General features: G+C 71.7%; 188 protein-coding genes, 2 tRNA genes and 8 pseudogenes (2 of these 198 cut by a window edge). 95 read left to right on the forward strand and 103 right to left on the reverse strand.

Translation table 11 applies throughout. The features are described 5' to 3' along the window. The 6 genes from ANAE109_RS16310 to ANAE109_RS16335 form a co-directional block, all read left to right on the forward strand. Nucleotides 1-529: the final stretch of an ABC transporter permease gene (locus ANAE109_RS16310; protein ID WP_012097987.1), read on the forward strand. The gene continues 560 nt to the left of window position 1, outside the view; 529 of the gene's 1,089 nt are visible here — the last part of the coding sequence; its start codon lies beyond the left edge, outside the window; it ends in the stop codon at nt 527-529. After that, complete coding sequence (locus ANAE109_RS16315; protein WP_012097988.1) at nt 526-1,446, forward strand: ABC transporter permease; 921 nt, start codon at nt 526-528, stop codon at nt 1,444-1,446. The genes ANAE109_RS16310 and ANAE109_RS16315 overlap by 4 nt, the downstream gene beginning before the upstream one ends. Nucleotides 1,447-1,501: 55 nt before the next feature. After that, nucleotides 1,502-2,632: a BMP family ABC transporter substrate-binding protein gene (locus ANAE109_RS16320; protein ID WP_012097989.1), complete on the forward strand. Its 1,131-nt coding sequence runs from the start codon at nt 1,502-1,504 to the stop codon at nt 2,630-2,632. Between the two features lie 317 nt (nt 2,633-2,949). Then, nucleotides 2,950-3,261: a hypothetical protein gene (locus tag ANAE109_RS16325; protein WP_143827995.1), complete on the forward strand. Its 312-nt coding sequence runs from the start codon at nt 2,950-2,952 to the stop codon at nt 3,259-3,261. A 9-nt stretch (nt 3,262-3,270) separates the two neighbouring features. Further along, the gene (locus tag ANAE109_RS16330; RefSeq protein WP_012097991.1) at nt 3,271-4,551 is read left to right on the forward strand and encodes an NAD(P)/FAD-dependent oxidoreductase; all 1,281 of its coding nucleotides are present in this window, start codon (nt 3,271-3,273) and stop codon (nt 4,549-4,551) included. Nucleotides 4,552-4,938: 387 nt separating this feature from the next. Continuing rightward, complete coding sequence (locus tag ANAE109_RS16335) at nt 4,939-6,858, forward strand: patatin-like phospholipase family protein (RefSeq protein ID WP_012097992.1); 1,920 nt, start codon at nt 4,939-4,941, stop codon at nt 6,856-6,858. Between the two features lie 102 nt (nt 6,859-6,960). Here the strand turns inward: ANAE109_RS16335 and ANAE109_RS16340 are convergent, their stop codons facing one another. Continuing rightward, a complete protein-coding gene (locus ANAE109_RS16340; protein ID WP_012097993.1) occupies nt 6,961-7,263 on the reverse strand; it encodes a PRC-barrel domain-containing protein in 303 nt (100 codons plus the stop codon). A 479-nt stretch (nt 7,264-7,742) separates the two neighbouring features. Further along, nucleotides 7,743-8,825: an AI-2E family transporter gene (locus tag ANAE109_RS16345; protein ID WP_041448429.1), complete on the reverse strand. Its 1,083-nt coding sequence runs from the start codon at nt 8,823-8,825 to the stop codon at nt 7,743-7,745. Nucleotides 8,826-9,170: 345 nt separating this feature from the next. On the opposite strand from ANAE109_RS16345, the gene ANAE109_RS16350 reads away from it, so the two are divergent. Further along, the gene (locus tag ANAE109_RS16350) at nt 9,171-10,775 is read left to right on the forward strand and encodes a B12-binding domain-containing radical SAM protein (protein ID WP_012097995.1); all 1,605 of its coding nucleotides are present in this window, start codon (nt 9,171-9,173) and stop codon (nt 10,773-10,775) included. Between the two features lie 58 nt (nt 10,776-10,833). Here the strand turns inward: ANAE109_RS16350 and ANAE109_RS16355 are convergent, their stop codons facing one another. Both ANAE109_RS16355 and ANAE109_RS16360 read right to left on the reverse strand, forming a co-directional pair. After that, the gene (locus ANAE109_RS16355; RefSeq protein WP_012097996.1) at nt 10,834-11,052 is read right to left on the reverse strand and encodes a hypothetical protein; all 219 of its coding nucleotides are present in this window, start codon (nt 11,050-11,052) and stop codon (nt 10,834-10,836) included. A gap of 107 nt (nt 11,053-11,159) precedes the next feature. Then, nucleotides 11,160-11,354: a hypothetical protein gene (locus tag ANAE109_RS16360; RefSeq protein ID WP_012097997.1), complete on the reverse strand. Its 195-nt coding sequence runs from the start codon at nt 11,352-11,354 to the stop codon at nt 11,160-11,162. 114 nt (nt 11,355-11,468) lie between these two features. On the opposite strand from ANAE109_RS16360, the gene ANAE109_RS16365 reads away from it, so the two are divergent. The 3 genes and pseudogenes from ANAE109_RS16365 to ANAE109_RS25845 all read left to right on the forward strand — a co-directional run. Next, entirely contained in the window at nt 11,469-11,918 is a 450-nt protein-coding gene (locus tag ANAE109_RS16365; protein ID WP_143827996.1) for a hypothetical protein, read from the forward strand. Between the two features lie 98 nt (nt 11,919-12,016). Continuing rightward, the gene (locus ANAE109_RS26170; RefSeq protein ID WP_085938864.1) at nt 12,017-12,319 is read left to right on the forward strand and encodes an AtpZ/AtpI family protein; all 303 of its coding nucleotides are present in this window, start codon (nt 12,017-12,019) and stop codon (nt 12,317-12,319) included. 106 nt (nt 12,320-12,425) lie between these two features. Then, a pseudogene (locus tag ANAE109_RS25845) lies at nt 12,426-12,827 on the forward strand (lipocalin family protein); the annotation flags it as partial. Here ANAE109_RS25845 and ANAE109_RS16380 read toward each other — a convergent pair. Then, entirely contained in the window at nt 12,770-13,969 is a 1,200-nt protein-coding gene (locus ANAE109_RS16380) for an acyl-CoA desaturase (RefSeq protein WP_234945160.1), read from the reverse strand. The pseudogene ANAE109_RS25845 and the gene ANAE109_RS16380 sit on opposite strands and share 58 nt — an antisense overlap. Nucleotides 13,970-13,975: 6 nt before the next feature. On the opposite strand from ANAE109_RS16380, the gene ANAE109_RS16385 reads away from it, so the two are divergent. Then, a complete protein-coding gene (locus ANAE109_RS16385) occupies nt 13,976-15,268 on the forward strand; it encodes a sensor histidine kinase KdpD (RefSeq protein WP_234945161.1) in 1,293 nt (430 codons plus the stop codon). 99 nt (nt 15,269-15,367) lie between these two features. Here ANAE109_RS16385 and ANAE109_RS25355 read toward each other — a convergent pair whose 3' ends face one another. The 3 genes from ANAE109_RS25355 to ANAE109_RS16395 form a co-directional block, all read right to left on the reverse strand. After that, complete coding sequence (locus tag ANAE109_RS25355) at nt 15,368-15,535, reverse strand: hypothetical protein (protein ID WP_012098002.1); 168 nt, start codon at nt 15,533-15,535, stop codon at nt 15,368-15,370. A gap of 58 nt (nt 15,536-15,593) precedes the next feature. Next, nucleotides 15,594-16,784, reverse strand: coding sequence for a triacylglycerol lipase (locus ANAE109_RS16390; protein ID WP_012098003.1), 1,191 nt, complete (start codon nt 16,782-16,784; stop codon nt 15,594-15,596). 100 nt (nt 16,785-16,884) lie between these two features. Then, the gene (locus tag ANAE109_RS16395) at nt 16,885-18,546 is read right to left on the reverse strand and encodes a sigma-54-dependent Fis family transcriptional regulator (protein WP_012098004.1); all 1,662 of its coding nucleotides are present in this window, start codon (nt 18,544-18,546) and stop codon (nt 16,885-16,887) included. A gap of 182 nt (nt 18,547-18,728) precedes the next feature. Between ANAE109_RS16395 and ANAE109_RS16400 the strand changes: the two genes are divergently transcribed. From ANAE109_RS16400 to ygiD, 3 genes are read left to right on the forward strand one after another with little or no spacing between them, the layout of a single operon-like run. Continuing rightward, nucleotides 18,729-19,277: a YceI family protein gene (locus ANAE109_RS16400; protein WP_012098005.1), complete on the forward strand. Its 549-nt coding sequence runs from the start codon at nt 18,729-18,731 to the stop codon at nt 19,275-19,277. 10 nt (nt 19,278-19,287) lie between these two features. Continuing rightward, a complete protein-coding gene (locus ANAE109_RS16405; RefSeq protein WP_041448433.1) occupies nt 19,288-19,767 on the forward strand; it encodes a hemerythrin domain-containing protein in 480 nt (159 codons plus the stop codon). Further along, a complete protein-coding gene (gene ygiD, locus ANAE109_RS16410; protein ID WP_012098007.1) occupies nt 19,764-20,591 on the forward strand; it encodes a 4,5-DOPA dioxygenase extradiol in 828 nt (275 codons plus the stop codon). The genes ANAE109_RS16405 and ygiD overlap by 4 nt, the downstream gene beginning before the upstream one ends. Before the next feature lie 49 nt (nt 20,592-20,640). On the opposite strand, the gene ANAE109_RS16415 is transcribed toward ygiD, so the two are convergent. From ANAE109_RS16415 to ANAE109_RS16435, 5 genes are all read right to left on the reverse strand, one after another. After that, nucleotides 20,641-21,996, reverse strand: a complete 1,356-nt coding sequence (locus ANAE109_RS16415) for an alpha/beta fold hydrolase (protein ID WP_012098008.1) — start codon at nt 21,994-21,996, stop codon at nt 20,641-20,643. A gap of 166 nt (nt 21,997-22,162) precedes the next feature. Next, nucleotides 22,163-23,443, reverse strand: coding sequence for a PLP-dependent aspartate aminotransferase family protein (locus ANAE109_RS16420; protein ID WP_012098009.1), 1,281 nt, complete (start codon nt 23,441-23,443; stop codon nt 22,163-22,165). 193 nt (nt 23,444-23,636) lie between these two features. Continuing rightward, nucleotides 23,637-25,217: a YeiH family protein gene (locus ANAE109_RS16425; protein ID WP_200860866.1), complete on the reverse strand. Its 1,581-nt coding sequence runs from the start codon at nt 25,215-25,217 to the stop codon at nt 23,637-23,639. 341 nt (nt 25,218-25,558) lie between these two features. Next, complete coding sequence (locus tag ANAE109_RS16430; RefSeq protein WP_012098011.1) at nt 25,559-26,725, reverse strand: HNH endonuclease; 1,167 nt, start codon at nt 26,723-26,725, stop codon at nt 25,559-25,561. A gap of 583 nt (nt 26,726-27,308) precedes the next feature. Further along, the gene (locus ANAE109_RS16435; RefSeq protein WP_041448435.1) at nt 27,309-28,940 is read right to left on the reverse strand and encodes a Na+/H+ antiporter; all 1,632 of its coding nucleotides are present in this window, start codon (nt 28,938-28,940) and stop codon (nt 27,309-27,311) included. 293 nt (nt 28,941-29,233) lie between these two features. On the opposite strand from ANAE109_RS16435, the gene ANAE109_RS16440 reads away from it, so the two are divergent. Together ANAE109_RS16440 and ANAE109_RS16445 are read left to right on the forward strand one after the other, a co-directional pair. Then, complete coding sequence (locus ANAE109_RS16440) at nt 29,234-30,454, forward strand: hypothetical protein (protein ID WP_012098014.1); 1,221 nt, start codon at nt 29,234-29,236, stop codon at nt 30,452-30,454. Between the two features lie 22 nt (nt 30,455-30,476). Further along, nucleotides 30,477-31,139 carry a PQQ-binding-like beta-propeller repeat protein gene (locus ANAE109_RS16445; RefSeq protein WP_012098015.1) on the forward strand — a complete coding sequence of 221 codons (663 nt, stop codon included), beginning with the start codon at nt 30,477-30,479 and terminating at the stop codon, nt 31,137-31,139. 303 nt (nt 31,140-31,442) lie between these two features. Here the strand turns inward: ANAE109_RS16445 and ANAE109_RS16450 are convergent, their stop codons facing one another. After that, complete coding sequence (locus tag ANAE109_RS16450) at nt 31,443-32,555, reverse strand: hypothetical protein (protein ID WP_012098016.1); 1,113 nt, start codon at nt 32,553-32,555, stop codon at nt 31,443-31,445. Between the two features lie 193 nt (nt 32,556-32,748). On the opposite strand from ANAE109_RS16450, the gene ANAE109_RS16455 reads away from it, so the two are divergent. Next, nucleotides 32,749-33,246 carry a Crp/Fnr family transcriptional regulator gene (locus ANAE109_RS16455; RefSeq protein WP_012098017.1) on the forward strand — a complete coding sequence of 166 codons (498 nt, stop codon included), beginning with the start codon at nt 32,749-32,751 and terminating at the stop codon, nt 33,244-33,246. A 130-nt stretch (nt 33,247-33,376) separates the two neighbouring features. Here the strand turns inward: ANAE109_RS16455 and ANAE109_RS16460 are convergent, their stop codons facing one another. Further along, a complete protein-coding gene (locus tag ANAE109_RS16460) occupies nt 33,377-33,853 on the reverse strand; it encodes a hypothetical protein (protein ID WP_012098018.1) in 477 nt (158 codons plus the stop codon). Between the two features lie 318 nt (nt 33,854-34,171). Between ANAE109_RS16460 and ANAE109_RS16465 the strand changes: the two genes are divergently transcribed. From ANAE109_RS16465 to ANAE109_RS25850, 7 genes are all read left to right on the forward strand, one after another. Beyond that, nucleotides 34,172-34,411 carry an NAD(P)H-binding protein gene (locus tag ANAE109_RS16465; RefSeq protein WP_083776935.1) on the forward strand — a complete coding sequence of 80 codons (240 nt, stop codon included), beginning with the start codon at nt 34,172-34,174 and terminating at the stop codon, nt 34,409-34,411. Between the two features lie 24 nt (nt 34,412-34,435). Further along, on the forward strand, nt 34,436-35,413 hold the full coding sequence (locus tag ANAE109_RS16470) for an aldo/keto reductase (RefSeq protein ID WP_012098019.1): 978 nt from the start codon (nt 34,436-34,438) through the stop codon (nt 35,411-35,413). Nucleotides 35,414-35,525: 112 nt separating this feature from the next. Further along, nucleotides 35,526-36,761, forward strand: a complete 1,236-nt coding sequence (locus ANAE109_RS16475; protein ID WP_234945162.1) for an NAD(P)-dependent alcohol dehydrogenase — start codon at nt 35,526-35,528, stop codon at nt 36,759-36,761. 336 nt (nt 36,762-37,097) lie between these two features. Further along, nucleotides 37,098-38,156, forward strand: a complete 1,059-nt coding sequence (locus ANAE109_RS16480; RefSeq protein WP_012098021.1) for an NAD(P)-dependent alcohol dehydrogenase — start codon at nt 37,098-37,100, stop codon at nt 38,154-38,156. A gap of 344 nt (nt 38,157-38,500) precedes the next feature. Beyond that, nucleotides 38,501-39,415, forward strand: coding sequence for a LysR family transcriptional regulator (locus tag ANAE109_RS16485; RefSeq protein WP_012098023.1), 915 nt, complete (start codon nt 38,501-38,503; stop codon nt 39,413-39,415). Between the two features lie 293 nt (nt 39,416-39,708). After that, complete coding sequence (locus ANAE109_RS16490; RefSeq protein ID WP_012098024.1) at nt 39,709-40,788, forward strand: glycosyltransferase; 1,080 nt, start codon at nt 39,709-39,711, stop codon at nt 40,786-40,788. Next, a complete protein-coding gene (locus tag ANAE109_RS25850; protein ID WP_012098025.1) occupies nt 40,785-41,555 on the forward strand; it encodes a sugar phosphate nucleotidyltransferase in 771 nt (256 codons plus the stop codon). The genes ANAE109_RS16490 and ANAE109_RS25850 overlap by 4 nt, the downstream gene beginning before the upstream one ends. 49 nt (nt 41,556-41,604) lie before the next feature. Here the strand turns inward: ANAE109_RS25850 and ANAE109_RS16500 are convergent. The 3 genes and pseudogenes from ANAE109_RS16500 to ANAE109_RS16510 all read right to left on the reverse strand — a co-directional run. Then, nucleotides 41,605-42,903: pseudogene (locus ANAE109_RS16500) on the reverse strand (UDP-glucose/GDP-mannose dehydrogenase family protein); the annotation flags it as partial. Next, complete coding sequence (locus ANAE109_RS16505; protein ID WP_012098027.1) at nt 42,900-43,976, reverse strand: glycosyltransferase; 1,077 nt, start codon at nt 43,974-43,976, stop codon at nt 42,900-42,902. The pseudogene ANAE109_RS16500 and the gene ANAE109_RS16505, both read right to left, overlap by 4 nt. Beyond that, nucleotides 43,973-45,076: a glycosyltransferase gene (locus ANAE109_RS16510; RefSeq protein WP_012098028.1), complete on the reverse strand. Its 1,104-nt coding sequence runs from the start codon at nt 45,074-45,076 to the stop codon at nt 43,973-43,975. The genes ANAE109_RS16505 and ANAE109_RS16510 overlap by 4 nt, the downstream gene beginning before the upstream one ends. 192 nt (nt 45,077-45,268) lie before the next feature. Between ANAE109_RS16510 and ANAE109_RS16515 the strand changes: the two genes are divergently transcribed. From ANAE109_RS16515 to ANAE109_RS16550, 8 genes are read left to right on the forward strand one after another with little or no spacing between them, the layout of a single operon-like run. Continuing rightward, entirely contained in the window at nt 45,269-46,390 is a 1,122-nt protein-coding gene (locus tag ANAE109_RS16515) for an NAD-dependent epimerase/dehydratase family protein (protein WP_012098029.1), read from the forward strand. Further along, a complete protein-coding gene (locus ANAE109_RS16520) occupies nt 46,387-47,451 on the forward strand; it encodes an SDR family NAD(P)-dependent oxidoreductase (RefSeq protein WP_012098030.1) in 1,065 nt (354 codons plus the stop codon). Before ANAE109_RS16515 ends, ANAE109_RS16520 begins: the two co-directional genes overlap by 4 nt. Continuing rightward, entirely contained in the window at nt 47,448-48,446 is a 999-nt protein-coding gene (locus ANAE109_RS16525; protein ID WP_012098031.1) for a zinc-binding dehydrogenase, read from the forward strand. The genes ANAE109_RS16520 and ANAE109_RS16525 overlap by 4 nt, the downstream gene beginning before the upstream one ends. After that, on the forward strand, nt 48,443-49,459 hold the full coding sequence (locus tag ANAE109_RS16530; RefSeq protein WP_012098032.1) for a Gfo/Idh/MocA family protein: 1,017 nt from the start codon (nt 48,443-48,445) through the stop codon (nt 49,457-49,459). Before ANAE109_RS16525 ends, ANAE109_RS16530 begins: the two co-directional genes overlap by 4 nt. Beyond that, nucleotides 49,443-50,591, forward strand: coding sequence for a glycosyltransferase family 4 protein (locus tag ANAE109_RS16535; protein WP_012098033.1), 1,149 nt, complete (start codon nt 49,443-49,445; stop codon nt 50,589-50,591). Before ANAE109_RS16530 ends, ANAE109_RS16535 begins: the two co-directional genes overlap by 17 nt. Continuing rightward, the gene (locus ANAE109_RS16540) at nt 50,579-51,709 is read left to right on the forward strand and encodes a glycosyltransferase (RefSeq protein ID WP_012098034.1); all 1,131 of its coding nucleotides are present in this window, start codon (nt 50,579-50,581) and stop codon (nt 51,707-51,709) included. The genes ANAE109_RS16535 and ANAE109_RS16540 overlap by 13 nt, the downstream gene beginning before the upstream one ends. Next, nucleotides 51,706-52,473, forward strand: coding sequence for a TIGR04290 family methyltransferase (locus ANAE109_RS16545; RefSeq protein WP_012098035.1), 768 nt, complete (start codon nt 51,706-51,708; stop codon nt 52,471-52,473). Before ANAE109_RS16540 ends, ANAE109_RS16545 begins: the two co-directional genes overlap by 4 nt. Beyond that, nucleotides 52,470-53,354 carry a beta-xylosidase gene (locus tag ANAE109_RS16550; RefSeq protein WP_234945163.1) on the forward strand — a complete coding sequence of 295 codons (885 nt, stop codon included), beginning with the start codon at nt 52,470-52,472 and terminating at the stop codon, nt 53,352-53,354. The genes ANAE109_RS16545 and ANAE109_RS16550 overlap by 4 nt, the downstream gene beginning before the upstream one ends. Nucleotides 53,355-53,438: 84 nt before the next feature. Here ANAE109_RS16550 and ANAE109_RS16555 read toward each other — a convergent pair whose 3' ends face one another. The 6 genes from ANAE109_RS16555 to ANAE109_RS16580 all read right to left on the reverse strand — a co-directional run bounded on the left by ANAE109_RS16555 (nt 53,439) and on the right by ANAE109_RS16580 (nt 61,105). Next, nucleotides 53,439-54,122, reverse strand: coding sequence for a hypothetical protein (locus ANAE109_RS16555; RefSeq protein ID WP_012098037.1), 684 nt, complete (start codon nt 54,120-54,122; stop codon nt 53,439-53,441). Nucleotides 54,123-54,226: 104 nt separating this feature from the next. Further along, complete coding sequence (locus tag ANAE109_RS16560; RefSeq protein WP_143827999.1) at nt 54,227-55,918, reverse strand: cellulase family glycosylhydrolase; 1,692 nt, start codon at nt 55,916-55,918, stop codon at nt 54,227-54,229. Nucleotides 55,919-55,923: 5 nt separating this feature from the next. Beyond that, a complete protein-coding gene (locus ANAE109_RS16565; protein WP_012098039.1) occupies nt 55,924-57,693 on the reverse strand; it encodes an ABC transporter ATP-binding protein in 1,770 nt (589 codons plus the stop codon). A gap of 28 nt (nt 57,694-57,721) precedes the next feature. Continuing rightward, on the reverse strand, nt 57,722-58,333 hold the full coding sequence (locus tag ANAE109_RS16570) for a DUF1003 domain-containing protein (RefSeq protein WP_012098040.1): 612 nt from the start codon (nt 58,331-58,333) through the stop codon (nt 57,722-57,724). A 143-nt stretch (nt 58,334-58,476) separates the two neighbouring features. After that, complete coding sequence (locus tag ANAE109_RS23635; protein WP_012098041.1) at nt 58,477-59,640, reverse strand: sensor histidine kinase KdpD; 1,164 nt, start codon at nt 59,638-59,640, stop codon at nt 58,477-58,479. Continuing rightward, nucleotides 59,621-61,105, reverse strand: coding sequence for an ATPase domain-containing protein (locus ANAE109_RS16580; RefSeq protein ID WP_012098042.1), 1,485 nt, complete (start codon nt 61,103-61,105; stop codon nt 59,621-59,623). Before ANAE109_RS16580 ends, ANAE109_RS23635 begins: the two co-directional genes overlap by 20 nt. Before the next feature lie 209 nt (nt 61,106-61,314). On the opposite strand from ANAE109_RS16580, the gene ANAE109_RS16585 reads away from it, so the two are divergent. Beyond that, nucleotides 61,315-61,566, forward strand: coding sequence for a hypothetical protein (locus ANAE109_RS16585; RefSeq protein WP_012098043.1), 252 nt, complete (start codon nt 61,315-61,317; stop codon nt 61,564-61,566). Here ANAE109_RS16585 and ANAE109_RS16590 read toward each other — a convergent pair whose 3' ends face one another. Then, nucleotides 61,567-62,460, reverse strand: coding sequence for a LysR family transcriptional regulator (locus tag ANAE109_RS16590; RefSeq protein WP_012098044.1), 894 nt, complete (start codon nt 62,458-62,460; stop codon nt 61,567-61,569). It abuts the gene before it with no gap. Between the two features lie 83 nt (nt 62,461-62,543). Here ANAE109_RS16590 and ANAE109_RS25855 point away from each other — a divergent pair. Together ANAE109_RS25855 and ANAE109_RS16595 are read left to right on the forward strand one after the other, a co-directional pair. Further along, nucleotides 62,544-62,888, forward strand: a pseudogene (locus ANAE109_RS25855) (class I SAM-dependent methyltransferase); the annotation flags it as partial. Between the two features lie 427 nt (nt 62,889-63,315). Beyond that, the gene (locus ANAE109_RS16595) at nt 63,316-63,744 is read left to right on the forward strand and encodes a thioesterase family protein (protein ID WP_012098045.1); all 429 of its coding nucleotides are present in this window, start codon (nt 63,316-63,318) and stop codon (nt 63,742-63,744) included. Between the two features lie 149 nt (nt 63,745-63,893). On the opposite strand, the gene ANAE109_RS16600 is transcribed toward ANAE109_RS16595, so the two are convergent. Further along, nucleotides 63,894-65,087 carry an anaerobic sulfatase maturase gene (locus ANAE109_RS16600; protein WP_012098046.1) on the reverse strand — a complete coding sequence of 398 codons (1,194 nt, stop codon included), beginning with the start codon at nt 65,085-65,087 and terminating at the stop codon, nt 63,894-63,896. Next, nucleotides 65,087-67,450 carry an arylsulfatase gene (locus tag ANAE109_RS16605; protein WP_012098047.1) on the reverse strand — a complete coding sequence of 788 codons (2,364 nt, stop codon included), beginning with the start codon at nt 67,448-67,450 and terminating at the stop codon, nt 65,087-65,089. The genes ANAE109_RS16600 and ANAE109_RS16605 overlap by 1 nt, the downstream gene beginning before the upstream one ends. Nucleotides 67,451-67,507: 57 nt before the next feature. Between ANAE109_RS16605 and ANAE109_RS16610 the strand changes: the two genes are divergently transcribed. Next, nucleotides 67,508-69,196, forward strand: coding sequence for a SulP family inorganic anion transporter (locus ANAE109_RS16610; RefSeq protein WP_012098048.1), 1,689 nt, complete (start codon nt 67,508-67,510; stop codon nt 69,194-69,196). Between the two features lie 64 nt (nt 69,197-69,260). Here ANAE109_RS16610 and ANAE109_RS16615 read toward each other — a convergent pair whose 3' ends face one another. From ANAE109_RS16615 to ANAE109_RS16635, 5 genes are all read right to left on the reverse strand, one after another. After that, nucleotides 69,261-69,683: a hypothetical protein gene (locus tag ANAE109_RS16615; RefSeq protein ID WP_158305904.1), complete on the reverse strand. Its 423-nt coding sequence runs from the start codon at nt 69,681-69,683 to the stop codon at nt 69,261-69,263. Between the two features lie 220 nt (nt 69,684-69,903). Then, the gene (locus ANAE109_RS16620; RefSeq protein ID WP_012098050.1) at nt 69,904-70,785 is read right to left on the reverse strand and encodes a bile acid:sodium symporter family protein; all 882 of its coding nucleotides are present in this window, start codon (nt 70,783-70,785) and stop codon (nt 69,904-69,906) included. 413 nt (nt 70,786-71,198) lie between these two features. Continuing rightward, complete coding sequence (locus tag ANAE109_RS16625; protein WP_143828001.1) at nt 71,199-72,806, reverse strand: hypothetical protein; 1,608 nt, start codon at nt 72,804-72,806, stop codon at nt 71,199-71,201. Between the two features lie 492 nt (nt 72,807-73,298). Next, nucleotides 73,299-73,964 (reverse strand): TetR/AcrR family transcriptional regulator, encoded by a 666-nt coding sequence (locus tag ANAE109_RS16630; protein ID WP_012098053.1) that lies wholly within the window; start codon nt 73,962-73,964, stop codon nt 73,299-73,301. Beyond that, on the reverse strand, nt 73,964-75,340 hold the full coding sequence (locus ANAE109_RS16635) for an amidase (RefSeq protein WP_234945164.1): 1,377 nt from the start codon (nt 75,338-75,340) through the stop codon (nt 73,964-73,966). The genes ANAE109_RS16630 and ANAE109_RS16635 overlap by 1 nt, the downstream gene beginning before the upstream one ends. 903 nt (nt 75,341-76,243) lie before the next feature. Between ANAE109_RS16635 and rnk the strand changes: the two genes are divergently transcribed. Continuing rightward, nucleotides 76,244-76,738, forward strand: a complete 495-nt coding sequence (rnk, locus tag ANAE109_RS25360; RefSeq protein WP_012098055.1) for a nucleoside diphosphate kinase regulator — start codon at nt 76,244-76,246, stop codon at nt 76,736-76,738. 727 nt (nt 76,739-77,465) lie between these two features. On the opposite strand, the gene tal is transcribed toward rnk, so the two are convergent. From tal to ANAE109_RS16665, 4 genes are all read right to left on the reverse strand, one after another. Next, complete coding sequence (gene tal / locus ANAE109_RS16650; protein WP_234945165.1) at nt 77,466-78,605, reverse strand: transaldolase; 1,140 nt, start codon at nt 78,603-78,605, stop codon at nt 77,466-77,468. Nucleotides 78,606-78,735: 130 nt separating this feature from the next. Further along, nucleotides 78,736-80,115 (reverse strand): DNA polymerase IV, encoded by a 1,380-nt coding sequence (locus ANAE109_RS16655; protein WP_012098058.1) that lies wholly within the window; start codon nt 80,113-80,115, stop codon nt 78,736-78,738. A gap of 73 nt (nt 80,116-80,188) precedes the next feature. Continuing rightward, nucleotides 80,189-81,175, reverse strand: coding sequence for a non-homologous end-joining DNA ligase (ligD, locus tag ANAE109_RS16660; RefSeq protein WP_012098059.1), 987 nt, complete (start codon nt 81,173-81,175; stop codon nt 80,189-80,191). Nucleotides 81,176-81,400: 225 nt separating this feature from the next. Continuing rightward, nucleotides 81,401-81,742, reverse strand: coding sequence for a DUF2917 domain-containing protein (locus ANAE109_RS16665; RefSeq protein WP_041448437.1), 342 nt, complete (start codon nt 81,740-81,742; stop codon nt 81,401-81,403). A gap of 300 nt (nt 81,743-82,042) precedes the next feature. On the opposite strand from ANAE109_RS16665, the gene ANAE109_RS24950 reads away from it, so the two are divergent. The 4 genes from ANAE109_RS24950 to ANAE109_RS16685 all read left to right on the forward strand — a co-directional run bounded on the left by ANAE109_RS24950 (nt 82,043) and on the right by ANAE109_RS16685 (nt 84,760). Then, nucleotides 82,043-82,210: a hypothetical protein gene (locus ANAE109_RS24950; RefSeq protein WP_143828002.1), complete on the forward strand. Its 168-nt coding sequence runs from the start codon at nt 82,043-82,045 to the stop codon at nt 82,208-82,210. 686 nt (nt 82,211-82,896) lie between these two features. After that, nucleotides 82,897-83,511, forward strand: a complete 615-nt coding sequence (locus ANAE109_RS16675) for a dihydrofolate reductase family protein (RefSeq protein ID WP_012098062.1) — start codon at nt 82,897-82,899, stop codon at nt 83,509-83,511. Between the two features lie 158 nt (nt 83,512-83,669). Continuing rightward, a complete protein-coding gene (locus tag ANAE109_RS16680) occupies nt 83,670-84,110 on the forward strand; it encodes an Ohr family peroxiredoxin (protein WP_012098063.1) in 441 nt (146 codons plus the stop codon). A gap of 176 nt (nt 84,111-84,286) precedes the next feature. Next, nucleotides 84,287-84,760, forward strand: a complete 474-nt coding sequence (locus tag ANAE109_RS16685) for a VOC family protein (protein ID WP_012098064.1) — start codon at nt 84,287-84,289, stop codon at nt 84,758-84,760. A gap of 73 nt (nt 84,761-84,833) precedes the next feature. On the opposite strand, the gene ANAE109_RS16690 is transcribed toward ANAE109_RS16685, so the two are convergent. Further along, nucleotides 84,834-85,508: a TetR/AcrR family transcriptional regulator gene (locus ANAE109_RS16690; RefSeq protein WP_012098065.1), complete on the reverse strand. Its 675-nt coding sequence runs from the start codon at nt 85,506-85,508 to the stop codon at nt 84,834-84,836. A gap of 112 nt (nt 85,509-85,620) precedes the next feature. Between ANAE109_RS16690 and ANAE109_RS16695 the strand changes: the two genes are divergently transcribed. From ANAE109_RS16695 to ANAE109_RS16735, 9 genes are all read left to right on the forward strand, one after another. Beyond that, on the forward strand, nt 85,621-86,373 hold the full coding sequence (locus tag ANAE109_RS16695; protein ID WP_012098066.1) for an SDR family NAD(P)-dependent oxidoreductase: 753 nt from the start codon (nt 85,621-85,623) through the stop codon (nt 86,371-86,373). Nucleotides 86,374-86,530: 157 nt separating this feature from the next. Then, on the forward strand, nt 86,531-86,905 hold the full coding sequence (locus tag ANAE109_RS16700; protein ID WP_234945166.1) for a VOC family protein: 375 nt from the start codon (nt 86,531-86,533) through the stop codon (nt 86,903-86,905). Nucleotides 86,906-87,055: 150 nt separating this feature from the next. After that, nucleotides 87,056-87,955: a transposase gene (locus ANAE109_RS16705; RefSeq protein WP_041448439.1), complete on the forward strand. Its 900-nt coding sequence runs from the start codon at nt 87,056-87,058 to the stop codon at nt 87,953-87,955. 568 nt (nt 87,956-88,523) lie between these two features. Next, nucleotides 88,524-89,204 (forward strand): metalloregulator ArsR/SmtB family transcription factor, encoded by a 681-nt coding sequence (locus ANAE109_RS16710; RefSeq protein WP_012098069.1) that lies wholly within the window; start codon nt 88,524-88,526, stop codon nt 89,202-89,204. Further along, the gene (locus ANAE109_RS16715; RefSeq protein WP_012098070.1) at nt 89,201-89,935 is read left to right on the forward strand and encodes a class I SAM-dependent methyltransferase; all 735 of its coding nucleotides are present in this window, start codon (nt 89,201-89,203) and stop codon (nt 89,933-89,935) included. Before ANAE109_RS16710 ends, ANAE109_RS16715 begins: the two co-directional genes overlap by 4 nt. A 110-nt stretch (nt 89,936-90,045) precedes the next feature. Next, nucleotides 90,046-90,783: a DUF5714 domain-containing protein gene (locus ANAE109_RS16720; protein ID WP_012098071.1), complete on the forward strand. Its 738-nt coding sequence runs from the start codon at nt 90,046-90,048 to the stop codon at nt 90,781-90,783. Then, nucleotides 90,780-91,130, forward strand: a complete 351-nt coding sequence (locus ANAE109_RS16725) for a DsrE/DsrF/TusD sulfur relay family protein (RefSeq protein ID WP_012098072.1) — start codon at nt 90,780-90,782, stop codon at nt 91,128-91,130. The genes ANAE109_RS16720 and ANAE109_RS16725 overlap by 4 nt, the downstream gene beginning before the upstream one ends. Nucleotides 91,131-91,153: 23 nt before the next feature. After that, nucleotides 91,154-91,837: a hypothetical protein gene (locus tag ANAE109_RS16730; protein WP_143828004.1), complete on the forward strand. Its 684-nt coding sequence runs from the start codon at nt 91,154-91,156 to the stop codon at nt 91,835-91,837. A 102-nt stretch (nt 91,838-91,939) separates the two neighbouring features. Beyond that, on the forward strand, nt 91,940-92,917 hold the full coding sequence (locus ANAE109_RS16735; RefSeq protein WP_012098074.1) for a hypothetical protein: 978 nt from the start codon (nt 91,940-91,942) through the stop codon (nt 92,915-92,917). Nucleotides 92,918-93,125: 208 nt separating this feature from the next. Here the strand turns inward: ANAE109_RS16735 and ANAE109_RS16740 are convergent, their stop codons facing one another. The 4 genes from ANAE109_RS16740 to ANAE109_RS16755 all read right to left on the reverse strand — a co-directional run bounded on the left by ANAE109_RS16740 (nt 93,126) and on the right by ANAE109_RS16755 (nt 98,630). Beyond that, nucleotides 93,126-93,758 carry a bifunctional 2-polyprenyl-6-hydroxyphenol methylase/3-demethylubiquinol 3-O-methyltransferase UbiG gene (locus tag ANAE109_RS16740; protein WP_012098075.1) on the reverse strand — a complete coding sequence of 211 codons (633 nt, stop codon included), beginning with the start codon at nt 93,756-93,758 and terminating at the stop codon, nt 93,126-93,128. Nucleotides 93,759-93,802: 44 nt separating this feature from the next. Next, complete coding sequence (locus ANAE109_RS16745; protein WP_012098076.1) at nt 93,803-94,324, reverse strand: Rrf2 family transcriptional regulator; 522 nt, start codon at nt 94,322-94,324, stop codon at nt 93,803-93,805. Between the two features lie 439 nt (nt 94,325-94,763). Then, on the reverse strand, nt 94,764-95,870 hold the full coding sequence (locus ANAE109_RS16750; protein ID WP_158305905.1) for an alginate lyase family protein: 1,107 nt from the start codon (nt 95,868-95,870) through the stop codon (nt 94,764-94,766). 210 nt (nt 95,871-96,080) lie between these two features. Next, complete coding sequence (locus ANAE109_RS16755) at nt 96,081-98,630, reverse strand: glycoside hydrolase family 3 C-terminal domain-containing protein (RefSeq protein WP_143828005.1); 2,550 nt, start codon at nt 98,628-98,630, stop codon at nt 96,081-96,083. Nucleotides 98,631-99,236: 606 nt separating this feature from the next. Between ANAE109_RS16755 and ANAE109_RS25860 the strand changes: the two genes are divergently transcribed. Next, entirely contained in the window at nt 99,237-99,569 is a 333-nt protein-coding gene (locus ANAE109_RS25860) for an NADPH-dependent FMN reductase (protein WP_234945305.1), read from the forward strand. On the opposite strand, the gene ANAE109_RS25865 is transcribed toward ANAE109_RS25860, so the two are convergent. The 6 genes from ANAE109_RS25865 to ANAE109_RS16800 form a co-directional block, all read right to left on the reverse strand. Then, nucleotides 99,522-99,842, reverse strand: coding sequence for a DUF5996 family protein (locus ANAE109_RS25865; RefSeq protein WP_369729633.1), 321 nt, complete (start codon nt 99,840-99,842; stop codon nt 99,522-99,524). The two genes, ANAE109_RS25860 and ANAE109_RS25865, sit on opposite strands and share 48 nt — an antisense overlap. Nucleotides 99,843-99,988: 146 nt before the next feature. Continuing rightward, nucleotides 99,989-100,417: an ester cyclase gene (locus ANAE109_RS16775; protein ID WP_012098081.1), complete on the reverse strand. Its 429-nt coding sequence runs from the start codon at nt 100,415-100,417 to the stop codon at nt 99,989-99,991. A gap of 517 nt (nt 100,418-100,934) precedes the next feature. Continuing rightward, complete coding sequence (locus tag ANAE109_RS25870; protein WP_012098082.1) at nt 100,935-102,944, reverse strand: SEC-C metal-binding domain-containing protein; 2,010 nt, start codon at nt 102,942-102,944, stop codon at nt 100,935-100,937. Nucleotides 102,945-103,013: 69 nt separating this feature from the next. Next, a complete protein-coding gene (locus ANAE109_RS25365; RefSeq protein WP_012098083.1) occupies nt 103,014-103,223 on the reverse strand; it encodes a hypothetical protein in 210 nt (69 codons plus the stop codon). A 446-nt stretch (nt 103,224-103,669) separates the two neighbouring features. Then, nucleotides 103,670-104,284, reverse strand: coding sequence for an NAD(P)H-dependent oxidoreductase (locus tag ANAE109_RS16795; protein ID WP_012098084.1), 615 nt, complete (start codon nt 104,282-104,284; stop codon nt 103,670-103,672). A gap of 305 nt (nt 104,285-104,589) precedes the next feature. Continuing rightward, a complete protein-coding gene (locus tag ANAE109_RS16800; RefSeq protein WP_012098085.1) occupies nt 104,590-105,033 on the reverse strand; it encodes an SgcJ/EcaC family oxidoreductase in 444 nt (147 codons plus the stop codon). A gap of 466 nt (nt 105,034-105,499) precedes the next feature. Here ANAE109_RS16800 and ANAE109_RS16805 point away from each other — a divergent pair, with 466 nt between their 5' ends. After that, nucleotides 105,500-105,874 (forward strand): response regulator, encoded by a 375-nt coding sequence (locus ANAE109_RS16805; protein WP_012098086.1) that lies wholly within the window; start codon nt 105,500-105,502, stop codon nt 105,872-105,874. Between the two features lie 464 nt (nt 105,875-106,338). Here the strand turns inward: ANAE109_RS16805 and ANAE109_RS16810 are convergent, their stop codons facing one another. The 3 genes from ANAE109_RS16810 to ANAE109_RS16820 all read right to left on the reverse strand — a co-directional run bounded on the left by ANAE109_RS16810 (nt 106,339) and on the right by ANAE109_RS16820 (nt 108,426). Next, complete coding sequence (locus ANAE109_RS16810; RefSeq protein ID WP_049768739.1) at nt 106,339-107,118, reverse strand: SDR family NAD(P)-dependent oxidoreductase; 780 nt, start codon at nt 107,116-107,118, stop codon at nt 106,339-106,341. Nucleotides 107,119-107,437: 319 nt separating this feature from the next. Next, entirely contained in the window at nt 107,438-107,650 is a 213-nt protein-coding gene (locus ANAE109_RS16815) for a helix-turn-helix transcriptional regulator (RefSeq protein WP_234945167.1), read from the reverse strand. A gap of 17 nt (nt 107,651-107,667) precedes the next feature. Then, nucleotides 107,668-108,426, reverse strand: a complete 759-nt coding sequence (locus ANAE109_RS16820; protein ID WP_012098088.1) for a hypothetical protein — start codon at nt 108,424-108,426, stop codon at nt 107,668-107,670. Nucleotides 108,427-109,169: 743 nt separating this feature from the next. Between ANAE109_RS16820 and ANAE109_RS16830 the strand changes: the two genes are divergently transcribed. After that, complete coding sequence (locus tag ANAE109_RS16830) at nt 109,170-109,493, forward strand: hypothetical protein (RefSeq protein WP_012098089.1); 324 nt, start codon at nt 109,170-109,172, stop codon at nt 109,491-109,493. Nucleotides 109,494-109,687: 194 nt separating this feature from the next. Here ANAE109_RS16830 and ANAE109_RS23640 read toward each other — a convergent pair whose 3' ends face one another. Beyond that, nucleotides 109,688-110,470 (reverse strand): transposase, encoded by a 783-nt coding sequence (locus tag ANAE109_RS23640; RefSeq protein WP_012098090.1) that lies wholly within the window; start codon nt 110,468-110,470, stop codon nt 109,688-109,690. A gap of 418 nt (nt 110,471-110,888) precedes the next feature. Between ANAE109_RS23640 and ANAE109_RS24300 the strand changes: the two are divergent. The 9 genes and pseudogenes from ANAE109_RS24300 to ANAE109_RS16875 all read left to right on the forward strand — a co-directional run. Next, nucleotides 110,889-111,272 (forward strand): annotated as a pseudogene (locus tag ANAE109_RS24300) (IS4 family transposase); the annotation flags it as partial. A gap of 87 nt (nt 111,273-111,359) precedes the next feature. Beyond that, nucleotides 111,360-112,319 carry an AraC family transcriptional regulator gene (locus ANAE109_RS16840; RefSeq protein WP_158305906.1) on the forward strand — a complete coding sequence of 320 codons (960 nt, stop codon included), beginning with the start codon at nt 111,360-111,362 and terminating at the stop codon, nt 112,317-112,319. A gap of 83 nt (nt 112,320-112,402) precedes the next feature. Beyond that, nucleotides 112,403-112,840, forward strand: coding sequence for a DUF4437 domain-containing protein (locus ANAE109_RS16845; RefSeq protein WP_012098093.1), 438 nt, complete (start codon nt 112,403-112,405; stop codon nt 112,838-112,840). Between the two features lie 16 nt (nt 112,841-112,856). Further along, a complete protein-coding gene (locus tag ANAE109_RS16850) occupies nt 112,857-113,279 on the forward strand; it encodes a DUF4437 domain-containing protein (RefSeq protein ID WP_049768615.1) in 423 nt (140 codons plus the stop codon). A 23-nt stretch (nt 113,280-113,302) separates the two neighbouring features. Beyond that, nucleotides 113,303-113,722, forward strand: a complete 420-nt coding sequence (locus ANAE109_RS16855; RefSeq protein ID WP_012098095.1) for a VOC family protein — start codon at nt 113,303-113,305, stop codon at nt 113,720-113,722. Nucleotides 113,723-113,749: 27 nt separating this feature from the next. Beyond that, nucleotides 113,750-114,409 carry an IS21-like element helper ATPase IstB gene (gene istB, locus ANAE109_RS16860; RefSeq protein WP_012098096.1) on the forward strand — a complete coding sequence of 220 codons (660 nt, stop codon included), beginning with the start codon at nt 113,750-113,752 and terminating at the stop codon, nt 114,407-114,409. 27 nt (nt 114,410-114,436) lie between these two features. Beyond that, nucleotides 114,437-114,694 carry a hypothetical protein gene (locus tag ANAE109_RS16865; RefSeq protein WP_041448447.1) on the forward strand — a complete coding sequence of 86 codons (258 nt, stop codon included), beginning with the start codon at nt 114,437-114,439 and terminating at the stop codon, nt 114,692-114,694. 415 nt (nt 114,695-115,109) lie between these two features. Continuing rightward, the gene (locus ANAE109_RS16870; protein ID WP_012098098.1) at nt 115,110-116,450 is read left to right on the forward strand and encodes a serine hydrolase; all 1,341 of its coding nucleotides are present in this window, start codon (nt 115,110-115,112) and stop codon (nt 116,448-116,450) included. Nucleotides 116,451-117,524: 1,074 nt separating this feature from the next. Beyond that, entirely contained in the window at nt 117,525-117,830 is a 306-nt protein-coding gene (locus ANAE109_RS16875; RefSeq protein ID WP_143828006.1) for a hypothetical protein, read from the forward strand. A gap of 631 nt (nt 117,831-118,461) precedes the next feature. Here the strand turns inward: ANAE109_RS16875 and ANAE109_RS16880 are convergent. From ANAE109_RS16880 to ANAE109_RS16930, 11 genes are all read right to left on the reverse strand, one after another. After that, nucleotides 118,462-118,815, reverse strand: coding sequence for a DUF2200 domain-containing protein (locus ANAE109_RS16880; protein ID WP_041448449.1), 354 nt, complete (start codon nt 118,813-118,815; stop codon nt 118,462-118,464). Between the two features lie 83 nt (nt 118,816-118,898). Then, nucleotides 118,899-119,378, reverse strand: a complete 480-nt coding sequence (locus tag ANAE109_RS16885) for a hypothetical protein (protein WP_012098102.1) — start codon at nt 119,376-119,378, stop codon at nt 118,899-118,901. A 12-nt stretch (nt 119,379-119,390) separates the two neighbouring features. Then, entirely contained in the window at nt 119,391-120,689 is a 1,299-nt protein-coding gene (locus ANAE109_RS16890) for a hypothetical protein (protein WP_012098103.1), read from the reverse strand. Nucleotides 120,690-120,692: 3 nt separating this feature from the next. Continuing rightward, entirely contained in the window at nt 120,693-126,470 is a 5,778-nt protein-coding gene (locus ANAE109_RS16895) for a hypothetical protein (RefSeq protein ID WP_012098104.1), read from the reverse strand. Between the two features lie 179 nt (nt 126,471-126,649). Continuing rightward, nucleotides 126,650-126,967, reverse strand: coding sequence for a hypothetical protein (locus ANAE109_RS24970; protein WP_143828007.1), 318 nt, complete (start codon nt 126,965-126,967; stop codon nt 126,650-126,652). Between the two features lie 293 nt (nt 126,968-127,260). Continuing rightward, nucleotides 127,261-128,001 carry a transposase gene (locus tag ANAE109_RS16905; RefSeq protein ID WP_012098106.1) on the reverse strand — a complete coding sequence of 247 codons (741 nt, stop codon included), beginning with the start codon at nt 127,999-128,001 and terminating at the stop codon, nt 127,261-127,263. 195 nt (nt 128,002-128,196) lie between these two features. Next, nucleotides 128,197-128,448: a hypothetical protein gene (locus ANAE109_RS16910; RefSeq protein WP_041448451.1), complete on the reverse strand. Its 252-nt coding sequence runs from the start codon at nt 128,446-128,448 to the stop codon at nt 128,197-128,199. Nucleotides 128,449-128,662: 214 nt separating this feature from the next. Then, nucleotides 128,663-129,217 (reverse strand): hypothetical protein, encoded by a 555-nt coding sequence (locus ANAE109_RS23645; protein ID WP_049768616.1) that lies wholly within the window; start codon nt 129,215-129,217, stop codon nt 128,663-128,665. Continuing rightward, entirely contained in the window at nt 129,214-130,254 is a 1,041-nt protein-coding gene (locus tag ANAE109_RS24975) for a nucleotidyl transferase AbiEii/AbiGii toxin family protein (protein ID WP_041448452.1), read from the reverse strand. The genes ANAE109_RS23645 and ANAE109_RS24975 overlap by 4 nt, the downstream gene beginning before the upstream one ends. A 2-nt stretch (nt 130,255-130,256) precedes the next feature. Further along, on the reverse strand, nt 130,257-131,078 hold the full coding sequence (locus tag ANAE109_RS24980; RefSeq protein ID WP_012098109.1) for a type IV toxin-antitoxin system AbiEi family antitoxin: 822 nt from the start codon (nt 131,076-131,078) through the stop codon (nt 130,257-130,259). A 77-nt stretch (nt 131,079-131,155) separates the two neighbouring features. Beyond that, a complete protein-coding gene (locus tag ANAE109_RS16930; RefSeq protein ID WP_083776941.1) occupies nt 131,156-134,287 on the reverse strand; it encodes a DEAD/DEAH box helicase in 3,132 nt (1,043 codons plus the stop codon). A 1,488-nt stretch (nt 134,288-135,775) separates the two neighbouring features. Between ANAE109_RS16930 and ANAE109_RS26175 the strand changes: the two are divergent. The 3 genes and pseudogenes from ANAE109_RS26175 to ANAE109_RS16940 all read left to right on the forward strand — a co-directional run. Then, nucleotides 135,776-136,006: pseudogene (locus tag ANAE109_RS26175) on the forward strand (DEAD/DEAH box helicase); the annotation flags it as partial. Nucleotides 136,007-136,120: 114 nt separating this feature from the next. After that, complete coding sequence (locus tag ANAE109_RS25585) at nt 136,121-136,798, forward strand: DEAD/DEAH box helicase (protein WP_234945169.1); 678 nt, start codon at nt 136,121-136,123, stop codon at nt 136,796-136,798. A gap of 461 nt (nt 136,799-137,259) precedes the next feature. After that, nucleotides 137,260-138,642, forward strand: a complete 1,383-nt coding sequence (locus tag ANAE109_RS16940) for an integrase arm-type DNA-binding domain-containing protein (RefSeq protein WP_012098111.1) — start codon at nt 137,260-137,262, stop codon at nt 138,640-138,642. Nucleotides 138,643-138,711: 69 nt separating this feature from the next. On the opposite strand, the gene ANAE109_RS16945 is transcribed toward ANAE109_RS16940, so the two are convergent. From ANAE109_RS16945 to ANAE109_RS16955, 3 genes and pseudogenes are all read right to left on the reverse strand, one after another. Beyond that, nucleotides 138,712-139,032, reverse strand: a complete 321-nt coding sequence (locus ANAE109_RS16945) for a HEPN domain-containing protein (protein WP_158305907.1) — start codon at nt 139,030-139,032, stop codon at nt 138,712-138,714. Nucleotides 139,033-139,042: 10 nt separating this feature from the next. After that, nucleotides 139,043-139,309: pseudogene (locus ANAE109_RS26180) on the reverse strand (nucleotidyltransferase domain-containing protein); the annotation flags it as partial. Between the two features lie 234 nt (nt 139,310-139,543). Further along, on the reverse strand, nt 139,544-140,176 hold the full coding sequence (locus ANAE109_RS16955) for a malonic semialdehyde reductase (RefSeq protein WP_012098112.1): 633 nt from the start codon (nt 140,174-140,176) through the stop codon (nt 139,544-139,546). Nucleotides 140,177-140,464: 288 nt separating this feature from the next. Here ANAE109_RS16955 and ANAE109_RS16960 point away from each other — a divergent pair, with 288 nt between their 5' ends. Genes ANAE109_RS16960 through ANAE109_RS16975 form a run of 4 tightly spaced genes read left to right on the forward strand, consistent with a single transcriptional unit; the run spans nt 140,465 to nt 142,855 of the window. Then, entirely contained in the window at nt 140,465-141,223 is a 759-nt protein-coding gene (locus ANAE109_RS16960; RefSeq protein WP_234945170.1) for a dienelactone hydrolase family protein, read from the forward strand. Nucleotides 141,224-141,233: 10 nt separating this feature from the next. Then, nucleotides 141,234-141,914: an HAD family hydrolase gene (locus tag ANAE109_RS16965; protein ID WP_041448454.1), complete on the forward strand. Its 681-nt coding sequence runs from the start codon at nt 141,234-141,236 to the stop codon at nt 141,912-141,914. Beyond that, nucleotides 141,901-142,431: a hypothetical protein gene (locus tag ANAE109_RS16970; protein WP_012098115.1), complete on the forward strand. Its 531-nt coding sequence runs from the start codon at nt 141,901-141,903 to the stop codon at nt 142,429-142,431. The genes ANAE109_RS16965 and ANAE109_RS16970 overlap by 14 nt, the downstream gene beginning before the upstream one ends. A gap of 10 nt (nt 142,432-142,441) precedes the next feature. Beyond that, nucleotides 142,442-142,855: a DUF5335 family protein gene (locus ANAE109_RS16975; protein WP_012098116.1), complete on the forward strand. Its 414-nt coding sequence runs from the start codon at nt 142,442-142,444 to the stop codon at nt 142,853-142,855. A 165-nt stretch (nt 142,856-143,020) separates the two neighbouring features. On the opposite strand, the gene ANAE109_RS16980 is transcribed toward ANAE109_RS16975, so the two are convergent. The 6 genes and pseudogenes from ANAE109_RS16980 to ANAE109_RS26190 all read right to left on the reverse strand — a co-directional run. Further along, a complete protein-coding gene (locus tag ANAE109_RS16980) occupies nt 143,021-144,667 on the reverse strand; it encodes a cyclic nucleotide-binding domain-containing thioredoxin-disulfide reductase (RefSeq protein ID WP_012098117.1) in 1,647 nt (548 codons plus the stop codon). Nucleotides 144,668-144,680: 13 nt separating this feature from the next. Beyond that, the gene (locus tag ANAE109_RS16985; protein ID WP_012098118.1) at nt 144,681-145,532 is read right to left on the reverse strand and encodes an aldo/keto reductase; all 852 of its coding nucleotides are present in this window, start codon (nt 145,530-145,532) and stop codon (nt 144,681-144,683) included. 375 nt (nt 145,533-145,907) lie between these two features. Then, nucleotides 145,908-148,043 (reverse strand): glycogen debranching protein GlgX, encoded by a 2,136-nt coding sequence (gene glgX, locus ANAE109_RS16990; protein WP_012098119.1) that lies wholly within the window; start codon nt 148,041-148,043, stop codon nt 145,908-145,910. A gap of 11 nt (nt 148,044-148,054) precedes the next feature. Further along, complete coding sequence (locus tag ANAE109_RS16995) at nt 148,055-149,317, reverse strand: phosphatidylserine/phosphatidylglycerophosphate/cardiolipin synthase family protein (RefSeq protein ID WP_143828008.1); 1,263 nt, start codon at nt 149,315-149,317, stop codon at nt 148,055-148,057. A gap of 153 nt (nt 149,318-149,470) precedes the next feature. Continuing rightward, nucleotides 149,471-149,608 (reverse strand): annotated as a pseudogene (locus ANAE109_RS26185) (DsbA family protein); the annotation flags it as partial. Beyond that, nucleotides 149,590-149,883 (reverse strand): annotated as a pseudogene (locus tag ANAE109_RS26190) (NAD(P)-binding domain-containing protein); the annotation flags it as partial. The pseudogenes ANAE109_RS26185 and ANAE109_RS26190, both read right to left, overlap by 19 nt. Between ANAE109_RS26190 and ANAE109_RS17005 the strand changes: the two are divergent. Further along, nucleotides 149,819-151,663, forward strand: a complete 1,845-nt coding sequence (locus tag ANAE109_RS17005) for a transketolase (protein ID WP_255342636.1) — start codon at nt 149,819-149,821, stop codon at nt 151,661-151,663. The pseudogene ANAE109_RS26190 and the gene ANAE109_RS17005 sit on opposite strands and share 65 nt — an antisense overlap. A 108-nt stretch (nt 151,664-151,771) precedes the next feature. On the opposite strand, the gene ANAE109_RS17010 is transcribed toward ANAE109_RS17005, so the two are convergent. The 6 genes from ANAE109_RS17010 to ANAE109_RS17035 form a co-directional block, all read right to left on the reverse strand. Beyond that, nucleotides 151,772-152,248, reverse strand: coding sequence for a phosphate-starvation-inducible PsiE family protein (locus ANAE109_RS17010; protein ID WP_012098122.1), 477 nt, complete (start codon nt 152,246-152,248; stop codon nt 151,772-151,774). 20 nt (nt 152,249-152,268) lie between these two features. Beyond that, nucleotides 152,269-153,051: an ATP-dependent Clp protease proteolytic subunit gene (locus ANAE109_RS17015; protein WP_200860868.1), complete on the reverse strand. Its 783-nt coding sequence runs from the start codon at nt 153,049-153,051 to the stop codon at nt 152,269-152,271. Continuing rightward, entirely contained in the window at nt 152,943-153,878 is a 936-nt protein-coding gene (locus tag ANAE109_RS17020; RefSeq protein ID WP_200860869.1) for a rhomboid family intramembrane serine protease, read from the reverse strand. Before ANAE109_RS17020 ends, ANAE109_RS17015 begins: the two co-directional genes overlap by 109 nt. Before the next feature lie 418 nt (nt 153,879-154,296). Beyond that, nucleotides 154,297-157,104 carry an ATP-dependent Clp protease ATP-binding subunit gene (locus ANAE109_RS17025; RefSeq protein ID WP_012098124.1) on the reverse strand — a complete coding sequence of 936 codons (2,808 nt, stop codon included), beginning with the start codon at nt 157,102-157,104 and terminating at the stop codon, nt 154,297-154,299. A gap of 81 nt (nt 157,105-157,185) precedes the next feature. Continuing rightward, nucleotides 157,186-157,812: an HdeD family acid-resistance protein gene (locus tag ANAE109_RS17030; RefSeq protein WP_012098125.1), complete on the reverse strand. Its 627-nt coding sequence runs from the start codon at nt 157,810-157,812 to the stop codon at nt 157,186-157,188. A 35-nt stretch (nt 157,813-157,847) separates the two neighbouring features. Continuing rightward, on the reverse strand, nt 157,848-158,534 hold the full coding sequence (locus ANAE109_RS17035; protein WP_012098126.1) for an Hsp20/alpha crystallin family protein: 687 nt from the start codon (nt 158,532-158,534) through the stop codon (nt 157,848-157,850). A 611-nt stretch (nt 158,535-159,145) separates the two neighbouring features. On the opposite strand from ANAE109_RS17035, the gene ANAE109_RS17040 reads away from it, so the two are divergent. Genes ANAE109_RS17040 through ANAE109_RS17050 form a run of 3 tightly spaced genes read left to right on the forward strand, consistent with a single transcriptional unit; the run spans nt 159,146 to nt 161,916 of the window. After that, nucleotides 159,146-159,901: a TIGR00730 family Rossman fold protein gene (locus ANAE109_RS17040; protein WP_012098128.1), complete on the forward strand. Its 756-nt coding sequence runs from the start codon at nt 159,146-159,148 to the stop codon at nt 159,899-159,901. Between the two features lie 4 nt (nt 159,902-159,905). Then, nucleotides 159,906-161,423 carry a glucose-6-phosphate dehydrogenase gene (gene zwf / locus ANAE109_RS17045; protein WP_012098129.1) on the forward strand — a complete coding sequence of 506 codons (1,518 nt, stop codon included), beginning with the start codon at nt 159,906-159,908 and terminating at the stop codon, nt 161,421-161,423. 22 nt (nt 161,424-161,445) lie between these two features. Beyond that, nucleotides 161,446-161,916 carry a universal stress protein gene (locus ANAE109_RS17050; RefSeq protein ID WP_012098130.1) on the forward strand — a complete coding sequence of 157 codons (471 nt, stop codon included), beginning with the start codon at nt 161,446-161,448 and terminating at the stop codon, nt 161,914-161,916. On the opposite strand, the gene ANAE109_RS17055 is transcribed toward ANAE109_RS17050, so the two are convergent. After that, on the reverse strand, nt 161,906-162,559 hold the full coding sequence (locus tag ANAE109_RS17055) for a BON domain-containing protein (RefSeq protein WP_012098131.1): 654 nt from the start codon (nt 162,557-162,559) through the stop codon (nt 161,906-161,908). The genes ANAE109_RS17050 and ANAE109_RS17055 overlap by 11 nt on opposite strands. 453 nt (nt 162,560-163,012) lie before the next feature. Here ANAE109_RS17055 and ANAE109_RS17060 point away from each other — a divergent pair, with 453 nt between their 5' ends. Further along, nucleotides 163,013-163,441, forward strand: coding sequence for a DUF2267 domain-containing protein (locus ANAE109_RS17060; RefSeq protein ID WP_012098132.1), 429 nt, complete (start codon nt 163,013-163,015; stop codon nt 163,439-163,441). A gap of 132 nt (nt 163,442-163,573) precedes the next feature. On the opposite strand, the gene ANAE109_RS17065 is transcribed toward ANAE109_RS17060, so the two are convergent. After that, nucleotides 163,574-165,727, reverse strand: a complete 2,154-nt coding sequence (locus ANAE109_RS17065) for a trehalose synthase (protein WP_012098133.1) — start codon at nt 165,725-165,727, stop codon at nt 163,574-163,576. A gap of 340 nt (nt 165,728-166,067) precedes the next feature. On the opposite strand from ANAE109_RS17065, the gene ANAE109_RS17070 reads away from it, so the two are divergent. The 4 genes from ANAE109_RS17070 to ANAE109_RS17085 all read left to right on the forward strand — a co-directional run bounded on the left by ANAE109_RS17070 (nt 166,068) and on the right by ANAE109_RS17085 (nt 173,067). After that, entirely contained in the window at nt 166,068-168,269 is a 2,202-nt protein-coding gene (locus tag ANAE109_RS17070; protein ID WP_049768620.1) for a glycoside hydrolase family 66 protein, read from the forward strand. 179 nt (nt 168,270-168,448) lie between these two features. Beyond that, a complete protein-coding gene (locus tag ANAE109_RS17075; RefSeq protein ID WP_049768621.1) occupies nt 168,449-171,013 on the forward strand; it encodes a glycoside hydrolase family 15 protein in 2,565 nt (854 codons plus the stop codon). Nucleotides 171,014-171,537: 524 nt separating this feature from the next. After that, entirely contained in the window at nt 171,538-172,332 is a 795-nt protein-coding gene (locus tag ANAE109_RS17080) for a hypothetical protein (RefSeq protein WP_012098136.1), read from the forward strand. Between the two features lie 480 nt (nt 172,333-172,812). Next, a complete protein-coding gene (locus ANAE109_RS17085; protein WP_041448457.1) occupies nt 172,813-173,067 on the forward strand; it encodes a hypothetical protein in 255 nt (84 codons plus the stop codon). Nucleotides 173,068-173,262: 195 nt separating this feature from the next. Here the strand turns inward: ANAE109_RS17085 and ANAE109_RS17090 are convergent, their stop codons facing one another. Continuing rightward, on the reverse strand, nt 173,263-173,829 hold the full coding sequence (locus ANAE109_RS17090) for a type 1 glutamine amidotransferase domain-containing protein (protein WP_158305908.1): 567 nt from the start codon (nt 173,827-173,829) through the stop codon (nt 173,263-173,265). A 30-nt stretch (nt 173,830-173,859) separates the two neighbouring features. Further along, entirely contained in the window at nt 173,860-174,312 is a 453-nt protein-coding gene (locus ANAE109_RS25370; protein ID WP_041448458.1) for an Hsp20/alpha crystallin family protein, read from the reverse strand. Nucleotides 174,313-174,778: 466 nt separating this feature from the next. Here ANAE109_RS25370 and ANAE109_RS17100 point away from each other — a divergent pair, with 466 nt between their 5' ends. Continuing rightward, nucleotides 174,779-175,201: a PRC-barrel domain-containing protein gene (locus ANAE109_RS17100; RefSeq protein WP_012098140.1), complete on the forward strand. Its 423-nt coding sequence runs from the start codon at nt 174,779-174,781 to the stop codon at nt 175,199-175,201. 150 nt (nt 175,202-175,351) lie between these two features. Here ANAE109_RS17100 and ANAE109_RS26195 read toward each other — a convergent pair whose 3' ends face one another. The 8 genes from ANAE109_RS26195 to ANAE109_RS17130 all read right to left on the reverse strand — a co-directional run bounded on the left by ANAE109_RS26195 (nt 175,352) and on the right by ANAE109_RS17130 (nt 183,822). After that, complete coding sequence (locus tag ANAE109_RS26195; protein ID WP_083777020.1) at nt 175,352-175,678, reverse strand: LuxR C-terminal-related transcriptional regulator; 327 nt, start codon at nt 175,676-175,678, stop codon at nt 175,352-175,354. Continuing rightward, nucleotides 175,675-176,271, reverse strand: a complete 597-nt coding sequence (locus ANAE109_RS23650; protein ID WP_012098142.1) for a BON domain-containing protein — start codon at nt 176,269-176,271, stop codon at nt 175,675-175,677. The genes ANAE109_RS26195 and ANAE109_RS23650 overlap by 4 nt, the downstream gene beginning before the upstream one ends. Before the next feature lie 180 nt (nt 176,272-176,451). Next, nucleotides 176,452-176,850: a transposase gene (locus ANAE109_RS26200; RefSeq protein ID WP_369729653.1), complete on the reverse strand. Its 399-nt coding sequence runs from the start codon at nt 176,848-176,850 to the stop codon at nt 176,452-176,454. A gap of 100 nt (nt 176,851-176,950) precedes the next feature. Continuing rightward, complete coding sequence (locus tag ANAE109_RS17110; RefSeq protein WP_041448459.1) at nt 176,951-177,130, reverse strand: hypothetical protein; 180 nt, start codon at nt 177,128-177,130, stop codon at nt 176,951-176,953. A gap of 94 nt (nt 177,131-177,224) precedes the next feature. Next, a tRNA-Pro gene (locus ANAE109_RS17115) sits at nt 177,225-177,298 on the reverse strand. A gap of 128 nt (nt 177,299-177,426) precedes the next feature. Further along, nucleotides 177,427-180,969, reverse strand: coding sequence for an Ig-like domain-containing protein (locus ANAE109_RS23655; RefSeq protein ID WP_012098144.1), 3,543 nt, complete (start codon nt 180,967-180,969; stop codon nt 177,427-177,429). 110 nt (nt 180,970-181,079) lie between these two features. Next, nucleotides 181,080-182,072: a hypothetical protein gene (locus tag ANAE109_RS17125; RefSeq protein WP_041448460.1), complete on the reverse strand. Its 993-nt coding sequence runs from the start codon at nt 182,070-182,072 to the stop codon at nt 181,080-181,082. 427 nt (nt 182,073-182,499) lie between these two features. Further along, entirely contained in the window at nt 182,500-183,822 is a 1,323-nt protein-coding gene (locus tag ANAE109_RS17130; RefSeq protein ID WP_041448461.1) for an aminopeptidase P N-terminal domain-containing protein, read from the reverse strand. A 145-nt stretch (nt 183,823-183,967) separates the two neighbouring features. On the opposite strand from ANAE109_RS17130, the gene ANAE109_RS17135 reads away from it, so the two are divergent. After that, a complete protein-coding gene (locus tag ANAE109_RS17135; protein WP_012098147.1) occupies nt 183,968-184,501 on the forward strand; it encodes a YeeE/YedE thiosulfate transporter family protein in 534 nt (177 codons plus the stop codon). A gap of 2 nt (nt 184,502-184,503) precedes the next feature. Beyond that, nucleotides 184,504-185,082: a YeeE/YedE thiosulfate transporter family protein gene (locus tag ANAE109_RS17140; protein WP_012098148.1), complete on the forward strand. Its 579-nt coding sequence runs from the start codon at nt 184,504-184,506 to the stop codon at nt 185,080-185,082. A 42-nt stretch (nt 185,083-185,124) separates the two neighbouring features. Here the strand turns inward: ANAE109_RS17140 and ANAE109_RS17145 are convergent, their stop codons facing one another. Beyond that, on the reverse strand, nt 185,125-186,882 hold the full coding sequence (locus tag ANAE109_RS17145) for a M61 family metallopeptidase (RefSeq protein ID WP_012098149.1): 1,758 nt from the start codon (nt 186,880-186,882) through the stop codon (nt 185,125-185,127). Nucleotides 186,883-186,963: 81 nt separating this feature from the next. Here ANAE109_RS17145 and ANAE109_RS17150 point away from each other — a divergent pair, with 81 nt between their 5' ends. From ANAE109_RS17150 to ANAE109_RS17160, 3 genes are all read left to right on the forward strand, one after another. Then, nucleotides 186,964-190,287: a BTAD domain-containing putative transcriptional regulator gene (locus ANAE109_RS17150; RefSeq protein ID WP_049768623.1), complete on the forward strand. Its 3,324-nt coding sequence runs from the start codon at nt 186,964-186,966 to the stop codon at nt 190,285-190,287. Between the two features lie 123 nt (nt 190,288-190,410). Then, nucleotides 190,411-191,433 (forward strand): Zn-dependent alcohol dehydrogenase, encoded by a 1,023-nt coding sequence (locus ANAE109_RS17155; RefSeq protein ID WP_012098151.1) that lies wholly within the window; start codon nt 190,411-190,413, stop codon nt 191,431-191,433. A gap of 3 nt (nt 191,434-191,436) precedes the next feature. Continuing rightward, nucleotides 191,437-192,423, forward strand: a complete 987-nt coding sequence (locus ANAE109_RS17160) for a DUF3616 domain-containing protein (RefSeq protein ID WP_012098152.1) — start codon at nt 191,437-191,439, stop codon at nt 192,421-192,423. A 25-nt stretch (nt 192,424-192,448) separates the two neighbouring features. On the opposite strand, the gene ANAE109_RS17165 is transcribed toward ANAE109_RS17160, so the two are convergent. Next, on the reverse strand, nt 192,449-193,846 hold the full coding sequence (locus ANAE109_RS17165; RefSeq protein ID WP_012098153.1) for a bifunctional serine/threonine-protein kinase/universal stress protein: 1,398 nt from the start codon (nt 193,844-193,846) through the stop codon (nt 192,449-192,451). Nucleotides 193,847-193,853: 7 nt separating this feature from the next. After that, complete coding sequence (locus tag ANAE109_RS17170; RefSeq protein WP_041448464.1) at nt 193,854-194,597, reverse strand: metallophosphoesterase; 744 nt, start codon at nt 194,595-194,597, stop codon at nt 193,854-193,856. A 309-nt stretch (nt 194,598-194,906) separates the two neighbouring features. Here ANAE109_RS17170 and ANAE109_RS17175 point away from each other — a divergent pair, with 309 nt between their 5' ends. From ANAE109_RS17175 to ANAE109_RS17195, 5 genes are all read left to right on the forward strand, one after another. Continuing rightward, nucleotides 194,907-196,604, forward strand: a complete 1,698-nt coding sequence (locus tag ANAE109_RS17175) for an MFS transporter (protein WP_012098155.1) — start codon at nt 194,907-194,909, stop codon at nt 196,602-196,604. A gap of 68 nt (nt 196,605-196,672) precedes the next feature. After that, entirely contained in the window at nt 196,673-196,873 is a 201-nt protein-coding gene (locus ANAE109_RS17180; RefSeq protein WP_012098156.1) for a hypothetical protein, read from the forward strand. 137 nt (nt 196,874-197,010) lie between these two features. Then, on the forward strand, nt 197,011-198,678 hold the full coding sequence (locus ANAE109_RS17185; RefSeq protein WP_012098157.1) for a histidine kinase: 1,668 nt from the start codon (nt 197,011-197,013) through the stop codon (nt 198,676-198,678). Continuing rightward, nucleotides 198,675-199,373 (forward strand): response regulator transcription factor, encoded by a 699-nt coding sequence (locus ANAE109_RS17190; RefSeq protein ID WP_012098158.1) that lies wholly within the window; start codon nt 198,675-198,677, stop codon nt 199,371-199,373. Before ANAE109_RS17185 ends, ANAE109_RS17190 begins: the two co-directional genes overlap by 4 nt. 98 nt (nt 199,374-199,471) lie before the next feature. Then, nucleotides 199,472-199,557, forward strand: a tRNA-Leu gene (locus tag ANAE109_RS17195). 73 nt (nt 199,558-199,630) lie between these two features. Here the strand turns inward: ANAE109_RS17195 and ANAE109_RS17200 are convergent. Both ANAE109_RS17200 and ANAE109_RS17205 read right to left on the reverse strand, forming a co-directional pair. Beyond that, entirely contained in the window at nt 199,631-200,434 is an 804-nt protein-coding gene (locus tag ANAE109_RS17200) for an SDR family oxidoreductase (protein ID WP_012098159.1), read from the reverse strand. Nucleotides 200,435-200,464: 30 nt separating this feature from the next. Then, nucleotides 200,465-200,866 carry a heme-binding protein gene (locus ANAE109_RS17205; protein WP_012098160.1) on the reverse strand — a complete coding sequence of 134 codons (402 nt, stop codon included), beginning with the start codon at nt 200,864-200,866 and terminating at the stop codon, nt 200,465-200,467. 365 nt (nt 200,867-201,231) lie between these two features. Between ANAE109_RS17205 and ANAE109_RS17210 the strand changes: the two genes are divergently transcribed. Further along, nucleotides 201,232-201,729, forward strand: a complete 498-nt coding sequence (locus ANAE109_RS17210; protein ID WP_200860870.1) for a nuclear transport factor 2 family protein — start codon at nt 201,232-201,234, stop codon at nt 201,727-201,729. A gap of 32 nt (nt 201,730-201,761) precedes the next feature. Here the strand turns inward: ANAE109_RS17210 and ANAE109_RS17215 are convergent, their stop codons facing one another. From ANAE109_RS17215 to ANAE109_RS17225, 3 genes are all read right to left on the reverse strand, one after another. After that, nucleotides 201,762-203,744: a sigma 54-interacting transcriptional regulator gene (locus ANAE109_RS17215; protein WP_158305910.1), complete on the reverse strand. Its 1,983-nt coding sequence runs from the start codon at nt 203,742-203,744 to the stop codon at nt 201,762-201,764. A gap of 38 nt (nt 203,745-203,782) precedes the next feature. Continuing rightward, complete coding sequence (locus ANAE109_RS17220) at nt 203,783-205,477, reverse strand: cyclic nucleotide-binding domain-containing thioredoxin-disulfide reductase (protein WP_012098163.1); 1,695 nt, start codon at nt 205,475-205,477, stop codon at nt 203,783-203,785. Nucleotides 205,478-205,582: 105 nt separating this feature from the next. Then, on the reverse strand, nt 205,583-206,065 hold the full coding sequence (locus ANAE109_RS17225) for a helix-turn-helix domain-containing protein (RefSeq protein ID WP_012098164.1): 483 nt from the start codon (nt 206,063-206,065) through the stop codon (nt 205,583-205,585). A 331-nt stretch (nt 206,066-206,396) separates the two neighbouring features. Between ANAE109_RS17225 and ANAE109_RS17230 the strand changes: the two genes are divergently transcribed. From ANAE109_RS17230 to ANAE109_RS17245, 4 genes are all read left to right on the forward strand, one after another. Continuing rightward, on the forward strand, nt 206,397-207,269 hold the full coding sequence (locus ANAE109_RS17230; protein ID WP_012098165.1) for an alpha/beta fold hydrolase: 873 nt from the start codon (nt 206,397-206,399) through the stop codon (nt 207,267-207,269). Between the two features lie 602 nt (nt 207,270-207,871). Beyond that, nucleotides 207,872-209,011, forward strand: a complete 1,140-nt coding sequence (locus ANAE109_RS17235) for a hypothetical protein (RefSeq protein WP_143828010.1) — start codon at nt 207,872-207,874, stop codon at nt 209,009-209,011. A gap of 135 nt (nt 209,012-209,146) precedes the next feature. Further along, nucleotides 209,147-210,046, forward strand: coding sequence for an ATP-binding protein (locus ANAE109_RS17240; RefSeq protein WP_012098167.1), 900 nt, complete (start codon nt 209,147-209,149; stop codon nt 210,044-210,046). Between the two features lie 310 nt (nt 210,047-210,356). Further along, the gene (locus ANAE109_RS17245) at nt 210,357-210,785 is read left to right on the forward strand and encodes a response regulator (protein ID WP_012098168.1); all 429 of its coding nucleotides are present in this window, start codon (nt 210,357-210,359) and stop codon (nt 210,783-210,785) included. A gap of 24 nt (nt 210,786-210,809) precedes the next feature. Here ANAE109_RS17245 and ANAE109_RS17250 read toward each other — a convergent pair whose 3' ends face one another. Further along, nucleotides 210,810-211,334 (reverse strand): hypothetical protein, encoded by a 525-nt coding sequence (locus ANAE109_RS17250; protein WP_012098169.1) that lies wholly within the window; start codon nt 211,332-211,334, stop codon nt 210,810-210,812. A gap of 21 nt (nt 211,335-211,355) precedes the next feature. Beyond that, nucleotides 211,356-211,814, reverse strand: a complete 459-nt coding sequence (locus tag ANAE109_RS17255) for a DUF2203 domain-containing protein (protein ID WP_041448467.1) — start codon at nt 211,812-211,814, stop codon at nt 211,356-211,358. A 43-nt stretch (nt 211,815-211,857) separates the two neighbouring features. Between ANAE109_RS17255 and ffh the strand changes: the two genes are divergently transcribed. Then, entirely contained in the window at nt 211,858-213,510 is a 1,653-nt protein-coding gene (gene ffh, locus ANAE109_RS17260) for a signal recognition particle protein (RefSeq protein ID WP_012098171.1), read from the forward strand. A 90-nt stretch (nt 213,511-213,600) separates the two neighbouring features. Here the strand turns inward: ffh and ANAE109_RS17265 are convergent, their stop codons facing one another. The 4 genes from ANAE109_RS17265 to ANAE109_RS17280 all read right to left on the reverse strand — a co-directional run. Beyond that, a complete protein-coding gene (locus tag ANAE109_RS17265; protein ID WP_012098172.1) occupies nt 213,601-213,795 on the reverse strand; it encodes a hypothetical protein in 195 nt (64 codons plus the stop codon). Beyond that, a complete protein-coding gene (locus ANAE109_RS17270) occupies nt 213,792-214,844 on the reverse strand; it encodes a TIGR04552 family protein (RefSeq protein ID WP_143828117.1) in 1,053 nt (350 codons plus the stop codon). The genes ANAE109_RS17265 and ANAE109_RS17270 overlap by 4 nt, the downstream gene beginning before the upstream one ends. A 158-nt stretch (nt 214,845-215,002) precedes the next feature. Continuing rightward, nucleotides 215,003-216,718, reverse strand: a complete 1,716-nt coding sequence (gltJ, locus tag ANAE109_RS17275) for an adventurous gliding motility protein GltJ (protein WP_012098175.1) — start codon at nt 216,716-216,718, stop codon at nt 215,003-215,005. Between the two features lie 61 nt (nt 216,719-216,779). Continuing rightward, a protein-coding gene (locus tag ANAE109_RS17280; protein ID WP_012098176.1) for a tetratricopeptide repeat protein crosses the window boundary here: on the reverse strand, nt 216,780-229,008 show its 3' portion. The gene runs 59 nt beyond the window's last position; 12,229 of the gene's 12,288 nt are visible here — the last part of the coding sequence; its start codon lies off the right edge, out of view — the gene reads right to left on this strand; the stop codon is at nt 216,780-216,782.

The raw sequence follows: 229,008 nt of genomic DNA on the forward strand, positions 1-229,008 counted from the left end.
CGCGGCGACCGAGATCCCGCGCTTCGTGCGCGGCATGCGGCTGCACTGGGGGTTCGCGTTCGCGCTCGTCGCGGCCGTCCTCATGTGGCTGTTCATGTTCCGGACGCACCGCGGCATCCAGCTCCAGATCGGCGGCCCCGCCCCGGCGGCGGCGCGGTACGCGGGCTTCTCGTCCCGCGCGGCGGTCTGGACGACGCTCCTCGTCTCGGGCGCGCTCGCGGGGATCGCCGGCGCGTTCGAGGTCGCCGGCCCGATGGGCCAGCTCACGCCGCACGTCGCGAGCGGCTACGGGTTCACCGCGATCATCGTCGCGTTCGTGGGCCGCCTCCACCCGCTCGGCGCGGTGCTCGGGAGCGTCGTGCTCTCCGCGTTCGTGATCGGCGGGCAGCTCGCGCAGTCGCGGGTCGGCCTGCCCGCGTCGCTGAGCGGCGTGTTCCAGGGGATGCTGCTCCTCGCCCTGCTCGGCTGCGACACGCTCATCCACCACCGTCCGCGGCTCGCCGGGTGGACCTGGAGGGCCGCGCCGTGAACGAGGTCGCCCTGCTCGTCGCCGCGACGCTCGCCGCCGGCACGCCCCTCGCCATCGCGGGGCTCGGCCTCCTCCTCAACGAGCGCGCCGGCGTGCTGAACCTCGGCGCCGAGGGCATGCTGCTCATCTCCGCGGTCGCCGGCTTCGCGGCGACGTACCACGGCGGGAGCGAGTGGCTGGGCTTCGCGGCAGGCGCGGCCGCGGGCGCCGCCGTGGCGGCCGTCTTCGGCTGGCTCGTCGTGTGGCTCAACACGAACCAGTACGCGACCGGCCTCGCGGTGAGCCTCTTCGGCTCGGGGTTCTCCGCGTTCGTCGGGATCGACTACGTCGGCAAGCAGCTCGGCGAGCAGCCCGCCCACGCGGTGCCGGTCCTCGCCGGCCTGCCGTTCCTCGGCCCGGCGCTCTTCCGCCAGCACCCGGTGGTCTACGCGGCGATCGGCCTCGTCGCGGCCGCGGCCGTCCTGCTGTACCGGACGCGCGCGGGGCTCGTGCTGCGGGCCGTCGGCGAGTCGCCGCAGTCCGCGCACGCGCTCGGGTACGGCGTGCGCCGGATCCGGCTCGCGGCCGTCGTGACGGGCGGCGCGCTCTGCGGCGTCGCGGGGGCGTTCCTCTCCGTGGTCTACACGCCGCTCTGGGTCGAGGGCATGGTGGCCGGGCGCGGCTGGATCGCGCTCGCGCTGACGGTGTTCGCGACGTGGCGGCCGGGCCGGATCCTCCTCGGCGCCTACCTGTTCGGCGGGGTGACCATGCTCCAGCTCCACCTGCAGGCGCAGGGCGTCCAGATGCCGAGCCAGTTCATGGCGATGCTGCCCTACGTCGCCACCGTGGTCGTCCTCGTCCTGATCTCCCGGAATCCGCTCTGGATCCGGCTCAACATGCCCGCCTCGCTCGGGAAGCCGTTCTTCCCGGGCGCCTGACCCGCGGCACGGAGCGCCTCACCGCAGTCAACCACCGCACCTGAGAGGGGAACCCATGACCCGTTCGTTCACCCGCAAGCTCGCGCTCGGCGCCGCCGTCCTCGCGGCGACGCTCGCCGCCTGCGCCAAGAAGGAAGAGGCGCCGCCCGCGCCCGCCGCCGCCCCCGTGGCGAAGGCCGAGCCGCTCAAGGCCGCGTTCGTGTACGTCGGCCCGGTCGGCGACGCCGGCTGGAGCTTCTCGCACGACCTCGGCCGCCGGAACGCGCTCGCCAGGTTCGGCGACAAGGTCACCACCACCTTCGTCGAGAAGGTGCCCGAGGGCCCCGACGCCGAGCGCGTCATCCGCGACCTCGTCGCGCAGGGCAACAAGGTCGTCTTCGCCACCTCGTTCGGCTTCATGGACGCGATGGTGAAGGTCTCGAAGGACCACCCGGACGTCTACTTCGAGCACGCGACGGGCTACAAGACCGCGGAGAACCTCCGCGTCTACGAGGCGCGCTTCTACGAGGGCGCCTACCTCGCCGGCGTCGTCGCCGGCAAGATGACGAAGACGAACAGCCTCGGCTTCGTCGCGTCCTTCCCGATCCCCGAGGTGCTCCGGAACATCAACGCGTTCACGCTCGGCGCGCAGAGCGTCAACCCGAAGGTGAAGACGCGGGTGGTCTGGATCAACTCCTGGTTCGACCCGCCGAAGGAGACGGAGGCCGCGCAGTCGCTCCTGAACCAGGGCGCCGACGTGCTGCTCCAGAACACGGACTCGACGGCCGTCCTCCAGGCCGCGGAGCGCAACGGCAAGTTCGCGTTCGGCTGGGACAGCGACATGAGCGCGTTCGCGCCGAAGGCGCACCTCGGCTCGGTCGCGCTGAACTGGACCGTCTACTACGAGAAGTCGTTCGCCGAGATCCTCGAGAAGCGCTGGAAGACCGAGGTCACGAAGTGGGGCGTGAAGGAGGGCATGCTCGACTTCGTGAAGCCCGCCGCGTTCCTCCCCGAGGAGGCGAAGATGGCCCTCGAGGCCGCGCGCGACGGGCTCAAGACCGGCACGGTCGCGGTGTTCAAGGGCCCGATCGTCGACAACACGGGCAAGGAGGTCCTCGCGAAGGACGCAGTCGCCGACGACGCGTGGAAGGGCGCGATCAACTTCTACGTGAAGGGCGTCGAGGGGAAGGTTCCCTCGGGGATGTAGCCCCGGCCCATTCCGCCTGCCAACGGCCCCGTCCGGCGTCGCCGGGCGGGGCCCTTCCTTTCCGGCGAGACTTCGCGGCCGTCGGCAACGGAGCGGAGGGCTCGTATGGCGTGGCGCGCGATATCGCGGGGCGGCGCGCGGAGCCCGCGGCCGCGCCCCTGCGTCGCACGGTTGCGGTACCGAGTACCTCGGCAGGTGGACACGGGCTCGTCCTTCGACCCCGAGACGCGCGACGTAAACGGTCCTTTGCAGAGCCGGTATGGCGCAATGCCACGTCGACGCACACCGGCGCGCCGGGCTACAGCGTAGCAATGGCGGTGCGTCCCAAAGCTCGTTTGTCCGCGCACCTGGCGTTCCGGCGCGCCATCCTCGCGGACGCGGGCGAGGCGCTGTTCGCCGCGCTCCAGCTGCAGGTCGCCGGTTGCGGGCCCTGCGGGAGCCGCACCTGCACCGATCCAACGCATTTGATCGTGAGCGACCTCCGTGAGGCCTTGCGCGTCGACCGGGAGGCGCGACGTGCGGAGCGCGCCCGCGATCGGCGTCCTGCCGCCGGCGACGCCAGGCCCGCGCCGATGGCGCTCGTCCGGCTCGCGTGGCGGGTGAGCAAGCACCAGCCGCCCGAGCCGTGACCGCGAGCGATGCGCTCCCCATCGACACGCGTGCTCGTCCTCGGCGGCGGTGCGGCCGGGCTCGCGGCAGCGGCGCGGCTCTCCCGGCGCGTCGCCGTCGTGCTCATCGAGGCTCGGGAGAGGCTCGGTGGTCGCGTGGACACGCGGATCGACCCGGCGCTGGGAGTCGCGGTCGAGCGCGGCGCGGAGTTCGTCCATGGAAGGCCGGAGCGGACGCTCGCCCTGGCGCGCCGGGCCCACGCGCGACTCCGCGAGGTCCCGGACCGGCACCTGCGGCTCGTGAAGGGACGCCTGTCGGACGCGACGCGGACGTTCTCCGCTGCCCAGGAGCTCCTCGGGCTCGACGGCCGCGACGAGGAGCCGTTCGCGACCGTGCTGCGGCGCGCCCGGCGTGAGCGCCGGTTCCCGCCCGCGGCGATCGACATGGCCGGGGAGTTCGTGCGCGGGTTCTACCTCGCCGACCCGAGCCGCGCGTCGTCGCTCGCCCTGGCCGACATGACGCGCGCGCTCGACCAGGTCGGCGGAGACGTGGCGTACCGCGTCGACGGCGGCTACGCCCGGGTGCTCGCCCCGTTGAGGCGGCAGCTCGAGCGCTCCGGCGTCGACGTCCGGCTCTCGACGGTGGTGGACGAGATCCGCTGGCGCCGAGGCACCGTGGACGTCCGCGCGGCGGGCGCCGCGGGCGGGCGGCTCCCCTCCCTGAAGGGCGATCGGCTCATCGTCACGGTGCCCGTCCCCGCGCTCGGGCGATTGCGCTTCGCACCGGCACTCGCCGCGCATCGCCGGGCCGCGACCGCGCTGACGATGGGGCCGCTCGTCAAGGTGCTGCTCCGGTTCCGGCGGGCGCCGTGGGGATCGCGGCGCCTCGCGTTCCTGCACGTCCCGGGCGCTCCCGTCCCGGTCCTCTGGACGACCGCGCCGGCCCCCTCACCGGTGCTCGTCGGCTGGGCGGGTGGCCCGGACGGCCTGCGGCTCGCGGGCAAGCCGCGCACGACCATCCTCCGCGCGGCGATCGCCTCGGCGGCGCGGGGCCTGCGGAGGCGCCCGGCGGACCTGGAGGCGCAGCTCGACTCCGCGATCGTCGCCGACTGGACGAGCGATCCGTTCGCGCTCGGCGGTTACGCCGTGTTCCCGGTCGGCTCCGCGGAAGCACGGAGGGCCCTCGCGCGGAGCGTCGAAGGGACGCTGTTCTTCGCCGGGGAGGCCACCGCGGGTGGGGAGGCCGGGACGGTCGAAGGCGCGCTCCGGAGCGGCGAGCGCGCAGCGGGCGAGGTCATCGCGTCGCTCTGAGGACCACCCAGTGGATCACGGGCGACGCGGCCGCCCGCAGCGCCTCCGCGAAGGTTGGCGTCGGTCCGGGTGTGTCCCCTGTAGCCGCTCGAGCGCCGCCTGCGCGCTTTCGCGTCGAGCATGTCGACTCACCTCCTCGCGTCGGCTGACGGCACCGGCGCGATCCGCACCCAGGCGACCCGGGAGCGCACGTTCCGACCGATCGGCCCCGAAGGGAAGCGGCGCGTCCGCGTACGCCCGGCGCGCCGCTCCCCGGCGCGGGCCCATCCCGTCGCTGAAACCGGCGCCCTCCTCGTGCGTAGTGACCGTGGATCCCGCGGACCCGGCCACGTCAGGGCCCGCACGAACCTGCGTCCAGCACGCAGGAGGATGGCTCGGAGGTCCGCCGTGAGCACGCCCGTCGACATCGCCCCCGCGAACCAACCGCTCGAGACCGGCGGGCGCGGCGACCTTCTCGGCGCCCTCCGGCGAGAGCGGCTCGCCTCGAGCCTCACCGCGCTGTTCGGCTCCGAGGACGCGGCCCTCACCGAGGGTCTCCTCCGGCAGGGGCAATGGGTGACGGTTCGCGGCGGAGAGCGCCTCTTCCTCCAGGGTGAGCCGGGCGACAGCATGTACATCGTCGTCGGCGGCCGCCTGGTGGCGCTGCGCGAGGACGGCGCCGGGAGGCGCCGCGTCGTGGGCCGGATCCGGCCCGGCGAGAGTGTCGGAGAGATGGGGCTGCTCGCGGGCCAGGCGAGGTCCGCCACGGTGCAGGCGTCGCGCGACAGCGTCGTCGTCCGCATCTCGGCGGACGCGTTCCGTGAGGTCGCCGCCGAGCACCCTCGGCTGCTCGCGACCACTGCGCGCCTCGTCATCCGCCGGAGCACGGACCTCATGCACGGCGCCCCCTCGTCGGAGCGGCCGAAGAGCATCGCGATCGTTCCGCTGCGGCCGAGCGTCCGGTGCGCCGACTTCGTGGAGCGGCTCCGCAGGGCGCTGGAGCGCCGCGGGCCGACGCTGGTCGTGGACCGCGCGCGGGCCGACGCGGTGCTGGCGGCGAACGGCATCTCGCCCACGCGGGGAGACGACGCGCGCAGCCTGGTGCTGTCCCGGTGGCTCGACGAGCAGGAGCTCCGCCACGACGCGGTGCTCTACCCCACGGAGGGGATGGCCGATCCATGGACCGAGCAGTGCACCCGTCAGGCAGACGTCGTCCTCCTGCTCGCGCCGGCCGGCGAAGCGCCGGAGCTCGACGCCGACGAGCGCCGGCTCGCGCGCGGGGGCGGCGATGGACCTCGCCGCGAGCTCGTGCTCGTCCACCCTCGCGGCGCGAGCTCGCCCGACGGGACCGACCGGTGGCTCGCGCCGCGCGGCGTCGCGCGCCATCACCACGTCCGCTCGGGGAGCGACGACGACTTCCGGCGCCTCGCGCGCTACCTCGCCGGCGAGGCGGTGGGGCTCGTGCTCGGAGGCGGCGGCGCGCGCGGGTTCGCGCACCTCGGCGTCATCCGGGCGCTCCGCGAGGCGGGCATCCCGATCGACGCGGTCGGCGGCTCGAGCCAGGGCGCCATCGTGGCGGCCGCCGTCGCGATGGACTGGGACGACGAGACGATCGAGCGGGCGCACCGCGAGGGCTTCACGCGCAGCAATCCGCTCGGCGACTGGGCCCTCGTCCCGCACGTCGCGCTCGTGCGCGGCAAGCGCCTCGAGAGGGCGCTCGAGCGGTGGTTCGGCACCCGCGACGTCGCCGACACGTGGCGCTCCTTCTTCTGCACCTCGGCGAACCTCACGCGGGCGCGCGCCGAGATCCACCGGAGCGGCCCCCTCTGGAGAGCGCTCAGGGCCAGCGTCTCGCTCCCCGGCGTCCTTCCTCCCGTCGTGATGAGCGGCGACCTGCACGTCGACGGGGCCCTGCTCGACAACCTGCCCGTGGAGCCGATGCGCGAGAGCGGGGTCGGTCGCGTCGTCGCCGTCGACCTCTCGGTCAGGGACGAGGGGGGCATGATCGGCGGCGCGCTGCCTTCTACCGCCGACTTCCTCAAGGGCCGGCTCTTCACCGGAGGCGGGCACGTCGCCTCGCCGGGGATCGCCTCCATCCTCGTGAAGTCGGCGATGCTGTCGAGCACGCAGCGCGCCCGGGAGCTCGCGTCGAGCGTCGATCTCTTCCTCGAGCCGCAGCCGGCCGACATCGGCTTCCTGGAGTGGAAGGCGCTCGACCGCGGCATCGACCTCGGGTACCGCTACGCGAAGCGGGAGCTCGCGCGTCGAGACCTCCGGCGATGCGTCGAGGAGGATGCCCCCCTCGCCGCCGCGGTGGATGATGCGTGAGCGGAGGCGTCACTCTGCGCGGGCGGTCGGCGCCGCCGGACGCTCGCACGGCTCTGGACGGCGTATCGTCCCCGAGCGCCCTGCGCCTGATGCCCTCGGGAGTCAGTGGGCGGAGGCGGGCTCGCCCTCGCCGGGAAGCACGTCGCGCAGCCCCCCGACCGGAACGGAGAGCACCACGGCGTCGGCCACGGACTGGATCAGCCTGACGGGGATCTCGACGATCCCAGCGTGGAACATCGTCCGGGACGCGCCCAGCTCGTCCGCGATGTCCTTCCGCAACTTGACCCGCAACGACTCCAGGCTCCAGGTGTCGCTGTCCAGGAACAGGGCGGCGATCTCTCCGACCGCTCTCCCGTCCGAGCCGATGACCGTACGACCGCGCAGGTTCTCGTCGGAAAGACGCATACGCCGCCCCCTCTCGTGTCCGCCAATCCAATGTTAGGGCGGGAATGCGTGAACGGCCGGGTACCTCCGCGGCCAGCGCGCCTCACGCCAACCCACCGCACGTGGATCCGGCGCTAGCCCGGGCGGCCGCGAGCCGGTCCGGCGGTCTGCGGGAGCGGCAGAGCGCCCGGCGCTGCCTGACGCAAGGCGGTTCTACAGTCGACGCAGGTGGTGCCGCTCGCGTCGTCGGTCCAGGCCGTGTCCATCGGTCCCCAGGCACCGCAGCTGGGCTCTGCGTAGACGGCGGCCGATGGTGCAAAGTGAATCACGCGCATTTCATCCCCCGGGGCGCAAGGGCCCACACCGAGGGCAGTCGCGTCGTACTGGATGTCTAGCGCCGCGCCGCCGCTCGATCCGCGGTCAGGCGGGGCGCTGCGAGCCTCGGGCGGCGACGGCCTTCACCGCCTCGCCGAGGAGCTACCCACGGCCGCCGCGGGAGGTCAGGGACGGGGGACTTCGCCGGGCGGAGCCCGAGGCCCGGCGGGCGCGTCGCCCGCGTGTCTCGGGTGCCACATCCTCACGGCTGCGAGGAAGAACGCCAAGGCGAGCGGTCCGACGATGATCCCGGCCGCGCCGAACGTCGAGAGGCCGCCCAGCAGCGCGAGGAAGACCAGGGATACGTGCACGGACAGGCCTCGCCGCATGAGAACCGGCTTCAGCAGGTTGTCGACGGTGCCCACCACGCCGAGGGACCACAGGGCGAGGAGCCCGGCGGCGACGGTGTGCCCCGCTGCGAAGTGGAACGCCGCGACGGGGAGGACGACGAGGTTCGCGCCCACGAGCGGCACGAGGGCCGCCACGAAGGTCACGATCGCGAAGAACGCCGGCTGCGGGACGCCTGCCACGAGAAAACCCGCGAACGCGAGCGCCGCTTGTACCCCGGCCGTCGCGAGCGCAGAGACGACGACGGCGCCCACGGCCCCGTTGAAGGTCGCGAGCAGCTCGCGGAGCTGGCCGGGCTCGAGCGGCGTCATCTCGTCGAGCCACTCGATGAGCCGGTGCCCCTCGGCGAGCAGGAAGTAGACCGCGACCACCATCACGAGCGTGTTCACGACGAGCGTCCCGGTCGCGGAGATGAGCCCGCCGACGGCGGCGGCCCCACCGGCGCCCTCGAACGCCTCTCTCGCCCGCTCCAGCGCGAGCGGCATGTCGGCGGTCACGTCGGTCGCGATCTTGCGCAGCGGCTCCGGGAGCCGCGCCACGAGCCCGGAGACACCCTCGCTCTCCAGCGCGGCGCGCAGCCACCGCACTCCCGCAACGACCTGCCATACGAAGGCGGTGACGAGGTACGCGACCGGGCCGACGATCGCCGCGACGACCGCCGCGGAGAGCACGCCCGCCGACGCCGCTCGCCGGCCGCGGAGCGCGGCCGTCAGCCGGAGGTGCACGGGATCGAGGATCGCGGCGATCGTCGCAGCGAGCAGGATGGGCTTGGCGAATGGCGAAGCGACGTACAGGAACAGCACGAGGGCGGCGACCAGCAGCAGCAGCTGGAACCGTCGCGTCGTCGTCGGGTCGGCCATCGGCGCAGAGGAGAGCACGCCGCCCCGCCGCCTGTCGATTGCGATCCGGTGGCCGTGACGGCGGTCCTCGCGTGGATCGCGGTGTCGCCGGGCGCGCACGGGTCGTCGCCCCGAGCGTACCCGGCGGCGCGCTGCGTCACGACCGAGTGAAGCCGTCGTCGCGGGAGACTCGGACACGGAAAGGGACACCCGTCACCGGTCGAGTCACCGGGCGGCCCATCGAGAGGGTGTCACCCAGAGTCCGGGCATTGGACGAGGCACGCTTCGGCTGGCCCTTCCGGGCGGCCCCTTGCTGGAGGGCGTGGCGGTGACCGAGCCGAGACAGCGGCGGAGTATCAACGATCCGTGCGCGCCCTCCTCGTCCAAGCCCGGAGCCCGACGACCTACTGGAGCTTCGAGTCGACGCTGCCGATCATCCGGAGAGACGCCACCTACCCGCCGCTGGCGATCGCCACGGTCGCCGCGCTCTTGCCGGCCGGCTGGGAGTTGCGCCTCCGCGACCTCAACGTGGCCCCGCTCGACGACGCCGATCTGGCGTGGGCGGACGCCGTGCTCGTCTCCGGCTTGCTGGTGCAGGCGCCCTCGGTGCGGGAGGTGCTGCGCCGCGCCCGCGCGATGGGCCGGCGCACGGTGGTGGGCGGCGCCGCCGTGAGCTCCGCGCCCGAGCTCTTCGAGGAGGCGGACCACGTGTTCCTCGGCGAAGCCGAGGGGCGCCTCGATCTGCTCGTGCGCGTGCTCGAGTCGCCCGCGGGCGACTCGCCCCGCCTTCTGTCCCCTGAAGGCGACGAGCGCCCGGACCTCCGCCTCGCTCGCGTGCCGCGCTTCGATCTGCTCGAGCTCTCGCGCTACGGCAGCCACGCGCTCCAGTTCTCGCGCGGCTGCCCGTTCAGGTGCGAGTTCTGCGACATCATCGAGCTCTTCGGGCGCGTGCCGCGGGTGAAGACGCCCGAGCAGATCCTGGCCGAGCTCGATGCGCTGCTCGCGCTGGGAGCCCGCGGCACCCTGTTCTTCGTGGACGACAACTTCGTGGGCAACCGCCGCGCCGTCGCGAGCCTGCTCCCGGCGCTGCGCGCGTGGCAGGAGCGGAACGAGTTCCCCTTCGTCTTCTGCACCGAGGCGAGCGTCGACCTCGCGATGCATCCCGAGCTGGTGACCGCCATGGTCGACGCGGGCTTCGGGCAGGTCTTCCTCGGGCTGGAGACGCCCTCGCGCGCCGCGCTCGCGGAGGCGGGGAAGACGCAGAACCTGCGCATGCCGCAGGAGCGCGCCGTCGAGGAGCTGACGCGCGCCGGGCTGGAGGTGTACGCGGGCTTCATCATCGGCTTCGACAGCGATGGCCCGGACATCTTCGACCGGCAGCTCGCGTTCATCTCGAACCTCCCCATCGCGCGGGCCATGGTGAACGTGCTGATCGCGCTCCCGGGCACGCGGCTGTGGCGCCGGCTCGAACAGGAGGGACGCCTGCGCGGCGTGACGTCCGGCGACTCGTTCGAGCGTCCGAACTTCGTGCCCGCGCTGGACGAGCGGACGTTGCTCGCTGGGTACCGCCGCCTGCTCGCGTCCCTGTATTCACCGGACGCGTATCTTCGGCGTTGCGCGCTCCACCTCGAGCAGGCGCCGCTGCGGCGCGGCGCCGTCGCGCACAGCGTCGGCAACGGCTCCCTCGCGACGCTGGGTCGAGCGGTCTGGCGCCTCGGCATCCGCAGCCCTCGCAGGATGCTCTTCTGGAGGCTCGTGGCGCGCGCGCTGCGACGCGGCACTGCCGCCCTCCCGCGCGCGGTGATGTTCGCGATCGTCGGCGAGAGCCTCATCCGCTACACGGAAGAGGTCGTGCTCCCCCGCCTCGACGCCTCGCTCTCGGGGCTCGACCGCGCCCGCGCCGCCAGCCTCGTGCACCCCCGCGCCGAAGGCGGCGGCGTGATCACGGCCACCCAACCGCATAGCGTGTAGACGTGGGCGCCTGGTCCGCGCGCTGCTCGCCCGCCGGCACCTCCGCGCCGCGTTTCGCTCACCGTGCGTGAGGCCGGCGCCGGAGATCCACGAGCGCCTTGCCCGCCATGGCGAGCAGGAGCACGCTCGCCGCCGCGAGCAGGACGGCCACCGCGACGGCCGCGGCCTCCTGTGGGCCGCCCCGCGCTCCGCCCACCGTGCCTTGCAGCGCGCCGCGGACGTCGAGCAGCATCGCGCTCCCGACGAGGGCCACGGCTGCGGCCAGCGAGAACGCCATCGCGCTCCTCGTCTCCCGCGTCGGATTCCACACGACGTCCTCCTTCACGCGTGACGGGCCCGGCGACCCGGTGATCGGCCTCGCACCGCCACGTCACGTCATCTAGGTCACGCCGGCTTCTTCCGCGGCTGCGTCCGCACCCTGCGCAGCGCCTCGTCCGTGAGCGCGGTCAGCGCACCCGCCGCGGCGGTCAACGTCGTGGTCGCCACGTTGAGCAGCGTGCGCGCCAGCTCCAGGAACGCATCCCTGACGGCCTCGAGCTCGTCGAGCGCCGTCGGCTCGCGCTTCGTCCTCGTTGCCATGAGTCAGCCTCCCCCGCTCGTACATATAGCGAACGCCGGGGCGGCGGACCCGAGCGTTCAGGGCTGACACGAAGGAGCTTGCTTCCAGGGGCGCGCGCCCGCGCGCGCCCCTGAATGCAGCCGATCGAGAACGGCTGCAGGAGAACCCCGGTGTGGCCGAAGCGCCCGTCGATTCATATGATCAGCGCGGTCGCCGATCGGACGTCACGCGCGACCGACCGCCCCACCCGCGCCGAGCCATCGACTCCCCGCCTCTGGAACGCTCGCTTCGCCGGCGTCGACGAGAAGGGAGCGATGGACATGATCCGCACCGACGAATTGAGACCCCTCGTCGAAGCCTTGGACCGTCAGATGGAGCGGGCTCACGCGCGAGGAGAAGTGGCAGGCGCCGACACGACGGCGCTGCTCGGCTCGTGGGCGAAGCTCGTCGACTTCCTCGCGCTGGGGCCTCCGGCCGAGCTGCGGGCGTGCCCATTCTGCGGCGGCGTCGGCATGCGAGCCGCGACACGATGCGGCACCTGCTGGCGGCGCCTCGACCCACCCGCGGCCGTCCCGAGCGCGTGATGCCACTCCGCGCGGCCGTGGAGGGCCCACTTCGGGCCGCGGAGTCCGAGCGCGGGCTCTCGAGCGTCGCGGTTGCCTACCGGCGCGCGGAGCCCTACATGGCCGCGTCCAGCACGCTCATGGCGTCGGTGGCGGCGTTCACGGCGCTGGGTTACGCCCTCGACCGCTGGATGGGCCACACGGTGCAGTGGATGCTGGTCGCGGGCTCGGTCATCGGAATCGCGGTCGGGTTCATCGGCTTCTTCACGAGGGTGTTGCGCGCGGACGCTGCCGCGAGGCGCGAGCGTGCTTGCGCCTGTCGAGCGCCCCTGCCGCCCGCCCATCACCGGCCCGGCCGCAGAATGGGCCATCCTGAGCCCGACGATCGTCCCTGGGTAGCCTCCCGAGTCCCGGGTAGATGACGTAACGTCAGAGCGGTGAGCACCGAGGAGGGCACCGATGAACCGGCTCAGCGCGCTCGTCGTGAACCTGCTCGCGAGCGCGTGCGCGACCTCGACGACCGAGCGGATGCACCTGCCGCCGCTCGAGACCGTCCCGCACGTCGAGCTCCGGCGATACCTCGGCACCTGGTACGAGATCGCCGCCTTTCCACAGCGGTTCCAGCGCGGCTGCACCATGACGAGCGCGACGTACGCTCTGCGTGACGACGGCGACATCGAGGTCGTGAACCGGTGCCGGAAGGACTCGCCGGACGGTCCCGAGAAGGTGGCCAGGGGGCGCGCCCGCGTCGTCGATCGCACGACCAACGCTAAGCTCGAGGTGAGCTTCTTCCGGCCGTTCTGGGGCGACTACTGGATCGTCGGCCTGGGAGAGGACTACGACTTCGCCGTCGTCGGCCACCCCAGCCGCGACTACCTCTGGATCCTCTCCCGGAAGCCGGTCATGAGGCCCGAGCTGTACGAGTCCATCCTTCGCAGGCTCTCGGCCCAGGGGTATGACACCGCCCGGCTCGTACGGACCGTACACCGCGCCGCGTCCTCGTGAGGAGAATCGACATGGGCGGCAGGCTCGCACCCGGCCGGCGTATCCGGCCGCCGGCCGAGCGCGCGTAGGAACCGCCAGTGCGCCGCGATCGCCGCCCGCAGGGTCGGCTCCGAGTGGTAAGGGACCCCGTGGGCGAGGCACGTCGCCTCGACGGCCCCGGCGAGCGCCGGGTAGTGCACGTGGCACACGTCCGGCAGCAGGTGGTGCTCGACCTGGAAGTTCAGCCCGCCGATGTACCAGCCCAGGAGCCGGTTCGAGGGCGCGAAGTCCACGGTGGCCCGCACCTGGTGCTCCGCCCAGCCGGTCGCCATCCGCTGGTCGCCCGGAACGGCCGCGTGGAACCGTGCGGCGGGTACGGCGTGCGCGAGCTGGAACACCGTCGCCAGCACGATGCCGAGCACGAGCGAGCCGAGCAGGAACAGCACCGCGACCCATCCGCTGCGGAAGACCACGGCGGGCACGAGGATCGCCCAGGTGAGGAACACGGCCTTCCCGGCCACGAACGCGGCGAGCTCTCGCCCGCGCGGCCGCGGGTACGGGAGCCGCCCGATACGGCCGCGCACGAGGTCGACGACGTCGTCCACGAACCACCACTTCAGGCCGAGCACGCCGTAGAGAGGCCAGGCGTAGGCGTGCTGGTAGCGATGGAGGAAGCGCAGGCGCTGCGTCGCGGCGAGCCGCAGGAACGGCGCGCCGTCGATGTCCGCGTCCATCCCATCGATGTTGGCGTAGGTGTGGTGGTGGACGTTGTGCTTGAAGCGCCACAGGTACGAGCTCGCCCCCACGAAGTCGAGCGAGAGCCCCCACGCGCGGTTCACCCGCGCAGATCGCGCGTAGGCGCCGTGGTTCGCGTCGTGCATGACGGAGAACCCGATGCCCGCGGTGGCGAAGGCGATGGACACGGTGAGCGCCGCGGCGAGCCACGGCGACGACCCGCCGAAGACGAGCAGCAGCGCATACGACCCCGCGAACCAGCCGAGGATGGCGGCGGTCTTCGCGTGCATCGCGCGGTCGCCGGAGCGCGCGCGATCCATCGCCTCGAAGTACGCGGCGGCGCGCTGCTTCACGGCACGGTGAAGGCCGTCGTCGCGCGAGAACCGGACTCGGAAGGGGGCGCCGTCCATCCCGGGATCATGCGCGCCGCGCATCACCAGGGCGTCACCGGGAGTTCCAGATCCCTCGAGGGCCGCTCGCCACCCACGGGACAACCCTTCCTGCGCTCGCCTGCCCCGCGGCTAGAGCCCACGGAAGGCGCTAATCTTTCCGGAATGCTCCACGAGTTCCTGACGCAGCACCGCGACGCGATCATCGAGCGCGCGAGGGCGCGGGTCGCCGAGAGACGAGTGCCCCTCGCATCACCCGCCGAGCTGGCCCTGGGCGTCCCGATGTTCCTCTCGCAGCTGACGGACCTGTTGCGCGAGGAGCAGCGGGCCCCGCCGAGAGGGCCCACGGCGACCACCGACGAACGCGCGGAGGAAGCGGTCGGGGCCAGTGCCGACGAGCATGGTAACGACTTGCTTCGCGGAGGCCTGACCGTTGCACAGGTAGTGGAGGGGTACGGTGACCTCTGCCAGGCGATCACCGAGCACGCCGCTCGGACGAAGGCCGCCATCACCGTCGAGGAGTACCGTACCCTCAACCTGTGCATCGACGTGGCGACCGCGCGGGCGGTGACGGCGTTCTCCGACGCGCGCGATCGTCGCACGGAGAAGCAGGAGACCGAACGGCTGGGCATGCTCGCGCACGAGCTGCGGAACCTGCTGTCGAGCGCCATGCTGGCGTATCAGGCACTGAAGGGCGGGGCGGTGGGGATCGAGGGCAGCACGGGAGCACTCCTCGGACGCAGCTTGCGCGGCCTGCGGGACGTGATCGACCGCTCCCTGGCCGAGGTGCGCCTCGACGCCACGCTCCGGAACCCGGAGCGCGTCGTGCTGGCGCAGTTCATCGAGGAGCTCGAGGTCGGCGCCGCCCTGGACGCGAAGGAGCGGGGGCTGGAGCTGAGCGTGGCGCACGTCGACCGCGCCATCGCGGTTCATGCCGACCGCCAGCTGCTCGCTTCGGCCGTCGCGAACCTGGTGCAGAACGCGATCAAGTTCACCCGTCCAGGCGGCCGCGTCTCGCTGACCGTGCAGCAGGAGTCGGGGACGATGCTCATCCACGTCGAGGACCAGTGCGGCGGCCTGGCGGAGGGTCACGCCGAGACGATGTTCGGGCCGTTCGACAGGCGGCAGGCGAACCGGAGAGGCCTCGGGCTCGGGCTCAAGATCAGCCGGGACGCCGTGGAGGCGGACGGCGGCGAGATCCGCGTTCGTAACCTGCCCGGCAAGGGCTGTGTGTTCACGATCGCCCTGCCCGCGGCTGCCTAGCCCGGGCGCGCGCCGCTCGGTGCGCGTGCGGCCTGCGCCGGAGGCCACCCGCGGAGCCGATCGAGCGCCGCCCTGCGCGCCCTCCGCCTGTCCGAGCCCCTAGCGACCCGACCTCTTCGTCTGCCCCGCCTTCCGCCGCTGCTTGTTCACGGTGCGGGCCGCGATCTCCTTCGCGCGGCGCGGGCTCTTGCCGCGGGCCCTCGCGGACTGCTTGATGTGCTCGTACTGGCGCTTGCGCTTCGAGCTCTTCACTCCCCTCGGGGGCATGGGACGCCCTCCTTTCGTTCCGAAGGAAAGCTAGTCACCGTGTCAGGGCTGCACTCGATCACGAAGACAGCCATGACCGCAGCACCGCGTGGAGCTCGGGCCGGGAGAGCATCGCGACGTGGCTCATGCCGAAGCCCAGCCATGTGTCGGTGAAGGCGAGCGTCAGCCTCGGGTTGCGGTGGCGGCCGAGCGCGCTGTCGACCGGAACGAGCCCATCGCTCGACAACCGGCCTCCCGGCCGAGGCGTCCGGGTCCCCGCGATCGCGTAGCACCGGACGCCTTCGGGCAGCTTCAGCTCGCGGCGAACGTCGCCTCCAGGCGCGAAGCGTCCGCGGGCGTCGCGGTGCTCGTCGAGCACGTTGCCGAAGCGCAGGTCCGTCACGCCGGCGCTGCGGAGCTTCCCGAGGCGTGCGAGCGGTGCGCTGTACCGGCTGACCTCGAGGAGCACGTCGATCCAGTGCCCGCCGCGCTCGAGCGGTGCGCCGTGGTGCGGCGAGGCGATGCAGACGAGCTTCCGCAGCGTGCGGCGCCAGGCGTGACCCTCGGCCTCGCCGACGTAGCACGCGCTCCTGGCCACCAGGCCGCCCATGCTGTGCCCGACGATCGCGAGCTCGTCGACGGGTGCGGGCCACGCGCCGGCGAGCCGCTCGAGCAGCGCCGCGAGGGCGCGTCCGTTCGTCGCGACGTGCAGGCCGGTGTTGTAGTGGAGGTGGACCGGCGTGAACCCGAGCTCGCGCGCGAGCGCGGCGAGCTGGTCGGGCCCTGGCAGGCTCCACTGGCGATCGTGACGGCAGGAGCCGTGCGCGAGGACGAGCAGCTTGCGGCTGGCATCCGGATACGCCGCTCGCAGCGCCGCTCGCTCGAGCTCGAGCGCCCGGCCGTCGCGGCGAAGGCGCATCTCGATGGCGAGGGGGTTCCCGCTCTCCTCGAGGTGGTCGCCGAGGACGCCGTTCAGCACCGCCAGGACCGTGTCGTGCTCTCGCTCCGGTATGCCAGGCATCGAGGCCAGCCGGGCGAGCGCGAGGTCGAGCGTGGCGCCGACCATCCGCGTCACGCCGCGGACGCTCGCGTAGACGGGGGCCGAGAGGACCCGCGTCGGCGCAAGGAGCGGTCGGCCGAGGATGGCCGGCCCGCCGCCCACGACGTGCTGCATCGCCTCGACCAGATCGACGACGCGCGTGATCGCCTCGATGGCGAGCCGGCTCGCGCCGCGGAGCTGTTCGACCGTGTTGCGCGGGCGCTTCGTCACGTGGTCACGTGAGCTCACCTTCGCACGGGATGATCGTCCACGGGGGACCAGGACGAGGGGATTCGTCTCGGCGCGCGCTGGACGAGGAGCGGAGCAGCCGCTAGGTCCGCCCCTCGGGAGCCGCGCTGGCGGCGGCGGTGGGCGCCGCGTAGCTCTTGAGCTTGCGCTTGAGCGTCGCGAGGCCGATCCCGAGGTCGGCGGCGGCGCGGGTCCGGTTGCCGCCTGCGCTCTCGACCGCGGCGAGGATGTACTCGCGCTCGACCTCCTCGAGCGGCCGCGTGGTGCCGGTCGGCCGCGGGCGGGGCATGGCGACGCGGAGCTCCTCGGGCAGGTCCTCGACGTCGATCCGGTTCCCCGCCGCGAGGGCGACCGCGCGCTCGATCGCGTTCTGGACCTCGCGCACGTTGCCGGGCCACTCGTACCGGACGAGCTGGTCTGCGGCGCGGGGCGTGAAGCCCGTGAGCTTCCGCCCCATGCGCTTCGCCGTCTCGGCGAGGAAGACCCTGGCGAGCGGAAGGATGTCGTCGGGGCGCTCGCGCAGGGCGGGGACCCGCAGCTCGATCACGCGCAGCCGGTAGTAGAGGTCCTTCCGGAATCGGCCGGCCGCGACCTCGTCGGTGAGGTTGCGGTTGGTCGCCGCGACGACCCGGACGTCGACGGGTCGGGAGCGGCTCTCTCCGACGCGCCGGACCTCCTTCTCCTGGAGGGCGCGGAGCAGCTTCACCTGCATGCCCGCCGAGACCTCGCCGATCTCGTCCAGGAACAGGGTGCCCCCGCTCGCGGCCTCGAACATCCCAGCGCGCTCGCGGTCGGCGCCCGTGAACGCGCCGCGCGCGTGGCCGAAGAGCTCGCTCTCGAGCAGCGTCTCCACCACGGCGCCGCAGTTCACCGCCACGAACGGGCGCGACGCCCGCGGCGACTCCTCGTGGATGAGCCGCGCGATCCGCTCCTTGCCCACCCCGCTCTCGCCGGTGATGAGCGCGGTCGACTCGACCTTCGCGACCCGCTGCGCGAGGTCGAGGACCCGCCGCATCGCCTCGCTGCGCACGACGAGCCCCTTCCGCTCCTCGGCCCCGGGCGCGGCCCGCGCCAGCTCCTGACGGCGCGCGCGGAGGCGCCGCTCCGCGGTCCGCAGCGCCGCGGTCACGCCCTCGAGCGCGGAGTCGAGCTGGGCCTTGTCGTAGAAGGACAGGTGGGCCTCGATGCTCGGCCCCCAATCTTCCCTGAAGCGCCCTACGAGGTGGCAAACCGGATCGCCCTTCCCCCGGCAGCGATCCTCGACGCAGTAGACCTCGCGCTCGTTCGCGAGCGAGAGGTACCCGCTCGCGAACCCGGCCAGCGTCCAGCAGACCGGCTCGTCCGCCTGTCCGAGGTGCAGGAGGTGCTGCTCCGCCTCGTACGACTCGTGCCAGATCGCCTCGGCGAACGGCGCGGGCTCGGTCGCCGAGGGCGCGGGCGGCTGCTCGATGACGACGAGGCCCTGGAGCATGTGGAGCCGGCCTCCGGCGATCCGCCACTCGCTCTCGCTCGCCCAGGGGAACCCGTTGCGGAGGTTCTCCGCCATGCGCCGGCCGTGGGCGTAGCCGAAGCGCGTGAGGATCCCTCGCGCCGCCGTCAGGCCCAGGTCGTCGATGAGCTCCCTGCGGAGGATCCCGAGGGCCACCGCGTCGAACAGCAGCACGCGCTCGCCACCGAAGCGGATGACCCCTCCGCCCGGCTCGAAGGAGAGCAGCTCCCGCAGGTCGAGGTCGGTCGCGCGCACGGCAGGCTCCTGATCGAAGTGAGCTGCACTGGCTCATAACGAGCTGGCCTGGGACGCGCACGCGCCCCTCCGGCCCAGTGATCTCGGGCGCTTGCGTCTCCGCGGCGCCTGGCGCGCCCGCTGCAGTTCCGACCTGACGAAGCGAACGAAACCCAAACCCCCTACGAGCAGAGGAGCAGGACATGGCGAACGAGAGCTGGCAGGTCGACGGCGCGCATTCGGCGGTGAACCTCACCGTCCGGCACATGGTGATCTCGAAGGTGCGCGGTCGGTTCACGAAGTGGGACGCGAAGCTCGCGCTCGACACCGCCGACCTCGCGCGGTCCTCCGTCGAGGTCGAGATCGACGCCTCGAGCATCGACACGGGCGTCGGCGACCGCGACGCGCACCTCCGCTCGCCCGACTTCCTCGACGCGCAGAAGTACCCGAAGCTCCACTACCGGAGCCGCCGCGTCGAGGCCGTCGCGAAGGATCGCCTGCGTGTCGTCGGTGATCTCACCATCCGTGACGTCACCCGCGAGGTCGTGCTCGACGTCGAGTACGGCGGCCAGGGGAAGGACCCGTGGGGCAACCAGCGCGTCGGCTTCACCGCGACGGCGTCGCTCAACCGCAAGGACTTCGGGCTCACCTGGAACCAGGCTCTCGAGACGGGCGGCGTCCTCGTCGCCGACCGGGTGGACGTCGAGATCGAGCTGCAGGCGATCCGGCAGTCCGCGACGCAGGTCGCCTAGGGGAGCGCCGGTGAACCTCTGCCCCGAGCTCCGGCGCCTCCAGGCCGAGCACGCCCGCTGGCTCGCGGCCCTGGGACCCGTGGAACACGAGGGCCGCGCCGCGCGGCTGCTCGCCCTGTGGGAGGAGGAGATCCTCCCCCACTGCCGGCGGGAGGAGGAGGTCCTGCTGCCCGAGCTGGCGAGCCGGATCGCGGAGGCGGACGCGGTGATCGTCTTCACGCTGGGCGATCACCTCGCGCTCCGGCGCCTCGCCCGGGAGCTCCGCGCCGCGGCTCCGACGGCGGTGAGGGAGCTCGTGGCGGCGCTCGAGGAGAAGCTCGCCGAGCACCTGGCCTTCGAGGAGCGAACGCTCTTCCCGGCCCTGCAGGAGGAGCTCGGCTGCGATCGCCTCGCCGCGCTCGGGGCCGAGCTCGCGAACCACGACGGCGGCCGGCGGGGTGCGAAAGAGCCATCGCCGGCGCGGCCGAGACGAAAGGAGCCTCCGCCATGACGCCCACGACCTCTACCTCTCCACGGTCCGCCTCCACGGCCCGGGCGGCGCCCATGCCCGTCGTGTTCGTCGGCCACGGCAGCCCGATGAACGCGATCGAGGACAACGTCTGGAGCCGCGGCTTCCGCGAGCTGGGCCGGGCGCTGCCCCGCCCGAAGGCGATCCTCGCCGTCTCCGCGCACTGGTACGTCGAGGGGACCTTCATCACGGGGGGCGAGCGGCCCGAGACGATCCACGACTTCTACGGCTTCCCTGACGAGCTCTCCCGCGTCCAGTATCCGGCGCCGGGCCACCCCGAGCTCGCGAGGCGCGCCGTCCAGCTCGTCGGCGAGCGCCGGGCCTCGCTCAGCACGGAGTGGGGGCTCGACCACGGGACCTGGAGCGTGCTCGTGCACCTGCGCCCTGGCGCGGACGTGCCCGTGGTCCAGCTCAGCATCGACGCCCGGCTCGCGCCGGCTGAGCACCTCGCCATCGGCCGGGCGCTCGCGCCGCTCCGCGAGGAGGGCGTCCTCGTGCTGGGCAGCGGCAACGTCGTGCACAACCTCCGGCACGCCTTCGGCGCGTGGCAGCGGGGCGAGACGCGGACGCCGGAGTGGGCCAGGGAGCTCGATGAGGGCATCGCCCGCGCGCTCGAGCACCACGACGCGGACCACCTCGTCCGCGCGCTCGCGACCGAGGCCGGCCAGCGCTCCCACCCCACGCCCGAGCACTACCTGCCGCTCCTCTACGTCGCCGGGGCGAGCACCAGCGCCGACCCGGTCCGCTTCCCGATGGAGGGTTTCGACATGGCGTCGCTCTCGATGCGCTCGGTGGTCCTCGGATGAGCGACGGCTTTCCCCGACGGTGGGCGGCCGCGCGCGAGCGCGCACGTCGTCAGCGAGCCGCCAGGTGCCGCAAGCCCGCCGCGATCGCGGGGGCGATGCTCGCCGGGTCGTCGTAGAAGTGGAACTGGGACGCGGCGTCCGTCCACACGAGCTCCTTCGGACCCTGGAGCCCGGCGTAGAAGCGCCTCGCTCCGTCGGGGATGGCGGCCTTGTCGCCGTGCACGAGCAGCGTCGGCACCTTCACGTTCGGAGCGAGCGCGACGGCGTCGAGCTCCAGCCACTCGGGCCATGACTGGACCGCGAACCGGTTCGTCCACTCGGGGATCGCTCCGCGAGCCGGGTTCAGATAGTAGTCGAGGGCGTCCCCCTCCCAGTACATGGCGGCCGCCGGGTCGGTGTTGCTCGCGGCCGGCACGTACTCCGGCTCGCCCCCGCCGTCGTACCGCTCCTTCGCGGCGCGGCCCTTCGAGCTCCGCTCGCGAACGCCCCGCTCGCCGCCGTACATCGCCTCGACGAGCGGCCTGTCGTGCAGCCACGGCGCGACGAGCACCAGGGCGCGGACGCGCGGGTCCGCCGTCGCGACCTGCGCGGCGTAGCCCGAGCTGGCGCAGATACCCCACAGCGCCAGGCGCGCCGGATCCACGGCGGGGTGCTTCTCTAGGAAGGAGATCGCGCTCTGGAGGTCCTGTACCTTCCGCGCCGGCGACTCGTACTGACGCGGCTCCCCGCCGCTCTCCCCGAAGCCCCGGAAGTCGAACACGAGCGCGACGAGCCCCTCCGCGGCGAGGCGCCGGGCGTACTCCGCGGACATCTGCTCCTTGACGGTGATCCAGGAGCCCGTCACGACGACGGCGGACGCCCGCCCCCCGGCCGGAAGCCGCTCCGGCACGTAGAGCGTGCCGACGAGCGGCGTGCCGTGGCTCTCGAACCGGACGTGCTCCAGCCGTACGCCGGCCGGCGGCGCCCGCACCGACCGCTCCGCCTGCTCCTTCGCTCGCTCGGGGAGCGTCGCGTCTCCCGAGGAGGCGCCCGGCACCATGCGCATCACCGCCACGCGCCAGCCCCTCGGCGTCCTCACCACCTCGTGCTCGTACCGGCCCTCGAGGATCCACGCGTCCGGCGCGAGGCGATGCGTCGCGGAGAACCCGCTCCGCACCGTGGCGCGGTCGCCGTCCTGCTGGACGACGACGTCGCGCAACACGTGCTCGGTCGAGTCGAAGGCCGACAGCAGCGGCCGCCATCGCGACACGATCTGGCCCGGCGTGAGGCGCTCGGGTGACCCGTAGTCGAGGACGACGTCGTCCACGAAGCGCGTGATGAGCGACTCCCAGCGGCGGCGGTCCGCGTCGGAAAGGACGCCGCGCAGTACCTGCTCGATTCGCTGCGCCTCGGGCGGCGAGGTCATGGAGGGGATGCTAAGCGGCGCCGCGCCTGGTGCACCTGAACGTCTCGACCATGGGCTGGCCGCGCTCGCCCACCCGGCCCGTGCATCCCTCCTCGGGCGTACGGCCCGCGGACGGGACGTGAGCCCCCTGCCCCGCCGTCTCCTCGTTCCCCGCCTCGGCGACCGATCAGGCCGGGAGCGTGCGCAGGGCAGCGTCCAGATCGGCGATCAGATCCGCGGGCTCCTCGATCCCGACGGAGAGCCGGATCACGCCGTCGGTGATGCCGGCGCGCTGGCGGGCCTCGGGCGTCATGGACGCGTGCGTCATCGAGGCGGGGTGCGCGACCAGGCTCTCCACGCCGCCCAGGCTCTCCGCGAGCGTGAACCAGCGCAGGGTCCTCAGCACGTGGTCGACTCGCTCGCGCCGCCCGTCGGCCAGCTCGAAGCTCACCATGCCGCCGAAGCCGGTCTGCTGCCGCCGCGCGAGCGCGTGCTGCGGGTGGCTCGCGAGCCCCGGGTAGTGCACCTTCGCGACCGCCGGGTGCGCGGCGAGGAAGTCGGCGACGGCGCGGGCCCCGGCCTCGTGCGCGCGCATGCGGAGCAGCAGCGTCTTGAGGCCGCGCAGCACGAGGAAGCAATCGTGCGGGCTCTGCGAGGTGCCGAGCAGGTTGTTGACGCTCTGGATGCGCTGGACCAGCGCGCTCCTGCCGGGCGCGGCCACGACCGCGCCGCCCACCACGTCGCTGTGTCCGTTCAGGTACTTCGTGGTGGAGTGGACCACGAGCTCGGCGCCGTGCCGGAACGGCTGCTGGGACGCCGGGGAGAGGAACGTGTTGTCGACGACGGTGAGCGCGTCGTGGCGTCGCGCGAGCGCGGCGACCGCGGCGACGTCGGTCAGGCGCAGGAGCGGGTTCGAGGGCGTCTCGATCCAGACCATGCGCGTGTTCGGCCGGAAGGCCGCGGCGACCGAGTCGAGATCGGCGAGGTCGAGGTAGGTGACCTCGAGGCCGTAGGCGGCCTTCGCGTGCTCCAGCGCGCGGAAGGTGCCTCCGTAGCAGTCCACGGTGCAGAGGAGGTGGCTTCCGTGGGGGAGGAGGTTCAGCGCGACGATCACCGCGCTCATGCCGGTGCTGGTACAGGTGGCGCCCGAGCCGCCCTCGAGGATCGTGAGCGCCTCCTCGAGCGCCGCGCGCGTCGGGTTGCCGCTGCGCGTGTAGTCGTAGCCGGCGTTCGTGCACACGTCGCGGAACGCGAAGGTCGACGATTGATAGATCGGCGGCATCACCGCGCCGTAGGTGGGATCGGGCTGCACGCCGGCGTGGACGCACTGCGTGCCGGGGTGGGCGCCGGGCACGAGCGCCGCGCGATCCGCCCAGCCCGCCCTCGCGGGCGACCCCGGCGGCACGATGGTGAAGTGGTACGCGGGGTTCCCGGGGATGTTCGGGTCCAGATGAGCTTCGTCGGACATGCAACCTCCCCGCGGCGCTGCGGTCGTGCAGCGCGTACGCGATCGCTAGATGTATCTGGGCCACGGTCGTGCGGCAGACGCCGCATCCGCTATACCGGACGTGCGTCCTGGATGCAAGACGGGGTGGCGTCCTGGCCGAGCAGGCCGATCGTCAGCTCGTGCGGGGGCCCCCACCGAGCCGCGGCGGCCTAGGTCAGTTGAACACAGGGCCGGAGAAGATCACCCCACCGAAGATCAGGTACGCCAGCGCGAGGGTCCACACGACGTTGAACGCCTGCGCGAGGACGAAGGCTGCCGCCGGCCGGCCGCCCTGCATCGAGACGAGGTTCGACAGGCGCGTCTCGAGTCCGATGCAGACGAAGGCGAGCGCGAACAGCGCGGTGCGCAGCGACCCCAGGGTCGCCTTGGTCGCCTCGACCGTCGCCGCGTCGAGGGCGAACGAGAATACGAGCGACGCGACGAGGAACCCGAGGACGAACTTCGGAAAGCGATCCCAGATGACGCGTCCGCTCGTCCGCTCTCCGGAGGCCTTCCCGCGGCGCAGGGCCCACCACACCGACAGCGCGAACGCGGCGACGCCGAGCAGCACGTTCTGCGAGAACTTCACGATGACGCCGGTCTTCATCGCGCTCTCGCCGATGAGCGCCCCCGCGGCCACGACCGACCCGCTCGTGTCGAGCGTCCCGCCGAGCCACGCGCCCCCGACGATCTCGGGGATCCCGAGCGTCCGCACGGCCCACGGCATCAGCACCATCATGGGGACGGCGACGAGGAGCACGAGCGACGTGACGTAGGAGAGCTTCTTCTTGTCGCCCTGGATCGCACCGCAGGCGGCGATCGCGGCGGACACACCGCAGATCGACACGGCCGTCGAGAGCATCACCGCGAACTCGTCGTCCACGCGGAGCTTCCGCGCGACCCAGAAGCAGGCGTACCAGACGACCGACACGACCAGCACCGCCTGGAGGATTCCGAGCGCTCCCGCCTGCAGGATCTCGGTGAACAGGATGCTCGTGCCGAGGACCACGAGGCCGGCCTTGATGAAGTATTCCGTCCGGACCGCCTCGCGAAGCCAGGCCGGCACCCCGGTCACGTTGCCGATGAACAGGCCGATCGACAGGGCGAAGATGACGTACTCGAGCCCCCAGTAGCTCACGGTCGAGTTCCCGGCGAGCACGAGGGCGAGCGAGGCGAGCGCGTAGACGGCCGTGAACCCGAGCGCGTACCGGCGGACGCTTCCGCCGAGCAGCGCGACCCCGATCGCGGAGAGGAGCAGGAGCCCGAGGCCGACGACCGCCGTCGCCTTCAGGTTCTCGGCCGAGAAGACGCCGCTCACGTAGGCGCTCGCGTCCGAGAGGCCCTTCGCGACGGCCGCCGCCTTCTTCTTCAGACCCGGGTCCTTCGTCCCCCTCGCGACGTCGCCCAGCGCCTTCGCGGCCCCGCCGATCCTGGCGCGGTCTCCGGACCGCAGCGCGCCCTGGAGCGCCGCCGTCGCGGTCGCGACGTCCTGCGCGCCCTTCGCCGACGCGTCCGCGAGGAGCGCCTCGACGGCGGGCCGCTGTTCCGCTGCCTTGCTCGCGATCGCGGCATCCGTGGCCCACTTGAACCTGGGCGCCTCCGGGCGGACCCCGGCGAGCACGAGCCCGACCACGATCAGGCCGAGGAACGCCGCGAGCCAGTCCTCGTTCCTGAGGAAGCTGAGGCGCGCCGGCCGGACCGGGGCCTGACCGCGCGCCGGCGGGGCGAGGAGGTCGTTCGCAGCGGCGGGAGCCACGGTGCCGGCGACTTCGATTCGCCGCGCAGGATGGGAGGGGGCCATGGCGGCGGAGCATCCGCTATGACGGATGGCTCTGTCAAGCAGACCGTCCGCCATAGCGGATGGCGCTGAGCGCGGCTTCGCCACGGCGGGACGACCCAGACCCCGTCATTCGTCACATCGGCTCGCGCTGGACTCGGGACGAGGTGCCGACCGCGCGCCCGCGGTGGGCACGCACGAGGGAGCAGTACGAGCGAGGGAAAGCGGCCTACGAGGGCCGGAGGGGCGACGTCGCCGCGCGTCCGCCGCGTCGCCGGAAGGCGCTGCGGTCGGCTTTGCTCCCGTTCCGCCGACCGCGGTCACGTTGCCCACAAGCCCTGCTGAATGGCAGCTGGCGCGGCGCCGGCATGCCCCGTCCGCTCGGAGGCGCTCTCACGCCGGAAGCGGTCCATGTGCTCGCGCCCGTAGGTCTGTTCGGCGTGCAACAGGTTATGGGGCTTGCAGGCGACCCGGAGATTGTCGAGCGTCGAGAGACCCCCCAGGGCCTGCGGCTGGATGTGGTCGAGCTCCAGCTGCCAGCGGCTGTTGCAGCGCCGCCCGTCCGGAGCGACCCAAGCGCAGCGTCCGCCGTCGCGCTTCCAGACCTCGCGCCGCACTGCCGCCGGGATCGTGCTCGTGGGCGCGGCGGACTCGGCAGAGGGCCGTGGGTCCCCGTCCGCTTTCCGCTGCCGCTCCGGCGCGATCGCGCCCTTGCGCTTGCCGTGCTTCTCGACGGCGCAGCGGATGGCCTCGCGGAGCACCGCCGCGAGGTCGCCGTCCGGGATCTTGTGCGAGAGCAGCGCGGCGAGCGTCTCGAGGTCCTCCTTGCAGGACGCGTCGATGGTGACCCGCAGCGACCAGTCGCTCTCGCTCACCGCGCGGGTCTCCGCCCGCGCCTTCTGGCGAGGAACGTCGGGCAGCGCGGAGACCGTGGGCGGCAGCGACCCACCAGCCGCCGCCGGCGCGGGGATCGCCTCCTGCGGCTCGGCAGGTCCGGCATGGACTGTCGCCAGCGGCAGCGCCGGGGCGCTCGCGGCTGAGGCGCGGTCGGGCAGCTTGCGCAGGCCCGCCCGCTGAGCGGTGCGCGCCTGGAGCGAGGCGACGAGGTGATCCACCTCCGCCTTGGTGCGGTACGCGGCCCGGGCGACGAGGTCGGGCAGGTTCTCCTCGGTCAGCACCTGGCCGAGCAGCTGGACGGTGGACAAGCAAAGGCGGCCATTGCGCAGGGCGTCCTCGAGGCTGGGGAACCGGCGCAGCACCCGCATCGCCTGGATTCGTCGCCCGGCCGCGCCCTCGCGCAGGTGGAGCACCTCCAGGCAATACGCCCAGAGCGAGGGATAGCCGGCCTCCACGTAGGCGCGGCGGCGATCGAACTCCTCGAGGTGGAGGAGGAACTCGACCTGGACGTCGCGCTCCTCGCCGGCGAGCTCGCGCAGGCGCTGGGCGAGCAGGGTCGAGTCGAGGGCGGAAGGGGCGATCGCGGGCATGGTGCACCTCCTGTGCACCCTTCGTAACACGCGATTTCCGCACCTCCCGAGACGCACCAGGATCGCGCCTGCGCCGCTTTCCGGGCCCGCCCCTTCGCCGTCCACGCGGCGCGCCCGACGCGCACGGCGCGCCCTGCCTGCGCTCGCGAGGAGCGTGCTCTCGACGTGCCGAGGACGTCGAAGCGCGTTTCGCCTCGAACCTCGTCAAGAGGGCAACGTTCACCCACCGCAACTGGGACTCGCGTGGCTCGGCAAGCGCTGTCGCTGGAGATGGCAGGGACTCTAAGTGAATGACGCTAGACAGTTGCGCGACCTCGGACCTGCTCCGCCCGCTCCCCCAGCGCTCGCGTCGACGGCGACGAAGACCCGCCCGAGTGACGCGCGAGGCGCGCCCGGAACCGAGCGCTTCTCCCCTCGATGCCCGAGCCCCTCCGTCGACCGGCGGCACACGACCACCCCGCGCGCGTGCTGTCCCCGTGGATGTGATGAATGAAAGCGACCCCGACCCCGACCCCGACCTCGACGGGCGGGACTCCGGCGTCGAGCGCCAGCAGGGGCGTTCATCCGATGAGAGGAGAAGACGCTAGCCGTGCGGGGGCTCGTCGCCGCGACCGAGCTGCTGGAGATCCAGCTCCTCCCAGTCGAGCTCCTGCTCGATGCGCTGGAAGGCCGCGTCGCCGATGGTTCCGTCCGCCCGCAGCGCGAGGAGCCGCTGCCGCTCGGCCGAGGTCGCCGCGCGCGCGATGGTCGCGTCGCCGTCGAACGCGCGACCGTCACCCGGATCCGCCCCGCTCTGCGCGGCCGCGGCGCCGGCCAGCGCTGCTTCGGCGCGCCGGAGGAGCACCTCGTAGCGGCGTCGCAGCAGCTCCGCCATGTCGTCTCCGGGCACCTCGGCCGTGGCCGAGAGCCCGGCGCGCAAGGTCTCGACGCGGGCGAGTCTCACCTCGCGCTCCACCGAGCCGTCGTCCCTGAGCTGAAGCACGTTCATCAGCGGGCGCAGCGTCACGCCTTGAACGACGAGCGTCCCGAGCACGACGGAGAAGGCGGTGAAGAGGATCAGGTCGCGGTACGGGAATGCGGGCCCGCCGCCCCCGCCCGCCGGAAGGGCGAGCGCGGTCGCGAGGGTCACGATGCCCCGCATGCCGCACCACCCGACGACGGCCGCGGCCCGCTTCGAGAGGCCCACGGCGTCGCGCCGCCCCTCCCCGCCTTCCCGCGCGGGACGCCACAGCCAGCGGCTGAACGCCGCGGCGCCGGACACCCACGCGATACGCGAGAGGATCGTCGCGAGGCACACCGCCAGCGCGATGCCGCCGTAGCCGATCAGCGTGGGCGTGTCGATCCGGCCGAGGATCGCCTTCAGCTGGAACCCGACGAGGATGAACGCCAGCACGTTCAGCACGAACACGGCGAACTCCCACACCGCGTACGACGGGATCCGCACGCGTGCCGGGATGACGTCCGCGGCGCGCCGGGCGCTCGCCATCGCGAAGACCACGACGGTGAGGATCCCCGAGAGATGGAGCCGCTCCGCGAGGATCCAGACCGCGAACGTCCCGCAGAACTGGACGACCACCGCGATGGCCACGTCGTGGATCCGGGCCGTGAGCTGCATCACCACGCGCGACAGCACGAACCCGAGGACCACGCTGCCGGCGGTGACGACGAGGAGCAGCGGGGCCACGCTCGCCGGCGACAGCGCGCCCGCGAGCGTCACGCCGACGGCGAGGCGGTAGGTCAGCAGCGCGCTCGCGTCGTTGAAGAGGCTCTCGCCCTCGAGGATCACGAGGAGCCGATGCGGCGGACGGAGCTGCCTCAGCACGGCGGTCGCGGCCGCCGCGTCGGGCGGAGCGACGATGGCGCCGAGCGCGACGGCGACCGCCCAGGGCATGTCGGGCACGAGCAGGCGGACCACGACCGCCACGACGACGACGGTCAGCGCGACCGCCCCGACGGCGAGGCCGGCGACCGTCCGCCAGTTCGCTCGGAGGTCGCGCGGCGACGCGTCGAACGCGGCGTCCAGCAGCACCGGGGCGACGAAGAGCGTGAGCGCGAGCTCGGGATCCAGCACGAGCGTCGGCGTTCCGGGGACGAGGGCCAGGCAGGCACCGGCGAGCGCCACCATCGCCGGGTAGGGAGTCCCGAGGCGGCGGGACAGCGCGGTGAGGCCCGCGCCCGCGAGCAACAACGCGATGACGACCTCGAACACGTACATGCGGCGTAGAGCGTTGCGGCCCCGCGGCGCAGCCGCCATTCGCACTCCGCGCCCGCGAGGGGCGGTCGTCAGGATCGGGCGGCCGAGGCCGGGAGCCGCGGGCCCGACCGCCCGTGCTCGGCCGGCGGGATCGTGAAGGAATCCTGAAGAGCCCATCCCCTTCCCGCCCGTTCCGCCTTTCGTCGCGGCGGGGCGCCTCCCCGGCCTCGGCAGGGCCGACCCTGCGCAGGAGGACTCGTGAGGGCCGACGAGTGGAGCGGGAGTAGCAACGGCGACGCCGTTATGACGGCACCATGGACTGCGCGATCTCCGCCGCCGGGCGCGCGCTGGGCGCCGGAGATCCGCTCCTCGCCCTCAAGCGCGTCGCCCTGCGGGACGACCCGGCGGCCCTCGCGCTGCGCGGGATCGCGATGGCCCAGCTCGGGGACCTGCCGCGCGCGCGGGAGCTGCTGAGACGCGCGGCGCAGAGGTTCGGGCGGCACGAGACGCTCGCGCGGGCGCGCTGCCTCACGGCGGAGGCGGAGGTGGCGCTGGCGTCGCGCGATCTCGCCTGGCCACCGCGGGCGCTGACCGAGGCGCTCCGCACGTTCGCCGCCCGCGGGGATCGGGAGAACGCCGCCCACGCCAGACTGCTGCAGATCCGGCGCCTCCTGCTGCTCGGCCGGGTGGACGAGGCGGACGCCGCGCGCGCGACGCTCGACCTCGGCGCCGCACCCGCGCGGCTCGCGGCCATCGCCGCCCTGGTCGGCTTCGAGATCGCGCTGCGCCGCGGGCGAGCCGAGCAGGCGCGCGAGGCCCTCCGCCGCGCCCGGGACGCCGCGGCGCGGTCGGGCATCGGGGCGCTGCGCGCGGAGGTCGAGCAGGCGGGACGCACCCTCGCGCTGCCCGCTGCGCGCCTCCTCGCCGCGGGCGAGGCGCGGTCCCTGACCCTGGCCGAGGTCGAGGCGGTGCTCGCCTCACCGGACCTGGTGGTCGACGGATGCCGGCGGCTGGCACGCCGGGAAGCCCGGGTCGTGCGGCTCTCTCGGCGGCCGGCGCTGTTCGCGCTGCTCCAGGGGCTCGCGGAGGCGTGGCCCGGGGAGGCGAGGCGCGATGCCCTCATCGAGCGCGCGTTCGGCGCGCGCCGGACGAACCCGTCTCACCGGGCGCGTCTGCGGGTCGGGATGGGACGCCTCCGCCGCGAGCTTCGTCCGCTCGCCGGGATCCATGCCACCGGCGGCGGCTTCACCCTGATGCCACGCGAGGCGGGCACGGTTCGGCTGCTGGCACCGCCGATCGAGAGCTCCGACGCCGCCGTGCTGGCGCTGCTGGCCGACGGCGAGGCCTGGTCGACCTCGGCGCTGGCGCTGGCCCTGGGGTCCAGCCAGCGAACGGCGCAGCGGTCCCTGGTCGCCCTCGTGGAGGCCGGTCAGGTCCGCGCGCTGGGTCGCGGCCGCGCCCAGCGCTGGCTCTCCGCGCCAGTGGCCGGATTCGCGACGACCTTGTTGCTCCCCGCGTCCGACGGACTCGGTTAGGGAAGGAGAGCGGGGCGAGGCGATGGGCAAAGAGAGCGACACGGAACGGCGGGCCGAGATCGTGCGCGAGTACGGGCCCTTCCCCGGCGCACCTCGAGTGAACGGCGTCAGCTTCGACGGCAGCCTGGTCTGGGTCGCCGGCGGCGAGAAGCTGCAGGCCTTCGAGCCGGCGAGCGGCGAGAGCGTGCGCGCCCTGGACGTGGCCTGTGATGCCGGGACGGCCTTCGACGGCCGGCACCTCTTCCAGATCGCGGAGGGCCGTATCCAGAAGATCGATCCGGCGACCGGCGAGGTCCTGTCGACGATCCCCGCCCCCGGCGGTGGGCGCGACTCGGGGCTGGCCTGGGCCGAGGGTACGCTGTGGGTCGGGCAATACCTCGACCGGAAGATCCACCAGATCGATCCCGACACCGGCGCCGTCCTGCGCACGATCGAGTCGAGCCGCTTCGTCACCGGCGTCACCTGGGTGGCCGGTGAGCTCTGGCACGGGACCTGGGAGGGGGACGACGCCGAGATCCGCCAGGTCGACCCCGAGACCGGCGAGGTGCTGACCCGCCTGACGATGCCAGCGGGCACGCAGGTGAGCGGGCTGGAGTCGGACCAGGGGGACCTCTTCTACGCCGGCGGCGGCGGGAGCGGCCGCGTCCGCGCCGTGCGGAAGCCACGCCGCCGGCCAGGGCGCTAAGGCGGAGACCACTTGGCCTGATTCGCCACTGCGGCGCGCGCTGGCTGGCTGCGCCGGGCAGACTCGGCCCTGCGCTGCTCGACGTGCCTTTCAGGCACGCCTCCGCTGCTCGGCCCTCGTGTGCCCGGCTCGCCGACGCCATCGTGCGCCTCGCTACGCGACTCAGACCAAGCGGGCTCCGCTTTAGCCGCAGCGATGGCCTCGCGACGTGGTGGCGAGGAGCTGCGTTCGAGCGGCGCAGCGCACTTCAGCGCTCCGGGAAGGCCGGACGCGTCGGTCGCGTCGCGGCCCCCGGGCCAGGCCTCACTCCGTCACGACGGTCCCGGCCACGACCCCGGCGTTCGCGTCGCCGGCGCGGAAGCGGAACTTCACGCGCGCGACGCCGCCGTTCAGCTCGACCTGGTGCTCGTACTGGTACTCGCCGGGCGGCAGCGGCATCGTGACGCCGTCCCGGCGGGCGGTGGTGAACTCGCGCGCGATCTCCTGGAACAGGTACGCCACCTGGTCGCTGTTGGGGTTCGACACGAACCGGCCGTGCCCCGTCTCGGCGATCGCCGACAGCTCGGACGCCTTGATCGTGTTCCCGAGGCCGATGACGTGGACCTGGAGCTGGGGAAACGCGCGGAGCTTCTCGAGCAGTCCGTCGAGCGTCATGGGCGCCGTTCCGGCGCAGGAGAAGGTGCCGCCCGCCGCGGAAAGGCTGAACGCCGCCGCGGCGGAGTTGTCGAACCAGCTGTAATTGTCCCAGCCGTCGGTGAAGACCACCATCGCGAACTGGTCGGACGGACCCGGCGCCACGATCGCGTCGTACTGCTGCTTCATCCGGTCGACCATCCGCGCCGTCGCCGCGAAGAGCTTCGTCGCGTCCCCCGGAATGGGCGTGGGGATGTCGAGGACCGCCGCGTCCGGCAGGGCGGGCGACCCGTCGCAGACGTACTCGTCCTGGAACCAGTCGAGCAGCGCAGAGAACGTCCCGGTGTTCCAGGCCGTGAACTGATTGCGGATGGACACCTGCGTGTCGAGCGCCGCCTGCTTCATCGGCTCGAACGCCGGGGGCTGCCACTGCGTCATCGAATAGCTGGCGTCGAGCACCATCCCGACGCGCAGGTTCGCCGACAGCTTCGTGTCCCGGAAGTCGGGGACCGACTCGATGTCGACCTCCTGCCCGTTGACGAGCCTCCGAATCTGCGCCGTCGCAGGATCGACGGGTTTCCCGCCCGGGTCGCGCACGAGGAAGTCGAGCGCGACGGTGGTCTTCCCGGTCGTGGGCTGGAAGATCGCGACCGGCGCGCCCTGCAGCTCGACGTGCGGCCGCCGCGGCGGCCCCTGCAGAAAATCGCTCCCGCCGCACGCGGCGACCGAAACGGCGAGCGCGAACACCGTCCAGGAGGAAGGCTTATGCGGTTCGAGCGTCATTCTCGTGCCGTACCATGATCACGGGACGACGCAAGAAAACGATCCGAGGACCACGAAGCCCCGCCAGCGGCGGGCCGCGTGATCGTCTGCTCCCCTCCACAGGGGTTCGATGGAATCGACTCCTGCTGGCCAGCCCATCGAAGCACCTCGCCCTGCGCGCGTCGCGCTTAGTCCAGTGCCGACGAGGACGGTCATGGACGATCGCCGCATCGAGCTGCTCCAGCGCACGCCCATCTTCGGCGCGATCCAGGCACCGACGCTGGAGGTGCTTCTGCGGGGTACCGTGAACGTGGAGGTCGCGGGCGGTGCCCTCTTCTTCCGCGAAGGCGAGGCGGCCAACGCGATGTTCGTCCTGGAGTCGGGCCGGGTGTCGGTGGTGAAGCGCCGGGGAGGAGTCGACCACCACCTCCGCGTCCTGAGCGCCGGCGACTGCTTCGGCGAGATGGCTCTCATCGACATGTCCCCGCGCAGCGCGTCGGTGATCGCGCTCGAGGACTGCTCGGCCATCCGCCTGACGAACGCGGACCTCTATCGTGTGTACCAGTCCGACCTGGAGCAGTTCGCGCTCATCCAGATGAACCTCGCGAGGGAGCTCAGCCGGCGCCTACGCATCGCCAACGAGCGCCTGTTCGGCATCGAGGTGGAGCCCGAAAGCCGCGGTGATCCCGCGTCGAGCTTCACGGACATCTGAGCACGTCCTCGGCTGCACCTCGCGCGCGTGAACGAGGGCGTCGCCGAGTCGACGACGCCCTTCGGGATCTTCGCCCGCCGGGTGACGCCGCGTGGCGGTTACCCGGCGGCGACAGCTCAGGCCTCGGCCGTCACAGGACACACATGAACGTGAAGTCCCGGTTGGCGAGGGCGAAGCTTCCCGTCGTGGGGTTGTAGGACCAGCACGCGATCGCGACGCCAGCGGCGCTGAGGGTCGTGTTGATCGTGTCGCAATACTCCACGGCATTCACTGCGGGATTGATGATGTCGGCAACACAGTCGGGAGCGCTGCTCAGGGGCAAGCTGAACGTGATGACGTACTGCCCGGGCTGGGGGCTCGTGTACGTGAAGCCGCGCGCCCCGTTGGTGTAGGCGTTGTTCCCGATCACGGAGCCGTGAATCACCTCGGGGACGTTCAGCTGGATCGGGTCCTCGTTGGGCCGGCACTCTGCACCGGGGCTGATGGCGCGCAGGTCTCCGGTCGCCTTGTTGGCGCACTGATAGTACGTGGTGAAGCCCAGGGCGCGGCCGGGCATGAGCATCGCCGCCAACCCCAGCATGGACGCTACGCAGATCTTCCTCGTCATCTTCCGTCCCTCTCGTTCCGTCGAAACGAACCGCCGACTGCTTCCTTGGAGCCGTCCGTCTCTGCTGCTGCGCCCGCGCGTCGCCCGTCCTGACCTTCATCGGACCGGCTCTGGAAGCAGCTTCGGGATGGGCGACCGGCGGAGCCGCGAACATGGAGCGGTGCTGGTCGATCGGGCACGTCCCAGTCGAACCCGCCCGTTCCACGTACTCCGAAGGCGCGCGACCTCGCGGCCGTGGATCGTGAAGGTTTCCTGCACGGGCCATCCACGATCGACCCCTTTCGAGATCGCCGCCGCGCACGTAGGTTCCCGTCGACGATGACGAACCTCCTCATCCTCGGCGCCACCGGCGTCATCGAAGCCTCGGACCTCGATCACACGATCCTGCGCCCGGGCTGGTTCACGCGGGACGACGAGGTCTCGTACCAGATCACGCAGAAGGGCCAGCCGTTCCTGGGCCACGACGTGTCCCTGAACGGCCTCTCGGCCCTGATCGTGAAGCTGGCGCTCACGCCGCGGATGGAGAGCCGCCACAGCATCGGCGTGAGCCAGGGCTGAACGAAGCACGTGAAGGAGGACGCGATGCTGAAGCGCAAGCTGGGAAGGAGCGAACTCGAGGTCTCGGCCATCGGCCTCGGCTGCATGGGGATGAGCTTCGCCTACGGGACCCCGCCGGACAGGAAGGAGATGATCGCGCTGCTCCGGGCTGCGGTCGATCGCGGCGTCACCTTCTTCGACACGGCGGAGGCGTACGGGCCTTTCACGAACGAGGAGCTGGTCGGCGAGGCGCTCGCGCCCGTCCGCGACCGAGTCGTCATCGCGACCAAGTTCGGGATGAAGCTCGGGACGATCGGAGTGGACAGCCGGCCCGAGCACATCCGCGAGGTCGCCGAGGCGTCGCTACGGCGGCTCGCGGTCGGCACCATCGATCTCCTCTACCAGCACCGGGTCGATCCGGACGTTCCCATCGAGGACGTCGCGGGCACGGTGAAGGAGCTGATCCGCGAAGGCAAGGTGAAGCACTTCGGCATGTCGGAGGCGGGCGTGAAGACCATCCGCCGCGCGCACGCCGTCCAGCCGGTCACGGCGGTCCAGAGCGAGTACTCGCTGTGGTGGCGGAGGCCCGAGGAGGAGCTGCTCCCGACGCTCGAGGAGCTCGGCATCGGCTTCGTCCCGTTCAGCCCGCTCGGCAAGGGATTCCTGACGGGGAAGATCGACGCGGAGACGACGTTCGAGAAGAACGACTTCCGCAACCTCGTGCCCCGCTTCTCCCCGGAGGCGCGCAAGGCGAACCAGGCGCTGGTCGACCTGCTCGGCGGCATTGCGACGCGCAAGGAGGCGACCCCCGCGCAGATCGCGCTCGCGTGGCTCCTCGCGCAGAAGCCCTGGATCGTGCCCATCCCGGGGACGACCAAGCTCCACCGGCTCGAGGAGAACCTCGGCGCCACCGAGGTCGAGCTCACGCAGGACGACCTCCGCGCCATCGACGAAGCCGCATCGAAGATCCGCGTGGAGGGCGCGCGGTACCCGGAGGAGCTCGAGAAGAGGACGGGGCTCTAGCCGCTCTCGTCGCAGCGCCACAGGCGGCGAAGGGCTGCCGCGCGATCGCGCGATCGAGACGCTCCTGCGCCCGTAGCACCTGCGCCGTGCCACATCGAATGGAGGTCCCACCGTGAAGAACCAGATCACGAGGCTGCCGGACGAGCGGGAGCCGGCTTCACCCGAGAACACGAACCTGGGCCGGCGCGGCTTCATGTGGACGAGCGCCCTCGCCGCGGCAGGCGCGGGCGCCGCCGGGCTCTTCAGGCCCTCGACGGCGGAAGCCACCCCGGCCGTCGAGAAGGCGACCTTTGGACATGGCCCCTTCCCTGCCGAAGGGATGGCCCTCCACTCGTCCCAGGGGCCGCACGAGCGGCTGAAGTTCCAGCGGCGCGCGCTCGGGCCGAAGGACGTCGCGATCAAGCTCCAGTACTGCGGCATCTGCCACTCCGACATCCACCATGGGCGCGAGCACTGGCGGAAGGAGACGTTCCCGCTCGTCACCGGGCACGAGCTGGCCGGCGTGGTGGTCGCCGTCGGCTCGAGCGTCAGCAAGCTCGAGGTGGGCTCTCGCGTGGGCGTGGGCTGCATGGTGAACTCCTGCCGTCGCTGCGGTCCGTGCGAGGCCGGCATGGAGCAGTACTGCGAGAACGGCAACGTCCTCACCTACGGCTCGAAGGACCGCGACGGCTCGATCACGCAGGGCGGCTACTCGACGTTCAACGTCGTGGACGAGGACTTCGTCATCGCGATCCCCGACGCGATCGATCTCGCGCACGCGGGACCGATGCTGTGCGCCGGGATCACCGTCTACTCCCCGTTCCGCAGGTGGAGCGTCGGCCCCGGGAAGAAGGTCGGCGTGGTCGGGCTCGGCGGCCTCGGTCACATGGCGACGAAGATCGCCACCGCGCTGGGCGCCGAGGTGACGGTGCTCACGACGTCGAGGAGCAAGGTCGACGATGCGAGGCGGTTCGGCGCCAGGACGGTCATCGTGAACGACCCGGGAGCCGATCTCTCGAAGCACCGCCGGTCGCTGGACTTCATCCTCGACACCGTCCCGTACCAGCACGACCTCGAGCGCCTCCTCCCGCTGCTGAAGATCGACTCGACGCTGTGCATGGTCGGCGTCGGGAAGACCACCGAGCCGCACCAGATCGGCCCGTTCTCGCTCCTGAGGGATCGCACCTCGTTCGCGAGCTCGCAGATCGGCGGGATCCGGGAGACGCAGGAGCTCGTCCACTTCTGCGCGCTTCACGGCATCAGGCCCGAGATCACCCAGGTCCCCATGTCCAGGATCGACGACGCCTGGGCGAAGGTGGTCGACAAGGCGGCGCGCTACCGCTTCGTCATCGACGTGACGAGCGCCTGACACGACGCGGGCCGACCGAGGGTGACCTTCACGCACGGCCTCGGGACTCGCGGTCCAGGCGGCGTCTCCCGGGGGCCTGCACGGACCTGAGGAAGGCGTCGTGTTCGGAGCACGAGGCGTTACCGCGCTCGCAGGCGGCTACGGAGCGAGGTGCAGGATCGTTCCCTGTTCGAAAGCGGGCGGGGGCTCCCCAAGTCAGGGGTCAGGCTTGCGGCGTTGAGCTTTCCTGAATGGCCCATCCACTCACCGCCCGTTGCGCGGGCTCGGCGCGCGCGTAGGTTTGACCGCGCCCGGCTCGTGCAGGGCCGCAGCACGACGCAGAGGGAGAAACAGTCCATGTTCCATGCGAAGGCCTACTCCGCGGCGAGCGCGACCTCGCCGCTCGCCCCCACCCGGATCGCCCGTCGCGATCCCACCCCGCACGACGTCCAGATCGAGATCCTGTTCTGCGGGATCTGCCACTCCGATCTCCACACCGTCCGGAACGAATGGAGCAGCCTGATGGCCACGGTGTACCCGTGCGTTCCCGGCCACGAGATCGTCGGCCGCGTGGCGAGGGTCGGGTCCGCCGTGACGAAGTTCGCGCCCGGTGACCTCGCCGCCGTCGGCTGCCTCGTCGACTCCGACCGCACCTGCCCCGAGTGCCAGGCCGGCCTCGAGCAGTTCTGCCCCGGGCAGGTCCTCACCTACAACGCGCCCGACAAGCACCTCGGCGGCGTCACCTACGGGGGCTACTCGGACGGCATCGTCGTCGACGAGCGCTTCGTCCTGTCCGTCCCCTCGAACCTCGACCTCGCCGGCGTCGCGCCGCTGCTCTGCGCCGGCATCACGACCTGGTCGCCGCTGCGCCACTGGGAGATCACGGAGGGGAAGAAGGTCGGCGTCGTGGGCATCGGCGGGCTCGGCCACATGGGCGTGAAGTTCGCCCGCGCGCTCGGCGCCCACGTGGTCGCCTTCACGACCTCGCCCGGCAAGCAGGAGGACGCGCTCCGCCTCGGCGCGCACGAGGCCGTCGTGTCCCGTCATGCCGACGAGATGCGGAAGCACGCCGGCAGCTTCGACTTCATCCTCGACACCGTCTCCGCCGAGCACGACCTCGGCGCGTACGTCCAGCTCCTCCGCCGCGACGGCACCCTCACGCTCGTCGGCGCGCCGGAGAAGCCGTCCGCCCTCGCCGCCTTCGGGCTGATCTTGGGGCGCCGCAGCATCGCCGGCTCGCCCATCGGCGGCATCCCGGAGACGCAGGAGATGCTCGACTTCTGCGGCAAGCACGGCATCACCGCCGACGTCAAGGTGATCCCGATGCAGAAGGTGAACGAGGCCTACGAGCGGATGCTGCGGTCGGACGTGAAGTACCGCTTCTCGATCGACATGGCTTCCCTGAAGGCGGAGTAGTCCGTGGTGCTCGGCGCCATGGACGTGCTCGCAGTCATCGTGTCCCTCTCCGTCCGGACCGGCCGAGTGGTTCACCGGCTCGGTCCGGGTCGACCCGCTGTTCCAGGCGGCCGATCCGGCGCGCTCCTCCGGCGTCCAGGTGCTCCTCCACGGGACCTCCCCACCGCTGGACGCGCCCGACACCGGAGGTCACGATCAGGATCTGACCGAGCGGATGCGCGTGCCACGCGCTGCGGCCGCCGGGCTCGAACGCCGAGGGCCCGCCCGTCGCCTGAAGCTCGTATCGGTCGAGCGTCGCCGCGGCGGCCTGCTCTGGGTCCGGTATCGCGTGCGATGACTCGACCATGGCCTTCACGCCCCTCAACGCCCTGAACTCGTTCATCGCCGTCGCGCGGCATCGCAGCTTCGCCGCCGCCGCGAGGCACCTCGGGGTCTCCACCTCCGCGCTGAGCCAGTCCGTCCGGCAGCTGGAGGCGCGCCTCGGGGTCACGTTGCTCACGCGGACGTCGCGGACGGTGGCGCTCACGGACGCCGGGCAGCGCCTCCTCGAGAACGCGGGTGGGGCGGTCGACCAGGCGCTGGAGTCGCTCAAGACGGTGACGGTCCGGGCGGGCGAGGTCACCGGCCGTGTCCGGCTCTCCGTGCCGGCGTCGGCGGGTGCGCTCGTCCTGGCGCGACTCCTGCCGCGGTTCATCGAGCGCCATCCCAAGGTGGAGGTCGAGGTCCAGGTCGAGAACCGCTTCGTGAACATCATCGCCGAGGGCCTCGACGCCGGCATCCGCCTCAGCGAGGCCATCGAGCGCGACATGGTCCAGGTGCGGCTCACGGAACCCGGCCGCTTCGTCGTGGCCGGGGCCCCCTCCTACCTCGCGCGACGGGGGACGCCGCAGAAGCCGCAGGATCTCCTCCAGCACGACTGCATCTGCATCCGCACGTCCTTGCGCGGAGCGCGCTACGCGTGGGAGCTCGAGCGCGGAAGGAAGACGTGGCGCGTTCCCGTCGAGGGAACGGTGACGACGAACGACACCGCGCTGATGCGACTCCTCGGCGTGGCCGGCGTGGGCCTCCTCTACATGTTCGAGCCGGAGCTCGCCGACGAGCTCCGCCGGGGGAGCCTGCGCCTCGTCCTCGAGCCGTACGCGGCGGCCGTGCCGGGCTTCTTCCTGTACTTCCCGAGCCGCGCGCAGGTCTCTCCCGCGCTCCGGGCGTTCGTCGACGTCGCGCGAGAGATGGCCGGGGAGTCCAGGCGGGCGAGCTGAGCGGCGCGATGGCGACGAACGACGAAGCCTGGGGCGAAGGTGGTCTCGAAGGACGCTCGGTCCCGCTTCGTCGCCGACATGACGAACGCGACGCGAACGGCCCGGCGGGCCCAACCTCCGCGTCCGCCCGCCGATCGGGCCTCCCGCGCGGGCGGGCGGGGGCATCACCGATCGGCGCGACGTCCGGTGTGCGGACGATCCGCGGCCTGCGCGCCGCGCGCCGCTGCGGGCCGTGAGGCCGGTCCACAGCTTTGCGAAGGCGCGGGGTGCCGGGGCCGCCGCGCGGAGGGCGCATGCGGCTCGTCGTCTTCGGCCTGACGGTCAGCTCGTCGTGGGGGAACGGCCACGCCACGCTGTGGCGCGGCCTCGCGGCGGCGCTCGCGCGGCAGGGGCATCGGCTCGCCTTCTTCGAGCGCGACGTGCCGTGGTACGCACGGAGCCGCGACCTCGTCGCGCTGCCCGGCGGCGCGCTCCACCTGTACGGCCGCTGGGAGGACGTCCTGCCGGCTGCCCGTGCGGAGCTCGATCGCGCCGACGCCGTCCTCGTCACCTCCTACTGCCCGGACGGCCCCGCCGCGTCGGAGCTCATGCTCTCCTCCGGCGCGGCGGTCCGCGCGTTCTACGACATGGACACGCCGGTGACGCTCGCGCGCGCGCGGGCCGGCGAGCGGGTCGAGTACCTGCCGCCCGAGGGGCTGGGCGGGTTCGACCTCGTCCTCTCCTTCACCGGCGGCGAGGCGCTGACCCAGCTCGAGACCCTGCTCGGCGCGCGGCGGGCGGCGCCGCTGTACGGGAGCGTCGACCCTGCGGTCCACTGCCCCACCGCGCCGCGCCCCGAGTTTCGCGCCGATCTCTCCTACCTCGGCACGTACGCCTCGAACCGGCAGGCCGCGCTCGAGGCGCTCCTCCTCGAGCCGGCGCGGCGCCTCCCGCACCGCACCTTCGCGATCGCCGGGTCGCAGTACCCCGCCGACTTCCCCTGGCGCGAGAACGTCCTCTACTTGAACCACCTCCCGCCCGAGGACCACCCGGCCTTCTATGGATCGTCCCCGCTGACGCTCAACGTCACGCGCGCGCCGATGGCGGCGCTCGGCTGGTGCCCGTCGGGGCGCCTCTTCGAGGCGGCCGCGTGCGGCGTGGCCGTCCTCACGGACCCGTGGCCCGGCCTGGGCGACTTCTTCGAGCCTGGGCGCGAGATCCTCGTCGCGCGGAGCCCCGAGGAGGCGGTCGCGGCGGTGGAGCGGGCGCACGACGAGCTGGCGCGGATCGGCAGGGCCGCGCGTGAGCGGTGCCTGGCGGCGCACACGGCGGACGCGCGGGCGAGGGAGCTGGTCGGCTTGCTCGAGCGGGCCGGGGGAGAGAGGGCCGCGTGAGCATCTGGGGCCTCATCCCGGCGGCGGGCGCGGGCAGCCGCATCCAGCCGCTCGCGTTCTCGAAGGAGCTCCTGCCGGTCGGCACGCAGCTGCTGGACGGCCAGGATCGGCCGCGCGCCGTCTCCGAGTACCTCGTGGAGCGGATGCTGCGCGGCGGCGCGGACCGCCTCTGCTTCGTCATCTCGCCGGGGAAGAGCGACATCGTCGAGTACTTCGGCGGGCAGGTCGGCGCCGCGCACGTCTGCTACGTGGTGCAGCCGCGCCCGACCGGGCTGTGCGACGCGCTCTTCCGCGCGCTGCCGCTCGTCGCCCCGGGGGACGAGGTGCTGGTGGGCCTGCCGGACACCGTCTGGTGGCCGGACGACGGCTTCGTCCGGCTCGGCGGGGGTCTCCAGTTCCTGCTCTTCCCGGTGCAGCGCCCGGAGCTCTTCGACGCGGTGGCGGTGCAGGGCGACGGCACGGTGCGGCGCATCGAGGTGAAGTCGCCGGGGGCGTCCACGCACTGGATCTGGGGGGCGTTCAAGCTGACCGGCGCGATCCTCGCCGAGCTTCACGACCTCTGGCGCGCGCGCGACCGGCGCGACGAGTACGTCGGCACCCTCGTCAACGCGTGGCTCGCGGCCGGCGGCGTGGCGCGCGCGGTCCCCGCCGGGGAGCGCTACGTCGACGTTGGGACGCTGCACGGCTATCACGAGGCGATCGGGGCGCTTCGAGAGCGGCAGGAGCGGTCCGCGCCGCCGCCCGCTCCGGAGCCCGCCGCGCCGTAGCACGGGGACGCCGCCCCGCTGCGAGCGCCTCGGGCGCAGGGGGCGCCGCGCGGCCGATCCCGTAGTAGACGAACCCTGCGTCGCGGAGCTCCGCCGGGTCGAAGAGGTTCCGCCCGTCGAAGATCACCGGCGTCTTCATCAGCCGCCGCAGCCGCCCGAGGTCGGGCCGGCGGAACTGGCTCCACTCGGTCACGACGAAGAGCGCCTCCGCCCCCTCCGCGCAGTCGTAGGGGCCGTCGGCGTAGGAGACCTGCGACCCGGCCTTGCGGAAGTGGCGCATGGCGACCGGCTCCGCGACGGGATCGTGGCAGCGCACGCTGGCGCCCTTGCCGGTGAGCCCCTCGATGAGCGCGAGCGCGGGCGACTCGCGGATGTCGTCCGTCCCGGGCTTGAACGAGAGCCCCCACACCGCGAAAGACCGGCCGGCGAGCGAGCGAAAGTGGCGCACCGCCTTCTGCAGGAGCGCCGCCTTCTGCCGCTCGTTGATCCGCTCCACCGCCTTCAGGATCTCCAGGTCGACGCCGTGCTCGCGCCCGGTGGAGACGAGGGCGGAGACGTCCTTCGGGAAGCAGGAGCCGCCGTACCCCACCCCGGCGTGGAGAAACGCCGCCCCGATGCGCCGGTCGGCGCCCACCGCGTCGCGCACGAGGTTCACGTCCGCGCCCACGTGCTCGCAGAGGAGCGCGACGTCGTTCATGAACGAGATGCGCGTCGCGAGCATCGCGTTCGCGGCGTGCTTCGTGAGCTCCGCGGAGCGGTGGTCCATGAACAGGATGGGCGACTCGTCGGAGACGATGGGCGCGTACACCTCGCCCATCGTCCGCCGTGCCCGCGGCGAGCCGGTACCGATCACGATCCGATCCGGGTGCAGGAAGTCGTCGATGGCCGAGCCCTCGCGGAGGAACTCGGGGTTCGACACCACCTCGACGGCGGTGCCGGCCTCGCGCCTGACGAGCGCCGCCACCTCGTCGGCGGTGCCCACCGGCGCGGTGCTCTTCACCACGACCACCGCGTCGCTCCGGAGCGCGGGGGCCGCCTGCCGTGCGGCGGCGAGCAGGTACGAGAGATCCGCCGAGCCGTCCTCGCCCGCCGGCGTGCCGACCGCGAGGAACACCACCTCGGCGCCGGCGACCGCCTCGTAGTTGCTGGAGAAGGCGAGCCGCCTCTGGGCCACGTTGCGCTCCACGAGCTCGTCCAGCCCGGGCTCGTAGATGGGGCTCCGGCCCCGCCGAAGGAGCGCGATCTTCTCCTCGTCCGTGTCGATGCACGTGACGAGGTGTCCCGAATCGGCGAGGCAGGCCCCCGCGACCAGGCCGACGTACCCCGTGCCGATGACGCAGATCTTCACGCGAGGTAACCCTCCAGCTCCCGGACCCGGTGCGCCGCCGTGTGCTCGCGCAGCACGCGCGCGCGGGCCGCCTCGGCGATGCGGCGCCGCTCCGCCTCCGGCGTGCCGCGCACGAGCTCGAGCGCCTCCTCCGTGCTCTCGGCGAGCAGGATCTCCCGGCCGGGCTCGAAGAACGCGTCGATCCCCTCCCATACGTCGGACACGACCGGCGTCCCGCAGGCGGCGGACTCGAAGAGCCGCACCGAGGGAGACCAGCCGGCGCGCACCATGTCGGCGCGCGTCACGTTCAGCGCGAACCGCTGGGCGTTGTAGAACGAGACGTGCTGCGCCGGCGCGACGTGCTCCATGCGCGCGACGTTGGGCGGCCAGCGGAGGTCGCGCGGGTACTGCGGGCCGGCCACCACGAAGCGCCCCTCGCCCCAGCGGCGCGCCGGCTCGAGCAGGAGCCGCTCCAGCGCGGGCTGCCGGTCGGTGCTGTAGGTCCCGATGTAGCCGAGGTCCCAGCGCGCCTCGCGCGGCTCGGGGCGGTAGTGGCCGGCGTCCACCGCGCAGTGGAGCGGCACCGCGCGCTTCGCGCCGAACTCGCGCTCGATGCGGTGCAGCGTCGGCCCGCCGGTGAAGGAGAGGTACAGGTCGAAGCGCGGCACGAGGTCGCGCGTCAGGTACTCGCACGCGTCGGTCTCGAGCCGGGCGAGCGTGACCGGCGTGTCGATGTCGTAGAAGGCGGTGCGCCCCTTCGCCTCGGCGAGGACCCACCGCGCCGCCTCGATGCCGTCGGGGACGTACGAGCCGACGATCACGGCGTCGGCCCCGCGGAGCGCCGGGGCGAAGCGATCCTTCAGCTCGGGGAGGGAGCGGTAGATCTCGGTGCGCCCCCAGGGCGGCCGCGGGAGGTCGCGGTTGTCCGCGTACCACGGCAGGTCGCGCTCGAGGAAGGTGACCCGGTGGCCGCGCGCCGTCAGCTCGCGCACGAGGCCGCGGTAGGTCACCGCGTGGCCGTTCCCCCACGAAGAGGTGATGGAGAGCCCCAGCACCACGACGTCGAGCGGCTGCGGAGCGCTCGCGGCTCTCACGGCGCCCCCTGCACCGCGCCGGCGCCGCGGCGCTCCGGCGCCACTCCGAGCGCGGCCTCCACCTCGAGGGCGCGGCGGGAGTAGGTGTGCTCGGCGAGGACGCGGCGCCTCGCGGCGGCCCCGACGGCGCGGGCGCGCTCGCGCGAGAGCGCGCCGACGGCGGCGGCGACGTCGTCGCCGCTGCGCGCCACGATCACCTCGCGCCCCGGCTCGAGGAAGGTCTCGAGCCCCTCCCACGCGTCGCACACGATGCAGGCGCCCGCGCCCGCCGCCTCGAACACCCGCGTGGGCGGCGAGAAGCCGAAGCGGGCCATCGAGTCGCGGTTCACGTTCAGCACCGCGAGCGCCGAGGAATTGAGCGCGTTGTGGTCGGCGGTGGGGACGTGCCCGAGCCAGGACACGTTGGGCGGCAGCGGGAGGTCTCCCCACCCCGCCCCGCCGAGCACGAAGCGTCGCTGCGGCAGCCGCGCCGCGGGGTCGAGGAAGAACTCCCGGACGCGCGCCTCGCGATCCGGCAGCCGGTTCGCGAGCAGCGCGAGGTCGCAGGCGAGCCGCGCCTCGGGCATGGCCGGGTGGTGCGTCTCGGGGTCGAGCGCGTTGTAGACCGGCACGCAGCGCCGCGCGCCCAGCGCCTCGTACGCGGCCACGACCGGGGGCCCCCCTCCGTAGGTGAAGACGAGATCGTAGCGCGGGACCAGCGCGCGGAAGGGATCGCTCCGGTCGGCGTCGACGCGCTCGAGCGTGGCGGGCGCGTCCACGTCCCAGAAGACGACGCGGTTTCCCGGTCGCCGAAGCTCCAGGACACGCGCCTCGAGCAGCGCGTCGTGGACTCCTACGCCGCTCGCCTTCACCACCAGATCGGCGTGGCCCGCCTCTTCGAGGCAGGCTTCGAGCGATCCGGCATCGGACGGCCAGACGACCACCCGCGCCCACGGGGGGTCCTCGATGTCTCGATGCGACTGTCGGTCGTACGCGTCGGGCTCGTAGAACGTGACGCGGTGGCCGCGCGCGGCGAGCGCGCGCAGGAGCCCCCGATAGTAGGTGGCGGCGCCGTTCCAGTAGGCGCTGACGAGGCTCGAGCCGAAGAAGGCGATGTCCATCGGTGCGTGTGGGCGGACCGTCGGGTGGGCCGCGCCACGTGCAGGAAATGTAGGCGTTGCGTCAGCCCGGGCATCTCCGCCCGACCTCACGCCTTTCGCCCGTCACCGCCGCACGGTCGGAGACGCGGGCGACGAACCCGCTCGGTTGCCGATTGGGCGCGCGCCGCACAGCTTTTCCCGAGGACCGCACACATGCACGGAAAGCTGATCCTCGTCACCGGCGGTGCCGGTTTCATCGGGTCGCACCTCGCGGACCAGCTCCTCGAGCGCGGCTACCGCGTGCGCGCGCTCGACGATCTCTCGCCGCAGGTGCACGGGGAGAACGCCCGCCGGCCCGACTACCTCTCCGAGGGCGTCGAGCTCTTGCTCGGCGACGTGCGCGATCCGGACGCCGTGTCCCGCGCGCTGGAGGGCGTCGACGCCGTCGTCCACCTCGCGGCCCGCGTCGGGGTGGGCCAGTCCATGTACGAGGTGGAGCGCTACGTCTCGGTGAACGGCGTCGGTACGGCGGTCCTGCTCGAGGCGCTCATCAAGCGGCCGGTGGAGCGACTCGTGGTCGCATCCTCGATGTCGATCTACGGCGAGGGGCTCTACCGCGGTCCCGGGGGGGAGGTCGTGCAGGGCAGCGAGCGCACCGACGCGCAGCTCCGGGCGCGCTCGTGGGAGGTGCGCGGGCCCGGCGGCGAGCCGCTCTCGCCGGTGCCGACCCCCGAGACCAAGGCGCCGGCGCTCCCGTCGGTGTACGCGCTCACGAAGTACGACCAGGAGCGGCTCTGCCTGACGGTGGGGCGCGCGTACGGGATCCCCACCACGGCGCTCCGGTTCTTCAACGTCTACGGCACGCGCCAGGCGCTCTCGAACCCGTACACCGGCGTGCTCGCCATCTTCGCCGCGCGGCTGCTCAACCGCCGGCCGCCGCTCGTGAACGAGGACGGGCTGCAGCGCCGCGACTTCGTCCACGTGCAGGACGTGGCCCGCGCGTGCCTGCTCGCGCTGGAGGCGCCCGAGGCGGCGGGGCTCGCCCTGAACGTGGGGAGCGGCCGGAGCTTCACGGTGCGCGAGATCGCCGAGCGGCTCGCGACGGCGCTGGGCGAGGAGCGGATCGTCCCGGAGATCACCGGGAGGTACCGCGCCGGCGACATCCGCCACTGCTTCGCGGACGTCTCCCTCGCCCGCCGGGTGCTGGGGTACGAGCCGCAGGTCGCGTTCGACGAGGGGCTCACGGAGCTGTGCGGCTGGCTCGCGGGCCAGGTGGCGCACGACAAGGTGGCGGAGGCGAGCGCGATCCTCGCCGAGATGGGGTTGTCGCGATGAGGGGGCGCGGTCACGTGCTGATCACCGGCGGAGCCGGGTTCATCGGCTCGAACCTCGCCGACCGGCTGGCGCGCGCGGGGGAGCGCGTCCTGCTGCTGGACGATCTCTCCCGCCCGGGAGTGGCGCGGAACCTTGCCTGGCTGCAGGCGGAGCACGGCGACCGCATCGACCTCGAGCGGGCCGACGTACGCGACGCGGCGGCGGTGGCGCGCGCTGCGCGCGAGGCGACCTCGGTGTTTCACCTCGCGGCGCAGGTCGCGGTGACGACGAGCCTCGAGGACCCGGTCGGCGACTTCGAGGTGAACGCCCGCGGCACGCTCAACGTGCTGGAGGCGGTGCGCGGGCGGAGCGAGCCGCCGCCGCTCCTCTTCACCTCCACGAACAAGGTGTACGGCGCGCTCGAAGACCTCGCGCTCGTCCGGAACGGCGACCGCTACGGTCCGCCCGCGGGCTCCCCGTACGCGCGCGGGGTCTCCGAGGCGCGCCCGGTCGAGTTCCACAGCCCCTACGGCTGCTCGAAGGGCGCGGCGGATCAGTACGTGCTCGAGTGGGCGCGCACCTTCGGCGTGCCGGCGGTCGTCTTCCGCATGAGCTGCATCTACGGGCCGCACCAGCATGGGAACGAGGACCAGGGCTGGGTCGCCCACCTGCTCCGCGCCGCGCTGCGCGGCGACACCGTCACCATCTATGGCGACGGCCGGCAGGTGCGCGACGTGCTCTTCGTCGAGGACCTCGTGGACGCCTTCCTGCTCGCGCGCGGGGGCGCGCGGAAGCTCGCCGGCGAGGCGTTCAACGTGGGGGGCGGGCCCGACCACACCCTGTCCCTGCTCGAGCTCGTGGATCTCATCGAGGCCCTCGACGGCGAGCGGCCGAAGGTGACCTTCTCCGGCTGGCGGGTCGCCGATCAGCGCTGGTACGTGTCCGACACCAGCAAGCTGCGCGCCGTCACCGGCTGGGCCCCGCGGGTGCCGGTGGCGGAGGGGATCGGGCGGCTCCACGCGTGGCTCCGCGCGGCGTTCCCCGCGCCCGTCGGCGCCGCGCTCCCCGAGGCACAGCCGTGACCGTATCGTCCGCGCCTTCGCGGGCCACCCTGCCCGCGCGGATGCGCGCCGCGGTGATGACCGCACCCGGCCGCTTCGAGGTGCGAGAGGCGCCTCGGCCGGCGCCCGGGCAGGGCCAGGTGCTCGTGGCCGTCGACGGCTCGGGGATCTGCGGCTCGAACCTGCCCGTCTTCGAGGGGCGACCGTGGTTCGCCTACCCGCTCGCGCCGGGCGCGCCCGGGCACGAAGGATGGGGGCGCGTGGTCGCCGCCGGCCCGGGCGCGGAGGGCGCCTTCACCGCTGGGGCGCGCGTCGCCTTCCTCTCCGGCGCCGCCTTCGCGGAGTACGAGGCCGTGGACGCCGCCGCCGCGCTCGCGGTCCCCGCCGCGCTCGGGGATCTGCCGTTTCCCGGCGAGCCGGTCGCCTGTGGCGTGAACGTGTTCCGGCGCGCGCGGATCGTCCGCGGCGACGTAGTGGCCGTGGTGGGGATCGGCTTCATCGGCGCGGTGGTGGCCCGCCTCGCCGCAGCCGCGGGAGCGCGCGTCCTCGCCGTGGGCCGGCGCCCCTTCGCGCTCGATCTCGCCGGGGCGCTCGGGGCGGAGCCGGTGCCGTGGGGCGAGCGCGGCGCGGTCGTCGAGGAGATCCGCCGGCGCACCGGCGGCGCGCTGTGCGACGTCGCGGTCGAGGCGGTGGGCCTGCAGGCGCCCCTCGATCTCGCCTCGGACCTCGTCCGCGAGAGCGGCCGGCTCGTCGTCGCGGGGTTCCACCAGGATGGGCTCCGCACCGTGGACCTGTGCGCCTGGAACTGGAAGGGGCTCGACGTCGTGAACGGCCACGAGCGGCGGCGCGAGGTGATGATGGACGCGATGCGAGGCGCGGCCGAGGCCGTCGCCGACGGCACCCTCGACCTCGCCCGGCTCGTCACGCACGCCTTCCCGCTGGAGGCGATCGGAGAGGCGTTCGCGGCGCTGCGTGATCGGCCGGACGGGTTCCTGAAGGGGGTCGTGAGACCATGAGCACCGCGCCCGCACGGGCGGCAGCGACGCGCCCGCGGCTCGGCTTCCTCGGCGTCGGCTGGATCGGCCGCCACCGCATGGAGGCGGTGGCGAAGAGCGGCGCCGCCGAGGTGGCGGCGGTCGCCGATCCCGTCGGGGACGCGGCGCGGGAGGCGGCGCAGTCCGCGCCCGGCTGCGCGGTCGCGGCGTCGCTCGACGAGCTCCTCGCCCTTCCGCTCGACGGGATCGTCATCGCCACGCCGAGCGCGCTCCACGTGGAGCAGGCGGTGCGCGCGCTCGAGCGCGGCCTCGCGGTGTTCTGCCAGAAGCCGCTCGGGCGTACCGCGGCGGAGGCCCGGCGCGCGGTCGACGCCGCGCGCGCGGCCGATCGGCTCCTCGCCGTCGATCTCTCCTACCGCCACGTGCGCGGCGTCCCTGAGGTGCGGCGCCTCGTGCAGGAGGGGGCCCTCGGGCGCGTCCACGCGGTGAACCTGGCCTTCCACAACGCCTACGGCCCGGACAAGGCCTGGTTCTACGACGTCCGCCAGTCGGGCGGCGGCTGCGTGATGGACCTCGGCATCCACCTCGTCGACCTCTCCCTGTGGGTGCTGGGGTTCCCGAAGGTGCTCGACGTCGCGAGCCGCGTCACCTCGAAGGGCGCCCCGCTCGCCGGCCGCGACGCCGTGGAGGACTGCGCGCAGGCGCTCCTCCTGCTCGAGGGCGGCACCGCCGCGCAGCTCGCCTGCTCGTGGCGCATCTCCGCCGGGCGCGCCTGCGCCATCGAGGCCGCGTTCTACGGCACCGAAGGCGGCGCTGCACTGCGCAACGTGGACGGCTCGTTCTACGACTTCACGGTCGAGCGCTACCGCGGCACGGCGCGCGAGGTGCTCGCCACGCCGCCCGACGCCTGGGGGGGACGCGCCGCCGTGGCCTTCGCCGAGGCGCTCGCCGCCGGGCGCGGCTTCGACGCCGAGGTGGAGGGGCTCGTCCGCGTCGCGGAGGCGCTGGACGCGATCTATGAGCGGGCACGATGAGGCACCCCGGGGCGCGGCCCGCGGGCCGCGCGTCCTCCTGACGGCGGACACCGTGGGCGGCGTCTTCGCCTACGCGGCGGAGCTCTGCGCCGCGCTCGCGCAGCGCGGCTGCGCCGTCGCGCTCGCGACGCAGGGGCGCCCGCTCTCCGCGGACCAGCGGGCGGAGCTGGCGCGTGTTCCCGGCCTCGAGGTGCACGAGGGGACGGGCAAGCTCGAGTGGATGCAGGATCCCTGGGACGACGTCGCGCGGGAGGGAGAGCGGCTCCTCTCGATCGCGCGGCGGTTCCGGCCGGACGTCGTGCACCTCAACGGCTACGCGCACGGCGCGCTGCCGTTCGGGGTGCCGAAGGTGGTCGTGGCCCACTCCTGCGTCCTCTCCTGGTTCGAGGCGGTGCGCCACGCGCCCGCGCCGCCGTCGTTCGACCGCTACCGCCTCGAGGTGCGCCGCGGGCTCGACGGCGCCGACGCGGTGGTGGCGCCGACGCGGGCCATGCTCCGCGCCCTCGAGCGCCACCACGGCAAGGTCCGGCGCGGGCTCGTCATCGCGAACGGCCGCGCCCCCGAGCGCTACCCGCCGCGCCCGAAGGAGCCGTTCGTGCTCTGCGCCGCGCGGCTGTGGGACGAGGCGAAGGGGGCAGCCACGCTCGACGCGGCCGCAGGCCGCCTCGCCTGGCCGGTGCTGCTCGCAGGCGATGAGATGAGCCCGGACCTCGCCCACCCCGGCGCCTCGGCGCCGCGCCACGCGCGCCCCCTGGGACGGCTCGCGCCCGACGCGCTCGCCGTGTGGTACGGCCGCGCCTCGATCTATGCGCTCCCCGCACGGTACGAGCCCTTCGGCCTCTCCGCGCTGGAGGCGGCGCTCGCCGGCTGCGCCCTGGTGCTCGGCGACGTCCCGAGCCTCCGTGAGGTCTGGCTCGGCGCCGCGGCCTTCGTCCCGCCCGGGGACGTGGAGGCGCTCGCCTCGACGCTCGCGGGGATCGTCCACGACGCGCCGGCGCGCGCCGAGCTCGGGCGCCAGGCGCGGCGGCGCGCCTTGCTCTTCGGGCGCGAGCGGATGGCGGAGCGCTACCTCGCGACGTACGGCGGCCTGCTCGCGCGGGCGGAGGAGGGGGCGGTCCCGTGCGCGTCGTGACGTTCTGCCACTCGCTCCTCTCCGACTGGAACCACGGGAACGCCCACTTCCTGCGGGGCGTCGCGACCGAGCTCGTCGCGCGCGGCCACGCGGTGCGCGCCTTCGAGCCAGCCGGAGCCTGGTCGCTCCTGAACCTGGTCGCCGACGCCGGCCAGGCGGCGGTCGAGGACGCGCGCCGCGCCTACCCGACGCTCGACGTCGCGCGCTACGACCCCGCCACGCTCGACGTCGACGCGGCGGTGGACGGGGCGGACCTCGTCCTCGTGCACGAGTGGAACGACCCCGAGGTGGTGCGTCGCGTCGGCGATCACCGCCGGCGCTCGCGCCGGCCGTACCTGCTCCTCTTCCACGACACGCACCACCGCGCCGTCACCGCCCCCGAGGAGATGGCGGCCTACGACCTCTCCGGCTACGACGGCGTGCTCGCCTTCGGCGAGGCGCTGCGCGAGGTCTACGTCGCGCGCGGCTGGGCGCGGCGCGCCTTCACCTGGCACGAGGCGGCGGACGTGCGGGTGTTCCGGCCGCTGGAGGCGCCGCCGGAGGGCGACCTCGTCTTCGTGGGGAACTGGGGGGACGACGAGCGGACGCGCGAGCTCGCCGAGTTCCTGCTCGAGCCGGTGAAGGCGCTCCGCCTGCGCGCGCGCGTGCACGGCGTGCGCTACCCGCCGGAGGGGCTCGCCGCGCTCTCGCAGGCCGGCGCGGCGTACGGCCGGTACCTGCCGAACCACCGCGTCCCAGAGGTGTTCGCGCGCCACCGCGTGACGGTGCACGTGCCGCGCGGCCCGTACGCCCGGGCCCTGCGCGGCATCCCCACCATCCGCCCGTTCGAGGCGCTCGCCTGCGGGATCCCGCTCGCCTCCGCGCCGTGGGAGGACGCCGAGGGGCTCTTCGCCCCGGGCGAGGACTTCCTCGTCGCCCGCACCGGCGACGAGATGCGCGCCCACCTGCGCGCCGTGCTCGAGGATCCCGCGCTCGCGGCCTCGCTCCGCGCGCGCGGCCTCGCGGCCATCCGCGCGCGCCACACCTGCGCGCACCGGGTCGACCAGCTGCTCTCCATCCATGCGCGCCTCGCGGGCGAGGCCCTGGCCCACGCCCCCGACCCGGGGAGGCAAAGATGAACCGAAGCTCGCTGTCGCGTCAGGAGATCGAGGCGCGGGTCCAGGCGCTCGGACCCTGGTTCCACAACCTCGACCTCGACGGCGTGAAGACGGCGCCGCAGCACTTCCTGGGCGACTACCCGGCCGTCGCCTGGGAGCGGGTGTCGCACGTGCTGCCCGAGCGGCTCGACGGCCGGACGGTGCTGGACATCGGCTGCAACGCCGGCTTCTTCTCGCTGGAAATGGCCCGCCGCGGCGCGGCCCGCGTGGTGGGGGTGGACTCGGATCCCCGCTACCTCGCGCAGGCGCGGCTCGCCGCGGAGGTGAGCGGCCTCGACGTCGAGTGGCGCGAGCTCTCCGTCTACGACGTCGCTCGGCTCGGCGAGAAGTTCGACGTGGTGCTGTTCATGGGCGTGCTCTACCACCTCCGCCACCCGCTGCTCGCGCTCGACCTCGTGCGCGAGCACGTCGCCCGCGACACGCTCGTCTTCCAGTCGATGATCCGCGGCGCGCAGGGACGGCTGCAGGTGGCGCCGGACTACCCGTTCTCCGAGACGGAGATCTTCGACCACCCCTCGTGGCCGAAGCTGCACTTCGTCGAGCACGAGTACGCCGGCGACTGGACCAACTGGTGGGTGCCGAACCGGCCCTGTGTCGAGGCGATGCTGCGGAGCGCGGGGTTCGCGCCCGAGCCCGTCCCGAGCAGCGAGATCTACGTGTGCCGCGTGACGGAGCGCACGGCGCGCGCCGGGGCGGTCTACCCGGCGGAGGGGATGCGGCCGTGATCGAGGCGGTGATGCTCTGGAACGAGCCGAACAACCTCTCTCACTGGAACTTCCACCTCGATCCCGAGTGGAGGACGTTCTCGGCGATGGCGCGGGTCGCCGGCGCCGCGGTGCGCGCGGTCGCGCCTGGGCTCACGCGCGTCCTGGGCGGCACCTCGCCCATCGACCCGGCCTTCTTCGCGCTCCTCGCCTCGCACGGCGCGCTCGAGGAGGTGGACGCCGTCGCGGTGCACGGGTTCCCGCTCGACTGGAACCACTGGCAGATCCACGAGTGGCCGGCGCGGCTCGAGGAGGTGCGCGTCGTCGTCCCCCTCCCCGTCTGGATCTCCGAGGTGGGCGTCTCCTCCTTCGGCGCCGAGGAGGTGCAGGAGTGGGGGCTCCGCCGGACGGCGGCGCTCGTCCTCGGCAAGGCGCCGCGCGTGCACTGGTACAGCCTCATGGACCTCCCGCGCGCCTGGCCCGCCACGACGCGTCACCGCGAGGCGGAGGGCTCGTCCTATTACCGGCACTTCTACATGGGGCTCATCCGCGAGGACGGCACGCCCAAGCCGGCGCTGCGCGCCTTCGGCGACTTCGTCCCCGACCTCGGCCTGTGCCAGTGGTTCCACTTCGAGGATCACCGCCTCGAGGCGGCGGTGCGCTGGATGAAGGAGCTCGGGGTGCGGAAGCTCCGCACCGGCCTCTCCTGGGCGGACTCCTTTTGCCCGAACGCGCTCGCCTGGTTCGACCGGCAGATGAAGGCGCTCGAGCCCTTCGACGTGACGCTCACCTACTGCTTCACGCCGGAGCATCGCGGCCTGGAGGCGCACCACACCTCTCCGCCGCAGCGGATCGAGGAGTACGCCGAGTTCTGCGCGACCATGACCCGGCGCTATGCCTGATCCGGGGCGCTCCGAGCCGGCGGCGCAGGGTCGTCCCCGCGCCCCCGCAGACCGATGCGGGCGCGCCCGCCGAGGCGGCTCGCCCTAGCGCCCGCGCCCGCGCCCGCCTCCGCGCGACCCGCCGCGCGAGGACGACCCGCCGCGGGACTTCGAGCCCGCGGCCGACGACCGGCGCGCCGCGCCGCCGCGCCGCCCCGAGCTCCGCGCCGCCGTCCGTGCCGGCGCCTTCCGCGCGGCGCGCCCCGCGGTCGCGCGCTTCGCGCCTCCGCGCGAGGATGCGGCGCTGCGACCCCCCACCTTCGGCGTCCGGCCTCCCGCCTTCCGGCTGCGGGCCGCCCCCGCCTTCCGCGTCCCGGCTCCGGCTCCCGCCTTCCGGTCGCGGGCCGCGCCCGCGCGCGACCCCGCCGGCCGCGCGCCGGCCCGGCCTCGGCTGCCACCGCGCGCCGATTTCCGGGAGGCCTTGCTCTCCCCGCGCGATCGCGCCGCGGCGGTCTCACGCGCGACCAGCTTGTTGAAGTTGCTCCGCTCCCCGCCGCGGGTCGTGTCCTGGTAGATGAAGGCGAGCCCGGACTCGTCGAACTTCCGGAACCACTCGTCCCACCCGATCCGCGCGAGCTTCCCCTCGCCGGACCAGCCCGGGAAGTCGATCCGGATCATCCCGGTCTCCTCCCCGGCGCGCTCGGTCCCCCGCACCTCGGCGGGCCACCCGCCGCGCTCCTCGACCCAGCGGCGGATCTCCTCGTGATCGGTCGTCGTCTTGTTCGCCATTCCCGCACCCTCGCGCGCGCAGCGCGCGCCACGGGCACCGCGCGCGCGGCGCCCTCGCCAGACGCTAGGTACGGCGGCCGCTCCCTGCACCGGGAGCGCCGTCCCTACTCGATCCGCTCCACGAGGGCGGCGACGTGGCGCGCGAACGGCGGCACGTCCAGCGGGAGCGGGCCGGACGCGTCCCGCTCCTCGACCGCGATCACCTCGCCGGAGACGTCCTCGACCCAGGTGACGCGCCAGCGGCCGGGCGCAATCCCGGCGAGCGTCAGGCGCGCCCCTTTCACGCGCCCCCCGTAGCCGGGACGGGGAGCGAGGAGCCACACCGCGGCGGCCCGCTCGCCTCCGAGCGCGAGCGCCCGCAGGCCGGGCGCGCGCCGCACCGCGGGTTCGGGCGCGGGCGCGAGCGGCCCCCGCGCCTCCGCGCGGCGCAGGAACGCCGCGAGCGTGCGGAAGTGGCGCGCCCGCGCCGGCGTCATCGGCTCGTCCGAGTCCTCGGTGAAGGGCGGCGCGGAGTGGGAGAGCACCCCGGCGCCGGCGAAGGTCGCCGCCCAGATCCCGACGTGCGTGTGGTCGTGCTCGGGCTTCGCATCGCCGCCCCAGCCGAACTCGCCGATCAGCACCGGCTTCCCGTAGCGCGCCGTGTCGCGCGTCGTCTCGACGAGCGCCTCGGCGAGGTCGTGCACGTCGTGCACGTCCGGGCCGTAGCGGTGCCACTGGACGATGTCGCAGGCGGCGGACGCCCACCAGGCGCGCTCGTCCTCCTCCACGTTCCAGTGGAGCCCCACCGGGCCCGCGGTGACCGGGTGGCCGTACGGGTCCTCCGCGCGCCAGGTGCGCGCGAGGTCCTCCGCCCAGGGGATCCAGTGATCCTCCGGGATGGCGCCGTCCCACTCCGGCTCGTTCAGGAGGTCGATCGCGAGCAGGGCGGGCGACGCGCCCCAGCGTGCGAGCACGTAGCGGAGCCGCGCGCGCGCCGCCTCGCGGGCGCGGGGGTCGAGGAAGAAGTCGGTGTTCCCCGCCGCGGGCCCGCCGCGCGCGGCGGAGTAAGGGTTCTCCTCCCACCCCTTCCACGCGTCGCCGGGCGTGAACCCGATCGCGAAGACGGAGAGGACGACCTTCACGCCGTGCGCCTCCGCCGCCGCGAAGATCGCGTCGTAGCGCGCCGCCGCGGCCTCGTCGAACGCGCCGAGCACGGGCTCGAGGCAGCCGGGGTTCGGCATCGTGCCCGCCCGGCCGCATGCGGTGAAGACGAACACGCGCAGCGCGTTCATCCCGTCCGCCGCCATGCGCGCGACGTAGTCCGCGGGGGAGAGGCCGTCCGACCAGGTGGGGTCGTAGACGTTGAAGCGGTTCTCGCCGAGCGGGCGGAAGGGGCGGCCGTCCTCGGTCCGGAGCGTGCCGCCCGAGACGATCACCTGCCCCGCCAGCCCGCGGTCCTCCGCCATCACCTCGCCGCGCGCCACCTCGGCGGCGGCCGCGCCCTCGCCGGAGCGGGCCACCCAGCGGTGGCGCCCCGGCTCGCGGGGCCGGAACCGCGCCGCCCAGCCCCCCGGGACCGGGAACGCCGGCACGTGGATTCGCGCGCCGGAGGGGGCGAGCACCTCGGCGCGCACCGGCGCGCCGGCGGGGACGGCGAGCCGCAGCTCGACCACGCCGTTCACGGCGGCCTCGCGGCCGCCGGCAGCGTCCGCGCCCGGCCGGACCGGCGCCCGCGCGCAGCCGAGCGCGAGCGCGGCGGCGAGCATCGCGGCCGCGGCGGAGCGCGGCCCGGTGCAGTGGAGACGTCGTGTCGTCACGCCGCTCACGCCGCCATGGGCAGGAGCCCGCGCGCCTGCTTCTCGACGAGGCTCGCGTAGTAGCCGCCGCGCGCGAGGAGGTCCGCGTGCCGGCCCTCCTCGACGATGCGCCCCTCGCGCAGCACCACGATCCGGTCGGCGTCGACGACGGTGGACAGCCGGTGCGCGATGACGAGCGTGGTCCGGCCGCGCGTGGCGCGGTCGAGCGCCTGCTGGACGAGCTGCTCCGACTCGGCGTCCAGCGCGGAGGTGGGCTCGTCGAGGATCACGATCGGCGGCGCCTTGAGGAGCGTGCGGGCGATGGCGACGCGCTGCCGCTCGCCGACCGACAGGCGGCTGCCCCGCTCGCCGACGACGGTGTCGTACCCGTCGGGCAGACGCTCGATGAACTCGTGCGCGTTGGCGTCGCGGGCCGCCTGCTCGATCTCGGCGCGCGAGGCGCCCGGCCGGCCGTACGCGATGTTGGCGAGCACCGACTCGTTGAAGAGGAGGGAGTCCTGGAAGACGACCGCGATCTGCTTGCGGAGCGAGACCTGCTTCAGCCGGCGCACGTCGATGCCGTCCACGCGCACGACGCCCTCGGTGGGATCGTAGAACCGCTGCACGAGCGCCACGAGGGTGGACTTGCCCGAGCCCGAGGGGCCCACGATGGCGAGCCGCTCGCCCGCGCGCACGCGCAGGTCGATCCCGTCGAGGAGCGGCGGACCCTCCGGCTCGTAGGCGAAGCGGACGCCGCTCCACTCGACGTCTCCGCGCAGCCCGATCACCTCGCGCGCGTCCGGCGCGTCGCCGAGGTGGTCGTGCGCGTCGAGGATGCCGTACACCTCCTCCGCGGAGACGCGCGCGGTGTTGACGGTCTTGTAGATGCCGGAGAGGCCGAGCACCGGGCCGAAGAGGCCGCCCACGTACCCGAGGAAGGCGACGAGCGTGCCGACCGTCACCTCGCCGCGCGCGACGAGCACGCCGCCGAGGGCGAGCGCCGCGACGCGCGCCGCGATCTGCACGAGGTTCTGGGCCGCGCCCACGCCCGAGTCGACCCCCACGCCGCGGATGACCACCTCGTTCGCCGAGTTGACCTCGTCGAGGAAGCGCTTCTTCTCGGCGGCCTCCATCGTGAAGCTCTTCACCGTCACGATCCCGGAGAGCACCTCGTTGAACCGCGAGTAGATGCGCGCCCAGCGCTGGAGCAGGCTCCGCTCGCGGCGCGTCTGCATGGGGGCGGCGAGCCGCGCGATGAGCGCGGGCGCCGGAGCGAAGACGAGGACGAGCAGCGCGAGACGCCACTCGAGCCGCGCCATCACCGCGACGGAGAGCGCGAGGTAGACGGCGGCGGGCACCGCGTTGAAGGCGATCTCGGAGAGCGCGCCCACGAGCCCCTGGATGGAGCGATCGAGCCTCGTCATCACCGCGCCGACCCCCTCCGCTCGGTGGAAGGTGAGGGGCAGCCGGTGCAGCCGCTCGACGGTCGCCTCGGTCAGCCTGAAGTGGATGCCGATCCGCGTGCGCCAGGTGAGCCAGTTGGAGACGCCCTGCAGCGCCTCGCGCAGCAGGCCCAGCACGACGAGGGCGAGGACGCCCTCCGCGAACCCGCGCGCCGCGTGGCCACCGGCGAGCCCGTCGAAGACGTGGCGGAGCGCCAGCGGCTCGGCGGCGTTCAGCGCCGCCAGCGCGATGGCGATGGCGAGGATGGCGGAGATGGCGCCGCGGGCGGGGTCGAGAAACTCGGTCGCACGCCGCAGGCCCGCACGGCGCCTCGGAGGGTGAGGGGCGGTCACCGGTCCGGAACGCCCCGGGTGCCGCCGGTCATTCCCTCCGGGCCCCTCCCGCCGGCCCGCCGGGCGGCGCCGCGGCCGGGGGCGGGTCATCCGGGACGCCCTGCTCCTGGACGCGCTCCATCTCGTTGAGGACGGCCTCCGGCCTCACGTCGCGCTCCAGCTCCGCGAGGTCCTCTGCCTGGGCGTCCTCGATCCCCATGCGCGCCGCGATCGCCGCGACCAGCCGCACCAGGCGCGTCACCTCGTGCTCGGAGAGCAGGCTGATCTGCAGATCCAGGTCCGCGCGCTTCTCCGCCACCGCCGCCATGCGGTTCTGCATGATGAGCACGAAGGTGGAGAGGAAGATCGCCTCGACGGAGGCGGCGGTGGCGAGCTTCACGAAGTCGCGGTCGAACCGGGGTACGCCGGGCACGAGCCCTGCGTTCACCGCGATCCAGAGCGCGACGACGGCGAGGTGGATCCAGACGAAGGTCATGGACCCCGAGAAGCGCCCGATCGCCGCCGCGACCCGGTCGCGCCGCCGCTCGCTCTGCTCCTCCTCGCGCCGGCGGGCGAGCAGCACCGAGATGTTCCGCGCGACGACGCCCGCCAGCCCCGGGCGCTCTCCCGCACCCCCTCGCTCGCCCGCCGCCACGCGCATGTGCCCGTGCGAAGGTTGGCCACGCGCGGGCGCCGGCGCGCCCCCGGCGGACGAGCCGCCCGACGTCGCCCCGAGGTGCGGGCCCGCGGCGGCCGCCTCGGACCCCGGCCTGGCGGAGCCGGCCGAGGCAAACGTTCGCCGGCCTACTTCGCAGCGACCACGCCGGTCGGGACGGGCCGAGCCCGGCGTGGGAGGATCACCTCGAAGACCGTGAGGTCGCTCTCCGGCGTGCGGACGGAGATGTCTCCCCCGTGAGCGCGGACGATCTCCCGCGCGATGAACAGCCCCAGGCCGAGTCCTCTCTCGCGGGTGGCGCTCGAAGCGGTCCGCCTGAACGGCTCGAACAGTGTCGGGAGCACGTCGCTGGAGATGGTCCCGAAGTTCCGGACCCGTGCCCGAACCAGCCCGCCGTCCGTACCCTCCAGCTCGACCGTCGTCGTCGTCCCCCTCGTTCCGTGCTGCACCGCGTTCGCAGCGAGGTTCGATAGAACCTGTGCAAGGCGGTCCGGGTCCCATTCACCGGACAGGTCCCCGGACCCGCGGACCTCGATGGTGGCGTGCGGGTTCGCTGCCTCGATCTCCTGGAGCACCGGGCGGGCGATGTCGTCGAGGTGGGCAGGACGAAGCTGCAGCTCGATCCCGCTGCCCTGCCGCACGCGCGCGAAGTCGAGCAGCTGCTCGATCATCCGGGCCATCCGCTCGGCGGAGTTCAGGATGCGGCCGGCAGGACGAAGCGCCGCCGGATCTTGTGAACCTCGCACGATGGCGTCTGCCGAGAGCTTGATGGCAGCGAGCGGCGTCCGGAGATCGTGACCGAGGATGCTCGCGAACAGCTCGCCGAGCTGGACCGCGCGCTCGAGCTCGTGGTGCAGGTCGCGGATCTGATACTGCCGGCGTCGCGCTCGAACCGCCGAGCGGACCGCGCTCAGGAACAGGGGAACCGGCAACGGTCGTTGCAGGAGCATGACGTTCGCGCGCTCCAGGAGCGCAACCGCCGGATGCGCGTGAGGCGCCCGCCTCGACAGCGGGAACGTCAAGAGCAGGATCGGCAGGTCCGACCAGTGCTCCTGCGCGTCGAGCGCCGACAGCAACGGCTCCGTGCCGCCGTCGTTCAGCCCTTCCTGAGCGACGACGACGGCCCCTGCCCCGCGCCTCATCTCCTGGACGAGCCGGTCGACGTCCTGGCAGCTCGTGCACTGCAGCGACTCACCGGCCGCGAGCTGCTCGGACATCATGTCCGCGTCCCTGCCCGTGGGGGCGAGGATCAGGACGCGCCGTTCCGTCGCGTCATCGCTCAGAGGAGCCACGCTTTGCTCGCAGCGCGTCGGGATCGAGGATCTGCGGTATCCCGGAGAAGATTCCCTGGAACTTGAGGAGCGGCTCGCCGACGACCACGCCGGATGGCTCGAAGCGCAGCTCGCGGATCGTCCGCTCGTGACCCCCGGTCCGCTTCTTCACGACCGAGAGCGCCTGCCGGACCTCGCCGGCGACCTCGAAGTACCGGAACAGCAAGACGGTGTCCGCGATGTAGCTGATGTTGAACGGCGACTCCGAGGAGGCAACGAACCCGTGCTGCGCCAGCGTGAGCAGCGTGGCGACGCCCTTCTCCGAGAGATACGCGAGCAGCTCGTGAAGATGCGCTGCGAGGAACCGCTCCCCGGGCATCGCGTTGATGTAGCCGTTCAAGCTGTCGAGCACGACGATGCGATGATCCTCCTCGACCAGCTGCCGGACGCTGTCGGACAGCTGCCCCGGACTCATCTCGGCCGGGTCGACGGCGCGCACCTCCACGGTTCCGGCTTCGACGTGGCTCCGCAGCGGTATACCGAGCCCGGTCGTCCGGATGAGCAGGTTCGTCGGGCTCTCGTCGAAGCACAGGATCGCACCCTTCTCGCCGCGCGACGCGGCACGGGCCACGAACTGCGCCGCGATCGTCGACTTACCCGTTCCCGCGGGGCCGACGAGGACGGTGCTCGTGCCCCGGTCGAGGCCGCCCCCGAGGAGCCTGTCGAGCTCCGCGATCCCGCTGAGGACCTCGCTGCTCGAGTGCATCGTGCGGTGTTGCGAGGCGACGAGCCGCGGGAAGACGTGCACGCCTCCTGCGCCGATCTCCATGTCGTGGTAGCCGCCGACGCTCTGTGACGCCCTCAGCTTCCGGACGCGGAGCCGACGTCGATCGCCACCGTAGTCGGGGGAGAGCTGCTCGAGCTCCAGGACCCCGCTGACCAGTGTCTCGGCGACGACTCCCTGCCCAGGTTCGGTGTCGACGTCGATGAGGAGCCCGGTGCAGTTCCTGCCGGCGATCTGGTCGCCCAGCCTCAGCAGCGCGCGACGGTAACGGAACGAGTCGTCCGCGAGCAGGCGGATCTCCGACAGGGAGTCGAGGACCAACCGGCTCGGCTGAACGCGATCGACCTGCGCCAGGATCTCCTTCGAGATCTCCTCCAGCTCCACCTCGTGAGGGCTGAACACCGTGTACGCGCCGCGCTGCTGCTCTGCTTCTCCCCGCCGACGCATGTCATGGACTTCGACGCCGTCCGTGCTCCAGCCGAACGAGCTCGCGAGCGCGTCGACCTGCCCCCTCGTCTCCGACAGGCCCAGGTACAGGCACTTCTCGCCGCGTCTCGCGCCCTCGAGCAGGAACTGCAGGCCGATCGTGGTCTTCCCCGTCCCAGGTGCGCCTTTCAGCAGATACAAGGAGTTTCGTATCAACCCACCGTTCAGGATCGGGTCGAGACCGCGCACGCCGGTCTGGACACGCTCGTTTTCCATGATGGTGCGCCTCCGTAGTAGCTACGCGCGGGTCGCGACGCCCCCCAAGGTGGCGTCGGGAGCCTACCAAACGTAGCGGGGACTCCCCCGACGGAAGAGTCCCACCGAAGAAGGGTCTGCCCGCCGCCCCGGCCGGCGTAGTCCCCCGGCGGGTACGCCGGCCCGGCACGGCCTCCGCACATATCTTCCTGCCAAGGAGGGGTGCGACCATGATCGTGCGTCTGCTCGGGCTCGCGTCGGTGGCGGACGCGGCGTGGCAGCTCGTGGACCGCAAGGGCTGGGTCCGTTTCTGGGGAAGGTCGCTCGTCAAGCTGCGCAAGCCCACTGCGAAGGCGAAGGCGCTCGCGGCGGGTGAGCTGCTGCTCGGCGCGTGGCTCGTCCTCGGCCGGGCGCGCCGCCGGGGCACCGGGACGGCAGCGAAGTTCCGCCTGGCGGAAGGTCATCCGATCACCGCGGCCTGATCAGGTCTCGGCTCCCGGGAGCTCGGCCTCGAGCACGAACTCGACGAACGCGCGGGCCGCCCTGGACAGGTACGCTCCCGCCTTCCAGGCGATCCCCGCCTCGATGAAGACGGCTGGCCTGAGCGACAGCGGGATCACGCGAGGTTCGGACTCGGCCGCCATCCGCAGGACGGTCGTGATTCCCCCGCCGCGCGAGGCCGCGTCGAGGAGCAGCGGGACCAGGTCGGACTCGAGCGCAATCTGCGCCTTCAGGCCGCGCGCCTCGATCGCGGCGAGCACGAGGTCCCGCTGGAAGAACCCCGGTCCGAACAGGAGGAGCGGCTCCTTCGCGAGCTGCTCGACGGAGAGGCTCCGGCGGCCCGCGAGCGGGTGTCCTCGGGCGACGCACGCGACGACCTCGTCCCGGAGCAAGCGACGGTAGACCAGGTCCTCGCGTACGCCGTCGCGAGCCACGATCCCGACATCGACGGCGCCCGCCGCGATCCGGTGCTCGATGGTGCGCGCCCCGCCCGTCTCGACGGCGAGGCGGAGGCGCGGGTGGCGAACTCGGAAGGCCGAGAGCACGCCGGGGAAGGCGTACGTCGCGAGCATCGCCGGGAGCGCCACGACCAGCTCACCGCGCACGAGTCCTTGCCGTTCCTGCATCTCCAGCTCGAGTCCCCGAACGCGGCTCAGGATCTCCTCCGCGTGCGCCAGGAACGCACGCCCGTCGGGAGTGAGCGTGACCTGGCGCCCTCCTCGGTTGAGGAGCCTGACGCCCAGCTCCGCCTCCAGGTTCCGGATCGCGGAGCTGAGGGCGGGCTGCGCCACGCGGATCGCGTCGGCGGCGCGCGTGAAGCCGCCCCGGCGGACGATCTCGACGAAGTACGTGCCGGAGGTCCATGGCGTCTCCATCGCGCTACGTTATCGCATGGATACAAACGATATATTGGCGCGATGCACGGCCGGGCGCCTAGGTTGGCGTCGGGAGGCGCGGGATGGCGGAGACGTTCAAGGATCACTTCTCCGGGGTCGCTGCGAGCTACCAGGCCTTTCGGCCCGGATACCCGCCGGCGCTCTTCGACTGGCTCGCCTCGGCTGCGCCCCGCCGGGAGCGCGCGGTCGATCTCGGCTGCGGAACCGGTCAGGCGTCCGTCGCGCTCGCTCGGCATTTCGACCAGGTGATCGCGCTCGACCCGAGCGCAGCGCAGATCGCCCACGCCGCCGCGCACCCGAGGGTGACCTACCGGGTCGCGCCGGCGGAGGCGACGGAGCTCCCGAGCGCGAGCGCCGATCTCGTCGTGGCGGCGCAAGCCCTGCACTGGTTCGCTCCAGCGCGGCTGCATCCCGAGCTGGCGCGCATCGCGCGTCCGGGCGCGATCTTCGCCGCGTTCACGTACGCCCTCTGCCGTGTCGATCCCGCCGTGGACGCGGTCGTCGAAGGGCTGTACCGCGCCACGCTCGGCCCATTCTGGCCGCCGGAGCGCGCCCACGTCGACGCGGGGTACCGGACGTTGCCGTTCCCCTGGCCGGAGCTCGCCGCGCCGCCCCTCGCGATCGAGGAGTCCTGGAGCCTCGACCGGTTCGTCGGGTACCTGGGCACCTGGTCCGCGGTGAGCGCCTATCGCCGGAAGAACGGCGAAGACCCCGTGGCGCTCGTCACGCCGGCGCTGCGAGAGGCGTGGGCCTCCGGGCGAAGCGAATCATCACCTGGCATCTCTTCGTTCGCGCGGGACGCCTCTCGACGTCATCGAGCGGAGGAACCACCGAATGAAGAGCACCCTCGCCCCCGGCGTGTCGCTGACGTTCAGATACCAGGTGCCAGAGACCAAGACCGTCCCCCACGTCTTTCCGGAGTCTCCGCGGTTCGTCGAGATGCCCCAGGTCTTCGCGACGGCGTTCATGGTCGGGCTCTTGGAGTGGGCGTGCATCGAAGCGATGCAGCCGCACCTCGATGGCGGCGAGCAGTCGGTCGGCACGGGCATCTGGGTCACCCACGGCGCGGCGACGCCGCCCGGATTCACGGTCACCGTCGACGTCGCGGTGACCAAGGTGGAGGGCCGGCGGCTCACGTTCTCGGTGCGTGCGCACGACGGGGTCGACGCGATCTGCGAGGGCACGCACGAGCGGTTCGTCATCGATCGCGCGCGGTTCGACCGCAAGATCCAGGAGAAGCTCGCCGCCTCGACCTCCTGCTGACCCGAGCCTCCATCCGGCGCCCGCGCCGTATCCTGAAGAGCTCGATCCGAGTCGAGTCAGTGGCTCGTGGCGATCTCGCGATACCCGCGGCCGCGCGAGCCGGCGTGCGCGCGCAGCTCGAGTCCGAGCACGGGCTCTCGCCCAACTCTTCAAGCGTGCGAGCGCGCCACCTCCGCGAAAGCTCTCCGGACGTCCGCCGCCGGCCGGCCGGCGCGGAGGAGCGCGGCCATCGCCCGCATCGGCCCATCCACGTGCCGGAAGAACGTCCGGTACCCCGCGCAGAGGTAGTTGAGCCCGGGCTCGCCGTCCGGCGTCTCGGCGAACCGGTCCTTGGGGCAGCCGCCGTGGCAGGCGAACCGGACGTCGCAGCGGCGGCAGTAGTCCGGGAGGGTGTCGCGCTTGTCGCTCCCGAACCTGCGCTGCCGGTCCGACGCCACGAGCTCGGCGAGCGGCGTCTCCCGCACGTCGCCGAGGCGGTGCGCGCCGTCGACGAAGTGATCGCACGAGTAGACGTCGCCGCGGTGCTCGAGCACGACGGCGTCGCCGCACGTCTCCGCGAACACGCAGAGCGAAGAGCGGCCCAGGACCCACGACTCGAGCGCCACGTCGAACGCCTGCACGAACACGTCGCCGACGTCCTCGCGGATCCACTCGTCGAAGATCTCGACGAGGAACCGGCCGTAGTCCTCGGCGCGCACGGAGCGCGCGGTCACCGCGCCCGCGCCCTTCGCCTCGTCCCGCTCGACGATGGGGATGAGCTGGATGAACGGCGACACCTCCTCCTTCAGGAAGCGGTACACGTCCACCGGGTACGCCGCGTTCGCGGCGTGCACCGCGGCGAGCGCGTTGAGGCGGACGCCGCGGGCGCGCAGGAGCCGCACGCCGCGCATCACGCGATCGAAGGTCGGACCGCCGCCCCTGTCCACCCGGAAGGCGTCGTGCAGCGCGCGCGGGCCGTCGATGGAGACTCCGACGAGGAAGTCGTGCTCGGCGAGGAACGCGCACCACTCGTCGTCGAGCAGCGTGGCGTTCGTCTGGAGCACGTGCTCGACCGTGGTGCCGGGGCGCCGGTACCGCTGCTCGACCGCGATCGACCGCCGGAAGAAGTCGAGGCCCATCAGCGTCGGCTCGCCACCCTGCCACGCGATGGTGACGGCGCCGTCCCGCCCCGCCTCGAGCCGCTGCCGCACGAAGGCCTCGAGGACCTCGTCGGACATCCGGAACGTCGAGCCCGGATGGAGCCGCTCCTTCTCGAGGTAGAAGCAGTACTTGCAGTCGAGGTTGCAGCTCGCACCCGCCGGCTTGGCGAGGACATGGAACGCCGCTGTCGCGGGCGCGGCCATCAGTCGAACCGGATCTGCTCCTCGAGCCGCTCCGCCGCGGTCGGCTCCGCCGCCTCGCCGAGCTCGAGGTGGACGCGCTGGATGATCCCCGTGAACCGGAACGGGAGGCGATCGCGGTAGCCGCCCCACACCGGCGAGAGCGAGTCCTGCCCCACGTCGAAGCACTCCCCGAACCTGCCGGTCACCTGCTTCTCGACCCGCCCCTCGCCGACGACGCGGCCGTCGCAGAGGAGCCGCACCGTCGCGCCGCCTCCCCGCTTGCGCGGATCGTCGCACCGGAACTCGAGGCGCAGCTCCACGCGGCCGGCCGGGAGCGGCGCGTCGGAGACGACGTCGTACCGATCGTAGTCGAAGCGGTTGTAGTGGTAGCGGAGCCGGCCGCCGTCGACGAACAGCGTCCACCCAGAGCAGTCCCCGCCCATGCAGGCGAGGACGCCTTCCGCGCCGCCCTCCGGGAGCTCGGCCATGACCGTGAGGACGTGGTCCACGTTCGCCGTCCGCGGCGCGCTGCCCTCCGGCAGCCGCACGAGGCCGGGATCGAGCACCAGCCGGGTCCGCCCGGTGAAGAACCCGGGGCGCAGCGACGGATCGGACCGCTCCACGAAGCGGTCGTCGAGCGGCAGCACCCCGTGCTTCGCGGCCTCGGCGAGGAACAGGTCCCGCAGCTCGCGCAGCTTCTCCGGATGGCGCGCCGCGAGGTCCTCGGCCTGGCTGAAGTCGTCGCGCAGGTCGTACAGCTCCCAGCGGTCCTCGGCGAAGTCGGCGCTGCCGCTCGTCTCCCACGGGAGCCGTCCGTGGCGGCAGGCCGCGAACCAGCCGTCGCGGTACATGCCGCGATTGCCGAGCATCTCGAAGTACTGCGTCTCCTTGCGGGTGGGCGCGTCCGCGTTCAGCCGGTCGAACGTGTAGGCCATGCTGACGCCCTCGATCGGCTTCTGCGTCACGCCGTCGACCATCGCCGGCTCCGCGATCCCGGCCACCTCGAGCAGGGTCGGCACCACGTCCACGACGTGGTGGAACTGGAACCGCTTCGCGCCGCGATCCGCGATCCACGCGGGCCAGCTCACGACGAGGCCGTTGCGCGTCCCGCCGAAGTGCGAGGCGACCTGCTTCACCCACTGGTACGGAGTGTCGCCCGCCCACGCCCAGCCCACGGCGTAGTGCGGCCAGGTCCCGGGGAGCCCGATCTCGTCGATGCGCGCGAGGGTCTGCGCGAGCGGCGGCTCGACGCCGCTCATCGACGCCGTCTCGTTGATCGTGCCGTGGAGGCTCCCCTCCGCGCTCGAGCCGTTGTCGCCGAGGATGTAGAGGAAGAGCGTGTTCTCGAGCTCGCCGAGCGCCTCGAGCGCCTCGACGAGGCGGCCGACCTCGAAGTCGGTGTGCTCCTGGAAGTCGGCGAAGTTCTCCATCTGGCGCGCGAAGAGCCGCCGCTCCTCCGGACCGAAGGAGTCCCAGGCCGGCAGCTCCGCGGGGCGCGGCGTCAGGCGCGTTGCGGGGGGGATGACGCCGAGCTCGAGCTGGCGCGCGTGGACGAGCTCGCGGCAGCGGTCCCAGCCCATGTCGAACCGCCCCGCGTTGCGGCCGCGCCACGCGAGCGGCGGCTGGTGCGGGCCGTGGACGGCGCCGGGCGCGAAGTGCACGAACAGCGGTCGCTCCGGCGCGATCGCCTTCTGGCGGCGCATCCAGGCGATGCAGTCGTCCGCGAGGTCCGTGGTGAGGTGATACCCCTCCTCCGGTGTCCTCGGCGGCGCGACGGGCGTCGTGTCGCGATACAGCGCGGGATAGAACTGATCCGTCTCGCCGCCGACGAACCCGTAGAAGTAGTCGAAGCCACGCCGGCTCGGCCAGTGGTCGAACGGCCCGGCCGCGCTCGTGTGACCATCGGGCACGTTGTGGTTCTTGCCCCACCAGCCCGTCGCCCAGCCGTTCTGCGACAGGATCTCCGAGATCATCGCGCAGCTCCGCGGGATCATCCCCGAGTAGCCGGGATAGCCGGTCGCCATCTCGGCCACGACACCCGTCGCGGCGGAGTGGTGGTTCCGGCCGGTGAGCAGCGCCGCGCGCGTCGGCGCGCACAGCGCCGTCGTGTGGAACGCGCAGTACTGCAGCCCTTCGCGAGCGAGCCGCTCCGCCGTCGGCATCCGGCAGAGCCCCCCGTACGCGCTCGACACCGCCCAGCCGGCGTCGTCGAGCAGCACGATCACCACGTTCGCCGCGTGCGGCGGCGCCTGCTCGGGCGCCGGGTAGTCGGGGCGCGAGTCCTCGTGCGTGAGGCCGATCTTCGCGCCGGCGAAGCGGTGCTCCGGCTTCGGGTAGACCTCGCGCTCCACGTGCCTCGGAAAGCCGTTCTTCTCAGCCGCCATGCTCGCACTCCCCGCCGGCTCCCGCCGTGCCGAGAAGATAGGTTGGAGCGAGCGCCCATGCGAACGACCACGCTGCCCAGGGATACGCTCGCCGGCCTGCTCAACGCGGTGGTGAGCGTGCCCGACGGGCTCGCCTCGGCGGCGCTCGCGGGCGTGAACCCCGTGTACGGCCTGTACACGAGCATCGCGGCGCCCCTCGGCGGGAGCCCGATCGTGAGCGCCCAGCTGATGCAGATCGCGACGACGAGCGCCGCCGCGCTCGTCGCCGGTCAGGCGGTCGCAGCCCAACCCGCAGAGCGCCGCGCGGAGGCGATCTTCCTCCTCGCCATCGTCGCCGGGCTGTTCCTCGCGGTCTTCGGCCTCCTCCGGCTCGGCCGTCTCGCCCGCTTCGTCTCTCACGCGGTGATGACCGGCTTCCTCGCCGGCGTCGCGGTGGTGCTGATCCTGGATCAGCTCGCGCCCCTCGTCGGGTTCGCCGCTCGGGGACGCAACCCCGTGGGCGAGCTCGCGAACCTCGTCGCCAACGTCGACCGGTTCGACCTTCGCACCGTCGTGGTCGGCGTGCTGGCGCTCGCCCTCGCGTCGGGGCTCGGCCGCACGCGGCTCGCGACGTGGTCGTCCCTCGTCGCGCTCCTCGTGCCGACGATCCTGGTCCTCGTCGCGGGGTGGGAGAGCGTGAGGCAGGTCGAGGACGTCAGCCCGATCCCGCGCGGCCTTCCGCTCCCCGCGCTCCCGCGCCTCGATCTCGTCTCCGCAGAGCTGATCGCCTCGGCGTTCGCGCTCGCGGTCGTCATCGCGGTCCAGGGTGTGGGCGTCAGCCAGACGGTGGAGAACCCCGACGGCCGCCCCGTCGATGCGTCGCGCGACCTGCTCGCACAGGGGGCGGCCAACGTGGCGAGCGGGCTGCTCTCCGGGATCCCCGCGGGTGGCTCGGTCGGGCAGACCGCGCTCAACGTCGCCGTCGGCGCTCGGAGCCGCTGGGCGGGGATCCTGTCGGGCGTGTGGATGCTCGTGATCGTGCTGCTCGTGCCCGGGCTGGTCGGCCTGGTCCCGATGGCCGCGCTCGCCGCCCTCATGATCGTCGCGGGTCTCGGCGCGCTCGACCTGCGCGAGGCGCGGTCGATCTGGGCGACGAGCCGCGCGGCGCGCTGGGCGATCACGGTGACCTTCGCCGCGACGCTCGTGCTGTCGGTGCCGGCTGCGGTCGGGGTCGGTGTGCTCCTGTCGATCATCCTGCACCTCGCGTCCGAGAGCGACGTCACGGTGCGGGCGCTGGTGCGGCTCCCCGACGGCCGGTTCGCGGAGGAGCAGCCGCCGCCGCGCCTCCCCAGCGAGGAGGTCACCGTGGTGCACGTGCAAGGCAGCCTCTTCTTCGCCGGCGCGCGGCGCCTCGAGGAGGCGCTCCCGAGCCCCGCGGGCGCGGTCCGCCCGGTGGTGGTGCTGCGGCTCCGGGGAAGGACGCGCATCGGCGCGACGCTCATCGAGGTGCTCGATTCGTACGCCGACGAGCTCGAGGCGGTCGGCGGTCGCCTCTACCTGAGCGGCGTGGAGGGCGCCGTCCGGGATCAGCTCCGGCGCACCGGGAAGCTCGATCTCGAGCGCGTGGTGCGCGTCGTTCCGGCGACGACGATCCTCGGCGAGTCGACGGCGCAGGCCCTCGCGTCGGCGAGCGCATGGCTCGGGCGGAGCCGCGCCCGGCGGCCGCGCGCGGGCAGAGCAGCGTCGAGCCCGCCAGGCCGGCGGTGACCGCGAGCCCGCGCGGGCACCCGCGGCGCTCGAGCGCGAGCGCCGGCGCCGCGGCGCCGCCATCTCAGTGAAAGAGGGACTTCACCAGGATGATGAGCGCCCCCGTCGCCGTCGCGATGGCTCCGCTGCCGATCGCGAGCGGCCAGGTCTGCTGAGCGACCCGTCCCACGCGCACTCCGAACAGATAGAGGAGCGCCAGGTCCGTCCACTGCCCGACGTCGATCGCGGTCTCGACGGGGAGGAACCCGAGCGCCGAGATGAGCAGCACGACCGTCGGGGGCTGCGCACCGAGCATCACCGGCGCGACGACGCGCCAGATGCCGCGGAGCTCTTCGCGAGAGAGCGGCCGGCGATGCGCCAGCATCTCGGCGATCCATTCGGAGTAGGCCTCCGCGAGGGCGATGCCGAAGATCGCCCCGAAGAGCGTCACGGACGCGCGGAGCGGGGTCGGCGGGTGCTCCTCCATCGCGACGAGGAGGGCGAGCACGGTGAGCAGGCCGTAGATCGCTTTCGCGGCGAACGGCGCGATCCACGGCTGCGTGTGGGCGTGAGGGGGCTCCGTGGGAAGCGTCCGCGCCCCTGGCCTCCTGAGCCTGCTCCGGTTCACGAGCCGCAACGGTGCGCACGGTGGTGGCGAGCGCGCGAGTCATCGACCGGCCACTCACGCGCCATGTCGGCCGTCGGTCCTTCTGCCTTGCGAAGCTTGCCTAGGTGGTCCGACGGCGCGGGATCCAGGGCCCCGCGTCCCCCCGGGCGCGCTTGCGCAGCACCTTGGCGACCGGGAACAGCACGCCGAGCGCCACGAGCGACGAGGTCACCACCATCACGAGCGTCCGCGGATCGTGGAAGCTCTCGGAGGCGACCACCGTCGCCGCCGCGATGTTGCGCTGCGCGGTGGCGAGCCCGAGCACGCCGCGGCTCTCGTCGCTCGGACCGCCGAACCCGTAGCCGACGACGAACGCCAACGCGACCAGCAGCAGCGCCGCGAGGATCGCGCCCGTCCCGAACACGTCGAGGATCGCGCGCAGGTTCAGGACCACGACCGTCGCGACCATCACGACGAGCGAGGCGCTGGACAGCTTGCCGAGCGCCGGCCTGACGCGCGCCGCCCAGCGGGGCGAGCGCCCGCGTACGAGGAAGCCGACCGTCATCGGCACGAGCATCGTCAGCTCCAGCGGCCGCGCGATGGCGACGGCGTCGACGTTCGCGGCGTCCGGTGCGGCGATCGGCACGAACACCGTCATGAAGACGACGGTGGCGGGGAGGAGGAGCAGGAGCAGCGTCGCGCTCAGCGCGACGTCGTGCTCGGCGTGCTCGGTCAGCTTGACGAGGAACGGCGCCCCTGCCGCCATGCCGATGAGGATCAGGCCGATCTCGAGCGAGCGATCGAGTGACAGGTATCCGGCCACGCCCACGGCGATCACCGGGACGAAGACGAAGTTCGGGACGAGCACGCGAAGGACGATCCGCACGTCGCGGAGCGGCGCGACGATCTCGCCCAGCGAGTGTCCCAGCCCGAGCGACAGCATGCTGGCGGCGGCGAAGACATAGACCGTCGCCCCCGAAAGGCGTGAGAGGAGCTCGGTCATTCGCCGATGAGGTGCGCACCGGCGCGGGGCCGGACAAGGCGTGGCCGGCGCCGCGCCCGTCCGCCGGACGGCGTCGTGCGGCTCGGCGCGCCGCCGGCGTCGAGCGACCGCGGCGCGACGGTCGAGTTGCTCCGCTCACGGACCGTGGCCGCGCGCGATGGACCGCCTGGTCCTGGGCGAGCTGCCATCCGTGACCTTGACGGACCCATCCGCCGCGCGCGGTGATCGCGTCGCGCAGCGCCGCGGCGCGTTGACGGAACGCTCGAGCTCGGGCCAGCTCTACCGGCGTACGCGGCGCCTTCGACGGCGGCGCCTCGAGCGTGCCTCTGAACGGTCAGCACGGGACGCCCGCAAGTATCCGGCGATCTGTGTGCGCTCCACCGGGGTCGCCCGCATGGTTTGCCGCTCGGGCTCTACGGCGGGCAATCACCCGGGTCCAGCCAGATCAGGCGCGGTCGCAGCAGCGTCTCGGCGCCGGCCTCGCCCGGATCCGCCCCTCGAGCCGTTCCGGGCTTGATGTAGTTTCGCTGGATGAGGTTGATGACCTCGTTCGCCGGAACGTCCGCTTCTGCGATCTCGAAGCACGGTGCCTTCTTCCCCGCCGGACACCGGCGCGCGAGATAGAAGGCGTACAGCTTGTCGCCGCCGGGTACGCCGAACGCCGCAGCCGACCGCGCCAGGTCGAGCTGCGACAAGTTCTTGACCCCTTCCATGACCGCCTGTCGGTTCACCGACATGCTCACGTAGGTCGCGTTTCCGGTGGCCGTCGCGAGCGCGCCCACGACGGCGACGGCCTTCGGAGATGGATCGAGGCTGAACTGAGGGCTGATCCGGTACGTGTCGGTGTCGAGCGTATCCCCGAGACAGTTCATCGGCCGCTCGAGGCAGTGCTGGCCGATGAGGTCGACGTCGAGGTACGGGACGATGAAAGGCGTGAACGGCTTGGCGCAGCCCGGCGAGCTGCCCCAGTCGGCGATGACCGCGGGGACGAGTGCGTCGAGGGCCGGCCGCAGCGGCTGCTCCGAGATCGCGCTCCGCGCGTCGTACGCAGGGGTCGCGTAAGGACGGATGGCGTCCGGCGCCTTCATGTCGCGCACGCGGAGAACCGCCAAGGGAAGCTCCTGCCGCCAGAGGTCCCCGGCCACCTCGTCCTTCGGCAGGGCATAGCGGACGATGGTCAGGAGGTCATCGGCCGAGGAGTGCAGGCCGAGGCGCACGAGCTCGGGTGCGACGGGCTCCACGAAGACGTGCTGCGCCGGGATGTCCGCACCGTCGTGCAACGCCGCGTTCACGGCCTCCTGCATCGACTCGTCGGGCGTGACGACGATGAACCGCTCCTGGTCCCAGGGGGGCTCGCCGCGCCCAGCCATCACGATGTGGTTGTTCGCGTCACCGATGCTGGAGAAGACGACCACGCGCGATGGATCCGGCGCCGTGTCGAACAGCAGGTCCACCATCGGGGAGAATCTCTCGTCCAGCCACTGGTACACCTCGTCGGACGTGTCGATCGCGCCCGCCCTGGTGAACACGTACGACTGGACGCCGAAGTACGCGCCCTCGGGCGGAAGCTTCGCCAGGATGACGATCGCCTCTCGCTCGGCGAGGCGGTAGGTCGCCGCGTATCGGCGCGGCACGGGCCCGAACAGCGTCCGCGTGGTCGCGTCGACGTACTCGTCGCGCCACAGCGGGAGGACGGGCAGGATGTACGGGGCCGTCGGGTTGTTGCCCAGGCAATTGCCCATGACGTCGATCGCCCACTGACAATCGTCGATCCCGAACGTCTTCCAGTACCCGCGTGCCACCTCGTACCCGCGGTGCTCGAGCACCTTCGTGACGGCGTGCACCTTCCGCTCCAGCGCGCGCGGGAGATCGTTGACGTGGGACGGCGCGCCCCACGCGCCGGCGGACACGAACAAGGTCGTGGCGAACGCCGCGAGCTTCAGCGACCGTGCTGCCATATTCCCTCCCTTGGCGAAGACCGTCGCCGCTCTTCCTGCCGAGGCTCCGACCACACGGATCACGCGTCCCCGCTCCGCGCGGGTCGACGGGTCTGAGAGGGTGGTCCGGATTCCCGGGTGCTCCCGGGTGCGACGCCCTGTTCGAGACCTGATCGGGCCGATACGGAATGGTCGGAATCGAACCGTTGGTCGCGGCGCCAGGCCGCGGGCGTGACGCCGAACGCCTTGCGGAACGGGCGGATGAAGTGGAGGCGCGACACCGACTCGGCGAGCGCGGACCCAGGCGATCCACGCGCCGATCACGCACGGATCCCACGCCGCACGCGCGCGTGCACGCGCCGCAGTCCGTGCACGCCGAGGCGTCTCGGACGATTCGGAGCGGGGGACGCGCAATTGCTTGCTAATCCAAGCGGGCTAGCGAATGGCGAAGAAACATACGGGCTTGGTGCGCGTGCGGCGCCATCGAGTTCGCCCTCTACTCCCATCGCACCTTCATCGCCGCCTGCGACTGCTTGGTGCCGGAAGGCCTCCGGCGGTCACAAGCGCAAGCCCTACTCAGCGACCCCTCGAGCGTCCCGGCGCGCTCTTGGACGTCCTGCCCCGCCGCGGATCACCTCGCACCCAGCGGGCGAACCCGTGTATCCCAGGGACCTGGTAGCTCCAGAACGCCTCGATCGCTTCGCGCAAGCTGCGCTCGTCGGGGTGGTCCTCGAGGAGCGCCGCGAGTGATCGGCGAGTGCTCTCGAAGATCTCCGTGAGCACCTTCCGGGCGACGCCGGTCGCGCCACGGCCGGCGCTCGCCTCCAGCTCCGCGAGGGTGGACGCGACCAGCCGCTGCACGAAGCGTTCTCCGAACCGGGCGTAGGCGGTCCCGGCGGCGCGGTCCAGCAGGATCACCACCGCGAGCCGATTCTCGACCCAGAAGCGAAACATCTGGTCGCCGAGGTCGTCGGCGCCGCGCCCGCCGGCGGAGAGAGCCGCGCTCAGCGCGTGCACGCGCCGGTCGAGCAACGACTCGAACCGCTCCGCCAGCTCGGGTGTGACGAGGGTCTCGAACAGCTCGCGCTTGCCCGCGAAGTAGCGGTAGGTGCTCGCGGTCCCGACGCCCGCGCGCTCCGCGATGGCGATCATGGTCGCGCCCTCGTAGCCGCGCTCGGCGAACACCTCGAGCGCGGCGCCGAGGATCCGGTCGCGGACCTCGTCCTTGAGAACCTGGGGCATCAGGCGTCGAAAAGCCGCGGATACGAGAACGGCGCCCAGCGATCGCGCCACGGCCGCGCCTCCTCGAGCTGGTACGCGAGTCCGAGCAGCAGCGCGTCCGCGCCCCGCGCCGCGGCGAAGTGGACGCCGACGGGGACGCCGTCGTCGCTCCAGTGGAGGGGCACCGACATCGCCGGGCACCCGGCGACGTTGTGGATGGGGGTGTAGCCGACCGAGCGCGCCGTGCGCCGGATCAGCTCCTCCCTAGGCAGCACGGGCGAGAGGTGGCCGATGCGCCACGGCCGGGTCGCCAAGGTGGGGCTGAGCACCGCGTCGAAACCACGGGTGGCCGCGACGTAGGCCTCGGTCGAGGCCGCGAAGACCCGGCGAGCCCCGGCGAGCGCGCCGGCGCCGCGCCGAGCGAGCTCGTCCGCGAGCGCCCAGGTGAACGGCTCGAGCTCGTCGTGCTGGACCGGGTGCCCGCGCATCCGGTCGACCATCTCGAGGAGCGCGGCCACCGCAGAGCCCGCCACGAGGAAGAACGCGTCGCCGAGGGCTGGCCCGTCGACGGCCGGCGGCACGACGGGCTCGACCTCGTGCCCGAGCGAGAGGCAGAGCGCCACCGCCTCGTCGTGGGCGCGCCGCACCTCGGGCTCCGGCTCGTCATCCATCAGCGTCCGGGTCCAGGCCGCGATCCGGAGCGCTCGGGCGACGGGCGCCTGCACGTAGCCGACGGCGGGAAGGGCGCCGTCGGGGTCCTCGGTCACGGAGAGGAACAGGGCGCTGTCCCGCACCGAGCGGCTGATGCAGTGGTCGGAGACCAGCGCGCTGAACTCCGAGGGCAAGCTCGCGGGGACGCAGCGGTCCCGGCTGGGCTTGAAGCCGAACAGGCCGCACACCGAGGCCGGGATCCGGATCGAGCCGCCCGCGTCGTTTCCGTGTGCGAACGGGACGATCCCGGCGGCCACCGCGGCGGCCGCGCCGCCTGAAGACCCCGACGCGGACAGCGAAAGGTCCCATGGATTGTGGGTGATGCCCTCGAGCAAGGTCTCGGTGCTGCCGAGCAGCCCGAGCTCGGAGGTCGCGCTCTTGCCTACCGTCACGAGCCCCGCCTGGTCGATGCGATCGACGTAAGGCACGCCCTGTGGTGCCACGTTGTGGCGGAAGAGCCGCGCCCCCACCGACCAGCGCAGGCCGGGGTACGGCGTCGCATCCTTCACGAGGAAGGGGACGCCGGAGAATGGGCCAGGACGGAGCCTGGCCGACCGGGCGCGCTCGAGGTCGACCGTCGGAATCGCGCGCAGCAGCGGGTTCAGCGCCTCGCAGCGCTCGGCGAAGGCGTCGAGCAGCTCGGACGGCGCGACCTCGCGCCGGGCGACGAGTTCGGCTTGGGCCACTCCGTCGAGACGGCCGAGCGCGCGCAGACTTCCCATGCTGCACCTCCCGGATTGAATCGCGAATTCTATATTCCCGTTTCGCGGCTGCGTCAAGGCTCTCCCGCGGCGCTCGGTACCGGCACATCTCGCCGTCGCGCCGCCCGAGGTCGAGCGGGAGCGCGGCCTCGCTCCTCGGAGCGACGGCCACCGCTCTTGACCCGCCCGGCGGGCACCGGGGCTGCCGGAAGTCCGGCACGCCCGCCGGTCTCCCGGCACTATTCGTCTTCTTTCCCGTGCGACGGTCTCCCGGAGGCAGAAACATGCATTACGTAATTTAAGAACGCCGGCCCTTCTCTTGGTGGTCGGCGAGACCTCCCCCGTCTACACAGCTGCCGCCGAGGTACTGCATTCGTCGCTTCCGAACAGCCGCCTCGTCGTCCTGCCCGGGCAGCCGCACGATGCCGCACTCACCGCGCCCGAGCTCTTCTTGCAGCAGGTCCTCGACTTCCTTTCTGGGTGAGCCGCAAGCCGATTCGCGATGCGCCTCGCAGAGGTCGGATGCCGCCGCGCGCCGCCTGACTGCGTGCGGGTTGACCGCGTGAGCGCCGCTCCCTAAATTGAATGTACCGTGTTCGTGTCGAGCATCGTCCTGGCGTCGCGCGCCACAGCCACGGGCCTCGCCCGCAGGCGCGCGTGTGCGCGCGATACGGCCTGCCTCACGTAGCGCCTCGATCCCCCAGCAGCTCCAGGTCGAGGCGCCGTCCCCCGGATCCACCCCCACCGCGTACCCGTCGTGCGCTCCGGAGGCGCGGGACGCCCTCGCCACGCGCGCCTCGATCCGGAGCCGCGCGGCGGGCTCACCGTCCAAGAATGGGTGCCGCACATCGTTCCCTTTCGGCCGCGCGCCGGACGAGAGGAGGAGTCGTGTCGAGGAGAAGCGTCGTGAAGGACGATCGAGGGTACCTCGTGGACGTCGTCGGCGCCTTGCGCACGGACCGGCTGCTTCTCACGGAGCAGGACGCGGCGCGACTGCGGGCGACTCTCGCCCGGGCGTCGCTCGAGTCCATGGCGTCGGCGGACGCGCGGGGCGAGAACGCGGTCGAGCTGCTCGCGACGGCGCTGCGCAGCGCGATCGTCGTACCGCCTGACCGCATACCCGCCGAAGTCGTGACGATGCGCTCGAGGCTCGTCCTCGAGGACGTCGCGAGCGGCGCGCGTCGCGAGGTGGTGCTCGTGTACCCGGAGGAGGAGCGGACGCACGAAGGCCATGTTTCGGTGCTCTCCCCAGTGGGCGTCGCGCTGCTCGGTCTCTCCGAAGGCGCGCTCGTCGGGTGGCCTCTCCCGAGCGGACGCACCGCGGTCCTGCAGGTCGAGTCGGTGCAGTACCAGCCCGAGGCCGTTGAGGAGTTTCACCTGTGAGCGCTCCGGGAACCTGGGAACGCGTCCTCGCGTCTCCGCCCAGGACGCGCCCTATCGCATGAGGAATCCCGCGTCCGCCGGTCGCACGCGATCGCCGGAACCCGAGGATGAGCCGGACTCCACGAGGGCATCGCCGCGGGCGGCTCCCTACAAGCAGTGAGCAGACCCCGCTGGAGGAACTCGATGACGCACCGACTGATCTCGTTGCTGGTGTTCGGGACCACCACGCTCGCAGGGAAGTGATCGAGCGGCCGGAGCAGGTCGGGCGTTCCGACCTCATCATCGAGAGCCATCGCGGACGCGGTCTCGCGAGGTGGCTCATGCAGTGCATCCTCGCCCACCCCGATCTCCAGGGGCTGCGCCGGGTCATGCTCGTCACGCACGACCCGAGGCTCTACCTGAAGGCGGGCTTCACCGCGTTGAAGGAGCCCGAGACGTACATGGGAGATCCTCGATCCGGACGCATACGCGCACACGCCTGCGCCCGGCGAGAGGGAGTGACCCCCTCGACTCGCTCGGTTGGGAGCACCATCCAGCGTCGCAGGTACCGGCGCGAGGCGGGCGAGTCCTCCGCACGGCGGAGGGCGCGGTCCTTCAAGAGATTGCAGGACGTGTCGGAGGGAAGACATGGACCGCATCGTGATTGATCCGCGACTTGCTCGCGCGCTGCGTTCGGCCCCTGCGGCGAGGTCGAGGAGCCCACCATTCCGAGCTGGATTGGCACTCCTCAGTGAGCGGTCGGCGCGCCGAGGTGGGCGCGCCGCGCGTCGATCGTGGCGAGGAGCTGCTGGAAGGGCTCGGCGAACTTCCGGACGCCCTCCTCGAGGACCGCGTCCGTGACCGTGTCCATCGAGATCCCGAGCGACTCGAGCGCCGCGAGCTGGGCGCGGGCCAGGCCTATCTCATCCTCGAGCGTGTCGCGCACCGTGGCCCCGCGGCGGAGCGCCTCCAGGGTGTCGGGTGGCACCGTGTCCACCGTCTCCGGGCCGACGAGCGCCTCGACGTACAACAACTCCGGGTAGCGCGGATCCTTGACGCTCGTGCTCGCGAAGAGCACGCGCTGGGGGCGGGCGCCGCGGGCGGCGAGCGCCGCCCAGCGCTCGCTCGCGACGAGCTCCTTGAAGTCCTGATAGGCGAGCTTCGCGTTCGCGATCCCGGCCTTGCCCCGGAGCGCCTCGATGCGACCGCGCTCGCCGGGGTCGGCCGCGCCCCGCGCCTTCTCGTCGAGGCGGCGGTCGACGAGGGTGTCGATGCGCGAGACGAAGAAGCTCGCCACGCTCGCCGCCCGCGAAAGCGCCTCTCCTCTCCGCGCCCTCGCCTCCAGCCCAGCCATCCAGGCCTCCGCCGCCTGACGGTATGCCGCGCGCGAGAAGAGCAGCGTGACGTTCACGTTGACTCCCTCAGCCGCCAGCGCCTCGATGGCGGGCATGCCCTCGGGCGTGCCCGGGACCTTGATGAACACGTTGGGCCTCGCCAGCGCCTTCCAGAGGCGGCGGCCCTCCTCGATGGTCGCTCTCGTGTCGAGGGCGACGAGGGGGGACACCTCGAGGCTCGCGAAGCCGTCGCGCCCGTCCGTCTCGTCCCAGACCGCGCGCATGAGATCGGCCGCCGCCCGCAGGTCCTGGATCGCGAGCGCCTCGTAGATCGCCTTCGCGTCGAGGCCGCGCGATCCCAGCGCCGCGATGTCGGCGTCGTAGTCGGCGGTCCCCGCGATCGCCTTCTCGTAGATGGCCGGGTTCGTGGTGAGGCCGCGGACGCCGTCCTCGACGAGGCGCGCGAGCCCTCCCGTGCGGATCAGGTCCCGCTTCAGCCCGTCGTACCAGAGGCTCTGGCCGTGACGAGCGAGCTCGCGGATCGGGTCGATCATGTCTGCCTCCATTCAGCGCGCGCCTCGGTCATAGCGCGGGAGGGCTGCCAGAGCACGTAGGCGACCGCGTCCACCCGTCTACTCGGCGGGCGGGCCGGTTCAGCCGACCCGAGGCGTGCCCGCTCGAGGGCTAGCCCTTCGATCCGCGTGGCAACTTGTTCGAGCTCACCGCCGGGGGAGTGGAGGGCGCGCGCGGCCTCGGCGCGGGCGCATGCATGCTCGCCGCGTGGAAGGCGCGCGCCTCGTCGGGCCGACCGCGCCCGGTCGCCAGCGAGACCGCCGCGAAGCCGAAGCGGGCGCGGATGCCGTCGACGACCGCGCCGACGCGCTCGTTGCGATCGAACAGCGGGAGCTGCTCGAACGTGCCGAGGCTCGAGAGCTGTACGCCGAGCAGGCGAATCGGCAGCGACCGTGTCCGCGCCGCAGCGAACATCTCCTTGACGATGGGGTAGAGCTCGAGCTCCGAGTTGGTCGCCATCGTCGTGTGCGAACGCGTGAGCGTGTGGAAGTCGGCGTAGCGCAGCTTGAGGGTCACCGTGCGGGCCTTGACGTGGCGCCTGCGCGCGCGCCAGCAGACCCGCTCGCACAGACCGCACAGCACCGCCTCGATCGACGCCGGGTCGGTCACGTCCTCGCGGAAGGTCCGTTCGTTGGAGATGCTGCCGACGGTCTCACCCTCGGGATCGTGCTCGGCGAACGCCGGGCGCTCGCGGCAGAGGTCCCCCGACCCCAGCCCCTGCACGCCGCGTGAGATCGACGCCGCCCACGCGCCGAAGATCGTCTGCAGATCCGCGAGGGAGGCCTCGGCGACCGCCCCCAGCGTCTGGTAGCCGGCGGCGTGCAGCTTGGCCTCGGCGACGGGACCGATGCCGGGGAACGACCGCACCGGCAGCGGCGCGAGCACGGCCCGCTCGACGCCTGCGGGCACCAGCATCACGCCGCGCGGCTTGGCCAGCGCCGACGCCACCTTGGCCACGACCTTGCTGGTCGCGACCCCCGCGCTGGAAGGAAGGCCGAGCTCGTCGAAGATCGCCGTGGTCAGCTGCAGCACCGCGCCCTCGATGATCGCGTCGCCAGCGCGGTCCTCGGCGCCGTTCTCGCGGGCGGCGCCGGCGGATCGGTAGAGCCGCTCGCAGCCGGAGAAGTCGAGATACATCTCGTCGATGCTGGCGACCCGAACCGTGGGCGCGAAGCGACGCGCGATCTCCCGCACGCGCTCGGCGTAGGTGCCGTAGACGTCGTGGCGCGTGGGCAGGTAGATCGCGTTCGGCGCGCGCTTTCCGGCCTCGAAGAGCGACATTCCCGACTTCACGCCCAGGCGGCGGACCTCGTAGCTGGCGGCGGTGACCACGCCGCGGCTCCCCGGCTTTCCGCCGACGACCACCGGTTTGCCTTCCAGCGTGGGATCGAGCAGACGCTCGACGGACACGAAGAACGTGTCGAGATCGAGGCAACAGATGCGCGGCGCCGACAGCGGCCGCGCGCGCGCCAGGTCCGACGCCATCCCCATGAGCGGGAGGCTAACTGATCATCCGTTCAGGATCAAGCGAGGGGGGCGGCATGTCCGACCTGCGCCGATCGAGTCAAGGCTTCCTCTTCGATGCAGCCTTCCGGGTCGGCTTGCGGGGTGCCTTCCGCGACACCGGGCGGCGTGTCGACGCAGCGAGCGCCTCGCTCCAGTCCGCGTCCGTCAACATCGTTCGAAGCTTCGCCATCGCCTCGCGCAGCGAGCACCGTCGCTCGTCCAGGCCGGACCAGAGCTCGCCCACTTCGCCGACGCGCGCCGCCATCGTGCGCAGCGTGAACGTCCGCGGGCCGACGGTGCCTCCCTCGAGCTCGGCCCACGTGCAGGGCGCCGAGATCGGCGCGCCCGGCCTGGCACGGACCGCGTAGACCGCGGCGAACGTCGCGCCCGGCACGTTGCGCCCGGTGTCGACGAAGATGCGGTCCCCACGGTCGGCCTTGATGAACTCCAGCGTCAGGAGGTGCGGGTGGCGCTTGACCAGCGCCGCGCCCGCGCCCTGCGCGAACCGCCACGCGCTCTCGGCGTCGCCCTCGCCGTCGAGCGGAACCAGGATGTGGAACCCCTTCGAGCCCGAGGTCTTCACGTAAGACGGCAGCCCGAGCTCGTCGAGCAGCTCGCGTACCGCCAGCGCGGCCGTGCGCAGCGCCTCCGGATCCTCCGCGGAGGGATCGAGATCGAACACGCACAGGTCCGGCTGATGGAGCTTCGGTACCCGCGAGATCCAGACGTGCGGCGTGATCGAGTTCTGGTTGGCGAGCCAGACCAGGGATCGCGCATCGCCGACCAGCGGATAGTGCACGGACTCGCCCGCCGGGTCGGTGCGCTTCTCGACCTCGACGCGCTCGAGCCAGCTCGGAAACCCCTTCGACACGTCCTTCTGGATGAAGCCCTTCTTCTCGATGCCGGCGGGGAACCGCTCCATCGTGATCGGGCGCCCGCGAACGTGCGGGATCATCAACGGCGCCACCGCCTCGTAGTACGCGCACAGCTCACCCTTGGTGATGCCGGAGTCGGGGAACAGCACCTTCTCGGGATGCGTGATCACGGCCCACCCAGCGCCTCGCGCCAGTCATCTCCTGCTCTTCAGCTCGATGGAGATGGTTTGCGAATCAGCGCTCGTGGGCTAGCCGAGCTGCTGCGGACCGGCACGCGCCTGAAGGGGCTCGCCGAGCGGCGCATCCGGCTCGAAACGCCCTCACGACCGTGGCGACGGCTGCGTGCGCTGCCGTCCACGTCCGCGAGCTCCTGCTGCGTGATCGCCCCGCGGGCCTCACGTCGCGCTCAGCGAACCGGCGCTCGCTGAAGCGCGCGGCGTGGACGCCGGGACGTTGCTCGACCGCTCGAGGCCGTGCACCGAGATGGTGGCGTCGGTGAACGCCCAGGCGACGGCGAGGCCGCGGCCGGCCAGGACGAACGCCTCGCCCTCCTCGAGGAGGTGATCCTCGAGATCGCCCGCCTGCGTGACGAGCACGGTGCCGCGCGCGACCCGCACGACGAGGGCGGGATCCCCGAGGGCGGGATCCCCGCGTGGGAGCCGCATCGCCGAGTTCTCGTCGAGGTGCCACGCTCGACCGATGGACGGGGTCACGCTCGCCTGCTTCCGGTTGGGCATCGTGCATCCTTTCGCCTGCACCGCCGTGGGCAGCGGCGCTCGTGCCCGCGGTGCAGGTGGCGCGCCACCCCAGCTCCCCGCTGTATTCCGCAGCGCCCGTTGGAAATCCGGTGCGCTCGCCCCGAGCCGCCAGCGCGCGCCACGCCGGCGTCGTTGAGCAGACTGCGCATCGCGTGAGCGAGTGAGTGGGTCCGCGCGCGCGCGCGGGTGGCGCTACGCAGGGGGCACGGTCCTTGCTCGTCGATTCGACCGGCGACGGACGCAGCAAGACGGCGCGGGTTGATCGACGAGCTTCGGCTGATGGTCGTGCCCGTGGTCCTCGCCGGAGGGAAGGCGCTCTTCCAGAGCGTGAGCGGGCGACATCCGCTCGAGCTGCTGGAGACCCGGACGTTGCAGTCGGGGCTCGTCCGTCTCCGGTACCGATGGCGGGACCGAAATGCCCCTGAGATGGCGCAGGCCACGTCGTGACACGGGATCGGCCGCGGGGTAGCGCTCTGCCACGGGCGCGCGACGGCGGAGGCGCACCATGACGATGCGGACGCGGGCGTTGCAGACCGCACGGGGAACGCTGTGGGCCAGCTTGGTCCTCGCCGCGGGTGCGGCGGCGATCTCCATCCGAGCCCAGGCGGAGCCCTCGCGGACCCGGCCGGCCGGAGTCGAGCAGCCGTCGGTGACGATGGAGCGCTTCCTGGCGCCCGGCCCCGAGAGCGCGCGGCTGTCGCGTCAGGTGGGACGCTGGGATGTGGTGATGACGATCCGGCCCTCGCCTGACGCGGCCCCATCGTGGCGAAAGGCCTGGTCGCCGAGCGCACGATGATCGGCCTTTACCTCCAGGAGATCATGAAGCCGGCGCCGGGCTCCGGCGTCCCGGACTTCCAACGGATCGACTACCTGACCTACGACGCCGTGCAAGCGCGCTGGGAGTACGTGTCGCTCGACCCCAGAGCCCCCATCGGCATCATGTTCGCCAGGGGATTCTCGACCGACCCCGCTCGCAACGCCGTCTCGCTTGGGGCGCGACCGATGGACGTGTCCCGGCCGTCCGGTCGAATGCGTGGGACCCTTCCAATGGCTCGTCGGGAGGGCATCTCTTCCGATCCGCGTCTGTCGAATCGGGCCGGGTGTGGTTCGTACTCTTGGTGGAGGTCGAGCGTATGCCCAAGATCGTCGTGAATGCATTCGTGACCCTGGACGGCGTCATGCAGGCTCCCGGCGGCCCCGACGAGGACCGCGAAGGTGGCTTCGCGCACGGAGGCTGGCAGGCCCCCTACTTCGACGACGATGGGGGACGGCTGGTCACCGAGGGGATCTCCGACGCCGACGGCTTTCTGCTCGGGCGCAAGACCTACGACATTTTCGCCAGCTACTGGCCCAAGGTGACCGACCCCAGCAACCTCATCGCGACCGCGCTCAACTCGCGCCCAAAGTACGTGGTGTCGCGCAGCCTCGAGCGCGTCACCTGGAACAACTCCAGCCTGATCAATGGCGACGTGGTCGCCGAGGTCCGGAGGCTCCGGCAGCAGCCGGGCCGGGCCGTGCATACCTGGGGCAGCACCGGCCTGCTCCAGACCCTGCTGAAGAACGACCTGATCGACGAGTACCGGCTGTTCATCTTCCCGGTGGTGCTCGGGTCCGGAAAGCGGCTCTTCGGCAGCGGTACGGTGCCGGTGGCGCTCAAACAGGTGGAGTCGGTCACGACCGGCAAGCGCGCGACGTACCTTCGGTTGGAGCGCGTCGGGAAACCGGAGTACGGGCAGATCGGCACCTAGATCGTTTCGTGCCCAATCCGTTCGTGCGATCCGGTGTCGGTCGTCGCTGCACGCGGCAGTGATGGTCCGGATCCCGCATCGCGCGAAGGTCGACGTGACACGGCGGGGGGCCCTTCGAAGATCCTCTCGGCCGCGGAGGAACCAGCACAGGAGGCACCATGACGAGGCCGGCATATCGCACCACCGCGCGGGTGACGGGCGGTCGCGCAGGCGGGAGAGGAGCCATCGAGGGCGGCGAGCTCGCGGTCGAGCTCCAGCTACCGAAGGAGCTCGGCGGACCTGGCGGCGCAACGAATCCCGAGCAGCTGTTCGCGATCGGGTACGCGGCCTGTTTCGAGACCGTGCTCGGCATCCTCGGGCAGCGCATGAACGTCGCTGCCGACGATGCCGTCATCGATTCCACGGTGGCGTTGATCCCGATCGAGAATGGACGATTCAAGCTCGGCGTGGAGCTCGACATATCATTGCCATCGATCGCCGATACGCAGCAGGCGGCCGGCCTCGTACGAAAGGCCCATGACATCTGCCCATACTCCAGCGCCGTCCGCGGAAACGTCGAGGTAGCGCTCGTAGTAAATGGCGCTCCCCTCGGCGACTGAGGCCTTCCACCCCAGTGGCATCGCTTTCCGGCGGTCGTCCCATCGAAGGCGCTGGACGATTCGTGATGCAGCGGGCGGTGGCCACGACTAGCACCTGACACGATCCACTGCCCCCTGGTCATCTGGCCGACTACCCCTCATCCCAACCCACCGCTACGAAGACGGAGGACGAGCACATGGCCAAGAACACGATCTTCCTGTGGTACGACAAGGACGCCGAAGCAGCGGCCCGCTTCTACACGCAGACCTTCCCAGACAGCGCGATGGGTCGCATCGTCCGCGCGCCCGGCGACTACCCCAGCGGGAAGAAGGGCGACGTGCTGGTGGTCGAGTTCACCGTGGCTGGGGTGCATTGTGCGGGCCTGAATGGTGGACCCGAGTTCAAGCACAACGAAGCGTTCTCGTTCCAGGTCACGACCGACGACCAGGAGGAGACCGATCGCTACTGGAACGCGATCGTCGGCAATGGTGGCCAGGAGAGCGCTTGCGGGTGGTGCAAGGACAAGTGGGGCGTGTCCTGGCAGATCACGCCGCGGGTCTTGACCGAAGCGCTCGCGGCAGGAGGTGAGGAAGCGAGGCGCGCTTTCGAGGCGATGATGCCCATGAAGAAGATCGACGTCGCCACGATCGAGGCCGCGAGGCGCGGCTGACGCTTCGTCACGCGTCGCGACCTGCTGAAGGCGCGGTCGCGGAGGAGATGGGCACGCGGCGGTCAAGTATCGTTCATTTTTGGCGCGCGGGTCCTCGCGAGGCGGGACGCACGCGCGCTCGGATCGCGGGGGCCGGCGGACCCCTCGCCTGGCCACCGGCGGTGAGCTCGCCATGCCAGGTGCGCAGCGCCACCTCCGCGACCTGCTCCAGCTCCTCGCGGCTCGCCCCATCGGCGGCCTGAATGGCCATCCCGTGATTCACCGCGGCGACATAGCGGGCGAGCGCGGCGGGCTCCGCGGACGCCGGCAGGTCGCCCTCCGCGACGGCGCGCTCGAAGCGCTCGCGCAGAGCGACCACGACCGTCGCGCGCCGGGCGGCGACCTCCCGCCGCACCGACTCGGCCTCGTCCCCGCAGGCCAGCGCGCTCTGCACCATGAGGCAGCCGCGCGGTGACAGCGGGTCCGCGAGTCGATCGATGGCCGTGCGCCAGAGCCGTTCCACGACGGCACCGGCGGTCGGCTCGGCGAGGGCCTCACTGAAGTACGCGGCAGGCCCCTCGGCATAGCGATCGAGCACCTTGCGGAAGAGCGCCTCCTTGTTACCGAAGGCTGCGTAGAGGCTGGGCCGGTTGATCCGCATCGCCCGCGTCAGCTCGGAGAGCGACGCGCCCTCGTACCCCCTGCGCCAGAACACCGCGAGGGCTCTGTCGAGGGCCTGATCCACATCGAAGTCGCGAGGGCGTCCCATCGTGTAACCCGTATTTTATACCGTTGGGTACAGATTTCCAGTTGACGCGCCGGGGGGCCGCTCCGCATGGTGTACCGGTCAGTACAGAATCACCCACGCAGAGGAGCATTCCATGTCGCAGAAGCTGTCCGGAAAGGTCGCGATCGTCACCGGCGCGTCGAAGGGCATCGGCGCCTCCATCGCGCAGCACCTGGCCGCCGAGGGCGCAGCGGTCGTCGTCAACTACTCAACCAGCAGGGAGGGCGCCGACAAGGTGGTGGCCCAGGTCGAGCGCCGCGGGGGCAAGGCGGTCGCCGTTCAGGCCGACGTGGCCAGGCGCGCGGACGTCGAGCGCCTGTTCGACGAGGCGAAGAGAGCTTTCGGCCGGGTGGACATCCTCGTCAACAACGCGGCCGTCTTCGAGTTCGCTCCCATCGAGGAGGTGACCGCGGAGCACTTCCACAGGCAGTTCGACATCAACGTCCTCGGGCTGCTCCTCACCACGCAGGAGGCGCTGCGGTACCTGGGCCCGGAGGGAGGCAGCATCATCAACGTCAGCTCGGTCGTCGCCACACAGGCTCCGCCCACCGCCTCCGTCTACAGCGCCACCAAGGCGGCCGTCGACACGGTCACCCGGTCGCTGGCCAAGGAGCTGGGACCGCGGCGGATCCGCGTCAACTCGATCAACCCCGGCATGATCGAGACCGAAGGCTTCCACGCGGCCGGCCTGGCGGAGAGCGACCTCCGCAAGCATGTCGAGGCAGAAACGCCGCTCGGCCGGATCGGCCAGCCGGGCGACATCGGGCCGGTCGCCGTCTTCCTGGCCTCGAGCGACTCGGGCTGGATCACCGGCGAGACGATCCACGTGTCCGGCGGCCAGGCCTGAGCGGACCTCCGAGGCCACTCCGGCATCCGAGGCGGGCCCCGGCGGCGGGCCCGACTCGTCACTTCAGAGTCGCGAGCCGCCGGCGTTCCGATCCGCGGCATCTGCCGAGAGGAGCTGGTTCACGCTGCAACCGAATGGAGTTCCGATGATCGATCACGTGAGCGTCATCGTCAGCGACTACGCGAAGAGCAAGGCCTTCTACCTGCAGGCGCTGGCGCAGACCGGCCATTCGCGGCTGGTGGAGCTGCCTGCCGCGCAGGATGACCATGCGCAGACCGCCGGCTTCTGTCACGCCGACGGATCCGACTTCTGGATCAGCCAGGGGGATGCGAACAGGCCGCCCATCCACGTCGCATTTCGCGTGTCCTCGCGCGCAGCGGTGGATGCCTTCTACGAGGCAGCCATCGCAGCAGGCGGCAGGGACAACGGTGCGCCGGGCTTGAGGCCGCAATACCACCCGAACTACTACGGCGCCTATGTGCTCGATCCGGACGGTCACAACATCGAGGCTGTCTGTCACGAGGCGCAGTGACTTCACGCCCCGACCGACAGTACCGCCGCACGCCCCGACCGACAGTACCGCCGCGCGAACCACCGACCGTCCCGCGGCCGTTTCCGGATCGTGTAAGTCTTCGTGATGACAACAGACGGGCGCGGCACGGCCCCTGCCTACCGTCGTCCCGTGACCTCGCCTCGTCGCGTCTTGCCTGGAACCACCTACCTCGTGACGCGCCGCTGCTCGGAGCGACGCTTCTTCCTGCGCCCGAGTCGTGTCGTGAACGAGATCTTCCTCTACGTCCTCGCGGTCGCTGCGCGCCGCTACGGGCTGCTCGTCCACGCGTTCTGCGTCCTCTCGAACCACGCGCACCTGGTCGTCACCGACCCTCACGGCCGGCTCCCCGCGTTCATGCAGTACCTCGACTCCCTCGTCGCACGAGCAGTGAACGCGCATCTGGGCCGCTTCGAGGGCTTCTGGGCCACCGACGGAAGCTACAGCGCGGTCGAGCCGCTCGATCCGGGAGACGTCGTCGCCAAGACTGCGTACGTGCTCGCGAACCCGGTCGCCGCCGGTCTCGTCCGCCGCGGAGCCGAGTGGCCAGGCCTCTGGACCGCGCCCGCGCAGCTCGCCGGCACGAGACTCTCGGCGCGGAGGCCTACGGTCTTCTTCGACCCGAAGAGCTACATGCCCGACGTCGCGGAGCTCGAGCTGACCGTCCCTCCCGGTTTCGCTTCGGCGGAGGACTTCCGGGCGCTCGTGTCGGAGGCGCTCGGCGACCTCGAGGAGAAGCACCAGCGGGAGCTCGCGTCGGAGCGCCGCAGGTTTCTCGGGGCTGCGCGCGTACTCGCCCAGAACCCGTTCTCGCGTCCGCCGCGCGGGGAGCCACGCTTCGCGCTCAGGCCGCGGATCGCCGCCCGCGACAAGTGGAGGCGGATCGAGGCGATCTCCCGCGTGAAGACCTTCCTGCGTGAGTACCGGCAGGCCTGGACCGCGCGTCGCTCGGGCGCGCCGAACGTGCAATTTCCGGCGGGCACCTACCTCCTCCGCATCATGCACGGCGTGCAGTGCGCCGGCGCTGCGTAGCTCGATTCGCGCCCGATCAGCCCAAGACGAACTCGGTCGCGCTCGCTTCCGGTGCCGCCATGCAAGCGCCGACGAGCGCCTGGGAGTGATTTGAGGCGCTCCCGATCGATCCGACCGGTACTCACGGTCACTCGGTTGGTCGCCAGCACGCCCTCTTGCGCACATCAGAGTCGCCCCGTCAGGCCTCGCGGACCGGTTACTCTCGGCGGGGCGCTCGGGCGGGGCCCCCCCGCCGTCAGGCCTCGCGGACCGGTTACTCTCGGCGGGGCCCCCCGGCGGGGCGCCCGCGGCGGGGCGCCCCCCGTCAGACCTCGCGGTCCGGTTACTCTCGGCGGGGCGCCCGGACCGGTTACTCTCGGCGGGGCGCCCGGGACAGGCCATGACCCTCGTGATGTGCTGCACGGCTTGAAGAGCATGGCCCTCTCCACTAGTCTCAATATTCGTTGATTAGGTGTCCGCGCCCTCGGCACGCGCAAACTGCGGATCCTCGCGCCCCCGTTGAGGGGAGCGGCGCCCGAGGGGACGAGCGGCGCCGTCCTGCGTCGCCAGCCGACAGGAGGAGTGCGAGGTGACCACCGAGACCCCTGCCCGCCGCTTCAAGAACGCGATCTACGAGCAGTTCGCCCGCGTCGGCAAGGCGCTCGCGAGCCCCCACCGGATCGAGCTTGTCGAGCTCCTCGCGCAGGGGCCGCGCACGGTCGAGGCGCTCTCGCGGATGGCAGACATGAGCCTCGCGAACACGTCCGCGCACCTCCAGGTCCTCCGTAACGCGGGACTCCTCGAATCGACGAAGGAGGGCCTCTTCGTCACCTACCGCCTCGCGGACCCGAAGGTAGGCGAGCTGCTCCTGTCGCTCCGAGCCGTCGCGGAGACGCGGCTCGCAGAAGTATCGAAGACGACGCGCGAGTTCCTCGCCGACAACGCGCTCCTCGAGCCGGTCGATGAGGCGGCGTTGCGAAAGAGAGTCAAGAACGGCGAGGTGACCCTCCTCGACGTCCGGCCGCCCGAGGAATACGAGGCCGCCCACATCCCTGGCGCGCTGTCGGTTCCCCTGCCCGAGCTCGCGAAACGGATCTCGGAGCTCCCGCGCCGCCGCGAGGTCGTCGCGTATTGCCGAGGACCGTACTGCGTGCTCTCGGTCGAGGCGGTGAAGCTCCTGCGCCGCAAGGGGTTCAAGGCCGTACGGCTCGAGGAGGGGATCCTCGACTGGGCGGCGCTCGGCCTCCCCCTCGAGGCGAAGACGGTGTGAGCAGCGGCGCGACGCCGCTCGACTACGCCGCGTGGCGCGCGAGCAGGCTCGGCAGGATCACGGAGCGGCTCGAACGGGCCGCGGTCCTCGACCTCGTCGGCGAGCCCGCGACCGTCGACGTCCTCGATGTGGGCGCGGGCGACGGTGCCTACGCGGTCGCTCTTGCGAGGCAGAGCGCACGTGTGACGGCGCTCGACCCTTCCGCCGCCGCGCTCGGGGCCGCCCGCCGCGCTGCGCGAGATTGCGGCGAGCGCCTCCGGCTCGTGCGAGGGTACGCGCAGGCGCTGCCGTTCGAGGACGCCGCCTTCGACCGCGTCATCGCGGTGACGGCGCTCTGCTTCGTCCCTGAGCCCGACCGCGCGATGTCCGAGATCGCCCGCGTGCTTCGACCGGGGGGACGGCTCGTCATCGGCGAGCTCGGCCACTGGAGCGCATGGGCCGCGTGGCGGCGCGCCAGGGCGCTGTTCAGACCCTCCTCGATCTGGCGCCGCACCCGCTTCTGGACGCCTCGCGGCTTGAGACGCCTGGCGGAACGCGCGGGGCTCGTCCCGGGTCGGGTTTGGGGGGCGGTGTTCCACCCACCGCTGACGATCGCTGCGGCCGCCCTCGCTCCCTTGGACCCGTGGCTCGGACGCGCCACCACGGTCGGGGCTGCGTTCGTAGCGCTTCGAGCGGAGAAGCCGACCGCTTTCCCCCCGCAAGGGACGGCGCAGGACGGGCGCCGAGGTTGACGTCCTCTCGAACGGGGTGCTAATCAACTACTCGCTTGAGTAGCTGATAACACCCCGACGCGGTCGCGCCCGGGCGAACGGCCCCGAGCCCTCGAGGAGACACCACGCAGATGAACTGTCTCGTCTGCAACGAGCCGTCGAAGACGAATACGCGCGTGTGTCCGGCCTGCGCAGGGCTCGATCACGCTGAGCTGATCCGCCGCTACTGCGCGCACGCGACGTCGACGAGCCCGCTCGACATGGCGCAGGCGATCATGGCTCACCCGAACTTTCCGGTCGCGGGGCAAGCGCACCACCCGCTCGTGGCCGCCGTCCTCGTGACGGCGTGGAGGAACGCCACCGGCGCGGACGCGGCCCACAGGATCGATGCCGCCATCCAGCGCGGGGGCAGCATCCCCGGCGGCTTCTGCGCCGGGTTCGGCGCGGACGCGGCCGCGATCGCCTGCGGCATCGCCGTGAGCGTCATCGAGGGGAACACGATCAAGGCGGCGCACGCGCCGGGGCGCGCGCGGGCCCACGCGCTGACGGGTCAGGCGATGCTCCAGATCGCGAGCGGAACCGGAAACCGCTGCTGCAAGCGCAGCGTCTACGGCGTGCTCGAGACCGCGACCAGTTACTTCAATGCCGCGCTTGGCGTGACGCTCGCTTCGGCGAGCGCGCGGGTGGAGTGCCCGCTCTCCGAGGCGAACAAGCTCTGCAATCGCGAGGCGTGCCGCTACTTCCCGCCGGGCGCGAGACCGCAGCGGCAGGCGCGCGCCTCGCCGTCGTCGAGGAAGTCGCATGAGGGGCAGCGCAGGGACGCCGTGACCCTGCCGGAAACGAACACACCTGCACCGGAGGACGCGTGAAATTCCTCATCATCCTGAACGACCCGCCGTACGGCACCGAGCGCTCGTACAACGGCCTTCGCCTCGCCGGCAACCTCGTCACGAAGCACGAGCAGGCGGAGGTCGACGTCTTCCTCATGGGCGACGCGGTCTCCTGCGCGAAGTCGGGCCAGACGACCCCAAACGGCTACTACAACCTCGAGCGCATGCTGAAGCCCGTCCTGCGCCGCGGGCGCGTCCTGCTGTGCGGTAGCTGCATGGAGGCCCGTGGTCTCAAGGAAGCCGAGATGGCCGAAGGGGCGAGGCGAAGCACGCTGGACGAGCTGGCACAGCTCACGGTGGCGGCCGACAAGGTCATCGTGTTCTAGGCCGACGCTCTCGAGACGTTCCCGTGCGCCGCTTCCTCCCACGCTCGTATGTAGAGGCGTTCGTCGATCCCGACGAGAGAGATGGGTTGGTGTGGGTGCACCGGCCCGTGATCGGCGTCTTCCAGGCGGCTCGCCTCGAGCCGGACGGCACGAGCCGGCACTTCAACGAGGTGGACGAACCCGCGCTCCACAAGAACGACGACCTGGAGCGGCTGCTCGCGGAGGTCGAATCCGAATCCGCCCGCCTCGTCGCGGGGAAGCTCTCGCGTCGCGGCGCCCTGGAACCCACCGAGCGCGACGTGCTCGCCTCGTTCTTCGCCCTCCTCGGCATCCGCCTTTCCTCGGGCTTCGGTCAGCTCGGCGAGGACGAAGCACGGCGCGGCTACGACGAGCTCGTCGGCGTGATGCGGGACATGGGGTGGGTATTCTGGGAGGCCGACGCACCCGACTACTTCGTCTCGTCGAGCGCGCCGTTCCACGTTGCGTTCCCGACGGACGACGGGCTCGTCCAAGGCATGGAGCTGCACGCCTCGGGCGTCGAGATCACCCTCCCCCTCACCCCGCGCCTCGCTCTGCACGCCACCTGGAAGCGCCGCGGCGAGGTTTGGCGCCGCGCGACCGAGGACGTGTTGCTCGAGCTGAACGCGCGGACGCTGCTCCGTGCGAAGAAGTTCGTCCTCGCGCCGAAACCCGCCATTCCCGGTTGACGGTTCACGTGCTGATCTCCGGGCGAGGTCGAGAGCGGCGGCGGGACTGGTTGGCGAGTCGCAGCAATTCCACCTGCATCTAGCTCGAGGAGAGCCACCCCCGTGAAGCTCAGCATCAAGTTTCATCCGCTGCTCTTTCAGGCGTCGCTCGCAGCCGGCGGTGTGGCCCTCATGGCCTTCAACTACCTGCACTTCGCCATCCCACACGGGAAGGGCCCCATCGCGCTTCACGACATCTCCTGGGGCAGCATGTCCCGGCCCCACGTGGCGCTCTATGTGCCCTTGGTGCTCGTGATGCTGGCCTTCACGCTTCTGAACTTCGGGCTGACGGCCTACTTCCTCCATCGACTGGTCAAGTGGCTGAGGGAGCCGGGTGCCTACACGGCCTTCAGGAGCAACGCCCAGGCAAACCAGAACGCCGGCATCTTCGCCATCGTGGGTTCGCTATCCATGACGGTGAACGTGGTCTGGGCACCGTTCAGCTTCTTCGTCCCGCAGATGTCCTCGCACATGCAGGCGATGATGCTGCCGTCCCTCATCATCTTCGCCCTCCTTCTCACGGCCCTCATCGTCCTGGAAGTGACCTTCGGCAGGACCTGGTTCGCGCCCGGGATCGACCGGACCAAGTTCAACTTCGTCTGGCTGCTCGACGCCTTCGCCTTCGGCCTGGTCGCCCTGACGGGTTCGGGCATCGTGGCCATGGCCAAGAACGACCTCGTCGTGGAGATGGCGGGTGCAGCGACCTTGTTCACCCTCGGAGTGGGCGGCGTCATTCTCCTGTACAAGGTCGGATACCTGACCTTTCACCATTTCAAGGCAGGGCAGCTGCCCGCGCACCCGGTGATGCCCGGGTTCTTCCTCATCGTGCCCATCGCGTGCCTGTTCGGGCTTTCCGCGTACAGGATTGCCGGCTACCTGGAACCGGCTGCGGCGGGTTCCGGGCCGCACTCCACGCTCATTGCCGCCTCTTACGTCTTGGCCGTCGTCTGGGGCCTGGGCGCGATCTACGTCATCAGGGACTACCTCACGAGCTACTTCGTGAAGAGCCCGTTCGCTCCGGCGCAGTGGGGTTTCGTCTGAGCGTTCGTGGGCTCCCAGGTCCTGGGAGTATATGTGTATGGGTTCTTCTACCAGTACACTGCGCTGTCGGCCCTCAATTACCTGAGCGTCTATCTGGCTGCCATCGTGTATGGCTTGGTCATGCGCAAGTTCCTCGTTGCAAACCGTTGCGTGAAAGCGGTGGCCGTCGCCTGAACGTGAGCATTTCTCGTGACCGCTGGCGAGCGGGCTACCGACGACGAGCCAGAACCACGGTGTCCTTCATGGTCGCCTCCTGCCCCTCCGGCCCTCGTCCGGGGCGCTCCCAGATCTCTGCGATGAGGAGTTGCCAGCCCCCACCATCGAGACCGAGGCTCTCGACCTCGGACTGGGGACGAGGAAACTTCGTGGGATCGGCAGGATCCTCAGCCATGCGAGACCACGACGGCGGTGCCGCGTGCGAGGTGACGAGCAGGTGTCCGCCCTCGGCGACCGCTGATGCGGCGCGCCTGAGGATGCCGGTGCGATTCAGCTCGACGGGCGACTGGAAGAACGATGCGGTCACCAGGTCGTAGTGGTGAGAGGGCGTCCAACGGCTGAGGTCCTGGACCTCGAAGTGCGCTCGCTCCACCAGCTTCTGGGCTCGAGCGGCCGCCTCTGAACGGAGAACGGCAGTGGCGGAGATCTCGACGCCGGTCGCGTCCCAGCCTCTCGAGGCGAGCCAGAGGACGTCGGCGCCTTCGCCGCTACCGATGTCGAGCGCCCGCGCTGGCGTGAGGCCGGCTGCGATCTTCTCGAGCACTGCATTGACCCGTCCCGACCAGATCTTCCCGGCGGCCGAGTATCGCTGTTCCCAGAACGCGTTTGGACTCTGTTGCGGCATGGCCGTTCCTCCTGAGGATTCCGAGCCGAACCTCTGCGGGGGCGCTAGGCTGGGTGTGGGACGCGCCCGGATTTCGTACGCAGCTTCGATCGTAGAGTGCTCGTGCGGCGTTCGGTCCTCGTCGCCGCGGTCGAATGACCCGTGTCCTTGCAGACCTGCTCGAAGGCCGCGGCAAGATCCGCCAAGGTGACTTGCCCGAGGCGCGCGAGTAGCAACTCCTGTGCGCTGCGCACCGCGTCTCTCAACGCGCCATTTACCGCACGTTCCACCGCACACGAGGAATTGGAGCCGCCGCTTCCAATCGCGAACAGCGTCGGGCTGCCGACGGCCTGGTAGACATCTCTCAGCGTCGTCGTGCCCAGGTCACACGCTATCGTCCAGCCTCCGCCACGGCCCTTCTCCGCACGCACGTAGCCAGCTTCCCTCACCGCGCCCATCATTCGGCGCACGACGACGGGATTGGTGCCCAGCATCTCGGCCATGTGTTCCGAGGTGAATGGCCCATTGCTGCGCGCCATGTGCATGAGCACGTGCAGTACGCGCGACAGGCGAGTGTCGGTCCTCATCGCCGAGCCTTCGAGGACGGAGCGTTCAGGAGGTCCTCCGTTCAAGTTTCCAGCGAGCACATCAAGCGGGGGCAGCTCGGCGACGGATCCGGTGGCGGCTCTTACAACGACGGTGCCGCTGCGTCTTCGCGTGTGGCGCCTCCGCGGTGAGTCGTCTCTTCAGGACGAAAAGGTATCATCCGAAGTTACGCGATGCAACCCGGTCGTGTTGAACGATGTGCTCCCGACTCACTTCCTCGAACGCGCCTCCACCCCTGAGAAGACCAGCACCTGATCCGGGAGCCGTGCGCCGCGGGTCTGGACCGCCGACACGGCTCCATTCAGCTCGGCGACGGCGCGCCTTTCGCGTGATCTGTCCGGGCGGCGGCTTCTCATGTCGGCAGCGTCACGAGGGCGCCAGAGCGCTCAGAACGCTGGCACGAACGCGATCGCGCCCGCGTCAGGGGAGCGTCAACTCCAGTCGTCGCGTCCCGCCGCCGATCTCTCTCGCCAGCTCGCGGTACCTGGGTTCCTTGAAGCCGACTGCTGCCCGGCGGAGGACGGGGTGAAGGGCGGAAGGACGGAACTCCGTGATCTGCTCGTGCGGAAAGGGCTCCTCGCCCGTCGCGAACGGCACGAGGTACTCGACCCCTTGCCGCAGCGAGCTCCCCGTCGGGGTGCGGAAGTTCCACAGGTCCACGTCCAGCCGCTCGCCGAGCGCCGCGAGGTGCATGTACGCAGTGAGGTTGAAGACGCTGTAGTCCCAGGCGCGCGTGCGGCTGAGCTCGCGTGGCTGGCTGCCGTCCGGTTCGAACTGCCCCGCGATCCCCGCCTGCCCATCCAGGAGCGCCGTCCGCGCCGCCTCGGTCTCCCCCGTGTAGAGGGCGAGCGCGACGACTTGCACTCGATACCAGGTCTCCTGGTTGTTACCCCGGTTCGCCTGCACGCGGCCCTTCTGGCTCGTGAGGAGCCACTCCAGGTATGAGCGCATCCACTCCTCGAACGCCTCCTCGTCCGACGCCGTCCACGCCGGCGAGCCCTCTACCAGCATCACGCCGTCGATGATGGTCGGCAGAAACCGACTCTCGATGATGCCGGCGGCGCGCCCTTCGGCGACACCCGGGACGCCCTGTGCAAATTCGAGGTGTGGGTTCATCCGCGTCGCCTCGTCCAGGAACCAGACCCTGACGAACCGCGCCAGCTGCTCCGCGAACTCCTCCCGGCCGGTCAGGTAATACGCAAGCCCGAGTGTCGAGACGTTGCGGGTGAGGCGTTCGAGGTTCTGCCGATCGGTGATGCGGTCGATCTCGGGGTTTCGCTCCCCGTCACGCTCGACGTACGGCAAGCCGTCCGGCTTCGACGGGTCGGGCCACCAGTACGGCGCCTGACTCATGTAGTCGTGCTTGTCGCCGCTCGGCGGGACGACGGGCTCGTCCGTCACGGATACCGGCGGCAGCGCCAGCGCGCGGCCTGCATCTGCTTCGAGCGCGGCGAGCGCCTCCCTGTACTGCGGTTCTCCCCGGCGCAAGCTGTCCCGCACCCGCGAGACGTGCGCCCCGTCGATCATGAGGAGCCGAGGGCTCGCGGATGGCGGGGTGGGCTCGCCATCGGCGGCGGGGCCACTGCGCGCGCGATCGCAGCTCCCGGCGAGGGAGAGGACACCCAGCACCATCGCCACATGTAGAGCCTTCCACATCGCCTGTTCCCTTATCCGCTCCGCCAGCGCCGCACCACGCCGCCCCGTCCACGAGCTGGAGGCGGCGGCGTGGTCGCCCACTTACCGGCGCGGCACCCCCGCAGCGACGGAGACCGCCTGCTGGAGCGGGGTCTCCGCGGACGACGTCCCGACGTGCACGGTGTAGCTGCCTGGAGCCGTTCTCCACTCGCCCCGTCCCCAGCCCGGCTCGGGAACGTCTTTCTCGGGCACCCAGTACGAGAGCGGATGGTTGGCCGCGGACTCGTCGACGGTGACGGTCACCTGCCGGCTCTCGCCGGGCATGAGATCGACCTTCTGGAAACCGACGAGCCGCTTCGAGGGCTGACCCGCCTCCGGCGGCAGCGTGAGGTAGACCTGCGAGGCCTCCGCGCCCTGCCGCGTCCCCGTGTTCGTGATCCTATAGGAGACGTTCAGGACGTTCTGGCCCTGCGGGCCGGCGACCGTTTGAACCGATAGGTCAGCGTACGCGAACGTCGTGTACGACAGGCCGAAGCCGAACGGGAACACGGGTTTCACGTTGTTGGCCTCGTACCACCGGTACCCCACCTGCAGCCCCTCGCTGTACTGCGCGGAGAACCGCTTCTGGCCCTCCAGCGTCGGCGAAGGATCTCCGCCCGGCTCGTTGCTGTTCGACGGGGTCGCCAGCCAGTGCGGCGGGCCGACCCACAGCCCGGGGAACTGCGCCGTCGTCTCGTGAGCGGCTTCCCTTTCCGAGTTGCCGAACGTCATGGGCAGCTTCCCCGAGGGATTGCGCAAGCCGAAGAGGATGTTCGCGACCGCGAGGCCGTCCGACTGCCCCGGGTACCAGGCCTCGACGAGCGCCGGCACCTTGTCGAGCCACGGCATGAGGACCATGCCCTCGGTCTTGAGGACGACCACCGTCTTCTTCGCGACCTCTGGATCCGCCGACAGCTCCGCCATGAGCATCTCCTGCTGCGTCCCCTCGCCTCTCTCCGGCCGCTGCAGGACGTACTCGCCCTCCTCCAGCTCGTCGTACGCGCAGAAGTTCGGATCCGCGGGAGGAATGACCGGCAAGCTCAAGGTCTCCCGGTCGCACAGCTCGTGCGGGTTGTCGCCCACCATGACGATCACGACGTCGGATTTCCTTGCGAGCTCGATGGCCCTCTCCCGGTCCTCCTTCTTGCCGGTACCGCCGGCGCTGTCGTAGGTGACCGTGGCCGGGGAGCCCAGCGTGATGAGGACGTGCTCCAGCCCCTCTTGCGGACTCACAGTGAAGGGCGCGACGACCCCTACGTTGTCCGCGCGAATGGACCGGGGGGGCAGCTTCGCCTGGCCGGCGAACCACTCCGCGCCGATGAGCGCGATCGACCGGATCTCCTTGGGTTCGAGCGGCAGGAAGCCCTGCTCGTTCTTGAGCAGGACGATGCCCTGCTCCGCGAGCTCGCGAGCCACCGCCGCGTGGGCGACGAAGTCGACCGGGGACCCGTAGAGCGCGTCGAAGTCGGTGTCGAAGTGGCCGAACTTGAACATCTGGACGTAACGACGCCGGAGCATCTGGTCGATGTCGCCGACGGTGATGGTGCCCGCGTCCAGGGCGGCCCTGATGCCTTCGCTCCCCGGGTTCCCGCGCTGTCCGCGCTGTGGCTCGAGCGAGTAGTGCAGCGGCGTGATGTGGGAAAGCTCCCAGTCCACCCCGGCCTTGATCGACGGCGCGACGTCGTGCACGGCTCGCCGGTCGGACATCACGTATCCCTGGAACCCCCAGCGCTCGCGGAGCGTCGTCTTGAGCAGATCCTCGTTCGAGCATGCGGAGACGCCGTTGATCTCCGGAAAGGCGCACATGATCGACGCTGGCTGAGCGTCCCGGACCGACATCTCGAAGGGCAGCAGGTAGAGCTCGTGCAGCGCGCGCGGCGGCACGACCGTCGCCATCTGACGGCGCTGGGATTCCTGCTCGTTCGCGGCGAAGTGCTTCGCGTTCGCGTGAATGCCGTGGGCCTGGATGCCCTTGATCTGCTCGGTGGCCATCACGCCGGACAGGTACGGATCCTCACTCTGATATTCGTAGTTGCGTCCACCGAATGGGTGGCGATGGAGGTTCATTCCGGGCGCGAGCATCACCTGGTGCCCGACGCTCCGCGCCTCGGCGCCGAGCACCTCGCCGAGCTGACGGTTGAGCTCTGGGTTGAACGTGGCCGCGCTCGCTGGCGTGGACGGCACTGCCGTCGCCACGGGCTCCGGGAGGCAGCTTCCGCCGCGCACGCCCGTCCCGCCGTTGATCATGCGGACGGTCGGGATCGCGAGCTCGGGAATGCCCTGGATGTGGCGGGCGATCTGCGTGAACTCACAGCCCGGCGGCCGATTCTCGTCCTTCTCCGCAGGCCGCGTGTCGTTGGAGATCTGCTGGACCTTCTGCTCGAGCGTCATCTGCGGGATGAGCAGGTCCGCGCGTTGCTCAGCGGTGAGGCTGGTGTTCATCCAGGGGAGACCGGACTGCTGCGCCCCGGACTCAGCATCGACGCTTCGGCCGCAACTCACGCCCAACGACAGAAGACCGACCACGGTCACTGCACGCAATTCACTCCACATGATGTGCCCCTCACCCTTTGGCCGCTCGACCGCGCCCGTGACCTGCCCCGCCGCGTCCACGCGTTGGACGCGCGTCGTCGCTCGCCCGCGTCGCGTGCGCGCCGGCCCGGGACTAGGCGCGCACTCCTTGTGAAGTCGTCTCGCGCGGAGCGTTCGCCGAGCGCTACTCGACCGCACCGCCTTCCGGCCGCGCCGGCCTCGGGGAGGAGTCGGCCACGCATGCGGGGCGGCCGCTCGACACCTCCTCGAGTGGCAGCACGTGCGTGCCCTCGGACCTCAAGGTGCGCCGCGACGTCGCGGAGTGGGTCGGGCGGTCGCGCCCTCGCTGCCGGGCCGAGCGTTGCAAGGTCCGAGGCGAGGCACGCGTCCGTGGCAAGCGCTGGCATGGTGCCCCCAGGAATGGAACTCCGCGCGCAAAATGTGGGTCGCCTCGCCCTCGTTTCCAAGCCGAGGCGAGCCCCTGCTTCACCAGCGGTGGGCCGGGAGCTCCTCGGCGAACGAGCGAAGCGCGCCGTCTTGCGCGAGGTGCAGCATGCGCCACGCTCACCCTCCCCGCGACGACGACGAGGATGCAAGGTCGGCTATCTCATCGGCAGCCTCGCGTAGGCCTCGATCAACCGCCAGCTCGCGGGGGCGCTCGCGCGCCTCGCTCCGCCCGACCTCGAGCTGACGGAGATCCCGTTCAAGGACCTGGCGGTCTACAGCTATGACTACGACGCCGACTACCCGCCGGTCGCGCGCACCTTCAAGAAGGCCATCGCCGACAGCGACGCGATCCTCTTCGTCACGCCGGAGTACAACCGCTCGATGCCGGGTGGCCTGAAGAACGCCATCGACTGGGCGAGCCGGCTGTGGGGACAGAACTCCTTCACGCGCAAGCCGTGCGCGATCATCGGCGGCTCCATCGGCTCCATCGGCACGGCCGTCGCGCAGCAAAGCCTCCGAGGCGTCCTAGCGTTCTGCAACGCGCCGGGCTCTGCTTTCCAACGAACTCGTTAGCGCCGCGTCGCTCCTACGCAGGACCTCCCAGAAACTGCGGAGCGGCCGCGACGTCGTACTACTCTCGGTGGACCTCGTCCGCGGTCGGGGTATCGGATCCGGCACCTCGACCGGGACGGGCCACAGACGAACCTCGATCCCGAGGTCCCGGAGGAGCGCCAGGTACTCCGCGTAGAACGCACGCACCGTCCGCGGCTCGAGCGGCATCGCGACCGCGAGCGGTCGTCGCAGCGCGCGGTGAGCACGCGGCGGACGAGGCGTGTCGAATTCCATGTCGAGGCACGTGGGTCGTGTCGCGCGTCGCGTTCCACGGCGCGAGCGGCAGCTCCGGCCAGTCTGTCGCGATGCGCATCTGCAATGGACCCTCGCCGCCGGCGCGGTCGATCTACCGCCGAACGACCCCGCGGCGAGCCGTCGCGCTACAGCAACCCGATCTGCCGCAGGAAGCTGACCTGGTCGTAGAAGAGCTTCTCCTCCACGATCTCGCCGTTCTTCCAGCGCGCGACCGTGCAGAACTCGAGCTCGAACGACTTGCCCGTGGGGGGATGCACCTCGCCGCTGAGATCCTTCCACGGCCCGATCATCTTCCCCTTCCACTTCGCGATCGTGCAGGTCCACTCGCCCGAAGCGAACATCACCTTGTAGGGATTGTTCTCGAGCTGGTTCTCGATCGACTTGAAGAAGGCCTCCGACTCCGCATGGTGTGCGTCGCGACCGCGCGTGGGGTCTGGCTGGCCGGGCCAGAACACCTGCGTGTCCGGCGAGTGGCGCTTCCTGAAGACCTCCCAGTCCTGGTTGTTCCAGGCATCGTCGAGCGTCTTCATCCGCTGCAGGTTGTCTTCCGCCATGATCTCCTCCTCGAGAACGCCACGCCCGGGACCGGCGCATGCCATCCGTTCTTCCAAGTCGTCCTTGTATGAGGCGCCAATGCCGTCAACGCCCTGTCACCGAGCGGGCGGCTGCGATGACGTCTGGCTCACGGCCCAGCCGACGCGCGGTCTGCTCATCACCGGCCTCTTCGGCGCCCGCCGCCGGCGGCGGAAGCTCCGGAGGGCGCTCCGCGCTCTCCGGACGCTGGTGGTCGAGGGCCGCATCGCGGACCCGCGCGGCCCGGCGACCCGGAGACACGCCGAGCAGGACCGGAAGCCGGAGCGCATCCCGCCCTCTGCGAGCGGCGACGCGCTGGTGGCCAGGATTCGCGCGTTCGTGTCCGTAGAATTGTGTGACTCGGAAAGCCGCGGACGATGAGGGTCAAGGCTGACGTCAGCGCTGACATCACCTAGCGTGAACACGAACGGACGCGTATAGGCCCCAATCGCCGGCCGACGTCACCGTTGACGTTACACCATCCGTGATGGCTCCGAGCTACCGGACCCCGAGCTCGCGTCGCAGAACGGAGACGTCGAACCGCTGCTGCTCGGGCTGCCCCGCCTCGGCGTGCTCGAGCTCGGCGAGTAGCAGCTCGAGGCTCTTCCTCGGCGCCCCTTTCCGCTTCGCCGCCTCACGCGGCGTCAGTCCGCCGAGGGCCGGGATCTCCTCGTCGAGCCAGCTTCGGTAGTGCTCGGCCTGCATCCGCCTCACGACCTCGAGCACCTCCGGCGGCATCGGTTCGGGCGCCGCGGGTCGCGCGCTCCGACCCGCCCCTTCGGCGAGGTGGGCAACGGGATCGGCGTGCTCGCGGATGCGGAAGGACGCGAGCGCCCCGAGCCGCTCGGAGACGAGCCGGCGTAGCCGGTCGGCCCGCTGCATCGAGTTGGTCTCGAGCCGGAGAAGGCTTCCTTCGAGGATGGCGCGACCGATGAGCGTCGTCGGCAGCACGCCCTTGGCGTTCCCCTCCCGAACGAACGAGACGGTGATGGCCCCGTCCACCCCTCCCTCATCCCGCCGTGCGTCGGGAAGGTCCAGGAGCGCGGCGACGACCTCGTGCGCCTTCGCTGCGGCAACGTCAAACCGATCGACGGTGAGGATGAGATCCGCGCCGTCGGTGTTCTGAAGGTTGGGCAGTGGGCGGGCATCGGCCGCGTCCACGATCTCCAGCCAGATCCGGAAGAGCGTCCCGCCGGCGGTCGCCTCGCGGAGCTTGTCCGCGGGCACCTTCGCGGCGCGGACCCGGACCGCCGACCGGAGGCGGCGCCGCGCCTCGTCGCCCTCGCGCGGTGGCAGGGGACGCAAGTAGCAGCCTGCGAGGATGGCGCGGCTTCCGAGATCGATGATTCGCGCGAGGAGCACGTCGCGCGGCCGGACCGTTCGCGACGCGCTCTTCTCCTCGACCGTACGCTCTCCGCCCGCGAGCAGATCGCGCAGCGTGATCGTTCGGCCCGGTTCCGCCGAGACGACCTCGTGGTAGCTGAACCAGGCCCTGCGCTGCGCCTCGACGAGCGCGCGACCCTCCGCGTCCAGGGCACGGCCGCGCTCCTCGAGGTAGAGGTCGAGCGCGGTCCGGTCGTCCGGGCCCCGGTAGTGTCCAGACGACCAGCCGAGGAGCGCCTGGGTGGACTGGTAGTCGAGGCCGATCGCCAACAGTGCTCCGTCGGGATCGAACTCGCGCCCCCACCGCCGCCGCGCGAGCGCGAGTGCGTCGGCGGTGATCCTCTCGTCGAGCCCGTGGATGGGGTCGCGCTCGGTGAGCCGCCGCGCGTGGGCGCGGGCCTCTTCCGCCTCCAGCCCCGTGCCGCGCGCGGCCGCCTCGCGCGCCTCCTCCTCCGCGAGATGGCACTTCTTGTACTTCTTCCCCGAGCCACACGGGCACGGCGCATTTCGCGGGCTCTTCGACCGGCCGGTGGCAGGGATGGGCTCGGGCACGAGCATCGGCTCGGCGAGATCGTCTTCGATCGCGTCGCCCTCATCGTCCGGTAGGGCCACGCGAGCAGTGATCGCATGGCCGCCCGCCTCGACGATCACCTCGGCGTGCTCCGCATCGTCGTGGCTGGAAAGCTCGGCCACCGCTTCGAGAAGGGCCGCGGCCTCGAGCAGCTCCTCCGTCGTCGTCGGGCCGCCCTTGCCCTTCCTCACCCGGATCGGCACCGGCAGGCGGGGAAGGCCGAACGCGGCGTCGAGCGCCGTCGCTGCCCACGCCGGCTCCTCGTCGAACGTGACGGCGAGCGCGGAGACGCCTCGCGTCTCCTTCATTCGGCCCACGGTCACGAGCGCGGCGACGCGACGGATCGATCCCGGCTCGTCGTAGAGCGCGACGCCGAACTCCTGCCCGGCTGCGCCCATCACCGAGGCCTCGGCCCTGCGTGTCCGGCCCCGCTCGGTGAGCGCCACCGGAACCGGATCGTCGGACCCGAGGAGCTCCCACGGGCGCGCGCTCCAGAACGCCGCGCACGCCTCCAGGAACCGGACGAGGACGTCCAGCTTCGGGCGGCCCGCCATCGGCCCGAGCGCGAGGCCGTACGCGAGCGTCGCGCGCGGGAGGAGCGCCGCGTCGGGGAGCGGCGCCGGCTAGAAGCCGAACGGCCGTGCCGCCTCGGCGAGCGCGGGCTCGCACTGGATGGGCTGGCCGGCGTGGCGCTTCGCGAGCGCGCCGAGGCCCTTCGCGTCGGTGTGCGTGATCTCCGGCGGGATCAGCGCGCCGTCGTCATCCAGGCCGCAGTAGGCGTAGGCATTTTGGCCGCCGACCTCGAGCGGCCCCAGGCGGAAGACGTGGACCATCCGCTGCGGATATCAGGTTGGACCGACAGGCGAGGGCCTAAACCGCATGCGTCCGCCATCGTGAGGCCCTACGTGGCGGACGATCTGCCGGGCTCGGACTTCGCGGCCGCGAACGTCACGACCGTCGATGCCCGTCGCACGTTCTGGGACAAGGTCGTCATCCTGCACGGGATGCGCCGCTGGCGCGACGAGCCGTCGCGGAACGCGCCCACGGCCGACACCGCGAGAGCTCCGGCCGGAAGAATCCTCGACACGATCTGGTCCGACGCGGCGCGGCAGCTCGCGCATCGGCCTCCGCACGTCGGAGTCCCTCTGAGGGGCGACAGCGTCGCCTTCGGGCGACGCTCTGCACCGATCACCCGTCGAGCCGCGCACGTCGGGGGAATTTTGCCGGCTGCCGGGCAACTGCGATCGTTGGTGAAGATGGAGAACGGCCTCCACCGCGCTCAGCGCCGCAGAGCGCGCGCATCGGCGGGGAACAGCGCCCGCACTTCGGCCACCGTGTCGTCGAGCCAGCGGCGTCGCATCTCGGGCGTGCTCGTCACGACGACTCCGTACGTCCTTCGCACCACGGTTCGGACGCCGCAGTACCGAAGGATGCAGTTCTTCCAGATCGTGTCGAGCGGGTCGCCGAACTCGGCGTGCTCCCGCTCGAGCGGCGTGTCCGTCGTGTTGAGGACCAGCGCAGCGCGCGCGCGGAGAAGCGGGATGGGCACGCCCTCGCCCGAGTCTCCCTCGTCGAACCGATACGCGACGCCCCCGCGGACCACCCGGTCCACCCATCCTTTGAGGATCGCCGGCGGCTGCCCCCACCAGTTCGGATGCACGATGACGATGCCGTCACACGCGGAGACTGCGCGGCAGTGCTCCGCGACGAGCGGGGGGAGCCCGTCCGCGCTCCGGATCTCCTCAGCCGGCAGCACAGGGTCGAAGCGCTCCTGGTACAGGTCGTGGAACGCGACCTCATGGCCGCCCGACCGCAACGTCGCCACGGCCGCATCCGCGAGCGCGTGATTGAAGCTGCCCTGCTTCGGGTGGCCGAGGACGACGAGGACGTTCATGCCTGCTCCTTGGTGCAAGCGCGGTCACGCGCCGAAGGCCGCGCGCGAGAAGCGCGACCGTCGTGCCAACGGAGCGGTGCAGTCGAGCTTGCAGGTCACCCTCGGGCCGTCAACAAGGGCGAGTACTCTGCCAGGCAAGGCAAGATCGGCGCCCGAGATCCCGGCCGGGCGTGCTCCTCGTGAACGTCGAGGCATGCGCCGTCGCGACGCCGCGCATCCGCTCGGTCCGGCGCCGCCTCGAGCCACGTGGGCGGCGGCGGTGCGCCTTTGGCGCCTCGCTCCGAGGCGCACCGCCGTTGCTCGCCTCAGTGGATCGAGGGCGGCTTCGGGAGGAACGCGTAGGGGCGCGCGTCCAGCCATTGCCAGCCGTTTCCGCTCCTCTTCGCGAGGACCACCAGGTGGAGTTTCATCGTCTGGGTGGTGCCATCGGGCATCCTGAAGTTCTGGAGCTCGTGATCGAGGTCCAGGAACGCGAGCTCCGATCCCAGCCGCCGCACGGACGAGATGTCGAACCGGGATCTCGTGCCGCTCAGGATGGTCTCGCAGTCGTGGCGGTACGCGGTCTCCACGCCCGCCCGGCCCCTGCCGACCTCCCCGCTGGGCGTGATGAGGGTCCCGTCCTCCGCCCAGCATGACGCCACCTCCTTCGCGTCGAACCGGTTGAACGCTTCGGTGAACTTCTTCCAGGCGGTCTCGAGCGCCGGCTCCGCCTTCTCCTCTTGCATCCCGAAGCCTTGTGTCGATTCCATGCGTCGACCTCCGTTCTCAGCACGCCACCTCGAGGTGGCTGAGCGGACGTGACGGTGAGCGTTCGCGTGCGCAAGGCGCATGCGGGACGCCGTAGGGGGTTTAAGCAGAGTTTCCAACGAACCGGTCCGAGCGCCGCGGTGGTCTGACGCGGGGGGTTGGAGAAGGGATGACGCGATCAGGCCACTCTCCATGCCAAACAGCTACCGGCGACAGCCACCGCCCGGCGCTCCACCACGTCGCGCCGGTCGTCTCTGACTCAGCGCGGAGCGCCCCCGAGAACAGCCTCTGCCAAAACAGCCCGGGCGCCCTCTCGGGCGGCCGGGTTGATGTCGGGCCTCCGCGTGACCGTGTCGGGCCCCCCTACTCTGGCCGAACCCACGAGAACCGGCCTCCCGGCCGGTCGAAAGCTCGACCTCAATTCCGTCCGGCATAGCCTGGCAATCGGTTGAGCGTGGGAGGTCCGGCATGATCGAGCCGACTGGTGGCGTGGTGATGGTGATCGACGATGACGAGGACTGGCGAGAGCTCGTCGTCGAATTCCTCTCCCACGCCGGGTTCGATGCGGTCGGCGCAAGGCACGGGCGCGAGGCGCTCGCTCGCATCGGCGCGCGCACGCCCGACCTCATCGTGCTCGACCTGGAGATGCCGGTGATGTCGGGATGGGAGTTCCGCCGCGAACAGCTGCGCGATCCCAGGCTCGCGGGCGTTCCCGTCCTCGTCGCGTCGTCGGCGGATCCGAACGGACTCCCCGCGGACGGCTATCTCTCGAAGCCGTACGACGCAGCCGATCTGCTCCGCGCCATCGCCGGGGTCCGCGCGGCGAGCTCACTCGCGGCCTGAGCTGATTCGCCCCGCGGTAACGGCTCGGGCGAGCCACGCTGGAGACCGCCCGAGACGGCGCGACCAGGCCGGTGCTGGCGCTGGAGACATCGATCGGCCTCTGGTGATCCAGAGCTCGAGCCCGCGGCCGTCGAGAGGCTCGTGAGGGGCGCCGCGGGCGTGCAGCGCGCCGGCGCCGCGTAAGTCGCTCCGCGCTCGATCAAACCAGGTAGAAACTCGGTCGCGCTCGCGTCCGGCGCCGCCCCATGCGCGGCGAGAGCGCCGACGAGCGCCTGGCGCCGTCCGTGGCGCTCGGCACTCACGGTCGCCTGTTTCGTCCGCCGAGCGCCCCACTTCCGCACGCACGGGTCGTCCTCGTCAGGCTTCGCGGGATGGGTACCATCGCGCCCGAGGCCGACCGACGGGCTTCGCGGCGCGGTTACTCTCGGGCGGGGCACACTCCATGAGGCTGCGCATGGAGCCAGTCACGGCACCTGCTTCTTCTCCATCGGTTCTCCTGCCCGATACACGCGCGAGGGCTTCAGACCAGCGGACTGGCCGCCGTCGATGGGGAGGGTCACGCCGGTGATGAACGACGCCTGCTCGGAGCAGAGCCACAGGACGGCGGCGGCGACTTCCTCGACCCGCCCTATGCGCCCCATCGGCGTGGCGGAAGCGGCTTGCCGTTGCGCCTCCTCCCCGGCGCGCTCGAGGTGATGAGTCAGGATGGGCCCGGGCGCCACGACGTTCACGCGAATCCCTCGATCCGCATAGTCGAGCGCAGCGACGCGGGTGAGGCCGATGATTCCGGACTTACCCGCCACGTAGGCGCCGAGCCCCGTGAACCCGTACAGGGCAGCCAGCGAGGCCATGTTCACGATGGCGCCGCCGCCCGACCGCAACATGGCCGGTATCTCGTACTTCATGCCCAGAAAGGTGCCGCGTACGTCCGCGCGGATGCCGCGGTCGAAGTCGTCCGGGTCGAGGTCTGCGAGCGGCGCGGGCGGAGGGCCGTCCGTCGCGTTGTTGAACGCGGCGTCGAGGCGCCCGAACACCCGGGTCGTCTCGGCGACGAGGTGAGCGACAGCTCCGGCGTCCCCCACGTCGGTCGGGATGGCCATGGCGTCGCCGCCCTCCGCGCGAATGCTCTCCACCACGCCATTGAGCGCTGCTCCGTCCCGGGCGGCCAGCGCAACCGCGGCCCCCGCTGCCGCGAACGCGCGGGCCGTGGCGGCGCCGATTCCACGGCTCGCGCCCGCGACCATCGCCACCTTGCCCGCGAAGGGGAGGCGCGCACGCTCACGCGACAGCGTCACGGCGAGCCCCTCCAGCGCTGGGCGAACTTGCCTGGCCTGCCGCCACCGTGGAAGTGGTTGCGGCGGCGTTCGTCTGCACGGTCGTAGGCGGGCATCCCATGCGCCTCCAACGGTAAAGGGCGCGCGCGCCTCGGTGGCGCGGGGCCCAGACCAGAACCTTGCCCGTCCGTCGCAGTCCCGCATTACGCGAACGGGAGCTTGCGTTGCGAACTCCGTTTCCCCGCCGTCTCGCGAGTCGCGGTCGTCGAGCGGGCCGGCGGTAGGGCGCTCACTCCTCGTCTGCCAGACGGCGGCGACGAGGGCGCAGGGCGCTCGGGGGTACTCCGTAGCGACGCTTGAACGCCACGCTGAAGTGCGCCACATGCGAGTAGCCCACATCGGCGGCGATCGCCTTGATCGGCTTGTCGGAATCGAGGAGCAACGCTCGCGCGACCTCGAGGCGCCGCCCGAGGACGAAGGCGCCGACCCCCTCGCCGAACACCGCCTTGAAGTCGCGCTTCAGGCGAAAGGCGTTCGTCCCGACCGCGCGCGCGAGTGCCGGGATCGACGGCGGGTCGTGCAGCCGGGCGAGGAGCCGGTCCCGCGCCTCCGACACGCGATCGACGTCGGGCCCCCGCTCGGTGGCGCGCGGTCACTCGCTGGCGCGCCCAGGTGCCGCACCAGCAGCTCGACGATTCGAGCCTCGACGAAGCAAGCGCGGAGCGACCCGTAACGGCTGCTGTCCATGGTCGATTCGACCAGCGCGATGACCTCGTGTGTCGGCGTGGCGGTCACCCTGTGATCGCGGAAGGGTACGCCGCGGCCGACCCGCTCCTCCAAGGGTCCGAGCAGATCGGGGTACCGGCCCGCCCAGCGCTCCAGCGCCTGCAGCGTGAAGTTGACCTCGAATGCTTCGTTCGATGCGTTTCGGTCCACGATGAAGATCGTGCGCGTCGAGGGGCTGAACGCGAGATCGCTCGCGTGAGGTCGATGCGACAGGAACCCGTCGGTGCCTTCCACCTGCGCGGTCGGGTGACCTCTCAGCCCGAGATGGTAGACGACCTGCGGAGCCTCGTCCTCGCCGCGCACGACGAGGTCCCGGATCGCGTCGTGCCGCCCCCGCACGAGCGCGACGCCATCGAGTTCCAGGACGTGCGCGGCGCTCCGGAACTGTGGGTGAACACCGGACGCCCAGAACTCCCGAACGCGCGCTCCCGCGCCTGCCTCTCCGTGGCTCCACGACAGCTCCATCTCGCTCGAGTCGATCGTGTAGCGCATGGCGCACCTCTCCCGGCGACCACCGCTACTGACGGCCCGCCTCGTGTGCGGACGATGTAGCGGACCGTGCGTGTCCCTTCACGTCAGCGCCGGGCCTGACAAGGGGCCTGCTCGGCCGGGACCGCCCCCGGCGGAGCGTTCAGGGGTTACCGGAGGGAACGAGCGGCCGTCGGTGCACCTCCTCGCGCAACGACCGCTCCCGATCACGTAATGCGCCGTCACGGAGGGACCACCAAGACGACTTCCTGTCGTCTGGAAAGGAGAGTCAGGAATGGTCGGTCCGGATCTCGCCCTCGCGGCGTCGAACGTGCTGCTGGTACGGCGGTCGGCGCAGGTATGGACCAGTCGTTGTTCGTCTTCCCGAGGTGGTTCTCGGCTCCCCCGGAGTCGTTGGCCGAGGTCGGCAACGGCCGCCCGGCGAAGTTGTGGGTTCCTCTCCAGGCGGGCGCCGCGGTCGCGCTGGGCGCCGCCATCGCACTCAACCGGCATGATGCGACCCGCCGCAGGCTGCTTCGAGTCGCTGCGGGTTGCTACGCGGCGACGTGGATCTCGACCGGAGCATACTTCGCGCCCGAGATCATCCGGCTGAGCAAGTCCGACGGGACGCTCCCGGCCGAAGAGGTCGCGCGCCGTGGCAGGCGCTGGATGAACCTGACCTGGCTGCGCCAGCCGGCGATGGCTGCGTCTTGGATCCTCGTCGCTTCGGCGCTCGCACGGTGCGTACGACCAGGGCCGAGGGGTGCATGGTGAACGAACAGAAACCAGGCGCGACCGCCGTCGAGACATTCCGCCACTACACCGAGGCCTTTGAAGCGCTCGACCCGCGCGCCGTCGCCCAGCACTTCCACCTGCCCGCCCTCTTGATCACCCGGGAACGGGTCGTCGCGCTGAACTCCGGAGCCGCGGTGGAGGAGGCCTACGGCCGAGTGATGGCGGGCCTGCCGGCGCTGGGCTTCGCGAAGGCGGAGTTCCCCTCCCTCGTAGAACGTCGGCTCAGTGACGCCCTGTCCGTCGTCACTGGCTTGTCCATCTGGGAGGACGCATCGGGAGCGGAATTGCATCCGTGAGCCGGCGGAGTGGCGATACGGCTCGCGCCACAGGCGACGCGAAGCTACCCGGCACGCCACTGATCGAATTCGGTGTCGCCGTCGCGCAGCACGCGCACTCCCTTTGGATACGAGTGCGTCGAAGCTGTCGTAGTCCCGCACCCTTCCTGCAACGAGGCCGACGATCGGGACGTAGCTGCCATGATCTGCGGCGCTCAGAACGAGCCGGTCTCCCAGTCGCTTCGGTGTCGCCGTGATGATCTCCAGCCCGCCATCCGCGTCACGGAGCAGCGTGCCCGAGTGGTGAATCGCGCCGCGGAAGGGCTCCGTGTCGAAGTACAGGTTCCACCACGCGTCAGCGATCTTCCGGTGGTTCGCGAGGACGTCAGGCTCGGAGAGCCCACCCGACGGTACTCGCCGAGAAGCTTCCAGACGAGCTTGTGGAAGAGCTCGCTCGCCTTGGACGGCGCGTCCACCCACGCGACCTTCCCGGTCGTCGCGTTCAACGCCCCGGCGACGAAGCGCTTCTTGTTCTGGCCGGGCGTGAGCACGTAGCGGCGGTGCCCCCTCGGCATCCAGTCCCGCCCGATCTTCGGGTTGAGATGGACGTCCATCTCGTCCTCGAAGAAGACGGGCTCGGCGGCGGTCGCGGTCCGAGCGAGTCGACGCAGGCGCGCGAGGACACGCTTCCTGCGCGCGGAATCCCAGGGACAGGCGACGGTCGGCTTCGGCATCCCGAGCCGAGCGCCGATCGCGCAGAGTGCCCGGCCCATCGTGCAGGCGGCCACGCGAGGGAGGCGGTGCCGCTCCAACTCGCGGCCGAGCAGCTCGCGCGTCCAGGTGGTGCGCTGCCAGCCGAACTCGGTCGGAACCGAGAGCAGCACGCGCTCGAGCTCCTCCTTGACGAAGCGGGCATCCACCTTGCGGGCGCCGTTGAAAGCGCGCTGGTCGACGAGGCCCGCCTCGCCGAACTCAGCGAACCGCCTCGCTGCCTTCACGACGGTGGATGGGACGCAGGCGAGGTCGCGAGCGACCTGCTGCCTCGAGAGTCCCTGTCCGAGCTTGGCGCATGAGGAAGCGGAGTGCGGTGTGCGGGTCCTTGGCCTTCTTGGCGCGGCGGATCAGGCGGCGTCGCGCCGCCCGATCGAGCCGAGGTATGTTGTGCACGGGAAGGTTCCCTCCGGGATCGTTTGTGGCCTCGCAACCGCAACGATCGATGGGGTGACCTTCCCTTTCAACTTTCTCCCTGCGATTCGCGGCCCTGCCGCTGATCGCGAATCACGATCGGTCGTTTAGAGCCACGGCGCGCTTCTTCAAGGTGCTGAACTGCTTCTCAGCCGTCCGGTTTCGTCCGAAGTCGAGTTCACCGTTCGGCCTCGTAGTGATCCACTCGCTGCACGCCCTCCAAGATCATACGACGAGCCCGCCTCAGAGATCGTCGCGCTCTACGGCCGGAGGTCACCATCGAGGAGAGCTTCCGCGATCAGAAGAACCTCCGCTTCGGCATGGGCTCTCGGCGACGCGGATCGGCGACCCCGGCCGTCGCGACCGCGAGCTGCTCATCAGCGCCATCGCCATCGCGCTGCACACGATCCTCGGTGCGTCAGGCGAGGCGATTGGTATCGACCGCTACCTCAAGGCCAATACGGTCAAGCCGCGAATCATCCTGCTGCTCAACAGGGTCTCATGCACTACGGCGCCCCTCCAAAGATGAAGCTCGACATGCTCGAGCCCCTCGTGGCCAAGTTCGGCGAACTCCTTCGCGAGCAGGTGTTCCGCGAGGTGTTCGGGCTCATCTGAATGGGATGGCTCAGAGCCCACACGGGATAGCTCCCGCGGGCGTGTGACCGTTAAGGTGACCCTGTGCCGGATGATGCGCGAAACCACTTGCTGGGCGACCGCACGCTGTGTCCGCCGGCCTCCCCCGCGGACCTGCTGAGCGAGGTGTTGCAGGACTTGCGCCTGGCCCAAGCCTCGTATGGTCGGAGCGAGCTCACGGCGCCGTTCGGGATCGAGATTCCTTTCAAGGAAGGGGTGCGCTTCCACTTCGTTGTCGAGGGAGGTTGCTGGATCCTGAGCGCTGCCCGCGAGCCGATCCGGCTCGACGCCGGTGATGTCGTCCTCCTGCCGCATGGCACCGCCCACGTCATGGCTGACCGCCCGGGCCGCCGACCGCTGCCGCTGGCTGAGGTTGCGCCGCACCTGATCGGCAACGCCAGCTACCGGATCGCCCATGGCGGCGGCGGCCCGCGGTCACTGATCGTCTGCTGCACCATCGCCTTTGATGGTCCCACGGCGAACCCGCTGCTCGAGATGTTGCCGCCGGTCCTCCTTGTCCGCCGCGCCGAGACGCGCGACCCGATGCTGTCCCAATTGCTCGAAATGATGGCTGGCGAGGTCATGGAGCGGCGAATTGGCTCCGTCACGATCATGGCGCGGCTCGCCGACATCGTGATGACCTCGATTATCCGGAGCTGGATCGAGGGCCAGGGCGACTCCAACGTATCCGGCTGGCTCGCAGGCGTGCGCGATCCGCAGATAGGCCTGGCGCTCGCCCGCATCCATCGGAACCCAGGCCACCCCTGGACAGTGGAGACCCTGGCGGCCGCGGCCGGGATGTCGCGCTCCAGCTTCGCCCAGCGGTTCGTCCAGCTGTTGAACGTCTCTCCCGCGCGCTACCTACTGCAGTGGCGGATGCGGCTCGCGGCGACATGGCTGCGCAGCGGCTCGATGACCGTCGCCGAGGCGGCTGCGCAGGTGGGCTATGATTCCGACGCGGGGTTCAGCCGGGCCTTTAAGCGTGCCATGGGCCTGCCGCCCGTCGCCGCGTGGATGCTGCCGCCCTGACCGTTCGTCCCGCAACGGCTGCAATTCGTCCAGGCCGAGCCCCGGTGGCATATTTCGCGCGAACGCCTCCGGAAGGTGTCCTCATGTCTGCAAAGACACTGCTCGTTGCCGCCACCACGCTTGTTCTGTCGCCTTGCCTCGCCGCCGAGCCCCTGGCGGGCAACCGCTACGTGCCGGCCGACAAGCTGCCCTGGTACAAGGAAGCGCCCGACCTGCCGGTCCAACTCGCGCCCCTGTGGGGCGACCGGGCCAAAGGCGAAGGCGGCACGCTGCTTCGCACGCCGGGGGGCTTCGATTCAGGTCTCCACAACCACACGGCCGACTATTGGGCGGTCGTCATCGAGGGCGAGTGGCGTCACTGGGTGCCCTCCACCGGCGAGGGCAAGGGGGTGGTACTGAAGCCCGGCGCCCATTGGACCCAGATCAAGGACCAGTGGCACCAGGACGCCTGCGTTTCCAAGATCCCCTGCACGATCTTCCTGTTCAACAGGGACCCCTATGTCACCCATTTCCCGAAGTGAACGCCTAATCGCGGGCGTGGCCCTGACGCTCGCCCTGGCCGCGCCCGCCGCCGGCGAGCCAGAGCCGCGCAACATCATCCGCCCGGCCGTCGAACACGCCTGGACGCGGCAATCGCCGGACGTTCCCCTGCGCTACACCGTGCTCTGGGGCGACCGCGACAGAGACGGCGGCGTCGGCGAGCTGGTGACGATGCCGCCCGGCTTCGACTCGCGCCTGCACGCCCACAGCGGCGACTATCACGGCGTGCTGATCTCGGGGACGTGGGTGCATATCGACGCCCAGGGCAGGGGCGGCGACACGCCCCTCCTCCCGGGCTCCTATGTCCGCCAGGCGGGCGCCGAGATGCACATCGACCGCTGTATCAGCAAGGAGCCCTGCGTGCTGTTCACATTCCAATACGCCCGCTCCGACGTGATCTGGCCCTCCGCGACGAAGTGAGCGGGCTGTGCACAGGAGAGCCCATGAAGATTCAGTTCGTTTCGAGCATCGCCATCGTCAGTCCCGATCCTGCGGAGAGCCGCAAGCTCTTCGTGGACACGCTGGGGCTGCCTCTGAAGCGGCACGAAGGCGACGAATACTATTTCAGCGAGGACATCGCCGGTTCGAAGCATTTCGGGGTTTGGCCCCTCGCACAAGCCGCGCAGGCCTGCTTCGGAAATCCGGTCTGGCCGGCTGAGCTGCCGATACCGCAGGCCTGCATCGAATTCGAAGTCGAAGACTTGGAGAGCGTCGCGGCGGCCGCCGAGGAGCTGAGGGCAAGGGGCTACGAGCTGCTCCACGGGCCGCGCACGGAACCCTGGGGCCAGACCGTCGCGCGCCTCCTGACGATCGAAGGGGCAATCGTCGGCGTCTCCTATGCGCCTTGGATGCACAAGGCGTGAGCCAGGCGCGTGTGCAGACCGCGGCAGATGACGCCGCTCGATCTCGTCGGCCTACTGGCCGACGCGGAGTGGGAGGAGCGCGAGAAGAAGCGGCTTACGGCGCGGCTGCGGAACGCGCGCTTTCGGCAGGAGGCGAGCGTCGAAGACATCGACTACCAGCACCCGCGCGGCCTCGCGAAGGCCGTCATGCTCGACCTCGCATTCTGCCGATGGGTGACCGCGCACCAGAACGTCGTCTTCACCGGGCACACCGGTGTCGGCAAGAGCTACCTCGCGTGCGCGCTCGGCCAGAGGGCCTGCCGCGAGGGCTACACCGTCATCTACCGCAGAACCTCGCGGCTGCTCGACGAGCTCGTCCAGGCGCGCGCCGACGGCAGCCACTTCAACCTGCTACGACGCCTCGCGAAGACGGACGTGCTCATCCTCGACGACTTCGGCCTCGAGGTGCTGAACGCCGCGCAGCGCAAGGATCTCCTCGAGGTGCTCGAGGACCGGTACGGCGTCTCCTCAACCATCGTGACGAGCCAGCTCGAGCCCAAGGAGTGGCACTTCGCCATCGGCGACGAGACCATCGCCGACGCGGTCTGCGACCGGCTCGTCCACAACGCCCAACGCGTGAAGCTCGCCGGCGAGTCCATCAGGAAGATGAAGGGCGACTTGACCAAGGGCCAGAAGCCGGCGAAGTAGACCCACCCAGCGGCGTCACGCCTCCGGGTGATCGCCTTCCTCCGGAACGGGCGATCGGCTTGGCCGGAATCCGCACTTTGCGAACGTCAGGAGCTGCTGCCCCGGCATCGTGCTCTGCGCGAGGGCGAGTTCGGGCGCGGCCGCGAGGACGCGGCGGACGCCGTCCAGGCGGCGGGGGCGATCGATCCCGTCTTCGCCGAGCGCATCGTCGTGATTACGGGGGGAGCGACGTGCGACGCCGATGAGCAGCTGCTCCGCGCGAGCGGGGTCCGCGTCGTCTACTAGCCGGGGCTGCACGGACGAGACGGCGGCTCGCGTGGGGCATGTAGCGGCGCGCCCGCCGTGCGGCCGCAAAGCGGCGGTCGGTGAAGCGGAGACAGTAGGAGTGCCGTCGCGCCCAGCGCAGCGTCACGCTGCGCGGAAGACCTGCTCCCGCATGCCATCGGGCGACATGCGCCGATCTTGCTGGCAGCGCTCCGGGTGGCCCGGTGCCGCGCCCCGATTTCGCAGGGGCCCGGCCGCGCTGATGGGTGGCGGCGCTCGGAATGCGGCGCTTCCTGGTGAGCGCTAACAACCTCGACTGCTCAGCGCGCTCTTTGCCGTTGAGTTGCTCAACGGACATGCCCCGGCGTCGGCGGCGAAGCACCTTCGGACTGGAGCGCGAGTGATCCTCGGCGCAGCACCAGCTGGAAGGTGACTCATGTCTTCTCCCGTTTCGTATCTGCTCACCGTCGCCACCGTGCTCGCGTCGACGTTCGGACCGGCGTCTGCCGGGGCCGCTCCGGCTGCACCGCTCTCGGCACGGGAGTCGGATCCTCGGGTCATGGGATGGATGCAGGGCTTTCCGCCGCCCGCGGACAAGCTCATCACCCAGCCCGAGTCGGTCTACTTCAGCTTCCCCCGGCTGCGCTGGTCGGTCTGCAACATTCGCCAGCTCCTGCCGACCAAGGAGGTCAGCCGCGGCCTCGGCGCTCCCGTGCCCCTCGACTCCCTGCCGCCGCGCGAGCTGGAGAGAGAGCAGCGCGCGATCGACGCCGTAACGTTCACTCCCATCGGCAGCGAGAAGCCGATGACGTGGGAGGAGTCGCTCTACGCCAACTACACCGACGGAATCCTAGTCCTGCACAAGGGTCGCATCGTGTATGAGCGCTACTTCGGCTGCCTGGACGGGCAGGGGAAGCACGCGGCGATGTCGATGACCAAATCGCTGACCGGCCTTCTCGCCCAGATCATGGTGGTGGAAGGCACGCTCAACGAAGCGGCGCGTGTGTCCGAGATCATCCCGGAGGCGGGCGGGAGCGCGTTCGCCTCCGCCACGGTCCGACAGGTGATGGATATGACCACCGGCGTACGATACTCGGAGGACTACGCCGATCCGAAGGCGGACATCTGGATCTACTCGGCCGCAGCGAGCCCACTCCCGAAGCCGAAGGGGTATCAGGGTCCCAACGGATACTGGGAGTATCTCCAGCAAGTGAAGCCCGAGGGCAAGCACGGCGAGGCGTTCCACTACAAGACGATCAACTCGGACATGCTGGGCTGGATCATCTCGCGCGTTTCGGGCAAGTCGGTCACCGAGCTGGCATCGGAACGTCTGTGGCGGCGGATGGGGGCCGAACAGGACGCCTACATGACCGTCGACGCCAAGGGCGTGCCGTTCGCGGGCGGAGGGCTCAGCGCCGGACTGCGCGATCTCGGCCGTCTGGGCCTTCTGATGCTCAACGAAGGCGTCATCAACGGCCAGCGGCTGTTTCCGGCTGAAGCCGTGCGGCGGATCCGCAGCGGCGGAGATCCGGCGAAGTTCGGTACAGCGTATCCGGCGCTGATAGGTGGCGCCTACAGCAGCATGTGGTGGATCTACCCAGGCGATCGGGGAGTCATCGCCGCCCGCGGGGTTCACGGACAGACCATCTACGTGGACCCCACCGCTCACATGGTGCTGGTACGCTTCGCGTCCTTTCCCAAGGCGCAGAATCCGCTCATCGATCCGACCTCGTTGCCGGCGTTTCGAGCTTTGGCGGACTACTTGACCGCGAAGTAGTCACCCGGGGCCTTCTTCCGCGCTAACGGGGCGGCTGGGCGGAACCGCCGCCGCCTCCAGCGCCACGCCGAGAACAGCAGCCTCGAGCGGGCAGAGCTACCAGCGCCGCAAGGCCGAGGAGGCGGAGACCTTCGGCGGCGCCTGAAGGCGTGGGCGCCGGCTACGGTTCCCCGATGAACCCTCGTCTCCGGCGGAGGAGGCCGCGCAACGTGCGGAAAATTGTGGCGCGGCGAGGTCTGCGGCGCCGACCTCTTCTCCGTCCGGAGCGGTAGTTCCAGTTGCGCAGGTTGCTGAACGAGATCCCGCTCCCCGACGCGAACTCCCGCTTCGTCAGGTCGCTCGCCTGGAAGTCGGCGACGAGTTGGTCCAAGCCCTCCGACCATGCTCGGCCACGGGCTCCTCCGCGTAACGAACGTGGAGGATCTCGTCCTCGAGCTACGCCTGCCAGCCGGGTTAGGCTGGCGGGTACGCGGCCTGCGTGCGCAGTGGAATGGGCAGGTTCACCCTCGCCAACTCCCCGCCTCGACGAAGCGGTAGTACCCGCCCGACGCCACTATTACGTGGTCCCGCGCCACGATCCCCACCAGCTCGGACGCGCACTGCGAGACCGAGCCCTGCGCTACGCACTCCGTCCAGATTAGCCGCCCGCGCACGTCGAGCACGGGCCGCTGCGTTACACGATGACTCCTGCAACGGCATGTCCGACGTGCGGAGCGACGATGGAGGGTCTGCTCGACACGGGGCCCGTCCACTAGAACCTACGCATGGGCAACGCCACGCCCGCTGGGCTCGGCGGCGTGGTCCGTCGTCAGGCCCTCGTAGGAAGAGGTCCGTGCCGGCCCTCTCCCCTCTCGCCCGCGTCGTCCTGGACGTGCTCCGCCCCGTGCGCGACCAAGGGTACGGCGGCCGGGATGGCTCCGCTCCATGACGTCGCCGGAGAGGCCGCGCTGCGGGCCCAGAGGCGGCTCGAAACCTGGCGCCTCCTGCGGAGCGTTCGCGGGGCATCATTTCCGTCGTGGCATTCCCTTCCAATTTCCTCAGCGTCCGCGGCGAGGCATGTGTTACGACCGCAGTGTGAATTCCCTGAACCGAACCGGCGAGCCCCTCGACCGCGACGCCCGGCTGGCGAACCGCGCGACGCTTCTCACACTCCTCAGCCTCTGCTCGTTCCTACTCGCCGTGGTCGCGATGCCCCTCACGTTCCAGCGCACCGAGAGCGCAGCGTCGCGCGTTGTCGCGAGCGCGCCGCTCGCGCTTGGCGTCGGCGCGGGGCTCGCGGCGCGCAGCGTTCGGGGCCAACTGCGGGCGCTTCGGGACGAGCGGGACACCGCGGCGGCGGATCGGGCGCAGGGCGACGAGCGCGGCGCCGGAGATGTCTGACCGCCGCTGAGCGCGCGGCGCGCCGCGGGCGAGGCCCGCATGGCGCGCACGAAGGGAAGCAGAGGAACAGCGGCGCCGATGGCAGGCGAAGGCCCCACCGCATGTCAGCGCTCGTACGGCGACGTCAGCCCACCGTCGTACGACTAAGCCGTGGCCGCCCTCTCCCCCCTCGCCCGCGTCGTCCTTGACCCGCTCTACGGACCTTGGTGGCGCGCAATGCGCGAGTAGCTTCTCTAGGCCCCGCGCCATCGCTGCCGCGGGCCTCATGGTCGGCTACGAGCACCGCTGCCGAGCGTGGCGCTGCGCCTGGCGCGAGCGGCGCCCGGCCGCAAAGCCGCCGGAGCTCTGCCCGAAGTGCGGTCGCGCGACGACGTGGGCGAAGCCGCTACCTCGTCACGTCCGGTTCGATGACACGCGCCACAGCTTCGGCACGCAGCTCGTGCGGACGGCCGGTCTCGCAGTCGCGCAGCAGGGCCTCGGCCACAGCGACAGCCGGCCCGGTAACACCGGTAGAACCACAGGCGGGAGCGCCATCCTGGCGCACGCGTTCTGCACCATCTCCCGAAGATACGGCCACGAGTTGTAGACGGCGCCGTAACGCTCGGCGGCTCGGAGCGTTCCCCCTGCGCGGCTACTGCCGGAGAATGCTCGCCATCTTCTTCCCCTTCGCGAGCTCGTCGATCAGCTTGTCGAGGTAGCGGATCTTCTGCATCAGCGGGTCAGCGACGTCTTCCACGCGTACCCCGCACACCACCCCGGTGATGAGCCCCGCGTTCGGATTCATCCGGGGCGCGTGGGCGAAGAACGTCTCGAAGTCGACCGCAGCGTCGATGGCGCGCTGAAGCTGCGCACCGCTGTAGCCCGTGAGCCACGCGACGATCTCGTCGACCTCTTCCTTCGTCCGCCCCTTCTTCGCTGCCTTCTGCACGTAGAGCGGGTACACGCTCCCGAACGACATCGTGAAGATCCGCGGCTTCTTGTCCATGCTCGCCCGGTTCAGTGGTCGGTGCGCTGGCGCACCCGAGGGTCCTCGCCTACTTGCCGAGGCCATTCTCGAATGGCTGTCGGTCAAGCCAGCCTCGAGAACGCAGAGAATCGCTTCTCCAACTCCTTGGCCATGCGGCCGTCAAGTTCGAACGGACCCTTCTGGAACCGAGCCACGTATGGCTTGAAGCTCTCGGGGCCATGCAGCAGTTCGACGAGGCCGCGCAACGTCGGGCACTGCTCGACCGGCGGAGCATAGACTGCTTCGCAGGGCCAGCCGACCGGCCACCGGAGTGACCCGTCCCAGTCTCGGTAGAAGTAGTCGCGAATCGTCTTTCCGTCCGGCATCGGCAGGAGCCTCACCCCATCCACAACCTTGCCGCGCATGGCCTGAGCCCCATAGACATCGCCCGTACCCTCGGGAACGTAGATCGCGATCAGGTCATCGGTGCCGACGAGATCACTCGCCATGTCCTGCAGCAACTGGTCCGCCCCGTGAGGCACGCAAACGTGCTGCTGATCCGCCCCGAACCCGAACATCGGTTCGATGTACCGAAATCTCATCGCTTCGCCCTCCTACAGGTCCGCCAGTTCCTCCTCCAGTTCCAGCACGTCCTTCACGGTCCTCCACGACACATAGTGCCCGTGCGACAGCGCGTTCCGCAGGAGCATCAGTCGAGTCTCCGGCGACTCGCGGCCTCCCAGCTCCGGCGCCGCCCTGAGCACTTCACCGAGCGAGGCGAAACACCAAGCGTCGTGCGGAATCGCCGGGCAGCCAGCAGGGTAATACGTGCACTCCCGCAGGCTCCCCTGCTTGAAGCGTTGAAGAAGCCCGGGAGCATCGGTCAGTCGCCCCTCGAGCTGCCCGTGTTTGCGCCACAGCGACGCCACCAACGTGGACTCGAGGTCGAAGCAACGACGCAACACCTCGTTCGCCAACGGACCGTTCACCATCGCCGCACGAAGAACGTGGCGGGCAGCATGGCTGGGCTCGGCGTGGAGAAGCGCCCGCGCGAGCCAGGGAGCTGGTCGCGACCGACGCTCTCCTACGGGTCGCCAGAGCAGCCCGGCGTGCCTCAGCCTGGCGTCGAGCCCCGCGGCCGAACCGGGGCTGGCGGTCGGCTCTCCGAGCAGGTGCGTCGCCATCGGGCGGAGAGCATCAGCTTCGACCCGGGCGACGCGGGCTGACGCCCAGTCATTCAGCGCTGCTTCGAGGTGATCGTCGGCAAAAAGGCCGACTCTTCCGACGACTTCGTCGAGCTCCTGCGCGATCCCCAGGTCGCCGGCCGCCTCCCAGACGAGGCGGGATGCCACGTAGGCGCGCCAAAGGCGCTCGGAGCCGCGCACGGCCTCCTGAAGAACGCCGTCGGCAAGGCAGCCGACACTGAAATCACGCGAATGCGAGACCGCCTCGCCGGCGTGAAGGACCACGATGCAGGCCGTGGGCCGCTCGCCGACCTTGGCGCAGTTCTCCAGGAACTCCTGAGCCTCGTCTCGGATGGCGGGTCCGTCTCTTCCGGCCCGCACCACGACGAGCCAGTACGCCGAGCTGAGCACCCGGCCGGCCGCCCTGAGCCGCTCGGTTTGGGTTCGGGATGCGGGCGTCTCGAGCGCCTCCAGAAGCATCGCCTCGAAAGCCCCGCCGACCTCGAGGAACTCGAACCTCAGCCGGCTGGCATCCGGCTCGTGAGCCCGCGCCTCGCGCTGCACACTCTCGACCACGAGTTGCTCACACTCTCCCGTTGGAAGCCGCACCAGGGCGACGCGCGTGCCGCCCTCGTCCCAGGGACGCGACGCCATCCAGAACGACAGGAGGTGCGCTTCTCGGAAGCGCCAGCTGCCGGAGAACCCGGCCAGCGTGACTGGGACGTTCATCGGTCAGGGCAGCAAGGCCCGTGCGAGGGCGTACATGCGATCGTCCTTCGGCGCTACCGACAGACGGCGGAGTGGATCCTCGTCGCGCTCGGCTCCCCCTGTCGGAGCGAGGCCGAGCGCGACCAACACGGCGACCGCCACGCGGTCGCCACGACTCGTCGGATCGACCGCTGGCACGTCCAGCGTGGGTCTGTAGAGATCGTCCCAAAGCTCGGCGAGATCCTCGCTGGGCCGCTGGGACTGGTACGCGGTCGTCACGCCGACGTGTGCGAGCATGCGGAGGATCTCTCGCTCGCGGGGGGATAGCGAGATGGCCGGATCCGCGCCGGCCAGGGCCGCAGCCAGGCGCGGCTCTGCCGCAGTCGTAGCGCTGATCGCCGACTCGAGCTTGTCGCGGCCGATCTCGATCCCGCCCTCGGAGGTCCCGAGGAGGTGCCGCTCCAGTTCCGCAAGAAGGAGCGGAATTCCACTGGTCGCGTGCTGAATCCGGTCGCGCCAGTCCAGCTGCTCGAAGCCGAGTGCGCGGACCTTGCTGAACCACCAGTCCAGCGTCGGCCCGCCGAGCCGCCCGAGCCCGACGATTTCGAACATGTCGTCGCTCTCGATCTGGCGGGTGTATGCCCACCGCAGCGCATCGGCTCCCCCCAGGAAGAGCGGCGCCGGCTTCTCCCTGGCTCGCTTCGATGCGATGCGCTGAATGGCGTCGGGCGCGGCGCCGATCACGGCCACGCGTTCCCGCCCCAGCCCCCGATCCGCCTTCGTTGGTGTATGGCAGGCATCGGGAGGAATGCCGAGCCGGTCGGCGAAGCCACCACTGCGATGCGCCACGGCGGCAGGCCAGTGCGATCCGACCACGGCCGCTTCGATCCGTACGTGCCTATCCGGCGGCCTGCAGGTTGCGTCCCGAAGCAGGTCGAGTTCTCGTGGCGTCACCAGCGCCCTCGGTGCTTCGGCCGCGACGCCGGCACCACGCCGGCGGAGTGCCGCGATGTCGGCACGGATTGCGCCTTCCGGGTCATCGGGGAGCAGGATCGCGAGGTGGTGGGGGAACCGGAGGTGGCACGCTGGCTGGCCGTCCGGTCCGCGCCTAATCAGCACCAGCTCCCGCGCCGCGAAGTCCTTGAGGAACCGCTGAACTTCCAGCACTTGCGCCTCGGGCGCAGCGTGGAGCCACGCCAAGTCGCCATCGATCGCGCGCAAACGCTCGGTGACGAGCCGGTCGGCCTCAGCGAGGCCGTCGCCGGGAGCATGCTGTGCGAACTCTCCGAGGAGCGCGCTGAAGACCACGCGAGCTCGCGGACTGTCCTGGAAATTGTTCCGGACGACGACCCGGATCTCCTCCCTCACCGGCTCTTCGTTGAACACCGCCGCAACGTCGGCGGCGGTCACTACCACGTGGTCCCGCTGACTCGGTCCGTATCGGCCCTCGAGGTGCTTGAGGAGAAGCTCGCCAAAGCGCAGGAGCACCACAGGCTGGCACCCGCACCTGTGCGCGATGGTCGTGGCCTGGGCCGATGCATCGATTCCCATGCGGGCCAGAGGTCCAGCGATGAGCCGCGCCCCCTCGTCCAGCGTCAACGGCTTCAGCCGCAGCACGTCGCCCCAGTTGGCCCACGCTCCCTCGGCGGTGCTGGTGGTCCGGTACCCCGCGAAGACGAACCGGATGCGGGGAAGCATGGCGGCGTCGCGAAAACTCTCGACCTGGGTCCGCATCCGGAAGCTCAGGCAAGCCTCCCGTTCCCGATCGTACGCTTCGAGCTGCGCCTCCACGAACTTGTCGGCCTCGTCGAAGACGACCAGTAGGCTCTCAGCGGGGCGCTCGTCGACGAAGCGCTTCGCGAGCTGGACGAGTGCGTCGCCCGGGTTTCCTTCCAGCTTCAGACCATCAACCTTGAACCCGAGCCGTTCCGAGAGCTGTTCAGCGAACCGATCGACCACGTCCAGATCGGACTCCGCCCCCACGGCCGGGACGAACAGCACGCGCAGCGTGTTCCCGGAGGGCAGTTTCAGACCATCGCGCGTGTCGTGCACGTACCGAAGCAACGCGCTCTTGCCGAGCTTGCGGCCGGAGAAGAGGCGCGAGAAGGCGGGAGTCTGGGTGAGCTGCTCCGCCTCCACCCTGCGGCCGACGTACATCTCCATCTGCACGTGCTGACCGTCGTGCATCGCAAAGGGCGTGAAGTGGGTCGACCACGCCTGCTGCTCGAGGATGACCTCCAGCAGCGCGACCAATCCGCTCGGCCGGCGCCCGCCCAGGTTGAGGATGCGGCAGAGGTCCAGGTCGTCGATGATGGCCGCAGCCAGACCCCTGCGACGGAACTCCTTGAGTGCTGCCTGCCTGCCGGCTTCCGACACCAGCGGTGCCAGCACTGCGTAGAGGTTCTCCTTCCCCAGCTTGTCGACCACGCCAGCGGTAGCGTGCTCGAAGTTTGGCTGCTTGGGGTTTGTGGGAGCGACGAGGACGCAGAGGTTAGAGAACCTCCCGAGCTGCGGAAGGTAGGTCGGGTTGTACGGCCTGAGGAGCTTGCGCAACTCGACCGTCGGGATGACGTGCTCCTTCGCCTGATTCCACCGCTTCTCGGCACCCTCGACAACCTGCTCCACGAACTTGGTGCGGAGCTGGCGGTCCGGTCCCACCACCACCCCCGTCACGCCCCGCCGCCACGTCTCAAACAGCTCCCCAGGCTCGGCCGAGATCGCCGCGAGGGGGTTGGCGTACCGGCTCCGGGCCTCCTTCCTCCAGGCGGTCTCGCGAAGCGCCAACTCCGTGGTCGCCTCTCGGGACCCCTCCAGCAGAAGGTGCATCGCATCGCCCAGACGCCCCTCGGCCAGCGCCTGCTCGACCGGGGCCTTCTGCTCTGCTCTTGCCCGCGCGCGCAAGTACTCGAGGAGCTCCGTCTTGGAGTGGTCGGCGAACTCGCGGACCTCGCGGAGCCATGCTCGACATAGGACAGGATCGAACTCGCGAGCCGGTTGCGCCGCCAGCCCTTGGACCTCCTGGAGCACACCGCGGACCTGCTCCCGGCTGCGCGATGCAAGCTCGTCCAGCACGCTCCACGAATTCTTGAGTGCGTCGATTTCCTCGAAGAGCGCCACCTCGTCGTCGAGGCGCGCCGTCTTCGGGACGATCGCGCCCGTGTTCGACCCGAGGCGCGACATCAACCACCGCCGGCTGGGCACCGCGAGCAGTCGAAGGAGCTGCCTGGCCGGCGCCATCCCTTCGGCAGTCGTGGGCTCCGGTGGCGAGAGCAGGATAGCGGCGGCGCGCACGGGGTCCGAGACCTCGTCCAGACCAGCCACGACTGCATCGAGCGGGGAGCCCTGCTCGATCGTGATGCCGTCGACGGCCGAGAGCAGATCGGGACGACCCAGGAGCAGCCGGAGGGAGAGACCGGGGGCCGCTTCGATCGGCTCTCCACGCATCAGCGCGACGAGAGCCAACCGGCAGAGTTCCTCGTCGGAGGTTTCGAGCGGCTGCGCCGTCAGCTTGCGCAGGGCCTCCACCGGGATCGCATCGTGGCCGTTTCCGTGCCCGTGTTGCTGGAGCGACTCGGCAGCTTCGTTGACACCCATTGCCAGGTCGGCGATGCGGCGCGCTGCCCGGTCCATCTTGTTGCGATCGTCGAAACGAGCGCCGGCTGCGTCCGCGATCTCCTCGTGCATTCGCACGAGTGCCCCGATGCTGCGACGCATCTCCAGCGGATCCCACAGGGCCCGCCCACCCTTCGACACCGGGAACAAGGCGCGGAGCGTGGGCTCAGCCTGTTCGATGAAGCGAGTCCAGGCATCGCGGCAATGCTTGCGCGGGAGCTTGGCGCCCGCGGCATTCCAGTGCGCCACCACCTCTCGGTGGAACTGAGCGCGGAGTTCGTCGAGACGAGCCGGCGAGTGAGCTGCGGCAGCCGCGTCGGAGGCGAGAGCGGCCTGCATTCGGGGCACGGGATCGAGCCCCATGCTCCCCAACTTGAAGAGCGCCAGAATCGCGTTGCGGAGCGCCGAATCCCTGAAGGCCGCGGCATCGACCAGTTCTCTGGCCCGCTCCAACGTGATGGGCGTCTCTCGCGACGGCCGCACCGCCTCCAGGAAGAGCTCGATCCGGCGCCACGGTCCGCCCTCGGGGAGCACTTCCCTGAGGGACGAGGAACGGTCCGGATAGGACCCCGACGTCGGCGAGTTCGGCGCGGACAGAAGCTCCGCAAGTGCCCGAACAGCCGGTGCCGAACTCTTCGGCGCTGCCCCCAGCTCACCCAGGGCTCGTGCAAAGATCGCCAGTTCGGGCAGCCGAAGCGGAACCATCGCCGCGCCGGCCTCCTCGCGGAGCTTGTCCGCGAAGTCCGCATTTCTCCAGGGAACTCGCTCGCAACGCCCAGCCGGCGAGATCCAGGAGCTGGCCGCGAACTCGGAATAGCTCCGCAAGTGGCCGGGCAACTCGGGCGCGGGGGGCGGGGGCGCCCGGTAGGCGGCAGCGGAGCCGTGCGGTCCGGCTTCGCTCGCGGGCAGCGGCTCGGGGTCGCCTCTCAAGACCACCTGCTCCGCCGCGTCCGAACGCTCCTCAACCACCGGGATGGTGACATGTTCGGAGAGGTCCTGCGGCGCCGCCAAAGCGGGTTTCGCCTGAGCCGACGGCAGCTCCCCCGACGGCAGCTCCACCTGCGGATCTCCCGACGCGTCCTCAGAAGGAGCGTTCGCTTCCTGCTGCGCAAGCGGCGCAACGCTCGCGCTCGGTGAGGACGGCTCGGAGTCCCGGTCGACCGGAACCGCCGAGGGACAGGGCTCTGTCGACGCCGCCCCGCCCGGTTCGTTTCGAAGTGCGGCGATCGCGTCCATCGCCTCGCGCACGGCGCGCTCGGCCGCTTCGAGCGGTGCGGCCTGTCTGCGCCGCTCCGCCATGTTCGACGGCGGTCGGGTGAGCGGTTCGGCCTCGGTCAGGATCGTAGCGAGGCGCCTGATCACGCAGGCCGCCTCGCCCTTGGCACTGCACGTTGTAGACGCGGCCTTCCAACCAGCTATCGCCTCGTCAACTTCGAAGAAGGCCGACACGGATGCAGGTACCGCGTCGAGCGCGCCTAGGGCGCCCGCCAGCGCGGACTCGGCGGCAGCGGCCTCTGCCGCGCTCTCGGACTCCCGCATCCGTTCGCCGTGCATCGCCTTGAGCGCCGCGACGAATTCGTCGAGCGTCGCCCATTCCGCGGCATCGCACCCGAGCGTCCGTGCCTCATCGATGATGCGGCGCCAGAGCGGAGCGAGCTTCTCCTGTGGAGTCGGCCCAATCGGCGTGGGTAAAGGAAGCGAGCGAAGCACACTCAGATCCGCGTACCGTCCGGCGACCGCGCAGACAAGCAACGTGGCCTCGCGCTGGGTAAGCGCGGTTGTCTGCGCGCTGAGGTCGGCGACCAACTGCTCGACGACCCCGGGCACCCACTCACCCAGCGGCTTCGTGAGCGCGAGCGGTTCGTGCTGGATGCCTGCGGCCTCAACCAACCGGAAGGCTCGCTCGGTTTCATCGCGGTGGAGCCCCATCCACGCCGTGGTGACAGCGACGGCGAGGGGAAGGTGGAACCGGTCGGTGCAGGCCGAAGCAACGAGAGACACCACCTTCTGAATGGGGCCGCTGTGCGGCTTTCGGAAACCGTCGATGGCGATCGCCGCGTCGATCGCTTCATTGAGCAGCTTCTGGATTTCGCTGTGGAGGTCGCGGCGTTGTCGAAGCGTGACCTCGACCAGTGCCTTCAACTCAGGAGCCGGAATGCTCTTGAGAATGTCAACGACGGTTCGGCTCATCCCCGTCCCCCGCGCCCGGCTTCTTACCCGGCGTCTACGTCCCCGCGTATGGGTGAACATCTTAGGTCAACGTCGGACATGACGGACCTAGGATTGCGATGCCGCGTGTCCCGTCTGCCGGGGACTCGCCGCTCGGGCGAGGTTGTGCGCTACGCCGCGCCTTGCGTTTGCCTAAGGAATCACGCGCGTGATCGACCGTGCGCCTCGCGGCGAGGGCGCGCAGCTAGCGGTTCGGCAGTGTCAGAAGACGTACCAAGTGTACCTATCGTCACGGGCACGAGCAGCCCGAGCCGGTTCACCCCGCCGACCACGAACTGGAGCCTCGGCATGACCGACACCGTCCAGTGGTCCGTGACCTGCCACTCGACCCCTGCCACCGGGGCGAGCACGAGGGAGTCCGTCGCGCGGTCCCGCAGGCCCAGCCCGAAGCTGTGCTCGTTCCCGGGAACGGAGACGTCCATCAGATCGCGCCGCGCCGTCCCGGCGGCGCTCCCCATCTGGACGTTCGCGTAAGTAGTCCGCGGGCGCCTCCCAGAACCCGGTCGCGGCGGCTCGATTCTGTTCGAGATCGCGTACCGGATCCCCGCCGTACCGCCTGCTCCGGTTCCGTGCGTGCTCGAGCCGGTTCCCTGCGATGACGAGGCAGCGAGGGCGGAGCCCGCTGGGCCGAGTTCGAGCGTGAGCGCGCCTCGGTCGGCCGCCGCCAGCGTGGGCGTGTGACCGAGTGCAGCGGCGACGATGACGGCCCGAACGCCCAAGCTTGGCCCCCGTTCAGACTCGGGTTTCGCCGTTACGCAGCGAGTCGGAGCCGCGATTCTCGCGACCAGGCGCGCGGCGGCCGACGTTTGCGTAAGTTGGCGAGACTCCGACGTGGATCAAGAACGTCGAGGGGCATGAGCGCACGCTGCGCGGCGCGAAGGACGTCGGCGAAGCAGAGGCCGTGCTTGTGGCGGTACCAGGGCCGCAGTGGCGGCGCGGCGATCCGCGAGCGGTGGATGCCCTCCGCGAACCAGAGGACGAGGGTGGTGTAGACGAGGCCGACGAACGGCGCGGTGCGCTCGACGGCGGCGCGCTTGCGGGCGCTGGAGTCGCCGAAACCGAGGAGCTGCTTGAGGTCGCGGAAGCAGACCTCGATCGCCCAACGGCCGGCATAGGTCTCGAGGATCGTCGGGACGTCGATGGTGGGGTCGGAAGCGAAGAAGACGCGCATTCCGATTGCGCCGTCGTCCACCTTCACGACGACGATGCGAAGGAGACGGACGCCGCAAGCGCGGTACCACTGGGCGTCGACGGACTTGTAGCGAACGGTGCGTCGAACGCCGTAGAGGGTGGCCTCGCAGGAGAGCCACGGTCGCCGCCCATCCTTGGCGATGGCTTCGGGCTTGGCCACGGGACGACCGCGCCTCGACGGGCGGCCTGGCTTTCGGGGCCGCGCCGCCGGGAGAGCGGTGAGCACGGCATCAGGCCGCATCGCACCGAACAACACGAAACTGTCGGGGAGTCCGCGCTGGACGTCTCGGAGATGGATCATGCGCTCCGCCCACCCGAGCCCGTCGTGGCAGGTCCCAAGACGTAGTCTTCACGGGTTGGGCCCTGACCAGCGGGCCGCATGCGGTGACGCAGGCGCTGGTGACGACCGGCGTCGCCGGCCGGCGCCACCACGAATCGTTCCACCGGTTCTTCTCGCGCGGCACCTGGAATCCCGACGAGGTCGGCCGGCTGCTCTTCAGTTGGATCGCCGGTGGGTGGGCTCGCGGACGCGCAGCGCCGGCTCCTCGACCTGGACGACGTCGAGCGGACGGAACCCGAATCCGACGTCCCACACGACCACCTTCTTCCCGATCGTGAAGTGGTTGCCGCGCACGGCGGCCTCGTACGGCGCGGACGCGAGTGCACCGGCGTCGCCGCCGACCCATGCCGCGATCGTCGCGGCGGCGGCGCACGCTCGGAGCGACGGCGCGACTCGGGAGGCGCTCACGGCTCGTGAGGGTAGCGCCGCGCGTGCGGTGGCCCGCGTCCATGCGACGGATGCCGGCGGGACGGCGACGGACGCCGGACACGTCGACGAGCGGCACCCTCGGCCGCATCGCTGGGGGTGTCCGCAGGCGCGCTGCTCGCGAATCTCGAGAAATACCCGGAACGCAGTCTGTCCTCCCCGAGCCTCCATGTCGGATCACGGCCGGGCGGCGCGGTCAGCACGCGGCGAGCACGAGGGCGGCGGCGAGGCCGATCGCCGCTCCCGCCGCCACGTCCCGCACGGTGTGGCGGCGGAGGTGGAGCCGCGACCACGCGAGCGGCGGCACGAGCGCCGCGAACGCCCAGCCGGCGCTCGTGCCGAGCGCGAGCAGCCCCGCGGCCGCGAAGGCGGCGAACGCCACGTGGAGCGAGGCCTTCACCCAGCGGCCGAGGGTCGCCGCGAGCGCGAAGACGAGCAGCACGGCGAGCATCGGCCGGCCGAACCCCGAGCCGTCGCCGCGGAGCAGCGCGGCCACGAGGGCCGCCGCGGCGACGAGCGCCGCCACGGCGAGGAGCGCCGGCCGCTCGGAGCGCTCGGAGGCGTCCACCGTGCGCCACCGGCCCGCCGCCCGCCGCCGCGCCATGAGCGCCGCGATCGGCACGATCACCGCCGCTGCGGCGAGCACTGCCGACGTCTGGTTTCCGCCCTCGCCGCCCGCGAGGAGCGCGAACGCGAGCATGGTCGCGAACGGGTGGACGACGATCGAGATGGCGCGGGCGAGTGGGGTCACGCCCGTGCATGAAAGCACGTCGCGGCCCGTTCAGCGGCTCGATGAAGCTCTCCTGGTACTCGGGTCATCGATCCCGAGGGCGTCCGCGGATGGCGTGAGCGGCTCGGAGTGGTCGAGCACCGCGAGCTATTCGTTGCCAAGCGGTCCACTCCGCGCTCGGATGCACCGTCACGCTGAAGTGCACTACCCGTCGCCGGTGATGCGCGAGAACGACAGTGCCCGAAGAGGACGCGGATCTCCTCCAGCACGACTGCATCTGCGTCCGCACGTCCTTGCACGGGGCGCGGTACGCCTGGGAGCCGATTCGCGTCCAGCCCGAACGACCTGCCCTGCCGGATGAGCGGAGACGCCTTCAGCTCGGCGAGCTTGGCGTCCACCAGCTCCACGAACTGCGCCGAGGAAAGATCGGCGCCGGCCTCGAGCAGCCGATCGAGATCGTAGAAGTCCCTGATCGCCTCGCGCGTGAAGGCGGCGCGGACCTTCTCGGCGTGGGCCTCGCGCGCGTCGAGGGCGAAGCAGCGCGGGTCGCCGGGATCACCCAGCAGCTTATCCGCGAGCAGCTGTCGCAGCCGGACCTCGCGAGGTGGCCGCAGCACCGGGCGGATGGAGATCTCGAGCATGATGCCCTGCGGCCCGAACTCGGAGGCGTAGTCGAGCTGCCAGGTACCGTGGGCCGCCTGGTGCTGAAGCTGTCCCGCCGGGAACCGGGCGGTCATGCCGACCGGCGCGAGGACGTCTGCGAGCGCCTTCCGGACGGCGTGCATGCGAGCGATGTTCTTCGAGCTCCGCCGGCTCGGCGTCCCTGGCAGCACCAGGTCGGCGTCTTCCGACATCCGGAAGAAGCCCAGGTCCACCTTGCTGAGGAGGGTCCCGCCCTTGAGCAGGAGGGCATCGCCGAAGTGCTGCCCGAGCGCCCACAGGAGCCGGGTCAGGTAGAAGTCCTTCTCGACGAGCTGCGGCTCGACCCCCTCTCGCGCAGCCGCCTCGCGGCACAGGTCCGCGAGCAGGGCGCGATCCGGGAGCGGGGGCAGGCTCACGTTCAAGCGTCGTTCTCCACCACGCGCCAGCGCGGGTTCAGGCGCCCAGCCCGACGGAAACCCTGCCGCATCGACAGGACGGACCTCGTCGCCGCCACCCGCTCGAGGAGGGGCGCGAGCGCCCTTCGCGATGTGCCCGCGCGCTCGAGCAGCACGCCGAGCCGCTGGCAGGTGCTGCTGCGCGATCCACGCGCGCCGTAGTCGATCAGCTTGCGCGAGGAGACCTTCGGCAACGCGAGCTTCGCGAGGCGGAGACCCTCGTCGCTGCTTCCGGCGAGCGAAGGGACATCGAGGAGGTCGAGGATCGTGCGCTCGGGGTCGCTCAGCGAGACCCGCACCCCCTCGACGGTCTCCGTCGTGAGGCCGTACGCGAACCGCTCGGCCCGTGCGCGGTGGAATGCCAGGCGAGCCGCGCCCAGGCGGCGGCCGGCGTGGCGGCGCACCACGAAGGCATCCAGCGTCGACGTGTACTGCTGCTCGCTCAGCCGATGGAAGGTCAGGGCCCAGAGGCCGCCGAGGTAGTATCGCTCGCCCTGCAACAAGGCCGCCGCGAGCACCGGCGCGGAGGGCGTCGTCGGGCGGTTCAGTGTCCGTAGCGGGCGAACGAGGTACCGGCCGCGGCCGATGCGCGCGAGCGCCTTCTTGCGGACGAGCCGCCAGGCGACATCCTGTGCTGCATCCGCGCCGACCGCGTCGCGGAGGTCATCGATCGTGAGCACGACCCGCCGGCCACGCTCCCACTCCGCCAGCAGGCTCACCTCGCGGCCCGAGAGCGGGGTCCCGTAAACCCTTGCGCGTTTGCTTGCGCTCCTCGCGAGTTTCATGACCTCATTCTACAGCGGCACGCTCGGCGCCGCATCATGACGTCGTGACTCCGACTCCGAAGCTCGCGACCATGCGGTCAGGCGGGCGCTTCACCTCGACGAGTTGCGACCCTGGCTCGCGCGACGAGAGCGCCCGCATCGGCCGCGATCGCCGCAACGAGCGAGTCGGGCGGGGTGATGGTCACCGCGGCGAAGGCGCGTGCTGCCTCTCCGGCTCGAGCGAGCGCGCTCACCTCCGCGTCGGCGAGCAGCCCGTTCGGCACGAGGTGGCCGTGAATGGCGGCCAGCAACGAAGCGGGGTCGGAACCGGGATCGCCGCGGGGATCGAGCGCGCGGCTGGCGAGGCTCATCGCGTCGCGGAAGAGCCCCAGCGCCTCAGCCGGCTGTCCGGCGGCGAGGAGCGCGGCACCGCCGACCCGCTTTCGCTCGGCCACCGAGACGAGGTCACGGCGCGCGGCCAGTCCCGGATCGGCGGCCCCGGGGCCTGGCGGGGCGCGGTAGAGCACCTCCGCGCCGGCCAGCGGCGAGGCGCTCCCAAGCGGATGAAGCGCCTCCGCAGCGCGAGCAGGCAGCAGGATCGCGCCGTCCGATCCCCCTGAGGGAGCCTCGCCTCGTACGACCCCCACGAGGCGGCCATCGGCGAGACGGACCACCTGCTCGAGCGCGCCCCCCACGCGCTCGCGCAGCGCCGCGACCGGATCGGCCGAGGGCGCCACGGCAGCGCCCCTCCCGGTCGTGGCTGCGAACTCGCCCCAGAGCAGCGTGGCGATCCGGCGCGCCATCGACGAGCGCTCCAGCTCGACCGTCTCATGGTCGTCGCCCACGGCCGCGGCGAACAGGGCCCGCTTCCCGTCGAGGGTGGCCTCAAGGCGCTCCTCGAAGCTCCCCTCCGAGACGAGCAGGACGACGTTCACCGCCTCGCGCTGTCCAAGCCGATGGACGCGCGCGATCCGCTGAGCGAGCACCGCGGGGTTCCATGGCAGGTCGAGGTTCACGACATGGCTCGCGGCCTGGAGGTTCAGCCCAACCCCGCCCGCGTCGGTCGAGAGGAACACCCGACACTCCGGGTCGTCGCGGAACCGATCGATGAGCGCGCCGCGCGCGGCCGAGGGTACGCCTCCATGGAGGCGCACGTGCCCGACCCCGAGCCGCTCGCACAGCTCGGCCGCCATGGCCTGCATCCGCTCCCACTCGGAGAAGACGACGACCTTGCGGCGGTCGCCGAGGCAGATCTCCTCGAGGAGCCGCTCGAGCTCGTCGAGCTTGGGCGCGCCGCGCGTCTTCTTGTCCACGAGCCCGGCCGCGTCGCAGGCCATGCGCATCCGCTGGAAGGCGCGCATGAGCCGCTGCTCCTCGACCGGGCTGAGAGGACGCCGCCTCAGGATCGCGAGCAGCCGCCCCGCACTCTCCTCCGCGTCCGCATGGATCTCCTGTTGCTCGCGCGTCATCGCGACGGTGAGCCGCGAGACCAGCCGGTCCGGGAGATCGGAGAGCACCTCCTCCTTGCGGCGACGCAGGACGACCGGTGCGATCCGGGCCCGGAGCCGGTCGAGGTTGCGGTACCCCGCCGGCCTACCGCTCCCGTCGAGCGTGGTGAACTCCTCGTTGAACCGCCACAGCGGCCCGAAGATGCGCGGGTCCACAACCTGCATGAGGCTGTAGAGGTCGTCGAGCCGGTTCTCGAGCGGCGTTCCGGTGAGGACGAAGGCGAAGCGGCTGCGGAGCCCCTTCACCACCGAGGCGGTCCGCGTCCGCCAGTTCTTGATGCGCTGCGCTTCGTCGAGGATGAGCAGGTCCGGGGCGAGGTCGGAGAGCTCCCGTTCGTCGGCGCGCGCCAGCTCGTAGCTCGTGACGAGGACCGGGCGCGCCTCCGCGTAAATCGCCCGCCGCGCCTCGCGTGCCCCGGCCACCACACCGATGTCGACGGGCTCGAGGGTCGTGAACTGCCGGAGCTCCCGGACCCACTGATGCTTCAGCGAGGTCGGGCAGACGATCAGCGTTCTCCGCACATCACCTCGGCGGACGAGCTGCGCCATGGCCGCGATGGCCTGCGCGGTCTTGCCGAGCCCCATCTCGTCGGCGAGGAGCGCCCGCCCTCGCGAGGCGAGGAAGGCCACGCCCTCGACCTGGTAGGGGTAGAGCTTCATGCGCAGCCCGGGCGGCTCCGCTCCCGCGGCGCGCACCTCGGCGTCGAGCGCGTGCCGGCGCCGCTCCAGGCGCTCGGCCTCGATCGCCCGCCGGCCCGTCCGCGCGACCTCTGGAGGGATCTCGACGCCGGCCTCCATCGCGGCGCGCTCGAGGTCGGGCCAGACCTCGGCGAGCGAGCCGCGCAGCCTGTCGTCCGCGCCGAAGAACCGCGCCGCAAGGCGCCGCTCCACGGGGGCCGCAGCCGCCGCCTGGCTCATCCCGATCGACTCGTCGGGCTCGAAGACGAGGTGGAGATAGCTCGTGGCCCGTCCGTCGGCGAGCGCACGCTTCACGCGCCGTGGGGCGTCGGTGCGGAGGTGGTGCAGCACCGCCTCGACGTGCTTGCAGGTGCCGAGGAGGTTCGTTGCGAAGTCGGGGCAGTCGCAGCCGTTGTGCGCGGCGTCGAGCGCCCGGAGCGTGACGCGGTAGGCTCGGGACGACGGGGAGGCGACCTCGTACTCGCCGAAGAGACCCTGCCGCCCGCCCGGCCTCCTCCGGATCTCGAACAATTCGGAGGCGCCGCGCGAAACGCGGCGCTGCCTCTCCGCTTCACGGGGCGAGGCCGCCGGCTCGTCGTCCTCCCCCTCCGCCGGCCGCGCCTCGCCGAGCAAGAGGAGTCCGAGCGCCGCCGCGTGCGAGCATCGCTTCGTGCCGCAGGTGCACGACGAGAAGAGGCCGTCGTCCATCCAGGCGAGTCGGGCGCGGTGGACCCGCCGGTCGGCGCCGACGACCACGGCGTCCGCCCGCGCGGGCCGCACGTCGGGTCGCGACACGCGCCCTTGCTCGACGGCGGCGCGGCCGTCGGCGAGCGCCTCCTCCAGGAACGCGTCGTAGACGACGTCCGGGGCAAGGCGTTCGATGAGCGCGGGGACGCGCGGCGCAGGGGAGGCGGCGGGCATGGTGCGGATCTCCCGATCTGGGGGAGACCTTGATATCGAGGGGGTCTGACGCAGCAGTGCGCCGGTGGCGCGACCGGAGATATTCTGCCAAGGCTCGACCGCATGCCCGCGTCGCTGGTACATGCGCCTCCCCGGGTACGAGATTGACGGAAAGGCGAGAAGACATCGCGGGCGAACTGGCTCGTCTCGAGGCTCGACTCTCCGCCCTCGACGCGGAGCGAGCGGCCCTTCGCGAGCAGATCACGGCCGCGCGGCGCCAGTTGGCCGCAGTCGAGGCTGTGACGATCTCCGTCCCGAAGCTCCAGAGCTCGACGACGCCGATTCCCACGACGCACGCAGCCAAGGTCGCCCTCTTCGCCTCACTCTTCCGCGGCCGCGAGGACGTCTACCCGCGCTTCTGGACGAACGAAAGGAAGGGCACGAAGGGCTGGGCTCCAGCTTGCTCGAACGAGTGGAAGCGCCCGCTCTGCCAGAAGCCGAAGGTGAAGTGCGGCGAGTGCTCGCATCAGGCGTTCGGCTCGGTCACGCCCCAGGTCATCCAAGACCACCTGCAGGGTCACCACGTCATCGGCGTCTACCCGCTGATGCGCAGCGAGCGCTGTCACCTTCTAGCGATCGACTTCGACGAGGGCTCCTGGGCCGACGACGTCGCGGCGTTTGCCGAGACCTGCCGCGCCGTCGGCCTCCCCGCCGCCGTGGAGCGCTCGCGCTCCGGCAACGGCGCCCACGCCTGGTTCTTCTTCGACGAGGCGATCCCTGCCGCCGTCGCGCGCAGGGTGGGTTGCTACCTGCTCACCGAGACCATGTCCCGGCGACCCGAGCTGAGCATGGACTCGTACGACCGGCTCTTCCCGAACCAGGACACGATGCCGCGCGGCGGGTTCGGCAACTTGATCGCCCTGCCCCTCCAGCGCGCGGCGCGCGAGCACGGCAACACCGTCTTCGTCGATGATGCGCTTCGGCCTCACGCCGACCAGTGGGCGTTCCTCGCCGGCGTGCCGCGCATCCCGGCCGCGACTGCCGAGCTCGTCGCCCGCGAGGCGCAGCGCCAGGGGCGCGTCCTCGGGGTTCGCTTCGCCGCCGTCGATGAAGACGACGCGCCGTGGGCGCGCTCGCCGTCAGGCCGCCTGCCGCGGACCGCCTTACGGGACCCCCTCCCCGAGGCCGTGCGCATCGTGCGGGGACAGCGGCTGTTCATCGAGAAGGCCGGCCTGCCGGGCGGATTCGTGACCGAGCTTCGCCGCCTCGCCGCCTTCCAGAACCCCGAATTCTACAAGAAGCAGGCGATGCACCTCAGCACCAGGGGAACGCCCCGCGTCGTGACGTGCGCCGAGGAGTCCGGCCCGTTCCTGAGTCTTCCACGGGGTTGCGAAGGCGACGCCGTGGCGCTCGTGACCGAGTGCGGCACCAAACCGGCGATGGACGATCAGCGCGCGAGCGGCGAGCCCGTCCAGGTCGAATTCCGGGGCGAGCTCACCGAGGTGCAAGCGCGCGCCGCGGCCGCGGTCCTGCCGCACGACATCGGGATGGTGGTCGCCCCGCCGGGCACCGGGAAGACCGTGCTCGGAGCGGCGCTCGTCGCGAAAACGAGGCCTCAATACGTTGGTCCTCGTGCACCGGAAGCCTCTCCTCGACCAGTGGGTCGCACAGCTTTCGGAGTTCCTCGGCATCCCGCGGAAGGAGATCGGCGTCATCGGAGGCGGCAAGCACAAGGGCACGGGCCGGATCGACGTCGCCATGATCCAGAGCCTCGTTCGGAAGGGACAGGTCGATGACATCGTCGCCGGATACGGTCACGTCATCGTGGACGAGTGCCACCATGTGTCGGCGAGCTCGTTTGCGCGGGTCCTCTCCGAGGTGAAGGCGCGCTTCGTCCTCGGCCTCACCGCGACCCCGCGCCGACGCGACGGGCACGACCCCATCGTCGAGATGCAACTCGGCCCCGTTCGCTTCGCGGTGAGCGCGAAGGCGTCCGCTGCCGCGCGCGGACTCGCCCACGGGCTCGTCATCCGGGAGACCTCCTTCGCGGCTCCCTGGAACCCTGGCGATGCGATCCAGGACCTCTACGCGGCGATGGCGTCCGACGAGGTGAGGAACGCGCTCATCCTCGACGACGTGATCTCCGCGCTCGAGGGGGGCCGTTCGCCCCTGCTCCTCACCGAGCGCCGCGACCATCTCGAGTTCTTCGCCGAGACGCTCCGTGGCGTGGCGCGGAACCTGATCGTCCTGCATGGTGGTCTCTCAGCTCGGGAGCGCAAGGCCGCTGTCGCGTCGCTCGCAGCGATCCCCGCCGACGAGGAGCGCCTGGTGGTAGCCACTGGCCGTTACGTCGGCGAGGGATTCGACGACCCAAGGCTCGACACGCTCGTCCTCGCGCTTCCCGTGGCCTGGCGCGGCACCGTCGTCCAGTACGCCGGTCGGCTCCACCGGAAGCACGCCGGCAAGACCGAGGTGCGGATCCACGACTACCGTGACGAGAACGTGCCCGTTCTGGCGAGAATGCTGGAGAAGCGGATCCGAGCGTACCGCGCGATCGGCTACGAGATCGAGGAGGCGGCGCCGCGGTCGGCGCCCGCCGAGCACGTCATCGAGTACGACGAACCCCCGGAACCTGGGTCGGCAGTGCGCGAATGAGCACGCGGGCCCCTTGGCTGCGCGCCAAGTGGTGAGCGTCGAGCACCGGACCCGAACCAACGATTTCCATCGGTTCCAGCGCGCTTGTCGTGGCCGGGGCCAAGTCCCACACTGCACGCCGGCACGTTCTTCCGGCGCCGTTCAGGCGCGGTCAGGCGCCGAGAAGAAGACGGCCGCGGATCGCTGAACTTCCGTCAGCGAATCCGCGGCCTTCGATGAGTCGGGGAGACAGGATTTGAACCTGCGACCCCTTGGTCCCGAACAATCTACGCGCTCCCATCCTAAACTCGGCAGAACGCTCGCGAATTCGTCTAACATGCCGTCCATACGTCGTTTATCGCGACGTCTCTCCTTGTCTCACGACGTCGCGCATGATACCGAAAGATCGCACCCCAGGCGCACCCCGCACCCCGAACGCACCCCGGGGATCGGGACCAACGGGTCGAGGACGGGAGGGAGCGATGAAGGCCGAGAACTTCACGACGGAGTGGCTCGCGAACCAGAAGCCCGCGCGCCGGACCGAGATCGCGGACCGCGGCGAGGGCTCCCGCCGGGTCAACGATCGGTCCGGCCTCGTGGTCCGCATCGGGCCCGGCGGCGCGTCCAAGGTGTTCTTCCGCTGGGAGGACGCGCGCGATCCCGCGACCGGGAAGGTCCGCCGGCGCCGCGTGCGGATCGGCGCATGGCCGACCGTCTCGCTCGCCGACGCGCGCAAGGCGGCCCTCCAAGCGCGCACGCTGGACCGCGCCGAGAACTCGCCGAGCGCAGATCTCACCGTGAAGCAGATCGCCGAGGCGTACCGCCGCGACGCCCTCTCGCACCGCAAGCACCGGTCGGCAGCGTGGTCCTGGGGCATCATCGAGACGCACGTCCTCCCCGCGAAGCCCAACGCTCGGCGCGCGCCGTTCGGCGAGTGGAGCGCGCGCAGCGTCCGCGCCCCGGACATCGGGGCCGTGGTCCGCGCGGCCTTGGTGAGACGCATGATGGAGCTCTCGTCCGAAGGGATGCCCGGCAAGACGATAGTGCGCGCGGTCGGCGGCCCGGCCGTGGCGCGCGCGGTGCTCGGCGAGATCAAGGCGATATTCGTGCACGCCTGCGCGACGGGGACTCTCGAGGCGACCCCTGCCGCGGTCTTACACGCGCGGGCGTTCGGACTACGCAAGTCGGAACGGGCCCGGTTCCTCAATGCCGAGGAGATCGGCGCCCTCTTCGCCGCCTTGGACGTGACCGCGCTCCTCGATGGGACGGCGAAGGACCGAAAGCTCTCCAAGACAGTGCGGCTCGGGATCGCGTTCCAGCTCTACGTCCCGACGCGGACGCACAGCATCATCGGCGCACGCTGGGACGAGATCGACGAGAAGGCGAAGCGTTGGACCGTCCCCGTCCATCGGCTGAAGCTCCGTAAGGAGGACGCAGCCGAGGCACGGCCGTTCGTGGTTCCCCTCCCCGGCACCGCGCTCGCCATCCTCGAGCGGCTCCGCACCGAGGCCGGCAAGAGCCCTTGGGTTCTCGCGAGCCCCAAGGACCCCGAGAAGCACATCGGAGAGAAGGTGCTCGTCCGCGCCCTCTCCCGCTTGCAGGACGGAAAGCGCCTTGCGCTGCGCGAAGGGCTCACGGTCCACGATCTGCGGCGCACATGGCGCAGCCTCGCCATGGACCTCGGCATCGACCACGCCGTCGCGCGGCTCTCCCTCGGGCACGCGGGGCTCGAGGGCGTCGAGGGCGTCTACGGTCGCTCCCAGATGGTCGAGCAGCGCGCCCAAGCCGCCGAGCTCGTCGCCGCGGCCCTCGATCGGATCCGGCTTGGCGAAGCGGCGCAGGTCGTTCCGCTGCGCGAACGATAGACGTAGAGGGGCGGCGCACCTGACAACCGGCCGCGGCTCGAATTGAGCACGCGGCGCCCTCCTCACAGTCTATGAAGCGTGTTGCATGCCGCCGCTGGCCTCGTCGCGAATCTGACTGTGACATCGGAAGGCGCCGCTCGACGTGAAGGCGGACTTCGCCTCGTTTCTGCCGGACGGACTTTTCGCTACGCACTCGCCGATCTCCTCGATGCTGTGCGTCTTGCGGAAGGGACGCGCGTGGAGCGTGAGGAATCCCTTGATCGCCTTCTCCGCCGCCTGCTGGCAGTGGAACACCGCGGCGTCGCGGAGCGGGGGCTCGGCACCTCTCGCAACCTCAGCGGCGCGAACATCCTCCGAGGCCTTGCGTAGCCAGGAGCGGGTCTCGACCAAGACGGCCGGATCACTCGCCAAGGAGGACCCGCCCTTCACGAACGACCGTTGCCGGCAAGGACGTGACAACGCCGAGTCGCTCCTCGAACGCCCGGCGTGTCCAGACCAGCACGTCGGCGGCGACGCCAGTGCCGCGGAGGACCTCGTACGCCAGGCGGGCGCGCCGGCGCTCGGGCGGCGCGTCGTCCGGCACGACGAGCAGGATGTCGTAGTCGCTGTCCGGCCCGGTCTCGCCACGCGCTCGCGAGCCGAAGAGGTATACGCGCTCCGCTGGTAGGCGGGAACAAGCCGACGGAGCAGACTCCGCGGCGTTTCAGATCGACGGCAGGCACGACGAGGTCATCGAGGTGATCGACCGCTGGTTCGGCCCGAACCCTTGTATTTCAACGTCCGAGGAGATGACGGAGCGGTCTACCTCCTGCGGTCCGACGACCTGGCGAACCGTTGGGAGCTGAAGGCGTTCGAGCGTGACGCACGGTGATCCCGGAACCGCCGGGTGCTTCACAGAGCGCTACAACAGGACGCACGCTTCATCGAACTCAGGTCGAGGGTTCCTAGGACGCAGCTTCGTGGGGTCTCCGTAACCCATGTTGCAGAGGAAGTTCGACCGCACCTGCCCCTCGGGGAAGAACTCCTCGTCGCACCCCTCGTGGTCCTTCCCTGTCCCGAAGAACGCCGCGTCGAGCTTCGCGTGGTCGAACCCCGACATCGGTCCGCAGTCGAGCCCCGCCGCGCGTGCCGCCAGGATGAGGTACCCGCCCTGTAAAGACGAATTGCGGATGGCGGTCGCCTCGACCAGCTGCGGGTTCTTCGCGAACAGCTCGCGCATTGCGGGAGCTTGTGGAAACAGCTTCGGCAACTTCTCGTAGAAGATCAGGTCGTAGGCGATGATGACCGTCACGGGCGCCTGCATCGTCTTCTCGACGTTCCCCGGGGCGAGCGCGGGACGCAGCCGCTCCTTCGCCTCGCGGGACCGGACGAACACGAATCGGCCGGGGTTCCCGTTGGCGCTGGTCGGGCCCCACTTCATCAGCTCGTAAACCTGGCGAAGGACGTCGTCCGCCACGGGCCGGTCGAGCCAGGCGGAGTGGGTTCGCGCGTTGCGGAAGAGCTGATCCAGGCAGGAGTCGGAGATGAGCGGCATGGGAACACTCCGTCGTGATCGAACGCTTGCTCCTCAGTGGACGCTCGACCGCATCCGACGTGGCGTCTCGCGTGAGTCGCCGAACCACTCTGTGTACGGTGAGCACGGCGCGCGCGGCACGCGAAGTGTGCGGAGCTTCCGGAGGCGGAACCCGCCGGTGCGGTCTCGCGTGAGACCCGACCCGCCCAACACACGTGCGCCCGCATTGCCGGCACACGCTCGCTCGGCTTCTGGCGATCCCCTCCGCTTCCGGGTTGATTCCGGGGCGGCCGCGCGCATCGTTGGGGCGTGATTGCCTCCCCCGATCTCGCGCACGTTCACGCGCTCCGCGACACGGTTCGGCCTCTCTCGATCCCGGTGGGACTGGTGGATCTCGCCGGAGACCTCGCGCTGCCGCCGGGTGCCAGGGGGATCGTGGTGTTCGTTCACGGGAGCGGGTCGTCGCGACACAGCCCGCGCAACCAGTTCGTCGCGCACGAGCTCCACCAGGCTGGACTCGCGACGCTCCTGTTCGACCTGCTCACCCCTGCCGAGGAGGAACATGATCGCTTCACGGGAGAGCTCCGTTTCAACATCGGCTTCCTGGCCGACCGCCTGGGCGACGTGACGGAGCAGGTGCGCCGCCATCCGGAGACGCGCCATCTTCCCATCGGGTACTTCGGCGCGAGCACCGGGGCCGCAGCGACGCTCGTCGCCGGGGCGGAACGGCCCGCGGAGGTGGCCGCGATCGTATCCCGCGGAGGCCGGCCCGATCTCGCCGGCGGCGCGCTCGAGAAGGTCGTCGCCCCCACGCTTCTCATCGTCGGCGGGGAGGATCATCGCGTCCTCGATCTCAACGAGCAGGCGTTCTTGCGGCTGCGATGCACGAAGCGGCTCGAGATCGTCCCGGGGCGACACATCTGTTCGAGGAGCCGGGGACGCTCGGTGCAGTGGCGCGCCTGGCGTCCGCGTGGTTCCGGCACTTCCTCGCCGGGTCGATCACGCCTGACATCTATCCCGGCACGCCGCCTCCGCATTCTCCGCAGGCGTAAGTGCCACGATGCCTGACGGAAGAACGATGGCCCCCGAGCCGCAAGCATCGTTCGTGTTCGACCTCGACGGCACGCTCGTCGATAGCGTCTATCAGCACGTCCTCGCCTGGCGCGAGGCGCTCGACGCCGAGGGCATCGAGTTGTCGGTTTGGCGGATCCATCGCCGCGTCGGAATGAGCGGGGGCCTCTTCGCAAACAGACTCCTGCGCGAGACGGGCACGGTGCTGTCGCCGGAGCGCGTCGAGGTGCTGCAGCGATTGCACGCCGAGGCGTTCCGGAGGCGTATCGCGGAGGTGCGGCCCTTGCCGGGCGCGCGCGCGCTGCTCGCAGCGCTCACGGACGCCGGGATCCCATGGGCGATCGCGACGAGCGGACGGATGGAGTCGGCCGAGCCGGTGCTCGCGACGCTCGAGATCGATCTGCAACGGGTGCCCGTCATCACGCGGGATCAGGTCAGGCACGCGAAGCCCGACCCCGACCTCTTCCTGGCGGCTGCTCGGCGGTTGGGAGTGGCGATCGAGTCGGCGTCGGTCGTGGGCGACTCGGTGTGGGACATGCTCGCCGCCCGGCGAGCGCGCGCGCTCGGGATCGGTCTGCTGTCCGGCGGGTACGGTCAGGAAGAGCTGGAGCGTGCCGGCGCGTACCGCGTCTTCGGGGATCCGGCGGATCTGCTCGAGCACCTCGACGAGGTGGGTGTCCGCCGGTGAGCGTGGCCCGATAACGCGCACGTCGAAGAGCCTCGAGCCTGACTTCTTCGCGGTGGCGCCCCTACAATTCGGCATGGAGCGCGATCGAGAGCGGTTCCTGCGGAAGCTCGACGGCCGGCTATCTCGCGTGTCGAGCTGGCTCGCCGCCCGTGAGCGGGGTGGCGAGCAGATGGGCGACCGCGATCTGCGCCTGCGCATCGAGACGCTCCGGCGCGAGATCTCACGGGCTCGGCAGGCCCTCGCAGATGCGGCGCACGAGGGCATGGCCCGCGCCCGGGCCGCGGTCGACGACCTGGCGCGCGACTACCACGACCACGATGTCGCCGCGCCGCGTGCTGCCCCCCGGCGAGAAGAGCTGGCGGCGCTGCGGCGTCACCTTCAGCGCACGGCCATGCTCGTCCATCATCTTGCCAACCTGGATGACCCATACTGGGGTCGTGCGCGCCAGGAGTACGAACGCTCCTGGACCGAGGTGAAGCGTGCGTTCGAGGAGGGGCGCGTGCGCCCGCGCGCCTGAGGAGAGACGAATGAGCTTGGTTCGTGAGCTCCCGCCGCCGGAGTGGCGCGGCTACCTGGACGAGCTGACTCGCCGCGCGAGCGACCGGACGATGAATGTCGTTCTGAGGTTCGACGGCGAGCAGATGCACGATGCGCCCGTCGGAGAGAAGCTTCGGCTGGCCGCCATAGAGCTCGAGTCGAAGGGCTCCGACGCTGGGGCGATCGCGATGTTGCTGCACGGTGTCGCCGGCGACTTCGGCCACCGCATCAGGTTCCCGGTCAGGCTCGTGACGCACATGCGCGACGACGGCGAGCTCGAGTGGCTCGAGATCCATGACAAGGAGGGAAGGACGCTCCACCTCTACGCCGAGGCGCACCCTGCGTTCCTGGAGCTGTCCGAGGCGAAGCCCTGGTGGAGGAGGCCGCTCCCGCCGCTCCCGTGATCCATCTCCGGCGATTCCCACGGGCTGCCGCGCTTCGATGAATGCGGGCCGCCGTCTCCCGCCCGCCTCACAGCTGTAGCAGTCGGTTCTCGGCGCCGTGCCCGTCGAACGTCCGCCCAGCGGCTCGGGTCGCCCGGGCCAGATGGTGTCGGCGCATCCCGCGGCTCACTTGGTCTTCAAGTACTCGTGCACGAACTGCACGGCCATCGCCCCTTCGCCGACGGCGGAAGCGAAACGCTTGACGGATCCGGCCCGCACGTCACCGGCGGCGAAGACGCCGTGGCGGCTGGTCTCGAGCAGGAACGGTTCCCGCCCGGCGGTCCAGCCAGCGGACCTCGCGATCGCGGGCCCCGTGCGCACGAATCGATGGTCGTCGCGTTCGATCTCCGGCGGCAGCCAGTCCGTCCGCGGCACCGCTCCGATGAAGCTGAAGAACGACATGGTGTTCAGGGTCCGCATCTCGCCGGTCCTGCCATCGACGATCGTGACCGCGCTGAGGTGGCGGTCACCGTTCAGCCGCACGACGGTCGTGTGGGTGAGCACCTCGAAGTTGGGGGTCCGCTCGATCCGACGCGCGAGATAGGCGGACATGTTCTCGTAGATGCTGTCGCCGCGGATCAGGAGGAACACCTTGCGCGCACGGCCGGCGAGGAAGACGGCGGCCTGGCCGGCGGCGTTCCCGCCGCCCACGATGACCACGTCCCCCCCCTCGCAGACCTGCGCCTCGTTGATCGTGGCCGCGTAGTACACGCCGCTGCCTTCGAAGGGCTCGCATCCCTCCGCGATCAGCCGGCGGTAGTCGGCGCCCGTCGCGATCAGCACGCACTTGGCCGCGGTGGTCTCGCCGCTCTCCAGCCGCAGCAGCGAGTACCCGTTCTCGAACGTCAGGCCCGTGACCGGTGACGCGACGGAGAGCGACGCGCCGAACTTCGTTGCCTGCAGGACGGCGCGCTCGGCCAGCTCGCGGCCGCTCACCGCGGTGGGAAAGCCGAGGTAGTTCTCGATCCGCATCGTGCCGCTCGCCTGTCCCCCCGGCGCGGTCCGCTCCAGCACGAGCGTGCTCAGTCCCTCGGACGCACCGTAGACCGCCGCCGCGAGCCCCGCCGGCCCGCACCCGACCACGGCCAGGTCATACACGGTTCGCCCGAGCGGGCGCCGGATGCCGAGAGCCTCCGCAAGCTCGCGGTTCGACGGATTGCGCAGGAGCAGCTCGCGCCAGGCGACCACCGGTGTCTCCGAGTGGCTCACCCCAAAGCGCCCGAGCAGGGTGTCCACGTCCTGCTCGGTCTCGAGGTCCAGCCACCTGAAGGGCACGAGGTTCCTCGTCAGGAAGTCGCGGATCCGCAAGGTGTCCCTGGAGTAGCGGGAGCCGATCACGCGCACGCCGGTGAAGTCACCCGACTCGCGCAGGAGCTGTCGGCGGGCGATGAACGCCTGGAGGATGCGGTCACCGAGGTCCGGGCAGCCGTTCAGCAGCTCCTGCAGTCCCGCCGGCGAGATGGCGTACACCTGGCTGTCCACGCGCGCGACGGCGGTGACGATAGAGCGGCTGCCGGTGAGGTGCGCGACATCCCCCGTGAACTGTCCGGGGCCGTGAACCACCAACGTCTTGGGCGTGTCGCCGGAAGGATCGATGACCTCGACCTCACCCGACTCGATCACGAAGAACTTGAAGTCGCGATCGCCGACCTGGAACAGGGCCTGTCCGGCAGGGTACCGCTCGAGCGAAGCCCCGGAGCAGCGCCCAACCTGGGCGACCTGCCCCGCGTCCAGCGTGGGGAAGGCGAGCTCGCGCAGATGGGGATCGGCCATTTCTGGAGGCCTCTTAGAGCATCTCGAGCGGTCGTTTCTCGGCAGGTGGCGGGAACGCGCGGTCGAGCTCGGCCAGATCCTCGTCGCCCAGCCGGAGGTCGAGCGCGGCGCGGTTCTCTTCGACGTGCGCCGGCGTCCCGGCCTTCGGAATCGCGCTCACATCATCGAGCCGGAGTACCCACGCAAGCGCCACCTGCACCGGAGTCGCGCCGTGCCGGTCGGCGATCTTGCGCAGCCCGTCGCTCTCGAGGAGCCGTCCCTGCTCGATCGGCGAGTAGGCCATGACGGGGATACGGTGCGCGTGGCACCAGGGCAACAGGTCGAACTCGATCCCGCGGCGTCCGAGGTTGTAGAGCACCTGGTCCGTCTGGGCGTGCGGTCCCTCGGGCGGGACCTCGAAGAGCTCCTCCATGTCCGCCACGTCGAAGTTGCTGACGCCCCAGTACAGGATCTTCTCGGCCTCCACGAGCTCGTGGAAGGCCTCGACCGTCTCCTCGAGGCGCGTGAAGCCGCGCCAGTGCAGGAGGTACAGATCGATGCGGTCCGTGCCGAGGCGTCGCAGGCTGCGCTCGCATGCGGCGATCGTCTTGGTGTGCGAGGCGTTGGTCGGAAGCACCTTGCTCACGAGGAAGACCTCGTCGCGCCGACCGGCGATGGCGTCGCCGACGAGCTCCTCGGCGGCCCCGTCGCCGTACATCTCCGCGGTGTCGATGAGCGTGAGGCCGAGGTCGAGACCGCGCTCGAGGGCGGCCAGCTCCGTCTGCCGTCGCCCGGGATCCTCGCCCATGTGCCAGGTGCCGAGCCCCAGGGCGGGAATGCGCTCGCCGAAGGGGAGCGCGATGGTGCGGATGGCCGACGAGGACATGTTGGGCCCGACCAGATCATCAGGCCGCCTGCTCCGCGGCGCAACGCGCCCGGCCAGGCTGCGCGGACACGGCGCGAGCCGTCGAGGCGTCGCTGGGCGAGCGCGTCGCGTGGATCGGGGTCAAGTGAAGGACCGGCCGCGCGCCCAGGGGTCCTCCCGCAGCGCCGACAGGCGGCGGCGGAGATTACGGAGGGTGTGCTGGTCGCTTCGCAGCGTTCGCCTCAGCTCCTCCCAGCGCAGCAGGTCGACGGCGAAATACGCCGGGCTCGCCAGGACGAGCGCGGCCCAGCGGCTCCGGAGTTCGTGAGAAGTCGCGCTTCCGGCTGTACTCCTCGAGGCCCATCTGCGCGGGTCCTTCCCTCCGGCAGCGGGTCTTCACCGCGCCGCCGGGCGCGAGAGGACCACGAGCGAGCGCGCCGCGACCTCGACCACCCGCTGCGCCGCGACCCTCGGCCGCTTCGCGTCGATCGCGCCGGCGGTGTCGACGAGGATCTCCCATTCCGCTCCCCACGACACGTCCGGCAGCGTGTACGCGACCAGCTCGTGATGCGCGTTCAGGAGGACGAGGAGCGTGTCGCCCACGATCCGGATCCCGCGCTCGTCGGGCGTGTCGATGGCATCGCCGCCCAGCAGGAACGCGAGCGAACGGACGAACACCTGCCAGTCGGCCTCCCTCATCTCGCGGCCGTCGGGCCGGAACCACGCGAGATCCTTGAGCGACGAATCCCAGAGCCGCGCGCCGCGGAAGAAGCGCCGGCGCTGGAGCACCGGCTCGCGCAGCCGCAGGCGGATCATGTGGGCGGTGAAGTCGAGGAGCGTCTGCCGGCGACCGTCGAGGTCCCAGTCGAGCCACGAGATCTCGTTGTCCTGACAGTACGCGTTGTTGTTCCCGCGCTGGGTCTTGCCCATCTCGTCCCCCGCGCAGAGCATCGGGACGCCTTGCGAGACGAAGAGTGCCGCGATGAGGTTCCGCTGCTGACGATCGCGGAGCTCCTTCACGAGCGGATCGTCGGTCTCGCCCTCGGCGCCGCAGTTCCAGGAGGCATTGTCGTCGGAGCCGTCGCGGTTGCCTTCGAGGTTCGCCTCGTTGTGCTTGCGCTCGTACGAGACGAGGTCGCGCAGCGTGAAGCCGTCGTGCGCCGTGACGAAGTTGACGCTGGCGAAGATCTTGCGGCCCGCGGCCTCGTACAGGTCGGCCGACCCCGTCAGCCGGTACCCGAGCTCCGGCGCCTGGCCCTGCTCGCCCTTCCAGAAGCGGCGCACCACGTCGCGGTACCGGCCGTTCCACTCCGACCAGCGCACGGGGAACCTGCCGACCGCGTAGCCCCCGGGTCCGAGGTCCCAGGGTTCGGCGATGAGCTTCATCTTCGCGAGCGTCGGGTCCTGGTGCACGGCCTGCAGGAATCCAGACCGCGGATCGAAGTGCTCGGGATCGCGGCACAGCGTGGTCGCCAGGTCGAAGCGGAACCCGTCGACGTGCAACTGCTCCGCCCAGTAGCGGAGCGAGTCCATGACGAGCTTCAGCGTCTGCGGATTCGTCGTGTCGAGGCTGTTTCCGCAACCGGTGAAGTCGACGTAGTAGCGCCGATCCGCCGCCGACAGGCGGTAGTAGTCGTCGTTCGCGAGGCCCTTCAGCGAGAGCGTCGGGCCGAGGTGATTGCCTTCGCAGGTGTGGTTGTAGACGACGTCCACGATGACCTCGATGCCGGCGCGGTGCAGCGCCTTCACCATCTCCTTGAAGTCGGTCACCTGCCCGCCGCGCGAGCCGAGGCTCGAGTAGCGCTGCTCGGGCGCGAAGTAGCATAGGGTGTTGTAGCCCCAGTAGTTCTTCAGCCCCTTCTCGACGAGGTGGGCGTCGTCCACGAACTCGTGGACGGGGAGCAGCTCGACGGCGGTGATCCCGAGCCGCCGAAGGTGCGCGATGGCCTCCGGAGACGCGAGACCCGCGTAGGTGCCGCGCAGCTCCGGTGGCACGCCCGGATGACGCATCGTGAATCCGCGCACGTGCACCTCGTAGATCACCGATCGGTGCCACGGCGTGAGCGGGCGCGTGTCCCCGCCCCAGTCGAAGAGGTCCGCGACCACCACGGCCTTCGGCACTCCCCAGGCGTCGTCCTGGACGTCCGCGCCGAGGTCCCCGCCGGGATCGCCCACCGGGTAGGAGTGGACCGGCGCCCTCCAGTCGACCTCCCCCGTCAACGCCCGCGCGTACGGGTCCACCAGGAGCTTCGAGCCGTTGAAGCGCAGGCCGCGGGTAGGCTCGTAGGGCCCGTGGGCGCGGAAGCCGTAGAGCGTTCCGGTCTGCAGGCCCGGAGAATAGGCGTGCCAGACGTGAGCGGTCTTCTCGCGCAGCTCGAATCGGCGGGTCTCGCGCGCAGGAGCGTCCGGGTCGAAGACACACACCTCGACGCGCGTCGCCTGCGGGCTGTACACCGCGAAGTTGACGCCGTGCCCGTCGAACGTGGCTCCCAGCGGCTCGGGTCGGCCCGGCCATGTCGCCCGTGCGTGCATCCGTGCCCCCCTCAGGGCGCGCCGCCCGGCGCCGCTCCAGGTCGCACCTCGGCGAGCGGCAAGCCGGCGCCGGACGGCTCGCGCCGGCCGGTCACTTGGCGCGAGCGCGCCATGTCCATCCGCCAGCACTCCTCGAACTCTGCCGCGAACGGGCGGTCGTCGACGACGAGGCAGCCCTCCTCGAGCCAGTTCATCGAGAGGAAGTCGAGGTTCATGGAGCCGATGACCACGAGCCGGTCGTCGATCAGCATCGTCTTGGCGTGCATCATCGACGGCTGATACTCGTGGACCTTCACGCGACTCCGGTCGAGGCAGGGATAGAGACGCCGCTGGACGAACGTGACGCCGGGGTGGTCCTGGTAGGGGCCGGGCAGCAGCAGCCGCACCTCGATCCCGCGCTCGGGGCGCGCGCACAGGGCGGCGAGCACCTCCGGCGGCGGGACGAAGTAGGCGTTCGCGATCCATGCCCGCCGCCGGGCCGCCGCCACCGCGACGTGCGTCACCCAGCGGGCGTGGGACAGCCCCTTGACGTCCATGCTGGTCACGTACGCGGCTCGGGCGTCCCCTGCAGGCCGGGCCCGCTCGAACTCGCCCGCGGGCAGGATGGTGCCTCCCGTCTCGAGCCAGTGGCTGGCGAACGCCACCTGCATCTGCCGCACGACCGGCCCCTCGACCCGGGCGTTCGAGTCTCGCCACTCGCGCGGAGACAGGCCGTTGCCCAGCCACTCGGGCGCTATGCCGAACCCCCCCGTGAAACCCACGCGTCCGTCGACGACGACCAGCTTGCGGTGATTTCGCCCGGTGAAGGCGAGCGGACGCTCGTGCAGCGGGCGGAAGTAGTGCGCCTCGCACCCCGCCGCGAGCAACCGCGGGCGGAGCTGTCGGTCGAAGCCGGGGCTCCCGACGGGATCGACGAGGATCCGCACCGCGATCCCCTCGCGCGCCCGGCGGCAGAGAAGGTTCACCATCCGCTCCCCGGGCTGCCCCGGCTTCCAGATGTAGACGTCGACGTGGACGCTGTGGCGCGCCGCGCGGATCGTCTCCTCGATCGCGTCGAACACCTGGCCGTTGTCCCTGCGCTCGACGTGGTTTCCGGCGAGCATTGGGGTCGCCGTCGTCTCGAGGAGCGCGAGGGCGACCGAGTCGACGCCCTCGCCGAGCCCGGCGGAGAGTGAAGCCCAAGGCCCGTACCGGGTCCGAAGATCCCACCAGCGCCGCGCCAGAACCCCGAGCGTCGCTCCCGTGGCGACCCCTGCCGCTAGCGCAGCCCTCATCGCGCTGCAAAGCTGCGCATCGCGCGAGGGCCGGGCACCGCTGGATGGCTGAGGCTTAGACCGCCCGCTCGACGGGGCCGACGACGAGCGCATCGATGAGCGCCGCCGCGGTGAACGATAGATCCGCCGGCTCGAGCGCGTGCTGGTTCCGGAACGCTGGTCGAGCGGGAAGTGGCGATACGCGAAGAGGAGCCAGCCTGCGAGGACGCGCCGTACCGCCTCCACCTCGGGGTTCGCGGGGGCACAGTACGGGCACTCGTAGTCGCCGTACTCGACGAGCTGGAGCGGCGCGTCGCGCCCACCACGCGGTGCCCGTCGCCCAGGAGCCGCACGGCCATGTTCCCGCCCATCCGTCCGAGCCCGACGAACCCGACCATGGTCGACACGTAATCGGAGGAACACGGCGCGTCTCGATCACGGAAGGAGTCGTCGGGGCGACCCGGCGATCGCGGACGCGTCGCGGCACGGTGAGCGGAGCGTACGCACCTTCGTGCGAGGAGGATCCGCATGACCCCCGCGACGGACCGCTGGGCACCCCTCGCGACGCAGCTTCGCGCCGACAGCATCCGGGCCACCACCAGGGCGGGGTCCGGGCATCCGACCTCCAGCCTCTCCGCCGCCGACCTGATGGCGGTCCTGCTCGCCGGCCACCTGCACTACGATTGGCGGCACCCGAGGAGCCCCGACAACGACCGGCTCGTCTTCTCGAAGGGCCACGCTGCGCCGCTGCTGTACGCGATGCTCAAAGCGGCAGGGGCGATCTCCGACGAGGAGCTGCTCACGCTCCGGAAGCTCGGCAGCCGGCTCGAGGGGCACCCCTCGCCGCGCCTTCCCTTCGTCGAGGTCGCGACCGGCTCGCTCGGGCAGGGACTCCCCATCGCGATCGGCGTCGCGCTCGCCGCGCGGCTCACGCGCCGCGATCTTCGCTGCTGGGTGCTCCTCGGCGACAGCGAGATGTCGGAGGGGAGCGTCTACGAGGCGCTCGAGCTAGGCGGCCACTACCGCCTCGCGTCGCTCGTCGCGATCGTGGACATGAACCGCCTCGGGCAGCGAGGACCGACCATGCTCGGGTGGGAGGGGGAACGCTACGCCGACCGCGCGCGCGCCTTCGGCTGGAAGGCGCTCGTCATCGACGGCCACGACCACCCCGCCATCGATTGGGCCTGCTCCGAGGCGGAGCGCGCCGACCGGCCGGTCTGCATCGTGGCGCGGACGAAGAAGGGGGCCGGCGTCGCGCTCCTCGAGGACCGGGAGGGGTGGCACGGCAAGGCGCTCTCGGAGGGCGAGGCGAGGCTCGCCCTCGCGGAGCTCGGGAATCCTCGCTGCGACCTGGTGATCGAGACGCCGCTCCCGCGGCGGAGCTCGCCCCAGTGGTCCCCGCGCCGTGGCGCCTATCAGGCGCCGCGCTACGAGCCCGGGTCCAGGGTAGCGACGCGCGAGGCCTTCGGGGACGCGCTGCGGGCGCTCGGGGACGCGCGCGACCACGTGGTCGCCCTCGACGGCGAGGTCAGCAACTCGACGTACTCGGAGAGGTTCGAGAGGGCGCACCCGGACCGGTTCTTCGAGCTCTACATCGCCGAGCAGGCGCTCGTGTCCGCCGCGGTGGGCATGCAGGTCCTCGGTGCCGTTCCCTTCGCGTCCACGTTCGCCGCGTTCGTCACGCGCGCGTACGACCAGCTCCGCATGGCCGCGATCTCGCGCGCCCGCCTCTGCCTCGTGGGCACGCACGCGGGAGTCTCGATCGGCGAGGACGGGCCGTCGCAGATGGGGCTCGAGGACCTGGCGATGATGCGCGCCGTGGTGGGGAGCACCGTGCTCTACCCGTCGTGCGCGACGACGACCGCCGACCTCGTCGGCCAGGCGGCGGATCGGGAGGGGATCGTGTACCTGCGCGCGACCCGCGAGAAGACGCCGGTCCTGTACGGGCCCGGGGAGCGATTCCCGATCGGCGGCAGCCGAGTCGTGCGCGGGTCGAGCGCGGATGCGGCCGCGGTGATCGCGGCCGGGATCACGCTTCACGAGGCGCTCCGGGCGCACGACCTCCTCAGGGCGGAGGGGATCGCCGTCCGCGTGGTGGACCTCTACTCGGTGAAGCCGATCGACGCGGCGACGGTGGAGGCGTGCGCCAACGAGTGCAGCGGGCGGCTCGTGGTCGTCGAGGATCACCGGCCGGAGGGAGGGCTCGCCGACGCCGTATCGGAGGTGTTCGCCGAGCGGCGCGGCCCCGCGATCTTCCGCCTCGCGGTGCGCGGAATGCCGGGGTCAGGAACCCCCCGCGAGCTCCTCGACGCGGCGGGCATCGGCGCCGCCGCCATCGTCGACGCCGTGAAGCGGGCGACTCGGTGAGGTGATGTGAGGTGAGGTGACGCGGCTCCTGCCCGGATCGGTGGCCGAGCGCGTGGTGCGCGAGGCGCCCTGCCCCCGTGCTCGTGTTGCGCTGCGCGAGCGGGATCGTCAGGCGGCGGCGGCCCGCGCGCCGCGCTCGCGTACGAGCCAGTAGGTCACGCCCACCGCGATCACGACCGCTGCGAGGGCGAAGATCTGCATCGCGTCGTACTCCTTCACGTCGAGGATGATGAACTTCCGCGCGAGCGCCAGGATCGCGATGAGAAGCACCGTCTGCACCTCGATGATGTGAGCTCGCCCGGGCGCCACCCTCGTGATCGAGTGCCGGAACTCGAGCGCGATGAGCACGGTTGCAATCTCCCCGAACACGACCTGAAAGACCTTGTGGTCGAGCGGGTTCAGGAGTCCGGCCATGAAGAGGGACAGAACCTCCCTGGAGAGTCTCCAGACCGCGATGATGACGACGGCGGCGATCAGCCACGCGATGATGAGCGCCACCGCCTGCTCGAACCGCTCGTAGACCCCGAGCGTGAGCCAGTTGGCCTTGAACTCCGCGAAATGCTTGCGGCGTGCAGGTGTTCCCATGATGCGCTCCGGTCAATCGCTCACTCCCGGCGTTCGCGCGGCGGCTCCGCACGACGCGGAACCGGCAGGTACTCCACCGCAGGCCTCCTCCGCACCGGCTGCGGGTACAGGCTCATGAGCTGCATGAACTCGGCGGGCACGTCGGACCGGACCTTGAACCCGAGCCGCTGCGCCTGCTCGAACGTGATGGGGTAATCGTGGGTCCACGTCCCCGTGGACAGCAGCTCCGCGAGCTCACGCGACTTCTCGGCAGATACGCTCCTCGTGAACAGGTCCTGGACGCTCTCGCGGATCTGGTTCACCGCCTTCTCGGCCACGTCGGCGAGGACGAGCGTCTGGTCGTCGATCTCGGCGATCGGCTTCTTCGAGACGACCTTCAGGAGCGACGCCGCTGGGTACTGGCCGAGCTGGGGGTCTACCGGGCCGAGGACGGCATGGCGCGACATCAAGATCTCGTCCGCGGAGAGCGCGATGAGCGTCCCGCCCGACATCGCGTAATGCGGCACGATCACCGTCACCTTGCCCTTGTGGTCCCGCTCCGCCCGAGCGATCTGGAGCGCCGCGAGGACGACCCCGCCCGGCGTGTGCAGGACGATGTCGAGCGGCACCTCCGGGTCCGTCAGCTCGATCGCGCGCAGGACGTCCTCCGAGTCGTTGATGTCGATGTACCGCATCAGCGGGAAGCCGAGCAGGCTCATCGTCTCCTGGCGGTGGACGAGCAAGATGACGCGCGATTTGCGTCGGCGCTCGATGCGCGAGATGAGGCGCTGGCGCGAGCTCTCGAGGAGGCGCTGCTGGAGCACGGGCTGCAGCGCCGAGAGCATGAAGAAGAGCCAAACGAGCTGCCCGATGTCCATCCGCCTACCTCCAGGCGATCGATGACGGGACATCGCCTCAGGTCGACCACGCTCCCTCGATGCCGAGCTCGTCGCGCTCGAACCGACGCGGGGTCGGGTCTTCGGAGCAGGAACACTCGGTGAAGCAGCGCCCCCGCCGCGAAACCGCCGATGTGGGCCCACCATGCGACCCCTCCGACGTCGGCAGGCGCAAGGCTCGCGACCGTTCCGCCGACGAGCTGGGTCAAGAGCCAGAACAGGAGATAGACGACGGCCGGAAGCTCGAAGAAGAACGGCAAGAACAGGATTGGCAGCACCGCGATGATGCGTGCCCCGGGAAAGAGGAGGAAGTAGGCGCCGAACACGCCGGCGATCGCGCCCGAGGCGCCGACGGTCGGGAGCGTGGAGTCGACGTTCGTGAGCCAATGCGTGACCCCGGCCACCACGCCCGTCAGGAGATAGAAGACGAGGAAACGCCACGGCCCCATCCGATCCTCGACGTTGTCGCCGAAGATCCAGAGTGACCACATGTTGCCGATGATGTGTGCCCACCCGCCGTGAAGGAACATGCTGGTGACGAACGGCCAGTAGTCGTCCGTCGGGAACCCCAGCGCCGATGCCCACTCCGGGTGGCTGAAGCGCGCAGGGACGACCCCGAACAGGTGGACGAACCGCAGCAGCTCGTCCGGAGGGAGCGTGAGCTCGTACAGGAACACCGCGACGTTCAAGGCGATGAGCGCCCAGGTTACGACGGGCGCGCGGCGTCTCGGGACGGTGTCGCGGACCGGGATCATCGCAGCGCCTCCTACGGTCCGTGCGGCGTCGACGCGTGGCAAATGCGGGACGTCCGCGCGCCCGCCCCACCGTGAGCGCGTGAACGAAGGACGTGGAAGGCGCGCTCTCGCCTTCCACCCCTTCGGCCGGTGGGCCTCACACTCCCCGTTCGTCGGGGGGCCGTGGGCGTCGATCGCCCGGGAGGGTCGGAGCTGGGACCGGGCGCGGCGGGTCAGCTGCCTGACCCGCCGAGCCGGAGCGGCTCCAGACCGGGCGTCACGCCCCTCGAGGCAATCCGAGGCCCGCTCGCGTTTCCGGCCTCGAACGAAGGAAGCAGGTTCTCTGCGAGTCTCCGTTCGGCTCCGCTACATCGGTAATCATCCCGACTCGCCCCGCAACGCACGCGGTCGTCGTGTGCTCGAGACGACTGCGCCTGGGTCACCGGTGACGCCCTGGCGCACCGTGCCGTTCCGACCTCCCTGCGGCGGGCTCGCCAGCCTCCTTGGCCGCTCGGCGCTTCCGATCGGCTGAGGGTGCGGCGGCCGCTGCCGCGCTGGGGCGCTTCTCCCACCGGACCTTGTCCGCGTCCTTGTCGTAGAAGAACCGGACGGTGTCACCCGACGTCACGCCGCCGCGCAGCATCGCGGAGGCGAGCTCGGTCTCCACGAGCGAGCGGATCTGGCGGCGCAGCTCGCGCGCTCCGTACTCCGGCTGGTATCCAATCTCGGCCAGGTGCTCCACGATCGAGTCGTCGAACTCCAGCGTCAGTCCCTGGCCGTGGGCGGTGCGCTTGACCCGCTCGAGCTGGAGGCCAACGATCTGCCGGATCTGCTCGCGGTCGAGCGCGTGGAAGACGATGATCTCGTCGATCCGGTTCAGGAACTCTGGCCGCAGGTGGCGCCGGAGCACGTTCAGGAGCTCGTTCTTGAGCTGCGCGTAGTCCTTCTGCTGCGCGGGCGCCGCCCGGAGGTTCTCCTGGATGAGATCAGACCCGATGTTGCTCGTGGCGATGATGATGGCGTTGGCGAAGTCGACCACCCGGCCCTTGCCGTCCGTGAGCCGCCCGTCCTCGAGGACCTGCAGCAGCACGTTCTGGACGTCGAGGTGGGCCTTCTCGAACTCGTCGAGCAGGATCACGCTGTATGGCTTCCGCCGGACGCGCTCGGTGAGCTGTCCGCCCTCCTCGTACCCGACGTACCCCGGGGGCGCTCCGATGAGTCGCGCGACGGTGTGGCGCTCCATGTACTCGCTCATGTCGATGCGGACCATCGCGTCCTCGTCCCCGAAGACGAGCTCCGCGAGCGCCCTCGCGAGCTCGGTTTTGCCGACGCCGGTGGGTCCGAGGAAGAAGAAGGTCGCGACCGGGCGGCGCCGGTCCTTGAGGCCCGCCCGCGCCAGCCGCACGGCCTCGCTCACTGCATGCACGGCCTCGTCCTGGCCGATCACGCGCTGGTGCAGCCGCTCCTCCATCTGAAGGAGGCGCTCCCGCTCTTCGGTGGTCAGCTCGGTGACCGGGATGCCGGTGAGCTTCGAGATGATCTCCGCCACGTGCTCGACGCGCACCTCGGCGCTCCCGGACCCGCGCGCCTTGTTCCACTCCGCGAGGTTCGCGTCGTACTCCTTCTGCCGTTCGTCGAGCCGCTCCTCCAAGCCCTTCGCGCGCTCGAAGTCCTTGCGGGAGGTGGCGTACTCCCGCTCGCGCCGGAGCTGCTGCAACTCGGTCTCCGCCTCCTGCAGCTCGGGCGTGCGCGACGTGAGCCGCAGCCGCACCCGCGCCGCCGCCTGGTCGATGAGGTCGATGGCCTTGTCGGGCAGGAATCGGTTGCTGATGTACCGATCCGACAGCTCGGCCGCCGCGGTGATCGCCTCGTCGGAGATGGTGACCTTGTGGTGGGCCTCGAAGCGGTCGCGCAGCCCGCGGAGGATCTGGACGGTCTGCTCCACCGTTGGCTCGGGCACGATCACGGGCTGGAAGCGCCGCTCGAGGGCGGCGTCCTTCTCGATGTGCTTCTGGTACTCGTTCAACGTGGTCGCGCCGATGAGGTGCAGCTCGCCGCGCGCGAGCTGCGGCTTGAATGTGTTCGCGACGTCGAGCCCGCCCTCGCCGCCCGCCGCGCCCGCCCCGACGATGGTGTGCAGCTCGTCGATGAAGAGGATGATCTTCTCCTGTTGGGCCGTCACCTCATCGAGCACCTGCTTCACCCGCTCCTCGAACTGCCCCCGATACTGGGTCCCAGCGACGAGCGAGTTCACCATCAGCTCGACGAGCCGCTTGTCGCGGAGCGCGTCCGGCACCTCGCCGTGGACGATCCGCTGGGCGAGCCCCTCGACGATCGCGGTCTTCCCGACGCCCGGCTCTCCGATGAGCACCGGGTTGTTCTTCTTGCGGCGGGCGAGGACCTCGGTGACCGTCTCGATTTCGGACGCCCGGCCGATGACCGGGTCGAGCTTGCCCTCGCGGGCGAGCCGGGTGATGTCGCGGCTGTACTTGTCGAGGTTGGGCGTGTCGCTCTTCTCCTCGAGCCGTCCTTCCTCCGCCCCCTTGCCGACGACGTGCACCGTCTGCTGGCGCAGCGCCTGCGGGGTGAGGCCGTAACGGCGCAGGAGGTCCCCGGCGATCCCCTCCTCCTCGGCGAGACCTATGAGGAGGTGCTCCGGCCCGACGTAGCTGTGGCCGAGATCGCGGGACACGTGGAACGCGTGCTCGAGCGCCCCCTTCACCCGCGGCGAGACGCCGACCTGCTCGCGCCGGCCCTCCTTCGCCTCGCGGCGCGGGCTGATCTCGTCGAGCTGGCGCTTCAAGTCCTCCGGCGAGAGCTTGAACCGGCTCAGGATCGCCTGCACCACGTCGTTGTCGGCGAGGGCGAAGAGCAGGTGCTCGGAGTCCACGTCGCGCGCGCCGCGGTCGACCGCGGCACGCGCGGCCTGCTGCAGGATTTCCTCGCCCTGTGCGCTCAGGAACTCGGTGATGTCGACGGACTCGCGGTCGCGACGCCGGCGCTGGCGCCCGACGCCGCGCGGAGCGAGCCCCTCTTCACCGAAGAGCCCGCCCATGAGGTCATCCCCGAACAAGCCGCCTCCGAACAGCGACTCGAACGGCGTCGCGTTCTGCGCCTGCAGCCGCGCGTAGTCCTGCTCGCAGACGTTCATCGTCCGACGGCGGCCATTCTCGGAGACGGTCACCCGCACCGCAGCGGGCCTCCGATGGCAAATGTCGCACAGCGCTCCGGCATCACGTTCTGCCATGACGTACCTCCCTCGCCCGGCCCTTCCGGCCGTGGCTTCATCCCGACCCCTTCTCCGCCGGCCGCTCCAGGCCGAGGGCTCTCACCTCGTCACCGGGACGGCCCCGGGGGGCGCCTCGCGCGTGGACGACCGTCCCCACGACCGCAGGCGCACGCCCAGCGCGATGAGGAGCGCGCCGAAGACGATCGCGTACGCGCCGATCCAGAGGACCACCGCGAGCGCGCCCGCCCCGGGGAACAGGACGAGGAGCACGCCGAAAGCGATCGACAGGACTCCCGCGAGCACGAGCAGCCACTCGCCCCTGATCTGCTTCCGGAGCCGCACCGCCGCGATCACCTGCGCGATCCCGGTGACGATCGCCCAGGCGGCGATGACGACCAGGAGCGCGAGGGCGGTGATTCCCGGCAACACTAGCGTGAGCACCCCGGCGACGATGCTCGCGATGCCCTCGAACACGAGCGATCCCCAGCGCTGCTCGCCGGCTGGCTTCCGCGCGGCGAGGATGAGGTCGATGGCCCCGTTCACGATCGCGTACGCGCCGAACATCACGACGAGGGCGAACAGGCTCGCCCCCGGCCAGATGAACGTGAGGATCCCGAAGATCACTCCTGCGACGCCGCGCAGGACGAGCGTCCACCAGCGCTCGGCCAGCACCATCGCCGCCCGCGCGTGCATTCCCGTCGGAGGCGCTCCCGTCATCGAGGTCATGTCGCCCTCCCGTTGTCCGTGCAGGCGGCACGGCGTCAGTGCATGCTCGCCTGCTTGCCTTCCTGAATCTCGACGCGCTTCCCGCGAGCCTTCTCCTCCGACGTCCGAAGCGACACCTCGAGCACGCCGTTCTCGAAGTGCGCCTCGGCGGTGTCCGGATCGACGCCCTCGGGCAGCGGGATGACGCGACTGAACGCTCCGTAGATGCGCTCGGCGCGGTACGTCCCGGACCTCTCGACCTCTCGTTCCTGGCGGCGCTCGCCCTCGATCACGAGCGCTCCGTCCTGGACCTCCACGCGGACGTCGTCCTTCGAGAGCCCTGGCAGATCGGCCCGAACCACGAGCTTCCCCTCACGCTCGAACACGTCGACGTCCGGCGCCCAGAACGCCTCGCGACCTGCCGACCGCCGTTGCATCTCGCGCCTGCCCATCGAGGCCTCCCCGCCCCGGGACCCGAACTCCTCGAACAGGCGATCGAGGTCGTCCATCATCCGGCGCATGAACGAGAACGGGCTCGCCCCGAATCCCGGGATCGCGAGCGCGCCGGGCTCGTACCACGCGCGCCGCGAGAGGCCCCGGGACGTCTCCCGCTCTCCGCCTTCCCGCTGCTGCGACGGCCCGCCGGCCGCTCGCGCCTGTTGCTCGCTGCCCTTTGCTCCCCCCTGTGCCTGACCCTTCTTTGCCGACTCGTCGGTGCCACCGGCGGTGCTCTCGTTCGGCATGATTTCTCCCCTGCGGGCGCAGAATCCCAGCGCCCACCCAGCGCAAAGCCCTGAACGTCGGGATCTTTGGCGTTGATGATAACTATGGACACGCCGGGTCGGGCGGAGCCCCACAGCCCCTAAGCGCCGCGAGCGAGAGCGCGCTCGGTCTTCACCGCGCGTCTGCGCTCCGCCTCGACGTACGCGCCGGAGCGCGGCGCTGGCACGGGCGAGCTGCCCCGACAACTGGACCACGACGCTCGCCTACAGCGTGACCGCGAGCTGGTCGACGACCTCCCGCACGCCCGGCGCGAGCCAGGCCTCGCGCTTGGCCTCCTCCTTTTCGCCGCACACAACGCCCAGGACGTCCTCGAGCACCTCCACCCGCAGCTCGCCGTCCGGAGAGTGGTCGACGATCGCCCTTCCGACCGGCAGGCGCAGCTCTCTCGCGATGGCTGCGGGCGAGCGGCGGATTCCGCGCCCCCGAGAGGAGCACCGGTTCCATCGCCTCCTGGGGCGACCAAACCTGGTCATCGCGTCCCGGGCACGTCGTCTCGGGCGGCGTCCGGCGCCCCTGCTCGCCGTGGGGATCGTCCACACCATGAGGCCAGGGCACGAGAAGGAAGCACGTCATGAAGCCGCAGCTCGCATACGAGGACCTGGAGTTCCTGCGCAGCGACGAGGCGCGGCCGCTCCGGATCCTCGCGGAGTACCTCGGGCCCTTGCGGCGCTTTCATCGCGAGAACATCGCGGACACGATCGTCTTCTTCGGGTCGGCTCGGCTCGATTCGAGCGGCCCGCTCGGTCGCTACTACGACGAGGCGCGAGAGCTCGCCCGTCGGGTGACCGCGTGGTCGAAGAGCCTGCCGTCACACGCGCGCCGATTCATCGTCTGCTCGGGCGGAGGTGGGGGGATCATGGAGGCGGCCAACCGCGGCGCCTCCGATGCAGGCGGATTGACCATCGGTCTCAACATCGGCCTGCCGCACGAGCAGCGGCCGAACCGCTGGGTGACGCGCCAGTTGTCCATCCAGTTCAACTACTTCTTCATGCGGAAGCTCTGGTTCGCGTACCTGGCGCGCGCGCTGGTGGTCTTCCCGGGAGGCTTCGGCACGCTGGACGAGCTGATGGAGATCCTGACCCTCGCCCAGACGCGCAAGCTCGATCGGCGGATCCCCGTCCTCCTCTACGGGCCCCGCTACTGGAACGAGATCGTCAACTTCGAGGCCCTAGTCCACCACGGCATGATCGCGAGGGAAGACCTCGATCTGTTCGCGTTCGTGGACGACCCGGCCACCGCCCTCCGCCTCCTGCAGGCGAGGCTCGCGCCGGTTCCGGAAGAGGCCGCCCCCGCCCTGGCGCACTCGCGGACGCCTGACGAACCTTGAATCCATGCCCCGCTGCCCGCCCGACCTGGAGTGCCCCGCCGACCCGTGCGCCATCGTCATCTTCGGCGCCACGGGCGACCTCACGAGGCGCAAGCTCCTCCCGTCGCTGTACCACTTGTGGACGAACGGGCTGCTGCCCCGCGACTTCGCGCTCGTCGGCGTGGTCCGCAGCCCCATGGACGACGACGGCCTCCGCGACCTGCTGAGCGTCGCCGTCCGCGAGTTCTCGGCGCGGCCCGTCGACGCCGCGGCGTGGGCCGAGTTCCGAGCCCGCATCCACTGCGTGGCGTGCGACGTCGAGAGACCCGAGACCTTTCGCCTCCTGGGCGAGCGCCTCGCCGAGCTCGATCGCGAGCACCGCACCGGCGGCAACGCGGTCTTCTACCTGGCGACGCCCCCCGACGCGTTCGTGCCGATCGTGCGCAGGCTCGGCGAGGCGGGCCTCCCCCGCGAGGAGGCCGGCCGCTGGCGCCGTGTCGTCGTCGAGAAGCCGCTCGGGTACGACCTCGACAGCGCGCGCGCGCTCAACGACGCGCTCACGGCGGTACTGCGCGAGGAGCAGATCTTCCGCATCGACCACTACCTCGGCAAGGAGACGGTCCAGAACATCCTCGTGTTCCGGTTCGCGAACGGCATCTTCGAGCCGGTGTGGAACCGCCGCTACGTCGACAACGTCCAGATCACGGTCGCGGAGGAGCTGGGCGTCGAGGGACGCGGAGCCTACTTCGAGCGCGCGGGGGTCCTCCGGGACGTCATCGAAAACCACGTGTTCCAGCTCCTCACGCTCGTCGCGATGGAGCCGCCCTCCACCCTGGCCGCCGAGGCGGTGCGTAACGAGAAGGTGAAGGTGCTCGACGCGATCCGCCCCATGCAGCCCGAGGAGATCCTCGCGGCGGCCGTCCGTGGCCAGTACGGCGAGGGCGTGGTGAACGGGCGCCCCGTGCCGGCCTACCGGCAGGAGAAGGGCGTCTCGCCTCGGTCCAGTACCGAGACCTTCGCGGCGCTCCGGCTCCTCGTGGACAACTGGCGATGGGCGAGCGTCCCCTTCTACGTGAGGGCCGGGAAGCGGCTCGCGCGGCGCGAGACGATCATATGCACCGAGTTCAAGAGCCCGCCGCTCCAGCTCTTCCGCGGCGCCGGGGTGGAGAGCATCGACCGCAACCGCCTCGAGATGCGCATCCAGCCCGACGAGGGCATCGCGCTCAAGATGAAGGCCAAGATCCCGGGACAGCTCATCCGGCTGGCGGACGTGGACCTCCGCTTCAGCTACGAGGACTTCGGGCCGCAGGTGCCCGCCACCGGGTACGAGCGCCTCCTCTACGACTGCATGGTCGGGGACGCGACCCTCTTCCACCGCTGGGACGAGGTCGAGGCCGCCTGGCGCATCGTCACGCCCATCCTCGACCTGTGGGCGAGCCTGCCCCCCCGAGACTTCCCGAACTACCCGGCGGGCGGCTGGGGTCCGCCGGCGGGCGACGCGCTCCTGCGCAGGGACGGCCGCCGATGGGTGAACCCAGCCTGACACGACCTCGGAGGCGTGTGTCATGGGGGACTGGAAGACGTTCTGCTGCGCGCTCGATTTCTCTGAGCACTCGCGGCTCGCGATGCAGGAGGCCGCCGAGCTCACGCGCCGGCTCGACGGGCAGCTCGAGCTGCTCCACGTGCACCCGCTGCCTCCGCCGACGGTCGCCATCGAGGCGCTCCCGGCATCGCCCGACGTGCTCGAGACCGTGCTCCGCGAGCTCCGGGAGACGATGGCGCCGTGGGAGGAGGAGGCGGCGCGAATCGCCGGGCGCCCGGTTCGCTCGACGGTCACACCGGGCAGCCCCGCCGACGAGATCGTGCGATTCGCGCGCGAGCGGGCGACGGACGTCGTGGTGCTCGGGACCCACGGCCGGGCGGGCCTCGCGCGGCTCCTGCTCGGATCGGTGGCCGAGCGAGTCGTGCGCGAGGCGCCCTGCCCCGTGCTCGTGATCCGGCGGCGCGAGACGGCTCGTTCCGCCCCTACAACGTGACCAAGAGCTGGTCGACGACCTCGCGGACGCCGGGCGCGAGCCAGGCTTCGCGCTTCGCCTCCTCCTTCTCGTACCAGGAATGGACGCGCCCCTTGAGTACGACGCGACCGTCCTGGACGTCGACCGTGATGTTCTTCGCGTCGGTCTCGGCGGCGCGGACGAGCGCCTCTTCGATCCGGCGCTTCACGTCCTCGGGGTTGGTCTTCGGCTTCACCATGATCTGGTTGAGAACGCCTTTCACCCCCGTGATGTCGCGAACCTTCTGCTCGGCCGCTTCCCTCTGGTAGTTCCACTCCACCTCACCGTGGAGCGTGATCCAGCCCTGGTCGACCGTGAGCTTCACGGTGTCGGGGATGTCCCACGAGTACTCCAGGGTCTGCCTCGCCGCCTTCGCGATGTCCTCGTCCGACCGTTCGCTCGCGGCGGCCAGCTTCACCTCGAGCTTGTTGACGACAGCCTTCACGCCCGCGACTCGTAGCGCGATCTCCTCTGCGGTCCACTTCTTCGTATAGCTCTCGACCGTGCCGACCAGGGTCACCACGCCGTCCTTGACGGTGACTCCGATCTCCGTCGGCCGGATCCGGGCGTCCCACTCGAACTCCTGGAGGACGCTCCGCTGGATATCCTCGTCTCTGAGAACCATGTCTACCCTCCTCACTGCGACGTTCCGGCTCGCTCGCTGCGCGAGCGGGATTCTCGTCTGCTCAATCTGCTGCGCACGGCTCCGAGGTGCATCCGTCGCCTGCGTGCTCGCGCTCGCCGCTTGTGCCACACAGCAGACCGGCAGCGGGACGGGGCTCGGGGTGGCGCAGACGGGCACGCCTGTCCCATTCGACTGGGCGAGCGACGACGGTCGGTGGACAGACCGGCACGATGACCGCAAGGGTGCGTTTCGTGCGGGTTGATTCTGAGGCGTCCGAGTCCATCCTTCGGGCGTGGCGCTCTTTCGGGATCGACGCGACGCGGGTGAGAAGCTCGCGGACTGGACGCTCGAGCGAGCCGATGAGGTCGCGCTAATCCTCGCGAGCTGGGGCTCGTCCGGGGCCGCGGCGGAGAGTGCGCCGTGATGGCGTTCGTTTCGTGAACGGAGAAGACAATGCCGAACACAGGACATCCCTCATTCGACAAGACCGTCGAGAAGACCAATCGAATCCTCAAGGACATCGAGCAGGCCATGCAGTGGCCGAAGGAGCGGCGAAGCCAGTCGTACGCCGCTCTGAGGGCGGTCCTGCACGCGATACGTGACCGCCTGACCGTCGAGGAGGCCGCTCAGTTCGCGGCCCAGCTGCCTATGCTGGTCCGCGGCCTCTACTACGAGGGCTGGGACCCGACCCGCGTCCCGAGGAAGATGAGCCGGGCACAGCTCCTCGAGCGCGTCCAGCAGGAGTTCCCCTACAGCGTCGAGGGCGGCGTCGAGCGGCTTGTCCACGAGGTCCTCCAGGCGCTCAGGCGCCACCTCACCGAGGGGGAGTGGGAAGACGTCGAGTCCAGCATGCCCAAGGACCTCGTCCCGCTGATGCAGTAATCCCCCCGCGCAGTACCCGTCACCGCGCGCGGCACCGCCAGGTGCCCCCGGCCTCCGCGCTGGCCGTATCCCCCCGGAGCTCGGCCGTCGATCGTCCGATCGACGGCCGACTCCGTCATCGCTCCTGGCGCGCTATTGCCCCTGTCGGATCACGACGGTCCGCCCGGCGAGCCCCTCGAGATCGATCGTCATCTGACCGGACACGTTTCCCAGGTCCTGACCCGCGACGATGTCGCGCGCCGGCCCGGAGACGCCGCCCCCGGGAACGTTGCCGATGTCAACGTTCACCGAGGTCGAGTCGCGCCCGTAATTGAGCGCGGTGACCGCCAGCCCGCCATTGTCCGGGAGCCTCATCACCAGGACGACCACGGCCTGGTTGTCCACGTTGGGCACCGCGACCACCTCGGACTCGTGGATGCGGTTGTCCTTGCGGGCCCGGAGGATCGTCTTGAGCTGGCTCGCGAACGAGTCCGGATTCCCGAGCTGCTCCGGCAGCGGACCATAGAGGGTCTGGGCCTTCGGCAGCCCGAACGCGCTCGTCTGCGCGTTCGGGTCCGCGCCCATCAGATCGACGCCGCCGCGGTTGATCCACCGGAAGTCGCCGTCCGCGGTCCGTTCGGCCACGGTCTCCTCCCGGAGCGGCAGCGCGCCCACGAGGTCCCAGGCCGAGACGGCGAACACGCCGGGCTGCATCGCGTTCGCCATGGCGACGAGGATGTGTGCGCGCTGGATCTGCCCGACCTGGTCGGGGGTGGCGTTGTACGGGTCGCGGACCCCTAGCGCAGGGGCGATGAAGCCCGCGATGGTGGTGGCGACGCCGTCCTGCTCCGGGCGATACAGCCGGTTGAAGGGCGCGGCCTCTCCGGCGACTCCCGCGCGCATCTCCTGCAGGATCTTCTCCTTCAGCTGAGGGCCGGTCGTGGTCTCGCCGCCCAGCCGGATCTCGCCCTGGGAGCCCAGGTTCACGAGCTGGTACGTGATCTCGTCGTGGTTCTGCAGATCGTGGATGAGCTCGCCGTGCTTGATTTCCTTCTCGAGCAGGAGCTGGTGCTCCAGTCGGCACGGTCGCGCGTCCTGGGTAATCACCGGATGGAAGCACTCGGCGCGGGTGAAGAAGTCGTAGCCCAGGTCCGGACCGTGCGTCCCGAAGTCCTTGAACTGATCCATCGGGACGTTGAGCTCCTGGAACGACCAGCCCCCGATCTTGCGCAGGAACATCGCGATGTCCTCCGTGCCAAGCTCGGCGAGCGGGGTATCGAAGTAGTCCGTCAGCGGCTGATCCGGGTTCGGCTCGATGCCGAGGAACGGCACCGCGTCGAGCCGCACGAAGAGGTTCCTGAGGTCATGGACGTGCCGGACCGCGTCCCCCTGGACCGCGCGGCGCCCGGCGTAGGACGGGTCGAGCCAGTTGAGCGCGGGCTGGCCGGGCTTGAACACGTGGAGGTACACCGAGCGTCGCCGATTGCCGTCCACGTCGGTGACTTCCGGGGTGGCGCTCCAGCCGCTCCAGGTCTTGGCATCCGGATGGGCGTCGGCGGAGTTGATGAGGCCCGGGATGTAGCCCTTGTTCTTCAGCTCCACCGCGGCTTCCTTGGAGACTAGCGCGGTCCCGTAGGGATCATCGACGTTGGGGAGCAAGCCCCAGTCCTCCTGACGGATCGCGACCATCGTGTACATGCCGGGATAGTCCTTGTAGCCGCGCTCGGCGAGCCGGAAGTCGGCCCCGAGGCCGGTGTGGAGCGGAACGAGGTCGCCGCCGACCCACCCGCCCCGCTCCTCGGCGACCTGGACCATCTGCCGGTAGTCCTCCTCGGTCCCGAGCTGCGGATCGATCTCCAGCGAGATGCGGTCGAACCAGCCGTCGATGGTCGGGGTGTACTCGCGGTCCCGGATTCCGCCGGCTCGCAAGGTCGGATTGGTGTGGATCGCCTCGATGCCGACGTCCCGGAACGCGTCCCAGAGCTGCGTGCTTCCCAGGGTCCCGATGACCGACTTGCCGGGCTCGGGGATCACGGAGCCGGGATAGTAGAGCACCCACACCGAAGCCCTGCGGACGAGCTCCTGCGGCTCCCGGTCGAAGTAGTCGTTCCGCCACTGGTCACCCATGCCGGAGATGGCCTCCGACTGCTGCCCCGCCTGGAAGAGCATCGAGCGGGGCTCCAGGAACTGGACGTACTCGTTGACGTCCTGTTGAGCAACGGCTGCGTTGAACCCGACGAGCGCCGCCAGCAGGCCAGCGATCAGCGTCGGCCGCCGGACGAGACGGCGCATGGTGTTGCTGGACATGGTTCTACCCCTCCTCCACGTCGCACGATCGCGAGATAGCGAGACGCGCGAGCGAGACTTGACGAAAGGTAGATGCTGCGCGTCACCCTGCTCGCGTGGACGCCCTCTCCGCGAGCCGCCGCTGAGCTCACGAGTGCGGTCCGGGTCGGCGCCTCGCGCGGAGAGAGCACACCCGCCTGGCGACGAACGACAGCAACCGAGCGTCACGTCCGCCGGCCGTGAGTTGCTCCTCGCTCGCGGCTCCAGCCGATCAAGCTGCGCGCGCCGCGAGGCGGACGCATGTTGCCGAGGGGGGAAGATGCCGGACCGGTCGGCCGTAAGGAGCAGGTCGTGCTTCGCCATGCCGCTCCCCGTCGCGGTGGTGGTCGTCGTGGCGCTCGTCGGCTGCGCAGCCCGCGCCGCCGCCGCGCCCGTCATCGACCTGCTCCCAGACAAGGCACGCTACGCGCCCGGAGAGGAGGTGACGCTCACCGCACGCGTCCAGGCCGGCACCGAGGGGGAGTTCGTCGGCCCGGTCGCGATGTCCGTCTACCACCTCGACGCCGTGGTCCACGCCGACCGCCAAGAGGTTCGCGTGGCGCCCGGCGCGACGGGCGACGTCACGTTTCGCTGGACGCCTCCGACGGAAGACTTCAGCGGCTACCTCGCGGTCGCCGACGCGGCGGGCACCGCCGCGACGACGGCCGTGGACGTGAGCTCGTCGCCGTTTCGCTACCCGCGCTACGGCTACGTCTCCGAGTTCGACCCCGCCCTCTCGCCGCAGGAGCGCGAGCGCCGCGTCGAGCGGCTCTCGCGCGAGTTCCTCGTGAACGTCTACCAGCTCTACGACTGGGGCTGGCGCCACGAGAAGCTCGTCGAGACGGGACCCGACGGCCAGATCGTGCCGACCTGGACGGACCTGTTCGGGCGTCCCGTCGCCTGGACAGCGATCACGGGGTACGTGGACGCGATCCACCGGTACGGCGCCGCGGCGATGGGGTACGTGATGGTGTACGCGGCGCGCGAGGGCTACGCCGAGCGCTGGCCCATCTCGCCGGCGTGGGGGCTCTTCGCGCGAGAGGGCGCGCAGGACCAGCTGCACGTGCAGTTTCCGAACGACGTGTTCCTCTGGCTCTTTGACCCCATGAACCCGGGCTGGCAGTCCTGGGAGATCGCGCAGTACGTCGAGGCGGTGCGCCTCGCCGGGCTCGACGGCGTGCACATCGACCAGCTCGGTCCGCGCTTCGACGTTCACCTGGCAGACGGCACGAGCGTCGACCTAGCGGCCCGCTTCGCGCCGTTCCTGGAAGCGACCAAACGCCACCTCATGCAGGGCCAACCCGATCGTTCCGCGTGCACGTTCAACCTCGTCGACGGCGCGGTGGATGGGTGGGCGACGCGCGAGGTGGCGACTTCCTATCCGTGCGACTTCCTGTTCAGCGAGATCTGGTTCGAGGCCGACAGCTACGACGATTTGCGGCGGTACGCCGAGTACCTCCGCGGCCTGAGCGGAGGGCGCGCGGCGGTGTTCGCGGCGTACGCGCAGTACGGCGAGGAGGTCGGGCCGATCCACGAGGCGGAAGCGGCGCGCCTGCACGGCGTGCGGGTGGCGTCGGACCACCTGGGCTACACGGGGACCGGCTTCGTCGCGGCGCTCGAGATGGCGGGCGCCGCCATCACGTGGTCGATCGAGCTGAGTGAGCCGCAGAACGTCTCCCTCGTCTTTCGCTTCGCCAACGCGAGCGGCCAGGTCGCCCGGCGTCAGGTGTCGGTCGACGGCGCCCCCGTCGGAGAGGTGAGCTTTCCTTCGACCGCCGAATGGAGCGGCTGGTCCTCCGACGCCTACGTCCCGACGACGCTCGGGGCAGGGCGCCATGAGATCTCGCTGTCGGTCCGCCCTGGAGACGCCGGCGCGGTGAACGTCGACCACCTCGCGCTCGGCCGCTTCGACGAGCAGGCGTTCCAGCTCGCTGACGCCGTGATGTTTGCGAGCGGGGTGACCCACATCGAGATCGGCGACGACGTCGCCGGGCTGGCGCACGAGTACTACCCGAACCTGTCGAAGAGCATCACGCCCGAGCTGCAGCGCGCGATGCGCCGCTACTACACGTTCTCGGCGGCGTATGAGAACCTGCTCTTCGCCCCCGAGGTCACGCCCGTCGATCCGGCGACGGCGCCGCTCGAGCTCCTCTCGGGACAGCCGCTCGGGACCCAGGGCGCGAACGTCATCCACCCGATCTTCCGGCGTGCGCCCGATGCGGAGATCGTCCACCTCGTGAACCTCATGGGCGTGGACGACGACCGCTGGCGGAACGTGGCCCCGCCTCCCCAGCCGCAGACGGACCTCCGCATCCGATACCGTCTGCCCGCGGGCTCGCGCGCGATCGGCGTGTTCGTCGCGAGCCCGGATCTGCAGGGTGGCCGTCCAATGCCGCTCCCGTACACCACGAGCGAGGACACGAGCGGAGCGTTCGTGGAAGCGACGATCCCGCGACTCGAGTACTGGAACATGGTCGTCATCCGCACGGCCCCCGTCGGCGAGCAACCGTCGCCACCGCCGTGACTCATTCGCACGGTCGCCGCGCCGCGTCCCCCTTCGGACGCTCCCGCGCAGGCCTCGGCGCGGGCATCGTCTTGACATCCGTCGAGTTCACGGATGGTCGCGAGCGTTCCGCCGCGCGGAAAGGAGTCGGTATGCGGGTCCATGGATTCCTGGTCGGCGCTGTAGTGGCGGTCGCTGCGATGTCCGGTTCGCGTGCGGGCGCCCAGCAGCAAGCATGCACCGCGCAGCTCCCCGCGACGTTCGAGGCCGAGGACGCGCAGCTCCAGGGGCTCGAGGTGGCGGCGGAGGGCGGCAGGGGCTACGTCACGGCCTTCACGGACGAGAGCGATCAGGTGGCGTTCCAGGTCTGCGCGCCCGAGTCCGGGTACTTCACCTTCGACTTCACGTACGCGAAGGGCACGGACGGGATCGCCCTGCGCACGCTGCAGGTGGACGGCCGGCCCTACCCGGGCCAGCCTGCGTTCCCGCCGACGTGGGGGTGGAGCGCGTGGGGGAGCGGCGGCCGGCGCGCAATCCACCTCGACGCGGGGGAGCACACGATCGCGCTCGCGTTCCTGCCGACGGACTCCGGCGAGCTCCGGCTCGACAACATGGTGATGTCGAGCGGACCGACCCCCTCGGACGTGTCGGTCCGGTCGCTGCTCATGAACAACTGGGAGAGTCTGGTGGTCGGCTGGCACGCCGCCGTCCTCTACCCCAAGGACGACATGGGCTTCGGCCCGCGGATGACCGCGTTCCACTGGGCGAAGGACTGGCCCACGAACCAGATCGACGAGGCGCAGGCGTTCTTCCGGGACGAGACGGGCAACACCTCCTACACGGACACCCGCGAGTTCGACACGACGGCGTACTTCACGGCGAGCGACGGAGAGGGATTCGGAGAGATGCGCGTCGCGTACGGCGGCTACGCCAAGAGAGCGGTCCCGATGAGCGTCACCCGGCGGATGATCGTGCCGCCCGGCGAGAGCTTCGCGCTCGTGCTGTACGAGCTCGGCAACGTGACCGATGCCTCCAGACAGCTCTCGATCCTGGAGTGGGCCGACCTGCACAACAAGAACTCAGGGCCGAGCGAGGACCCGGTGAACATCCGTGGAGCATCGCCCGGCGGGGGCGGCGGGACCCTGAACGCCATCTGGGACTCGCAGCGCAATGCCTGGATCGCGGACATGAGCCAGACGAACGGAACGTTCGTCGTGATCGGCTCCTTCGGACCGGTGGATCGCCACGTCGCCGGAGCGCCGGTGACCGGCGGCCCGGACAGCGGGGCGGAGACGGTGAGGAGGTTCGCGACCGGACCGTCCGCGCTCGGCGACTCCGACTCGTTCTCGGGGCAGGACGTCGGCATCGGGATGTCGAGGACGGTCACTCTCGAGCCCGCCCGGACCGAGCAGATCGCGTTCTTCTACGGGATCGCAGACTCGCTCGACGGCGCGAGGGCTCTCGCGGACGACATCAGGAGGCCCGGCGCGCCCGAGGTCTGGATCGATCAGAGCTCCGCGCAGTGGAAAGGCTGGCTTTCGTCCGGGAGGGCCGCATCGCTCGACACGCCCGTGCGGCAGTGGGCGGAGGCGCTGCGGATCGGGCTGGTGACGAACCGGCAATCGCAGCAGCCGGAGTTCGGCAGCTTCGTCGCCGCCACGAACCCTGCCTACAACTACAGCGTCTGGGTTCGTGATTCGTCGGTCGTGGCCATGGGCTTCGACGTGGCCGGCCATCTCGACGAAGCGGAGAAGTACTGGACCTGGATGGCGCAGGCGCAGCAGACGGAAGGGTCGAACCCGAACGTCCCCCCGGGAACGTGGTGGACCAACTACAGCTTCTTCGCGCACAAGCTGGAGATCCCGTTCGTGGAGCCGGAGCTCGATGCGAACGGCCTGTTCCTCGTCGGGACGTATCGTCACCACGCCGCGTTGAAGCCCGTCGACGCCGGTCGCGCAGCTCGGTTCCTCGAGACCGTCTGGCCGGCCGTGCAGAGGGCCGCAGACTTCGTCCAGCGCGAGATCGGCAAGGCCGAGAACCACGGGTTCGGGGCGCCGGACTTCTCCATCTGGGAGGAGGAGCTCCAGTACTGGACGTTCACGCAGGCGACGTACGCCGCGGGCCTCCGCGCCGCGCAGCTCCTCGCGGAGGAGCGGCAGGACTCGTCCAAGGCCGAGAACTGGGGGCGGGCCCGAGACACCGTCCGCGACGCCATCTCGCGCGACACGTCAACCTCGCCGTGTCCCGGCCTGTGGCACGCGACCCTGAACTACTTCGTCCGCGCGGTCCGGCCGGACTGCACGCTGGACCAGCGCCTCGACGGCGCGACCGACCTGCTCTGGGTGTTCGGCGTGCTGGATGCGACGCACCCACGCACGGCGCAGCACCGCGAAGCCGTCCTCGCGAATTTGACGCCGGGGGAGTTCGGCTTCGGCATCTCTCGCTACGAGGGCGACGAGTTCTACCACGCGTCGCAATTCAGCCCCGGCGGTCAGAACGAGGCGAACGGGTCGATGCCCGTCTGGCCACAGATGTCGATGTACATGGCCATGCTCGAGCACTGGCTCGGAATGGACGACCTGTCGCGCAACCGGCTCTCCTGGTACGTCGCCACGACGCACGTCGGCTACCAGCCGCAGGGCGAGGCCGTCGACTGGACGACGGAGCGCCCCCTCGTGTCGACCTCGTCCGAGCCCGTCACCGCGACGTGGTACCTGCTGGCGCTCTTCAACCAGCTCGGCTTGTTCGACCCGCGGTTGCCCTGAAACCGAGCGGCGGTTGCCCTGAAGCCGACCTCGCGCGCTACTCGCGCCCGCCGCGGAGCGGGACCAGGACAGCCCTGTCTTCGAGCACGCGGAACGCGCGGAGCAGGCGGCGCAGCTCGTTGGCGCTTATCGGCGACGACGCAGCGGATTACCGCGCGCGAGGGACGCGCGCAGGGCCGGTGCCCGGGGTCCACGTCCGGCTCAGATTTCCACGTCGCCGCAGTGCCGGGGACGACATCGCAAGCAGGGAGCGCCCCGATGCCTCGCTCATCCACGATCGGCCGTCCCGCTGCAGCTCGCCCCAGCGCAGCCGCTCTTGTGCGGCACGTTCTTCGCCTAGCTCCTCTTGCTTGCTTCCGTGCGGGCGCATGCGGCGCTGGCGCCGTGGAGGCGGGGCATGCTCCGCCTCGCCGGGGTGATCGATGTCCTGTCGCCCCCACCGCGTGCCGCCTCCGCGAACATGCGCGCGACGTGACCGGGGTGGTGACGCAAGCGCGGGAGTACCGCTCCCGGGGAGCCGAAGCATGACTTGGTGGCATGATCTCAAGCCGCACCCTCTGCTCAAGTACGTGCCTCGGCACACACCCGAGGAGCTGGACGAGCTGGAGAAGCGAGTTCGGGCAGCCGGCCGAGTCCGCGATCCCATTCGCCTCGTGGTCAGCAGCCGGACAGGCGAAAGGGAGATCGTCGACGGCCTCGGGCGATGGGAGGTCGGGAAGCGCGCCGACATCGAACCAGCGTTCGAGGACCTCGGCCCCGAGGAGGACATCGACGTGGCCGCCGTCATCCTCGACTACGCGACCCGCCGCTACGTCTCGGGCGCCCAGAAGGTTCAGATGTACCTCGACCTCCACGAGCGCTCGGAGCAGTGGCAGCGGGAACGTGAGCAGACGCAGGCTCGTGCGAACGCGGCTCGTTCGGAGAAGGCGAAGGCGCAGGGGCGCACGGAGGGCGGACACTTCGGAGCGAAGTCAGCCGGTGCGGTCTCGGTTGAGACCCGACCCGGCTACCGCGAGCGCGATCGCATCGCCGCGGCAACCGGCACATCGGCCGCGACGGTGTCGCGCGTGCTCGCGAGCAGGAGAGGCGCGGTCAAGCAGACGCCGAGCTGGAAGAGACTGCACGACCTGCTGAACACCGCGACGAAGTCGCTCGGGGCAGCATCCGCGCTCGCCACGCAGCTGAACGCGAGCGACATGGCGAAGGAGATCGACAAGGTCAAGGATCAGGCGCATCTCGTCAGCGCCAAGGTCGCGGTGGAGCCTGATGGTAAACGGACAGTGGAACCTCTGCCCGGTGAAGGGCCGTGTCACCCCTGAATCGGCCCGCAGCGTGGACGAGAACCTGCGAGCCAGCCGATTCGCGTTGAGTTCATGCAGCGGCACCCGTGCGTTCGCGCCCTAGTGCCGTCGTTCGCGGATGTTGGTTGGCAGCCCGGCGGCAGTGGGGTGGGTCGCATCGCGCGTGGCATCCCCTCCGCGATGAACTCCGAGACGGCGCGACGTGCGTGCTGACGGACAGAGGGACAACGCGAGCGTCATCAGCGGTCTCATCGACGCGCACACCACCGGGGATATCCTCGACGGCCATGTGGATGTGGGCTGACCGCCCTCGATCCTCATCTTCAATCTGTCGGACCTCGAGCCTCGACGTAGGTCGTCGTATGCTGCGCAGCCGCTTGAGACCTCGAACTCGGTCGCGTTGAACCTGCGAACGTCGACCGGCGGGCCGCCGCGCTCTGCGGGAGCCTCAGCGCCGCGCGGACCTTCGCCTCGGCTTCCGTCTCGCGGCGCTGGCGCGTGGTCTCAGGGTCCGAGGGCGGCGGCGGGGTCGGTGGGATCCTCGTGAACATCCCGGGCGGCGTGCTGGCCGCGAGGCCCAGGTCCGCGAGGCGGGTCCTCATCGCGGAGCTCGCGGTCACGCTGAGCGCGACCGATGTGGCGGACGAGATCCAGAAGCTCAAGGACCAGGCGCGTCTCGTCGGCGCCAAGGCGGACGCGGAGTGTGCCCGCAGGAGCCTCGCTGCGGCGGGTGAGCTGCCGGCGCACGCCTGAGAGAACGATGCGCGTAGCGCTCACCGATGTCGCGTCGCCCCTCGACTCCGCCGCGCTTCGCGCGGCTACGCTCGGGGCGAACGGGGAGTAACGCGTCCCCACCTTCGCGGACGTCGAAGGCGACGGCACCGGCGCGCGCGCGGGCCTCACCTCACCCGCCGCGGCCTCACCTCACCGCGCGGGCCTCACCTGACCTCAGTGCAGGCCCGCCTGCTCCCGGTGCTCCGCGCCCACGGCGCGACGCGCGCGGCCGAACAGCGCGATCATCTCCCGTTTGAACGCAGGGATGTCGTCTGGCTTGCGGCTCAACACCAGGTTTCCGTCGACGACGACCTCGCGATCGACCCACTCCGCACCGGCGTTGCGCAGGTCCGTCTTGAGGGACGGCCACGAGGCGATCCGGCGTCCCCGCGCCGCGCCCGTCTCGATGACGGTCCAGGGTCCGTGGCAGATGGCGGCCACGGGCTTGGCCGCGTCGAAGAAGCTCTTCGCGAACGCGACCGCCCTCGGCTCGATCCGGAGGCGGTCGGGGTTCAAGACGCCCCCCGGCAACAGCAGCGCGTCGAAATCCGCTGGCACCGCCGATCGAGGGAAACGTCGATCTGGAACTCGTCGCCCCAGTCGGTGAACTTCCAGCCGCGCACCTTCTGCGGCCTCGGCGAGACGATCCTCGTATCGGCGCCCGCCTCGTCGAGCGCTCTCCGCGGTTCCGTCATCCTCCACTTGCTCGAACCCGTCCTCGATCAGGATCGCTACCCTCACGCCTCCGAGACTCTCCATGGCCCTCCAGACCTACTGCACGTTCGACTGCGGCCCGGCTCCCTGGACCTCGACCCGCCTCGATGGCATCCGTCGCTCGTCCAGCGGGATCGTGACCTCGAGCACCCCGTTGTCCACCCGCGCCTCGGCGCGCTCGACCTTCACCCCCTCGGGCAACGGGATGGAGCGGTAGAACGAGCCGCAGGTGCGTTCCGCGCAGTGCACGCCGGCGCCCTCGACGTCGCGCTCCCGCCGGCGCTCTCCCTGCAACGTGACCGCCTCGCCGGTGACGTCCACCCGGATGTCCTCCTTGCGCACCCCCGGCAGATCCGCGCGCAGGACGAGGACCCCGTCGCGCTCGAAGACGTCCACCTTCGGCGCCCAGGTCGGCCGGCTGGGCTCGACGTCGCGCTCGGTCGGCGGCGCGAAGCGCAGCGGGTCGTACTCCTCGCCGACGCGCTGCATGTCGTCCAGCAACCGTCGCATCAGGGCGATCGGCGCCGTGCGCCAGGGGTCGAATGGCGCGCGCGGCGCCCCCCCCGGCGCCTGCTGCGGCTGGCCTCGGCTCGATGGTTGGGAGGTCGAAGGATCCGGACGTTCGTTCGCCATCCCCGCTCCTCTTCCAGGCGCGCAATATCGCGCGTCGCACGCCGCGCACCTCCCGCAACGCTGGCGACGGCCGAGGCTCGCCGCAACGGACCGGCTGGCACGCGCCATCGCGCGCGCCGAGCGGAGGTTCGCACCGGGATCGCGCCGTCCCTCGCCTCCCCGGGCCGGGCGCGTTCCCACGGCCGCGCTGCCGCCGCGCCCGAGCATGCCAATGATTCGCGTGCACTGGATGTACGCCTCGTTCGCTCGTCTCGTGAACACGGCGAAACGGAACGCCGCCGCGCCCCGGAGCATAGCGAGCGAGACGAGCGGGAGCACCCACGTCAGCCATGGGGGAGGGAACATGAAGACCAGACTCGCGCTCGCAGTGGTCGGCCTCGCGCTCGCGCCGCTCGCGCTCGCGCAGCAGGATTCGCAGCAGGGTGGCGGTCAGACCGCTCCCCCGGTCGCCGGCACGATCCCCCTCGGGACGACGGTCGAGGAGACGCGGGCCGTCGCGGTCGGCTACCGCGCCTCGAAGCTCATCGGCGCGCCCGTGTACAACGACAAGGACCAGAAGATCGGGAAGGTGGACGATCTCGTCGTCGCGCCCGACGGCAAGGTGTCGCTCGCGGTCGTGGACGTCGGCGGGTTCCTCGGCATGGGCCGGCATCAGGTCGCGATCCCGGTCGAGCAGTTCTCCGCGGTGAAGCCCAAGGTCGTCCTGCCCGGCGCCACGAAGGATGCACTGAAGCAGCTCCCGGAGTTCCAGTACGCGAAGAGCTGATCCCGTGCCTCGATGGACGAGTCGTTCGGGGACGGGGCAGGAGGCGGACGGTAGACGGGGCGCGCGGTCCTGCTCACCTTCTACGGGCGCGCGTGGCGCCACGTCCCGGAGGCGCGGCGCGCGACGGGGGTGTACCGCACCCCCGCGCCGCTATTCGACGAGTTTGTGCCGCAGCGGGTAGCGCGTGAGCTCCACGTTCGTGCTCGCGCCGATCTTGGCGGAGATCCTCGCCCGGTACGTGGCGATCGTCTTCTCGCTCAGCCGGAGCTCCGCGGCGATCTCCTTCAGCGTCCGCGCGCTCGCGACCAGGCGCAGCGGGACCCGCGGCCACTTCTCCCTGACCTCGTCGAGCAGCGCGAGCCCGTCGCGCCCGGGGCGCCCCGCCCCCCCCGTGCTCGCGATCCGGCGCCGCGAGACGGGCCGCTCTACGGCGGGATCCGCGAAGTCCCGCAGGAGCGGTGACCACCGGCCGCTCAGTGGCGCAGGTCCTCGGCGGGTCCCGCGACGCGCTCGCCCGGCGGCGTGCGAGCGACCCGGACCTGGTCGTGCACCTCCTCGACGCCGAAGACGTCATCGGCGATCACTTCGAGGCGCCACTTGTCCACGCGGCTGGCGATGATCCCCGAGATGGTCACCTCTCCGTTCTCGACCTTCACCTCCAGGCCGTCGGCGTCGATGCCGGTCCGCGCGATCCGCTCGCAGAGGTCGTCGAGGATGCGCTCGTCGGAGCGCTTGAATCCCTTGGGCCCACGCAGGCGCCGCCTACTCTTCATCTCGCGCAGCTTGTCCCCGAGCCACTCGAGGGGTCCATGGTCCTCCCACTCGATGAGCCCCTTCGTGTCCACTCGCTCGTGCTCGTGCGTGTCCGGCCAGCGCTCGACCCAGGGGCGCCCCATCTCCTCGCGCGTCCCGCTCCAGCGCTGCTCGCCCGTGCCACCGTAGCGGCCCTGCATGCGGCGGCCCCCGTACTCACCAGTCTCCTCGTACCAGCCTCGTTCTCCCGGCGAGCCGCGCTCACGCGACGGCGGGTCCCCGCTCTGCCCCTCTTCCCACCCGCGGTACGTTGCCATGGTCTTCCTCCTTGCAGCCGCCGCACAAGTTAGCCACGTGGATGCCGGCGCGAGGCGTGTACGCACGTACCCGAACGACCCGAGGCCGTCATGCGTCCTCTTCAGCTCACGTTCTCCTCGCCGGCTGCGCGCTCGCCGTCTGTGCCACACGGCAGTCCGGCGTGGAGGCCGTTACCGCGTTCACGCCCGAGAGCAGCGTTCCCGCCCCCGCCCTTCTTGGGCCCAACGAACCGCCAGCGGGGTGGGAATGCTCGAGGCGGAGCCGAGGAACGCGCCCGTCGCGTTCGCCCGGACGAGCGAGCTTGCTGCATGAGCGGTGACACGCTTCCGGCTGACGAACACCTGGTGCGTCTCCGCCAGTTTGACGTGCACGCGCGGGCTGCCGTACGTCCGGCGGCTGCGCTCGTGCGCCTCGCGGGCGCGGATCGTGAGCGGCGCGTCCTGCACCGTGCGGCTGGACGGCGGCCGCCCACACCAGGCGTTAAGAACCGGCGCGGGAGACCTCGAGCGACCAGCAGAAGCTTCGTGATTTGCCAGGTGCGCGCAATAGGTGGCGACCGGCTTCGGCCGCACCGGCACGATGTTCGCGTCCGAGCAGGAACGGAGAGTCCGAGCGGTGGATCGTCTCGCGCCCGCGGGCGGTCGCGCTAAGCCTACCTGACCCTATCCGTTGGCCCGATCACGCGGGCCGTCGCCCGGCGATGGCTGATAGCGCCTGCTCGAGTAGATAGCTCGCCGCCTCGAGATCCCCGCGCCGCGCCGCCTGGAGGGCCAGTGTCGCGAACGTCTCGACGAGCAGCGCGGCGGCGGCCGCGACGGACGTCGCCGCACTCTCCGCAGCGCCCGCACCCAGCGTCACGGATTTTGGTGCGCCGGTGGTGCGCAGCGCACCATCCGGAAACAACGAAGGCCGCGACTCGCCGGTTTCCCGTGCGAAGCCGCGGCCTTCTGAGTCGGGGAGACAGGATTTGAACCTGCGACCCCTTGGTCCCGAACCAAGTGCTCTACCAGGCTGAGCCACTCCCCGATGAAGCGGCGCGTCGGACGGATTCCGGGTCCCGGGAAGACCTCGGACCGACGTAAGGCGGCGTAGATACTGGAGTGCCGAGAGGGTGTCAAGGGGGAAGCACGGGCCGGCTCGGCCCGTCGCTTCCTCTAGAACACGGTCACCTCCGCGGACTCGGTGACGCCGTCGATCCGGGCCTCGATCCGCACGGTCCCGGCGCGCTTCGTCACGAGCTTTCCGGGCGCTGCGGGGTCGAACTCGACCACCGTCGGGTCGGCGCTCCACCACGTCGCGGCGTTCGTCACGTCGCCGGACGCGCCGTCGGCCCAGCGGGCAATCGCGCGGAACCGGTAGCTCGTGCCCGCCGGGACCGTCGGGGCGATCCCGTCGAGCTCGAGCCGCTCCAGCGGAGCGCTCGACACCGTCACGACCCACGGCCACACCTGCAGCCCGGACGCGGCGGTGACGACCGCCTTGCCGGGAGCCACTCCCTCGACGACCCCGGGCGCGACCACCTTCAGCACCGCCGGGTTCGACGAGGCCCACGCGAGCGCGTCCTCGAACACCGCGAACGTCGGGTTCTCGAAGGCGTTGAACCCGAGCAGCTCGTGCGGGTGGACCCCGTACGGCCCGCTGTCCTGGGGGTAGATGCCGAACTCGCCGATCGCGTGCGTGACGTTCACGACCGCCGTCGCCGTCTGCCCGCCCCACGCCGCGGTGACGACCGCGCTCCCTACCTTCAGGCCGGTGACCACCCCGTACGACCCCGAGACCTCCAGGCCGGCGACGTCAGCCGGAGAGATGGTCACCCGCGCCCCGGTCACGGTGGCCGCACCACCGCTCGGGAGCGTCCCGCGGAGCTGCATCGACAGGGTGCCGCCGACGGGCAGCTCGTACGACGGGTGCTCGAAGGTCAGGCTCGCGAGCTGCGGCTCCGCCGCGCCGCCGACCGCCGTCGCGCTGTCCGCCGCGACGAACCCGCTCCAGCTCGCCTCGACCGTCGCCGTCCCCGCGGCGATCGGCAGCAGCTCGGGCATCGTGCCCGGCGTCCAGGTCAGCGTCGCCACGGCCGGCGTCGAGCACGCCCACGTCGCGAGCTGGGTCACGTCCACGTAGTCGCCGCTGTCGAGCTCCACGAAGGCGCCCGGCTTCGCCTTCGCGCCCACCGTCAGCTCGTACGGCAGCGCCACGTAGAGGGCCTTCGCCGTCACCGGCAGGACGGTGCCCTGCGCCGCGACCGTCACCTCGCCGAGGCGCGCGCGGAGCTCGACCGAGCCGAGCTTCCGCGCGACCACCGTCGTCCCCCTCACCTCGAGGACCGAAGGATCGCTCGACTCGAAGGTCGCGAACGCGCTCGCCGTCGCAGTGGAGGTCGCGAGCGGCACGGACAGCCGGAGCGGCGCCGATCCGCCGAGCGGGACCGTCACCGGCGCGAGCGTGGGCGGCCCCGTCGGCGCCACGACCCCCAGCGACATCGACGCCTGCATGGGCGCGCCCGCCGGGCTCGTCGTCTCGGCCCGGAGGTACACGTTCCCGGCGGCGAGCGCGTGGACCCGCCCTGGGTGCGCGGGATCGTCGAACGCGGCGATCGACGCGGCGCTCGTGCTCCACGCGACCTCTCGATCGACCGGGACCTCCACGTCCTGCCCGCCCACCGAGTACACGTACACGGCCCGGAACTGGCCGGTATGCCCGACAGGCAGCCGCTCCGAGCCGTACTGGAGCGCGGGTCGGATCGCGAGCCCGCCGAAGCCCGGCTCGCGCACGACCGTCGCGGTCACGGTCCCGAAGACGTCGCCGATGGCCGCGGTGATCTCGCCCGTGCCGGGCCCCGACGACCAGAAGCTGCCGTCATGGACGGAGCCGATCACGCGGTCGCAGCGCCACGTGACGAGGGTCGTCGCGTCGGTCGTGCGTCCGTCGGCGAGGCGGGCCGTCGCGCTGAGCTGCCGCGTCTCGCCCGAGGGGACGAGGAGCGGCGCGGGCGAGATGGTGATCGCGCTCAGGGGCCCGAGCACCGTGATCGTCTTCGTCGCCGTCATCCCTCCGAACGCCGCGGTCAGCGTGGCGGTGCCGGCACCGACCACGGTGGCGGTGCCCTTCGTGTCGGGCGCGTTGGAGACGGCGATCACCGCCGGCGCGCTCGAGGACCACTCGGCGTACCTCGACACGTCCTCCGTCTCGACGACGTACTTCCCCTGCACGCGCGTCTGCGCCTTCACCCTCCAGCTCACGCCCGCCGGCACCGACGCCGGCGCGTCGAGGGCGAATGACAGCGGCGCGGTCACCTGAACCGTCGCCGTGACGGAGAGCCCGGCGTAGCGGGCCTGCATCGTGGTGCTCCCGAGGCCGACCGCGCGCACGACCGTGTCATCGGACCACCCCGTCTCGACGAGGGCGACGGCCGGATCCGGGACCGAGAGCTCGGCCGCGCTCGAGACGTCGTACGTGGCGCCGTTCGCGTAGCGCAGCCTCACGTGCGGAGGCGGCCAGGTGTAGTCGCCGAGGCCCATGGCGATGGCGGTCGCGTCGAGCTCGAGCGCGGTCGGAGCGTCGCCGGTGACGGTCACGGCCCCGCGGCCCACGGCGCCTCCGTAGCTCGCGGTCACGGTGGCGACCCCGCCCGCGACCAGCGTCGCGACACCGGACGCGGCGTCCACGGCCACGGTGGTCGAGTCGGAGGACCAGGTCGCGAGCCCGGTCACGTCGGCCGAGGTGCCGTCCGCGTGCAGGGCGGTGGCGCGGAGCCGGTGCGCGCCGCCGACCGGCAGCGGCGAGGGGACGGGCTCGACGAGCAGGAAGATGACGCTGTCCGCGAGGACCGTGAGCTCGGTCGAGGCGGCCTTTCCGCCGAAGGAGGCCCCGATGGTGCTCGCCCCGGGCGCGAGCGTGAGGATGCGCCCGGCGCTCTCCGCCACGCTCGACACCTCGGCCACCGGGGGCGCGCTCGAGGACCACTCCGCGAGGAGCGTCACGTCGCGCAGGCTGCCGTCCGTGTAGACGGCGAACGCGTGCACGTCGAGCCAGTCGCCCGCGGCGAGCGTGAGCGTGGGAGGCGCGCCGAGGAGGAGCGACGCCAGGGATGCGGCCTCGACCGTGACGTGCGCCTGCGAGGAGAGGCCGGCGTAGGTGGCCCGCACGTCGGTGCCGCCGACCTTCACCCCCGACACGACGCCGCGCGCCACGGTGGCGACGAGCGGATCGACGCTCGTCCAGACGGCGGCCGCGGTCACGTCGATCTCGAGGCCGCGATCGGTGGTCCCGAGGCAGCGGATCGGCAGCGATTGGCCCGTGGAGATCGTCGCGCTCGGCGGATCGACCCGGACGGACACGAACGTCGGCGTGTCGACGGTGACGAGCGCCGTGCCCTGGACGGCGCCGATCGCGGCGCTGACGGTCGCGGTCCCGGCGGTGACGCCGGTCACGACGCCGGCGGAGACCTGCGCGACGGCGCCGTTCAGCGAGCTCCAGCTCGCCTCGGCGGTCACGTCGCGCGTTCCGCCGTCGTCGTACGCGCCGGTGGCGGTGAGCTTCACCGTCGCGCCCGGGACCGTGACCGCCGTCGCGGGCGTCACCGCGATGGAGACGAGGGTCGCCGCGGGGCCCGGACCGCCCGCCTTGTCTCCTCCGCCGCCGCCGCTGCACGCCGCCGCGAGCACGGCCACGAGGCCGAGCGCCGAGATCCGCCGCATGTTCCCCTCCCCGCGCCGCGCAGGGCGCGCGTCCCGGCGTTCACGCTGGGATACGGCGCGCGACGTTATACGGAGGGTCAAAGACCGGCAAGGCGGCGGCCGCACCTACATCAGAACCGCCCTGCCACACCTGCGGTGAATCCGCCGCCCTCGAGCCGCGCCACCACCGGCGTGGCCATCGCGCCGCCGGGGCGGGCGGCGGACGCGCTCCCCTCCTCGTCCCAGCCGCGCGACAGGTACGTCGCGATCGACAGGCCGGCGGCCATGCCGGCCAGCCCGGCGGCGCCGATCAGCGGGGCATTCTCCGAGTCCGCGAACGCCGGGATCGAGATTCCTCCGAGCGTGCCGAGGAGGCCGCCGGCGTCGATGAGGAGCGAGCGGCCGCGGCTCATGTCCACGCGACGGGCGACGAGCGCCATGGCGAGGAGGCCGGCGTCGGCTCCGCCGAGCAGCACGGCCTGGACGGTCGAGTCGCTCACGTCGTCCAGGAGCGCGAGCGTGAGCCCGCCGGTCACGAGCCCCCATATGCCGCCGCTGTTCGTGAGGGCCACGTCGCCGGGCGACGGGCTCCGCTCGCGGGTGAGCGCGACGGCCGTGCCGAGCGAGACGAGCCCCGTGCCGAGCGTGGCGGCCACGGCCGGCCTCGTCCCAGCGTCCGCGAGCGCGGCGACGAGGCCGCCGTTGAGGGTCCCCCAGAGCGCGGCCGACTCGATGGCCTGCGCGCGGCCCTCGGGCATGTGGGCGTGGCGCGTGGGGAGCAGCGCCAGCGTGAGCCCGCCCACGCCGCCGGCGAGCGTGAGCGCGAGGTAGACGCGGCCGTCGTCGGCGTCCGCGAGGAGGCCGGTCGCGACGCCGCTCCAGATGCCGTAGGTCGTGCCGAAGAAGGCGAGCTCGGCGCGCCCGCGGCGGTCGAGCCGGCGAGCCTCCGCGCCAGCGGATCGCCCGGGCTCCCGCAGCACGAACTCCCCCCGCGCGGCGAGGGCGCGGCTCACCTCGGCGAGCGTGCGGGCGCGGTCGGCGAGAGCGCCGGCCGCGGGATCTCCGGCGATGGCACCGAACGCGCGCGCGGCCTCCTCGAGCTTGCCGTCGAGGAGGAGCGCCATCGCGGCGTCGTAGCGGGTTGCCGGATCCGTGTCTCGTGCTTCGACAGGCTCAGCACGAGCGGATGAGGGCGCTTCGGCCTGGAGAGCGACGGGCTCGGCGCGAGCGAATGAAGCCGCCTCGGGGGCGGGCTGCTGCGCGGCGAGAACGGCGGCGAGGGCGAGCGTCAGCATGCGGGGGCGGCTCCGTCGCTCCAGGTGAACCGGGAGCGCTCCGAAGCGTACCGCACGAGCAGGGATGAGCGAGAACCTGGTCCCGCTCGCGCTTCGTACACAGGCTCAGCACGAGCGGGGCTGGGCGTGGCCTCCCCCGCCCCTCGACTTCGGCCGCGCTGCGCGCGGCCTACGCTCGGTCGAACGGGGAGAGAGTTGCGGCTCCTGCTTCGAGCTCCCAACGTCTGAGAAGGAGAACCCGCCCTCCCCTACTCCCCTACCTCACGCAGACCGCCTCGACCTCCGCGACCTCCTTCGGCACCGCGGCGGTCAGGTTCTCGTGGCCCTCGGGCGTCACGAGCACGTCGTCCTCGATGCGGATGCCGACGCCGCGCATCTCGGGGGGCGCGGTCTCGTCGTCCTCGGCGACGTAGATGCCGGGCTCGACGGTGAGCACCATGCCGGGGACGAGCGGGCGGGGCTTGCCGTCCACGTAGTAGTCGCCCACGTCGTGGACGTCCATGCCGAGCCAGTGGCTGGTCCGGTGCATGTAGTACTTGCGGAACGACTTGTCGGCGATGCGCTCCTCGACGTTCCCCTGGAGCAGGCCGAGGGAGATGAAGCCCTCGGTCAGCTTGCGCACCACGAGATCGTGGATGGCGTCGAGCGTCGTGCCGGGCTTCACCGCCTCGATGGCCTGCTTCTGCACGTCGAGGCACAGCTCGTAGAGCACGCGCTGCGGCTTCGTGAAGTCGCCCGAGACCGGGAACGTACGCGTCACGTCGGCCGTGTAGAAGTCGTACTCGCCGCCCGCGTCCACCAGGCACACGTCGCCGTCCTTCAGGACGTCGGGGCCGGCGCGGTAATGGAGGATGGTCGAGTTCGCGCCGGTGGCGACGATGGTGCCGTACCCGGGACCGGAGCCGCCGCGGCGGCGGAAGGCGTACTCGATCTCCGCCTGCACCTGGTGCTCGCGGCGGCCGGGCTGGCCGTCGCGCATCGCCGCCATGTGCGCCTCGGCGGTGATCTCGGCGGCCTTGCGGAGCCGCTTCAGCTCCTCCGGCGACTTCACGAGCCGCTGCTCGTGCAGCACGCGGCCGGGCTCCACGATCGCGCGCGGCGGGTGCTTGCCGAGGCGAGCGCCGCCGCGCAGCCCGCGGAGGATTCGCGCGACCCGCGCGTCCCAGCCGGCGTCCTCGCCGAGGCGGAACCAGAGCGTCTCCGCGCCCTCGAGGAGCGCGGGCAGCTTCTCGTCCATCTCCGCCACGGTGTACGCCTCGTCGGCGCCGTAGCGCTCCTTGGCGCCCTCGACCCCGGCGCGCCGCCCGGTCCAGATCTCCTTCTCCCGGTCGCGCGGACGCACGAAGAGCACCAGCTTCACCTCTCCCGACGGCGCGGCGAGGAGGACCGCGCAGCCCTCCGGCTCGTCGAGCCCGACGACGTAGTGGTAGTCGCTGTCCTGCCGGAACAGGTGCTCGGTGTCGGCGTTCCGGAGCTTCTCCTCGGCGGCGGGGAGCAGCATCACGCCGCCCCCCTGGCGCGCCATCTGCGCGGCGGCCGCACGACGGCGCTCGGCGAAGAACGACGGGATCGGTTCCATGGCCCGCCCATATAGCGCACTCCCGCCGGGAGCGCGGGCGTGCTGCCATTGCGGCGAAACGACGCCTCTAACGGGGCATAGGACTTCATCGCCCGAATCGGTCCACAAAGGAGCGGCTCAGACGGCGCGAGGCGGAAATTTCCCCGTGAATCCGCAGGGAGGCAACGTGAAGGACCAGAAGCAGAAGTCGCTCGACTGGCGCGCGGCGGGCATCCTGCTCGGGCTGCTCGGCACGCTTGCCGTCGCGATCCAGGGGCCCATCGGCGTCTCGACGGCGTACGTGACGACCGAGGCGGCCATCGCGAGCCAGGTCGCGCCCGGGGCAGTGGAGTCGAACGCCTACTGGAAGAAGATCGGCAGCTCGCTCACGGCGGAGTGGGTGCTCGTCGTGGGCATCGCCCTCGGCGGCCTGGGCGCGGCGCTGGCGTCGCGCTCGCGCACCGAGGAGGCGGTCCCGCAGAGCTGGCGCCGCAGGTTCGGCTCCGGCACCGGGGCCCGCTTCGCCGTCGCGTTCGTGGGCGGCTTCCTCATCCTGTTCGGCGCGCGCCTCGCGGGAGGGTGCACGAGCGGTCACATCATCAGCGGCATGTCGCAGCTCGCGGTCTCCGGGATGGTGTTCGCGGCGGCCGTGTTCGCCGCGGGGATCCCGGTCGCCCGCGCGCTCTACGGGAGGTCGTAACCATGAGCCCTTCGGTCATCCTCGTCTCGCTCGCGCTCGGCGTCGCCTTCGGCGCCATCCTGCAGCGGGTCCAGGCCTCCTCGCCGGACCGCATCATCGGCACCCTCACGCTGCGTGACCTGACGATCCTGAAGTTCATGCTGCTCGCCATCGGCGTCGGCGCGATCGGCATCGGCGGCCTCGCCGCGCTCGGGCTCGCGCACCTCAAGGTGAAGGCGCTCACGCTCGTCGCCGTCGCGGTGGGCGGCCTCGTGTTCGGCGCCGGCTTCGCCATCGGCGGCTATTGCCCGGGCACCTGCCTCGTCGGCGCCGCAGAGGGGCGCAAGGACGCGCTCTTCACCATCGTCGGCGGCCTCGCCGGCGCGCTCGTGTTCGCGCTCGTCTACCCGGCGCTGAAGCCGGTGCTCATCGAGCCGCTCTCGCTCGGCAGCCCCACGCTCGCGGAGCTCAGCGGCCTCGGGAAGGGGCTCGCCGGCATGCTGTTCGGCGCCCTCATGGTGGTCCTCGCCTTCGTGCTGCCCACGCACCCGGGACGCAGCGAGCGCGCGGTGCCGGGCGGGGAGCCGGTGCAGGCGGCCTGATCCCCTCGACCCGCTCGCCCTTCCCCCGAGCCTGTCGAGGGGTCAGGGCGTGCGGGTCACCCCCGGCCACCTCGCCCCCGACCACGCCTCGAACGCCGCCCGCTGGGCGGCACCGGCGTTCTCGAGGGGCTCGAGCCAGACCGTGTCCTCCGGCCACGCCGCGAGCGGCACCTCCACCTCGACGAGCTCGTCGCGGCGGAAGACGGTGAGCCGCAGCGCGCCCGCGGGCCCCTTCTCGCAGAGGCGGTCCCACAGGGCGGCCCGGTCGACCCGGAAGCCGCCCTCGGCCACCAGCTCGTCCTCCGCGTACAGCCCGGCGCGGTGCGCGGGGCTCCCCTCCCGCACCGCCGCGACCTGGAGCTTCGGGCCCGGGGCGAGCTCGACGCCGAGCCACCCCGGCGCGGGCCGCTCGTCGCCCTCCTTCGGCGGCGTGCCGCCCTTGTCGTCGAACGCCTGCGCCGGGCGGCGGCGCAGCCGCAGCCCGACCACCTCGAGATCGAGATCCACGGGATCGGTGCCCCGCACGTGGCGATCGAAGAAGCGGCGCGCGGCCTCTTCGCCCAGGAGCTCCGCCGCGGCCCGCTCGACGCCGTCCTCGGGCACGCCCCGTCCCTCGTGACGCGCGTACAGCGCGCGGAGGAGCGCGTCGAGCGAGGAGCCCGCCCGCCGCAGCGCGAGATCGAGCGCGAGCGCCACGAGCTCGCCCTTCAGGTAGTAGGAGACGGTGCTGTTCACGCTGTTCTCGTCCGGCCGGTAGAGCTTCACCCACGCGAGGAAGCTCGACTCCTCGACGCTCATCTTGCCCGCTCCCGGCGTGCGCTCGAGCTGCGTGAGGGCGCGACCGAGGTTGCGCAGGTGCTTCTTCGCGTCGACGATCCCGGCGCGCGAGAGCGCCAGCCCCTCGTAGTAGGACGTCGCCCCCTCGAACCACCAGAGGAGCCGCGTGTACTGCTCCTGCCCGTAGTCGAACGGCACGAGCGCCGCCGGCCGCATGCGCTTCACGTTCCAGAGGTGGAAGAACTCGTGCGAGAAGAGCCCGAGCGTCTCCTCGTAGACGTCGCGCGGGAAGAACTGCATCCGGCCCACGTTCAGCGTGGTCGAGGCCGCGTGCTCGAGGCCGCCGCGCCGCTTCTCGGTGAGGTGCAGGATGAACAGGTACCGCTCGTAGGGGAGCCCGCCCATGAGCCCCCCGAGCGTCTCGACGATGCGCCGCGCGTCCTGCGCGAGCCGCGCCTCGTCCAGGTTCCCCCTGCCCCAGATGGCGATCTCGTGCGGCCTGCCGAGCGCGGCGAACGTCACGAGCCGGTGGCGCCCGATCTCGAAGGGCGAGTCGGCGAGCTCGTCGTAATCGCGCGCCGTGAACGTCGTCGGGCCGCCTGGGAGCGCGGTCGAGACCGCCCAGCCCTCGGGCGGGGAGACCTCCACCACGTGCGGCTCGCCCTCCCGCCCGGGCGCGAACAGGAACACCGCCGCGCCGTTCAGGAACCCGTGCGTGCCGTCGAGGTGACAGGTCCGCACGGTGAGCTCGTTCGCGTAAACCCGGTAGCGCACCACCACGCGCTCCGCGTCCCCGGCGGAGACGCGAAAGCGCTGCTTGTCGAGTCGCTCGATCCCGAGACGGCGGCCCTGGCCGTCCTCGGCCTGCACGCCCTCGAGGTGGCGCGCGAACTCCCGCACGAGATAGCTGCCGGGGGTCCAGACGGGGAGCGCGAGCACGGGTGCGGCGCCGGGCCGCTCCAGGATCGCCTCGACGTGGAACAGGTGAGTGTGCGGTTCGGGGAGCGAGAGCCGGTAGCGCATGTGGCCCTCAATCTAGCCCGGGATCAACTGCGCGCCCGGCACTTCTGTTAGCCTGCGCCGCAGGGGGTCGCACCGTTGACGATGCTGAAGCTCCACCTCCTCGGCCGATTCGAGGTGGTCCGTGCGGACACGCCCATCCCCGCCCACGCGTGGCGGCGGCGGCGTCCGGCCGACCTGCTGAAGCTCGTCGCGCTCGCTCCCGGCCGCACCCTCGGGCGCGAGGCCGCCATCGACGCGCTGTGGCCCGACAAGGATCCCGCCAGCGGCGCCAACAACCTCCACCGCGCGCTCTACGACCTCCGCCAGATCCTCGGCGGACGGTGGGTGGACATCGAGCACGGCCTGCTCTCGCTGCGCCCCGACGTCTGGGTGGACGTGGACGTGTTCGAGGCGGCGGCGCGCGCGGACGGCTCGGAGCGCTGGGGGCAGGCGGTCGCGCTCTACCGCGGCGACCTCTCGCCCGAGGACCGCGACTCCCCCTGGCTGCAGCCGCGGCGCGCCGAGCTGCGCGCCCGCTTCGTGGACGTGGCGCTCCCGCTCGCCCGCTCCACGGCGGACCGCGGCGACTTCTCCACCGCGATCCCCAACCTCCGCCGCGTGCTCGAGGCCGACCCCGCCAACGAGGAGGCGCACCGCCTCCTCATGCGCCTCCTGGCCGAGACCGGCCGCAGGGCCGAGGCGCTCCGCCAGTACGACGCGTGCGAGGAGGCGCTGCGGGTCGCCGGACGGCCTGGCGCGTCGGAGGAGACGCGCGCGCTATGGGACGCGATCCAGCGCGGAGCGGTCGGGCCGCCGCAGGCGCCCCCGGCCCAGGACGCCGCGCGCCGCGCGTCGCGCCGGCTGCTCGGCACGACCGAGCCCGCGCCGGTGCGGGGCCGCGGCGCGGTGACCCTGCTCCTCGAGTCTCTCCTCGAGCAGGGGTCGGGGACGCTCGTCCTCCTCGGCGAGCGCGGGGTCGGCAAGACGCGGCTCGCGGTGGAGGGGGCGCGGCTCGCGCAGGCGCGCGGCGCCGCGGTGCTGTGCGGCGTCGCCACCGGGCGGGGCGCGCCCTACGCCCTCCTCGCCGACGCCTTCGCCGAGGAGGCGCGCGCCAACCCCGCCTTCGGTGACCCGCTCGCCGGCGCGGCGCCCGGCTCGGGCGTGGCGGGCGAGGACGTCCGCCAGGGCATCTTCGACGCGGTGGAGCAGGCGCTCCGCGCCGCGAGCGGCGGGCGGCCGCTGTACCTGCTCCTCGACGACCTCCACGCCGCGGACGAGTCGTCGCTGAACCTGCTGCACCTGCTCGCCCGCGACGCGCGCGCGCTGCGGCTCATGATCGTCGGCACGTGCAACGAGGCCGCAGTCCACTCCGGTACGCCCATCCAGATGGCGCTCGCGCACCTCGACTGCGCGCGCCTCGCCCGCGGCGTGCGCCTCCCTCGCCTCGGCCTCGCCGCCACGCGCGAGCAGGTGGCGGACCTCCTCGGCGAGCCGGCGGCGGAGAGCACCGTCACGCAGCTCTACCGCCTCGCCGACGGCTCGCCGCTCCTCACCGAGGAGCTCGTGCGCGCCCAGCGCGAGTCGAGCACCTCGACGCTCCCGGCGAGCCTCCCGGCCGCGATCCACGCGCGCGTCGAGCGGCTCGGCGCCCGGGCCGAGGCGCTCCTCGCCGCGGCCGCGGTGGCCGGCGCGCGCTTCGACTTCGAGCTCGTCCACCCGGTCTCGGGGCTCACCCCGCACGAGGCGATCTCCGCGCTCGACGCCTGCGTCGAGGCCCGGCTCCTCGACGAGGACGGCGCGGGGTACCGGTTCCACCACGCGCTCGTGCGCGACGCGCTCTACGAGGGGCTGCCCCCCGCCCGCCGCGCGGCCCTTCACGGCGCCCTCGCCGACGCGCTCGAAGCGGTCGTCCCGCCGGGCGGCGAGCCACCGTCGGAGGCGCTCGCCTGGCACCGCCGCCGGGCGGGCGACGACGAGCGCGCCGTGGTCCACCTGATCGCCGCCGGCCACCGCGCCGCCGCGCGCGCGGGGCTGGGCGAGGCGCTCGCCTTCTACTCCGAGGCGCTCGAGCTGCTCGAGCGGACGGGCGGCCCCACGGCGACGCAGGAGCTCGAGCTTCGCGACGCGATGGGTCGCGTCCAGCTCGATCTCGGCGAGCTCGCGGGCGCCGCGCGCTCCTTTTCGCAGGCCGCCCGCGCCGAGGACGGCGCCAACCCCAGCCTCGCCCCCGAGCAGCGCGCCCGCGCGCACCGGCTCGCTGCGGTCTCCCTCGCCGCCGCGGGCCAGCTCCGCGCCGCGGCCGGGGAGCTCGAGGAGGGGCTCGCCGCGGTGGAGGCGATGGGCGAGGAGGCGGCGGCGCTCCTGCACCTGCGCGCCCAGCTCCTCTGGCACGAGCACCGGCCCGCCGAGGCGCTCGCCGCCGCGGAGGCCTGCCTCGTGCGAGCGCAGGAGGCCGCGGACGCGGACCTCGCCGCGCGCGGCGCCGACCTCGTCGCGCTGGCCCGCGCGTCGCTCGGCGACCCGCTCCGCCCGCCGGAGGACGCCACCGGCCCGCGCGAGCGCGCCCAGCAGGATCTCACCCCCGAGCACCCCGTCCCGCTGCACCTCGTCCTCTGGGACCGCGACCTCCTCGGCGACGCGACCGCCGCAGAGGTGGGCCACGCCGCGGCGCTCCTCTCGCAGCGGGCGCGGCAGCGCGAGGCGGTCCGGGCCGCCGTGAGCGGGCGATACGGCGAGGGCGTCGCCGCCCTGGCCGCGGGCGAGCTGGACCTCGCCGAGGTGGCGCTGCGTGACGCGCTCGAGCGCCACCGCGCGACCGGCTCCGCCATCGGCGAGGCGCTCGCGCTCGAGCGGCTCGCCGCGCTGCTCACCGTGCGCGGCCGGCTGGACGAGGCGCTCTCGCTCGTGGACCTCGGCGTGGTGGTGGCCGAGCGCGCGCGGCTGCGGCGCCACGCGCTGACGCGCCTTCACGCCACGGAGGCCCGCAACCGGCTCGCCGCGGGGGCGTTGTACGCGGCGGAGGACGCGGTGCGTGAGGCGAGCGAGGCCGCCGCGCGCCACGGTCCCTGCGCCGCCTGCGACGCCGCCTTCCGGCCGGAGGCGGTGCGCGTCTGGCTCGCCCGCGGCCGGCTCGGGCACGCCGACGCGGAGGCGACTCAGCTCGAGGAGCTCGCGCGCCAGCGCGGCGGGCGGGTCGTCTTCGCCATCGCCCGCCTGGCCCGGGCGCGCGTGCTCGCCGCCCACGGGCGCGTCGACGAGGCGCTCGCGGCGCTGGCGAACGCGCGCGCCGGGTTCCTCGGCGCGGGGCACCGGCTCGACGCCGCCAGGACCGTGCGGTTCGAGGCGCGGCTGCGCGGGGCGGGCTGGACGATCCCCGAGGAGCTGCTCGCGCTCGACGCGCTCGCGATCCTCGACGCGGACGCGTGACGCGGGGAGAATCGTCTCGACTCGCCCGCCGCTCGTGGTGAGCCTGTCGAACCACGAGCGTCCGGGACCTGGCCCCTCCTCGTCGCTGGCGCCGGACCCGCCCTCCCCCTAAGCTCCGCGCGCATGGACCCCTACGGCCTGCGGCGTGTCGTGTCGCCGAAGGGCGCGCTCCCCCAGCGCGCCGACGTCCTCGACCCCGCCCTCCCCCTCGGGGAGGACGAGCTCTCGATCTCGGTCGAGGCGCTCAACGTGGACGCGGCGAGCTTCCGGCAGCTCGAGGGCGCGGTGGGGCGCGACCCCGAGCGCATCGGCGCCGAGGTGCTCCGCATCGTGCGCGCGCGCGGCAAGCTGCAGAACCCGGTCACCGGCTCGGGCGGCATGCTCATCGGCCGCGTCCGGGCCGTCGGCGCCCGGCACCCCGCCGCGGCGACGCTGCGGCCGGGCGACCGGATCGCCACCCTCGTCTCGCTCACCCTCACGCCGCTGCGGCTCGAGCGGATCCGCGCCGTCCGGCCGGAGATCGACCGCGTCGAGTGCGACGGCGAGGCCATCCTGTTCGCGAGCGGCCTCTGGGCGCGCCTGCCCGGCGACCTCCCGGAGACGCTCGCCCTCGCGGCGCTCGACGTGTGCGGCGCGCCCGCGCTCGCGGCGCGGCACGTCCGGCCCGGCGCGCGCGTGCTCGTGCTCGGGGCGGGCAAGTCGGGGATGCTCGTCGCCGCGCACGCGCGCGAGCTGCTCGCCGGCGCGGGCGAGGTCGTCGCCGCCGACCGCTCCGAGGCGGCGCTCGCGGCCATCCGCGCGGTCGGCGCCTGCGACCGCACGGTCGCGCTCGACGCGACCGACGCCGTCGCCGCGCTCGCCGCGGTCGAGGCGGTGGGCGGGCCGTTCGACCTCGTCGTGAGCTGCGCGAGCGTGGCCGGGACGGAGCTGGCGTCCATCCTCGCCGTGAAGGACGGCGGGACGGTGCTCTTCTTCTCGATGGCGACGAGCTTCACCGCCGCCGCGCTCGGCGCCGAGGGCGTGGGAAAGGACGCGACGCTGCTCGTGGGGAACGGCTACGTCCCCGGACACGCGGAGCTGACCCTGGACCTGCTGCGCCGGAACGCGCCGTTGCGGGCTCTCTTCGAGGAGCGGTACGCGCGCTGAGCCATGCCGTCGCTCTGGCTTGCCCTCGGGATCCTCGCGTCCCTGCCGGTCGGCGCGGAGCCCGGCCGTCCTCGCGTGGTCGAGTTCCACGGTGCCTGCGATGCGTCGGGGGCGGTGGTGCGCGGGGGCGGGCTGGTCGTCGTCGGCGACGACGAGGACAACGTCCTCCGCCTGTACGACGCCAACCGGGGCGGAGCGCCCCTGGCGAGCTGGGAGCTCTCGGCCGCGCTCGAGCTGGAGCGCGGCAAGCGGCGCTACCCGGAGACGGACTTGGAGGCAGCGACGGGGCTCGGGGACCTCGGGCTGTGGCTGACGTCGCACGGGCTCGACTCGAAGGCTCGGCGGCAGGGGGCGCGCTTCCTGCTCTTCGCGACGCGCACGCGCGCGGACGGTCAGATCGTGGTGGAGGGCCGTCCCTACCGCACGCTCCTGGACGATCTCCTCGCCGCGCCCGCGCTCGCCCGGTTCGGCCTCGCCGAGGCGGCCGCGCGACCGCCCAAGGCGCCGGGTGGACTGAACCTGGAGGGCATGACGGCCGCGCTCGACGGGCGCACCGTGCTCGTGGGGCTGCGGAGCCCGGTGCCGCCGGGTGGCGCGCTCGTCATCCCGATCGAGAACGTCCCCGCCCTCGTCCGCGGCGAGCGGGCGCGGCTCGGCGCGCCCGTTCAGCTCGATCTCGGGGGCCGCGGCATCCGCTCGCTCTCGTCCTGGCGCGGCCGCTACGTGATCGTCGCGGGCGCCACGGGCGAGGGCGACCCCTCCCGGCTCTTCACCTGGAGCGGTGCGCCCCACGACGGGCCCGTCGCCGACCCCGTGGATCTCGCCGGCCTCAACCCCGAGGCGTTCGCGACCTTCGAGAACCGGGACGAGATCCTCCTCCTCAGCGACGACGGCACCCGCCCCATCGACGGCGTCCCCTGCAAGAAGCTGAAGGACCCGGCCCGGAAGCGGTTTCGGGGAGCCTGGGTGCGGCTCTCGGGGGCGCCTTGAGGTCGAAGCTCGGCGGGGGCTCCCCTCACGCGCGCGCCGCCCGCGGCCGCACCAGCGTCACGGTGCAGCCCGCCTCCATCGCGACCTTCACCGATACGGTGCCGGGCAGGGCGAGGGCCGGCACGTTGCGCGGCGGGGCGCCGATCACGATGTGGTCGACCTGGTTCACGCGGGCGTACTGGAGGATGGCCTCGGCGGGGTCGTTCGACTCGAGGACGTGCAGCGACACGCGCCCGGCCGGCAGCCGCAGCGGCTCGGCCCAGTCGCGCAGCAGCACCGTGTGCTGAAGGCGCGTCCGGGCCGCGGTCTCCTCGTCGGACCCGCCCAGCTCCGGCGTGCGCTTCACCACCGTCACGCAGGCCAGGCGCGCGTCCGGCTCGGCGGCGACGAGGTGCCGTACCCCCTCGCGCAGCGAGTCGAACGCGCCCTCCGACGCGCGCGTGGTGGCGATCGCGACCAGCACGATGGGGGCGCGGGAGAGGTGAGCGGTCGGCCGCGCAATCGGCGCGGGCTCGAACCCCGCCGCGCGGAGCCAGCGCCGGAACACCGTCAGGGCGCCCGCGCGCGCCAGGCGTCGTCCGCGCTCCGTGACCACGACCTGCTGCGGGTGGACGAGATCGAACGCCACCTGCGCGGCGGACGCGTAGCGATCCGCCGGTGAAGGCTCGAGGCAGCGCAGGATCACCTCCTGCAGCCACTCCGGGACGGCGGGGGCGAGCGCGCGCGGCGGGATGGGGTCGCGGTAGAGCCGCTTGCGCAGCCCGGCGCGGGAGGTGGGGGCGCCGAACGGGAGCCGCCCGACCGCCAGCTCGTACAGGATGGCGCCCATCGAGAACACGTCGCTGCGCGGGTCCCAGCGCACGCCGAGGAGCTGCTCGGGCGAGACGTAGGGGACGGAGCCGGCCGGCTCCTGGGACTCCTCCGCGAGCAGGTCCGGGTGGTGGGCGTGGTGCGCGAGCCCGAAGTCCACCAGCACCGCCTCGCCGCCGGGCCGGAGGATGACGTTCGAGGGCTTGAGGTCGAGGTGGATGACCTCCTGCCGGTGGATGGCGTGCACCGCCGTCGCGAGGGCAGCGCCGACCCGCGCCACCTCGGCGGGCTCGAGCGGCGCCTTCGCGGCGAGCTCCGCGATCGGCGTCCCCTCCACGAGCTCCATGACGAGATACGGATTGCCGAGCTCGCCGGTCGCGACGAGCCGCGGGACGTGCGGCCCGCCGAGCGCGGCGAGCACGGCCTGCTCGACCTCGTAGGAGATGACGCTGGTCGAGGGCTCGCCGTGCCCGAGGCGGGGGACCTTCATCACGAGCGGGACGCCGGCGTCTCCTCCGGAGACGCGGTAGATGACGGCCATGCCGCCGGAATGGACGCGCTCCTCCACCCGCCACCCGTCGACGACCTCGCCGGCTCGCATCGCGCTGGGCACCGGTGTTTTACTCTCCGTTCTCGAGGCGCCGGGCGAGGGACGGCGGGAGCCCGGCCGCGCGGACCTTCGCGACCGCGGCGGTCCAATCGTACGGCACGCGGAAGAACGTGAGCAACGCGCGGTCGAGCTCGGCGATGGCGTAGCAGGCCGCCCGATAGCCGTCGCGCGGCTGTCCCACGGCCCCGGGGATGGCGAGCCAGCGCCGGTGCGATGGCACGCGCACCGGCACGCCCGGCGCCGGCCGGAACGCGCCCGCCCACGCCGAGCCCCCTGCGTAGTAGAGGGCGGGCTCGTGGACGTGGCCGGAGAACACGTACGTGGCGCCCGCGGCGGCGAGGCTCTCCGCCGCGCGCGCCGCGTCGTACACGTACTCGTACTCCTCCGGCCGGGCGGCGCTGCCGTGCACGAACAGCGCGTCGCCGAGTCGCGCGACGAGCGGCAGGCTCGCCAGGAACTGCCGGTGACGATCCCCGAGGCGCGTGCGCGTCCAGCGGATCGCCTCCTCCGCGTCGACGTTCATCCCGCCCCTGCGCTCGTCGAGGACCGCCTCGTCGTGATTGCCGCGCACGGCGATCGCGCCGCGCTCCGCGTACGCCGCCGCGAGGTCGACCACGGCGCCCGGATCGGCGCCGTAGCCGACGAGGTCGCCGAGGAACGCGAACGCCTCCGCGCCGCGCGCCTGCGCATCGTCGAGGCAGGCGGTGAGCGCCTCGAGGTTCGCGTGCACGTCGGCGAGGAGCGCGAGCTTCATTCGCAACCGTCCGCCCCATCCGGGAAGACTGGCGCCGGATTTGCGACCTCGTTGCGCGGCGGCTGCGCGCGCCCGCCGGCGGTCCGCCAGCGGACTCCAAATTGAGCCGCAACTATCGAACTTGTCTGACTTTTAGACCGCATCTGCTCGCCTGACCGCCGTTGCATCCGCGTAGTCGACCTCGTCCGTCCGCAATCCTTGCGCGTCCTTGCGCGCAACTATTGCGAGTTTCGCGTCCCGGATGCTAGGACTTTTGTCCTGGATGCTGCGGCAATAAGCCGCCATCCCTGAGCTCGCGAGGAGAACGGAATGGCCCCCCCTGCTTCGCCCGCTGTGCAGCAGCGCACACAACCCCACCCCACCCCTCCGGCTCGGGCGGGTATCACCAAGGAAGAGAAGAAGGTCATCCTGGCGTCGTCCCTCGGCACGGTGTTCGAGTGGTACGACTTCTACCTGTACGGCTCGCTCGCCGCGATCATCAGCAAGCAGTTCTTCGGCGCGCTGAACGAGACGAGCGCCTTCATCTTCGCCCTGCTCGCCTTCGCCGCCGGCTTCGCGGTGCGGCCGTTCGGCGCGATCGTCTTCGGCCGCCTCGGCGATCTCATCGGCCGCAAGTACACCTTCCTCGTCACCATCCTCATCATGGGCGGCTCGACGGCGATCGTCGGCATGCTGCCCTCCTACGCGACGATCGGCATCCTCGCGCCCATCATCCTCATCGCCATGCGCATGCTGCAGGGCCTCGCGCTCGGCGGAGAGTACGGCGGCGCGGCGACGTACGTCGCCGAGCACGCGCCGGACGGGAAGCGCGGCGCGTTCACGAGCTGGATCCAGACGACCGCGACGGTCGGCCTGTTCCTCTCGCTGCTCGTCATCCTCGGGTGCCGCCTCGCGCTCGGCCCCGCGTTCGACGTGTGGGGCTGGCGCATCCCGTTCCTGCTCTCGATCGTGCTGCTCGCCGTCTCCGTCTACATCCGCATGCAGCTCAACGAGTCCCCGGTGTTCAAGCGCATGAAGGAGGAGGGCAAGGCCTCCAAGGCGCCGCTCACCGAGTCGTTCCTGCGCTGGGGCAACCTCAAGATCGTGCTGCTCGTGCTGTTCGGCGGCGTCGCCGGCCAGGCGGTGGTCTGGTACACGGGCATGTTCTACGAGCTGTTCTTCCTGCTCCAGGCGCTCAAGCTCGACCCGCAGATCGCGAACATGCTCGTCGCGGGCTCGCTCATCCTCGCGACCCCGTTCTTCATCGTCTTCGGCTCGCTCTCCGACCGGATCGGACGCAAGAAGATCATCATGGCGGGCTGCCTCATCGCCGCGCTGACCTACTTCCCCATCTTCAAGGCGCTCACGAAGTACGCGAACCCGGCCATCTTCGCGGCGCAGGCGTCGAACCCGGTGACGGTCGTGGCGAACGAGGCGGACTGTAGCTTCCAGTTCGACCCCATCGGCAAGCGCAAGTTCACGAGCTCGTGCGACCTCGCGAAGAGCTGGCTCGCCCGCAAGGCGATCCCGTATGGCAACGAGGCCGCGCCCGCCGGCGCCGTCGCGAGCGTGAAGATCGGCCAGACCGTGATCGCGAGCTTCCCCGGGAACCAGCTCCCGGCGGACGAGTTCAAGGCGAAGATGGCCGAGTTCGACAAGGTCATGGGCGAGGCGGTGAAGGCCGCCGGCTACCCGGCCAAGGCGGACATGAGCCAGGTGAACTACCCGATGGTCGTGCTCCTGCTCTTCATCCTCGCGCTGTACGTGACCATGGTGTACGCGCCGATGGCCGCGTGGCTCGTCGAGATGTTCCCCGCCCGCATCCGCTACACCTCGATGTCGCTGCCGTACCACATCGGCAACGGCTGGTTCGGCGGGTTCCTCCCCACCATCGCCTTCGCCATGGTGGCCGCCACGGGCGACATCTACTACGGCCTCTGGTACCCGATCGTCATCGCGGTCATGACCTTCGTCATCGGGTCGCTCTTCATGCCGGAGACCCACAAGCGCAACCTCGAGCATCACTGACGCCTTCCCGAGCGAGCCCGCGCGCCGCTCGGCGCGCGGGCGCCTCGGATCACCCCCCAGGAGCTGCAATGAACAAGCTCACCGCAGCACGCGCGACCCTCGCCGGCGCGCTCCTCTCCGCCGCGTCCGTCGCCCATGCCGGCGGCGACTTCGGCACGTCCTCGATGGGCGAGATGCAGCTCAGCGGGACGCACTTCCTGCTGATGGTGGGCGGCCTCGCCGGGATGGGCGTGGTCGTCTGGCTGCTCGCGAAGCTCGTGAACAGGTAGGCCGCGACGAGCCTCGCGCTGCGAGATCTGCGCCGCGCCCCGGGGCTCGTGGGCGCGGCACACCGCGACTCCGATCGCGGACTCCGGGCCCGTCTCCCCGCGCTCGCGGGGACACGGGTCGCTTCACCTCCACCGTGATGCCGCCGCCGACCGCCCCGCCCGAGCGCCAGGAGCTCCTCACGAGCGCGCTGCGCGTGATCGTCGCCATCGGCGCGCTCATCATCTACCTCGGCGATCCCAGCGAGCACCCCTCCCGCCGCCCGTTCGCGCAGGCAGTGCTGGCGCTCTTCGTGACCTACGCGGCGCTCGGCTACGCGAGCGCGCGCCGAGGCCGCCCGGTCTCGAGCGCCGCCGCCCCCTGGATCGACCTGGCGTGGGTGAGCCTGCTCGTCGCGGTCAGCCAGGCGACGAGCAGCATCTTCTATCCCCTCTACCTGTTCGCGATCCTCTGTGCCTCGTTCTGGCGGGGGTTCCGCTCCGGCATCGCCGTGACGCTGGCCTCGGCGGTCAGCTTCGCCGCCATCGGCGCGCTCACCGCCCCCCAGGCGCCGGGGCTCGAGCTCCGCTCGTTCGTCGTCCGCCCGCTGTACCTGCTCGTGCTCGGGTACCTCACGGCGGTGTGGGGCGGCCGGGAGGTCCGCTCGCGGGCGCGCCTGGCCCTCCTGCGCGAGGTGACCGCGCTGTCGAACCCGCGCTTCGGCATCGACCGCACCGTCGCCCACGTCCTCGAGGCGATCCGCGCCTTCTACGACGCGGAGTCGTGCCGCGTCGTCGTCGCCGAGGAGCACAGCGGCCGGCGCTGGATGTGGGCCGCGGCGCGGGACGGGGTGCCCAGCGGGAAGCGCGTGGCGCTCCCGCAGGAGCTCGCCGACGAGCTGCTCGCCGTCCCCGAGGAGCTGGCCCTGCTCGTGCGTCCGCGCCTGGGAGGGCGGGACGCCCTCGACTTCGAGCTCGTGGAGCTCTCGACGGGCCTCCACTCGCGCGGGGATCTCGAGGTCGCGCGCGCGCTCGTGACCGCCCTGGACGCGGGCACCCTCCTGTCCGTCCCCTTCCGCTATCACGCGAACGCCCGCGGCCGGCTCTACGTCGCCCACCGCGGCTCGTTCGGGCACGACCGCGGGGATCTCGAGTTCCTGCGCCAGGTGGTGGACCAGGTCGTCCCCATGCTGGACAACGTGCGCCTCGTCGACCGGCTCGCCTCCGAGGCGGCGGAGGAGGAGCGGCGCCGCATCGCGCGCGACCTCCACGACTCGGTGATCCAGCCGTACCTGGGGCTGCGCCTCGGGCTCGCCGCGGCCCGGAAGGCGTTCGAGGGCGGGCGGACGGAGGAGGCGGGCGGCCACGTCGCCCGGCTCGTGGAGGTGGCCGACGCGGAGATCCAGACGCTGCGCGGCTACGTGCGCGAGCTGCGCGCGGCGGACGGGCGCGCGAACGGGAGCGTCCTCGACGCGGCGGTGCATCGCTTCTGCGGCCGGTTCTCCGCCGCCACCGGCATCCACGTCGACGTGGTCGCCGAGGGCCTGCCGCTCGGCGGCGACCGCCTCGCCGCGGAGGTGTTCCAGATGGTCGCGGAGGCGCTCTCGAACGTCCGCCGTCACACCTCGGCGACCCGCGCCGAGATCAGGATCGCCTGCGCCGGCGAGCGGCTGCGGCTGACGGTCACGAACGACGGCACCCCGGAGGCGGCCCGCGAAGGGTTCGTGCCCCGCTCCCTCGCGGAGCGGGCGGAGGCCCTCGGGGGCACGCTCCGGATCGAGCACCCCGCGCCCGGTAAGACGGCGGTGGAGGTGGAGATCCCGCTATGATCGCGCGCGAGGACGCGACGACGCCGACGACCCTGTTCCTGATCGACGATCATCCCGTGGTGCGCGAGGGGCTCAGGATGCTCCTCGAGCAGTCGGGAGGAGTGCACGTCGTCGGCGCCGCCGGCAACGCGACCGGGGCGCTGCCGCTGCTCCCGGAGCGCTCGCCGGACGTCGTGCTCCTCGACCTGGATCTCGGCGACGAGGACGGCCTGGAGGCACTCCCCCGCATCCGCGCGGCCGCGCCGGGCGCCAGGGTGCTCATCCTCACCGCGCTGCGGGATCGCGCGCGAGACGAGGACGCGCTCCGCGCCGGCGCTCGCGGGCTGGTCCTCAAGGACGCCCCTGCCGACGTGCTGCTCGAGGCGATCCGCACGGTCGCCTCGGGCGGGCTGTGGTTCGATCCGCGGGTGCTGTCCTCGACGGCCGGCGTTCGAGATCGCGCCGGTGGCCCCCGCGCGGCGCCCACCCCCACGGCCGCGACGCCGGCGCTCTCGGCGCTCACCCCGCGCGAGCGCGAGATCGTGGCGCTCATCGGCGAGGGCCTCCGCAACGAGGAGGCCGCGCGCCGGCTCGGCATCACCGAGAAGACGGTCCGGAACCACCTCACGCTGATCTTCGACAAGGTGGGCGTCTCCGGGCGGCTCGAGCTGCTCGTCTGGGCGTACGAGCACGGGCTGGTGCCGCATCGGCGCTGACTCGGCCGGACGACGGCTCGCTGGCCACCGACACGCCCTGCCGCGTCGATTCCTGTCGTTCACCGGACGAGTCCGGCGAGAATGCAGCAGACGCGTACGGGGCCGTGGCGGAACTGGCAGACGCGGCGGACTTAAAATCCGCTGCCGCGGAAGCGGCGTCCCGGTTCGATCCCGGGCGGCCCTACTCGGTGCTTCCTCGCAGGTGCGAGCGCCCAGGCCGCGAGGCCCGGGCGCGTCCTGGCGAGGGCGGCGCGCGGTCAGATCGTGTTGTTCCAGGCGTCGGCCTGCGACTTCTTCAGCATGTCCTCGACGGACTGCGGGCACACGTTGCGGAACTTGCCGGTGTCGGCCGGCACGATGTCGACCATGCGGTCGATCATCTCCTGCGGGTCGAGGTGTCCCTCCGGCTGCCCGAGCAACGCATCGAAGGTGGCGCGCAGCGCGTCCCGCTTGGTGAAGTTCTTGGCGTCGTCGAGCCAGCGGAACGCCGTGTCGGCCATGGTCTCGTTGTACCCCGTGAGATAGGCGCCTGGATTGATCGTCTGCACCTTGATGCCGAACGGCGTCAGCTCCTGCTGCAGCGCCTCGGCGATCGACTCCAGCGCATGCTTGGTCGAGACGTAGACGCCCCACCCAGCCGGCGTGAACAACCCGCCCATCGAGGAGGTGAACACGATCTTGCCCGGCTTCCTGGCCGCGACCCACTTCTTGATGAAGCCTTGCGTCAGCTCGAGCGGCTTGAAGACGTTGACCTCGTAGTTGCGGCGGACGAGCTCGAGAGGGATCTCCGACACCGGGCCGCTCTCGCCGAGCCCGGCATTGTTCCACAGCACATCCACGTCCCAGGTCTGGGCACGTGCGACGTCGTAGTGATCGAGCAGATCGAGCTTCTCGACCCGCAGTCGGCCGAGGTCGAGCTCGGTCGCCTTGCGCCGCAGCGCCGCGACCTGGGGCGAGATCTGCGCCGTGGCGATGACGGTGTGTCCCTTCCTCGCGAGGCCGATCGCGGCGGCCTCGCCGAAGCCGGAGCCCGCGCCAGTGATGAGGATCGTCTTGGCCATGAGGTATCTCCTTTCCGTCGCGTGGGAGCTTCAGGGGTCGAACGCTTCGACCGCGGCCTGGGCGATCTCGAGATCCTGCGACACCGTCCCGCCCGATATGCCGACGGCGCCGAGGGTCTCGCCGTTCGGCCCCTTGAGCGGGATACCGCCCGCGAAGGGGGCGAGGCCTCCGTTGGTGAGCTCCAGCGCGTGCGCCGGCGCGCCGGGTTTGCAGTAGTCCCAGACGGCTTCGCTCGTCGTCTCGAACAGCACCGCCGTGCGTGCCTTCCTCATGGCGACGTCGATCGATCCGAGCACCGCGCCGTCCATCCGGATGAAGGCCTTGAGATGCGCACCGGCGTCGAGGACGGCGATGTTGACGGGTACGCCGACGGTCGCCGCCCGATCGGCGGCGACGGCGAGCACGTGTTGTGCCGTTCGTGCTGTGATCATGTTCCCTCCGGTTCCGTAGCGTGATCCTGCGCGAGGACCTCGCACCGCGCGCTGGCGAGCGCGGCTGCGGGAAGGACGCCGCGCGCGACGTCACACCCGCCCTCGGCTGACGCAACTGGCGTTCCAACCTGCGCCGAACGCCGCGCGCGCTCGAGCGCGCGATCTCCGGGGACTGAAACGCGAGGAGAACGGCGGCGCGAGCATCGGGCGCCCGATCCGGTGACGGAACCTTTCGACGCGGTGTCGGCGGGCCGTCACTTCGCCCGCGTGCGGCGCCGAGCCCATCCAGACGAATCGGCGCGGAGACGAATCCGTTCGCCGAGCACCGCGTCGGTCGCCCGGCTGTGCGTTGAGGGGCATGAGCGATGCAAGCGCTCTGCGCCGTCATGAACCGTCGATTCTTGCTCTCTCTCGCAATCCTCTTCGGAGGCACCGCGATGGCTGGAACTTCTGCTCTCGAGGCCAAGAACAGATCGCTGGTTCAGGCGAGCTTCGATCGCTGGAAAAACGGCGCCGGTGGTCCATTCGAGCTGCTGGCGCCCGAGGCGGAGTGGACCATCGTAGGGTCCTCGCCGCTCTCGAAGACCTACCGCGGCCGGCAGGAATTCCTCGATGAGGTGATCGGCCCGTTCAACGCCCGCCTCGAGAGGCCGCTCGTCCCGACGGTCCGGGGCCTCTACGCCGACGGCGAGATGGTCATCATCCTGTTCGACGGTTCCGCCTCCGCGAAGGACGGTCAGCCCTATCGCAACACGTACACCTGGTACTTCCGGATGAGAGATGGAAAGGCCGTCGAGGTCGTCGCGTTCTTCGATACGAAGGTGTTCGACGAGCTCTGGACGCGCGTGCCTGCGAAGCCGTGAGCCGCCGGCGAGCGGCGACGCCGGCCGGCCCCTCACGTCGGTCGAGCGATGCCCAGCTTCTCCATCCGGTACATGAGCGAGGTGCGCCGTAGGCCGAGACGCGCGGCCGCGCCGTTCGGGCCGCCGATCACCCACTTGGCCTCCTGGAGCGCGCCCAGGATGTGCTCACGCTCCACCTCCTGCAGCGTGCGGTGGCCGTTGGGTGCCGCGGCGTCCGGTCGATCTTCCCGGGCGCCGGCGGCCCTTTCGGCGAGCGCCAGCTCGAGGACCGCACCGGGGGTGAGGATCACCGCCCGCTCGATCACGTTCTGCAGCTCGCGTACGTTGCCCGGCCAGTGATAGCCGACCAGCGCGCGCATGGACGCGTCGGGGATGTGGTCGATCTGCTTGCCCATCCGCCGGGCGTAGACGCCGACGAAGTGCCGCACGAGGAGCGGGATGTCCCCGGCGCGCTCCCGCAGCGGTGGAAGCGTGATGGGGAAGACATTCAGCCGGTAGTACAGATCCTCCCGGAACCTGCCCTCCCCGACCATCGTGGCGAGTCCCCGGTTCGTCGCCGCGACGACCCGGACGTCGACCCGTCGCGTGCGGCTGGCGCCCAACCGCTCGAACTCGCGCTCCTGGAGGACCCGGAGCAGCTTGGGCTGCAGGTCCACGGGGAGGTCCCCGATCTCGTCGAGGAACAGCGTCCCCTGGTCGGCCGCCTCGAAGCGTCCGATCCTGGGCGCGGTGGCCCCGGTGAAGGCGCCGCGCTCGTGGCCGAAGAGCTCGCTCTCGAGGAGCCCGGTGGGGATCGCGGAGCAGTTGACCTTCACGAATGGACGGTCACGCCGCCGGCTGCGGTTGTGAATGGCGCGCGCGATCAGCTCCTTGCCCGTGCCGGTCTCCCCCAGGATGAGGACGGTCGAGTCCGTGACCGCGACCGTGTCGATCTGGCCGAGCACCTGCTTCAGCGTGCGGCTCACCCCGATGATCTCCTCGAAGTCGTGCGCAGACCGGATCTCCTCCTTCAGGTAGACCCGCTCCCTGTCCAGCCGCTCCTTCGACTCCTTGACCTCGCGGTACTCGAGGGCGTTCGCCACCGCGATCGAGAGCTGGCCCGCCACCTTGGACATGAACTCGATCTCTCGTTCCTTGAATCGAGCGTCCGCGTACTTCTTGAGCTGGAGGACGCCCAGCACCTCGCCACGGTGAACGAGCGGCAGGACGTATCCCGAAGGAACTCCTTCCTCGAGCACGGTCCGATAGAACCGCGCTCCCTCGGGAGTGCCATACAGGTCCGGGTCCTGGCGGTTCGCCTCCGGGTCGTTCAACAAGACGGGCGCGCCCGTGCGAAACGCCTTGCCGGAGGCGGAGCCGTGAAGAGGCAGCACCATGCCCTCGGTGATGGCACCCTTCCCGTCCGGATGGTCGACGATGTGCTGCCGCAGCTCGCCCGTCGCGGCGTCGGGCAGGGCGAGACCGATGAAGTGGCAATCCGTGACCCTCCGCAGGCTCGACGCGAGCGCCTGGAACATCTCCCGAAGGTCGAGGTGCGCGACCAGGAGCTCGTTGACGTCGAGCAGAAGGCGTAGCCGGTTCCGCTCGGCGTCCAGCTCGTCACGGAGGCGCATGCGCTCGGTGATGTCCTCGACGAGCCCGAGGATGAGGATCCGGCGCGAGCCGCCCCGGGGCGGCACCAGCGACACGCTGTTGCTGACCCACATCACCGAGCCGCCCTTGCGGACGTACCGCTCCTCGACCTGGAAATGGGCGCGGGCATCGGCGAGCAGCTCGCGAACGAGAATCAGGTGGCGCGCGCGATCATCCGGGTGTGCATGGGAGACGTACGAGTGCCCCTCGAGCTCGACCTCCGTGTAGCCGAGCATCGCGCAGTAGGCGCGGTTCACGTGGACGAGGTGCCCTTCGAGATCGGCGAGCGTCACCCCGATGGCCGAGTGCTCGAAGAGCTGGTGCCAGCCCTCGTCCGTCATCGCCTGCTGCCCGGGCGTCCGTAGAGAGGGAGGGGTGTCCATGGTGATGCCGCGCTCGTCATACCGGGTAGCTACTTCAGTCATGGCCGGGCGGCGCCGGCCTCTACGCCGCGGCGGGCTCGCTCGCCCCCCAGGAACGAGTGGACCTCCGCGATCACCTGGGCGCCCTCGCCGACCGCGGCCGCGACGCGCTTCGTCGATCCCGACCGCACGTCGCCGATCGCGAACACACCTTCCCGGCTCGTCTCGAGCGGCAGGCGGCCCGGCGCGGCGGCCGCGCCCGTCCTCACGAACCCTCGGGAATCGAGCGCGACGCCGGTGCCGGACAGCCACGACGTCTTCGGGTCCGCGCCGATGCACAGGAACAGGTGACGGACCGGCCGGCGCGTCTCCACGCCGGACGGCACGTGCCGCGAGCGGATGGCCTCGAGGACGCCGCCCTCGCCCTCGAGCGCCACGACCTCGGTCTGGAGCAGGACCTCGACATTGGGCAGCCCCGCGAGGCGATCGACGAGGTAGCGGGACATGCTGGCGTCGAGGCTCCTGCCGCGCGCGAGGACCAGCACCTTCGCGGCGTGGCTCGCCAGGAACACCGCCGCCTGGCCCGCGGAGTTGCCGGCGCCGACCAGCACCACCTCCTGGCCCGAGCAGAGCTTCGCCTCGAGCGGCGACGCCCAGTAGTGAACCCCTGCCCCCTCGTACGCCGCGAGGTTCTCGACCTGGAGGCGCCGATACTTGGCCCCGCTCGCGATCACCACTGCGCGCGTCCTGACCCGCTCGCCATTCGCGAGGAGGAGCTCGGAGCTGGCGACGTCGCCCGCGTCGGCGCGGTGGAGGCGCAAGACTTCGTCCGGGATGGCCATGTCCGCTCCGAACTTCTGCGCCTGGTTGTAGGCGCGGGCCATGAGAGCCATCCCGGTGATGCCGGTCGGGAACCCCAGGTAGTTCTCGATCCGCGACGACGCCCCCGCCTGACCGCCGAACGCCCGGCAATCGAGGACGATGACCGACAACCCCTCCGAGGCGCCGTAGACCGCGGCAGCGAGCCCCGCCGGTCCGGCGCCGACGATCGCGACGTCGTACACCTTCGCGGGATCGATCGGCTGAACGAGGCCGAGGCAGGCCGCGAGCTCGACCTCCGTCGGATTCCGGAGCATCCGCCCGTTCGCGCACAGCACGATCGGCAGCTCCGAGGGGTGCACGTGGAAGCGCTCGATCAGCGTCTGCGCGCACGTGTCCGTGTCCGGGTCGAGCCGCTGGTGAGGGTGCCCGCTGCGCGAGAGAAACCCAGCGAGCCGCAGGACGTCGGGATGAGCCGCCCGCCCGACGATCACGGGGCCGGTCGAGCCGGTCTGCAGCAGGTTCACGCGCCGCAGGATGAGCGCGCGCATGATGCGCTCCCCGACCTCGGCCTCCGCCACGAGCACGTCGCGCAGCCTGCGCGACGGGATGACGAGCGCTTCCACGGGCCTCGTCGCGTGCGCGTCGACCAGCGAGGGACGGCCGGACAGCTGCGCGAGCTCGCCCATGAAGGAGCCCGGTTCGTGCGTGGCGACCGGCTCGTCCCCGCCGAGCTCGCTGTGGTGGGTGACCGCGACCTCTCCCTTCAGGATCACGAACAGGCCCGCGCTGACCCGGCCGCTCACGACCAGCTGTTCGCCGGCGGGGAACGTCCGCACCTCGCCGAAGCGCCGCAGCCGCTCGATCTCCGCGGGGAGGAGCTTCGGGAGGATCTGCTCGTAGCGCGTCTCGAAGAGAGAGTGTGTCGAAGCCATCGGGACTCCGGCGGTGCGTTCACGAGAACCTAGAGCGGCCGACGCGGCGCGTGCAGCGGGAAACGCGCCGGGACCCCGAGGCCCACGTACCTCCTTCGGCAGGGCTCACGGCTCGCCGCCTCGGCCCTCGGCCAGCGGGTCGGCGACGGAGGTCGACTCTCGGAGGGCGTGAGCGAACGTTTGGCCCGGGCCACGCCAGCTCGCGAAGCGGCGCGGAGACGTCCCGACGAGCCTGCGGAACGTTCGCGTGAAGTGGCTGTGGTCGGCGAACCCGAGCGCTGCAGCCACCTCTCCCACGCTCGCCGTGCCGGCTCGGAGCAACGCCTTCGCTCGTTCCACCCGAGACCGTTGCACGAACGCCATCGGGCTCTGTCCCGTCCTGCGGCGAAACTGACGGGCGAAGTGGAACCGGCTGAGCCCGGCGACGCTCGCGAGGACGTCCAGCGAGAGGTGCTCACCGAGGTGGTCCTCGACGAAGCGACGGACCCGCGCGAACGCCCGTTCGCACGGCTCGCCGGCCCCGTGAACGTCGCGGCTCTCCGCGGTGGTGGGCGCGACGACGCACGCGCCGGGCCGGACGAGGTTCATGGTGACTCGCTCCAGTGGCTGCCTACGTCACCTCGGCAGCGAGCGCCGTCAACACCCGGAGGGATTCCCACGGTGCTCTTCCCCTGCGGAAGCGACAGGCTTCGCGCTCCGGACCGCGCACGTCCGATCGAGCGCTCGCGATGCGCGCACGGAATTCGGGACGCGCGCACGAAGATCGGGCAGCACGCCCGTACAAGAGCGCGGCGTCGCCGGCCGCTACAGCACGCGCGGACGATCCGCGCGAGGGGCGAGTCCCCTCCGCGAGCTCGATCTCCGCGGCGCCCGCCCTGCTCGCGGACGCTCGCGGCCACCGAACGGAGAGGTGAGGACCATGACCACGATGACGATGAGAGACGGGACCGAGCTCTTCTACAAGGACTGGGGCACAGGGCAGCCGGTGGTGTTCTCTCACGGGTGGCCGCTCTGCGCGGACGCATGGGACGCGCAGATGGTCTTCCTGGGCGAGCGCGGCCATCGCGTCGTGGCTCACGACCGTCGGAGCCACGGCCGGTCGAGCCAGACCTGGGACGGAAACGACATGGACACGTACGCCGACGACCTCGCCGAGCTCATCGACGGGCTGGAGCTGCGCGACGTCATCCTCGTCGGCCACTCCACGGGCGGCGGCGAGGTCACGCGCTACGTCGGTCGCCACGGCACCGACAGGGTGGCCAAGATCGTGCTGCTGGGCGCCATCCCGCCGCTGATGCTGAAGACGGACGCGAACCCGAAGGGCCTGCCGCTCTCGGTGTTCGACGAGATCCGCGAGCACACGCGCCGGAACCGCTCGCAGTACTTCAAGGACCTCGCGATCCCGTTCTACGGCTACAACAGGAAGGGCGCGGAGCTCTCCCAGGGCGTGGTGGATGCGTTCTGGTTCCAGGCGATGCTGGGGGGGATCAAGGGTGAGCTGGACTGCATCAAGCAGTTCTCGGAGACCGACTTCACGGAAGATCTGAAGAGGTTCGACGTGCCGACGCTGATCGTGCACGGCGACGACGATCAGATCGTCCCCATCGGCGCCTCCGCGCTCGAGTCCGCGAAGCTCGTGAAGGACGCGACGCTGAAGGTGTACCGCGGCGCACCGCACGGCCTCGCCACGACGCGTGCGGACGAGCTCAACGCCGACCTCCTCGCGTTCATCCAGGCCGGCGCGAGCTACGCCTCGGCGGCCTCGGGTGGTGCGCGGCCGCTCGCTCATTAGCCTGAGCTCGCGCGGGAGCCCGGACGTACGCTGCCGTCTCGTCGGCCGGGCTCCCCGAGAGCGCCGTCGATCGAGCCCGTCGCGACGGGCATGACGCGCCGGTCCTGCGCCGATGAACCGGACGCGGCCGCGCAGGATGCACACCGCGTCGGGCGTGACGCCGCGCTCCTGCCCGGTAGCGCGTGTCGGCGCGGCCGGGATGGCAGAAGTACGTCCCTCTCGCGGACCGCCCCGACGCAGCCTCCCGCCCACCCGAACTCACTGTCCGTCTAGCCCCTCGTTCACGGGACGCGCGGTCAACCTTTACTTTTTGTGCAGACGGGGCGGCGCGACGTATAGTCGCACCCTCGCTTCCCGACGCTTCTCCCCAACCGAACCCGGACTGGAGGGCGCTGATGCGCCACTGGTGGATGTCGAGACTCATGTCGATCGCCGCGCTCGCGGTGTCCCTCGCCGTACCGGGGGGCGCCAAGGCAGTTCCTCCCGGAACGGTCTGCTCGAACCAGCTTTGCGGCCAGAGGTGCTGCGACGAGCTCGGGCTGTGCGAGGACCTTCCGGACCCAGCGGGCACGGTGTGTCGCGTGCAGAATGGTCTCTGTGACGTGGCCGACACCTGCGACGGCGTTCAGGTCACGTGCCCTCAGGAGTACGCGGCCGCATCGACCATCTGTCGCCCCGCCGCGGGACCCTGCGACGTCGCCGAGACGTGCAATGGAACGAGCGCCGCGTGCCCGGTGGACACGTTCAAGCCTCCGACCGCCGTCTGCCGAACCGCCGCCGGCACCTGTGACGAGCCGGAGCACTGTCCCGGCACCTCCGCAGCCTGTCCGCCGGCCGACGTGAAGAAGCCCAGCGGCACCGTGTGCCGGGATGCCGCCGGCGGCTGTGACGTGGCGGAGCTGTGCAACGGCACCGGCTCCTCGTGCCCGCCCGACGCGAAGCAGGGCGCCGGCTACGTCTGCCGCTCGTCGGCGGGCGCCTGCGACGTCGAGGAGGTCTGCGACGGGGACACCGCGGCGTGTCCGGCGAACGTCTTCGAGCCCGCCACGACCGTGTGCCGGCCGGCCGCGGGCGCCTGCGACGCCGCAGAGTCGTGCAGCGGCGGCGCCTCCGCCCAGTGCCCCGCGGACCAGCTCCTCGCCGCGGGCGCGGTCTGCCGCGGCGCCGCGAACGCCTGCGACGAGGCCGAGACGTGCAGCGGCTCGTCCACCGAGTGCCCGGCCGACGCGGTCCGCGCGGACGGCACCAGCTGCGACTCCGCGAGCGCGTGCGTGAGCGGCGGCACCTGCGCGGGCGGCGTGTGCTTCGGCGGGACGCCCGAGCTCACCTTCTCCCCCGCGGCCGCGGTGGTGCAGCCCGGCACGACGACGACGGTCACCGTCACCCGCAGCGGCGGCGGGAGCGAGCTGACCCTCACCGGCGCGTCGCTCGACTCCGACGCGTTCGAGCTCGTCGACGCGCCGGCGTGGCCGGTCACGCTCGCCGCAGGCCAGTCCGCCACGCTCGGCGTGCGCGTGGTCGAGACCACGCCCGGCTCGTACGCGGCGAAGGTCGGCGTCGCCGCGAGCGGCTGCGACGAGCCGCTCACGGCCGACGTCTCCGCGGAGGTGGCCGCCGCGCAGCCGAGCGGCAGCGGCGGTGGAGGCGGCTGCGGCAACCCCGTCGGCAACGGCCCCGCTGCGCTCGCCTGGTTCGTCTCGGTCGTCTTCGGGATCCGGAGCCTGCGCCGTTCGCGGGGGTGACCGGACGGAGCGGCTCACCCGAGCTCGTCGAAGACGTGGAGGCGGCGCGCCACCTTCCGGGGCGCCGCGCTCCGCTCCCGTAGCCGCGCGGCGGCGCCTATCTGGCGCGCGCCGCGCGGTGCTATCGTCGGCCCGATGCCGCTCGATCCCGATGTCCAAGACCAGCTGCGCCGCGTCCTCACGTCGATGGAGCTGCTCCTCCCCAGGCCGGTCGAGAAGATCGACTGGCGGCGGTGCCACGCCGCGAACTGGAGGCGCCACTCCTTCGCCGGTTACCTCGAGCCGGTGGCGAGCGTGGAGGGCATCCAGCTCTCCGACCTGCTCGGCATCGAGGAGCAGAAGCGCGTCGTCGAGTCGAACACGCGCCAGTTCCTCGCCGGCTATCCCGCGAACAACGTCCTGCTCTGGGGGACGCGCGGGACCGGGAAGTCCTCGCTCGTGCGCGCGCTCCTGCGCGCCTACGCGGCCGACGGCCTGCGCATCATCCAGGTCGACAAGGACGACCTGGTGAGCCTGCCCGCCATCGTCGACCAGGTGAGCGGACAGCCGTACCGCTTCATCCTCTTCTCGGACGACGTCTCGTTCGAGGTCGGCGAGTCGAGCTACAAGATGCTGAAGAGCGCGCTCGACGGCTCGGTGTACGCGCCGCCCGAGAACGTCCTCATCTACGTGACGTCCAACCGCCGCCACCTCGTCCCGGAGTTCGAGACGGACAACCTCGGAGCGGTGCTCGTGAAGAACGAGCTCCACCACGGCGAGGCGGTCGAGGAGAAGATCTCGCTCTCCGGCCGGTTCGGCATCTGGGTCGGCTTCCACGCCTTCTCGCAGGACGAGTACGTGGCGGTCGCGAGGCAGTGGGTCGCGAAGCTCTGCGAGAAGATGGGCGCCGAGCTGGCGTGGGATCGGAAGGCCGTCGAGGCGGCCGTCGCCTGGTCGCATCAGAAGGGCGACCGCAGCGGCCGCATCGCCTACCAGTTCGCGAGCCACTGGGTGGGCCAGAGCCTGCTCCGCTCCGCCGAGCCGGCGATCGGGTAGCTTCTGGCCCCTCGCGAGCCGGGCGCGCTCCGGGTGCGCGGGACGCAGCGGGCGATCGCAGTCGCAGGCGCCCCTCGACGCTCGGTCCACGGACGGCTGACGTACGGCACGCCCGCACGCCCGTCGCTCCGCAACGTCCCATGTGTGGTCCGTCACGCTTTCACGTCACGTCCCGGAACGAATCAGGGGCGGCAATGCGTTTGCAGTTCAGCGACCTCGCCAGCTCGGGTGCGCCTTCCTGCGGTCGTTGCCGTGTCGGTGCAGCACGGTAAGCGTGACGGCGGCTCACGGGTGGCGAGGAAACCAGAAGATGGCCCTGACTCCCGTGCATGTGCTCCCTTTGACATCCACTTCTCGCCCGCGAGCTTCGCGCGAACCCTGTTGCGTCCTCGTCATCGAGGACGACCCCGACATCCGCGAGGCCCTCGCGGAGGCGCTCGGCTACGAAGGCTACGACGTGCTCCTCGCGGAGAACGGTCAGGAAGGGCTCGACGTGCTCCGCGAGCACTCCCGCCCCCACGTCATCCTCCTCGACCTCCTCATGCCCGTGATGAGCGGGTGGCAGTTCCGCCAGGAGCAGCTCGCGGACCCAGCCCTCGCGGGCATCCCGGTGGTGGTGGTCTCCGCCTCTCCTCCCGGCGACGCCCGGCCCGACCGCTACCTGCCGAAGCCCTTCAGCATCGACGACCTCCTCTGCGCCGTGGCCGAGCTCTCCGAGCCGCTGCGGCAGCGGTGCTGACGAGCGAGGCGGCGCCGCTGACGCTCAGGCTCCGCGCGGCGGCCCTCGCGTCGCCCGCGCCTCGGGCACGAGCTGGTGGAACAGGCTCGACTCGCGCTTGAAGAACCCCTCGGTGTGGAACGACCACTCGAGGCGGAGCACCTCGAAGTCCAGGTGGTGGACGAGCTCGTGGAGCAGCGTCCGCAGGAACGTGCGGAACGCCACCACGCGCGCCTGGCGGGCGGTGCGCATCCAGACCTGGATGGTGGGCGGCTCGTCGGGATCCGGCGTGTACAGGCCGTGCAGCTCGCCCCAGTCCGCGCTGGGGCGCACCGCGTGGATCTCGAGCTTCGGCGTCCGGGCCCCGAGCGCCCGAGAGATCCCGGCGCAGAGGGCGAACGCCGCCCGGGCCACGGCCTCGCCGTCGTCGCGCGCGAGCCCGGCGCGCAGGGCCTCCACCTCCGGGTGGAGCGACGACACCGCGGGGACCGGGATCGCCGTGACCTCGTCGCTGGCCCGGTAGATCGCCTGCTCCCCGGGTGAGAGGCGCGCGTAGTAGGCGAACGGCACGGGGCGGCGCCGGGTGCGTCCTCAGTTGCGGTACGCCGGGGCGTTGGGGCTCACCCCGGCGATCTCCTCGCGCGCGGCGAACCCTCCGTCGAGCGGATGCCAGTGGTTCACCGCCGGCTCGCCGAACTGCCAGCACAGGAACGCCGGCTCGCCGTCGACGAGCGCGTAGAAGTCCACCAGCCCCATCTCGACGTCCTTCACGAGGCAGCCCATGTCGTTCACCCGCTCGATGACCCCGGTGATCTCGCCGGCGAGCCGCTCGAGCCGGGCCGCGTCCGCCTCCCTGCCCTCCGGGGGCTCCTCCCCCTGGAGGATGGCGACGGCGACGTCGGGCCCGCCGATGGACTCCACGAGCGGCGCCAGCTCGGTCCGGACGCTGGCGAGGCGCCCGAACTCGAGCTCCAGCGCTGCGACGAGCGCGTTCGCTTCCTCGACGGTGAAGAACCTGGGGCCCTCGCCCGTGGACGGATCTGCAGCCATGGCCGTGTTATAAGCCCGGCCCTGGTGGAGGCACCCGGAGTCCATGCTCGAGACCGTATCCAAGGGGTTCAAGGCAGCGCGCAACAAGCTGAAGGGCCGGACGGAGATCACCCCCGAGGTGGTCGACGACGCCCTGCGCGACATCCGCGTCTCGCTGCTCGAGGCCGACGTCTCCTTCGACGTCGTGAAGCGGTTCGTGGCGCGGGTGCGCGAGAAGGCCATCGGCGAGGTCGTCGACACCAAGGTCAAGACGGAGAAGGGCGTCGTGCGGGTCACGCCGCAGGACCACTTCGTCAAGATCTGCCACGACGAGCTCGAGGCGCTCATGGGCCCGGTCGACACCTCGCTCCGCCACGGGGAGCGGGGGCGGCCGACCGGCATCATGATGGTCGGGCTGCAGGGCTCGGGCAAGACGACCACCGCCGGCAAGATCGCCAGCAAGCTCCTCAAGGAAGGGAAGCGGCCGCTCCTCGTCGCCGCCGACGTCTACCGGCCCGCCGCCGTGGACCAGCTGAAGGTGCTCGGGGAGCGCCTGGGCGTGCCGGTGTTCCACGAGCCGGGCGTGTCGCCGCCGGAGATGTGCCGCCACGCGTTCGAGGCGGCCCCCCGCGAGAAGGCGAACGTCGTCATCTACGACACCGCGGGCCGCCTCGCCGTCGACGAGGAGCTCATGGTGGAGCTCGAGGAGATCAAGCGCCACGTCGCGCCGGAGAACATCCTCCTCGTGGCCGACGCCATGATCGGCCAGGACGCCGTGAAGACGGCGGCGGAGTTCGACCGGCGCCTCGCGCTCGACGGCTTCATCCTCACGAAGCTCGACGGCGACGCCCGCGGCGGCGCGGCGCTCTCCATCAAGGAGGTCACCGGCAAGCCCATCAAGTTCCTCGGCATGGGCGAGTCGCTCGATCGGCTCGAGGAGTTTCGCCCCGAGGGGCTCGCCTCGCGCATCCTCGGGTTCGGCGACATCGTCGGGCTGGTCAAGGACTTCGAGCAGCACGTCGACGAGGAGACCGCGGAGGCGGAGGCCCAGAAGATCCTCTCGGGCGACTTCACGCTCGAGGACTTCGTGAACCAGATCCGGCTCGTCCGGAAGATGGGGCCGCTCGGCGAGCTGATGGAGAAGTTCCCGCTCTTCGGCGACCTGCCGGAGGGCTTCCAGTTCGACGATCAGGCGCTGACGAAGATCGTCGCGATGGTCGACTCGATGACGAAGGCCGAGCGGCTCCGCCCGGACGTCATCACCGAGGGGCGCGTGAAGCGGATCGCCCGCGGCTCCGGCCGCGGCGAGAAGGAGGTGCGCGACCTCCTCAAGCAGTACAACGCGATGCGCGGGGTCATGAAGCAGGTGGGGTCCGCCCCCGGCCTGCTCTCGCGCCTGCCCGGCGTGAAGCAGCTCATGAGCCTCCGCAAGCTGCAGGGCAAGGGCATGGAGGACGTGCTCGGCGCGGACGCGCACGCGGTGGAGCGCGCGCTCCAGGGCGGCCTCGTCCCCGACGCCGCCATGGCTCAGCAGATGGGGCTGCCCAAGGGGTATACGCCGCCGATGTCCGCTGGCGCCATGGCGCGCGCGCGGCTCATGGGCTACGCGCCCGAGCCCATCGCGCTCGAGTCGAAGAAGGACCGCGACGTCCGGAACAAGAAGCGCAAGGCGGAGCGTCAGGCGCGCAAGAAGGCGCGCAAGAAGGGCCGCAAGTAGGCGGCGCGGCTCATGGGTGGACCGACCGGCGGACGGCGTGAGGTTCGCCGCCGCCGGGGGGCGCGCGCCGCGCGTGGCACTCCTCGCCGGCTACGGACCGAGCTCCTCGTCCTCGTCCGCCGCGGCCGCCTCGCCGTACTCGATGGCGCAGCGGGCGCAGAACTCGTTGGGCGGCGGCGCGGACGGGACCGCGATGGTCTTCCCCTCCGCCCCGCACACCTGGCAGCGTCCGGGCAGCTCCACCTCGCCCCGGTCCACCGGGCTCTCCTTCGTCGTCTCCCTCATCCCCCACCTCGCTTCCCCTTCTTCGGGACCACGAGCCCGCGCGACAGCCGCCGCAGCACGCGCTGGTGCTGGCGCCGCTTGTAGCGCTCGTGCGACGCGTCGCCCTCCTCGTTCCGCGCGGCCGTCGCGGCGTCCACCACCTGGAACTCGACGAGGGAGAACACGATGCGGCCGAGCTCGTCCGCCATCGGGTCGAGCGGCGGCAGGAGCTCGTCGATCCGCACCGGCAGGTCGACGACGAAGTTGAGCACCCGGAAGTCGCGGCCGCTGAACTCGTTGCGCTTCCTGACCGGATCGCGCCGCTCCAGATCGGCGGGGAGCTGCAGCTCCGGGATGATCTGGCCGCGGCGGGGGTGGGCGGCGAGCAGATCCTGGAAGCCGACCAGGTTGTTCTGCGTCTGGCCGGGCACCGCGTAGTTGAACGGGAAGAGCGTCTGGGTGAGGTGCCAGACGACGGGCGCGATCTGGTCGGTGCGCTCGGTCACCACCCGGTACCGGACGCGATCGAACACTTGCGCGGCGACCGACTCCTTCTTGGCGAGGAGCTTCGTGACGAGCGAGTCGCGCGACTTCGAGTTGCCGGCGAACTCGAGCACCGGCAGCCCTGCCGCCCGCATGCGCTCCGCCTCGGCCATGATGCGCCGGTGCGCCCGCTGCGCGAGGTCCGACTCGCGCAGCGGCGTGCGGAAGAGCAGCTCCCGCGCCTCGAGGTGGTGGATCACGTGCATCACCTTGAGCACGACGCACGCGATCCGCCGGTAGCGCCGCGGCTCGACGGTCCCCGAGGCGAGGAGGAACAGGTCGCGCAGGTCCTCCGGCTGGGCCACGGGCTCGGCGACGCGATAGCCGAAGACGCAGCGGAGGTACTCGACGGCCTGCGCCAGGATCGCGCGCAGCCGCCGCTCGTCGCGGGAGTCCTCGTGGTCGAACTGGTTGAGGCGCAGGTACGAGTCGACCTCCGCGCGATCGCGGAAGTTGAGCCGCCGCCAGTCGATCACGGAGCCGCCGCGCAGGATGACGCGCAGCGACTCCAGCTCCGCGACGCCCATCCGCTCGAGGGGGCGGTACCCGCCGGCGGGCGCCGGCGCGAGCTTCGTGTGCAACGCCACCTCTCCTCGTCGACTGCGGGTCGGCGGGACAGTGGCAGCGACCCGCCCGCCGGTCAAGCGAACCCGGCGGGACGTGGGCACGCCCGACCCCTCGGTCCCTAGAACCGGAACGGGAAGGTGACCTCCTGGCCGTTCGTCGCGGAGCGCGGGAACTTGATCGTCCTCACCACGCCGGCGAGGCACTGGGCGAACTGGCCGCTGGCGTACTCGGGCGTGAGGCACTTCACGTCGCGCACGGAGCCGTCGGCGTTGATGAGCCAGCGCATCTTGAGGGTGCCGGTGGCGTCGGCGTCGCGAGACTTCTGCTCGGACACGCAGCGCTGCAGGCCGTCGATGCGGCCGGCGACGCCTTCGTTGATCTGCGCCGAGCTGAGCTTGGCAGGCAGCTCGCCGCCGGGGCGCGGCGGGACGTACACCGAGCGACCGGACGAGGAGGACCCGCCGCCGAGCGCCTCGTCGAGGGCGGCGTCGTTGGACTCGAAGTCGAGGACCGAGCCCGAGCGCTTGCGCGGGGCAGGCTCGGGCGCGGGCGCGGGCGGGGCGACAGGCGGCGCCTTGGCGACGCGCGTCTCGCGCGGAGGCTCACGCCGGACGGTCCGAACGGGCGAGGGCTTCTGGCTGGGCGGCGGCTCGGCGGCGCGCGGCGTCTCGGCCGCCGGCTTCGGCGCCGGCTCCGCGACCGGAGCGGGCGGAGCCTTCTCGGCTGGGGCTGCGGCAGGGGGCGCGGGCGGGGTGGCGGCAGCCACCGCCTCCTGGGGCGCCGGCGCGGGCGTGGGCGTGGGCGCCTGCTGCACCGCCGCCGGCTGCGCCGCGGCAGGGGCAGGCGCGGTCGCGACCGGCGCGCGCTCGACGCGGTCGAGCTGCCGGTTCATGTACCAGACGCCGAGCGCGGCCGTGCCCGCGACGAGGATCGCCACGGCGGTCACGCCGAGGAGGACCGCGCGCGAGACGCTGCGGCGGCGGGCTTCCTCGGCGCCGCGTGCCACCGAGGAGCGTCGCTCGAGCTTCTTCTCTCCGGTGGACTCGAGCACCTTGATCGGGAGCGGGATCGCGCCGGTCGGGTCGACCCCCCCGCCCTCCGGCAGCGCGTCCACGAGAGACTTCACGCCGCCGTTCGGACGCGGCTCCGTCCGCTGGGCCGGTTTGCCACCTGCGGCCATCTCCTCGCTCGCGAGCGCGGCGAGCGCGGAGGCCGCGACCGGCTTCCACGAGACGTCGGCGGCCGGAGCGGCCGCCTCCCCGCCTCGCCCCGCGCCGGGCTCCGAGCGCGCCTCGGCGTGGCGTGCGGTGGAGCGCGAGGCCGCCTGCGGCACGGGGGAGAGATAGCCCGCGAGGTCCGCGACCGCGGAGAGCGGCCCCCAGTCGGCCATCCCGGGGCGCCACACGAGCGAGTCGGGACCGATCTCACCGCCCTCCCACTTCCGCTTCACCTCGGCGAGCGGCAGCGGTCCGACCTGGGCCTGTCCGATCGCCACGTACCACTCGGTCGCAGCCGGCGCGGACCCTGCCGCGATGCGCGCGACGTCCTCCGCGTCCATGCCCTGGGTGGCGGAGAGATCGGGGGCGGGAGCCTGCGCCGCCGCTCGCGCGGGCGAGTCGCCGAAGGCGTTGTCGAACGCGTTGCCGAGCTCGACGTCGAGCCCGCCCCCTCCTCCGGCGGGGGCCGGAGCGGGCGCGGAGGCCGCGTCCTCAGCGGGACGACGCACGTGGATGACGGTCCCGCACTTCTTGCAACGGACCTTCACCCCGGACGGCCCGACCTTCTCGTCCGAGATCATGTACTGCGCGCTGCAGCTCTCGCAGGTGAATTTCATTGGTAAACCCGCGTGGATCCTAAGTTTGGGCGACGTGAAGCGTCAAGGAAGGAAGGAGCGCTCACGCGGGCACCACGCACGACAGCCCGAGCTTCTCCCGCAGGGTGGCGTACTCCTCGGAGACGCAGAACCCCGCCAGATCGCGCAGGCGCGTCTCGTCCCTCAGCTTGGAAACCTGTGGCTTCTCCCCGACCACCGCCCGGCGCACGACGTCGAGGTCGCAGGCGAGGAGCGCCGCGACCCGGTTCGAGGTCAGCTCCGCGCCGTCCAGGTAGGCCCGCACGTCGCCGGGGTGCTGCACGTCGCAGTAGCTCCGCGTCAGCAGCTTGAGGGTGTTCTTGCGGACGTTCTCGGGCAGCGTGCGCTCGATCTCGCGCTTCAGCTTCTCGACGAGGTGCGGATCCGCGGTGACCACGAAGCGGGAGGTCCCCACCGAGCACGCCGCCTGGAACACGAGGTCGAGCTGGTCGTGCGGCATGAGCCGCGCGAGCAGGAGCTCCGGGCGCGCGAACGCCATGGCCTTGGCGATGGCGAACCACAGCTCCTTCTTCGGGCGCTCGCGGAACATGTCCTCCGAGGCGACGAGCCCGGGCGGCTCCGTCGGAACGAGCTGCAGGCGCTGCGGCACGTCGTCCTTGCGGAAGAGCCGCAGGCGCCCCTCCAGGCCGAGCGTGCGCTCGACGTACTTGAACATGTTCGCGAAGAAGAGCATCGAGCCGCGCACGTCGAGCTCGTCCTTCTTGGGAGTGAGGCCGAGGTCCTTCTCGCGCTGGACGAACATGCCGCGCGCGTGGAGGGCCAGGAGCGTCAGGATGTCCGCGAGGGGCCCCTTCACGCGCTCGTGGAGCAGCAGCGCCCAGAGCGCGTCGTCGAGCGGCCGGCTCGCGTGATCGCGGGCGAACTTGCGCAGCCGCCCGACCACCTGCGCCTCGTCGTCGCTCGCGCCGCCGAGCAGGTGGACCCGGACCTGCGCCGCCGAGTAGGCGAGGTCGTACTGCTTGCGCGCGGCGTGGAGCGTCACGAGGGCCGACGCCGCCTTCTGCGGCTTCGCCGCGAGCTTCACGAGCTGCCGGTACGCCGCGATCGCCCCGGCCTCCTCCCCCGGCTTGCGCGCGGCGAGGTCCGCGTAGGCCTCCGCCGCGGCGGCGTCCTCCGGGTCCGTGCGCGCGACCACCCCGTAGGCGGTGCGCGCGCCGTCCTCGTTGCGGAGCACGTCGCGGTAGAGATCGCCGAGCGTGCGCCACAGCGCGACGCGCGCCTGCGCGACGTCCGGCGTCTTGGGGAGCCGCTGGATCATCCGCACGTAGGCCTGCTCGAGATCCGTCCAGCGCTTGCCCTTGGTGAGGATCTCCTCGATCTTCGCGAACGCCTGGACGAGGCGCGGGTTGCGGTCGAGCGCCTTCTCGAGCTCCGCCACCGCCGCCGTCTCGTCCTTCACCTCGTCCTGCAGCACGTCGGCGAGGGTGGTGTGCAGCTTCGCCGCCCGCACGGGATCGGCCTGCACCTCCGGGCGCGCCAGGATCTGCGCGAGCACGTCGGCGGCCTTCTGCCCCTGGCGCGTCTCGCGGTAGAGGCCGAGCAGCGCCTCCGTCACCTGGAGCGACGTCGGGTCGAGCTTGGAGGCGGCCAGGAAGGCGTCGATCGCCTGGTACGGGTCCTTGAGCTTGTCGCGGCAGGCCTCGCCGATGGCGACGAGGTTCGCGAGCTTCGCGGGGGCGTCGAGGAGGGGCAGCAGCCGCTGCCGCTGCTCGACCGCTCCCTCGACGTCGCCCAGCGCCTCCAGCGTGGCGACGAGGCTGCGTCGCGACGACTCGTGGTTCGCGTCGATCTCGAGGGCCTTCCGGAACGCGTTGGCGGCGCGCTCGGCCTGGCCGAGCTTCGCGGCGATCTCGCCGATCTGCCAGTGCGTCTCCACCACCTCGAGGTCCGTGAGGGAGTCGCGGTGGTGGACGATCACGGTGGTGAAGATCCGGAGCGCCTCCTCCCACTGCTGCTCGGCGACGAGCAGGTTGCCGAGCCCCTCCAGCGCGGGCAGGTACGTGGCGTCGAGCTCGTAGGCCCGCCGGTAGCACCCGAGCGCCTTGTCGCGCTTCCCGAGCTTCTCGGCGACGTAGCCCTGCCGGTAGGACTGGCGGCAGAGCTCCTTCGGGTCGCCCTCGAGCGCCAGCGCCTCGACCACCGCGTCGAGGACGCGCTCGGCGTCGGGCCAGCGCGAGAGCGCGACGTAGATGTCCGCGAGCGGCCGGGCCGCGTCGGGGTGGCCGGGGGTGCGCTTCAGCGCCTCCTCGTAGTAGCGCGCCGCCTGATCGCGGTCGTCGCGCTCCTCGTGGTAGACGCGGCCCGCCGCGGTGTAGAGGCGGGTCTTCTCCGCGGCGTCGGCGGTGTAGCGCGCCTCCTCGACGAGCATCTCCAGGTACCGGTCGCGATCGCGCTCGCGCTCGGCGATCCCCTTCAGCGCCCGGATCGCCGGCAGGCACCCCGCGTCGAGCTGCAGCGCCCGCGCGTACGCCTCCTTCGCGCCCGCGGGATCCATGAGCATGTCCTCGTGGATCGCGCCGATGCGGACGTGGATGTCCACCGCGTCCCGGGCGCCGCCGGCGATGCGCGCCTCGCGGCGCAGCATGTCGAGGGCGAGGTTCCAGTTGCCGCTGCGCTCGTACAGCCGGCCGAGGGCGGAGACCGCCTCGCGCGAGTCCGGCTCGAGCTGCAGGGCGTGGTTGAAGATCGCCTCCGCCCGGTCGACCCGGGACATCTCCTTCCACCACACCTCGCCGATGCCGACCTCGAGGGCGACCTGCTCGCGCCGGTCGGTCACGAGCGAGAGGTGGTGCTGCATCACGCTGATGAGCCGATCCCAGAGCCCCTCGTCGCGGTAGAGCCGCTCGAGCGCCTTCACCGCGGTGAGGTTGGCGCCGTCCACGCGGAGGATGGCCTCCTCCTTCTCGATGGCCGCGCGCGGGTCGTGCAGCTTCTCCTCGTGGATCCCGGCGCTCTTCGCGAGGATCCGCACCTTCTCGCGGGGATCGGCGGCGAGCGCGATCTGCCGCTCGTACACGCGGTTCAGCTCGGCGAAGCGGTCCAGCTTGGTGTAGAGCCGCTCGAGCCCGGCGAGCGCCTCGACGTTGCGGTCGTCCAGGCCGAGCACGGTGCGGTACGCCTCGACCGCCGCCTCCTCGTCGCCGATCTCGTTCTCGTAGAGCGAGGCGATCTGCAGCTGGAACCCGATGCGCTCGGCGTCGCCGGCGGCGAGGTCGCGCGCGCGGGAGAGCACGCCGGCGAGATCCGCCCAGCGCTGCTCGCGGCGGTAGAGCGCCGAGAGCGCCTCGAGCGCCGTGCCGTCGGCGCCGTCGAGCTCGAGCACGCGGCGGAGCGCGCCCACCGCCTCGTCCACGTCGGAGAGCTCGCCGTCGTAGATCTTCGCGACCTCGAGCAGCGTCGCCTTCTTCTCGTCCAGGCCCGCCGCCGCCTCGAGCTTCTGCTCGAGGGTGATGACGAGGTCGCGGACGCGGCCGCGCCGCTTGAAGAGCTCGGTGAGCGCCTCGAGCGCCTCGGGGCTCGCCGGGTCCGCCTCGAGCGCCCGCCGGAAGGCGGCCTCGGCGCCCTCCAGGTCGTCGAGCCGCTCGTCGCGCACCTTGCCGAGCCGGAGCAGCAGCCGCGCGCGCGCCGTCCCGCGCGCGTCCTCGGAGACCTGCTCCAGCACCGCGGCGAGCTCCTCCTGCGCCTCGGTCTCGTCGGCGAGCCGCGTCGCGGCCCCGAGCGCCTCGGCGTCCCCGGGCGCGTCCGCGAGGGCGCGGCACCAGGAGAGGAAGGCCATCTCCTTCTGCCCGAGCCGCTTCTCGTGGACCGCGGCGACCTCCTTGAGGAGCGCGATCTTCTCGGCGGGATCGACCACGTATGGCGCGAAGAGGTCGCACACGCGCGCGTACGCCCGCCAGTTGCCGGCCGCCTCGTGGACGGCGCGCAGCTCGTCGTAGGCGCTCCGGTTCGCCGGGTCGAGCTCGAGCACCTTGTCGAGCGCCGCCGCGGCGGCGTCGGGCTTCCGCTGCTGCCTCCACAGCTCGGCCACCGCGAGCCAGGCCGGCACGGCCTCGGCGGGACCGCCCTGCGCGGCGAGCAGCGCCGCCCGGGCCTCCGCCGCGCGCACGCCGTCCGCCGCCGCGCCCGCCGACCGGAACACCTCCTCCAGCCGCACCAGCTCGTCCGCCGCGTGCGGCTCGATGTCGAACCCGAGCTTCGCCTGCTCCACCGCCTCGCGCTTGTTCCCGGCGCGCAGCAGCACCTCGGCGAGCTCGATCCGGACGCGCTTCACGCCCGCCGCGTCCTCCTGCAGCGGCACGAGGCGGCGGTACACGCCGGCGAGCGCCTCCGCCTCCCCCTGCGCCGCGTAGATGTCGCGGAGCGACTCGAGCGCGCGGCGGTTCTTCGGATCGGAGTCGAGGACCGCCTTGTACGACTGGACCGCCTGGCCCATGTCGCCGAGCCGGGTCCCGAGGATCGCGCCGAGCTTGTCGTTCAGGCGCGCGATCTCGCGGCGGTCCACGGTCGCCTGCACGCGCAGGCGCAGGAGCTGGGCGAGATCCTGCCAGCGCTCCAGCCGCTCGTAGAGGTCCTCGAGCGCGGCGAGGGCGCCCTCGTGGCGCGGGCGCGCGGCGAGCAGCTCCTTCCAGAGCGCGACCGCCTCGTCGAGCCGGCCGAGCTCCGCGGCGAGCGCCGCCATCTTCGCGAGGACGCGCTCGCGCGCGGCCGCGTCGCCGGGGGCCACCCGCTGGGCGGCGAGGTTGCGGAACAGGTCCTCGTGCCGGCCGGCGCCCTCGTACAGCGCCTCGAGCGCACGCAGCGAGGGCACGTGGCGCGGGTCGGCGGCGGCCGCGGCCTCGTACGCCTCCGCTGCGCGGTCCGGCGCGGCGAGCCGCTCCTCGCAGAGCTGCCCGAGCCGGAACAGCGTCTGGACCTTGTCGGGGCCCTGCGCGCGGTGGGCGCGCTGGCCGAGGACGTCCGCGAGCTCCTCCCACTGCTCGAGCCGCTGGAAGAGCCGCTCGAGCGCGGGCAGCGCCTGCGGCGCCGCGCCCTCGTCGAGCGCCATCGCCTTGCGGAGGAAGGTGGCCGCGCGGGCGGGCTCGCCGAGCTTCTCCTCGTAGAGCGCGCCCAGGCAGAGCGCGACCTTCGCGGTCTCCATCGGCGGGAGCCGATCGAGCTCGTCCTCGTAGATGGCGGCGAGCTCCTCCTCGTGCCCGCTCGCCTCGGCGAGCGTCTCCATCCGGGCGCGGAGGGCCGGGTCGGCGGGATCCTCGCGGAACGCCTTGCAGAGCGCGAGGAACGCGAGCTGCGGGTCGCCGAGCTGCGCCTCCCGGAGCTCGGCGAGCTGGACGTAGAGGGCCTTGCGCTCGAGCGGATCGGGCCGCTCGGCGGCGCGCACCTCCAGCACGGCCGCCTGCTTCGAGACGTCGCCGCCGCGGGCGTAGGCGTCCTCCAGGATCGCCGCGGCGCGCGCGTTGCCCGGGTCCTTCTGGAGGATCGCCTCGAGCCGCGCGATGGCCTCGGGGTGGTCCGGGCGCGCGGCGAGCACCTCCTCGTAGAGCGAGACGGCGCCCTCGCGATCGAGCAGGCGCGTCTCGCTGAGCTCCGCGAGCCGCTGGCGGAGCGGCACGAGCGCGGCCTCGTCGCCGGCCGCCGCCGCGGCCGCGATCTCGCGGGCGAGCACGTCCGCGAGATCCACCCAGCGCTCCGTCCGGACGCAGAGCCGGTCGAGCCGCGCGAGCGCGTCCCGGTCGTGGGGCGCGAGCTCCAGGACCTCGCGCAGGCTCTGGATCGCGCCGGTCACGTCGCCGAGCCGCTCGTCCTGGAGGACGGCGAGCTCGGCGTGCAGCGCGGCGCGCGCCTCGGGCGACTCCTCCACCGACAGCGCGCGCCGCAGCGCCTGCGCGAGCGCCTCCGGCTCGGCGCCGTCGCGCAGGGCCGCGGCGAGGCCTGCGATCGCCTCCCGGTCGTCCGGGGCGAGATCGAGCAGCCGCTGCCACGCCTCCGCGGCGCGGCGGGGATCGCCCAGCGCGAGGCGCGCGATGCGCCGCTGGTACTCGGCGCGGGCGGCGGGCGCGTGCGCCCGGTCCGCGTGCTCGGCGAAGAGCGCCGCGAGCTCGTCGCCGAGCCCGGACGCCTCGGCGAAGCGGGCGGCGAGCTCGAGCGACTCCGGCGCGTCGGGATCGGCGGCGAGCGCCCGGCTCGCGGCGAGGAACGCCATCTCCGCGTTCCGCAGCGCCCCGCCGTACACGCCCGCGATCCGGCGCAGCAGGGCGGCCCGCGCGGCGGGCTCGGTCTCGTGCGCGGCGCGCGCCTCGAGGACCTCGATCACCTTCCCGTGCTCCCCGCCCGTCGCGAAGATCGGCTCGAGCAGCGTGGCCGCCTCGATGGCCGCCGGGCCGCTCGCGCGGGCGAGGTCCTCCAGCGCGGCGAGCGCGGCGGGGTGGCGCGGCACCTTCTCGAGCACCGCGCGGTAGCAGGCCAGCGCGCCCTCCGCGTCGGAGAGCCGCTGGTGGCGGATGCGCCCGAGGCGGTAGCGGAGCTCGGCGGCCTCCACGACGAGGTTCGGCTGCCGGTCGGCGACCGCGACCTCGCGGGAGAGCACGTTCGCGAGGTCGTCCCACCGCTCGGCGGCGCCGAGCATCTTGCCCAGCAGCCGCAGCGCGTTGGGATCCTCGGGATCGACGGACAGGATCTTCCGGTAGGCGGCGATGGCGCCGTCCCGGTCGGAGAGCTGCTCAGCCATGATCTTCGCCACCTCGAGCAGGAGTTCCTTGCGCGCCGCGGCCGCCGGCGCGACGTCGGCGAGCCGTTCGAGGGCGCGCGCGAGCTCGCGGTGCGCCCCGACCTTCCGGTAAACACGCGCGAGCGCGCCCAGCACCTCGGCGCTCGGCGCCACGTCCGCGATCTCCTCGTACCAGCGCGCCGCCCCCTCGGGCCGGCCGAGCCGGTCCGCGGTGATCACCGCGAGCCGCCGCTTGAGCTCGAGCGCGATCTGCGGGGCCAGGCCGGGGACGGCGAGCGCGTCCTCGAACGCGCCCGCGAGCTCCTCCCAGGCCCCGGTCGCCGCCGCGAGGCGCTCGAGCTCGGCGCGCGCGCCCGGCGCGTCGGTGCCGCGCTGCAGCGCGCCCTGCAGCTCCCGCAGCTTGGCGCCGAAGGCGCGGCCGCGGTCGCCGAGCCGCTCCTGCAGGGCCGCGATCTCGGCGAGGAGCGGCGCCCGCTCGGCGTCGTCGGCGGTCTCGAGCCGCACCTCGAGCAGGGCGGCGAGCCGGCGCGTGTCGCCGGCGGCGCGGAGCACGTCCTCGAGCACGCGCGCGGCGGCGCCGCGGGCGTCGGGCCGCGCGAGGAGCCGCTCCAGCCCGGCCACCGCCCCCGGGTCGCGGGGCAGCTCGGCGAGCACGTCGGCGTAGGCCTCGATGGCGGGGTGGGCGTCCTCGGCGGCCTCGAGCGCGGCGGCGCGCTTCAGCAGCAGCGCGCCCCGGCGCGCGGGGTCGCCCGCGGTCGCGTCGGCGAGCGCCCCCACGACCTCGAGCCACTCGGGCCCGCCGCGCGGCAGCAGGCGCTCGAGCCCCTCCAGCACGGCCACGTCGCCGGGCGCCTCGTCACGGGCGGCGAGGTACGCCTCGCGCGCGGTGTCCGGATCGCCGAGCTCCTCGGCGACGCGCGCCGCGTGCAGCAGGTGCTCGGCGCGCTCGCCGCCTTCGGCCAGCGCCGCCCGGTGGCGGGCGAGCGCGAGCAGCTCCGACGCGGAGCGCGCCGCCGCGAACAGGGCCTCGAGGGCCTCGAGCGCCTCGGCGTCGTCGGGGGCCGCCTCGACCACCGCGCGCCACGCCGCGATCGCCGCCGGTCCCCCACCGCCCTCGGTGCGCAGGCGCGCCGCGCGACGCCGGAGGGAGAGCGCCTCCTCGGGCCCCGCCTCGTGGGCGGCCTCCTCCCACAGCTCGCAGAGCGCGTCCTCGTTCCCGGTGGCGCGGGCGAGCCGCTCGAGCTCGGCCTCCACCGTGCCGCGGACCTCGCCGCCCTCCCCGAAGGCGCGGCACGCGGCGACGAAGGCCATCGCGGGCTCGCCGAGCTCCCGCTCCATCAGCTCTCGGATCTCCCCGAGCAGCGCGGCTCGCTCCGCCGGCGCCTGCACCGCGCGGAGGCGCTCCTCCCGCGCGGCGACGCGCAGGGCGTGCTCGCCGGCCGCGGTCAGGGCCGCGTCGGCGAGGTCGAGCGCGTCGCGGCCCACCTCGCCGGCCGTGGCCGCGAGCCCCACGATCGCGTCGCGCGAGGCGGTGCGCGCGGGATCGCGGCGGAGCAGCTCGGAGTGCAGCTCGAGCGCGCCGGCCGGATCGTCGAGCCGGGTGCGGCGCAGCTCCGCGAGCCGCGCGGCGGCCTCGGGGTCGAAGCCGCGGGCGAGCCTCCGCTCGAGGGCGGCGGCCAGCTCGGCGGGCCGGTCCAGCCGCTCGTGCAGCCGCTCGAGGGCGGCGGCGGCCTCGGCGTCCTCCGCGGCGATGGCGGCCACCTGCGTCCAGGCGGCGGCGGCGCGAGCGGGATCGCCGAGCTTGCCCTCCGCGACCGCCGCCTCCTCGCGCAGCGCGTCCTCCCGCGCCGCAGGATCCCCCGCGCGGCGGGCGATCTCGGCGCAGACGTCGGAGAGCTCGCCCCAGCGCTCGCGCCCGCGGTGCAGCCGGCGCAGCGCGGAGAGCGCCTCGCGGTCGGAGGGGCAGGCCGAGAGCAGCCGGCCCCACGCCTCGGCGGCGGCGTCGGGATCCTTGCGACGGTCGGCGAGCTCGGCGCGCTCACGCAGGATCGCGGCGCGCAGCTCCGGCGGGGCGGCGTCCGCGAGGGCGTCGTACACCCGCGCGCACGCCTCCGCCTCCTGCGCCTCCGCGGCGAGGCGACGGAGCTCGGCGCGGTGCGCCGCGTCGGCCGGCGCGGCGCGGACGGCCTCCGCCATGGCGAGGAACGCGAGCGAGGCCTGATGCAGCTCCTGATCGTGGACGCGCGCGGCCGCCCGCCACGCCGCGGCGCGCGCGCCCGGATCGGCGGCGGCGCGCGCCTCGGCCTCGTGGGCGCGGGCGCGCCGGCGCGGGTCGGGGTGGCGCGCGAGGGCCCGCGCGGCGGTCGCCACCGCCGCGGGGTTCGTCCCGTCGAGGTGGGCCTCCACCGCGGCGAGCGTGGCCGGGTCGTCCGGCCTGGCGGCGAGCGCCGCGGCGAGCCGCTCCGCCGCCGCGGGCGCGTCGCCCAGCTCGTCCTGGATGCGCGCGCTCTCCAGCGCGGCGCGGGCGGCCTCCGCCGGGTCGGCGGCGGCGCGGGAGAGCTCCGCGAGCGCCTCCGCCCGCCCCTGGACGTCGCCCGCGTCGCCCAGCGCCACGGCGAGCCGGGCGAGGAGCCGCGCGCGGCCGTCGCCGGGCGCCGCCGCGAGGGCCTCGCGCAGAGCCGCCGCCGCGGCCGCCGCGTCGCGCAGGCCGTCGTGCAGCACCGCTGCGCGCTGCGCCAGCAGCGCCGCCCGCTCGGCGCCGTCGGCCCGGGCGGCGCGGTCGGCGAGGAGCGCCGCCGCGTCCACCCACCGCTCGGCGGCGAGGGTGACGCGGGTGAGCGCCGCGAGCGCGGCCGCGTCGTCGGGCGCGAGCTCGAGGGCGCGTCGCAGCTCGCGCGCGGCGTCCTCGAACGCGCCCAGATCCTCCTCGGCGATCGAGGCCGCGCGGAGCCGCAGCGGGAGCTCGTCCTCCGGGCGGGCGGCGAGCTTGCCCGCGGCCTCGACGAGGACCTCGAAGAGCTCGCGCTCGGCCCCGACGCCTGCGGCGAGGATCTCGGCGCGGCGGCGGGCCTCGGCGTGCTGCGGGCACGCGCGCACGGCGGCGAGCGCCGCGGACAGCGCGCCGCGCGCGTCCCCGAGCCGATCCGCCCGGAGCGTGGAGGCATCGAGCAGGTGGCGCGCTCGCTCGTGCGGGTCGGCGTCCGCGGGCAGCTCGCGGGCGAGCCGCTCGAGCGAGCCGGCGTGCCGCGCGGCGTCCCCGAGGGCGGCGTACGCGCGCGCGAGCGCCTGCGAGATGCGCAGCGGCTCGACCGCGCGCGCGAGGAGCCGCTCGAGCAGCGCGATGGCGTCGCCCTGCTGCGCGGGCCCGACGCCCCCTGCCTGCAGCACCGAGAGGGCGAGCTCCGCCGCCTCCCCGTGGCGCGCGAGCGGATCGGCGAGCAGCTCGGCGCGGGCGATCTCCACCGCGGCCCGCTCCGCGCCGCCCCTGCGCGTGGCGAGGCGCGCGAGGACGCCGGCGCGCTCCTCGGCGGCGCGGGCTCCCGGGATGGCCTCGAGCGCCCCGTTCAGCCCCCAGAGCCCCTCGTCGTCCTCCTCCACCGCCAGGGTGTCGCGCCAGGCGGCGGCGGCACGCTCCGGCTGGCCGGCGTCCACCCACAGCCGTCCGAGGCGCGCCGAGAGCGCGCGGCGCTCGTCGCCCTCCGCGGCGTCGCGCCGCTGCTCCAGCTCGCTCGCCAGCTCGACCTGCTGCCCCGCCCGCGCCATGCAGGCCTCGAGCGCCGCGGTGGCGCCGCGGTCCTCGGGATCGAGCTCCGCGAGGGCGCGCCAGGCGCCCACGGCCTCGTCCGGCTTCCCCAGGTCGCGATCGAGGATCTCCGCCACCCGGCGGAGCAAGGTCTTCTTCGCCCGCAGGTCGTCCTGGACCGCGGTCGCCGCGGCGCGGTAGGCGCGCACGAGATCGAGGAAGGCGTCGGCCCGTGCGGCCGCGCCCTCCATCGCCTTGCGCGTCGCGGCCCGCGACGGTTCGAGCGCCAGCGCGCGCGAGAGGGTGCGCAGCGCCTCCTTCGGCCGGCCCAGCTGCTCCTGCTGCACCTCCGCGAGCCGCTCCAGGATCCGGATCCGCTCTGCGCGATCGCGCTCCAGCCCGGCCGACGCCTCGAGCACCTGCGCGAGCGCGCTCCACTCTTCCGCCTCCTCGAGCAGGGGGGCGAGCGCCGCCGCCGCCGGCGCGTGGCCCGGATCGGCGCGCAGCGCCGCCTCGAGGTGGCGCCGGGCGCGCGCGGGATCGCCGAGCCGCTCGCGCGCGAGCTGCGCGGCGCGCACCCGCAGCGGCGCGTGCGCCGCCTTGGGCTGCGCCGCCGCCAGGTGCCGCTCGAGCGTCGCGAGCGCCTCCTCGAACCGGCCCGCGTCGGCGTGGTGCTCGAACGCCTGGAGCGCGGCGGGCTCGCAGGCGGGATCGAGCGCCAGCGCCTTGCCGAGCGCCGCGAGCGCGCTGTCGGCGTCGCTGAACCGGACCACGTCGACGCGCGCCATCTCGAGGTGCAGCGCGACCAGGGCCGCGCGGTCGCGGGTCTGCGCGGCGAGCCGCGCGAGCGCGTCCGAGTACCCGCGGTGGTCGCCCTTCTCCCCATGGATGCGAGCGAGGAGATCGAGCGCGGCGGGATCGCCGGGGAGGAACGCCCAGGCGCGGTCGATCCGCTCGAGCGCGCGCGGGGTGCCCTCGGGGTCGTAGGCGAGGTGGAGCTGGGCGAGCCGCAGCTGGAGGGTCGCGGCCTCACGACGGTCGCGCGCCTGCGGCACGCGGGCCTCCAGCGCGCGGACCTCGTCCCGCCACGCGCGCGGGAACGCCCGCAGCCGGTCGCGGGTGGCGGCCGCGCCCGGCGCGGCCCGGTCGAGCGTGATCGCCTCGATGACGGCGTCGGTCGCGAGCCCGTGTTCCAGCGGCTCGTCGGCGAGCCGCGCGGCGAGGCGGGCGTACTCCGCCGCGAGCTGCCCGCCCTCCGCCCCGGCGTCCCGGGCTTCGTCGAGGAGCCGCTTCGCCTGGGCGAAGTGCCGGAGCGCGGCGAAGGCGGCGACCCCGCGATCGCGGGCCTCACCGAGGGCGGGATCCAGCCGGCACGCGCGCGCGTACAGGATCGCGGCGCGATCGCGCCGTCCGAGCCTCTCCTCCTGCAGCACGCCGAGGCGCAGCGTGAGCCGCGCCGCGTCGGCCGGCTCCGCCGCCGCGGCGGCGCGCTCGAGCACCGTCGCGAGCCCCGCCCAGTCCTGGCGCTCCGAGAGGAGCTGCCCGAGCGCCGCGAGCGCGCCCGGCTCCGCGGGCTGCGCGTGCAGGAGCTGCCGGTAGAGCTCCTCCGCTCGCGCGACGTTCCGCAGCTTCGTCCGCGCGAGCGTGGCCGCCTTCGCGAGGAGCGGCGCGCCCGGCTGGGGCACGAGGCGGGCGCGCCCCTCGTACAGGGCGACGAGGTCCTCCCAGCGTGCGGCCTGCTCGTAGAGCGCCTCGAGCGCCTCGAACGCCCCGGGGTCCCCCGGC

Origin of the sequence: Anaeromyxobacter sp. Fw109-5 (assembly GCF_000017505.1) — a bacterium.
Taxonomy (GTDB): Bacteria; Myxococcota; Myxococcia; order Myxococcales; family Anaeromyxobacteraceae; genus Anaeromyxobacter.

Bases quoted from the DNA above. Each gene is read 5' to 3' on its own strand.
- ANAE109_RS16320 (WP_012097989.1), top strand. From the start codon at position 1,502: ATGACCCGTTCGTTCACCCGCAAGCTCGCGCTCGGCGCCGCCGTCCTC.
- ANAE109_RS16330 (WP_012097991.1), top strand. From the start codon at position 3,271: ATGCGCTCCCCATCGACACGCGTGCTCGTCCTCGGCGGCGGTGCGGCC.
- ANAE109_RS16340 (WP_012097993.1), bottom strand. From the start codon at position 7,263: ATGCGTCTTTCCGACGAGAACCTGCGCGGTCGTACGGTCATCGGCTCG.
- ANAE109_RS16345 (WP_041448429.1), bottom strand. From the start codon at position 8,825: ATGGCCGACCCGACGACGACGCGACGGTTCCAGCTGCTGCTGCTGGTC.
- ANAE109_RS16355 (WP_012097996.1), bottom strand. From the start codon at position 11,052: ATGGCGTTCTCGCTGGCCGCAGCCGTGGCCCTCGTCGGGAGCGCGATG.
- ANAE109_RS16360 (WP_012097997.1), bottom strand. From the start codon at position 11,354: ATGGCAACGAGGACGAAGCGCGAGCCGACGGCGCTCGACGAGCTCGAG.
- ANAE109_RS16365 (WP_143827996.1), top strand. From the start codon at position 11,469: ATGCAGCCGATCGAGAACGGCTGCAGGAGAACCCCGGTGTGGCCGAAG.
- ANAE109_RS26170 (WP_085938864.1), top strand. From the start codon at position 12,017: ATGGCCGCGTCCAGCACGCTCATGGCGTCGGTGGCGGCGTTCACGGCG.
- ANAE109_RS25355 (WP_012098002.1), bottom strand. From the start codon at position 15,535: ATGCCCCCGAGGGGAGTGAAGAGCTCGAAGCGCAAGCGCCAGTACGAG.
- ANAE109_RS16400 (WP_012098005.1), top strand. From the start codon at position 18,729: ATGGCGAACGAGAGCTGGCAGGTCGACGGCGCGCATTCGGCGGTGAAC.
- ygiD (WP_012098007.1), top strand. From the start codon at position 19,764: ATGACGCCCACGACCTCTACCTCTCCACGGTCCGCCTCCACGGCCCGG.
- ANAE109_RS16415 (WP_012098008.1), bottom strand. From the start codon at position 21,996: ATGACCTCGCCGCCCGAGGCGCAGCGAATCGAGCAGGTACTGCGCGGC.
- ANAE109_RS16420 (WP_012098009.1), bottom strand. From the start codon at position 23,443: ATGTCCGACGAAGCTCATCTGGACCCGAACATCCCCGGGAACCCCGCG.
- ANAE109_RS16430 (WP_012098011.1), bottom strand. From the start codon at position 26,725: ATGCCCGCGATCGCCCCTTCCGCCCTCGACTCGACCCTGCTCGCCCAG.
- ANAE109_RS16435 (WP_041448435.1), bottom strand. From the start codon at position 28,940: ATGTACGTGTTCGAGGTCGTCATCGCGTTGTTGCTCGCGGGCGCGGGC.
- ANAE109_RS16440 (WP_012098014.1), top strand. From the start codon at position 29,234: ATGGACTGCGCGATCTCCGCCGCCGGGCGCGCGCTGGGCGCCGGAGAT.
- ANAE109_RS16445 (WP_012098015.1), top strand. From the start codon at position 30,477: ATGGGCAAAGAGAGCGACACGGAACGGCGGGCCGAGATCGTGCGCGAG.
- ANAE109_RS16450 (WP_012098016.1), bottom strand. From the start codon at position 32,555: ATGACGCTCGAACCGCATAAGCCTTCCTCCTGGACGGTGTTCGCGCTC.
- ANAE109_RS16455 (WP_012098017.1), top strand. From the start codon at position 32,749: ATGGACGATCGCCGCATCGAGCTGCTCCAGCGCACGCCCATCTTCGGC.
- ANAE109_RS16460 (WP_012098018.1), bottom strand. From the start codon at position 33,853: ATGACGAGGAAGATCTGCGTAGCGTCCATGCTGGGGTTGGCGGCGATG.
- ANAE109_RS16465 (WP_083776935.1), top strand. From the start codon at position 34,172: ATGACGAACCTCCTCATCCTCGGCGCCACCGGCGTCATCGAAGCCTCG.
- ANAE109_RS16470 (WP_012098019.1), top strand. From the start codon at position 34,436: ATGCTGAAGCGCAAGCTGGGAAGGAGCGAACTCGAGGTCTCGGCCATC.
- ANAE109_RS16480 (WP_012098021.1), top strand. From the start codon at position 37,098: ATGTTCCATGCGAAGGCCTACTCCGCGGCGAGCGCGACCTCGCCGCTC.
- ANAE109_RS16485 (WP_012098023.1), top strand. From the start codon at position 38,501: ATGGCCTTCACGCCCCTCAACGCCCTGAACTCGTTCATCGCCGTCGCG.
- ANAE109_RS16490 (WP_012098024.1), top strand. From the start codon at position 39,709: ATGCGGCTCGTCGTCTTCGGCCTGACGGTCAGCTCGTCGTGGGGGAAC.
- ANAE109_RS16510 (WP_012098028.1), bottom strand. From the start codon at position 45,076: ATGGACATCGCCTTCTTCGGCTCGAGCCTCGTCAGCGCCTACTGGAAC.
- ANAE109_RS16515 (WP_012098029.1), top strand. From the start codon at position 45,269: ATGCACGGAAAGCTGATCCTCGTCACCGGCGGTGCCGGTTTCATCGGG.
- ANAE109_RS16520 (WP_012098030.1), top strand. From the start codon at position 46,387: ATGAGGGGGCGCGGTCACGTGCTGATCACCGGCGGAGCCGGGTTCATC.
- ANAE109_RS16530 (WP_012098032.1), top strand. From the start codon at position 48,443: ATGAGCACCGCGCCCGCACGGGCGGCAGCGACGCGCCCGCGGCTCGGC.
- ANAE109_RS16535 (WP_012098033.1), top strand. From the start codon at position 49,443: ATGAGCGGGCACGATGAGGCACCCCGGGGCGCGGCCCGCGGGCCGCGC.
- ANAE109_RS16545 (WP_012098035.1), top strand. From the start codon at position 51,706: ATGAACCGAAGCTCGCTGTCGCGTCAGGAGATCGAGGCGCGGGTCCAG.
- ANAE109_RS16555 (WP_012098037.1), bottom strand. From the start codon at position 54,122: ATGGCGAACAAGACGACGACCGATCACGAGGAGATCCGCCGCTGGGTC.
- ANAE109_RS16570 (WP_012098040.1), bottom strand. From the start codon at position 58,333: ATGCGCGTGGCGGCGGGCGAGCGAGGGGGTGCGGGAGAGCGCCCGGGG.
- ANAE109_RS16580 (WP_012098042.1), bottom strand. From the start codon at position 61,105: ATGGAAAACGAGCGTGTCCAGACCGGCGTGCGCGGTCTCGACCCGATC.
- ANAE109_RS16585 (WP_012098043.1), top strand. From the start codon at position 61,315: ATGATCGTGCGTCTGCTCGGGCTCGCGTCGGTGGCGGACGCGGCGTGG.
- ANAE109_RS16590 (WP_012098044.1), bottom strand. From the start codon at position 62,460: ATGGAGACGCCATGGACCTCCGGCACGTACTTCGTCGAGATCGTCCGC.
- ANAE109_RS16595 (WP_012098045.1), top strand. From the start codon at position 63,316: ATGAAGAGCACCCTCGCCCCCGGCGTGTCGCTGACGTTCAGATACCAG.
- ANAE109_RS16600 (WP_012098046.1), bottom strand. From the start codon at position 65,087: ATGGCCGCGCCCGCGACAGCGGCGTTCCATGTCCTCGCCAAGCCGGCG.
- ANAE109_RS16605 (WP_012098047.1), bottom strand. From the start codon at position 67,450: ATGGCGGCTGAGAAGAACGGCTTTCCGAGGCACGTGGAGCGCGAGGTC.
- ANAE109_RS16610 (WP_012098048.1), top strand. From the start codon at position 67,508: ATGCGAACGACCACGCTGCCCAGGGATACGCTCGCCGGCCTGCTCAAC.
- ANAE109_RS16620 (WP_012098050.1), bottom strand. From the start codon at position 70,785: ATGACCGAGCTCCTCTCACGCCTTTCGGGGGCGACGGTCTATGTCTTC.
- ANAE109_RS16630 (WP_012098053.1), bottom strand. From the start codon at position 73,964: ATGCCCCAGGTTCTCAAGGACGAGGTCCGCGACCGGATCCTCGGCGCC.
- tal (WP_234945165.1), bottom strand. From the start codon at position 78,605: ATGATCGACCCGATCCGCGAGCTCGCTCGTCACGGCCAGAGCCTCTGG.
- ANAE109_RS16655 (WP_012098058.1), bottom strand. From the start codon at position 80,115: ATGGGGATGGCGTCGGACCTGGCGCGCGCGCGGCCGCTGTCGGCGCCG.
- ANAE109_RS16665 (WP_041448437.1), bottom strand. From the start codon at position 81,742: ATGCCCAACCGGAAGCAGGCGAGCGTGACCCCGTCCATCGGTCGAGCG.
- ANAE109_RS24950 (WP_143828002.1), top strand. From the start codon at position 82,043: ATGGTCGTGCCCGTGGTCCTCGCCGGAGGGAAGGCGCTCTTCCAGAGC.
- ANAE109_RS16675 (WP_012098062.1), top strand. From the start codon at position 82,897: ATGCCCAAGATCGTCGTGAATGCATTCGTGACCCTGGACGGCGTCATG.
- ANAE109_RS16680 (WP_012098063.1), top strand. From the start codon at position 83,670: ATGACGAGGCCGGCATATCGCACCACCGCGCGGGTGACGGGCGGTCGC.
- ANAE109_RS16685 (WP_012098064.1), top strand. From the start codon at position 84,287: ATGGCCAAGAACACGATCTTCCTGTGGTACGACAAGGACGCCGAAGCA.
- ANAE109_RS16690 (WP_012098065.1), bottom strand. From the start codon at position 85,508: ATGGGACGCCCTCGCGACTTCGATGTGGATCAGGCCCTCGACAGAGCC.
- ANAE109_RS16695 (WP_012098066.1), top strand. From the start codon at position 85,621: ATGTCGCAGAAGCTGTCCGGAAAGGTCGCGATCGTCACCGGCGCGTCG.
- ANAE109_RS16720 (WP_012098071.1), top strand. From the start codon at position 90,046: ATGAACTGTCTCGTCTGCAACGAGCCGTCGAAGACGAATACGCGCGTG.
- ANAE109_RS16740 (WP_012098075.1), bottom strand. From the start codon at position 93,758: ATGCCGCAACAGAGTCCAAACGCGTTCTGGGAACAGCGATACTCGGCC.
- ANAE109_RS16745 (WP_012098076.1), bottom strand. From the start codon at position 94,324: ATGAGGACCGACACTCGCCTGTCGCGCGTACTGCACGTGCTCATGCAC.
- ANAE109_RS16750 (WP_158305905.1), bottom strand. From the start codon at position 95,870: ATGATCGACGGGGCGCACGTCTCGCGGGTGCGGGACAGCTTGCGCCGG.
- ANAE109_RS25865 (WP_369729633.1), bottom strand. From the start codon at position 99,842: ATGGAATTCGACACGCCTCGTCCGCCGCGTGCTCACCGCGCGCTGCGA.
- ANAE109_RS16775 (WP_012098081.1), bottom strand. From the start codon at position 100,417: ATGGCGGAAGACAACCTGCAGCGGATGAAGACGCTCGACGATGCCTGG.
- ANAE109_RS25870 (WP_012098082.1), bottom strand. From the start codon at position 102,944: ATGGCGGGCCGCCCGAAGCTGGACGTCCTCGTCCGGTTCCTGGAGGCG.
- ANAE109_RS25365 (WP_012098083.1), bottom strand. From the start codon at position 103,223: ATGGTCCACGTCTTCCGCCTGGGGCCGCTCGAGGTCGGCGGCCAAAAT.
- ANAE109_RS16795 (WP_012098084.1), bottom strand. From the start codon at position 104,284: ATGAACGTCCTCGTCGTCCTCGGCCACCCGAAGCAGGGCAGCTTCAAT.
- ANAE109_RS16800 (WP_012098085.1), bottom strand. From the start codon at position 105,033: ATGGAATCGACACAAGGCTTCGGGATGCAAGAGGAGAAGGCGGAGCCG.
- ANAE109_RS16805 (WP_012098086.1), top strand. From the start codon at position 105,500: ATGATCGAGCCGACTGGTGGCGTGGTGATGGTGATCGACGATGACGAG.
- ANAE109_RS16810 (WP_049768739.1), bottom strand. From the start codon at position 107,118: ATGGTCGCGGGCGCGAGCCGTGGAATCGGCGCCGCCACGGCCCGCGCG.
- ANAE109_RS16820 (WP_012098088.1), bottom strand. From the start codon at position 108,426: ATGCGCTACACGATCGACTCGAGCGAGATGGAGCTGTCGTGGAGCCAC.
- ANAE109_RS16830 (WP_012098089.1), top strand. From the start codon at position 109,170: ATGGTGAACGAACAGAAACCAGGCGCGACCGCCGTCGAGACATTCCGC.
- ANAE109_RS16845 (WP_012098093.1), top strand. From the start codon at position 112,403: ATGTCTGCAAAGACACTGCTCGTTGCCGCCACCACGCTTGTTCTGTCG.
- ANAE109_RS16855 (WP_012098095.1), top strand. From the start codon at position 113,303: ATGAAGATTCAGTTCGTTTCGAGCATCGCCATCGTCAGTCCCGATCCT.
- istB (WP_012098096.1), top strand. From the start codon at position 113,750: ATGACGCCGCTCGATCTCGTCGGCCTACTGGCCGACGCGGAGTGGGAG.
- ANAE109_RS16870 (WP_012098098.1), top strand. From the start codon at position 115,110: ATGTCTTCTCCCGTTTCGTATCTGCTCACCGTCGCCACCGTGCTCGCG.
- ANAE109_RS16880 (WP_041448449.1), bottom strand. From the start codon at position 118,815: ATGGACAAGAAGCCGCGGATCTTCACGATGTCGTTCGGGAGCGTGTAC.
- ANAE109_RS16885 (WP_012098102.1), bottom strand. From the start codon at position 119,378: ATGAGATTTCGGTACATCGAACCGATGTTCGGGTTCGGGGCGGATCAG.
- ANAE109_RS16890 (WP_012098103.1), bottom strand. From the start codon at position 120,689: ATGAACGTCCCAGTCACGCTGGCCGGGTTCTCCGGCAGCTGGCGCTTC.
- ANAE109_RS16895 (WP_012098104.1), bottom strand. From the start codon at position 126,470: ATGAGCCGAACCGTCGTTGACATTCTCAAGAGCATTCCGGCTCCTGAG.
- ANAE109_RS24970 (WP_143828007.1), bottom strand. From the start codon at position 126,967: ATGGGGAGCGCCGCCGGGACGGCGCGGCGCGATCTGATGGACGTCTCC.
- ANAE109_RS16905 (WP_012098106.1), bottom strand. From the start codon at position 128,001: ATGATCCATCTCCGAGACGTCCAGCGCGGACTCCCCGACAGTTTCGTG.
- ANAE109_RS24980 (WP_012098109.1), bottom strand. From the start codon at position 131,078: ATGAAACTCGCGAGGAGCGCAAGCAAACGCGCAAGGGTTTACGGGACC.
- ANAE109_RS16930 (WP_083776941.1), bottom strand. From the start codon at position 134,287: ATGTACCAGCGACGCGGGCATGCGGTCGAGCCTTGGCAGAATATCTCC.
- ANAE109_RS16940 (WP_012098111.1), top strand. From the start codon at position 137,260: ATGAAGGCCGAGAACTTCACGACGGAGTGGCTCGCGAACCAGAAGCCC.
- ANAE109_RS16955 (WP_012098112.1), bottom strand. From the start codon at position 140,176: ATGCCGCTCATCTCCGACTCCTGCCTGGATCAGCTCTTCCGCAACGCG.
- ANAE109_RS16965 (WP_041448454.1), top strand. From the start codon at position 141,234: ATGGCCCCCGAGCCGCAAGCATCGTTCGTGTTCGACCTCGACGGCACG.
- ANAE109_RS16975 (WP_012098116.1), top strand. From the start codon at position 142,442: ATGAGCTTGGTTCGTGAGCTCCCGCCGCCGGAGTGGCGCGGCTACCTG.
- ANAE109_RS16980 (WP_012098117.1), bottom strand. From the start codon at position 144,667: ATGGCCGATCCCCATCTGCGCGAGCTCGCCTTCCCCACGCTGGACGCG.
- ANAE109_RS16985 (WP_012098118.1), bottom strand. From the start codon at position 145,532: ATGTCCTCGTCGGCCATCCGCACCATCGCGCTCCCCTTCGGCGAGCGC.
- glgX (WP_012098119.1), bottom strand. From the start codon at position 148,043: ATGCACGCACGGGCGACATGGCCGGGCCGACCCGAGCCGCTGGGAGCC.
- ANAE109_RS16995 (WP_143828008.1), bottom strand. From the start codon at position 149,317: ATGAGGGCTGCGCTAGCGGCAGGGGTCGCCACGGGAGCGACGCTCGGG.
- ANAE109_RS17010 (WP_012098122.1), bottom strand. From the start codon at position 152,248: ATGGGAACACCTGCACGCCGCAAGCATTTCGCGGAGTTCAAGGCCAAC.
- ANAE109_RS17020 (WP_200860869.1), bottom strand. From the start codon at position 153,878: ATGATCCCGGTCCGCGACACCGTCCCGAGACGCCGCGCGCCCGTCGTA.
- ANAE109_RS17025 (WP_012098124.1), bottom strand. From the start codon at position 157,104: ATGGCAGAACGTGATGCCGGAGCGCTGTGCGACATTTGCCATCGGAGG.
- ANAE109_RS17030 (WP_012098125.1), bottom strand. From the start codon at position 157,812: ATGACCTCGATGACGGGAGCGCCTCCGACGGGAATGCACGCGCGGGCG.
- ANAE109_RS17035 (WP_012098126.1), bottom strand. From the start codon at position 158,534: ATGCCGAACGAGAGCACCGCCGGTGGCACCGACGAGTCGGCAAAGAAG.
- ANAE109_RS17040 (WP_012098128.1), top strand. From the start codon at position 159,146: ATGAAGCCGCAGCTCGCATACGAGGACCTGGAGTTCCTGCGCAGCGAC.
- zwf (WP_012098129.1), top strand. From the start codon at position 159,906: ATGCCCCGCTGCCCGCCCGACCTGGAGTGCCCCGCCGACCCGTGCGCC.
- ANAE109_RS17050 (WP_012098130.1), top strand. From the start codon at position 161,446: ATGGGGGACTGGAAGACGTTCTGCTGCGCGCTCGATTTCTCTGAGCAC.
- ANAE109_RS17055 (WP_012098131.1), bottom strand. From the start codon at position 162,559: ATGGTTCTCAGAGACGAGGATATCCAGCGGAGCGTCCTCCAGGAGTTC.
- ANAE109_RS17060 (WP_012098132.1), top strand. From the start codon at position 163,013: ATGCCGAACACAGGACATCCCTCATTCGACAAGACCGTCGAGAAGACC.
- ANAE109_RS17065 (WP_012098133.1), bottom strand. From the start codon at position 165,727: ATGTCCAGCAACACCATGCGCCGTCTCGTCCGGCGGCCGACGCTGATC.
- ANAE109_RS17070 (WP_049768620.1), top strand. From the start codon at position 166,068: ATGCCGCTCCCCGTCGCGGTGGTGGTCGTCGTGGCGCTCGTCGGCTGC.
- ANAE109_RS17075 (WP_049768621.1), top strand. From the start codon at position 168,449: ATGTCCGGTTCGCGTGCGGGCGCCCAGCAGCAAGCATGCACCGCGCAG.
- ANAE109_RS17080 (WP_012098136.1), top strand. From the start codon at position 171,538: ATGACTTGGTGGCATGATCTCAAGCCGCACCCTCTGCTCAAGTACGTG.
- ANAE109_RS25370 (WP_041448458.1), bottom strand. From the start codon at position 174,312: ATGCGACGGTTGCTGGACGACATGCAGCGCGTCGGCGAGGAGTACGAC.
- ANAE109_RS17100 (WP_012098140.1), top strand. From the start codon at position 174,779: ATGAAGACCAGACTCGCGCTCGCAGTGGTCGGCCTCGCGCTCGCGCCG.
- ANAE109_RS23650 (WP_012098142.1), bottom strand. From the start codon at position 176,271: ATGGCAACGTACCGCGGGTGGGAAGAGGGGCAGAGCGGGGACCCGCCG.
- ANAE109_RS23655 (WP_012098144.1), bottom strand. From the start codon at position 180,969: ATGCGGCGGATCTCGGCGCTCGGCCTCGTGGCCGTGCTCGCGGCGGCG.
- ANAE109_RS17125 (WP_041448460.1), bottom strand. From the start codon at position 182,072: ATGGCGCTCCTCCTCGACGGCAAGCTCGAGGAGGCCGCGCGCGCGTTC.
- ANAE109_RS17130 (WP_041448461.1), bottom strand. From the start codon at position 183,822: ATGGAACCGATCCCGTCGTTCTTCGCCGAGCGCCGTCGTGCGGCCGCC.
- ANAE109_RS17140 (WP_012098148.1), top strand. From the start codon at position 184,504: ATGAGCCCTTCGGTCATCCTCGTCTCGCTCGCGCTCGGCGTCGCCTTC.
- ANAE109_RS17145 (WP_012098149.1), bottom strand. From the start codon at position 186,882: ATGCGCTACCGGCTCTCGCTCCCCGAACCGCACACTCACCTGTTCCAC.
- ANAE109_RS17150 (WP_049768623.1), top strand. From the start codon at position 186,964: ATGCTGAAGCTCCACCTCCTCGGCCGATTCGAGGTGGTCCGTGCGGAC.
- ANAE109_RS17155 (WP_012098151.1), top strand. From the start codon at position 190,411: ATGGACCCCTACGGCCTGCGGCGTGTCGTGTCGCCGAAGGGCGCGCTC.
- ANAE109_RS17160 (WP_012098152.1), top strand. From the start codon at position 191,437: ATGCCGTCGCTCTGGCTTGCCCTCGGGATCCTCGCGTCCCTGCCGGTC.
- ANAE109_RS17170 (WP_041448464.1), bottom strand. From the start codon at position 194,597: ATGAAGCTCGCGCTCCTCGCCGACGTGCACGCGAACCTCGAGGCGCTC.
- ANAE109_RS17175 (WP_012098155.1), top strand. From the start codon at position 194,907: ATGGCCCCCCCTGCTTCGCCCGCTGTGCAGCAGCGCACACAACCCCAC.
- ANAE109_RS17180 (WP_012098156.1), top strand. From the start codon at position 196,673: ATGAACAAGCTCACCGCAGCACGCGCGACCCTCGCCGGCGCGCTCCTC.
- ANAE109_RS17185 (WP_012098157.1), top strand. From the start codon at position 197,011: ATGCCGCCGCCGACCGCCCCGCCCGAGCGCCAGGAGCTCCTCACGAGC.
- ANAE109_RS17190 (WP_012098158.1), top strand. From the start codon at position 198,675: ATGATCGCGCGCGAGGACGCGACGACGCCGACGACCCTGTTCCTGATC.
- ANAE109_RS17200 (WP_012098159.1), bottom strand. From the start codon at position 200,434: ATGGCCAAGACGATCCTCATCACTGGCGCGGGCTCCGGCTTCGGCGAG.
- ANAE109_RS17205 (WP_012098160.1), bottom strand. From the start codon at position 200,866: ATGATCACAGCACGAACGGCACAACACGTGCTCGCCGTCGCCGCCGAT.
- ANAE109_RS17210 (WP_200860870.1), top strand. From the start codon at position 201,232: ATGCAAGCGCTCTGCGCCGTCATGAACCGTCGATTCTTGCTCTCTCTC.
- ANAE109_RS17215 (WP_158305910.1), bottom strand. From the start codon at position 203,744: ATGGACACCCCTCCCTCTCTACGGACGCCCGGGCAGCAGGCGATGACG.
- ANAE109_RS17220 (WP_012098163.1), bottom strand. From the start codon at position 205,477: ATGGCTTCGACACACTCTCTCTTCGAGACGCGCTACGAGCAGATCCTC.
- ANAE109_RS17225 (WP_012098164.1), bottom strand. From the start codon at position 206,065: ATGAACCTCGTCCGGCCCGGCGCGTGCGTCGTCGCGCCCACCACCGCG.
- ANAE109_RS17230 (WP_012098165.1), top strand. From the start codon at position 206,397: ATGACCACGATGACGATGAGAGACGGGACCGAGCTCTTCTACAAGGAC.
- ANAE109_RS17240 (WP_012098167.1), top strand. From the start codon at position 209,147: ATGCCGCTCGATCCCGATGTCCAAGACCAGCTGCGCCGCGTCCTCACG.
- ANAE109_RS17245 (WP_012098168.1), top strand. From the start codon at position 210,357: ATGGCCCTGACTCCCGTGCATGTGCTCCCTTTGACATCCACTTCTCGC.
- ANAE109_RS17255 (WP_041448467.1), bottom strand. From the start codon at position 211,814: ATGGCTGCAGATCCGTCCACGGGCGAGGGCCCCAGGTTCTTCACCGTC.
- ffh (WP_012098171.1), top strand. From the start codon at position 211,858: ATGCTCGAGACCGTATCCAAGGGGTTCAAGGCAGCGCGCAACAAGCTG.
- ANAE109_RS17265 (WP_012098172.1), bottom strand. From the start codon at position 213,795: ATGAGGGAGACGACGAAGGAGAGCCCGGTGGACCGGGGCGAGGTGGAG.
- ANAE109_RS17270 (WP_143828117.1), bottom strand. From the start codon at position 214,844: ATGGGCGTCGCGGAGCTGGAGTCGCTGCGCGTCATCCTGCGCGGCGGC.
- gltJ (WP_012098175.1), bottom strand. From the start codon at position 216,718: ATGAAATTCACCTGCGAGAGCTGCAGCGCGCAGTACATGATCTCGGAC.